The sequence below is a fragment of the Palleronia sp. LCG004 genome, from assembly GCF_032931615.1.
Lineage (GTDB): Bacteria > Pseudomonadota > Alphaproteobacteria > Rhodobacterales > Rhodobacteraceae > Palleronia.
In genome coordinates, this window is record NZ_CP136759.1 from 2535242 (window position 1) to 2763098 (window position 227857).

A 227857-nucleotide genomic window follows, 5' to 3' on the forward strand; every position below is an offset into this window, starting at 1 on the left:
CGAATACCTCGAGCGTCGCTATTCCCGCCGGACGCGGCTCTACTTCTCGGCGCTCACGATCTTCTTCACCATCGTGGTCGATTGCGCGGGCGGGCTCTATGCCGGGGGGCTCGTCCTGAACACCTTCTTTCCGAACGTGCCGCTTTGGGCCAGCGCGATGGCGATCGGGCTTTTTGCGGGGATCTACACCGCTGCGGGCGGGCTCAAGGCCGTGGTCTATACGGACGTGATGCAGGCGATCGTCCTGATCGGCGGCTCGGCGATCCTCGCCTTCATGATGTTCTCGCAGCTCGACTATTCGTTTGCCGCGATCCGCGAAAGCGTGCCGAACGAGAACCATCTGAGCATGGTCCTCCCGCTCGACGACGAGACGCTGCCATGGCCCGGGCTCTTCTTCGGGGTCGCGCTGCTGGGATTCTGGTACTGGGTCACGAACCAGTACATCGTCCAGCGCATCCTGGGCGCGCGCAGCCTGCCCGACGCGCAATGGGGCGCGATCCTGGGCGGCCTGCTGAAGATCGCGCCACTCTTCATCATGGTGTTTCCCGGTGCGATGGCGACCGCGCTTCTGCCCGATATCGAAACCGCAGACCGCGTCTTTCCGATCATGATCACACAGCTCCTGCCCGCGGGCCTGACAGGCCTCGTGCTGGCGGGGTTGATCGCGGCGATCATGTCGAGCGTGGATTCGACGCTGAATTCATCCTCGACGCTGCTGATCCACGATTTCGTCACGAAACCCGACCGGGAGATCGAGCCTGGCAAGGCCCGTCGCTGGGGCACCTATGCAACGCTCGGCTTCATGGTCTTCGCCATCGTCTGGGCCCCGCTCATCCAGTTCGCGGGTGGGCTCTGGGATTATCTCCAGCAGATGTTCTCGGTCCTCGTGCCGCCGCTCGTCGTGCTCTTCGTGATGGGGGCGGTGTCGCGCTTCGGCACCGAGAAGGGGGGGTTCTACACCCTCGTCTTCGGTCATGTGCTGGGCGCGATCCTCTTCTGCTTCGGCAACGAGGGGATCATGAACCTCGCTGGAATGGAGCCGATCTGGTCCGTTCACTATACGATCAACGTGGCGATCGTGACGGTGATCTGTCTGGTCTTCTATCTGATCGTCAGTGCGTTGACCGACCACCGGGAGATCGACGACGACGTCATGTGGCGGCGGGGCATGGCGATGGAGGACGCCGCCTGGAACCAGCCATGGTATCTCGACATCCGACTGCACGCGGCGATCCTCGGTGCCGCCATGCTCACCATCCTGATCGTCTTCTGGTAGGCTTGTCAGCGCATCGCCATCCGTGAGATGGCGATGCGGTCACCCGCCGGAGATCCGACCATGCCCACCTTTACCGCGCTTACCACCCTTCCCGATGCCGAGAATGCTCGCGCGCTCGGTGAGGCGATGGAACGGATGGAGCCCGAACCGACGGGCATAGGCGTCTTCGAGATGGAGGACGATTCGGGCCTCTGGGAGGTCGGTGCCTATTTCGAGGCCGATCCCGACCGCGCCGCCCTTGCCGTGCTGGAAACCGCTTTCGGCACGCGGCCCTTCGTGATCAGCGAGCTTCCCGAGATCGACTGGGTCGCAAAGGTGCGCCGCGAGCTGAGCCCGGTGGAGGCCGGTCGCTTCTTCCTCTACGGCTCCCACGATGCCGACCGGGTGCCCGAGGGGCGGGTCGCGCTGCTCGTCGATGCGGCGATGGCCTTCGGGACCGGACATCACGGAACGACGCTTGGCTGCCTGCGCGCTCTCGATACCCTGATCGAGAGCGGCGTGGATTGCCGAAATGTGGTGGATATCGGCTGCGGCACCGCGGTGCTCGCCATGGCGGCGGCGCGGGTCTGGCCCGATCACGAGGTTCTGGCGAGCGACATCGACGCCGTCGCGGTCGAAGTCGCGCAGGCCAATGTCGATCTGAACGACCTGACCGGCAGGGTCGTGTGCCTCGAGGCAATGGGATTCGATCACCCTGGCCTCGTCGAGGCGTCGCCCTTCGACCTGATCTTCGCCAACATCCTCAAGGGGCCGCTGATCTCGCTCGCGCCCGACATGGCGGTCCATGCGGGCGCGGGGGCGCATGCGATCCTGTCGGGCATCCTGAACCCGCAGGCCGACGAGGTCGTCTCGGTCTACGAGCGCAACGGCTTTTCGCTCGTAGACCGCCTGGTAATCGGCGACTGGACGACGCTGACCCTCAGGAAATGAGGATCAGCGGCTGCGGCGCGCCACGGCCTCGATGTCCCAACGGTTCAGTCCGATATCGTCCAGCATCTCGTCGCTGAGTTCACGGAGCGCGTTGCGGGTCGCGCGGGCCTCGTAGGCTTCGATCGCACGCTCGACCACACGGGTGAAGGCGTGGACGACACGGGTGCTGATCGCTTCTCCGGGGAGATTCTTGACTTCGTAGATGGACATCGTTCGGACACTTTCGGACTGGAATTTCGGACGAGGCCTCCCCCAAACCCCGCGGCGTTCATACGCTGCTCAAATGTTGCGCGACTAGCGCGGATTTCCGCATTACGGATATGCACACTGCGAATGGTTAACGCGCGCGGATGGTCCGGCGATCGGACTTGGCCAATGTTCGCGTTTCGTGCTAGCCGTCGGAAAAACAAGAACGACGAGAGGCAGCGCGATGCGGATATTGGGCGTCGACCCGGGCCTGCGAACCATGGGCTGGGGCGTGATCGAGGTGGACGGATCGCGCCTGAGGCATGTGGCGAACGGGCTGTGCACCTCCGACGGATCCGATGCGCTGGGATCGCGGCTGATGTCGTTGCACCGCCAGCTGTCGGAACTCCTCTCGCAACATCGGCCCGACGGCGCGGCGATCGAGCAGACCTTCGTCAACCGCGACGGTGCAGGGACGCTGAAGCTCGGTCAGGCACGGGGCGTGGCGCTCCTCGCGCTCGCGCAATCCGGGATCGAAGTCGGGGAATATGCACCCAACTCGGTCAAGAAGACGGTCGTGGGCGTGGGCCATGCCGACAAGCGACAGATCGACCACATGGTGCGGATGCAGCTTCCGGGGGCCGATCCGGTCGGACCCGATGCGGCCGACGCCCTGGCCATCGCGCTTTGTCATGCATTCCACCTGCAAGGGGCGCGCGCGCTCGCCCGGGCGCGGGCATCATGATCGGACGGCTGGCCGGACGGCTGATCTTTCGCGGCCCCGATCACGTTCTGATCGATGTGGGCGGCGTCGGATACATGGTCTACGTGAACGAACGCACGCTTGCGACCCTTCCGGCGGTAGGCGAGGCTGCGGCGCTTCACACCGATCTCCTCGTGCGGGAGGATCTGCTGCAGCTCTTCGGCTTCCTCACGCCGGTCGAGAAGGAATGGCATCGTCTGTTGATGAGCGTGCAGGGCATCGGCGCGCGCGCCTCGATGGCGATCCTGGGCGCACTTGGGCCCGACGGCGTCGGGCGCGCCATCGCGCTCGGCGATGTCTCGGCGATCCGCGCGGCCCCGGGCGTCGGCCCGAAGATCGCGCAGCGCGTGACGATCGAGCTCAAGGACAAGGCACCGGCCCTCATGGCGATGGGACAGGCCCCCGACATCCCCGACACCGCCCCTGTGATCGTGCCCGATACCTCGACCGCGGCCACGACACCGCAGCCCGTCGCCGGCCCCGGCGCGCAGGCGGAGGCGCTCTCGGCCTTGTCCAACCTCGGCTATTCGCCGGCCGATGCCTCGCGTGCGGTGGCGCAGGTCGCGGGTGAGGCGGGCGACGACACGGCGACGCTGATCCGTCTCGCGTTGAAACGGCTCGCGCCGGCATGAGCGACGCGCCCGATCCCGCCCTGCGCCCCGAACGTCTTCCCGACGATGACGGCCCTGCCCTGCGGCCGCAGACGCTCGACGCCTTCACCGGACAGGCCGAAGCGCGCGCAAACCTGAAGGTCTTCATCGAGAGTGCGCGGATGCGCTCGAAGGCGATGGATCACGCGCTCTTCCACGGGCCGCCGGGCCTTGGCAAGACGACGCTCGCGCAGATCGTGGCGCGCGAGCTCGGCGTGAACTTCCGCATGACGAGTGGCCCCGTGCTCGCCAAGGCGGGCGATCTTGCCGCGATCCTCACCAATCTGGAGGCGCGTGACGTTCTTTTCATCGACGAGATCCATCGGCTGAACCCGGTGGTCGAGGAGGTGCTCTATCCCGCGCTCGAGGATTTCGAGCTCGACCTCGTGATCGGAGAGGGGCCCGCCGCGCGATCGGTCAGGATCGAGCTGCAACCCTTCACGCTGGTGGGCGCGACGACGCGGCTCGGCCTTCTGACCACGCCGCTGCGCGACCGGTTCGGCATCCCCGTCCGGCTGCAATTCTACACGGTGAACGAGCTGCAGGACATCGTCGCGCGCGGCGCGCGGCTGATGGGTGTTCCGGCCGAGCCGGACGGCACGCGCGAGATCGCGGCACGCGCACGCGGCACACCGCGGATCGCAGGCAGGCTCCTGCGTCGGGTCGTCGATTTCGCGCTGGTCGAGGGCGACGGACGACTGACGCGCGCACTTGCCGACGACGCGCTGACGCGACTCGGGGTAGACAAGCTGGGTCTCGACGGGGCTGACCGACGGTATCTGAAGCTGATCGCCGAGCATTATCAGGGCGGTCCTGTGGGGATCGAGACCCTGTCGGCCGCGCTCAGCGAATCTCGCGACGCACTCGAGGAAGTCATCGAGCCCTATCTGCTGCAGCAGGGACTGATCCAGCGCACACCGCGCGGGCGGATGCTGGCGCAGGGGGCATGGACGCATCTCGGCATGGCGCGGCCGCGGAGCGACATCGCGCCCGACCTCTTCGGGGACGTCTAGACCAGTCGCCCCCAGAGGTCGTATTCGCCAGCCTCGTCCACCTCGACCGTCACCAGATCGCCGGGGCCGAGAGCCTCGAAATCCTCGTCGATATAGAGATGGCCGTCGATCTCGGGCGCGTCGCCTTTCGTTCGACAGGTGGCGGCGTCGTCCTCGACCAGATCGACGATGGCCTCGACCCGCTTGCCGACCTTCGCGGCGAGCTTCGCCTCGGAGATGGCCTGAGCCTTTTCCATGAAGCGGTCCCAACGGTCCTGCTTGACCTCGGGCGCGACGTGATCGGGAAGCGCGTTCGAACGGGCGCCGGCGACGTTCTCGTACTGGAAGCACCCGACCCGGTCGAGCTGCGCCTCGTCGAGCCAGTCCAGCAGCGTCTGGAACTCCGCTTCCGTCTCGCCGGGATAGCCGACGATGAAGGTCGAGCGCAGGGTAATGTCGGGGCAGTCGCGCCGCCATGCCGCGATCTCGTCGAGCGTGCGCGCCGCCGCGGCCGGCCGCGCCATGCGGCGAAGGACGTCGGGATGGGCGTGCTGGAACGGAATGTCGAGGTAGGGCAGCAGCCCCGAGGCCGGGTCGGCCATAGCCGGGATCAGTTCGCGCACATGCGGATAGGGATAGACGTAATGCAGCCGCACCCAGGCGCCGAGGGTACCGAGATCGCGCGCGAGGTCGAGGATCGGTGCCTTGCTTTCTCGGTCCTTCCAGTCGGTGCCGTAGGCCGAGGTATCCTGGCTGATGACCAGAAGCTCGCGCACGCCCGCTTCGACCAGCTTCTCGGCCTCGCGCATCACGGCCTTCTGCGGGCGCGATTGCAGTTTACCGCGCATGTCGGGAATGATGCAGAACTTGCAGGCGTGATTGCAGCCTTCGGAGATCTTGAGATAGCTGTAATGCCGCGGCGTGAGGCTGACGCCACGCGCGGGCAACAGATCGACGAAGGGGTCGGGATCGGGCGGCACGGCCTTGTGCACCGCGTCGAGGACCTGTTCGTACTGGTGGGGCCCCGTCACGGCCAGCACCTTCGGATGCGCGCCGGTGATGTAGTCGGGCTCTGCGCCCAGGCACCCGGTAACGATGACGCGGCCATTCGATGCCATCGCCTCGCCGATCGCCTCGAGGCTTTCGGCCTTGGCGCTGTCGAGAAATCCGCAGGTATTGACGATGACGGCATCGGCACCCGCGTAATCGGGCGAGATGCCGTAGCCCTCGGCCCGGAGCCGCGTCAGGATGCGTTCGCTGTCGACCAACGCCTTGGGACAGCCGAGGCTGACCATCCCGACCATCGGTTGCGCGCCGGGGCGCACGGTCGAAAGGTCGCGTTCGAGCCGCGGGTTCGAGATGTCAGGACGAAGGTTCGGAGGGTTCTGGGCCATTTCCGGGCTATAGGCCCTTCGCGCCGGGCTGGGAAGTCCGTGTCACGCCGCTTTGACGCGGTGTCGTTCCGGCAGTCGCCACCCGACGAGGGCTGCAAGGCGCTTCCGCAAGACCGTGCAGAGGACGCCCGGTGGGGGATCCGCGGGTTCCGCCCCGGCAGCTTTCCGCCGATTACAGAGCCCGCCGGGACCGCACCGGAGCACCCGTCCTTGCGCGGGATCCGCACCCGGGTAAGCATTCGACCATGCGCATCATTTCCATGATCCCCCTGATCCTCCTGCTTTCCGCGTGTGGCGGTGCACGGGGCGGCGGGGCCGACGTCACCCGGGGTGCGCTTTACCCCAACGAGACGCCGCAAATCAGAAACCTCATCAACCGATACGCCGACGGCTACGGCGTCCCGCGCTCGCTCGTCCACCGGGTCGTCCAGCGCGAGAGCGACTACCGCCCCGAAGCGCGCAATGGGCCTTACTGGGGAATGATGCAGATCCTTCCGCAGACCGCCCGGACAATGGGGCACCAGGGAACGGCAAACGAACTTCTCGACGCCGAGACCAATCTGCGATGGGCGGTCAAATACCTGCGAGGAGCATGGATGGTCGCCGACGGTGACGAGGCCGAAGCGGTCGGCTGGTATGCGCGCGGATATTACTACGAAGCAAAGAAAAAGTGCCTTCTGACCGAGACCGGGCTCAACGAACGCGAAACGGCCCGCCACTGCCGATAGGGCATCCGCGCATCTCTTGACTTGCGCTTGCTGCGACGCAGCATACGGCTCTGAAAGACGGAGCCGACGATGACATTCAGTGCCTTCATGAACCAGAACGCGACGCAGTGGGTCATATTGATCGCCCTGCTGACCGGGGTCTTCTCGATCCACAACTATTTCTGGTCCTGGTTGATTCCCCACCTTCTCAAGCGGAAGCGACTGATCTTTCGCATGGCCGCACGGATGCGGGGGCCAAGCCGCCTCATCATGCTGGTTCTGACATTGGTGATCGTCGTACCGCTTATGTCACTCGACCGCGGGACGACCGACATCCTGGAACATGTGGCGATCGGATCGCTCATATCCGCCTTCGGATGGATGGCGATTCTGGCGCTCGAATTCCTGACGGAGCGTTCGATCAACCGGCTGGCCGTTCACGAGGAGGAGAAATACGCCGACCGCGCGCAGGCGACGCAGCTTCGCGTCCTGCGCCAGAGCCTGCGCATCCTCATCGTGCTGCTGACGGCAGGTCTCGTCCTGTCGACCTTCGAATCGGTCCGGCAATACGGCGTGTCCCTTTTCGCATCGGCGGGTGCGGCGGGCCTCGTGCTGGGCTTTGCGGCGCGTCCCGTGCTCGCCAACCTCATCGCCGGGATCCAGATCGCCCTCACCCAGCCGATCAGGCTCAACGACGTAGTGATCGTCGAGAACGAATGGGGCTGGATCGAGGAGATCAGCTCGACCTATGTCGTCATCCGCATCTGGGATCTTCGCCGCCTCGTCGTGCCGCTCAGCTACTTCATCGAACAGCCGTTCCAGAACTGGACCCGCGATTCGAGCAGCCTCATCGGGTCGGTAATCTGGTATCTCGATTACACCGTCCCGATGGACGAGATGCGCCGCAAGCTCACCGAAATCGTCGAGGAATCGAGCCTATGGGACCGTCGAACCGTCGTGCTTCAGGTCATCGACACCACCGAGGACACGATCCAGGTGCGCGGCCTCGTCAGTGCGCGCAACGCACCGACTGCGTGGGATCTGCGGTGCGAGGTCCGCGAGAAGATGATCGGCTGGCTGCAGGCGGAGCATCCGCAGGCGCTTCCGAGGATGCGCGCCGAACTCGACACGAAAGGGGCTGAAATGGATGGTAGCGTGAGGCGGACTTGAACCGCCGACCCCAGCATTATGAGTGCTGTGCTCTAACCAGCTGAGCTATCACGCCCTATCCGCTGCGTCACCTAGAGAGGGGAGCCCCCCCTGTCAACAGAGGAAATCACCGGTTCTCACTCCCGGCTCCGCAGGATCCGTGCAGGCCGCGCGGCGAGCGGGGGCCAGGCGAAGGCGAGTCCGGCCAAAAGCGTACCGAGCACACCGCCGCCCACGATCAGCAGCGCCGAGCGCGGCGCGAAGACGAAATCGGTCTCCATCACGAAGTGGCTGACGCCCCAACCGGCGACGGCACCAGCGGCGACAGCGACGATGCCGGCCGCGAGACCCAACACCATCCAGCGCAGTGCGAAGCTCAAGAGGATGAGCGCCCGGCTCGCCCCCAGCGTCTTCAGGACCGCGGCCTCGTAGACTCGCGTCCTTGTGCCCGCCGCCGCAGCCCCCAGCAGCACGACCCCGCCCGTGACGAGGGTCGCGGCCGCGCCATAGGTGATCGCTGCGGCGATGCCCGCGAGGATTTCGCTCACCCGCGCGATCGCGTCGGCCACGCGGATCGCGGTGATGTTGGGATAGGCCTCCGCCAGATCGCGCAGGATCGCGGCCTCGGCCTCTTCATCGGCATAGATGGTCGAGATGAACGTATGCGGCGCACCCTGCAGTGCCGCCGGGTTCATCGCCAGCACGAACCCGATCCCGGCGGTCGAGAAATCGACTTCCCGGAAGGACGTGATCTCGCCCTCGATGTCGCGCCCTAGAACGTTGACCGTGAGCCGGTCGCCAAGCGCGAGGCCCAGTTCCTCCGCCTCTTCGGCTGCGAAACTGATCTGGTTCGGCCCCTCGTAACCTCGGGGCCACCATTGCCCCGCCGTGATGCGGGTGTCGTCCGGCGGCGCGTCGGAATAGGTCACGCCCCGATCGCCGTTGAGCGTCCAGTGATCGCCTGCCACTTCGCGCGCGGGACGTCCGTTGATCTCGGTGATGATGCCGCGCAGCATCGGGGCGGTCTCGACCGCTTCCACGCCAGGATCCTCGTCGAGACGGGCGCGAAAGCCCTCGATCTGGCCCGGCTGGATGTCGATCATGAAATAGCTCGGTGCGATCTCCGGCAGGTCGCGTTCGATCGCACCTCTGAGATTGGTGTCGATCTGCCCGATCGCGGCCAGAACCGTGAGACCCAGCCCGAGCGACAGCACGACCGACAGCGCCTCTCCCCCCGGGCCGCCCACCGCCCCGAGAGCCATGCGCAGCGCGGGGTGCCCCCGCACCGCCGACCTTCGCGCAATGACACGCGACAGCGCCCGGGTGCCCTCGGCGATGGCGACAAGCATGGCGAAGGCTGCAAGAAGCCCCCCTGCCGCATAGAGGGTCAGCTTCGGAAGCCCTGAAAGCCACGCCGCCGAACCGACGAGCGTCGCAAGGATCACCGCCGTCGCAAGCAGGAAGATCGGCCGCGGCCAGCCCGACGGTCCGCCGCCGGCATTGCGGAAAAGCTCGGCCGCGCGAATGTCCTGCGCCTTGGCGAGAGGCCAGATCGTGAAGAGCGCGGCAGCGAGACTCCCGTAGAGCGCGGCCTCGATCAGTGGGCCGGGATAGATTCCGATATCGGCCGGCACCGGCAGCCGATCCGAGATCAACGGCTCGAAGAGGATCGGAAGCGCCGCGCCAAGGACAAGTCCGACCCCGAGCCCCAGAAGCGTCAGCATTCCGATTTGCAGCGCATAGACCGCAAAGATCGTCCGCCCCTGGGCACCCAGCGTCTTGAGCGTGGCGATCGTGGCAGTCTTTTCGACCATATGCGCGCGCACGGCCGACGCGATCCCGACACCGCCGACAGCGAGCCCCGCAAGCCCGACGAGGACCAGGAACGACGACAGCCGATCCACGAAGCGCTCGATCCCGGGCGCACCGTTGCGCCGGTCGCGCCATCGATATCCGCCATCCGGAAGCGCCGCCGCGAGATCCGCCTCCGCGATATCGAGATCCGTATCGACCGGCAGGCTCAGGCGATATTCCGTCTCGAAGAGCGTGCCAGGTTCCAGAAGGCCGGAGCCACCCAGATCCTCGGTCCTAAGCAGCGTGCGCGGTCCCAGGTTGAAACCGCCACCGGCGCTGTCGGGCTCCCGCGCGAGGTCCGCGGCGAGGCGAAAGGTCTTGGTACCAAGCCGGAACGTGTCGCCGATCTCGAGCCCGAGCCGGTCGATCAGGATCCGGTCCATCACCGCCCCCGGAATCTCGCCCTCGAATGCCCGGGAGAGCGGCATGGCGGGGTCGAGCGTCACGTCGCCCAGCAACGGATAGGCCGCATCGACGCCCTTCACTTCGGTCAATGCGCGCAGGTCGTCCTCGCCGCGCTCGACGACGGCCATGGACTGGAATTCGACGATCTCGGAAACCTCTCCGAGCGCGGAAAGCGCCTCGCGCTCCGACGGGTCGGCGAAGCGATAGGTGAACTCGATCGACGCATCGCCGCCGAGGATGCGCGCCCCCTCCCGCGCGAGCCCTTCGGAGATCGCCTCGCGCACCGATCCGACCGCCGCGATCGCCACGATACCGAGTGCGAGGCAGGCGAGAAACACGCGGAATCCCTCGAGGCCGCCGCGCAATTCACGCCGTGCGATCCGCCAGGCAAGCCTCATTCCCGCCCTTTCATCTGTGCCGAAGTGCTTCGTGGGAGAGGAATGGCCGCGGGAAAGCCCCCCAGCGATGCGACGATCATGCGATCCACCACCGTTCTCATCCCGAAGCGGCCATCTCGGCATCCCGCAACCGCCCGTCCTCGAGCCGGATCGTCCGGCCGCAGCGCTCGGCGAGCGCGGGATCGTGCGTCACGAGGACGAGCGTCGCGCCGAGCGTCTCGTTGAGCCCGAAGAGAAGGTCGACGATCGCGCGCCCCGTCGGCCCGTCGAGATTTCCCGTCGGCTCGTCGGCCAGCAGGATGTCCGGGCGCGGCACCGCGGCGCGCGCCAGTGCGACGCGCTGCTGTTCTCCGCCCGAAAGCTGCGCGGGATAGTGGTCGCGCCGCTTTCCAAGGCCGACCCGGTCGAGTTCCTCGGCCGCGCGCTCGAACGCGTCGTCCTGTCCCGCGAGTTCGAGCGGGGTCGCCACGTTTTCCAGCGCGGTCATCGTCGGGATCAGGTGGAAGGACTGGAACACCACGCCCATATGGTCCCTGCGGAACCGCGCGAGCGCATCCTCGCCCATGGTCGTCAGGTCGTGGCCGAGCGCCTTCACGCTGCCGCTCGTGGCGCGCTCGAGCCCGCCCATGACCATGAGGAGAGACGATTTGCCAGATCCGGACGGCCCGACCAGACCCACCGTTTCACCGCGTTCCACATCGAGCGTGATGCCATGGAGGATATCCACCGGGCCCGCATTGCCATCGAGCCGCAACGCGGTGTCTTGGAGCGAGAGAACCTTCTCCGCCATCGTGCCTTCCCTTCGGATCACGGTCGCATATGGGGCGCGCGCCCTCGTTGCCAAGGTCGCATTCTGTCTGGTGCTCGCCACCGCTGCGAGCGCCCAGACGATCACGATCGCGGCACTGGGCGATTCGCTGACGCAGGGCTACGGCCTGCCGCAGGAGGAGGGGTTCGTTCCGACGCTTCGGGAATGGCTCGCGGCGCACGATGCGGATGTGGACCTCATCAATGCCGGGGTCTCGGGCGACACGACCGCGGGCGGTCTTTCGCGGGTCGACTGGACGCTGACCCCCGAGGTCGACGCGATGATCGTGGCGCTCGGCGGCAACGACGTGCTGCGTGGCATCGACCCGGAAACGAGCCGGATCAATCTCGATGGCATCCTCGCCCGGGCAGAGGAAGCGGGTGTCGAGGTTCTGCTAGTCGGAATTTCGACCCCCGGAAATTACGGAGCGGAATATCGCGACGCCTTCGACTCGATCTACACCGGTCTCTCCGAGGAATACGATACGCTGCTCGTCCCCGATTTCCTGGGCGCGCTCGCGCGGATGGGCGACCGGCGGGCGGCGATGGCGGATTTCATGCAGGGCGACGGCATCCATCCGAACGCGGCTGGGGTGGATCGCATCGTGGCGGAAATCGGACCGGAGGTACTGAAGCTGATTGACCGTGCGCGCTGAGAGCGCTTGCCCCCGCGCGCCCGTGAATAGTAGGTCGGGGATCATGACGCCCGACGAGATCACCGACCTCTTCACCCGTTCCGACGGAAGCTTTCTCTGCGCACGATGGGGGCGGCCGCTCGCCCCTGTCGTCTTCGGCGTGGACGACGCCACGCTTTCCGTCGTGAAAGGCGCGATCGAGGCGGTTGCCCGAATGGCGGGCCAGGATGTGGTCGAGACCGACCCCGAACTTGGCGTGAACCTGATGATTTTCTTTTTCCGCGACTGGGACGAACTGCGCGCGGTGCCGGATCTCGACCGGCTGATCCCCGACCTCGAACCGTTGCTCGACCGGCTCGAAGCGGCGGAGGCGAACCAGTACCGCATCTTCCGTTTCGACGATCAGGGCGCGATCCGCGCCTCCTTCGTCTTCCTGCGGATGGACGAGGCGATGGCAGCCCTTCCCGCCGAGACACTGGCATTGAGCCAGATCACGCAGACGATGCTGCTCTGGTCCGACAGGGCATTCACTGATCGCTCGCCCCTCGCCGTGACGCCCGATGGCGTGACCGTGCTGCGGCCCGAGATCGGTGCGCTCATCCGTGCGGCATACGATCCGGTGATGCCGCCATCCGCCAGCGACCCGAGCCATGCGCTGCGCCTCGCCGCACGCATCGGCGCTCCGGGTTGAGCCGCGATCCGGGGGCCGGACATTGAGCCACCTTTTTCCGGTTACCGTCTATTACGAAGACACCGATATGGGCGGGATCGTCTATCACGCCAATTACCTCAAGTTCATCGAGCGCGCCCGATCCGACTGGGTCCGCAAGCAGGGCGTCGACCAGATCGCCCTGCGCGAGGCCGGGATTGCCTTCGCCGTCAGACGCATCAATGCGGAATTCCACGCCCCCGCCCGGCTCGACGACAGGTTGACGGTCGAAACCTCGGTCATGAAGGCCGGCGGGGCGCGCATGGTCCTCGAACAGGTGGTGACGCGCAGCGCGACCAGTCTCTTTCGCGCGGAGGTCGAACTCGCCGCGCTGGATATGGCGAGCGGCCGTCCTGCCCGCCTGCCGGAGGTCTTGCGGCGGGCCGAGTGATCACCCGAATGTGTGACGAAGATGGCTTTCCCGAACGCATTGCTGTATCTAATCCGCAACGAGGCCCGATAACGCGGCCCGCTTGAGAGCGAGAGAGCAGGCAATGGAAACCGAGACTTTGGCGCTGGCGTCGGAGATTGACTTCTCCATGTGGGGGCTTTTCGCACGCGCGACCCTGACCGTGAAATTCGTGATGCTGCTGCTGATCCTCGCGTCGTTCTGGGCCTGGGCCACGATCATCCAGAAATGGCTCGCCTATCGCCGCGCCGAGGCCGAGGCCCGACAGTTCGAAGCAGCATTCTGGTCTGGAGAGCCGCTCGACGAGCTCTATCGCAAGCTCGGCCCCGAGCCCGAAGGCCGGGCAGCCAGCGTCTTCGCGGCCGGGATGGCCGAATGGCAGCGCAGCCACCGCGACGACGGCGCGCTCATCCCCGGTGCGCAGGCCCGGATCGACCGTTCGATGAACGTTGCGATACAACGCGAATCCGAGGATCTGGAAAAGGGATTGCCGTTTCTTGCGACAGTGGGGTCCACCGCACCGTTCATCGGTCTCTTCGGAACCGTCTGGGGGATCATGAACGCCTTCGTCGAGATCGCCGAGCAGCAGAACACGAACCTCGCCGTCGTGGCTCCCGGCATCGCCGAGGCGCTGCTGGCGACGGGCCTCGGCCTTCTCGCGGCGATCCCTGCAGTCATCTTCTACAACAAGCTCTCGACCGATGCGAACCGACTGGTCGGAGGATACGAGGCCTTCGCGGACGAGTTCACCACGATCCTCTCGCGCCAGCTGGACAGCTGAGCGATGGGCGCGGGCACGATCCAGAAGAGCGGCGGAGGGTCACGGCGCGGTCGGGGGCGCGGGCGCGCACGGCCCATGGCCGAGATCAACGTCACGCCCTTCGTCGACGTCATGCTGGTCCTTCTCATCGTGTTCATGGTCGCGGCACCGCTGCTGACCGTCGGCGTTCCGGTGCAACTGCCCGAGACCGCGGCCGAAGCCCTGCCGACCGAACAGGAGGAGCCGCTTTCGATCACCCTGACCGCGGATGGCCGCGTGCTCCTGATGGACAACGAGACGGAGAGCGAGAACCTGATCGGACAACTCGAGGCCATCGCGGCAGAGAGGGCGAGCCGGAAGGTCTATGTCCGCGCGGACGGATCCATTCCCTACGCCCAGGTCGTGCAGGTCATGGGTGCGCTGAACGCGGCGGGCTTCGCCGATATCGGCCTCGTGACGGATGCCGGAGGCCCGCGGCTCGACGGGTCGGACGGATAGGACGCTGAGGGCTCATTCATGAACCCGGGCACGATCATTTCGGGAACGGCACATGCGGCCCTGATCCTCTATGCCCTGTTCGGCGGGATGTTTTCGCGCGACGCCATGCCGCCTCCGGACGCGGCCCAGGTCACCTTGCTGAGCGAGGAGCAGTTTGCCGCGCTGACCCGCCCCGACACCGCCGAGGAACAGCAACCAGCGACCGAGGCGCCGAGCGCGGCGCTGGAAATCCCCGAACCGGCCACGCCCGCAGAACCGGAACCCGAGCCGGAACCGACGCCCGAGCCCGAGCCGGCGGCCCCGGTCGAGAGCGAAGCCGTACCGGAGGCCGAGCCGGCACCTCCCGCGCCGGCGCAACCCGCCCCGCCCGAGATCGTCGAGGCCGACCCCATCCCTCCTGCGCCACCCGTCAGTGACGACAGACCGGTCGCCCCCCAGGACGTGCCTCGCCCCGCGCCCCGGGTCTCGGCGGAGGCAACGCCCGCACCGCCGCCCGAGGCCGAGGAAGCGCCCGAAATCGTCGAGGCCCCGCCCCCCGAAACCGTCGAGACGCCGGAGCAGATCGTGGAGGATCAGACCCCCACGGCCCCGCCGGAATCCGCCAAGCAGATCGTGACCGAAGCGGATCGGCCGACCCAGATCACCAATGCCGCGCCACCCGGATCCCCCCGGCCGCGCGACCGTCCGACACCGCCCGCACAGCCGGTCGAAGAGCCGACGGCACCGCGCACCGAACCCACGACCACCACGGCAGCCTCCGACAACGTCAACGACGCCACGCGTGAGACCATCGCGGGTCTTCAGGAGAGGCTCGAACAAGCTCCGCAGGAAGGGGTCGCGGCGGGACCGCCGCTCACCGCGGGCGAACGGGAGGCCTTCCGCCTTGCGGTGCAGCGCTGCTGGATCGTCGATACCGGGTCGCAGGCCGCGAACGTCACCGTCTCGATCCGTTTCGAGATGTCGCCCGATGCGCAGGTCGTCACGTCCTCGATGCGCCAGACGGGCGCGAGCGGCGGAGACGACGCGGCCATCGCCGCCGCCTACGAGGCCGGACGCCGCGCCATCCTTCGCTGTCAGAACCAGGATGGTGGCTACAACCTGCCGGCCGAGAAATACGGTCAGTGGCAGGAGGTCGAAGTGACCTTCAATCCCGAGGGCATGAGACTGAGATGACCCTCCGTTATCGCATATCGCCGCGCGATGCGGGCATTGACCGATACCGCCCCACACCCGAAACTGGAGTTCCCATGACCTGGTTGCGTTTCCTGACACCGGCGCTCGTCGCGCTGGCCATGCTGGCCCCACCCGTTTACGCACAGGACGGGCCGTTGCGCATCGAGATTACCGAAGGTGTGGTCGAACCGTTGCCCTTCGCCATGCCGACCTTCGTGGCCGAGACGCCCACGGCAGAGGAATGGGCACAGCGCATCACCGATGTGGTGGCCGCCGACCTGACAGGCACGGGCCTTTTCAGACGGATCCCGCAGGACGCATTCGTCGCGCAGTTCACCGACTTCACGCCGGACATTACATACGCCAACTGGAAGGCCATCAACGCGCAGGCGCTCGTCACCGGTGCGGTCAGCGTCACGGGCGACCAGATCAACGTCAAATTCCGCCTCTTCGATGTCTTCTCGGAGGCCCCGCTGGGCGAAGGGCTGCAATTCGGCGGATCGACTGGATCGTGGCGCAGGCTCGCCCACAAGGTCAGCGACGCGGTCTATTCCCGCATAACCGGCGAGACGGGCTATTTCGACAGCCGCGTCGTCTTCGTGAGCGAGACCGGCCCCAAGAACGACAGGATGAAACGCCTCGCCGTGATGGATTACGACGGTGCGAACGTGCAGTATCTGACCGATAGCGGTTCCATCGTGCTCGCCCCGCGTTTTTCGCCCGACGGCAACCGCATCCTCTATACCAGCTACGAAACCGGCTTTCCCCAGATCTATGAGCTCGATGTCGGCTCCGTCAGCCGCTCGGCATTGTCGGTGCCGGCCGATTCGATGACGTTCGCGCCGCGTTATGCCCCCGACGGGCGGACCGTGATCTTCTCGGCAGCGATGAACGGCAACACAGATATCTACCGCCTGCAGCCCGGCGGATCGCCTCAGGCGCTGACCAACGCGCCCAGCATCGAGACCGCGCCCTCCTACAGCCCCGACGGCAGCGAGATCGTGTTCGAATCGGACCGCTCCGGCACGCCGCAGCTTTACGTGATGCCCGCGGGCGGGGGCGAGCCGCGGCGCATCAGCTTCGGCGAGGGACGCTACGGCACACCTGTCTGGTCGCCGCGCGGAGATCTGATCGCCTTCACCAAGCAGAATGCGGGCCGCTTCCATATCGGCGTGATGCGGACCGACGGCAGCGAGGAGCGTCTCCTGACCGCTTCTTTCCTTGACGAGGGGCCGACCTGGGCCCCGAACGGCCGCGTCATCATGTTCACCCGCGAAAGCGCCGGCGCCGGCGGGCAGCCCGCGCTCTATTCGGTCGATGTCTCGGGGCGAAACCTCAAGCAGGTGACGACGCCCAACGCAGCCTCCGATCCCGCCTGGTCGCCGCTCCTGCCATGAGAGTTTGCAAGGCGACGCGGCGATGCTATCACCCGACTGCAAGTTCGGTCCCCGACCGGAGGCAAGCTGAGGAACCGAGCACATGAAAGTCAATTTCGCAGCCGTCGCCCTGACGGCGATCCTGGGCCTCGCGGCCTGTTCCAGCCCCGACAGGTTCGGACCCGGCGGACCGGGCGACGCGGCCGGGCTCTACGATCCGAACAATCCGGGCTTCGGATCAGGCAACGTCACATCGGGGCCGCTCGACCCCAGCTCGCCACAGTATTTCAACCAGACGGTCGGCGATCGCGTGCTCTTTGCCGTCGATCAGTCGACCATCTCGCCCGAAGCGCGGAGCACGCTCGTCGGTCAGGCGAACTGGCTCAACGCCAACCCCGGCTATACCGCGATCATCGAGGGTCATGCCGACGAACAGGGGACTCGCGAATACAACCTCGCTCTGGGCGAGCGTCGCGCCTCCTCGGCGCGCGACTTCCTCGTAAGCCAAGGCGTCTCGTCCTCGCGGTTGCAGACGGTCACCTACGGCAAGGAACGCCCGATCGAGGTCTGCTCGACCGAATCGTGCTATGCCCAGAACCGCCGCGCGGTCACCGTGATCGCGGCCGGCGCACCGTTGAGCTGATCCGATGCGGCGCGCAATTCTCTGCCTGACTCTGCTTCTTCCGGGATTCGCCCAAGCACAGGAAGGTGGAACACTCGCCGATATCCGGCAGGACCTCTCCGAGCTTTTCTCCCAGGTGCAATCCTTGCGCGACGAGCTGGACGGCACGGGGTCGTCGCAGATGAACCTGGCGGGGACGTCGGCCCTCGGGCGCATCGACGCGATGGAGGCAGAACTGCGCCGGCTGACGGGCGAAACGGAAGAGCTCGAATTCCGGATCAACCGGGTCGTGACCGACGGGACCAACCGCGTCGGCGATCTGGAATTCCGGATCTGCGAACTCGAGCCCAATTGCGATATCGGCGGATTGGGCGAGACCCCGACCCTGGGCGGAGAATCCGGTTCGACGCCCGTCGCACGTCCGTCGCCCCCTCCCAATCAGGGCGGTGGAGCGCAACTGGCCGTTGGTGAGCAGCAGGATTTCGATCGCGCGAAGGAGGCGCTCGACTCCGGTAGCTTTCGCAGCGCCGCTGACCTCTTCGAGACCTTTGCCGAGACCTACACAAGCGGTCCGCTGACAACCGAAGCGCATTACCTTCGTGCCGAGGCCCTTTCGCAGCTCGGCGACAACGCTGAATCGGCGCGCGCCTATCTGGAGGCTTTCAGCGGGGCACCGCAGGGTCCCCTTGCGCCGCAGGCATTGCTCAACCTCGGACTGAAGCTCGACGTCCTCGACCAACGGGCGGATTCCTGCGCGACGCTCGGCGAAGTCACGACCCGCTATCCCCAGAGCGATGCATCGGTCGAAGCGCAGGCGGCATGGGCGGGCCTCGGCTGTTCGTGACGCCCCCGGGCGGCACGGATCCTGAGGACCCGCTTTCAGACGCCGTCCACGGCACTCTGTCGATTCTGCCACCCGGTCGGATCGGCCTTGCAGTGTCGGGTGGCGGCGATTCGATGGCGCTTCTCCACTTGGCGTGTACCGCACATCGACGATTTGCCGTCGCAACGGTGGATCACGGGCTTCGCCCCGAATCTCGGGCCGAGGCGCGATTCGTGGGCGAGGTAAGCGCAAGGCTCGGCTGCGATCACGACATCTTGACCTGGGTCGAGAACGATCTTCCCGGCAACCTACAGGCCCGTGCACGAGAAGCACGCTATCGCCTCATCGCGGCTTGGGCGCAACGCCGTGGCATTTCCCATGTCCTTCTCGGACATACCCGGGACGATCAGGCAGAGACCTTTCTCATGCGGCTCGGACGGCGGGCCGGTATCGACGGGCTCTCGACGATGGAACGGCGGTTCGAGGTCGATGGTATCGCATTCCATCGCCCCCTTCTCGATCAGCCCCGAGCCAAGCTCAGGGAGTTTCTCGAAAGACAGGGTTATGACTGGCACGACGATCCGAGCAACGACGACCCGCGCTTCGATCGCGTCCGCGCGCGCCATGCGCTCGCTGCGCTGTCGCAACTGGGTATCGGAGCGGATGAACTGGCGGACGTATCGGCCAATCTGGCCCTTGCCCGGAACGAATTGCAGGCGGTCGCCATCGCCGGTGCGCGCGAGATCGTCCAGCAGGATCATGGCGATCTGATCGTTTCTCGCGAGTCGCTTCGGACAATCGGACCAGAGACATTGCGACGTATCCTGCGCGGTGCGATCCAGTGGATCGGCGGCGGGGCCTATCCTCCACGTCGCGAGGCGCTTTCTGTCTTTACCAAGCATCTTTCGGAGGGAACGATCGCTACGCTTGGCGGCTGCATCGCGATACCACTCGGCGACGACATGAGACTCACCCGGGAATGGCAGGCTGTTCGCGATGTCGCGTCCGAACAGAATGAAATCTGGGACGGACGCTGGAGGATCGATGGCCCCATCGTGCCGGGGTCGCGGATCCGCGCCCTGGGCGAAGACGGGCTGGCGCAAGTAGACGATTGGCGTGCTGCGGGGCCGCCGCGCCGGTCGCTTCTGGCCTCGCCATCGCTCTGGCAAAATGATATGCTTCTGTCCGCTCCGCTTGCGGGGTTCGGGAGGGGGTGGACCGTGAGGCTGTCGGACGGCCGCGACGATTTTCCACGAAGCCTCTCCTCGCATTGAACGCTTTGGGCTGATACCTATCTGTCATTCGCAGCCGGAAACTCCGGTATCGATCCGGGATTAGGGAGATATTCTTGGGAAACGCGCGCAATATCGCATTTTGGCTGGTCCTGTTCTTCCTGGTCCTGGCGCTCTTCAACCTCTTCTCCGGCGGATCGGGGTCACTCAACTCACGGCAGATTAGCTATTCGGATTTCGTCCAGAGGGTTGATTCGGGTGACGTGTCGGCGGTGACGCTCGATGGCGAGAACGTTCGCTTTCGCGGGGCCGACGGCCAGGACTACACCACCATCAGGCCCGATAGCGGCGATCAGCTGACCGAGCGTCTGCTCGCCAACGACGTGACCGTGAATGCCGAACCGCAGGAGCAGTCGGGATTCACGACGATCCTCATGACGTTCCTTCCGTTCCTTCTGCTGATCGGCGTTTGGATCTACTTCATGAACCGGATGCAGGGGGGCGGCAAAGGCGGCGCGATGGGCTTCGGCAAGTCCAAGGCCAAACTGCTAACCGAAAAGCACGGCCGTGTGACCTTCGACGACGTGGCCGGCATCGACGAGGCCAAGGACGACCTCGAGGAGATTGTCGAATTCCTGCGCAATCCGCAGAAATTCTCGCGTCTGGGCGGCAAGATCCCCAAGGGTGCGCTGCTTGTCGGACCTCCGGGTACGGGTAAGACGCTACTCGCACGTGCCGTTGCGGGTGAAGCCGGCGTTCCTTTCTTCACAATTTCCGGCTCCGACTTCGTCGAGATGTTCGTGGGTGTCGGTGCAAGCCGTGTGCGCGACATGTTCGAGCAGGCGAAGAAGAACGCGCCCTGCATCGTCTTCATCGACGAGATCGACGCGGTCGGTCGGTCGCGCGGTGCTGGCTATGGCGGCGGCAACGACGAGCGTGAACAGACGCTCAACCAGCTGCTTGTCGAAATGGACGGCTTCGAGGCCAACGAGGGCATCATCATCGTCGCGGCGACCAACCGCCCCGACGTGCTCGACCCCGCCCTACTGCGGCCAGGCCGCTTCGACCGGCAGGTTCAAGTGCCGAACCCCGATATCAAGGGCCGCGAGAAGATCCTCGGCGTGCATGCCCGCAAGGTGCCGCTGGGCCCCAATGTCGACCTGCGCATCATCGCGCGCGGCACACCCGGGTTCTCGGGTGCAGACCTCGCCAACCTCGTGAACGAATCTGCGCTCATGGCAGCGCGTGTCGGACGGCGCTTCGTCACGATGGAGGATTTCGAGAACGCCAAGGACAAGGTCATGATGGGCAGCGAGCGTCGCTCGATGGTTATGACCGAAGACGAAAAGCGTCTGACCGCCTATCACGAGGCCGGACATGCGATTGTCGGCCTGCACGTGCCGCAGCATGACCCCATCCACAAGGCCACGATCATTCCGCGCGGACGTGCGCTCGGACTTGTCCTGTCGCTGCCGGAGCGTGATCAGCTGTCCGTCAGCTGGACGAAATACACCTCCAAGATCGCCATGGCGATGGGTGGCCGCGTCGCCGAAGAGTTGATCTTCGGCAAGGAGAACGTGACCTCCGGTGCGGCCTCGGACATCCAGCAGGTGTCCAAGATTGCGCGGGCCATGGTCACTCAGTTCGGGTTCGCCGAAGAACTCGGCTATGTCGATTACGCCAACGAACAGCAAAGCTATCTCGGCGGCTACGGCGGCGGCACCAGCCATTCGGCCGCGACGCAGAAGGTCATCGACGACAAGGTCAAGGAAATCATCGACACCGGATACGACACTGCAAAACGCATCCTGACCGAACACGGGGACGAGCTCGAACGTTTGGCACAAGGTCTTCTCGAATATGAGACGTTGACCGGAAGCGAGATCATGCGCGTCGTGAACGGCGAGCCTCTGAAGCGCGGCGATGACGATGACCGACCCGATCAGGGCAACACTCCGTCGATCACGTCGATCCCGAAGACCAAGCCCAAGCCCAAGCCGGATGGCGGGCTCGAACCCGAACCGACCTGATCTTTTCAAAAGGCCGTGTCACTGACACGGCCTTTTTCTTTCCAAAGCGGACCCACTGGCGATCCTCACCTCTCCGTGGCACGCTTTGACAACCCCACCAGCGAGGATCCGATGCAGGCACTCGAACCCACCGATCATCAGGGCAGCGTGACGTGGCTCGGACGGGTTCCGCATCGCGACCGGCGAGCTGTCGACGGGGCAGCGATCGACGTGATGCCACTGAATTTCGGTGGGATGGAGGGAGAGTTCCACGCGGACGTAACGCGGCCATCCTGCAGCCGCGTGATCAAGCAGCATCCCAAAGGCACCGAAATCGCCAATGTCCGGCAGATCAGCATCGTCTCGAAGGAAGAGCTTGCCGTGATTGCCGAACGCATCGGTCTCGATGCGCTCGATCCGGCATGGCTCGGTGCGTCCATCGTCATCGAGGGTATCCCCGATTTCAGCCATGTACCGCCCTCGGCCCGGCTTCAGGGGCCAGACGGCGTGACCCTCGTCATCGACATGCAGAACCTTCCCTGTCAGCTGCCCGCCTTGAAGATCGAGGAAGAACGCGGCGCGGCCGGAAAGCGTTTCAAGGCCGCCGCCGAGGGACTTCGCGGTGTCACTGCCTGGGTAGAGCGTCCAGGCACGTTGCGTATCGGTCAGCGGATGCGACTGCACCTGCCGGTCCAGCGCGCCTGGTCTCCCGATTAGGAAATCAGAGGGTCAGCTCCTCGGGTTCGTCCAATCCACGTGCCCGGCAAAACGCCGTGATCGTGTTCTTCAGCAGGCAGGCGATGGTCATCGGGCCGACGCCACCAGGGACGGGCGTGATCGCACCCGCAACCTCGACGCAGGATGCGAAATGGCAATCGCCGACGAGACGTTTCTTGCCGTCCCGTTCCACCCGGTTGATGCCGACATCGATGACGGTAGCACCCACCTTCAGATCGTCGCCCGTCACCATTTCCGGACGCCCCACCGCCGTCACGAGGATATCGGCGCGACGCGTGACCTCGGCCAGATCACGCGTCCGTGAATGCGCGATCGTCACGGTGCAGGATTCGCCCAGCAGCAGTTGCGCCATCGGCTTGCCCACGATGTTGGACCGCCCGAGCACCACGGCGTTCATGCCGGTCAGATCGCCGAGCTGCGACTTGAGGAGCATAAGGCAACCAAGCGGAGTGCACGGCACCATTGCGGGCTGGCCCGTTCCGAGCAGCCCCACATTCGACACGTGAAAGCCGTCGACATCTTTCGCCGGATCGATGCTGGCAAGCACGAGGTTGGCGTCGACGTGATCCGGTAGCGGCAGCTGAACCAGAATACCGTTCACCGCCGAATCCGCATTGAGCGTCTCGACCAGTTCCAGAAGCTGCGCTTCGGGCACGTCCGCATCGAGGCGATGCACAAAGGACCGCATGCCGCATTCCGTCGTCATCTTGTTCTTGGACCGCACGTAGATATCGGAGGCGGGGTCCTCCCCCACTAGGACCACGGCCAGCCCCGGCACATCTCCCGTCTCGGCCCGGATCCGGTCCACGGCCTTGGCTGCCTTGCCTCTGAGCTCGGCCGCAAAGGCCTTTCCGTCGATGATCGTGGCGCTCATTGATCTGTCCCCGCTTCGGTTCCGTGACTCGCGACGGTCCTTACAAGAGGTTTCCGCCCGGTCCCAGATGCTCTCGGCGATTCCAGTCGACAAAACAGGGACGATCGAGGACCCCATTCCGACCCGGCGCTTCGGAGCCCCGCTCGGGGCGGCTCTGGACGGGCGTGAGCGTGTCGATAAAACGACGACATGCGCAAGGCTGAGGAAGTGACGTACATGCCGGAAAAATGCCTAGGGTTCCGATACAAGCGGAACGCCAATCATCCCCGGTTCAAGCGTCGCGCAATCTGCAGCCCGACATTCGCAAGCGCGGAATTTCGCTCGTGATCTGCGGCGGGATCGATCTGGGAGGGACCAAGATCGAGGCGCGGCTCTTTGCGGGGCCGTCCGCCGGAGACGACAGAGATGCGCCGCATTCCCACGCCGAGAACGAGCTACCGGGACATGCTCGACGGCATCATGGCACAGATCGACTGGCTCGTCGGGATGTCGGGGCATGCCGATCTACCGGTCGGCATCGCCGCCCCGGGGATCGTCGATCCTGAAACGGGTCGTACTTCGCCTCCAACATTCCCGCGACCGGTCACATGATGGCCGGCGATATCGGCGCGCGTCTCGGTCGGGTCGTCCCGATCGTCAATGACGCGATGGCCTTCGCCTATTCGGAGGCGCATGGCGGTGCGGGAACCGGTCATCGCTCCGTGCTCGGGCTGATCCTCGGAACGGGAATGGGCTGCGGCATTGCCTCGACGGATCGCTACCGCATCGGCTCGGGGCACTGGGCGTCGAGATCGGCCATATCGGTGCCCCTGCCCGGTCCCTTGCGCGGCACGATCTGCCGCTCCAACCCTGCGGATGCGGGGCCGATGGCTGCCTCGAAACCTACATTTCCGGCACGGGTCTGTCGAACCTCGCCGAGATCCGAACCGGCCATCATCGGACTGCGGAGGAAATCGTAGCCGATCCGGACATGGCCGGAACCCTGGAGATCTGGGCCGATCTGACGGGCGAATGCCTTTCCATCCTCCAGCTTGCCGTCGCCCCGGACATCGTGGTGCTGGGTGGCGGGCTTTCTAACATTCCCGGCGTGGAGAACAGGCTGAGTGCTGCGCTCGCCACCCGGCGTCTCGGAGATGCCGCCATGCCGTCTATCGCGATCGCGCGCCACGGGGACAGCTCGGGCGCGCGTGGTGCCGCGCTTATCGCGGCGGTGGGTTGAGCGGCCCGGGCGTGCCTCGCCAGTCCCGTCATACAGCCTCAGAGATCGTAGAACCGGGTCGCCGTACCGCCGAAGAGATCGCCGCGCTCCCCCTCGCTCAGGTCCTCGGCGAGCCTCCGCGCGGTATCGAGCCACCCGGCATAATCGCCGGCGAGCTCCAGAACGGGCCAGTCGCTGCCCCACATCGTCCTCGAAGGTCCGAACGTTTCCATCACGTGATCGAAGACCGGCCGCAGTCCCTCGGCCGACCAGCCCATACCGTATTCGTTCGCGAGCCCCGAAAGCTTGCACGTCACTTGTGGATGACCCGCGAGCATCGCAATCCCACGTCTCCACGTGTCGCCGGGATCGCTCCCGTCGAATTGCGGTTTCGCACAATGGTCGATCACGATCGGCAGCTCGGGCATCTCTGCGGCGAGCGCATTGATCGTGGAAAGGTGCCGAGGCGTGATCAGCGCGTCAAGGCGCAGCCCGGCATCGGCGACCTTCCTCAGCCCATTGCGGACGTCAGGGCGCGCGATCCAGTCGGTTTGCTCGATATCCTGCAGCATGGGACGAAGACCGCGCAGTTTCGGATGCGCGATCCGTTCGAGCTGTACATCGACATCGCCTTCGAGGTCGATCCATCCCACGACTGCGCGGACGAACGGTTCGGTCTCGGCAATATCCTTCAGGAACAGCGTCTCGTCGATCGTCGGGGCCGCCTGCACCAGTACGCTGCCATTGATGCCACCTGCTCGCGCAAGGGGCGCAAGATCGCCGGGCAGAAGATCGCGCTGGATCGGTGCCGTCCCCTCGTCCATCCAGAAATAATCCCCACGCGAAACGCGCCAGAAATGCTGATGTGCGTCGATGGTCACGCGATCCCCCTTCGGTCTGCGACAATGACTTTCGATCCTAACGTGGCGCAGACGACGCGACAGCCCCCGAATATCACGGCCTGGACCGGACAAGGTGGATCGGGGCTCAGGACCCCGGCGGCCGCCTCTCCCGTTCGAGTTCCACGAGCGCGCTCAGCCGGCGCTTGGGAATCTCACCCTGCACCAAAGTGCGACCGACCACGAGCGCGGGAGTGCCGACGAATGCGAAAAGCCGGGAGAGCGCCCGAGACCGGTCGAGCCGGGCAGTGACTTCAGGCGACTGCATGGTCCGCCAGAGTTCGGGCCAGGCGAGCCCGAGATCTTCCGCAACCTCTTCGAGGTAGGATGGCGTGACCCGTACCGGCGTCTGAACGAGCCGGCGATGCAGCGCCTCGCCCTCGCCCAGCAACTCTGCACCGATTGCCGCGCGCGAGGCGAGGTTCGATGCCTCTCCGAAGATCGGTAGATGATGCCGGGTCAGGGCAATCTCAGAATTGCCGACGAGATCCGAGAGATGACCGGACAACACGCGGCAATAAGGACAGTAATAGTCGAAGAAATACGCAACGGGCGTCGCCCCGATCCGCCCCGACGCGTCGAAGAGGAACGTCTGTGGATGCTCCTCCACACGATCCATCAATCCGGTCGGCAGCGGATCGACCGGCTCGAGCCCGACCATGAAATCGACGGCTTGCCCCGACGATACTGCGCCGTTTCCCGAGGCGAGCGCACGGAACCCCTCCGGCCGGTCGAGCGCGATGAATTCGAAACCTGCAAACCGCTCGAAGATCCGCGGCACGATGCGCGTTCCGCCAGCCCATAGCGCCACACCCGCCCCGAGGAAAAGTAGTTGCCGTCGCGTCGCCATCCTGCCCGCCATCGCCTTTGAACCCTGCACCTAGCCCGCCCTTGCGAAAACGTCGTCCGACTGCGGATCACGATCGCGCAATGCGCGGTTTCATCGTCCGGACCGGTCGTACTGGCAGGGCGGCCCCGTCTGCGGATCCACCTCTTGCCTTTCGCGTCCCGCCTCCTGCAAGATGTTGGTCTGCGGACTGCTCGAGCCCGTCCCGAGCGGGAAGCGATCGTGCTGACGCATCGAACGGCAGGAGAGAAGGAGAGGCATGAACATGTCGCGCTGGACACGCTACGGCCTCGTCCTCGGCTTCGGCCTCGGCGGTTTCTTCGACGGGATCCTGCTGCACCAGATTTTGCAATGGCACCATTTGCTGAGCCTCGTGCCGGGCGTGGACGATCTGCGCGCCCAGGTCCTCTGGGACGGATATTTCCACGCACTCATGTACGTGATCGTCGCGGCCGGGCTTTTCGGGCTTTGGAGGGCCCATCGCAGAGGGGCCACCATCCATGGCCCGGCGCTGTACGGCGCGATACTGATGGGATCGGGGATCTGGCACGTCATCGATGCGGTCCTGTCGCACTGGATCCTGGGGATCCACCGGATCAAGGTGGATGCGTCCATGCCGATCCTGTGGGATCTCGGATGGGTCGTGATCTTCGGGCTCGGCCCGCTCTGTCTCGGATGGGTGTTGAACCGACGGGGCGGACCGGGTGGCGGAAGCCAGCGTGCAGGGCTCGCCACGCTGACATGCCTCGCGGTCGGCGCAGGCTTCTGGGCCGCGCAGCCCCCGGACGACATTCCCTACACCACGATCGTCTTCCGCCCGGGCCAATCCGCGGCCGAGACATTTGCGGCACTCGAGGCAGCCGATGCGCGCCTCGTCTGGACCGACGGCGAGATGGGTGTCGTGGTCGTGGACGTCGCGCCCACGAACCGTTGGTCGTTCTATCGCAACGGCGCACTACTCGTAGGGGGAGCGGGCGTCTCGGCAGGTTGCGTCGCCTGGAGCACGGTCTGAAGACCTGCCTGGATCGCCGCCATGGCGAGGTATCGCGCATCCCCTGCGATTAGCCCCACGCGCGGATGCGATATGCTAGCATGGGCGTGACGCGACGCTGATCCGGAACCCGACCCGTCATCATGGCCGAAATGCATGAGACCCGAGCGATTCTGCGCCGAAGGATCGATGCCTTCGTGGCCCGCAATTTTCGCCTCGCAGGCACGCTGAGACTGCACGGGGCCGCGCTCGGCTGGGATCTGTTGCGCGCGCCCGCGAATGTGGCGCTGGCCCCGATTTTCCTCCTCACGCTCCTCATGGCGGGACTCTTGCGCCTGATCGGCCTGCGTCGCGGAGCACGCTGGCTCGGGGCGCGGCGGATCCTCTTCACGACCTCGGTCTCGCGCGCGGTCGGCGAGCGGATCGAAGCAGACCTTCTGGGCGGCGTCAAACTCGGTCCCCATAGCCGGCAGCTCATCGCGGATTACACCGCGATCCGCTCCGCCGTGGCCGAGATCACGACCTCGCTCGTCGTTCTCGCAACCGGAGCCGCACTCTTCGGCGTGGCGACGCCGGGCGTGGCTTCGCTCGCTCCGAACGTGTCGGGCTATGTCGTGCATGCCTCCGCGGTCGCGAATTTTCCGCTGGGCACACGGATCGGCGAAGTCTGGTACGGCGTCTTTCCCGTCACGCAGCCCGGCTGGATCGTTTTGGTGACGGCGTTGGGCCTCGCCATGGCTGCGTCGGTCGTGACAACCTTCGCGGGGATCCTGGCCGATCCGGTCCAGGCGTGGCTCGGCATCCACCGACGCAGGCTCGAACGGCTCCTCGCGCGCATCGCGGATGTTGAGGGCCGCTCTTCCGGTCTTGCGCCCGAACACGTGCTCGCACGTCTTGCCGATCTCACCGATGCCGGTCTGGGGCTGCTGCGTCTCTTCCGTCCATGAGCGGGATTCGATGCGCGAGACTTGACCCTCTCCGACCCACCGGGCCACGTCGAGCACGGGAACGGGAAAACGACCGAAAGGATCGCTCCATGAACTACGTCCTCGGACTCGATGCGGGATCGTCGATCGTCAAGGCGGCATGCTTCGACACCGATGGACGCATGGTTTCGCTCAGCGCCCGACGCACGCCTCTGGACCGCTCCGCCGGAGGCCGGGTGGAAGCCGATCCGGACCTCTGCTGGCGTGCGACCTGTGCCGTCCTGCGAGAAGCGGTCGAGCGAAGCGGCGTTCCGCGCGACCGGATCCTCGGGCTCGGGATCAGCGCGGCGATGGTGGGCCTGTGGCTGCTCGATGCCGAAGGCACACCACTTCGGCCGGGCATCAATTGGGAGGACAGCCGCAGCCAGGCGCTGCTCGACCGGATGGCCAACGATCGGCCCCGTTTCATGTCGGAGATCTTCGCCACATCGGGGTCTGTCCTGCAACAGGGCTGCACCCTGCCGCTTCTCGCGATGCTCGACCGGGAGGAGCCAGCGATCGTCGCCCGCACCCATGCCGCCGTGTCCTACAAGGACTTTCTGAGGGCACGCCTGACCGGGCAAATCGCCATCGACCGGACCGAAGCCGCCGTCGCGCCCGGCGATGCGCGGAGCCAGTCCGCAAGCGCCGACATGCGCGATCTCTTCGGCCTGTCTCATCTTGCGCATCTCTTCCCCGATCCCTCCGACAGTGCGTCACAGGCGGGCACCATCACCGCGGAAGCCGCGTCCGCGACCGGACTTCCCAAGGGGTTGCCCGTCGCGACGGGCTGCGGTGACGTACCGGCCACGGTGATCGGTGCCGGGGGGCTTGCCCCGGGATCGGCTACCGCGGTGCTGGGAACGACCTGCATGCTCGGCCGCGTGAGCGATGCACCCATCTTCACGCCGCCCGATCTCGGGCTGCTGTTCTCGCTGCCGGGGGGCATGTGGTACCGGTCGATGGTCAATGTCGCGGGCACGCTGAACCTCGACTGGGCGATGCGGCTCCTGGCCCCCGATCTCGTCGCGGCCCCTGACGGCTTTGCGAGGCTTGAGGAAGAGGTGGCGGCGGTCCCCGTCGGCGCGCGCGGCGTCAGCTACCTCCCCTATCTCAGCGAAAGCGGCATCATCGCCCCACGCGTTGCACCCGCCGCAAGGGCCGGGTTCGCGGGCCTCGCCCCCTCCCACGGGCGGGCCGAAATGTTGAGAGCGGTCCTCGAAGGCGTGGCCTTCGCGATCGGCGACCTCGCGGATACGCTCGATCTTCCGCGCGACGCGCCCGTCACCCTGACCGGAGGCGGTGCCAATGGCCATCTCTGGTGCGACATGATCGCTACGGTGCTGGATCGCGAGATCGCGGTCCCTGAAGGGTCGGAATTCGGCGCGCGCGGCGCGGCGATGCTGGCCGCAGTCATGGCTGGGGCCCATCTAGACATCGCGACGGCGAGCCTGGGGCTCGGAAAGCTCGGCGCGCGACACCACAGCCCGATATCGGCGGATATCGCAGGTTGGCGCGCCGCGCGTGCCAGCTACACGGCGCATCGCGACCGGCTCCTCGGGCTCTGAGTCCGAGAAATGCCCCGCCTTCGGGCTTGCCAGATGCAAATTGGTATGTACCAATATGTGCAATGGACAGAACCATCGACACCCCGACGCCCCGCTACCTCGCCATCGCGCAGGATATCGAGGGCGAGATACGTTCCGGACGGCTCTCCGCCGGGACTCGCCTTCCATCCGAACGCGACATGGCGCGAGACCGGCGGATCAGCCGCATGACCGCGCGACAGGCGATGCAGCATCTAGCCCAGCGCGGCCTTCTCGAGGCGCAGGTCGGTCGCGGCACATTCGTGCGGTCCGGTGCGATCGCTCAGGAGCTGACGACGCTCACCGGTTTTTCCGAGGACATGGCCCGGCTCGGCCGCGAAAGCGCCGCCCTCGTGATCGAAGCCGCGACTCGCGCGCCCGATCCTGCGACGGCCGCGGCCTTGGGGCTCGGCCGTGACAGCCAGATCCATCGGCTCGCCCGTGTGCGGCTGGTCGAAGGGGCTCCGGTCGCGATCGAGATCAGCGAGATCGACGCCGATCGGACCCCGGGCTTCTTCGACGGCTCTGATTTCGCGCGGCAATCGAGCTATGCGCTGCTGCGCGAACGGTTCGGCATCGCTCCCACCAGCGCCGAGCAGACGCTCGAAGCCGCGGCGGCCGAAGGCGAGACGGCGATGCGGCTTGACCTGCCCCAAGGCGCGCCGATCCTGCGACTGACGCGTCTCACCCGCGATGCCGAAGGGCGGCCATTCGAGTTCGTCCGCTCGCTCTATCGCGGCGACGCCTTCAATATGAAGGTCCACCTGACGCTGGGAGGGCAGGCGGAATGAGCGTGGCCGACGATTATCTCGATCGCCTGATGGGCCACCTTGCCGCGCTGAAGCACGGCGACAGGGCCGCCGCGATCCGCGCCGCCGCCGAGGCCGTGACCCAAGCCGCCCGCGCCGACCGCCAGCTTTTCGTCTTCGGAACGGGCCATTCGCACATGCTTGCCGAGGAGGTGCTTTACCGCGCCGGCGGCCTCGCCTGCGCGGTACCGATCCTGTCGGCCGCGACGATGCTGCACGAAGGGGCCGTCTCGGGATCGGCGCTCGAACGGACCGGGGGTCTCGTCGCGCCCATCATCGGGCGGTACGGCCTAGGGAAAGGCGACGTGCTGCTGGTGATCTCCAACAGTGGCGTCAACGCGGCCCCGCTCGACGCCGCCCGGATCGGCCGCGATGCGGGTGCAACGGTCGTGGCACTGACATCGCTCGAATATTCGACCGCCGCCGCGAAGGGCGGCGAGCGGCTCGCGGATCTCGCCGATATCGTGATCGATAACGGGATCGAGGCCGGCGACGCAATCACGGCCCTGCCCGGCACCGATCTGCGCGCGGGCCCGGCCTCTACAGTCGTGGGTGCCGCAATCCTCAACGCCATCGTCGTCGAGGTCGCCGATGCGCTGGCGCGGGACGGCGACCCACCCGTCTTTCGCAGTGCGAACATGGACGGCGCGAAGGAAAACAACGCCCGCCTCGTCGCGCGCTACCGCGACCGCAACCCGCATCTGAGATGATCTAAGGGCCACGAAGAGCCCCCACCCCGACAGAGAGGACGACACGATGACGACCGACCGCAGATCCCGCCTCCTCGCCGGAGCGGCGCTTGCCGCGACGCTCCCGCTCGGGGCAGCCGCTCAGACCGAGCTCACGCTCTGGCACATGGAGCAGCCGCCCCACCGCGTCGAACGCGTGCAGACGTTGCTCGACGAGTTCAACGAGAGCCATCCCGACATCGAGATCCGCCAGGAGCCTCAGAACTGGGGCGAGGTCTATGCCAAGGCTCCCGCCGCGCTCGCCGCCGGGGCCGGGCCGGATCTGCTCTTCGCGATCCCAGATTTCACGCCGATCCTGAAGGGGATGGGCGCGCTCGACGATGTCGGCGACTTCGTGGAGGAGCTCGATGCCGAGCATGACTTCATCGATGCGGCCGTCGAAGCCTATTCCTACGACGACGGTGTCTGGGCCGTGCCGCTCTACAACATGTCCATGAACCTCTGGTACAGGCCCTCCGTCCTCGAGGACGCCGGGATCGACGTCCCGGAAACCTGGGAGGACTGGCGATCGGCGGCCGAGGCACTGACGACAGACGGCACCTACGGGATGGGCCTGCCGGCGAACCGGCAGCTCTACACGGACCAGACGGTCTATTCCGTGATGACCAACGGCGGTGCATCCGAGATCTACGACGAAGAGGGCAGCCTGCGCTTCGACACGCCAGAGACGGTTGGCGCCTACGCATTCTACGACGACATGCTGGCCTTCTCGCCGCCCGACGCACCGTCCTGGACTTGGGGCGAGGCCGAGGCGTGTTTCGCCTCGCGAGCCTGCGCGATGATCCTGCAATTTTCGGTCATCTCCACCTACGACACGCAGGCCGAGGGCGATCCTGCGGATCTCGGGGTCGCCGCCATTCCCTCCAAGGACGGAGAGACGCACAACACGATCGCCTATGCCAACGCGGTGATGCTGCTGAGCCGGGACGAGGAAAAGCTCGAAGCCTCGAAGACCTTCGTGCGCTGGCTTCTGCAGCCCGAGAATTACGGGCGCTTCCTCAACATGGAGCCGGGCCTCTTCATGCCGGTCACCGCCGACGGGGCCGAGGCCGACAGTTTCTGGAGCGACCCCATCGTCGAGACCTATCGCGACCAGATCGAGACGGTGATCGAGAATTCGCGCAACGGCATGCTTTTCGGCTTCACCTCGGGCCGTGTCTTTCCGGCGATCGCCGCCATCTCGGCGCAGAACGTCCTGGCCGAAACCCTGCAATCCATCGCCGTCAGTGGCGAGGATCCGGCCCAGGCCGTCGCGGCCGGCGAAGCGCGGATGCAGGACCTGACCGACTGATCGAAGCGGAGCCCGGAGCGATGAAACTGCCGCGGCGCATTCTGCCCGTCGTCTTCGTCGCTCCGGCGATCCTGTTCCTGTCGGCGCTCCTGATCTGGCCCCTCGCTCAGGCGGTGATCCTGTCGCTGCAGAATGTCCGCTCGGTCGGAACGGCCGGTGACTGGGTGGGCCTCGCGAATTACGTCGAGGTGCTGACCGATGCGACCTTCTGGTCCTCGGCGTGGCTCAGCCTTCTGTGGGTGGTCTCGAACGCGCTCCTGCAGACGGCACTCGCCCTCTTCACGGCGCTCGCGCTCAACCAGACCTTTCCGGGAATGCGGATCGCCCGGACGTGGATCGTCCTGACCTGGATCGTTCCGACCGTCGTCGTGGTGATGATCTGGAGGTGGCTCTTTTCCACCTCGGGCGGAATAGTGAACCCGTTGCTGATGCAAACCGGGATCACTTCCGCGCCGGTCGGTTTCTTCTCGACGCCCACGACCGCCTTCGCCACGCTGGTCTTCATCAATTCCTGGCGCTGGTTTCCCTTCATCGCGCTGATGATGCTGGCAGGTCTGACCCGCATTCCGGGCGATCTCTACGAGGCGGCCCGGATTGACGGCGCGGGGGCCTACAAGCGGTTCACCCGGATCACCTGGCCGCTTCTCGCACCGACGCTGGGCGTGCTGCTGGTGATCGGCACACTTCTGAGCTTCAACGTCTTCGACATCATCTGGCTTCTGACATCCGGAGGACCCGCCGGCGGGACACGGACACTGCCGGTCCTGATCTACGAGACCGCATTCAAGTCCTACCGCATGTCCGAGGCCGCCGCCGTCGCGGTTCTCGCCACGGTCTTCCTGATGGGCTTCGCCGTCATTGCCACCCGCTGGCTCGCCCGCCCGCCGGAGGCGAGATGAGACGTCCGCCGCGCTGGAACCTGGCCCTCGGGGCGGTGCTGCTGCTTCTTGCCGCGCTCGTGGCGCTGCCGTTCTGGTTCGTGCTCACGGGCTCGATCAAGGTCCCCGCCGAGATCATCGCGCGCACGCCGACCATCGTGCCCGAAAGCTTCACCCTTCAGCACTACGCCAAGCTTCTCGCGGCGTCGGATTATCCGGTTTACATGCTGAACAGCCTGGTGGTCGCGACGATCTCGACAGCAATCACGCTGATCCTCGCCATTCCGTCGGCCTACGCCTTCTTCCGCATGTCATTCCGTGGCCGCGAGACGCTCTATCGTGCGATCCTTCTGGCCTATGCCTTTCCCTCGATCGTGATCCTGATCCCGCTTTTCGGGATCTTCGCAAAGCTCGGGCTCATCGACAGTCGCCTGGCGCTGGTCCTCGTCAACGTCGCCTTCGCGCTGCCCTTCGCGATCTGGTTGCTCCGCTCGTTTTTCGCGGGCATTCCCGTCGAGATCGAAGAGGCCGCGCGGCTCGATGGCGGGCCACCCTTCACGGTGCTGCGGCGGATCATGATCCCGCTCGTCGCGCCGGGCATCGCGGCGGTCGCCGTCTTCGCCTTCGTGACCGCCTGGACCGAATACGTCTTTGCCTCGGTGATGATCCTGTCGGATGCGAAACGCACGGTCCCGGTGGGATTCTCGGGCATCATCGGCCAATACCAGATCGACTGGGGGTTGCTGCTCGCGGGCGCGAGCCTGTCGATCCTGCCGGTCGTCATCCTGTTCGCCTTCGTCGGCCGCTGGTTCGTCGCGGGCCTGACCGAAGGCGCGGTGAAATGAGAGGGGACCCCGACGATGGGTGACGTGACGCTCACCGGCGTGAGCAAGACATTCGGCGAGACGGAAGTGATCCCGCCACTCGACCTGTCGATCGCATCGGGCGAGTTCGTCGTCTTCGTCGGGCCGTCCGGCTGTGGAAAATCCACGCTCCTGCGCATGATCGCGGGGCTAGAAGAACCCAGTTCGGGGAGGATCGAGATCGCCGGCCGCGACGTGACCCATGCCGACCCCGCCGATCGCGGGCTTGCCATGGTCTTCCAGACCTATGCCCTCTACCCGCATATGAGCGTGGCCGAGAACATGGAATTCGGCCTTGAAATGGCAAGGATGCCCAAGCCCGAGCGGGAACGGGCCGTGCAGCGCGCCGCCGGAATCCTCCAGATCACCGACCTTCTCGACCGCCTCCCGCGCGAGCTGTCGGGCGGTCAGCGCCAGCGCGTCGCGATCGGGCGCGCCATCGTCCGCGATCCCGCGCTCTTCCTCTTCGACGAGCCTCTGTCCAATCTCGATGCCGAGTTGCGCGTGCAGATGCGGCTCGAGATCGCACGCCTGCATTCCCGTCTGTCGGCCACGATGATCTACGTGACACACGACCAGACGGAGGCGATGACCATGGCCGATAGGATCGTCGTCCTGCGCAAGGGCGTGGTCGAGCAGGTGGGTCGCCCCGCTGAACTCTATGCCGATCCCGACAACATCTTCGTTGCGGGGTTCATCGGCAGCCCCCGTATGAACTTCCTTCCCGCCACGCTCACCGGGATCGCCCCTTCGGGCGCGGGCCTTGTCGATGTGGCGAGGCTCGGCATAAGCGGGCTCGAAGTGCCGATGCGCAACGGCATCGCGGCACCGGGTACCGTGACGCTCGGGATCAGACCCGAGGATTTCGTGGCACCGGAAGACGGCGATGCAAAGATCATGCTCGATGCCGAGGTCGTCGAGAATCTGGGCGGGGCCGCCTACCTCTATACCGAGGCGAGCCGCGACGAGGCGGTCGTGGCCGAGGTTCCGCGCCGCGCCCTGCCCTCCCACGGCGACAGCGTTCCCTTCGGTATCTGCGGGCGCGACTGTTTTCTCTTCGACACCAATGGAGGACGCATCTGATGCGGGTCCTGATCTGTCCCGACGCCGCAAGCGCCGCCCGGCGCACCGCCGATCTTCTCTGCGAACACGTGGCCCGACGCCCGCATGCCGTTCTCGGCCTCGCGACCGGTGGCACGATGGAGCCGGTCTACGAAATACTCAGGGAGCGGATCGCGGAAGGGAGTCTCGATCTCTCTTCCGTCACGACGTTCAACCTCGACGAATATGTCGGTCTCGCCGGCGACCATCCGCAGAGCTATCGCGCCACGATGGAACGGCTCCTCTTCGAAGCGGCCGGCATCGGCCCCGATCGCGCGCGCCTGCCCGACGGGGCGGCGGCCGATCCCGCAGCCGAGGCCGACGCCTACGACGCGGCCATCTCCGAGGCCGGCGGCATCGACCTGCAGCTTCTCGGCATCGGCAGCAACGGTCACATCGGCTTCAACGAGCCCACATCGAGCCTGGGCTCGCGCACGCGGATCAAGACCCTGACGCGCGAAACGCGGGACGCCAATGCGCGCTTCTTCGACGAAGGCGAAGAGGCCCCGCGCTTCAGCATAACCATGGGCATCGCGACTGTGCTCGAGGCCCGGTCATGCCTTCTGCTCGCGACCGGAGAAGGCAAGGCACCCGCCGTGGCCGCCGCGATCGAGGGGCCACTCTCGGCCGCCTGCCCTGCCTCGGCGCTTCAGCTTCATCCCTCCGCGACGATGATCCTCGATCCCGACGCGGCGCGCGATCTCAAGCTGCGCGACTATTACGAAATGGTGCACCCTGCCGGCGGAGAGGCCCCCCTATGATCCGATTGATCCACGCGCGCACGCTCTACGACGGGACCGGCGGACCTCCGCGCCACGACTGCGTGGTCGAGATCGCCGAGGGGCGCATCGGCGAAGTCTCGACCGGCCCCGCGCCCGCCGAGGCCAAAAAGGTCGAGATTGCGGCCCCGGGCTTCATCGACTTGCAGATCAACGGTGCGGCGGATGTCCAGTTCAACGAGGATCCTACCCCCGACGCGATCGCCCGCATCGCCGAAGGCGCGCGCCGGGGCGGTGCTGCGCATATCCTCCCGACCTTCATCACCGCGCCCGGCGATGGTTGGCAACAGGCCATCGCCGCAGTCCGCGCGGCGCGGTCGCAGAACCTCGCCGGGCTGCTCGGCCTGCATCTCGAGGGTCCGTTCCTCTCGCCGCAGAGACCCGGCATCCATCCTGCCGCCGGGATCCGCCCCATGCGCGAAGAGGATCTGGCCCTGCTCGAGCGGGTCGAGTTCCCCCTCATGCTGACCATCGCGCCCGAAGAGCAGCCGAAAGGCACGATCGAACGGCTGAGCGCCGCGGGGATCGTCGTCTTCGCAGGCCACAGCATTGCGACCGCTTCCGATCTCGACGCCGCGGCGTCCGAGGGATTGTCGGGCCTGACCCACCTCTGGAACGCGATGCCGCCGCCGCAGGGCCGTGCGCCCGGTATGGTGGTCCGCGCGCTGACCCACCCGACGCTCTTCGCGGGGATCATCGCCGACGGCCATCATGTCGACCCGCTCAACCTGACCCTTGCCTCGGCCATGATGAAGGGGCGTCTCTTCCTCGTAACCGACGCGATGCGCAGTTTTGCCGGATCCATCGAGGAATTCGACCTGATGGGCACGCCCGTCACCCTGCGCGACGGCCGCCTGACAGGCCCCGACGGAACGCTGGCCGGTGCACATCTGGGCATGGACGAAGCGGTCCGCATGATGATCGACAGGGCAGGAGTGCCGCCCGAAGCGGCGATCGCCATGGCGACCGACGTTCCCGCGCGGGTCATGGGCCTTGGTAGTGAACTTGGTCGGATCGCCACCGGCTTCCGGGCAAGCCTCAGCTTTCTCGACGAGGGCTGGAACGCCCGGGGCGGCCTCGTCGACGGCGTGCCGTTCGACTGAAGGCGGACGGCACCGGGCGCGGCCCGTTTCAACCGGCCTCGGCGATGCGCAAGGCGATCTCGGTCCCGCCTTGCTCGACCTCGTGCGGAAGATCCCCTGCACGGATCTTGTCGAATGCACCCTCGATCGACGGCGCGGTGGCGAGGACGATGCGCTCACCCGCAGACGGCACCTCGTCGTAAAAGAGCTCAAGCATGCCGCCCTCGACCGTCAGCGGTGCCTCGAGCGCGAGACCGTCCGCACCGACGGCAAGCGTGCCGCCGCGAGCTAGCACCTCGCCCGTGCCGAGCGCGCCGGGCCTCGCTGCGACGAACCGTCCCCACCTGCGCGAGGCCACGATTCAGCCGCTCGCGATAGAGCGCTTTCGTCTCGTTGGTCTCGGCCCACGGATCGTCCGCGCCGCCCCCACTGAGCGTAGCGAAGTCCTGCCCTTCGGGCAGTTCGCCAGGAAAGACCTCATGAATGTCTACGAATGCCTCGTGCATCGTCCGATCGAATTGCGGCGCGTTGAGATAGGCGGCACTCGCCGCTGTCGCCATGATGCGGCCGCCGATCACGCCGAAAGAAGTGCCGGAACGACGGCGACATTGCTGTTGTAAGCCAGGATCCCGGCCTCACCGACCAATTCGGTGCCGGTCTCGATGACTTCGCCGATATCTGTCATCCGCCAGGGCCGCGGCAAGGCGAGGTCGTACCTTCCGATCCGTGCATCGCCTCCATGATTACCATGAGGGCTCCGAGATCGCTGTCGGGCGATCCGAGGCCACCGCCCGCCTCCTCCGGATCCGCGATTTCGGCTGAAGGATCAATCGCCATATCGATCGTGCTTCCGGGACCGGACATCTCGCGATAAATCTGCCCGAACAGTCCGAACGCTTCGAGGATCGACATACCCTTGCGCCGACGATCGTCGAGATAGGCGCGCAATGCGTCATCCGTGGTGCGCGCGGTACCGATGACGGACAGGACGTAGTCCATGTTGTGCGCCCAGGCCCCCGGATCGAGAATGTGCGTCGCACCGTATCCCATCGCGCCGTCGCCTTTCGCGCCGCCGTTTCGTCACGCCTTGTCACCGAACTGCCAGACCTCATCGAAGCCCAACAGGATGGCGGCGACGGGATTGTATCGCGTATCGTATGCGCTGACCGCGCGACCCCGGCTGTCGGCACCGGTCTGGGCGGGATAATTCTTCACGACCGGCAGAGGATAGACCACCTCAGGGACCGGCACCTCGAATGCAACACCCGTGCCCGCTGGATCGGCGAGGAGCGGTTGGGCGGGCGTCAGGCACGTCAGCCCCCCATCTTCAGGCTGTCCGCGCGGATCTTCACATCGGCAATCCTTATCGTTGCTCGCAAGGAAAAGGTGGTTCGCCGCAGGGGATTCAACCCCCGTCCCTAGGCCGGCGGCTCGCCGGTTTCGTCACGATTCGGGAATTGGCCGGCATCCGACGACACGGCCCTCCCGCGATCGAGAATGGGCACGACGGCCCCGAGAAGCCCTGCATCGTTGCCGCGTTCTGCCGGGAGAATGCGGAACTCCTGCGCCAAGGCGGGCCAGATCGACACCGGAAGCGCTTTGGCGATGGCGTCGAACAGCACGGGCCCGGCACCTCCGATGCCCCCGCCGATCACGCAGGCCCTGATGCAGGTTGCGTTCACGATCATCCCGATCGCCTGGGCGATATGGCGCGCGACCGAGGAAACGGCCCGAACCGCGCGGTCGTCGCCCCCGCGCGCCGCCTCGAAACACGCCTTGAGATCATGGCCATCAACGCCCTCGCGGGCAAAGGCCGCCTCGAAGCCCGCACGCCCCGCAATCGTCTCGAGCGTTCCGGGTTGTCCATGAGGGTTCATCGCCCCCCCGAGGTCGAGCACGATCGCACCGAATTCCGGCGGCTGGCCACCCGGGCCGTGGACAAGCCGTCCGTCGACCATCAGGCCACCGCCGATACCCGTCCCGAGGGTGAGCATCGCGAAGGATCGAAACGCGCGGCCCGCACCGAAGCGGGCCTCGCCCAGCGTCGCGGCGAGCGCATCGTTGCCGACCTCGACCGGAAGGCCCAGCGCAGTACCCAGATCCGCGGCGATCGGCACATCGGACAGGGCAGGCAAATTCTCCGCCCCCTGGATCACGCGCAAGGTCCGGGGGTCCACATGCCCCGGCATGACAAGCCCGACACCCAGGATGTCCCCCTGCGCGCCGGCGATCATCGCCTCCGCCCGAATGCGGATCATCTCGGACAGCACGGCACCCGGCATCGTTGCCTCCAGCGGATCATACTGCCGCGCGAGGATCCGTCCTCTCTCGTCGACAAGCCCGTACTTGACCCCCGTCCCGCCTATATCGATCCCGATCGCGAGGGTCATCGGCAAGGTCGGGTCCGGCACCCCCTTCTCATGCGACGTCCTCGGTTCCGGCCCAGAACTCGGTCCAGCCGCCATAGGCCGGATGGCCGGGCCCGAGCGGCAGGGAAACGTCCTCGCGCGAATGCGCGGAATGATAGAACGCGGTCGCGATCTCGAGCGCGCGACGCGCATCGCCGGTCGTCACGGGCAGAGGGTCCCCCTGCGTCACGCTCCGGTGAAAGCCGCGGAACTGCCCTTCGAAGCCCTGCGCCGTGTCCGGTGCGGCGGCAAGCGCAGCATCGATCGCGCGCCCTGTCTCCACGTCGCGCGGCACGAAAGTCCACGGGTCGCGCCCAGGGGCATAGGCGTCGTGGCTGCTCTCGATCGTGACGTTCTCGAACATCAGACGCAGGCGGCTCAGCTGGTCGCGGGACCCGAGCGTCGCGCTCATCGTGGCGAGCGCACCGCTGGCGAGCTGCACCGACGCGGTCGCGCAATCGTCCACCTCGATCGGGTTAACCCGCGTCGCGATCCGCCCGAAAAGCCGGTCGACCGGCCCCATGAGATGCGTGAGAAGGTCGTGGATATGGATCGCCTGCGTGGTCAGCACACCGCCAAGCTCCGTATGCCAGCGCCCGCGCCACCCGTTCGCGTAATAGGCCATGTCGCGCCGCCAGAACGTCTCGGCCGTCGCGAGATAGGGCTTTCCGGCAAGTCCGCTCTCGATCAGGTGCCGCGCCTGAGCGACGCCCGTGCCGAAGCGATACTGGAAGATCGGCATGACCAGCCGGGAGGCATGCGCCGCGATCGCCTCGATCCCGTCGAGTTCGCTGAGCGACCGGACGAGCGGCTTCTCGCAGATGACGTGCTTGCCCGCCCGAAGCGCGGCCGCGGTCTGATCATGGTGAAGCCCAGGCGGGGTGCAGATGTCGATCACGTCGATATCCTCGCGCCCCAGCAGGTCCTCGAAGCGGGTCGTCGTCTCGGGCACGTCGTGCCGCGCGGCCACGTCCGCAAGGCGGCGGGGGTCGAGATCGCAGACCGCGCGCACGTCGAACAGATCCGGCGCACGGGCGAATCCGTGGCTCAGATGTTCCTCTCCGATGCCGCAACCCACGATCGCGACATTGAGTTTTTCTGGCATCGTCGGCTCCTGAAAGGGGATCGCGATCCTGCCGGCGGATCCGGCATCGCATATGCGCCGGGGCGACCCATTGCCCGCCCCGGCCCGTCGATCAATCCTGCGCCGCGGCATCCTCGCCGCCCGGCAATTCGGCGTTGATGTCGGCCATGTCACGTTCGAGCTGCGTGTAGGTCTGCTCGAGCGACAGCTCCCCGACGATGAGCTGCGACATGCGCTGCACGATCGCGTTGAAGAAGGCCGTGTTGCCGGGCGCGATGTTGAGCGCGAGAGCCTGCGGCGGCACGTTCTCGCGGTTGTCGTTGAAGACCTGCATGGCGTCCTGGACGCTCGAATTGTCGGTCTGGTACTCGAGACCGTCGATATTGGCCCCGGGGATGAGGATGAATTCCTCGGCCAGCTTGCGCTGAACTTCCTCGCTGCCGAGGTAAGTCATGAATTCGGCCGCGGCCTCGGGGTGGTCGGTATGCTCGAACGGAATGATCGCAGTTCCGCCTGGCATCGCCACGCAACCCGCGGGTCCGCAAGGTGCCTGGATCGCCGTCCAGTCGAACGCGTCCCCGATCTGGTCCGCGAAATTGCCCACCATCCAGTTGCCCGCGAGATAGGTCACGGCATTCGCGTTGGCGAATTCCTCGCCCATCGACTTGTAGGCGGCACCGCCCGCGGCACCCCACATCTCGGGCGGGAAGGCCCCGCTCTGGGTATAGCCGTAAAGCTCCTCGATCACGCCCCGCGCGGCATCGTCCGGAAAGGTGTAGTGGCCACTCTCGTCGATCATCTCGGCCCCCGCCGACAGGAGCGGACCGGCCATGCGGTGACCCGATCGGTCGAGAGTGAACGGGATCTGCGCGCCAGTGGCCTCGGCGACCTCCACGGATGCCTCGACGATCTCCTGCAGCGTGGCACCCGGTTGGGGCAGGTCGACACCGGCCTGCTGGAACAGCGTCTCGTTGACGAAGGGCAGGTTGAATGTCCGGGTCCAGATGATGCCGTTGATCGCGTCGCCTTCGCGGTCGTCCGGCCGCAGGATCGAGAGCTGATCCGCCCCGTAGAGATCCACGAAGGCCTCCGGGTCGTCGAGATACGGCCGCAGGTCGAGCGCGTAGCGACCGAGCGTGTAATCCGCCACCTTGGCGATGTCGGGCCCCTCCCCCACGGCGAGCTGCATGGGAAGCTGCCGCATTACGGCGTCGTACCCGGTCGAGATGAACTCGATGTCGATGTCGTCGTGCGAATCGCTGAATTGCTGCGTCAGCTCTCGCACGCGCTCCACCGCCTGCGGATTGTCGTCCGTATAGAGGAAGGTCAGCGTCGCCTGGTCCTGCGCGACGGCCCCTCCCGCCAGAAGCGCGCCCGTCGCGGCCCCGATCATCGTTCCCTTGATGGATGTGTTCATGACAGCCCTCCTTCTCTCCCTGCTGCGCCGTACACTTAAATGCAAATTTTTCATTATTTGAATTCTTTTTTCTCCGTAGCATTGACAATACTGCATATCAACAGTTTCTCATTTTCACGGCGTGCAGAAGTGACGCAAATATTTTCGTTGGGGAGGCGAAGATGGCGGGACCGACCTATTCCGTGATGCTTGAGGACGGAGAACCGGCCGTACTCTGGGAACTCGGCCCCGTGATCTCGGCCGGATATCCGGGCTTTCCCGCCCCGACGCCCTTCGGTCTGGACTACGTGTTCCGGAACGGCTTCACCGGCACCGATCCGTTGCCTTGTCGAAGGGCTTTCCTGACCGAGATGCGCGATCGTCCCATCGACCTGCCCGCATATTGGAAAGGCGCGGGCTTCTACGCCCCGAACGATATTCCGCGCGTCGAATTCGATGGTTTCGCCTATACCCCGACCCACCGGCGGCGATTCCTGCGCGCAACGTTCGTCGCAAGGGAGGCGGGCGATCATGCCTTCGATCTTTCGACATGCGGCGGCGTGCGGCTCTGGGTCGATGGTGCCGAGGCCGCACGCTTCGAGCCGTTCCAGCGCAACGCGGCGCGCAGTACTCGGATCGTCCTGCCGCTCCGGGAAGGGGCGAACGAGATCCTCATGCATATGGAGGACCTCTTCGAGAGGGACACGAACTGGAGCGCGGCGCTCGTCAATCGCAGCGGAGCGTCGATCCGGATCGAGATCGGGGCGGAAGCGGATTCCCGACTCATCGCGGCCGTCCGCGATCTCGCCGCCGAAATCCGCCCGGCGCGCGACTACTTCCTGCGCGAACCCATGACCCTCGTCTTCGAGGAAGCGCTGGAAACCGACCTGCCGATCAGGGTCCGGATCGTCTCGCATCAGCACGACCGTGCGACATTGCTCGATACCGACGCGATCCTCAAGGCCGGCGAGACGCGATTGACGCTCGATGGCTCGCTCGGGATCCGCGAGGGGTTCCATCGGGTCCTGCTGACGTTCCGGGTCGGTGACGTCTCGATCGAACGCCAGATCGACGCGGCCTTCCTGGACGACCTCGCCCCCTTCACACCGCCCGACACCGAGGACGCCCGCAAGCGCGAGGCCCTCGAACACGCGGCACGCAATGGCGATCCGCGCATCGGACGGCTGCTGGCGCTCTATGCGACGGATGCCGAGGACACGGACCCCGCCGCGATCGAGGCGATCCTCGATGCCACGCTTTCCTCGATCGAGGCCCGGGAGGATTGTTCGGATTTCGTGATGGTGCCACTGCTCTGGGTCTGGGGCCTCTACCGTGACCGCCTCCCCGCAGCACACCGCGCCCGGATCCGCCACGCGATCCTCGACTATCGCTACTGGGTCGACGAGCCCGGCAACGATGTCATGTGGTTCTGGAGCGAGAACCACGTCCTGTGCTTCCACGTTTCGCAATATATCGCCGGGCACCTCTTTCCGGACGCTGTCTTCACCTGTTCGGGTCGGACCGGGGCAGAGCAGAAACGCCTCGCCGAAGAGCGTCTTCCGGCCTGGTTCGACGCGGTCGAGGCCCATGGCTTCGTCGAATGGAATTCGGCCGCGTATTACCCCATCGACTTCATCGGCCTCTTCGGGCTCGTCGGCTGGGCCAAGGGGCCGCTCGAGGATCGCTGCCGCGCCCTCCTCGACCGTCTCTTCGCGATGATCGGACTTCACACGCTGGCAGGCGTTCCGGCGGGCTCCCAGGGCCGCGCCTACGACAAGGAGCTGAAGGCCGGGCCGCTCACCGAACTGGCACCCTTCTGCCGCGTGGCCTTCGGAGAGGGATGGCTCGGGACGGGTGTCGCGGCGCTGCCGCTCTATTGCCTGTCGGACTATGCGGCACCGTCCGAGACCCGGCATGACGCCCTCTTCGACGGTCCCGGAGGGATCGAGGCGCGATATACGCAAGGCCACGACCACAACGGCAAGCTCGTCCTCTGGAAGGATCGCGCCTCCATGCTCTCGAGCGTCGTGGAACACGATCCCGGCACGCAGGGCCACCAGCAGCATGTCGTCGACATTCGCCTTTCGGGGCACCCGATGGCACGCCTCTGGATCAACCACCCCGGCGAGACCGACCCCTGGGGGATCAAGCGCCCGTCCTTCTGGTCCGGCAACAGCGTCCTGCCGCTTGTCGGGCAGCATCGTGACCATGCGCTGCTGCTCTACGATCTCGGTGACGCACCCGAGGTGGAATTCGTCCACATCTTCGCGGCGCGCGATGGCCTCGACGCGCTGGAAGCCGAAGGACATTGGCTGTTTGCGAGGGCGGGCGACGGTTATGCCGCGATATGGGCGTCGGGTACGCTCAATCCAGTCGTGTCAGGCGCGACCGCCGGCCGAGAATTCCGCCTCTCCGGCCGCCGGAGCGGCTGGATCGTCCGGGTGGCCTCCGGCGCGGGCGAGGCGGGCTTTCACGACTTCAAGGACGAGATGCGCGCGCTCTCTCCCGTTTTTTCCGGAGACGGCTCCCGTCTCTCCCTCCGGGTGCCCGACGGCGTCGATCTCACCCTCGATTGGAGCGCCGGCCTGTCGGTCGACGGCTCCCCGGCACCTTTCGACGCGCTGAGCCCCGCGCCCCGGGTCTCGCGCGGTGTCGCGCCGAAAAGCCCCGCAAGAGCAGGAGCCTGATTGCATGGCCAGTCTGACGTTGAAAAAAGTGACGAAGAGTTTCGGCGCGGTCGAAGTCATCAAATCCGTCGATCTCGAAGTGCGCGACGGTGAATTCGTCGTCCTCGTCGGCCCCTCGGGGTGCGGCAAGTCCACTCTCCTGCGGCTGATCGCGGGGCTCGAGGACATCACCGGCGGCGATATCGAGATCGGCGAAAAGCAGGTGAACACGCTCACCCCCGCCCAGCGCGAGATCGCGATGGTGTTCCAGTCCTACGCGCTCTACCCGCATATGAGCGTGCGCAAGAACCTCTCGTTCGGGCTCGAGAACATCAACATGAAGCGGTCCGAGATCGACGACCGCGTCACCCGCGCGGCCGCGATGCTGGGTCTCATGGATTATCTCGACCGCCGGCCCAAGGCGCTGTCGGGCGGCCAGCGGCAACGCGTCGCGATCGGCCGTGCCATCGTTCGCGAACCCGCGCTTTTCCTCTTTGACGAACCGCTCTCCAATCTCGATGCGAAGCTCCGCGTCCAGACCCGCGGCGAGATCATCAACCTGCACCGGCAGCTTCGCTCCACGATGATCTACGTCACCCACGACCAGGTCGAGGCGATGACGATGGCCGACAGGATCGTCGTGATGAATGCGGGTCGCCCGGAACAGATCGGCACGCCGCTCGAACTCTTCGACAGACCCGCGAACCTCTTCGTCGCGGGCTTCATCGGATCGCCCAGGATGAACTTCTTCCGGGGCCGCGTGACAGGGGGTGGAACGGCGCAGGCGCATGTCCCGACCCTGGGCGACATCGCGCTGCCGGTCGCCTCATCCGCGCTTTCCGATGGCGAGGAGGTCGTGATCGGAATTCGCCCGTCGCACGCCCGCGCGGGCGAAGGGCCTTATCGGATGCGCGTGGAATACCAGGAAAGTCTCGGCACCGAGACGTTCATCTACGGCAAGCTCGACCCCGCGGACGAAGAGCTCACCACGCTCCACGTGCAGCATCATTTCAATGCCCAGGCGGGCGCGGATCTGGCATTCGACCTGCCGCGCGATCGTATCCATGTCTTCCGCGCGGCGGACGGCATCCGGGTTCCCACGCCCGCCGAGACGGAGGCCGCGGCATGACCGCCATCCTCTCTCGCATCGCCATGCAGCTGATGCGGATCGTCGAGATCCCTTTCAACCTGATCGAGCGCGGCATCGGCGGACGCAACATGCCGTGGGTCTTCATCCTGCCCAACATGGTGATCTTCGGGATCTTCACGTTCCTACCCATCGCGCTTCTGGTCTTCTACGCCTTCACAGGGGGTACGAACATCCTGCTGGGCGACCGCCCGTTCGTCGGCTGGGACAATTTCGCCCGCCTCTTCGATTGCGAGACCTTTCTGTCACCCTATAGCTGCGCGGAATCGATGTTCTGGATCTCGGTTCTGAACACGCTCTGGTACGTGGCCTTCACCGTTCTGGGAATGCTCACCGTCTCGCTCGTCACGGCGCTCGTGCTCAACCGGATCGTGCGCGGAGGCAGCTTCTTCCGGGCGATCTTCTTCTATCCCGTGCTTCTTTCCCCGGTGGTCGTGGGCCTCATCTGGCGGTGGTTCCTCGACCGCAACGGCCTTCTGAACGGGATGCTCTCCTCCATAGGGCTCGAGCCGGTCATCTTCATGCTCGACGTGTTCTGGTCGCGCTTCTGGACCGTGATCGTGTCGATCTGGTTCCAGATGGGCTTCTACACGCTGATCCTGCTCGCCGGGCTTCAGGCCATCCCGCGCGACATCTACGAGGCCGCGGCGATCGACGGAACGTCCTCGTGGCGCGTCTTCTGGCGGATCACGCTGCCGATGTTGCTGCCGAACCTCGTCGTCGTGCTTGTGCTGCTGATGATCCGCGCCGTGCAGGTCTTCGACGAGGCCTACGTGCTCACGAATGGCGGCGGACCGGGCACGGCAAACACGTTCCTCGTGCAGTACATCTACGAGACCGCCTTCGCGAGCGACATCAAGCTCTATGGCATGGCCTCGGCGGCCTCCGTGGTCATGGGCGTGGTGCTGCTGGTCCTGACCCTGATGCAGATGCGCCTCGCGCAGAAAGCGGAGTAGAGCCCGATGTCCGTCTTCCGTTTCCTCGCCCGCACGCGCGGCACGTCCGGCCCTGACGCGACCGACTGGATCGTGCGGATCTGGCTTCTCGTCGGTACGCTCATCGTGGCGCTTCCGATCGCATGGGCGGCGATGACGTCGCTCAAGCAGCCGTCGGAGATCAATCGCTTCCCGCCGAGCTTCCTTCCCACTGCACCCCAGCAGGTCGCGGTCGACGGCTACGAGCGTCCGCTCGGGCTCTGGGAGGCCGAGATCGACGGCGAAACTCGGCAGCTCGCCCTCGTGCGTCGGATCGGGATCGAGGCGCAGATGGTCGACCCCGAGGCACCCGGCGAGACGATCGCGGTGCATACCTCGCAGATCGCGCCCGTCGAGACCATCTCGATCGCCACGCGCAACTACACGGCCCCGCTCGAGGATTTCAATTTCATCACGTTCTTCAAGAACTCGGCCTTCGTGACTGTCGTGGCGACGATCCTCACGCTGATCCTGAACTCGATGTGCGCCTTCGCGCTCTCGAAATACCGGTTCAGGGGGCGCAACGTGATCTTCGTGCTCATCATCTCGACGCTCATGATCCCGCTTTCCGTCGTGATCGTGCCGGCCTTCCTCGTCGTGGTCGGCCTCGGGATGATCGACACGCTCTGGGGGGTGATCTTTCCAACGATCGCCACCCCGACGGGCGTGTTCCTGCTGCGCCAGTACATGCTCACCATTCCGGACGAGCTGATCGAGGCCGCGCGCATCGACGCGGCGAGCGAGTTCCGCATCTACTGGCGCATCGTTCTGCCGCTTACCGCGCCCGCGCTCGCGGTCCTCGCGATCTTCTCGATCATCTGGCGCTGGAACGACTTTCTCTGGCCGCTCATCGTTCTCATCCGCCCGGAAAACTTCACGCTCCAGGTCGGGCTCAACGCCTTTCAGGGTCAGTTCACGACGCAATGGCACTATATCCTGGCCATGACAGTTCTCAGCCTCGCGCCGGTCACGCTGATCTTCGTCTTCCTTCAGCGCTACATCACGGCCGGCATCGCCAATACCGGGATCAAATGACGACGTCCGAGAAACCGACCAGGGCCCGCCGACGGATAGGCCTCAAGGATATCGCGCGCGAGGCCGAGGTCTCGATCAGCACCGTGTCACACGTCATCAACGGCACCGCCAAGATCTCTGACGAGGTACGGGCCCGTGTCCTCAGGATCGCGCAGGAGCTGGGACATTTCGACCGCCAGCGGATGCAGCGACAGGGTGTCAGGCTCAAGCGCCTGCTCGTCGCGGTGCCGGGCTACGGCATGGCCGAGAGCGAGGCGAATCTCTTTCTCTGGTCGATCCTGTCGGCCCTCCGCACACATTGCGACGCGACGGGGGTCGAGATCGTTCCGCTCTCCTCGTCCGACGGCAATCTCGACGCCGAGGAGGTCGTCGAAGCCGTCGCGCGCGAGCGGTGCGACGCGATCATGCTGATGCACGACGACCGGCCCGAACTCCTGCGTCCCTTGGCCCGAGCCCGCGCCGACCTGCCGCCCATGATCCTCGTCAACGGCGAGGACCCCGAGATGGAGATCGACACCGTCGTCCCGCAGAACCGCTTCGCCGCGCGGCAGGCCGTGCGCTGGCTGACGGGTCTGGGGCATCGCAACATCCTGCACATCACCTGGGCCGGCCGCACCACGATCGAGAGGCGGCGAGACGGCTATCTCGATGCGCTGGCCGAGCTGGGCCGAGACCGCGCGCAGGCCTCGATCATCGCGTTCCCGGCCTGGGACCTCGTCATGGCTGAACGCATCCTGTCCGACGACCTCGTCAGGACGATCGAACGGGATGGCATCACCGCGATCTTCTGCGCCTCCGACAACGTCGCGCTCCATGCCCGCGGCGTGCTGCACCGCGCGGGACTGCGCGTGCCCGAGGACATCTCGATCGTGGGGTTCGACAACCTCATCCAGTCGGACATGAGCTCGCCACCGCTCTCCTCCGTCGATGTGCCGGTCAAGCATATCGGGCCGACAGCGCTGCAGCTGCTGCGCGACCGCCTCACCGATCCGCCGGGCGAGCCCGCCCCCGCACGCCGGATCGAGCTCGGCTGCAGCCTTGTCCGCCGCCCGAGCGTCGCGGCCCCCGCAAAGGAAACGCCATGATCCGCGTCGAGGTACAGCCGGCCGAAATCCACGGACGCATGCTGGCCGACACGATCCTCGACGCGGTGGCACGGGCCGACGGCACGGGCGGAACGTATCTCCTCGGCTGTCCCACGGGGCGCACGCCCCGACCCGTCTATGCCGCGATGACGAAGCGTCTCGCGAAGCGGCCACAATCGCTCGCGCCGCTCGTCCTCGTGATGATGGACGAGTATCTCGCGGGGGACGGCGAGGACTTCCGCTACGTGCCGAGCGATGCGCACAATTCCTGCCGGCGCTTCGCGGAGAGTACCATGCGCGGGGACTGGAACGCGGTCCTGCCACCCGACCTCGCCCTGCCGAAGGGGAATGTCTGGTTCCCCGACCCGGCGGATCCCCGTGCCTACGACGACAGCATCGCGGCGGCCGGCGGCCTCGACCTCTTCCTCCTGGCCTCCGGGGCGGGTGACGGACATGTCGCTTTCAATCCCCCCGGCACCGCGCCCGATACCGGGACCCGCATCGTCGAACTCGGCGCGCAGACCCGGCGCGACAACATGGCGAGCTTCCCGGCCTTTGCCAGCCTCGATGAGGTTCCGACGCACGGGATCTCGGTCGGGATCGCCACGATCGCTCGGGCACGCAGCGCGGCCATGATGCTCTTCGGTCGGGACAAGCGGATGGCATTCAGGAACATCGCCGACGCCGGAGGATACGATCCCGACTGGCCCGCGACCGCGATCCACCTCGTCCCCGAGGCCGTCATCCTCGCCGATCCGGAGGCCGCCGACCGGCAGGAGGCCTGAACTGCACCGGGTGCCGATTGACCCCGGAATGGAAAATCCGTTCCATGCGCCCGACGCACCCGATCGGAGCAGCCATGCAGGACGAAATGCCGGACATTCCCGCGACCCCGCCGCCGGATGTCGCCGCGTTGCACCGAACGATCGAGGAATCGCTGCCCTCGATGCCGAAGCGGCTCAAGCAATGCGGCGAGTTCGTGCTGCGCAACCCGCAACGCATCGCCGTCTCGAACGTTGCTGAAATCGCGCAGGCGGCGGGCGTGCAGCCCTCGGCCTTCGTGCGGTTCTGCAAACAGGTGGGATTTTCCGGCTTTTCAGCCTTCCAGAAGGTCTACAAGACCGAGCTGACCGATGGCTGGCCGACCTACGATGCGCGCCTTGCCCGGTTTCGCGAACTCGGTGCCCGGACCAGTCCGATCCTCCTCGAATTCGCGGGCGCGGGGCGAGCATCCCTCGACCGCATGGTCGAGGGGATCGACCATGCCGCGCTCGAACGCGCGGTCGGCGTACTCAGCCGCGCCGACATGGTTCATATCGCGGCCATGCGGCGCAGTTTCGCGGCCGCGACATATCTGTTCTACACGTTCGACCGGATGCGGATCCCCGCCAATCTGCACGGGATGACGGGCGGCATCGTCAATGCGGGTGGCCTGCGCCCGAAAGACGCTCTCATCGCCATCTCCTATGCTCCCTATTCGTCCGAGACGATCGACCTCGCGCGCGAAGCACGGCTTCAGGGGCTCAAGGTCGTGGCGATCACAGACAAGGCGGAATCGCCTCTCGCCCGGCATGCCGACGAGATACTTCTCGTGCGCGAGATCGACGTCGATGCCTTCCGAACGCTGACGGCAACGCTGGTCCTCGCGACCACGCTCGCGGTCGGGGTCGGAGCGGCGCGCAAGCATTGAAATATTACTTCCATAAATGTTGATGACATCGGCATAATGGAATATCTCGATCATATCCGGAATTGGATCGATCGACGTATCGGTCCCGCCGGATCGAGGAGGAGAGCATCGCCATGACCGTCACCTATGGTCTGATCGGCTGCGGCCGCATCGGCAAGGTCCACGCCGCTGCCATTGCCCGGACACCCGGCGCGACGCTCGCCGGGGCCTTCGATCCCGACGCCTCCGCCGCCGAGGAGGTCACGGCGCGCCACGGCGGCCAGCCCCGAAGCGTCGAGGACATCCTCGCCTCGGAGGAGATCGACGGCGTCCTGATCTGCACTCCCACCGACGGTCACGCCGACCTCATCGAACGCGCGGCCCGTGCTGGAAAGGCGATCTTCTGCGAGAAGCCCATCGACCTTTCGGTCGACCGGGCGCGCGCCTGCATCGCCGTGGCCGAGGATGCCGGAACGCCCCTCATGATCGGCTTCCAGCGTCGCTTCGACCCCGATTACCGCGCGCTCAAGTCGCGGATCACCAGCGGCGCGATCGGCACGGTCGAGATGGTCAACCTCACCTCCCGCGATCCCGCGATGCAGCCTGCCTCCTATCTCAGGGGGTCTGGCGGGATCTTCCGTGACATGGTGATCCACGATTTCGACATCGCGCGCTGGCTGCTCGACGACGAGGTGGTCCGGGTTCAGGCGACGGGCTCGGCCCTCATCGACCGGGGACTCGAGGAATTCGGCGATTTCGACAGCGTGAACACGCTTCTGACGACGGCGCGGGGCCGGCAATGCGTGATCTCGAACACGCGTCGCAGCCATTACGGCGCTGACATGCGGGCCGAGGTGTTGGGATCCGAGGGCGCGGCCTTCATGAAGAACCACGACGGCGACCGGGTCAGCGTCGGCAAGGTCGACGGCTTCCGGCAGGAGCCGCTTCCGAACTTCTTCATCGACCGCTTCCACGAGGCCTATCTCGCCGAGATCGGGCATTTCACCGATTGCCTCCGCGAGGGGCGCGCCCCCGAGATCACCGGCCGCGACGGGCTCATGGCGCTGGTCCTGGCCGATGCCGCGACCCGCGCGGCGACCGAGGGCCGCGTGGTCGAGGTCGCCGAGATCCTCGACGGGGCGGGCTGATGCGCGATCTCGACGTCATCACGATCGGCCGCTCCTCCGTCGATCTCTACGGGATGCAGGTCGGCGGGCGGCTCGAGGACATGCGCTCGTTCCGCAAGTATATCGGCGGCAGCCCAACCAACATCGCGGCCGGAACCGCCCGGCTCGGCCTGCGCTCGGCGCTCATGACGCGCGTCGGCGACGAGGCGATGGGCCGCTTCATCCGCGAGGAGCTGGTCCGCGAAGGCGTAGACGTCACCGCCGTGGCGACCGATCCGCAGCGTCTCACCGCGCTGGCCATTCTCGGCATCGAGGCGCAGGACCGCTTTCCGCTGATCTTCTACCGCACCGATTGCGCCGACATGGCCCTGTCCGAGAACGATGTGGACGAGGGCTTCATCGCCCGCGCCCGCGCCGTCGTGGCGACCGGCACGCATCTGTCGAACCCGCAGACCGAGCGCGCGGTCCTGAAGGCGCTGGATCTGGCACGCAGCAACGGCTGCCGCACCGCGCTCGACATCGACTATCGACCGAACCTCTGGGGGCTCGCCGGTCACGACGCGGGGGAAGAACGGTTCATCGCGTCCGATGCCGTGACGAAGAAGCTGCGATCGACCCTGCATCTCTTCGATCTCGTCGTCGGCACCGAGGAGGAATTTCACATCGCCGGCGGCACCACCGACACGATCGCGGCTTTGCGCGCGGTTCGCGAGGTCTCGGACGCCACGCTCGTCTGCAAGCGGGGGGCGATGGGGGCTGCGGCCTTTCCGGGTCCGATCCCGGACGATCTCGACGCGGGAGAGGTCGGCCCCGGCTTTCCGATCGAGATCTTCAATGTGCTGGGCGCGGGCGACGGTTTCATGAGCGGGCTGCTCAAGGGGTGGCTCGACGACGAGGATTGGCCGACCGCCCTCAAATACGCCAATGCCTGCGGGGCCTTCGCCGTCTCACGTCATGGCTGCGCCCCGGCCTACCCCACATGGGAGGAGCTCCGCTTCTTCTTCGGGCGCGGAATCGTCACGCCCGCGCTGCGCAAGGACCGCGATCTCGAACAGGTGCATTGGGCGACCACGCGGATCGGTGACTTGCCCGACCTGCGCGTCTTCGCGTTCGATCACCGCGCGCAGTTCGAGGAGATGGAAGGGGCCACGCCGCAGAAGATCGCCGCCTTCAAGCGGCTCTGCCTCGATGCGACGCGCGACGTCGCGGATGGCCGGGAGGGCTACGGACTTCTTTGCGACGAACGTCTGGGACAGGCCGCCCTTCACGGCGCGGCGGGACGCGGCCTGTGGGTCGGCCGCCCCGTCGAGATCCCCGGCTCGCGGCCCCTGCGGCTCGAGGAGATCGGCGAGGATTTCGGCGGCCTGTCGGAATGGCCCCGCGATCACGTGGTCAAGTGTCTGTGCTTCTGCCATCCCGACGACGACGCGGCGATGTGGGACGACCAGCTCGCCACGCTCACTCGTCTGGCCGAGGCCGCGCGGCGCAACGCGCTGGAATTCCTGCTCGAGATCATTCCGTCGAAGGTCGGCCCCGTCGGCGACGACACGACAGCCGATCTCGTCCGCCGCATCCACGCCGCCGGCATCCGTCCCGACTGGTGGAAGCTCGAACCGCAGCCAACCGAGCTCGCCTGGACCCGGACCTGCGCCGCGATCGAGGAGGGCGACCCGCATGTCCGCGGTATCCTCGTCCTCGGGCTCGACGCGCCGACCGACGAGCTGCGCGAAGGGTTCCGCCTTGCCGCACGGCACCCCATGGTCAAGGGCTTCGCCATCGGACGGACGATCTTCGGCGATGCGGCGCGCGCCTGGATGGCAGGCCAGATCGACGATGCCGAGGCCTCGCGACGCATGCGCGGGGAATTCGGCGCGATGGCCGCCGCATGGGACGCGGCACGCGACGCCGCGACGAGGGAGGAGACAGCATGAAGACGGTGAGACTGACCGCCGCCCAGGCCATGGTGCGCCATGTCGCGGCCCAGAAGAACGCCGATGGCGACCCCTTCATCGAAGGGGTCTGGGCGATCTTCGGCCACGGCAACGTCGCGGCTTTGGGCGAAGCGCTCCACACCCATCGCGACCGGATCCGCACCTATCGCGGTCAGAACGAACAGGGCATGTGCCACGCCGCCATCGCCTATGCCAAGGAACTCGGACGCAAGCGCGCGATGGCGGTCACGGCCTCGATCGGGCCGGGCTCGACCAACATGGTGACGGCCGCGGCGCTTGCACACGTGAACCGCCTGCCGGTCCTTCTCATACCCTCCGACGTCTTCGCGGGACGCCAGCCCGATCCCGTCCTGCAACAGATCGAGCCCTTTCACGACGGCACGATTACCGCGAATGACGCATTCCGCCCCGTCAGCGCCTATTTCGACCGGATCACCCGACCCGAACAGCTTCTGACCGCCCTGCCGCGCGCATTCGCAACGATGACCGACCCGGCAAGCTGCGGACCCGCCACCATCTCGATCTGCCAGGACGTGCAGGCCGAGGCGTGGGATTTCCCCGAAAGCTTCTTCGAGGAACGTGTCTGGACCGCGCGCCGGCCCCGCCCCGACGAGGACGACGTGGCCCGTCTGGCCGAGGCCCTGCGCGATGCGAAGCGCCCCCTGATCGTCGCGGGCGGCGGCGTGCATTATTCCGACGCCTGCGAGGCGCTCAGAACCTTCGCCGAGACCCACGGCATCCCCGTCTCGGAAACCCAATCCGGCAAGGGCGCGATGCCCTGGGATCATCCGATGGCCCTGGGCGGCATTGGGGTCTCGGGCTCGGACGCGTCGAACCGCTACGCGGCCGAGGCGGATCTGGTGATCGGGATCGGCACGCGGTTCCAGGATTTCACCACCGGCTCCTGGCGACTCTTCCAGAATCCCGACCTGCGCTTCGCCCAGGTGAACGTCGTGCCCTTCGACGCCTACAAGCGGCGCGCCCTTCCCGTGATCGGGGATGCCCGCGCGGGGATAGAGGCGCTCGGCGCGGCGCTCGGGGATCACCATGCCGGTGCCGATGTCTCGGCGATCCGCGAGGATTGGTTCGCAGAGGTCGCCTCGGTCACCGATGCGCCCGGCGACGACAACGAACTGCCTTCCGACCAGCAGGTGATCGGCGCGGTGCAGCGCGCCGCAACCCTGGACAGTGTCGTCATGTGCGCCGCCGGCACCATGCCCGGCGAGCTTCAGAAGCTCTGGAAGCCGTGGAAGCCCGGTTCCTACCACATGGAATACGGCTATTCCTGCATGGGATACGAGCTTGCCGGCGCGATGGGCATGAAGATGGCCCGGCCCGACAAGGACGTGATCTGCATGGTCGGCGACGGCAGCTACATGATGCTCAACAGCGAGATCGCGACCGCCGCGATGATGGGTCTGGGCTTCACCGTCGTACTGACCGACAATCGCGGATACGGCTGCATCAACCGCCTGCAGCAGGGCAGCGGCAGCCCCGAATTCAACAACCTCTACGAACATGTCGAACGGGAGGAGATGCCCCAGATCGATTTCGTCGCGCATGCCCGGGCGATGGGCGCGGATGCGGTCAAGGTCACCTCCATCGCCGAGCTCAAGGACGAAATCGCCCGCGCTCGCGGCAAGACCCGTCCGCAGGTCATCGTGATCGACACCACGCCCTACCCCCCGAAGGATATCGGCGGCGCGTTCTGGGACGTGGTCCCGCCGGAGGTTTCCGAACTCGAAACGGCCCGCACCGCACGCCGCCGCTACGACGACATGATCAAGGACAGGTTCAAGGCATGATCCGCTACGGCACCAACCCGATCGCATGGTCGAACGACGACGATTGGTCGATCGGCGATCACATCAGCCTCGAGCAATGCCTCGACGATTGCCGCCGGATCGGCTTCGACGGGATCGAGAAGGGCCACAAGATGCCCGACGACGGTACGGAGCTGAAATCGAAACTTGAGGAATACGGTCTCGGCTTCGCCGCCGGGTGGTTCTCGACCAACCTGCTCGTCAACGACATCGAAACCGAGAAAAAGGCGCTGCGGGACTGGATCGCCTTCACCCGGGCCGCGGGCGGCAGCCACATCAATGCCTGCGAATGCTCCAACACCGTCCACGGCAGCGACGACATCGCGGTGAACGACCGGCCCGTCCTCGACGATGCAGAATGGGATCGTTTCATGACCGGCCTCGAGGCCCTCATGACCCTCGCGCGGGACGAAGGCGTCGCGATGGGGTACCATCACCACATGGGCACGATCGTCGAATCCGAGGCCGACATCCACCGCTTCATGGAGATGGCGGGACCGAACACGCGGCTGCTTCTCGATACGGGCCACGCGGTCTTCGGCGGGGCCGATCCCGCCGCGCTCGCCACGCGCTACATGGACCGGATCAGCCACCTGCACTTCAAGAACATCCGCCCCGCCCTCATGCGGCAGGTCCGCGACGAGGGGCTGAGCTTCCTCGAAGGGGTGCGCCGCGGCGTCTTCACCGTGCCGGGCGATCCCGAAGGCTGCGTCGACATGATGCCCGTCCTGCGGGCCGCGGCCGATGCGGGCTACGACGGCTGGCTCATCATCGAGGCCGAGCAGGATCCCGCCACGCGCGATCCGGTCGAGTATCAGAGCGTGGGGTTCACCGCGCTGAAGGACATGGCGCGCCAGGCGGGGCTCGACCGCCGCTAGGGCGCGCGCCCGGACAGGAAGGACGAGAGATGAGCGATCTGCTGAGACGGCCCTCGGGCGAAACGGGGCGCATCCACCACATCACCCCCGAAACCGCGCGCAGCCCGCTCTCGCCCGACTGGTCCTATGTCGGCTTCAGCTGCTACCGCCTCGCCCCCGGCGAGACTGCAGAAGAGGCCACCGGCGACCGCGAAGCCATCCTCGTGCTCGTCGAAGGCAAGGCCGAGCTCTCGGCAGGCGGAACCGATTTCGGCGAGATGGGCGACCGGATGGATGTCTTCGAGAAGACCCCGCCCCACTGCCTCTACGTCCCGAACGGCAGCGACTGGCAGGCCCGCGCCACCACCCCTTGCGTCATTGGCGTCTGCACCGCACCCGGTGCGGGCGGCCACGAAGCGCGGAGGATCGGCCCCGCCGACATCGCCCTCACCCCCCGCGGCAAGGGCACGAACACACGCTACATCAACGCCATCGCCATGGAGGAGCGCGACGTCGCCGACAGCCTGCTGGTGACAGAGGTCTTCACGCCCGCCGGCCATTGGTCGTCCTATCCGCCGCATCGCCACGACGAGGACGACTTTCCGGACATGACCTATCTCGAGGAGACCTATTACCACCGCCTCGACCCCGCACAGGGATACGGGCATCAGCGCGTCTTCACCGAAGACGGAACCCTCGACGAGACGATGAGCGTCGCGAACCACGACGTCGTCCTGGTCCCGAAAGGCCATCATCCCTGTGCCGCACCCCATGGCTACGAGATGTACTACCTCAACGTGATGGCCGGGCCGCGCCGGAACTGGCGGTTCCGGAACCACCCCGATCACGACTGGATCGCCAAGCGCGACGCCTGACGGTCGCGGTGCGGCTTTATCCTTCTTTCTCAGAGCGTCCCCCGGGCCCTGACAGGTTTCGCGGCGAAACCTGTGTGTCGGGGCGACCTCTCCGTGTTGGCACTTCTCTGTGTTGGCGGGGATATTTTTCGCGATTGACCCTACTATCCGGTAGGTTTATGGGTTCGGGGAGGAATTCAGCAGGAGGAGCGGGAGAGTGAAACACCAACGCATCGGCATCATCATGCACGGCGTGACCGGGCGGATGGGGATGAACCAGCACCTGATCCGGTCGGTTCTGGCGATCCGCGCGCAGGGGGGCGTGACGCTTTCGGACGGCTCGCGGCTGATGCCCGATCCGATCATCGTGGGGCGCAACGGCGACAAGATCGAGGCGCTGGCCCGCCGGCACGGGGTGGAGCGGTTCACGACCGATCTCGACGCGGCGCTGGCCAATCCCGACGACACGGTGTTCTTCGACGCGGCCTCGACGCAGATGCGTCCGGGCCTGCTGCGGCGCGCGATCGACGCGGGCAAGCACGTCTATTCGGAGAAGCCCGTGAGCGAGGGGCTCGACGAGGCGGTCGCCATCGCGCGCCATGCCCGCGAGAAGGGTGTGAAGAACGGCATCGTGCACGACAAGCTCGACCTGCCGGGGCTCGTGAAGCTGAGGCGTCTGCGGGATCTGGGCTTCTTCGGCAAGATGCTGAGCGTGAAGGGCGAGTTCGGCTACTGGGTCTTCACCGGCGACGACCTCGCGCCGCAGCGTCCGTCGTGGAACTACCGCGCCGAGGACGGGGGCGGGATGATCTCGGACATGCTGTGCCACTGGCGCTACGTGCTCGACAACGTGGTGGCCCCGGTGAAGTCGGTGAGCTGCCTGGGCTTCACCCATGTGGACACGCGCCTCGACGAGGCGGGCGCGCGGTTCAGGGCCACGGCCGACGACGCGGCCTACGCGACCTTCCTGCTCGACGGTCCCGACGGCGAGATCGTGGCGCATATCAATTCCAGCTGGTGCACGCGGGTGCGCCGCGACGACCTGGTGACGTTCCAGATCGACGGGACGCACGGCTCGGCGGTGGCGGGCCTGCACGATTGCTGGTCGCAGCACCGCGTCAACACGCCCAAGCCCGTCTGGAACCCCGACGAGCCGCAGCAGATCGACTTCTTCGAGAACTGGGAGGAGGTCCCCGACAACACGGTCTTCGACAACGGCTTCAAGGTGCAGTGGGAGCAGTTCCTGCGCCACGTGGCCGAGGATGCGCCGTTCTCCTACACGCTGGCCGAGGGGGCCAAGGGCGTGCAGCTGGCGCAGGCGGGCTACCTGTCGTCGAAGGAGCGTCGCTGGGTCGACCTCGAGGATCTGGGGCTGTGAGCGCGGTCCTGAACCTGCCCGGCGGGTCCGTCACGCTCGAAGCGGGCCCCGCGCCCGCGACGGGGGGCGACTGGACCCGCACGGCCTATGCCGCGGCCCACGTGGTGGCCGATCCGCTGGCCGAGGCCGATCCGTGGGTCGACGTCGCGCTCGACTGGGACCGCACGCTGGCCTTCCGCGAGCATCTCTGGGATCTGGGCTTCGGCGTGGCCGAGGCGATGGATACCGCGCAGCGGGGCATGGGGCTCGACTGGCCGACCTCGCTCGAGCTCATCCGCCGCTCGACCGAGCTGGCGAAGGGGCGCGGCGCGCTCGTCGCGAGCGGGGCGGGGACCGACCACCTCGCTCCGGGGCCCGAGGTCACGATCGACGACGTGATCCGCGCCTACGAGGAGCAGTGCGAAGCGGTCGAGGCGGCCGGCAGCCGGGTGATCCTGATGGCCTCGCGCGCGCTGGCGAGGGCGGCCGCGGGTCCCGAGGATTACGCGCGGGTCTATGGCCGCGTGCTGTCGGGGCTCGGGCGGCCCGCGATCCTGCACTGGCTGGGCGAGATGTTCGACCCCGCGCTGGAGGGGTACTGGGGCTCGGGCGACCACATGGCGGCGATGGAGACGTGCCTGTCGGTCATCGCCGAGAACGCCGACAAGGTCGACGGCATCAAGATCAGCCTGCTCTCGGCCGAGAAGGAGATCGCCATGCGCCGCCGCCTGCCCGAGGGCGTGGTCATGTATACCGGCGACGACTTCAACTATCCCGACCTGATCGAGGGCGACGCGGAGGGGCATTCCCACGCGCTGCTGGGCATCTTCGACCCGATCGCCCCCGTCGCGGCCCGGGCGCTGTCGGAGCTGGCCCGGGGCGACGCCGCGGCCTATCACGGGGCCTTCGCGCCGACCGTGCCGCTGTCGCGCCACATCTTCCGCGCGCCCACGCGGTTCTACAAGACCGGCGTGGTGTTCATGGCCTATCTCAACGGCCACCAGGACCACTTCACCATGGTGGGCGGGCAGGAGAGCACGCGATCGACGCTGCACCTGGCCGAGATCGTGCGGCTCGCCAACGCGGCCGGGCTGATCGCCGATCCCGACATGGCGGCGGCGCGCGCCCGCGCGGTCTTCGCCGCGCGCGGGGTCGCGGCATGAGCGGGCTCGGGCCCGAGCGGCTGTCGCTCAACACCGCGACATTGCGCGAGCAATGGACCCTCGCGCAATGCATCGAGGGCTGCGCGCGGCACGGGATCGGGGGGATCTCGCCCTGGCGCGACAAGCTCCACGAGATGGGCACCCGGACCGCGGCGCGGGCGATCCGCGATGCGGGCCTGCAGGTCTCGGGGCTCTGCCGGGGCGGCTGGTTCACCGAGAGCGGCGCGATCGACCAAGGCGTCGTCGACGACAACAGGCGCGCCGTGGACGAGGCCGCCGCCATCGGGGCCGAATGCCTCGTCATGGTGGTGGGGGGGCTCGCGCGGGGGTCGAAGGATCTGCCCCGCGCCTGGGATCTGGTCGAGGAGGGGCTCGCCCGCACGCTCGAGCATGCGCGGGGGGCGGGCGTGAAGATCGCGATCGAGCCGCTGCATCCGATGTATGCCGCCGACCGGGCCTGCGTGAACACGACCGCCCACGCGCTCGACATCTGCGACCGTCTGGGCGGGGGGATCGGTGTCGCGCTCGACGTCTATCACGTCTGGTGGGACCCGGATCTCGCCGCGCAGATCGCGCGGGCGGGGTCCGCGCGGATCATGGCGTTCCACGTCTGCGACTGGCTGGTGCCGACGCGCGACCTGCTGACCGACCGGGGCATGATGGGCGACGGCGTGATCGACATCCCGCGCCTGCGCGGGCTGGTCGAGGCGCAGGGCTTCGACGGGCTCGCCGAGGTCGAGATCTTCTCGGATCGCGACTGGTGGCGGCGCGATCCCGACGAGGTCCTGGCGACGATCGTGGACCGCGGACGGACCGCCTGCTAGAGCGTCGCGGAGCCGGTCCGCGGCATCGCGAAGGATGACAGCCATGACCAAGCCCCCGGTCCGCCGCCGCCGCAACGCCGAGCGCACGCGCGAGGAGATCCTGCAGGCCGCGCTCGAGGAGTTCTCGAGCATGGGGCATTCGGGCGCGCGGGTGGACCGCATCGCGGCGCGCGCGGGCGTGTCGAAGCCGATGATCTACGACTACTTCGGCGACAAGGACGCGATCTACGCCGCCGCGCTGCGCGAGGCCTACGTGCAGATCCGCCGCGGCGAGGAGCAGCTCGCGCTCGATCCCGACGATCCGCGCGAGGCGGTGCGCGAGCTGGTGCGCTTCACGATGGACCACTTCCGGCGCAAGCCGTGGTTCATCCGCATCCTCAACTCCGAGAACCTGATGGGCGGCCAGACGGTCGCCCGGATGCACGACGCGGCCGAGATCCAGTCCGTCCTCGTCAAGCGCCTCACGAGGATCCTCGCCCAGGGGGCCGAGCAGGGCGTCTTCCGACCCGACGTGGACCCGGCCGAGTTCTACGTCTCGGTCGCCTCCCTGTGCTACTTCCCGATCTCCAACATGCACACCCTCCGCGTCGTCTTCGACCTCCCCCTCGACGACCCGTGGATCGAACGCCGCGCAGAAGAAGCATCCGATATGCTCCTCGCATGGCTCACAATCAAAACAGATTGAAAAGAGCTCCCCTTGTATCTTTCCCACGAGACGTCCGCCCCGCGCGGACCGTCTACCCGAGGGGGCTTGGCTTTTGGAAACCTGGGGCGGGGATCGGACCGTCGCCCCTTGGGTCTTTCAGGGCCGTGGGAAAGCCGGGGCGATCCCCGACTTCGGTTTTGGGCCTGAACGTATGAGGGGGAGTCCACGATCTCCCGTATCAAACGTTAAGGCGCGCCCTGAAAGCTTTTGACCGACTTCCTCGGTCGGTCGGTATCGATGTGAGCAAGGGATGGCTGGATGTGTTCGTGCATCCCAACGGCGAGCGGTTCCACGTCGACAACGACCCCACGGAAATCCGACGGCTTCGGAAAAGATGTCTGGCGATCTTGCCCGAGCCGGTCGTGATGGAGGCGACGGGACGCTACCATCGTGCCGCCCATGCCAACCTGCATGAGGCCGCGCTTTTGGTGGCGATCGTCAATCCCTATCGACCCCGGCGCTTCGCGGACGCTCACGGCCGTCTTGCCAAGACCAACAACATCGACACAGAAACCTCGGCGGGGTTCGGCCCGACGATGCCGCTCGTTACAAGCAAACCTCCCACAAGTTCATGGCGCAGATCGCTAAATTCACGGGTGCCCGCCGTCAAATCATCGAAGCATGCATGTCGTTGGAGCAACAACTTTCCGAAGCGTCCTTGGGGGATTGTGATAGCGCAGATTACGGAAAGGTTCGAGCTGTGCCACCGACACGGCAAGGAACTCGCTGAGATACTTCTGCCCCTCGTACAGGCCGATCCGACGACTGTAAGACGCTTCGAGATCCCGACCTCTGTACCGGGGATCGGTCCCGTCACCGCGATCACACTTCTCGTCGAGATGAAAGAACTGGACTCGGACAACGCAGCCGAGGTCGCGTCCCTTGCGGGATCGACGCCGATCAACCGGGATTTGGGCCAGTTGCGGGGCAGCAAGATGATCCGCTCCGGAAGCATCGTTGCGCGCAACGTTCTCTACAGAGCGGCGACAATCGCGATGCACTGGAACCGTGATCTTGCGTCACTCTACGGCCGGCTTCGACAGGGCGGCAAACCGTTCAAGGTCGCGATCACGGCCACCATGCGGAAGCTGACCGTGATGACAGACACTCTGCTTCAGGAAAACCGGGTGTGGACGCCCACGCCGCCCAGACCGAACATTCGCCGCGCCACGCAGGAGCGTCGGCTAAGCGGGACGGTCCGGACGTTCGCCATCAAGAGCTGGACGGCCGCTTTTCGCATTAAGGGTCTGGCCGAATTCGTGGATGCTCTTCCGACCAGACCCGGGTTACATCACACACCGAAGACGACGTGGCCCTCTTCATTGATCGGCCAGGCTGGATTCCACGCGATCTCCCAAATGTGCCCATCGGGGTCCGCCACATAACCCCGAACGCCACCTTGGGGCGGAGCGTCGGCCTCGCGGAGAACGGTCGCGCCGGCGGCCACGAGCGCACTCATGACGGCTTGCACCTCTCCTTCCCCGGAGACGTTGTGGGCAAGGGACATCGCTCCCGAGGCAGGCAGCTCCCGAACCCTTGTGTCCTCTTCGAGCGAGCCTTTCAGCCATGTGCCGAAGACGAAGCCGTTCATCTGGTAGAAGACGATCTCCTCGTTCTCGAACACCGGGGTCCAGCCGAAGCCATCCCGGTAGAACCTCTTCGATCTCTCGAGATCGGAAACGCCTAGGGTCACGACTGAGATCTGTTGTTGCATGTCCATGTCCTTTCATCTCGCCTGCGCGACATGCGCGGGCAGTTGGACCATGGGACGCGACAATCGAAGCGCCGATGCGCGAAAGGACCCGCGTTGCGGGGGTCGGGCCAACCGCACCGACCTAACCTGTTTCTGGTGGCGACAAACTACTCGCCCTCGTGCGCTGGATGCAACCGGTCCGGACATTCAAGGCCTGCGCAGCATTGGACAAAAAGGGCTCTGAACGGTCCTTCGCCGCAGCCGGGACGAACGGCAACTCAAACTTTTAACAATGCCTAACCGGACCTCCGATAATCGGAAATCCGGTGAGGTTCATTCCGTCATTTCAGAGCTTGCGATCAAGACAGATGCTTTCTCATCGCTCCCCGAGGTCGAGATCGGGAGGACAGATCTCCTCTATCGTCACGAGACGGCCCTCGTCGGCGCTTTTCAGGGCCGCGATCCCCGTCAGAACCGACATCGCCCCCGCGCGGCTGCCCGCGCGCTGGCCCAGCGGATCCTCGCCCCGGCGGAAGATCGTGTCGCGCATCCGGTTGTCGCCACCGTAATGCCCCCCGGGCTCGTGCGGCACCTCGATCACCTCGTGACCGCCGCCGAAGTTGCGGGTGAGCAGGATGCGGTCCACCGCGTCGATTTCCCAGGGCTGGCGTTCGTACTGGCGCAGCTCGATCCGGCCATGGGTGCCGTTGAAAGCGATGTGGTGCCCCTCGATCGGCATGTAGGTGTTGAGCGAGTAGGACACGATCGCGCCGTTCGAATAGCGGATCGTCGAGGACATCGTGTCGGGGATGTCGATCTCTTCGCGATAGACGCAGGCATCGCGGAAATAACCGTCGATCTCGGCCGGATCGCCGTAGAGTGGCCAGAGGAAATCGTCGGCTTCCATGTCGAAGTAGTAGTTGCATTCCGACGCGTGCGGGCAGCCGTGGCAGCGGGTCGAGCGGAACGGACCGTTATGGCCGTAGTTGCGAAGCTCTCCGAAGGCCATGACGTCCACCGGATCGGCGTCGAGATACCAGTTCAGCAGATCGAAGTGGTGCGTCGCCTTGTGCACAAAGAGCGATCCCGAATGTTCGCGGAACGCGTGCCAGCGGCGGAAGTAGTCGGCCCCGTGATCGGTATCGAGATACCAGTGGAAATCGACCGAGGTGACGGTACCGATGGCTCCCGATGCGATCAGCTCGCGGATGCGGTACGATGTCGGCGAGAATCGATAGTTGAAGGACACGTCGACGCGACGGCCCGTCCTCTTTTCCGCGGCACGGATGCGGGCGATCTTCTCGGGTGAGGTCGTCATCGGCTTTTCGGTGATGACGTCAGACCCCGCCTCGAGCGCCGCGACGATCAGGTCGTCATGCGTGTCGTCGGGCGTGCAGACGATGACCAGATCGGGCCGCGTCTCGGAAAGGCAGGCATCGAAATCCTGCCAGATCGGCGCATTCGTCCGGATCATCGACCGCGCCCGTTCCGCGCGCATGTCATTGAGATCGCAGATCCCCACGAGCTCGACTTGGTCGTTCCACCCCGCGAGGAGCTCGCCCCCCCACATGGTCGTTCCGCGATTGCCCGTTCCTGCAAGGACGTAGCGTGATCGTGGCTGTTCGGCCGGCGCGGACCTGTCGTCTGCACTCATCGTGGCTCCTCCCGAATTCTCGTGCGCATGGAATTTCGAGAGGAGGATAAGCGTTTCGCCACGCGGGATACAACTAATATCCTACCATATGGTAATATTTCCTTGCCCGGTGAAAACGACCTTGCTAACGATTCCACCAGGGAGCTGCCCACCGCCCGGTCGGGGGCCGTATCCGGGAGGATCCGGGGAGTACCCGGGCTGACAGAACAGGGAGGATTGAAATGTCTGGATTTGGAAAGGGACGCAGCGCCGCGCTCGCTGGGGTCGCCGTGACGGCGCTCCTCGCCGGGCCCGCGATCGCCCAGCAGAGCGGTGATATCCGCATGCTCTGGTGGGGGTCGCAGCCACGCGCCGACCGGACCTTTGCGGTCATCGACATGTATCAGGAGGCCAATCCCGACGTCTCCATCCAGGGCGAGACGGTCGGCTGGGCCGATTACTGGACCCGCCTCGCCACGCAGGTCGCCGGTCGCAACGCGCCCGACGTGATCCAGCAGGATTACCGCTACATGTTCGAATATGCGGGCCGCGGCGCGTTGCTCGACATGATGCCCTATCGCGACGAGATCCTGACATTGCCCGGCGTGACCGAGGCCGACCTCGAAAGCGGGATGTCCGACGGACAGCTCTGGGGCGTCAATCTCGGCGTCAACTCGGTCGCGATGATGGTCAACGCCACCATCTTCGAGGAGGCGGGCATTCCCGTTCCCGAGAACGGCGTGAGCTGGCAGGAGATCAAGGACATCGCGATCGAGGTCGCCGAGAAGTCCGACCGGATCGAGTACGGCGTCGAGGACAGCTCGGGCTATGAGCCGTCGCTGCACAACTGGCTGCGCCAGCGCGGCAAGGAACTCTACACCGAGGAGGGAGAGCTCGCCTTCGACGTCCAGGACATGACCGAATGGTACCAGTTCTGGGCCGACATGCGCGACAGCGGCGCGACGCCGCCGCCCGATGTCCAGGCGCTCGACCAACGCTCCATCGAGACGCATATGGTCACGCTCGGCAATGCCGCGATGGGCTTCGCCAATTCAAACCAGCTCGTCGGGTTTTCGCAGCTCAACGAGGACGAGATCGTCATGCGGGTCTTCCCGCTCGTCGAGGACAGCACCAGCGAGGGGCATTTCTTCAAGCCGTCGCAGCTGCTTTCGGTCGCGGCTTCGACCGAATTCCCCGAACTGTCGCTCGATTTCGTGAACTTCTTCATCACCGACACCGAAGCGGGCAAGGTGCTCGACGTCGAGCGCGGCGTTCCGATCTCGTCGGACGTGCGCGACGCGATCCGCCCCGAGCTCGACGAGGACGGCCTCGCACAGCTCGAATACATCGAGGGGCTCGACCCCTATGCGGGACCGCTGCCGCCCCCGCCGCCGCAGGGCGCGGGTGAGATCGATCAGATGATGATCCAGATCGGCCAGCAGGTGGCCTTCGGACAGCTCACCCCCGAAGAAGGGGCCGAACGGCTCGTCTCGCAGGCCGAGAGCATCCTCTCGCGCTGATCGGGGCCCCTGTGTCGCGGGTGTGGACCAGCCATGCCCGCGACGCCGCCCGCAACGCCGTTCCGGATCTCCCAGGAGGTGTCGATGTCGTCCAATTCCGAACCACCCGCCTATGCCGGCGCGGCGGCCGTACCGCTTGTAGTGGCCAACGGCCGGCGCGCGCGGCTCACACGCGCGCTGGGATCCTCCGGCGCGGCCTACGTGTTCCTGTTTCCCTGGCTCGCTGGATTCCTCATCCTGACGGCGGGTCCGGCGCTTTATTCGCTGTATCTGAGCTTCACGGATTACGACCTCATCAACGTGCCCCGCTGGGCGGGTCTCGACAATTACATGCGGATCGCGACGAACGATCCGAAATTCCAGGATTCGGTGCGCGTCACGCTGACCTTCGTGCTGCTGTCGGTGCCGCTCAAGCTCGCCGTGGCGCTCGGGGTCGCGATGCTGCTGAACCGCGGTCTGCGCGGATTGACGGTCTATCGCGCGATCTTCTACCTGCCCTCGCTGCTCGGGACCTCCGTCGCGATCGCGGTCCTGTGGCGGCAGCTCTTTGCGGGCGACGGCCTCATCAACAACCTTCTGCTGGGCTTCGGCATCCAGGGTCCGAGCTGGATCTCGAACCCCGACACGGCGCTCTACACGCTCGTCATCCTTGCGGTCTGGCAGTTCGGATCGCCGATGATCATCTTCCTCGCCGGTCTGCGCCAGATCCCCGCCGACATCTACGAAGCGGCGCGGATGGACGGGGCGTCGAAGTCGCGGCAATTCTGGCGGATCACGCTGCCGATGCTGACACCGGTCGTGTTCTTCAACGCGGTCGTGCAGACGATCGACGCCTTCAAGGCGTTCACCTCGGCCTTCATCATCTCGGGCGGGACAGGGGGGCCGGTCAACTCGACGCTCTTCTACACCCTCTACCTCTATCAGGAGGCATTCGGCTATTTCCGCATGGGATATGCCGCGGCGCTCGCTTGGATCCTGCTCGTCATCATTGCGCTCTTCACGGCCTTCAGCTTTCTGAGCGCGCGTTACTGGGTGCATTACGATGACTGACATCCGTGCCGCCGAAGCCCACGAAGAGCCGCGCGAGCGACCGATCTGGCGGTCGATCCTGACGCATGTCCTGCTCGCCGCGTTCTCCTTCGCGATGCTCTACCCGATCCTGTGGATGCTGTCGGCCTCGCTCAGGCCGTCCGGAGAGATCTTCGGATCGACCTCCCTCATCCCGAGCCAGGTGCAACTTCAATCCTATCCCGAGGGCTGGTTCGGCCTCCGGGTGAGCTTCGGACAGTTCTTCGTCAACAGCATGGTCATCGCGGTCCTGTCGGTCATCGGCAATGTCGCCGCCTGCTCGCTCGCGGCCTTCGCCTTCGCGCGCCTGAACTTCCCGTGGAAGAACTTCTGGTTCGCGCTGATGCTGGGCACGCTGATGCTGCCCTATCACGTCACACTCATTCCCCAGTACGTGCTGTTCCTGAACCTCGGATGGGTCGACACGATCCTGCCGCTCGTCGTGCCGAAGTTCATGGCGACGGACGCGTTCTTCATCTTCCTGATGGTTCAGTTCTTCCGCGGCATTCCCAAGGAGCTCGACGAGGCGGCGCGGATGGACGGGTGTTCGCCATTCCGCATCTACTGGAAGGTGATCCTGCCGCTGTCGCTGCCAGTTCTCGCCACCGCTGCGATCTTCTCGTTCCTCTGGACATGGGACGATTTCTTCGGGCCGCTGATCTATCTCAACAGCATGGAGGACTACACCGTCCAGCTCGGCCTGCGCAGCTTCATCGACGCGACGGGTCAGTCGAACTGGTCGGGACTGTTCGCGATGTCGATCCTGTCGCTGGTGCCGGTCTTCCTGCTCTTCATCTTCTTCCAGCGCCTGCTCATCGACGGCATCGCCACGACGGGTATGAAATAGGAGCCCTCCATGACCGATTTCGCGGCCATCGGCCTCGATCACAACCACATCTACGGCCAGGTCGCGGAACTCCTCGCGGCGGGCGGGCGGCTTGCAGGGTTCGCCACGGAGGACGAGGACCAGGCCGCGGAATTCCTGGCGGCCCATCCCGATGCCGCGCGGCGGAGCGAGGCGGAGCTTCTGAACGATCCGGACATCGTGCTCGTCACCTCGGCGGCGATCCCGTCCGAACGGGCCGGGCTGTCGCGCCGCGCGATGGAGGCCGGCAAGGACGTGCTTCTCGACAAGCCGGGGGTCGTCTCGCACGCGGGGCTCGCCGAGCTGCGCGCGGCACACGAGGCGACCGGGCGGCGCGTTCGCGTCCATCACTCCGAACTCGAGAGCAACGCAGCCTCCCAGACGGCATTGCGCCTCGTTCGGGAAGGCGCGATTGGTCGGGTGATCCATTATTTCGGCACCGGCCCGCACCGGATGGGCGAGCCTTCCAAGCGGCCCGACTGGTTCTTCGATCCCGATCGAAACGGCAGCATCCTCGTCGATATCGGGGCGCATCAGATCGCGCAGTTCCTGGCCTTCACCGGAGAGACGGAGGTCGAGATCGTCCATGCCCGCATCGCGCGGCAAGGTAAGGTCCCCGACTTTCAGGATATGGGCGACATGGTTCTCGCCGCGGGGTCGGCGCAGGGATATGCGCGGGTCGACTGGTTCACGCCCGATGGCATGCCCGCCTGGGGCGACGGCCGCATCATCCTGACGGGAACCGAGGGCGTGATCGAGCTCAGGAAATACGTGGACCCGGCAGGTGAAGGCGTGGGCCCGCACGTGATCCTGACCGATTCGGACGGCCCGCGCCGGGTGCCCTGCGACGACGTCTCGGATTTCACCGCGCGCGTCCTCGCCGATGCACGCGACGGCACCGAAACGGCCGTCGCGCAGGCGCTGTCGTTCCACATCATGGAAGCGGGCCTCAAGGCACAGGATCTTGCCCAGGGAGACGCACGATGAAGACATACAGGGTTGCCGTGATCGGGCTCGGCGTCGGGCGCGGCCATATCGAGGAGGCCTGGGCGAGCCTACCGGGCAAGTTCGAGCTTGCTGTGGTCTGCGATCTCGACCGCGAGCGCCGTGAGAGCGTGGCCGAAACTTATGGATGCGAGGCGTCGGACGATTTCGACGCTGTGATCGCGCGTGACGACATCGACATCGTGGATATCTGCACGCCCCCTGCCCTGCACGTGGCCCAGGTGAAGGCCGTGCTGGCCGCCGGAAAGCATGCGATCTGCGAAAAGCCGCTCGCGGCCTCGCTCGACGAGGTCGGCGAACTCGAACGCGCCGAAGAGGAGGCCCGCGGTGTGCTCATGCCGGTCTTCCAGTATCGTTTCGGATCGGGGGCGATGGCCGCGCGGCGCATCATCGACGAGGGGATCGCCGGAAAGCCGCTGGTCGCCACGGCCGAGACGCACTGGTTCCGCGACGCAGCCTATTTCGATAATCCCTGGCGCGGCACGCTGAAGGCCGAACTCGGCGGCACGATGACGACCCACGCGATCCACATCCACGACATGATGTGCTGGCTGATGGGTCCGGTTTCGGGCGTGTTCGGTCGAATGGCGACGCGGGTGCACGCCATCGAGACGGAGGATACCGCCTCGGCCAGCGTGGCATTCGCCTCGGGTGCCATGGGGTCGATCAGCGCCTGCACGGCCAGCCAGGACGAATTCTCGCGCCTCTTCATGGCGTTCGAGCATGTGAGCTTCGAGACCACGCGCGCGCCCTATGCCGTCGGTCGCGGCCCCTGGACCATCACAGCGCGCGACCCCGATCTGCAGGCCCGCTGCGATGAAATCGCCGCCGAATGCGCCGAGGTTCCCGAGCGGTTCGCCGGGCAGATGACCGCATTCCACGAGGCACTCGAGGCAGGCGCGCCGCCACCCGTGGGGGTCGGCGATGCCCGCGACGCGATCGCGTTCCTGACCGCATTCTACCGCTCGGCCGCGACGCGATCCGAAGTGGCGCTGCCGCTGGCCCAGGACGATCCCGCACGCGCCGGTTGGCTTGCCGCGGCAGAGTGACCCGTCGCCCAGAGGACAGAAGGAGGATTCATGTCCACGAAGATTGAGCTGAGGAACTTCGTCAAGAAGTTCGGTTCGGTGGAGGTGATCCACGGCATCGATCTCGAAATCGAGCCGGGCGAGTTCGTCGTCTTCGTCGGGCCGTCGGGCTGCGGCAAGTCCACGCTCCTGCGGATGATCGCGGGACTCGAGACGATCTCGGGCGGGGATCTGTTGATCGCCGACAAGCGCGTGAACCAGGTCGACGCGTCCGAACGCGGCATCGCCATGGTGTTCCAGTCCTACGCGCTCTATCCGCATATGAGCGTCTACAAGAACCTGGCCTTCGGGCTCGAGACGATCGGCCAACCCAAGGCCGACATCGCGCGGCGCGTGGAACACGCGGCCGGAATCCTCCAGATCGGCCATCTGCTCGACCGCAAACCCAAGCAGCTTTCGGGCGGTCAGCGACAGCGCGTCGCGATCGGCCGGGCCATCGTGCGAGAGCCCCGGATCTTCCTCTTCGACGAGCCGCTCTCGAATCTCGACGCGGAATTGCGCGTGCAGATGCGGGTCGAGATCTCGCAACTGCACAAGCGACTCGGCAACACGATGATCTACGTCACGCACGACCAGGTCGAGGCGATGACGATGGCCGACAAGATCGTGGTGCTGAAGGACGGCCACATCATGCAGGCAGGCTCGCCGCTCGACCTCTACAACAGGCCGGCGAACCGTTTCGTGGCGGGCTTCATCGGCTCGCCCCACATGAATTTCTTCGACGCCACCGTGAAGTCGACGGGCGAGCGAACGGTCTTCGATCTCGATGGACGCGCGATCGAGGTGCCGCGCCGGATGGACGGGCTGGGAGAGGGCGACAAGGTCGAGATCGGCCTGCGCCCCGAACATCTGCGCATCGACGAGCGGCCGGGCTACGAGGTACTCGGCCCGATCACGACCGAGCTTCAGGAAAATCTGGGGGGTCAGACGCTGATCTACGGGCGGACCTCGGGCGATCAGCGGCTCATCATCGCGCAGAACGGCCAGATGAAGGTCGAGGGGCAGGTCGATGCGTGGTTCCGGCCCGATGACGTGCATGTCTTCGACACGTCCGGTCGGACGATCCGCCGGCCGGACTGACGGCGGGCCATGCCCCGAACTTGGGCATGGCAGCCGAACGGTCAGGCGATATGCGCGTCGTCCGATCGCTCCTCGGCCCAGTCGGCCTCCTTACCCATCGCGTTGCGCGGCAATGCGGTGCCGAAGGTCAGTCGCATCGGACGCTCCGCCGGCGTGAGACGCGCACGAAAGATACCGCGAAGTTCCGCCTCGATCTTCACCGGGTCATCTGTCCGATCGATCGCGACGAAGGCCTTGAGCCGCCCGTTGGTGCCCAGGCGCACGGACGCGTCCTTCACCTTCGGCAGGCTTTGCAGAAGGGCCGCGACACGCTGCGGATAGACGTTCCGCCCACCCACCTGCACGGCACCGTCGCGGCGTCCGACGGGGCGAAAGCGCCTGTCCCCCGCAAAGGCCACGCGGTCGGGAAAATCCACCTGCCGTCCGTGCCTAGACAGAAGGCAAGGCGTGCCGTTCCCCTTTGCGACGCCCCAATGCGGGAGGAGGTCGTAGGCCTCGCTCGGGTTCTGGCGCGTGGCGATGCCGCTCGTCTCGGTCGCACCGTAGACCTCGATCATGCGCGACACACCCGCGTCGAGCGCCGCATAGGCCTGAGCCTCCGGCAACGGTCCGCCGGACGAGACACCGGTGACGCCCGACGGCCAGTCCCGCCCGAGGCGGGACAGCGCGGCCCATTGATCGGGGACCGCGACGATCAGGTCATGCGGCAGCAGCGCAGGCAACACGCCGCCGGCCCCTTCGACGACCGGCACGTCCAGCAAAGCAGGCAAAAGGGCCGTCCAGACGATCCCGTAAAGGTGCGTGACCGGCACCATGGCGACAACCCTACGGCATCGCGCCACCTGACCTGCGAAATGCTGCGCCTCGACCAGCAGATCGGCGATATCGTGACCATGTCGTTGCGGCGCGCCGGTCGATCCGGATGTCCGCACGAAGAGCCGCGAGGGCGCACGCATCTCGACCGCATCGACCCAATCGTCGAGCGTGTCGGGATACGCTGTCGCGAAGGTCTCGGCGGGCAGATCGAACGTTTCGTGCAGGCTCGCCACGACGCCGAGTCGTTCCAGCGAGTCGAGTTCGAGGCCGGAACGGTCGAGCGCGCCCTTCTGCGGCGCGCCGCGCTGGCGCGTGATCTCGGCTTCGACAAGCCCGGCGACGACGCGCCGGAATGCGGCGCGGGGCATCGTCCCTGTCGTCATGATACCGCCGCGAGAACGCGGTTACGACCGCTCCGCTTGGCTTGATAGAGGCGGGCGTCGGCAAGTTCGATTAGATCGTCGGTCGATCCATCGACTTCGTCGAGCTCGGCACAGCCCATGCTGGCGGTCACGCGGATCTCGCCCCGGGTGGTCTCGACCGGCGTGCGGGCGATCGCCTCGCGCAGGGCAGAGGCGATCCGCATCGCCCCGTCGATTCCCTGACCGGGCAGCAGCAGCGCGAATTCCTCACCGCCGAGCCGCGCGAAAACCGCATTGGCAGGCTTCATGGCCAGTCCGGTTCGCGCCACCGCGCAAAGGACCGCATCGCCGCCCGGATGACCGTAGCTGTCGTTGACCGCCTTGAAATGATCGAGGTCGAGCATGACGAGCGAGAGCGGCTCCCGGCGGTTCTGCCAACGAAGCTTTTCGCGGCGAAGCGTCTTGTGGAAATACATGCGGTTCGATGCGCCCGTCAGATCGTCGCGGGTGAGCATCGTGATGAGATCGCCGGAATCCGTCTCGCGCGGCGGAACGTCCCTCATCACCATCGAGAATGTCGTGTCCTGCGGGGTTTCGTCGTCGTCGCGCACCACGATCAGCCGCTGGCACCAGTAGCGTTCCCCGTCTGCGCGCTGCTCCCACCCCTCGTGAAGGTGCCAGCCATCGCGGGCGGCGACGCCGAACTGATCCTCGACGCTTTCGGCACCGGGCTCGTTCTCGCCGGAATGCACGAGAATGTCCTTGACGGAATGGCCGATCACGGTGTCGAAGCCGCGCCGGCTCTGCCGCAGGAAGGACGCGTTGGCCGAGATGACGGTCAGGTCGCCCGAGACGACGACGACCCCGAAATCGTTGATCCCGTCGATCAGCGCGGAGAACCACGTATCGGCCTGGCGCAGGCGATGTTCGCGCGTCACCTCGTCTGTGATATCCCCGAGCGTGGCCATGAAGCGGTCGGGCCCGAGCTTGACGAGAGAGCACGACAGGACCTGCGGACGCCCCTTCCTGCGCCTTTCCGCGAGGTCCACGAAGATGCGGTGATGGTCCCGGATGGTGCCGTGGCTGCCCGGAAAGTTTCCGGCGATGCTGCGCAATTCGGGGGCAAAATTCTCCATCGCCGCGAAAAAGTTCACGCATGCGGCCGCACCCGCAAGCGGCATGAGGTGCTGCATGGCATGCGGGTTGATCATCGAGATCTCGCCCGCGCCGTCGAACTCGATCAGCCCGACGGGACAGGCATAGAGGAATTGCAGAAGCTTCTCGTCGGTCGCCATCGGTTCGGACTCCCGGTCAGCGTTCCACGAGGACGTAGCGCCGCGCGATCGAGCCCGATGCGAGGAGACGCAGGCGTACCCGCTGCGGGCGCATCCTGAGCGTCAGGATGAACGGCACGATATCGTCGATCTCGGGTTCGTCCTCGAACCGCTGGGCGACCATGAAATTGTTCATGCACTGGCCGATCGTCTCGAAGAAGGGCACACCGATGACCGAGCTCGGCTCCACGCCCGACAGCCGCGATTCGGTTGCGTTGTAGACGTCGGCACGTCCGTCCGGGCCGATTCCGATCACCCCGAACGGAAGATCGTCGCGCGTCGCGCCGTCCATCGCGTCGAGATCCGCGAGGGTGACCGTTTCGAACTGGAATGCGTAATCAAGCATGGCTCATCTCCGTTTGCGGCCTTATGCAGATCAGAGGTTTACGCCCGATGAAGAGCCTCCCGACCGGTCCGAAAGGTCGGGATCACCGGCCCCGTCCCTTGCAGATCGGATCCAGCATGAAGACCATTCTCGTCCTGAACGGCCCCAACCTGAACCTGCTCGGCAAGCGCCAGCCTCACATCTACGGCCACGAGACACTCGAAGATGTCGAACGGCTCTGTTCCGCGGCCTGCGCGGACGGCTTCGGCGTGCGCCTTCTGCAATCGAACCATGAGGGCCAGATCGTCGACTGGATCCACGAAGCGCGCGAGACGACCTGCGGCATCGCCATCAACGCCGGCGCGTTCACACACACCTCGGTCGCGATTCTCGATGCGCTTCACGCCTACGAGCCGCCGGTCATCGAGGTGCATGTGAGCCAGGTCCACAGGCGCGAGGCGTTCCGGCACCATTCCTATATCTCGCAGCGCGCGGACGGGGTGATCGCGGGGTTCGGCCTGGAAGGATATGTCGCGGCGATACGCCGGATCTGCCAGCTCGCATCCGACAAAGGCTGACGGCGGCGGATCCATCCGGATCCGATCATCGTATCGCACCCACGCGCCACCATCGCATCGGTACGGTCATCGTGCGTGCCGATTCAGGCCCCGGAGCCGTGCAGCATCGCGGTTCAGAGCCCGCCCGGTATCCGATGGCACGTCGTGCTGCAGACGGGCCGAGCCGCAATGCCGGCTCCGCCCGCGCCGAAAATCGCCACGGCCCTGCACAGCGGGTTCACCTTCGAACGGGCTCCGTCAGACGACGGAGCCCGTTCTCGGGCCGCGTGCTCATTCCTCGAGGCGTACGCCCTCGAGCCTGATCCTCCCGTCGGGATAGGGCGTGAAGCCCGTCAGGTCGTCCCGCATCGCCCAGAGCCATGTCGGGTGATAGAGATAGACGAGCGGTGCCTCCTCCACGAGGATGTCGCGCGCCTGGTCGTAGAGCGACTTGCGTTCCTCCGTCACGGTCGTGGCACGTGCGGCGTCGAGGATGCGGTCGACCTCCGGGTTCGAGTAATGCGCGTCGTTGATGCCGCCGCCCGTCGTGACGAACTGGTGCAGGTTGGCGGACGGATCGACATATCCCGACCAGCCCACCTGGCTTGCCGTGAAGTCGCCGGCCGTCTGGTCCTGCAGCATGGTCGCGAATTCCTTGGCGGTGATGCGGATGTCGATTCCGGCCTCGGATGCCATGGCCTGCACGACCTGCATGAGTTGCATGGGCTCGGTCGTGTTGGGGACCTGTACCTCGAGCGCGATGCCGTCGGGATATCCGGCCTCGGACAACAGCTCGCGCGCGTGCTCCACGTCGCGGGCAGGTGCCGGATGATCGGCATCGAACCATGGGGATTCGGGCGACGGAGGCTGGTTGGCGGGGGTGAAGGCCCCCTCGAACACGACCTGGTTGAGCACATCGCGATCCACCGCATAACTCAGCGCGCGCCTGAGGCGGGCATCGTTGCCCCACGGATTGTCGCCGGCGGGGCCATTGTCGATGTTGAACGTGATGCCCTGGTACCCGAGCGAGGTCACGCTCTCGACAATGATGCCGGAATCGCCCTCGACCTGAGCCAGATCGCTGGCCGCCAGCCGTTCCAGAAGGTCGATATCGCCCGATTGCAGATTCGCGAGGCGAACGGTCGTGTCGGGGATCGGCAGGAACGTCACCCCGTCGAGATGGATCTCGTCCGCGTTCCAGTACTCGTCGTAGCGGCTGAGCGAGATGCGGTCCTGCGCGACACGGTCCTCGAACCGGAAGGGCCCCGAGCAGACGGGAGCAAGCCCGAAATCGGCCCCCGCCTCGCGCGCGGCGGTCGGCGAGATCATCATGCCGGGGCGGTTCGCCATCTCGGACAGGACCGCCGCGTCGGGTTGCTCGAGGTCGATGCGGATCTCGTGGGGGCCGAGAACCTCGGTCCCCGAGACGGAGGCCAGATCCGACTTGCGGCGGCTTTCCTCAAGCGTCAGCGAGCGGTCGATGTTGTAGGCGACGGCCTCGGCGTCGAAGGGAGTTCCGTCATGGAAGGTTACGTCCTCGCGCAGGGTGAAGGTCAGCGCGGTGCCGTCGTCGTTCCAGGACCATTCGGTCGCGAGCTGCGGCACGAGCTCGAGATCGGGAGAGATATCGACGAGCTTGTCGCAAAGCGACGTGAACACGATCTCGCCCACGAATGTTCGGGACTGGTCGGGATCGAGGACATCCGCATCCGATTGCAGCCCGACGCGCAGCGTCTGGGCGTGCAGCGCCCCCGCTGCGGTCAGTGCAAGGCAGGAGGCAAGGGCGATCGGTCGCAACGACGGCATGACGAAATCCTTTCCGGTCTGTTCGGCAACATACCAATCCTGCATTGGTTCGCCCGTCTGCCAAACGGAAAAGAAGACATTACCCCCGTATCGCCCTACATTTTCGACTTCCAGGGAGGCAACTTCGCTGCATTTTTCATCGCTATGCCGCATGCCACGCCGATCCGATCATTTGCCCGGCCCGTATCGATTGATAGAGATTTGGCATCTCACGCGCTTTAACAGACACAATCTGCCTATCCTGGCATCATTTCGACCGGTTTCTCGGCGTATCTGCCCGATCGCCATCCTCAGTGCCGGTAGTTGTTGACGCCGCTCATCCGCGCGGACAAGGATTGGACCAATCACAGAATGGTCCGGCTCTTGATCCAGAATTCCACATCCCCCGACGACGCGCCCCTCCTCAAGGTCCGATCGCTCAGCCTCGGCTTCGCGGGTTCCGGAACCGATCTGCTGAAGGGCGTGCGGTATTCGGTCAAGGCCGGCGAGACGCTGTGCCTCGTCGGTGAATCGGGATGCGGAAAGAGCGTGAGTTCGCTGGCCGTCATGGGGCTCCTGCCGCGCGATCAGGTCCGCATCTCCGAGGCGGATATCCGGTTCCGCGGCAAACCCTACGACCTGAAGGATATCACGTCGCTGCGCCGTCATCGCGGCGACGACATCGCGATGATCTTCCAGGAGCCGATGTCGTCGTTGAACCCCACGTTCCGGATCGGCGACCAGATCTCCGAGGCCGTGCTCGCGCATCGCGACGTGTCGAAAGCCGCGGCACGCGAACGTGCGCTCGAGATGCTGCGCCGGGTCGGCATCCCCGCCCCGGAGGCGCGGATGAGCGAATATCCCTATCAGCTGTCCGGCGGCATGCGGCAGCGCGTAATGATCGCCATGGCGCTTGCCAACAATCCCGCGCTCCTCATCGCGGACGAACCCACGACCGCGCTCGACGTGACGATCCAGAACCAGATCCTTGACCTCATCCGCGATCTCCAGCGTGAGACGGGCATGGGCACGATCATGATCACCCACGATCTCGGCGTCGTCGCCGAGATCGCCGACAGCGTGGCGGTCATGTATGCGGGCACCATCGTCGAGTCGGGACCGGCCGAGCGGATCTTCAACGACCCGCAGCATCCCTACACGATCGGGCTCATGTCCTCGATGCCACGCCTTTCGGGCCCGCGCGAACGGCTGAGCACGGTTCCGGGAACCGTCCCCACGGTCGAGACGATGCCACCGGGCTGCCGGTTCTCCTCGCGCTGTCCCTTTGCGCAACCGATCTGCAACGACCCGCCCCCCGATCGCGATTTCGGCCACGGGCACCGGGCGCTCTGCCATTTCGCCCCCCTCGAGACGCGGCTGGAGCGGATCGCATGAGCGAGACCATCCTCACCGCGCTGAACCTCAGTCGTCACTTCAAGGTGGGCGGATCGCTCTTCAAGAAGGCCAACACGCTGCGCGCCGTCGACGACGTCTCGCTGACCGTCCGGCAGGGCGAGACGCTGGCCATCGTGGGTGAATCGGGCTGCGGGAAATCGACGCTCGCACGGATGTTGATGCGGCTGATCCCGCCCAGTTCGGGACAGATGACGTTCCAGGGCCGCCAGATCGACGATGCCGAGGGGCGGACGCTTACCGAACTGCGTCGCGACATGCAGTTCATCTTCCAGGACCCGTTCAGCTCGCTCAATCCCCGCGCGACGGTCGGGCGGTTGGTCGGAGAGCCGATCGAGACCCACGAGCCTGGCCTCACGGCCGCCGAACGCCGCCGCAAGGTCGCGGAACTGCTGCGGCAGGTCGGCCTCAGGGCAGAGCATGCCGATCGGTATCCGCACGAATTCTCCGGCGGTCAGCGTCAGCGCATCGGCATCGCCCGGGCGCTCGCCTCGGGTCCGAAGCTGATCATCGGGGACGAGCCGGTCTCGGCGCTCGACGTGTCGGTTCAGGCGCAGGTGATCAACCTGCTCGCGGATCTGCGCGACCGGCTGGGCCTGACGCTCGTCATCATCGCGCACGATCTGGCCGTGATCCGCCACATGAGCGATCGCGTCGCGGTCATGTATCTCGGCAAGATCGTCGAGGAGGGGCCGACCGACGAGATCTTCGCCAATCCACGTCACCCATATACGATGGCGCTCCTCTCGGCGATCCCGGTCGCCGAATACGGCCGAACCCGCAGGCAGATCGCGCTCGAGGGCGAGATCCCGAGCCCGGTGAACCCGCCCTCGGGGTGCCGATTTCACACCCGCTGCCCCTTCGCGCGCGAGGATTGCCGCAGGGATGTCCCCGAGATGCGCAAGACCGGCCTGGCGCCGGGTCACCGGGCCGCCTGCCACCACTTCGAGGAGATCGCCGAGCGCGCGCCAGTAGACCCGATCCCCGAGGGGACCGGACGCACTGACGGGGCCGCACGCCGCTTCGCCCTTTATGCCGACGCCATCGCGGGGACCGGCACGCGGCCCCTTGAGACACCGACGGAGGAAAATCCATGAAACGCGCCCGCCTTCCCATCGCCGCCGCCCTTCTGGGGGCCTCCGCATTCGCTGCGACGGCTCAGGACCTGACCATCGCGCTTCAATCCGACCCCGACACGCTCGATCCCGATCCGAACCGGTCCTTCGTCGGGCGGATCGTGCTCGCCGCGCTCTGCGACAAGCTCGTCGACATTTCGCCCGAGCTCGACATCGTGCCGCAGCTCGCGACCGACTGGACATGGTCCGACGACGAAAGCGCGATCACCTTCCAGCTCCGCGAAGACGTGACCTTTCACGATGGCACCCCCTTCGACGCCGAGGCGGTCAAGTGGAACATCGAGCGGTCGCAGAATCTCGACGTCAGCCAGCGAAAGACCGAGATCGAGACCATCGCCTCGGTCGAGGTGGTGGGCCCGCACGAGGTGCGGTTCGATCTCACTTCCCCCGATGCGGCGCTGCTGGCGCAGCTGACCGACCGGGCCGGCATGATGATCTCGCCCAGCGCGGCCAAGGACGCGGGCGAGGATTTTGGTCTCGCCCCGGTCTGTTCGGGGCCCTTCACCTTCGAGAACCGCGTCGCGCAGGACCGGATCGAGCTTGCCCGCTATGACGATTACTGGAACGCGGACGAGATCCACTTCGACAGCGTGACCTATCTCCCGATCCCCGACACCACGGTCAGGCTCGCCAACCTCCTGGCGGGCGATGTGGACATCATCGAACGCCTGGCCGCGACGGATCTGGAGCAGGCCCGGCAGGACCCGCAGGTGAATGTCGAGCTCATCACCTCGCTGGGCTACCAGGGGCTGACCTTCAACCTCGCGAACGGCCCGCAGGGCGACGAGCCGTGGGGCAGCGACAAGCGTCTTCGTCAGGCGCTGAACCTCTCGATCGACCGCGAGGCACTGAACCAAGTGGTCTTCGACGGGGCTTTTGCCGGTGCGATCCAGCCCTTCGACCCCTCCTCTCCTTGGTTCGACGAGGCGACGCCCGTGCCCGAACGCGACATCGAGGCCGCGCGCGCGTTGCTGGCCGAGGCGGGCTATCCCGACGGCATCACGCTCGAGGCGCAGGTTCCCAACAGCACCGAGGCGCAGCAGGTGATGCAGGTCGTTCAGGCCATGGCGTCCGAGGCCGGCATCCGGATCGAGCTGGTTTCCAAGGAATTCGCCACCATCCTCGCAGATCAGGCGCGCGGTGCCTTCACCGCCAGCCAGATCGGCTGGTCGGGCCGCATCGATCCCGACGGCAACCTCGCCACGTTCCTGAATTCCGAGGGCGGGCTCAACGATTCCGGCTTCGGCACCGAGGAGGTCGACGCGCTTCTGGCTCAGGCCCGCGAGACTTCTGATCGGGAAGAGCGCAAGGCGCTTTACGACCAGGTGCAGGCCATCGCCAACGACGAGCTGCCGATCGTCTATCTCTACCATCGCGCGTGGGTCTATGCGCTCGACGACGCGATCGAGGGCTTCGTGCCCTATCCCGACGGGATCATCCGCCTCGAAGGCATCCGCCGCACGGAATGACAAAAAACAAAAGACCCAACAGGAGAATACCGATTATGAGACGCACTCTCCCACTCGCCGCGATCCTCCTCGGGGCGACGACGTTCGGATTGTCGGCGCAGGAGCTTCGCATCGGCCTGCAGGACGATCCGGACATCCTCGATCCCGACCAGTCGCGTACCTTCGTCGGACGGATCGTCTATGCCTCGCTCTGCGACAAGCTGGTCGACATCACGCCCGAGCTCAAGATCATCCCGCAGCTCGCGACCGAATGGTCGTGGAACGACGACGGCACCGAACTTACCATGTCGCTGCGCGAGGGCGTGACCTTCCATGACGGCACACCCTTCGATGCCGAAGCGGTGATCGCGAATATCGACCGCTCGCAAAACCTCGAGGAGAGTCGCCGCAAATCCGAGATCTCTTCGATCGAGAGCGTCGAGGCCGTCGACGATCTCACCGTCCGCATGACCCTTTCGGGACCCGACGCGACGCTTCTGTCGCAATTCGCCGACCGCGCCGGAATGATGCTGTCGCCCACCGCCTTCGAGGAGGCCGGGGCCGATTTCGGGCTCGAGCCGGTCTGTTCCGGCCCGTTCAGCTTCGTCGAGCGCGTGGCCCAGGACCGCATCGTGCTCGAAGCGTTCCCGGAGTACTGGAACGCCGATGAGATCATGCTGTCGGGCGTCACCTATCTGCCGATCCCCGATACGACGGTGCGGCTCGCCAATCTCCAGTCCGGCGATCTCGACATGATCGAGCGGCTCTCGGCGACCGATCTCGGACAGGCCGAAGGCGACCCGAACATCACCGTCGAACGCGCCACGTCTCTCGGCTACGACGCGATCACGTTCAACGTCGGCAATGGCGACCGCTCGGACAACCCGTTCGGGGTCGATGGCGCGTTGCTGCGCCAGGCGCTCAGTGCCGCGATCGACCGTCAGGCGCTGAGCCAGGTGGTCTTCGACGGCGTCACGACGCCCGGTAACCAGCAATATTCGCCCGGCAGCACCTTCTATGCCGCCGATTACCCCGTGCCCGAACGCGACGTGGAACGCGCGCGGGAGCTTCTGGCCGAGGCCGGCTATCCCGACGGTATCTCGCTCGAGATCCAGGCACCGAACGACACCGATTCAATGCAGGTGATCCAGGTCATACAGGCGATGGCGAGCGAGGCGGGGATCGACATCTCGGTCACGTCCAAGGAATTCGCGACCATGCTGTCGGACCAGACGGCGGGCGAATACACCGCCTCCCTCGTGGGGTGGTCCGGTCGCGTCGATCCCGACGGCAACATCCACCAGTTCGTCACCACCGAGGGCGGGATCAACGATTCCGGCTATTCGGACCCCGAGGTCGACCGCCTTCTGGAGGCGGCACGCGAGACGAACGACACGGCGGAACGCCAGTCGCTCTATGCCGAGGCGCGGGGCATCATGAACGAGGACCTGCCGCTGGTCTATCTCTGGCACGACACGTGGCTCTGGGCGCTGAGCGACCGGGTCGAAGGCTTCGTGCCCTATCCCGACGGAATGATCCGCCTCGAGGGCGTCTCGCTCTCCGACGGCTGAACGACGCCCCGGTCCCGCCGCGAGGGCGGGACCGATCCTCCAGAAAGGCACGCCGATGCTGTCCTTCATCCTCAGACGGATGCTGATCGCGATCCCGACGATCATCCTGATCTCGGTCTTCGTCTTCGCGCTTCAGAAGCTGCTGCCGGGCGATCCGGTCCTCGCCATGGCGGGCGAGGATCGCGACCCCGAAACGCTCGCCTTCCTGCGCGAGAAGTATCGCCTAAACGACCCGATCCCGGTGCAGTACTTCAACTGGGTGGGCAACGCGCTCAGGGGCGACCTCGGGATCTCGCTCAGGACCAATCAGCCGGTGACCGAGCTCATCGCGCAGAAGCTTCCGGTGACGATCCAGCTCGCCACGATGGCCATGATCTTCGCCGTCGTCATCGGCATTCCGGCGGGGATCCTGTCGGCCATCCGCAAGGGCACCATCACCGACTACGTGGCGAACGTCGTCGCGCTGTCGGGCCTTTCGATTCCGAACTTCTGGCTCGGCATCATGCTGATCCTGCTCGTCTCGGTGAAATGGCAGCTGCTGCCCGCCTCGGGCTACGTGCCCTTCGGCGAAGACCCCGTACGCTCGATCCAGGTGATGCTGATGCCGGCCTTCGTGCTCGGCACGGCACTGGCCGCGACGCTCATGCGGCACACACGCTCGGCCATGCTGAGTGTCCTGACCTCGGATTACGTCCGCACGGCGCGGGCCAAGGGCCTGAACGAACGGCGCGTGATCCTCAAACACGCCTTCCGCAACGCGCTGACACCCATCGTCACGCTGACCGCTCTCCTCTTCGGCGAGCTCATCGCGGGTGCCGTCCTGACCGAGCAGATCTTCACCGTGCCGGGCTTCGGCAAACTCATCGTCGATGCGGTCTTCAACCGCGATTACGCCGTCGTGCAGGGCATCGTGCTCGTCACCGCGCTCGGGTTCATCGTGATGAACCTGCTCGCCGATGTCGCCTATGTCCTCCTGAACCCGAGATTGCGAGGCACGTGATGACCCAGGCCGCCGATCCCGTCACGATCAACGCCGAGGCCGCGCATGACGACGTGCTCGACCGCAAGTCCGAAAGCCGCGTCTGGAAGAAGTTCCGCGGCCATCGCTCCGCCATGCTGGGCGGCATCCTGGTCGCGTTCTTCGTCATCGTCGCGATCATCGCGCCGCTTTTGCCGGTGCCCGATCCGACCGCGACAGATTGGGGTGCGGTGCGACAGGCCCCGTCGGCCGCGCATCCGCTCGGCACGGACGAGATCGGGCGCGATGTCCTGTCGCGCATGATCTGGGGCGCGCGCGCCTCGCTGCTGGCGGGAGTCGTCTCGGTGCTGATCGCCGTCGCACTCGGCGTGCCGCTCGGGATCGCGGCGGGGTATTTCCGCGGCTGGACCGATGCCGTGATCTCGCGCTGCACCGAGGCGCTTCTGGCCGCGCCCTTCCTCATCCTCGCCATCGCTCTCGCGGCCTTTCTCGGGCCGTCGCTGCAAAACGCGATGATCGCCATCGGTATCTCGGCCACGCCGCTCTTCGTGCGGCTGACGCGGGGGCAGGTCCTGTCGGTCGCGGCCGAGGATTACGTCGACAGCGCGCGGGCCATCGGCCTTCCGACGCGCAAGATCCTGTCGCGCTATATCCTGCCGAACATCCTGCCGCCGATCCTCGTCCAGGCGACGCTGACCATCGCGACCGCCATCATCGCCGAGGCGTCGCTCAGCTTCCTCGGCCTCGGGCAGCAGCCGCCAGCTCCCTCCTGGGGCTCGATGCTGAACACCGCCAAGAACTTCCTCAACCAGGCGCCATGGATGGCGCTCTGGCCGGGTATCGCGATCTTCCTCGTGGTGCTCGGGTTCAACCTCCTGGGCGATGGCCTGCGCGATGCCCTCGATCCGCGCGAAAAGTAAGAAGAGAAGACCAATGACAGAATTCACCACCCGTCCCGACATCCGCGGCACCTTCGGCGTTGTCACCTCGACCCACTGGATCGCCTCGGCCGTCGGCATGTCGATCCTCGAGAAGGGCGGAAACGCCTTCGACGCGGCCGTGGCTACGGGTCTCGTCCTGCAGGTGGTGGAGCCGCATCTGAACGGCCCCGCGGGCGATCTGCCTGCGATCTTCCTCAGCGCCGAGGCCGGGATCGGCGTGGTCGCTGCGCAGGGGCCCGCCCCGCAGGGCGCCACGATCGAGCATTACCGCGATCGGGGCCTCACGCTCATTCCCGGGTCGGGACTTCTCTCGACCGTTGTGCCGGGGGCCTTCGACGGCTGGATGCTGATGCTGCGCGATCACGGCACGATGACCCTGCGCGAGGTCCTGTCGCCTGCCATCGGATATGCCCGAGACGGCCATCCGATCCTGCCGCGCGTCGCCAACACGATCGCCGGCCTGGCGGAATATTTCGCCACCGAATGGCCCTCATCGGCCGAGACCTGGACCCCCGGTGGCACCTCGCCCGAGGCGAATGCCCTCTTCCGCAATCCCGATCTCGCCGCGACATACGAGCGTCTCGTCGAGGCGGGCGAGGCCGCTGGCGAGGATCGCACCCACCAGATCGACGCGGCCCGGACCGAATGGGCCGAAGGCTTCGTTGCCCGCGCGATCTTCGACTATCTCGAGACTGCCGAGGTCCACGACGTCTCCGAAGGCAGAAACCGCGCCGTCCTCGCTCCCGCCGACATGGCCGATTGGCGGGCGGAGTTCGAGGCACCGCTGTCCTACGAGTATCACGGCTGGACCCTCAACAAGACGGGCCCGTGGGGACAGGGGCCGGTCCTGCTGCAATCGCTGGCCATCCTCAAACACACGGATATCGCGAATATGGACCCGCTCGGGGCCGAATTCGTCCATACCGTGATCGAGGCGATGAAGCTCTCCTACGCCGATCGGGAGGCCTATTACGGCGACCCGAAGCAGAGCGACGTGCCGATGGAGCATCTCCTGTCGGATGCGTACAATGCCGAGCGCGCCGCCCTGATCGGGCCCGAGGCCTCGACCGAACAGCGCCCCGGCCGCGTTCCGGGATTCGAGCGGCAGGCCGACGCCTATGTCGAGCGCGCCGCACGTGATTTCGGCGTGAGCGATGCCGGCGCGCAGGAGCCCACGATGGCGCACCTGACCGAGAAGAAGGGCGACACCGTCCATCTCGACGTGATCGACCGCTGGGGAAACTGCGTCGCCGCGACGCCTTCGGGCGGCTGGCTCCAATCGAACCCGGTGATCCCCGGCCTGGGCTTTCCGCTGAACTCGCGGGCGCAGATGTTCTGGCTCGAGGAGGGGTTGCCGACCTCGCTCGCACCGGGGCGACGTCCGCGCACCACACTCACCCCCACGATCGCCGAGCACGAGAACGGCGATCGTCTCGCCTTCGGCACGCCCGGCGGCGACCAGCAGGATCAATGGCAGCTCATCTGGTTCCTGCGCTTCGTGCATCACGGGCTCGGCCTGCAGCAGGGCATGGACGCGCCGCTTTTCCATTCCATGCATTTCCAGGGGTCCTTCTTCCCCCGCGCTGTGAAGACCGCCGAAATGATGATCGAGCCGGCCTTCGGCGAGACCGTCATCGACGATCTGCGGGCGCGCGGCCATGTCGTGACCGTGGCCGAGCCCTGGACGATCGGCCGCCTCACCGCCGCGCATCGCACCGCGGATGGCCAGCTCAGCGCGGCGGCGACCCCACGCCTGATGCAGGCCTATGCGGTGGGTCGGTGAGCCCGGCCCCCGCGCCCGCGCGATGAGCGACGAACCGGATCTGGCCACGGCTCGCATCCGTGGGGGCGACGGCAATTCGACCGAGGTGCGCGGGCGCATCCTGCAGCTGATGGAGACCGATGCGCTCGGCCGGGACGGGCGCCTCCCAACCGAGCGCGACCTGGCCGAGATCTGCGGCACCACGCGGCGCATCGTGCGCCGCGCGCTTGCCGCGCTCGAATCCGAAGGGCTGGTCTGGCGGCGTCAGGGCAAGGGAACCTTCGCCGGGCAAGCCGCGGATCCGACGGGCATCCTCGCGGCCGAGATCGCGAGGGGCACCACCCCGCTCGAGGTGATGGAAGCCCGCCTCTGCGTCGAGCCCGAGCTCGCCGCCCTCGCCGCGCGCCGCGCCTCCCCCGACGATGTCGAGCGAATGCATCATATCGTGGCACAGGCCTTCGAGGCGGCCGATCCCGATGCCTGCGAGCTCTGGGACGGGGCACTGCACCGTCTCATCGCCCGGAGTGCCGAGAACCGCCCGCTCCAGACGACCTTTGCCATGCTCGACGCGATCCGCGGCAACGCGACATGGCGCGAACTGCGCGCGCAGTCGCGCTCGACCCGGTCGGTCGAGGAAACCCTGCGTCAGCATCGCATCATCGTGGCGGCCATTGCCGCCGAGGATTCCGAAGCCGCACGCGGGGCGATGCGCACGCATCTGAAAAGCCGCATGGGGGCGCTCGCCACGACGACGGGAACGGCACCGTGACGAGCGCGCCGATCACCGAGGCCGACATCGCGGGTGCCGAACGGCTTCTCGGGATCGCGCTGACCAGCCGCGAACGCGCGCAGATGGCAGGCAATCTCGATGGGCAGATCGGCTCCGCGATTGCCCGACGCGGGGTCGCCCTGCCGAACGATGCGCCAATGGCGAGCCGCTTCGACCCCCGGCTGCCGGGATTCGCCATGCCGGCAGCCGGCCCCTTGCACTGGTCGCGCGACACCGCGCCCCTGCCCGGATCCGAAGAGGACATCGCCTTCGCCCCCGTCACGCAGCTTTCCGGCTGGATCCGCGAGGGCGCGCTCACGAGCCGTCGGCTGACCGAAATCTACCTGGGCCGGATCGCGGCGCTGAACCCACGGCTTTCGTGTTTCGCGACCGTGACACCCGACCGCGCGCTGGCCGAGGCCGACGCCGCGGATGCGCTGACCCGGGGCGGCGTCAATCTCGGGCCGCTTCACGGGATCCCCTACGGGCTCAAGGATCTTTTCGACACGAAGGGTATCCTTACCGGCTGGGGGGCCGAGCCCTTCATGGACCGCATGCCCGACACGGATGCCCGTATCGTGACGCTGCTGCGGCAGGCCGGAGCCGTGCTCCTGGGCAAGACCAGTCTGGGCGCACTCGCATATGGCGACATCTGGTATGGCGGGCGGACACGCAATCCCTGGAACCTCGACGAAGGGGCGTCCGGCTCGTCGGCAGGGTCCGCCTCGGCCATTGCCGCCGGACTTTGCGGATTTTCGATCGGGACCGAAACGCTGGGATCCATCACCTCGCCGTCGGAGCGGTGCGGTGCGACCGGTCTGCGACCGACCTTCGGGCGGGTCAGCCGCACGGGCGGCATGGCGCTTTGCGGGTCGCTCGACAAGGTCGGTCCGATCTGCCGGTCGGTCGAGGATACGGCGATGGTTCTTGCGGCGATCAACGGCGGCGACACGGAAGATCGCGGATCCATCCACGCGCCGTTCTCGTTCGACGCCACGCGCGCGATCGAAGGCCTGCGTCTCGGCTATCTGCCGGAGGCGTTCGAGGATGGCGCGACGGAGACCGATCATGCGGCCCTTGAGGTTGCGCGCGACCTCGGGATCGAGATGGTCGAGATGGCCCTGCCCGACCTCCCATACGCATCGCTTATCAACATACTCTATGCCGAGGCCGCCGCCGCCTTCGAGGACCTCACCCTTTCCGGGGCCGACGACACGCTGACATGGCAGGATGACGGGGCATGGCCCAACACGTTCCGCAAGGCCCGTTTCCTGTCCGCCGTCGATCACGTGCAGCTCGATCGCCTGCGCTACCGCGTGATGCAAGCGCTCGACACGGCATTCGCGGATGTGGACGCCATGATCGGACCCTTCTCCACCGGGCCGATGCTGGTCGCGTCCAATTTCACCGGCCACCCCTGCCTGCATCTGCGCGCGGGCTTCGAGCAGATCGCCACCCGCGGCGCGAGCTCGCTCGGCTCAGGCGCGCTCAGACGCGGAACGGCCGGAGAAGGTCCGCCACACCTCGTTCCGCGCGGCATATCCCTCTGGGGCGGGCTCTTCGACGAGGGCACGATCCTCGCCCTCGGTCAAGCGCTCGAAAGTGCCTTCCGCGTCCGGGACCGGCGCCCGGAACTCGCTCCCTGACATCGGCCCGAAGGCCCCCGACATCGAATGAAGGAATATCCATGACCCATATCCCCGCCTCGGTCGAAACCTGCGCTTGGGGCTTCTTCGACGCTGCACGCGCGCCCGTCGCCACGATCCGCAGCGGCGAGAGCGTGACCATCGACACCGTTTCCGGCGGGCCGGAGGCGCTGCCGGGGCCGGGCTTCGACGTGCCGCCCGAGCTTCTGGACATCCACGCGCGCTCCGAACGCCCCGTCCTGGGCCACATTCTGACCGGGCCGGTCGCCGTCGAGGGCGCGCGGCCCGGCACGATGCTCCAGATCGACATCGAGGACGTCTCGCTCAGGACGGATTGGGGCTACAACGCGATGCGGCCGCTGGCCGGCATCCTGCCGCAGGACGTGCCGGAACGCCGGATGCTGAACATTCCGCTCGATCGCGAGGCGATGACCGGACGCCTGCCATGGGGGCTCGATCTGCCGCTGAACCCCTTCTTCGGGGTGATGGGTGTGGCCCCGCCGCGCGAATGGGGTCTCATCTCGTCGATCGAGCCGCGCAAGCATGGCGGCAATCTGGACCTCAAGGAACTCGTCGCGGGCACTACGCTCTACCTGCCGGTCTGGGCCGAAGGCGCGCTCTTCTCGGTGGGTGACGGCCACGGTGCCCAGGGTGACGGCGAGGTCTGCGTGACGGCGATCGAGACCGCGCTGCGTGGCACGTTCCGGCTGACCGCACGACCCGACATGACGGGAACCGCGCCACTGGCCGAAACACCGACACACTGGATCACGATCGGGCTCGGTCCGGATCTGGATACCTGCGCCGAGGACGCGACGCGTGCGATGATCCACCTCGTCCGGGATCGTGCGGGCCTCGACTGGGCCGACGCCTTCACGCTCCTGAGTCTGGCGGGCGATCTTCGGATCACGCAGGCCGTCAACGGCTGCAAGGGCGTGCACATGATGCTGGCGAAGTCGCTGCTCGGATAGTCACAGGAAAGATCGGCGGATCGCATCAGACCGCCCGTGCCGCGCTGGGAGGATCCCGGCGCGCGCCGCACCATAGGCATTTTAAGATCGGCGGACATTACGGATGAGGCACCGCCATCCCGAAGCGGTCCGACCCGATGGGCGCGTTATCGTCAGGGGAAAATGGTGCCGATGAAGGGACTCGAACCCCCGACCCACGCATTACGAATGCGTTGCTCTACCATCTGAGCTACATCGGCATCATCGACGCGCCTCTTACCAAGGAAGACGCGCCGGTGAAAGAGGCTTTTAGTTGCGCTTGGCGTTTTCCTCGTCGCGCTGCTCCTGCGGAACGATCACCTCGGCTTCGGGAACGCTCGTCGCGGTGGGCGTACGGTCCTCCGATACCGGCGGCACGGGCTCGCCGCTCGTCTTCTCCGCATCGCCCTCTGACACGTCCGCGGTCGCGACGCTTGGCGCGGGATCGGGATGTCCAGGCGCGGGGGGCACATCGGAGGACAGGGCAGTCTGCTCTTTCTCGGGCATAGCGACCTCGGCATGGCCTTCCTCCCGCCCGACGATGAGCGGCAGCATCTCGGCCTGGACCGGCATCGCCACCATTCCCTCGCGCGGCTCGCGCCAGCTCAGCGTGTCGAAGGCCCCGCAGTTGCCGCAGATCGGCTCCCAACCGGAATGGACGCTGTGGCAGTTGTCGCAGACCCATTGCGGACCGCGCGGCACCGACACAGCCCGGGCGAGCCAACCGCGGACGACCGCATCGTCGGCCCCCTCACCGCGCTCGATCGCGGCCATGATCGTCACCGACCGTGCCGTCGGATGCGCCGTCGCAAGATCGCCGAGGGCGCGACGTGCGGCGGGAAAGTCCTCGTTCGCGATGTGCAGTTCGGCCAGCAGCATCCGCGTCTCGGGATGATCGGGCTTGAGCCGGGTGAGCGTGTGGAACCGGCGCACGCGCTGCTCGGGCGTCTCGTCCGGCGCGATCTCGGCAAAGGCGGCGGCGAGGTCGGGATGCGGCTGCGCCTCCCAGGCCTTCTTGATCACACGCGTTGCGTAACGGGTCTGGTTGTTGCGGATGTATTCGCGCGAGGCCAGCACCGCGGCCGGGATCAGGTCCGGCGACAGGCGGTTCGCCTCGATCGCGTTCTCGCGCGCCTTAATGTCGGAATCTGCCGCCAGCAGATCACGCGCCTCGCTGAGCGCGAGAACCGCATCGCGGCGCTTGTGGACGTCGCGCGGCATGCTGCCGTGCTTGAGCTTCGCGCCCAGTGTCCGGCGTGCGCCCGTCCAGTCGTGCTTGCCCGCCTGGAGACGCAGAAGCGTATCCTGCGTCTCGACATGCTTCGGCTTGAGGGCGAATGCTTTCTCGGCCAGCGCCATCGCGGTGTCGGTATCGCCATCCTCGAGCCGCTGTTTCATCAGCCCGCGAACCCCGACGAACCGGGTCCGATCGTCTGTCAGAAGTTCCTTGTAGACGCCTTCGGCGGTGCTGCGGTCGCCGGTCATCTCGGCTCCCTGCGCCACGAGAAGCCGGGTGAGATCGGGACGGTTAAGGTATTTCTCGGCCCTCTCGGCCTTGGACCGCGCCTCCTTCCCCTCGCCCGAGGCAAGCGCGAGCATCGCGTCGCTGAGTGCATTGAGGCCCTTGCGTTCCCGGCTGCGCGAGAAATGCCGGCTGACCGCCGTTTCGTCACCGTTGAGAAACCGCAGGACGGCAACGAGCAGACCCAGCAGCTTGATCACGATCCAGACCACGAGGATCAGCAAAATCGCGGCGATGACCGTCTGAAGCGGCCCGAGAGTGAACTCGGTATTGGCGAAGGATACGCGTAGCGCGCCATCGGCGCTCATCAGCTGTCCCGCACCCCAGGCGAGGAACGCGATCACGCAGAAGAAGAGGACGACCTTGATGAGGGACCAGAGCATGTCAGACCGTCCTTAATTGCTGTTCTGGGAAGTGGGCAGGTCGGCTGCGGCCTGTTCGGCGTCGAGCCTTGCACGTGCGCTGTCGATCCAGTCGGACATCGCGTCGCGACCCTCCTGCGGTAGATCCTGCAATTCGGAAAGCGCCGCTTCGAGATCGCCCTCGCCGACACGCGCCTGCGCGCGCGACAGGACCGCGTCCGGGCCGGCACCCTCCCGCTCGTCCAGCGATCTCGCACCGGTCTGCGCCCTGAGAAACGCCCCGAACCGGTCGATCGGGCCATCGCCCACAGTCGCGCGCAGCGACGCGTCGAGCGCCTCGCGCGCGGCCGGATCGAACCGATCCTGAAGCTCGGCAAGCGTCACGACCCCGTCGGGGGCCGGCGCGGTGATCGCGTTCGGCAGATCCGCATCGCTCGCTTCCCGGTAGGCACCGACCGCATCCTGATAGGGGCTTCCGGCATCGATCGCCGCGCGGATCTCGCTCAGCGCGGCCTGCGACGCGATGCGGCGCGCCTCTTCCTGCGCGGCATTCGCGGCACCGTCGACCTGCTGGCTCAACTCGTCGACGCGCTGTTCGAGCGATGCGACCTGATCCTGCGACCCGCTCTCTATCGCCGAGATCCGTTGCGACAGCTCGTCGAGCTGGTTTCGCAGATCGTCGGTCGTCTGACCAAGTTGGCCGAGTTGTTCGGGATCGAAGGTCGAGGCGTTTCCGGCAAGGCCCGCCTCGACGCCGCCGATCCGCTCGTCGAGGGAATCGAGGTTTCCGACCAGCGAGCCAAGGTTCTCGCGCAACTCCGCCAGGCCCGCATCCGACGCGTCGAGCCGTGCGTTCGATTCGTCGGGTGCCCCGAGCGCGGTCTCGATCTGGTCGATCCGGGATTCGTGCGAGGCGACGATCTGCGCCATCGCCTCCTCGTCCTCGGACGGATTGGCCCCGAAAAGGCCGAACTCACCGTAATAGGCTGCAAGATAGCCGATCGCGGCCGCCAAAAAGCCTCCGAGGAGGAGCATCGCAACGGATGGCCCTCTGGAGCTGGCAGCGCCCGCCTGCGTGGCGGAACCGGAATCGGGCTGCACGATGGGTGCGGCACTGGTGGCGGGGTCGGTCGATGCGGTCTGGTCGGTCGTCGCCCGGTCGTGCCCACGCCTGCCGCCTGCGGTGCCTTCCCGCCCGTCGCCATTCTCGGACGGTGCCTCGGCAGTCGCGGAACTCTCATGCGCCTCGGAGTCCTCGGACGGAGTTTCGGCGGTCGCTACGGGCTCACGCGTGGTGTCACCCGTCGTCGAGCTTTCGGGCACGTTTGCCGTCTCGTCGGTCTTCGCAGCGGTGGGTTCGTCCGCCTTGGCCCCGTTGGTCGTGTCGGATTTCCGGTTCTTCGCCACGTCTGCCCCACCTTCCTTGCGCCCGCATGCGGGCCATCGCCCTGATCATTCAATCATTCACGAAGCCTAGCGTTCCGTCTCCACCGCAACAAGTGCCGCGAGGACCTGCAGCATCGCCTCCGCATCGGGTCGGGGCGCAATATGGACCGTTCCGCCGAAAGGCCAAGCCTCGGCCACGGCCTCGCTCATCGCGACGACGGCCGTCGATGCGGGCGGCGGTGCCACAAGATCGTGCGCCACCAGTCGCGCCGATCTCGGCGAAAAGAGCGGCAGGAGAGCATGACCGTCGGCGATGCGGCTGCGGGCGGCCAGGCTCAAGGACCTTGCGATCTGGTCGTAGACTACGCGGCTCTCCGCCTGCAGACCGCGCTGCCGCAGGGCCCGGGCCACATCACGCGTCACGTGGCGACCGTGAAGATGGACGACCGGACCCCTTTCCTGTGCGGCGATAGCCTCCAGAAGGGCATCGGCTGTACCGGGGACGAATGTTTCGCGTACGAACCCTTCCGCATCCGCAAGGCGGGCGGTGCGCGGCCCGACCGTCCAGACGCGCCGCCCCCGAAGGCCGAGCGCGGCGGCACGGCGCACCCCCTGCTCGGATGTCAGGACGAGCGTCCCTTCGGGAATGTCGGGGGGCGTCACATCGACGATCCTGAGGATCGGCGAGAAGATCACGGGGCCCGCGATGCCCAGCGCCCGCGCGCCGAACGCCAGACGCCGCGCGGCATCGATCGGTCGCGTGAGGATGAGCGCGTGACGCGCGATGATCCATCGCCTCCCTGGCGGAATTGTGGACGGTGCCGCCCGCGAGTGCTACGCCGCGACGGCATCTCTTCGCAACAGAAAGACGGCATGGACGGCACGCTCACCATTCTCGGGATCGAGAGCAGCTGCGACGATACCGGCGCGGCCGTGTTGCGTCACGCCCCGGGCGAACGCGGCCTGATCCTGTCGAACGTCGTGGCGAGCCAGACCGCGCTGCATCGCGATTACGGGGGCGTCGTGCCCGAGATCGCCGCGCGGGCGCATGTCGAAAAGCTCGACATCGTGACGGTGGAGGCCCTGCGGCAGGCGGGTCTCGGCCTCGATGCGATCGACGGGATCGCGGTGACGTCCGGGCCGGGTCTTATCGGCGGGGTGATGGCGGGCGTCATGTTCGCAAAGGGGCTCGCCGTGGCGCGGGGCTTGCCGCTTCTGGGGGTGAACCACCTCGCGGGCCATGCCCTGACGCCCCGGCTGACCGACGATCCGGGCTTTCCCTATCTCATGCTGCTCGTCTCGGGCGGGCATTGCCAGTTCCTGCGTGTCGAGGGGCCCGACAGCTTCGCACGGCTGGGCGGGACGATCGACGACGCGCCCGGAGAGGCGTTCGACAAGGTGGCGCAGGCATTGTCCCTGCCCCAGCCGGGCGGGCCGAGCGTCGAGCGATGCGCATTTGACGGCGCGCCCTGCATCCCCCTTCCCCGGCCGCTTCTCGATCGGGAGGGGTGCGACATGTCCTTCTCGGGGCTGAAGACGGCCGTGCTGCGCGCCCGCGACGCCGCGCTCCAAGACGGTGCCCTGCCGCGCCAGGCGCGTGCCGATCTCTGCGCTTCGTTTCAGGCCGCAATGGCCGCGATCCTGTCCGAGAAGGCCCGGCGCGCGATTGCCCTCGCCGGCCCCGTGACCACGCTCGCCGTGGCGGGCGGTGTCGCAGCCAACACCGCGATCCGCGCCGGCCTCGATGGCGTCGCGAAAGCGGCCGGTCTGCCCTTTGTGGCCCCTCCGCTCTCGCTTTGCACCGACAATGCGGCGATGATCGCCTGGGCCGGGATCGAGCGGTTCCGAATGGGCCATCGCGACGGCATGGATCTCGCCGCTCGACCGCGCTGGCCGCTCGACCCGGACGCCGCGCCGATGCTCGGCAGCGGACGCAAGGGAGCGAAGGCATGAGATACTGGCTTTTCAAATCCGAACCGTCGGACTGGTCCTGGGACGATCAGGTCGCGAAGGGCGATCGGGCCGAGGAATGGACCGGCGTGCGGAATTATCAGGCGCGCAACATGATGCGCGAGATGGAGATGGGCGATCTGGGCTTCTTCTACCATTCGCAGAAGGAACGCGCGATCGTCGGCATCGTGGAGGTGACGCAGGCCGCGCATCCCGACCCGAGCGCAGGCGACGACGACAGGTGGGACTGCGTGAGCGTCCGCGCGGTGAGGTCCCTGCCCCGGCCCGTCACGCTCGATCAGGTGAAGGCCGATGCGCGGCTCGCGGAAATGGCCCTCGTCCGCGCACCCCGCCTGTCGGTGCAACCGGTCGATGCCGAAGCCTGGCGCGCGATCCTCGAACTCGGCGGGCTCGACGGTGGCGATCATTTCTCCTGAAGGGCGTCCAGAGCCTCGGGTTTCAGCACGCGCAGCACGGTCCATCCGATCAGGCCCAGCGCAAGCGTGAGTGCCGCCGCCGCGGCCATCGTGTTCAGCCGCTCGAAGGCGAGCGTGTCCATGTCGGTGACCAGCGCCAGGATCTCGAGCACCGAGATCGTCAGCAGCGCCGTGAAGAACGTGTAGTTCCATGGCAGCGTCCGGAAGGCCAGCGGAAGCGCCAATATGCCCAACGCAGCCGTGAGCCAGGCCGCCTCGGAGATCCAGGCGATGGCCAGCGCCAGAGCTGTCCCGAGGATCGTGCCGAGCGTCCGCTTCATCGTGCGCGAAAAGAGCCGTCCGTGCGGCGGAATGCACAGCACGACGAATGTCAGCGGAAACCAGAAGCCGTGATTGCCGAAGAAGCGGTTGCCGACATAGACCGATGCGGCGAGGCCGAATGCCAGGATCGTACCGAAGACGAGGGCGTATTCTTCGCTTTCCCCGTCTTCTTCGCCCGTCGTGCGGGTCTCGCCGAAGATCTTGGTGACGGCGAGCGCCCATACCATCGCGAGGAGGAAGATCGCGAAGAGCAGCGGTTTCTCGTCCGACGGGAGGATCGGCGAGGTGAAGACCGTCCACGTGATGAGAGCGCGCAATGCCGGCCGTGCGACGCCGTGATGCCCGCAGATTCCTGTCATGATCCCCAGAACGGGTGCCACGATCAACGCCATGTCGGGCGCGCCGAGGCTGAGAAGACCCGCGAGCCCCAGGATCAGCGTGACGAGCGTCGCGTGCAGGACGCCTTCGTCCTTGGCCGCCAGATGGGCGGGAAGTGCCGCGATGAAGGCGATCGCCCCCATCCTGCCGTAGATCGCGACGCCGATCGCGGGCGGAGCCGCCACGGCCAGCGTCGTCACGGCGACCGAGCGCCAGGGCATCGGATCACCGCCTTCGAACAACCATTCCTTCACTCGTCCCATCATGTCCCGCCCGCCTGACCCCCGGTGGATCTAGCCCATACGCGGGATCGGCCAAACCGGGCTCAGTTATAGACCTCTTCCCGGCCGAACCGCTTGGTAAGCATGTAGTAGATCACGGCACGGTACTTGCGGGGATTTTCGCGCCCGTAGGTCCGGATCGCCTCCTGGATCGCTCCCATCAGGCTCTCGCTGTCCTCGAGGCCCAGCTTGCCCATGAGAAAGCTCTCGCGCACGCGGTTGAGTTCCTCCGTATCGGAAGAGGATACGACCGCCGCATCGTCGTCGTAGATCGACGGGCCGCACCCGGCGGTGACCTTGGCGAGCAGATCCAAGTCGGGCTCCATCCCGCACCTGTCGCGCAGATCGGCCGCGTATGTCTCGATGAGTTCTTCCTGCCGTCCCATTCGGCGCTCTCCTCTTTCGTTCGTATGGGGTCCGAACGTCCACAGGATGCGACGGGTCCGGGCACACGCGCTGTTTTCGCCACGGATCCCGGCACCAAACGCACAATTCCGCGGCGAATGCGATGTTTTCTCGCTTTCCGACAATTTTCTGCAAACCTGAGTCCGGAACGATCCACATGGGAGAAACGGATTCCGATCACGCCAGCCACGGAGGCAGCTTCATGACCCGAAAGACTTACGTCGTCGCCTACGAGGGCGACGCGGACGGCACCAGGGTGCTCGACTATGCCATAAGCCAGGCCGCCCAGACCGGCGCGCGGCTCAACATCGTCCATATCCTCGAATGGTCGCCCTACCGCTTCCTCACCAAGGAAGAGGTCGAGGAGCGGCACGTGAGACGCTCCGAGGAGCTCGCCCGTGCAAGCGACGCGTTGATGGAGCCTGCGCTCGAGAAGGCCCGCGCCGCGGGGGTCGAGGCAATCGGCACCGTCAAGTTCGGCTCGGTCGTGCCGCTCGTCGCGGCGACGGTAACCGATAGCGGTGCCGAACTCGTCTTCGTCGGACGATCGGGCGCGCACAATTTCGGCGCGCGGATCTTCGGCTCCGTTCCGCTGGGTCTGGCGCAGATCGCCACCGTCCCGACCGTCATCGTGCCGTGAAAGGAATGTCCATGAACCGCATTTCCCAACTGGCCGCGACCGGCCTTGCCGCCGCGCTTCTCGCCCGGCCCGCCGTCGCGCAATCCTCCCTCGACGAGACGATCAACACGATCTTCGCCGACTATACCGGCTGGTACGTCTCGATCATCTTCGCGGACCTGCCGGGCACCAACTTCTCGTGGATCGCGCTCTGGCTCGTCGTCGGGGCGGTGATCTTCACGTTCTATTTCGGCTTCATCCAGTTCAAGGGCTTCATGCACTCGATCCGGCTGGTGAAAGGCGATTACTCCGACCCCGACGACGCGGGCGAGGTCAGCCATTTCCAGGCGCTCGCCACGGCGCTGTCGGGAACGGTGGGGCTCGGCAATATCGCTGGCGTGGCGGTCGCGGTCGGGATCGGCGGCCCCGGTGCCACGTTCTGGATGGTGGTCGCGGGCCTCTTCGGGATGGCCACGAAGTTCACCGAATGCACGCTCGGGGTGAAATACCGCAACGAATACGGCGACGGCACCGTGTCGGGCGGGCCGATGTACTACATGACCAAGGGGTTCAAGGAACGCGGGATTCCGGGCGGCAAGGCCTTCGCCATGGTCTTCTGCGTCTTCACGATCCTGACCGCGGTCGGTGCCGGCAACATGTTCCAGGCGAACCAGGCTCATGCGCAGCTTTCGGGCGTGCTCGGCGGCTATCCCGGCTGGATCACGGGCGTGGTCCTCGCGCTCATCGTCTTCGCGGTGATCGTCGGCGGGCTCAAGTCCATCGCGCGCGTGACCGAAAAGGTCGTCCCCTTCATGGGGATCTTCTACGTGCTCGTCTCGCTCGTGATCCTGCTGAGGAACTACGACGAGATCCTCTGGGCCTTCGGGCAGATCTTCGAAGGGGCGTTTACCGGCCTCGGCGTTGCGGGCGGGTTTACGGGCGCGCTGATCCAGGGCTTCCGCCGCGCGGCCTTCTCGAACGAGGCGGGCGTCGGATCCGCCGCGATCGCGCATTCGGCCGTCCGCACGAAGGAACCCGTGACCGAGGGCTACGTGGCCCTTCTCGAGCCCTTCATCGACACGGTGGTGATCTGCACGATGACCGCGCTCGTCATCGTCATCACGGGCGTGCTGCAGCTCGACCCCGAAACCGGGCTCTATGCCTGGAACGCCGAAGCCGGACGGATCGCGACCGAAGGCGGCGTGCAGGGAGTCGAGCTGACCTCGGCCGCCTATGCGGAGGCCTTCTCGTGGTTCCCGCCGCTCCTCGCGATCTCGGTCGTGCTGTTCGCGTTCTCGACGATGCTGTCATGGAGCTATTACGGAATGAAGGCCGTCACCTATCTCTTCGGCGAGGGTAAGGTGCAGGAGCTTGCCTACAAGACGATCTTCTGCCTCTTCATCATCATCGGCTCCGCCGCGAGCCTGCAGCCAGTGATCGATTTCTCCGACGCGATGCTGTTCTCGATGGCGATCGTCAACATCATCGCGCTCTACATCCTGATGCCGATCGTCCGGCGCGAGCTCGACGGTTACGTCAAGCGGCTCCGTTCGGGCGAGATCAAGAAGTACACCGGAAGCGACAAGGCCAAGCCGGGCGTGACGCCCGGAGAATGAAGGCATGGGGGCCGCGTCGATCGCGCGGCCCCGACACCTCAATAGCGGTAATGCTCGGGCTTGAACGGACCCTCGGGCGTGACGCCGATATAGGCGGCCTGCTCGGCATTCAGTTCGGTCAGCTTCGCACCGATCCGGCCCAGATGCAGCCGCGCGACCTTTTCATCCAAATGCTTGGGCAGGATGTAGACGTCGTTCTCGTATTGCTCGCCATTCTTCCATAACTCGATCTGCGCGAGGACCTGGTTGGTGAACGAGGCCGACATGACGAAGGACGGATGACCCGTCGCGTTGCCGAGGTTCAGAAGGCGCCCTTCGGAAAGCAGGATGATGCGATGCCCCGACGGCATCTCGATCATGTCCACCTGCTCCTTGATGTTGGTCCACTTGTGGTTCCTGAGGTTCGCAACCTGGATCTCGTTGTCGAAATGGCCGATATTCCCGACGATCGCCATGTCCTTCATCTCGCGCATGTGCTCGATGCGGATGACGTCGCGGTTGCCGGTCGTCGTGACGAAGATATCCGCGCTCGAGACGACATCCTCCAGCAGGACCACCTCGAACCCGTCCATCGCGGCCTGAAGCGCGCAGATCGGATCGACCTCGGTCACCTTCACGCGCGCGCCCGCACCGCGCAGGCTCGCCGCCGATCCCTTGCCCACGTCGCCATAGCCCATCACGACCGCGACCTTGCCGGCCATCATGGTGTCGGTCGCGCGACGGATACCGTCGACGAGGCTTTCCTTGCAGCCGTACTTGTTGTCGAATTTCGACTTGGTGACGGAATCGTTCACGTTGATCGCCGGGAAGGGAAGCTGCCCCTTGCGCTTGAGATCGTAGAGACGATGCACGCCGGTCGTCGTCTCCTCGCTCACGCCCTTGATCTGGTCGCGCATCTTCGTGAACCAGCCGGGCGATTGCTCCATCCGCTTGCGGATCTGTGCGAAGACGGCCTCTTCCTCTTCCGAGGTCGGAACGTCGATGAGGCCTGTCTCGCCCGCCTCGACGCGCGCACCGAGCAGCACATAAAGCGTCGCGTCGCCACCATCGTCGAGGATGAGGTTCGGGCCGTCCTCGAACTGGAACGACCGGTCGAGATAATCCCAGTGTTCGACCAGCGACTGCCCCTTGACCGCGAAGACGGGCGTGCCGCCCTTGGCGATCGCGGCGGCGGCATGGTCCTGCGTCGAGAAGATGTTGCACGAGGCCCAGCGCACGTCGGCACCCAGATCGACGAGCGTTTCGATCAGGACGGCCGTCTGGATCGTCATGTGAAGCGATCCGACGATGCGCGCACCCGCAAGGGGTTTCTCCTGGCCGTATTCCTCGCGCAGGGCCATGAGGCCCGGCATCTCGGTCTCGGCGATATCGAGTTCCTTGCGGCCGTATTCCGCCAGCTCGATGTCCTTGACGACGTAATCCTGAGCCATGACGGCCGCTCCCCATGCTTGGAAATCGGCTAGGCGATACCACTCGCCCGCCCGACACACAACGGATCCGGCCCGCTTGACGCATCGCCCGCGATGGCGAAGAAGGGGCCCCTGACCCCGCAACGGCACGGATGACGAGGATGGCACAGCCCCGCGCCTGGCAACGGATGCTCTCGGGCCGCAGGCTCGACCTCCTCGATCCGACGCCCGTGGATATCGAGATCGACGACATCGCGCATGGCTTGGCCTTCGTGGCGCGCTGGAACGGCCAGACGCGGGGCGATTTCGCCTATTCGGTGGCCGAGCATTCGCTGCTGGTCGAGACGATCTACACCCGCATGGTCGCGCGCCCCGATCCGCGCTGGCAGCTTGCCGCGCTGCTCCACGATGCGCCGGAATACGTCATCGGCGACATGATCTCTCCGGTGAAGGCGGCGGTCGGTCCTGAATACAAGGCGCTCGACGATCGGCTGGGTGCGGTCGTCCATGTCCGGTTCGGCCTGCCCGCGACGCTTCCGCAGGCCGTGAAACGCAAGATCAAGGCCGCCGATCGCATCAGCGCCTGGCTGGAAGCGGTCGAGATCGCGGGCTTCACCGAGGACGAGGCGACACGCTTCTTCGGCCGTCCCGATTCCGCGCTCACCCGCGACCTGTCGATCGTCCTGCGCCCGCCGGTGGAGGTCCGGGCCGAATTCACCGCTCGTCACTCCGCGCTCCTGCGACGGTTCTGAACCGGTCCCGGCTCAGCGCGGCGAGCGTTTGGCCAGAATACGCTGAAGCGTGCGGCGATGCATGTTGAGCCTGCGTGCCGTCTCCGAGACATTGCGGTCGCATTGCTCGTAGATCCGCTGGATGTGCTCCCAACGCACGCGGTCGGCGGACATCGGATTCTCGGGCGGCGGGGGCAGATCCTCGCCCGTCGAGAGCAGCGCGGCGACGATCTGTCGCGCATCCGCGGGCTTCGAGAGGTAGTCCGTCGCTCCGATCTTCACGGCGGCGACCGCGGTGGCGATGGCACCGTATCCGGTCAGCACGACGATCCGCGCATCCTCCCGACGCTCGCGGATCGCCTCGACCACGTCGAGCCCGTTGCCGTCCGACAGGCGCAGATCGACGACCGCATGTGCCGGCGGTGCCGAGCGGGCCATTCCGACACCTTCCGCGACGCTTTCCGCGATCCGCACCTCGAAGCCGCGCTTCTCCATCGCCCTGGCGAGACGCCGCACGAAGGTCTCGTCATCATCGACGAGAAGCAGGCTCTTGTCCTTGCCGATCTCGATCGCAGCGTCGTCCATCGACTGCACCATCCGAATGTCATCCATGCCCAAAAGTTAGCGCCACGGCTCCGGCGGTCAACGCGGACCCCGCCCATTGCCGCCCGCGGGTTCGCCGCGCTACCGTCTGCGGCGATGAGCGATGCAGCCCCCTCCCCGCAGACAGGATCGCCCGACGCGATCTTCGCCGGTCCGCGCCGGTCGAACTGGGTGCGGCTGCGCACGCTGATCCTGCTGCGCTGGATCGCCATCGCGGGGCAGGTGACCGCCGTTCTCGTCGCCGAATTCCTCCTCGATCTGGTCTCGCATAACGGGCTCATCGCGCTCGCGATATCCGCGGCAGTCATCACCAACGTCGCGGCCGCGCTGGTCTTTCCCGAAAACCAGCGCGTCTCGGAACGGGGTCTCGTCTGCGTCCTCGTCTTCGACATGGTGCAGCTCTCGACGCTGCTGATGCTGACGGGCGGGCTCAACAACCCGTTCGCCTCGCTGATCCTCGCGCAGGTGGCGATCTCGGCGGCGGTGCTGAGGCTGCGCGCCATGGTCGCCGTCTGCACCGTGGCGCTCCTCCTCACGACGGTGAACCTCTTCTTCTACATGCCGCTGCAGAACAAGGCGGGCGACATCCTCGAGATCGACCCGATCTTCCGGGCGGGGTTCTGGGCGGCGATCATGACCGGCGTGATCTTCCAGGCCTCCTACGCGCGGCGCGTCACGCTCGAGATGACGGCGATGGCCGACGCGCTCTCGGCCACGCAGATGGCCCTCGCCCGCGAGCAGAAGCTGACCGATCTGGGCGGGGTCGTGGCGGCCGCCGCGCACGAGCTCGGAACCCCGCTTGCCACCATCGCACTGGTGAGCGGCGAGATGATCGAGGAAGCCCCCCCCCGGAAGCGAGCTGCAGGAAGATGCCCGCCTCATCCGCGATCAGGCGGAGCGATGCCGCGTCATCCTTCATTCGATGGGCCGGGCCGGAAAGCAGGACCAGCACATGCGTCAGGCCCCGCTTTCCTCTCTGCTCGAGGAGGCGGCGGCACCGCACGGGGACCGGGGAATCGCGCTGCTCTACGACCTGGCCGCCGCCGGAGGGGAGGCTGCCGCCGAACCGGTGATCCTGCGCCGCCCCGAAATCGTCCACGGCATCCGGAACCTCGTCCAGAACGCCGTCGACTATGCCGCATCGACCGTCTGGATCGACGCGAGATGGACGGGCACGCGCATCAACCTGCGCATCGCCGATGACGGCCCCGGCTATCCGCCCGATCTTCTGCCCTATCTCGGCGATCCGTTCACTCGGCCCCGCCGCAAGCCCGAACGCGCCAAGCGCGAGGGCTACGAGGGGATGGGGCTCGGGCTCTTCATCGCGAAGACGCTGCTCGAACGGTCCGGGGCCGAGATCACCTTCGCCAATGCCGACGAACGGATGGGGCCGCCGGGCTCGACCGGGCGGCGCGGCGGTGCCTTCGTCACGCTGAGCTGGGAGCGCATGACGCTTGAACGCCCCGGCGGAGACCGTCGCGCCCTGGGAGAGAACGCCCCCACGTCCGTCTGAACCGGGTCGCGAAAGGCGGTTAATGTATCATTAATCAATTTCATCCAGCCTTCGTCGGAATGGGGAGTTCTGGCGACGGACGGTACGACGAGGAACATGTGGGCTCTGGCGATCACCTTCGGCACCGCTTCGCTCGGCGCGGCGCTTCTCGCGGCCCTGTTCCTCTCCCGGCAATACCGCAACCTGATGGCCCGCCGTGCGCTCTGGTCCGACGACGTGGCCGAGACGACCGTCTTCCTGGTCGATCGCGGCCGGATCGTCGATGCGAGCCCTCCCGCACGCGATTTCCTGTCGATGCTCGATGCCGGGCCCTCTTCCTATGCGCAACTCGCGCGGCACCTGCGCGAAATCTTCGACGGGTTCGACGACGCGATCCTGACCCTTCCGCGCCAGCGGATGCGGACGCTTGCCTCGCGCGATTGCGCCCAGACCCTGAACCTGTCGATGGAAGGCGCGCGCGCGCGGATCGAGATCGCGACCTCCGAGAAGGAGGTCGTGACCCTCGATCGCGGAAGCCACGCCCATATCGAGGCCGAACTCGAGAGCCTGCGCGCGCTCGGCGACAGCCTGGCCTTTCCCGCATGGCGACAATCGCGCAACGGGGCCGTGTCCTGGGCGAACCGCGCCTATCTCGACCTCGCGCGCGAGGCGAAGGGGGCCGATATCGGCATCTGGCCGCCTCCGCTCCTCTTTCCCGAGGTGGCCCAGTCGCGCGACTCGTATCTTCGCGGCTCGATCGAGGGCAAGGACGGCCGCAAGCGCTGGTTCGACTGCCGGATCGAGGCGATCGACGAGGACGTGTTCGTCACCGCCGTGCCGGCCGATCAGCTCGTCCGGGCCGAGGCGACGCTCACCGATTTCACCCAGACATTCTCGCGCACCTTCGCGCATCTGACCGTGGGCATCGCCGTCTTTGATCGCGACCGGCACCTCGTGATGTTCAATCCCGCGCTGACCGAGCTCTCGGCCCTGCCACCCGATCTCCTCGCGGGACGGCCCCGGCTCGAAAGTTTCCTCGACGCGCTCCGCGCCAGGCAGATGATGCCCGAGCCCCGCGACTACGCGACCTGGCGCGATCATGTCAGCAATCTCGAACGCGCCGCGGTCGACGGCACCTATTCCGAGATGTGGCACCTCCCGGGCGGGCGCACCTACCGCGTCACCGGGCGGCCCCAGGTCGACGGCGCCTTCGCGCTGCTGATCGAGGATATCAGCGCCGAGATCAGCCTCACCCGCCGCTTCCGCGCCCAGATCGAGACGGGACACGCCGTGCTCGAAACGCTTCCGGACGCGATCTGCGTCTTCGACCGGCTGGGCAACCTGACGATGGCCAACGGTGCCTACGACCGGCTCTGGGGCGACGACACGCACGGATCGCTCGACGGGACGAGCGCCGCCGACGCGGTCGGGCAATGGATCACCGCGGGCGTCTCCGGTCGTGCCTGGGGCGAGGTGCGCGAATTTCTCGGCAACGAACATCCGGAGGAAGACGCCTCCGTCCGGATCCAGCTCAAGGACGGTCGGGCCATGACGCTTCACATGAACGTCCTGCCCGGCGGCATGCGCATGGTCCGTTTCGCCGACGCCCGGAAATCCAGCCTCCTGCCGTTGCCGGGAACCGGCGACAGGCAGCGGCAGAGCGTCTGATCGCATCCGGCGAACCGCACTTTCGCGTCGGTTCCCGCCTTGCGACCGCCGCGTGGCACCGGCAATGTGCGGCCATGCCACCCATCCGCCGAATTCCCCTTGCCGATGCCGATGCGACCGCCCGACTGGGGCGGGCGATGGCCGCGATCGTGAATGTGGGCGACGTCATCTGCCTTTCGGGCGACCTCGGCGCCGGCAAGACTCATCTGGCCCGGAAGATCATCCAGTCTCTGCAGGAACGGCACGGCACGCCCGTCGAGGATGTCCCGTCACCGACCTATACGCTGGTCCAGAGCTATGGCGCAGGTCCGATCGAGATCGTGCATGCCGATCTCTACCGCCTGTCCGACCCCGCCGAACTCGATGAACTCGGACTGACCGACGCGATGGAGACGGCGCTCTGCCTCGTCGAATGGCCCGATCGCATGGGGCGGCGCGTGCCGCCCGACGCGCTCAGGATCGAACTTTCCGTTTCGGGCGAAGGACGTGTCGCCACGTTCGAGGGCCATGGCTGGGACGTGCGGATCGAGGGCATCGCCGATGTCTGATCGCGCGGAACTGACCGATGCATTCCTTTCGGATGCGGGATGGGGCGGTGCCACGCGGATCCCGCTCGCCGGCGATGCCTCGTCGCGTCGCTACGAGAGGCTCCGGCGCGGCGCGGATCGGGCGATCCTGATGGATGCCCCGCCCGACATCTGCGGGTCTCAGGACGCCTTCGTCAGGATGTCCCGGCATCTTCGCGGCATCGGCCTCGCGGCGCCCGACTGCCTTGCCGCCGATCCGGGTTCGGGGCTCTACCTGCTCGAGGATCTGGGCGAAGGCATGGCGGCGCATGTCGCGGAGCAGGGTGACGAGTTCGCGATCTACGCCGCCGCGACGGATGCCCTCGTCCGCATGCAGGAGGCGCCTTGCCCCGACTGGGTGCGCCCCTACGGGCCCGCCGAGATGGTCGCGGCGATCGCCCCCGCCCGCATCGCCTTCGGCGGCGAGGGACACCGCCCCGACTGGGACGCGGTCGAGGAGATCCTCTGCGCGCTGCTTGAGACGCACGACATGCCGGCCGTCCTCATCCATCGCGACTACCACGCCGAGAACCTCGTCTGGCGCCCGGAACGGGAGGGGCTTTCGCGGATCGGCATCCTCGATTTCCAGGACGCGCTCGCAGGGCATCCGGCCTACGATCTCGCCTCGCTCCTGCAGGATGCGCGCCGCGACGTGGGCCGCGATCTCGAAGAAGCGATGATCCGCCGTTTCGCCGATGCGCGCGGTATCGCCGAAGGGCCGTTCCGCATCGCCTATGCCGTGCAGGCCGTACAACGCCACCTCAGGATCCTCGGCATCTTTGCACGGCTCGCGACCGAGGCGGGCAAGCCGGGCTATCTCCGCTTCGTCCCCCGCGTGCGCCGCGATCTCGACCGCGACATGTCGCATCCGCAACTCGCGACGCTTCGCGCGCATCTCGACCGCCTCCTGCCCGCACGGGACGACGCGGCATGAGCGGCCTGCCCCTCATGCTCTTCGCGGCGGGCTTCGGCACGCGGATGGGCCATCTGACCGCCCATCGTCCGAAGCCGATGATACCCGTCGCGGGACGGCCGCTGATCGACCATGCCATCGCGCTGGGGCGCGGGGCCGGGGTGACGCGCATCGTCGCCAACACGCATTACCTCCCCCACATGATCGAGCCGCATCTCTCGGACGAGGGGGTCGTCGTCTCGCACGAGGCACCCGAGATCCTCGATACCGGCGGCGGACTCGTCCATGCCTTGCCGCTTCTGGGCGACGGACCGGTCCTCACCCTCAACACCGACGCCCTCTGGACCGGGCCGAACCCGCTTTCGACGCTTGCGGAAGCCTGGGAGGACGGCATGGACGCGCTGCTGCTCTGCGTGCCGCCGGACCGTGCGCATGGGCGCGAGGGACCGGGCGACTTCACGCTTACCGACGGACGTCTCTCGCGCGGGGGGGACATGATCTACACCGGCGCGCAGATCATCCAGCCGCATGTGCTGGGCGCGGCGCGCGACCGGGTCTTCTCCCTGTCGCGGATCTGGACCGACCTCGCCGCGCGCGGCACGCTTCGCGGGATCGTGCACGAGGGCCACTGGGCCGATGTGGGCCATCCGGGCGGCATCGCACTGGCCGAGGCGATGCTCGCCGATGTTTGATGCGGACCCGACACCGCGGCTCTTCGGGCTGCCGCCCGGCGCCGATTTCCCCGCCGAACTCGTCCGCGGGATCGAGGCGCGGCTGGGCGATGCCGCGCCCGAGGACTGGGCCCGCGTCGAGCTCTACGTCAACACGAGCCGCACGGCGCGCAGGCTCTCGGCAATCTTCGGCGCGGGGCCGCCGCGTCTCCTGCCGCGGGTGCGCCTTCTCTCGGCGCTCGGCACCGATCCCCTCCTGACCGACCTGCCCCCGCCCGCCGATCCGCTCGGCCGCAGGCTGGAGCTCACGCAGCTCACGGCCGCGCTCATCCGTGCCGATCCCGACCTCGCGGGGCAAAGCGCGGCCTTCGACCTTGCCGACAGCCTCGCCACCCTCATCGACGAGATGCAGGGCGAGGGCGTCCCGCTCGGGGCCATCACCGGGCTCGACGTGACGGATCAATCCGGCCACTGGCAGCGCGCGTTGCGATTCCTGTCCCTTCTCGAAGGGTTCCTCGCTGCCGATACGACCCCCGACCCCGAGGCACGCCAGCGCCGCGTCGTCGAGGCGCTGATCGAGAAATGGCAGATCGCACCGCCGGCCCATCCGGTGATCGTCGCGGGCTCCACGGGGTCGCGGGGAACGACCGCGCTTCTGATGCGGGCGGTCGCGCAGCTGCCACAGGGCGCCGTGATCCTGCCGGGGGTCGATCCGGACATGCCGCGCGAAATCTGGGACGCGATGGGCGACGCCCTTTCGGCCGAGGACCATCCGCAATACCGCTTCGTGCGGATCGCGCGCGATCTGGACCTGCATCCGGGCGACATCAGGCCCTGGACCGACGCCGATCCCGATCCGCAGCGGCGCAGGCTCGTCTCGATGGCGCTGCGGCCAGCGCCGGTCACGGATGGCTGGCTGCGCGACGGCCCCGCTCTGGGCGACCTTGTCGAGGCGGCGGCCAACGTCTCGCTGCTCGAGGCGCCCGATCCGCGGATCGAGGCGCTCGCCATCGCGATCCGGCTGCGCGCCGCGCTCGACGAGGGGAAGGTCGCGGCGCTCATCTCTCCCGATCGGGTGCTGACGCGGCAGGTGACCGCCGCGCTCGACCGCTGGGGGATCGAACCCGACGACAGCGCCGGGCGACCGCTCGCGCTTTCGGTGCCGGGGCGGCTGCTCAGGCACATGGCCGCGCGGCTGGGCACCCCCTCCGCGCCCGAGGATCTGCTGACGATCCTCAAGCACCCGCTGACCCATACGGGAACCGATCGGGGCCCGCATCTGCGCCTGACGCACGAACTCGAGCTCTGGCTGCGCCGCGACGGCCCGCCTCACCCGACGCCCGAAGATCTGCACGGCTGGGCCAGCCGCTCCGGCATCGAGGGCGCCGAGGAATGGGTCGCATGGATCGAGGCGACGATCCTCGCCGCCGCCCTGCTCCGCGACGGTGCCCTTTCCGACATTGTCGCCCGGCATCTGAGCCTCACCGAGGCGCTCGCCGGCGGCCCTGCGGGCGGCAGCGGTGAGCTCTGGCTCGAACGGGCGGGCGAAAAGGCGGCAGAGGTCATGTCGGGCCTCGGCGATCAGGCCGATGCGGCCGGCGCCTTCACCCTGACGGATTACCGTGCGCTGCTCGACGCGATCCTCGACACCGATGTCCGCGACCCGATCCGACCCGATCCCCGCGTGATGATCTGGGGCACGCTCGAGGCGCGGGTGCAGGGCGCCGATCTGGTGATCCTCGGCGGGCTCAACGAAGGCGTCTGGCCCGAGGCGCCGAAGGCCGATCCCTGGCTGAACCGGCGGATGCGGGCCGAAGCGGGCCTCCTCCTGCCCGAACGGCGCATCGGACTGTCGGCCCACGATTTCCAGCAGGCCGTCTGCGCCCCCGAGGTCCTGATCACCCGCGCGGCGCGCAATGCCGAGGCCGAGACGGTCATGTCCCGCTGGCTCAACAGGCTCACCAACCTGATGGCGGGGCTCGAGGCGACGGGCGGCAGGACCGCGCTCGACGAGATGCGGGCGCGCGGCCGCGTCTGGCTCACCCATGCCGAGACGCTCGAGGCGCGCATCCTGCCTTCGCCGCCCGAACGGCGCCCCGCGCCCTGCCCGCCCGTGCATATGCGCCCGCGCGAGCTCAGCGTTACCGACATCCAGCGGCTCGTCCGCGATCCCTATGCGATCTACGCGCGGCGGATCCTCAACCTCTCCCCGCTCGATTCGCTGAGGAAAGACCCCGATGCGGCGCTGCGCGGCACGCTGATCCACAGCGTGTTCGAGCGCTACGTCGAAGAGGGCATAGACCCCGCGGCGCCCAACGCGGCCGACGCCCTCATGCGCCTGGCCGAGGAGGAGCTGATCCGCGACGTGCCCTGGCGGGCCACGCGCATCGCCTGGCTCGCCCGGCTCGAACGGGTCGTGCCCTGGTTCCTCGACCAGGACGCGGCGCATCGCGCAACGGCCATGCCGGAGGCGCAGGAGCGTCGCGCCCGGCTCGAAGTGGCAGGCACGGGAGTCACCATCGTGGGCAAGGCCGACCGGATCGACCGCGCGACCGATGGCGGCCTCGTCCTGCTCGACTACAAGACGGGCGCTGCCCCGACGGCCCGGCAGATCCGTCAATACGATCCGCAGCTCCTGATCGAGGCGGTGATGGCCGAAGCCGGTACATTCGAGGGGTTGCCCGCCGCCCGCGTCGCGCAGGTCGGCCATGTCGAACTCGGCTCGACCCCGCGCTGGCGCAGCCACCCGCTGCGTGACCCCGCAGCCGAAGTGCCGCTGTCGCCCGAGGAAGCGCTCGCAATGCTGACGAAGCTCCTCTCGGCCTATGGCGACGAGGGCCAGGGATACGCTTCGCGCCGCGCGATGGAAAAGATGGCCTACGAGCACGGCTACGACCACCTCGCGCGGTTCGGTGAATGGGACATATCCGAACGCCCCGAAAAGGTCGTGCTGCGATGAACGAGGCGACGCTCAGACAGATCGAGGCCGCGGCGCCCGATCGCTCCACCTGGCTCGCCGCGAATGCCGGCTCGGGCAAGACACGCGTGCTGACCGACCGCGTGGCGCGGCTGCTGCTGGGCGGCGTGGCGCCGCAGAACATCCTCTGCCTCACCTATACCAAGGCCGCGGCGAGCGAGATGCAGAACCGGCTTTTCAAGCGGCTGGGTGCCTGGGCGATGGTGCCCGACGCCGCCCTGCGCGAGAACCTGAGCGACCTCGGCGTGCCGCGCGACGTGGATCTCGCCGAGGCCCGGCGGCTCTTCGCAAAGGCCGTCGAGACGCCGGGCGGGCTCAGGATCCAGACGATCCATTCCTTCTGCTCGATCCTGCTGCGCCGCTTCCCGGTCGAGGCCGGCGTCTCGCCGCAATTCACCGAGATGGACGACCGCAACGCCGAGCTTCTGCGCGACGATTGCCTCGAGACGCTGGCCGAGACCCGTCCCGAGATCGTGACCGGGATGGCCCGCATCCTCGGCGGGACCGAGATGCGCCCCTTCACCGCAGCCCTCGTCGGCGCCCGCGACGCCTTCCGCACGCCGATGGACGAGGCGGCGTTGCGCGACCTGCTCGACCTGCCCGCCGACCGGACGATGGAGGGCCTGCTGGCTCACGTCTTCTCGGACGAGGCGCCGACCCTCCTGCCCCGCGTGGCGCGCGTGATGGCCGAACATGGCGGCAAGACCGACCAGGCCCATGCCCCCGACATCGCGCGCTGCGACGCGCCCACGCTCGACAATCTCGAAACGCTGGAACGAAGGCTCCTTTCCGGCGAAGGCGCGAAGGAGCCTTTCGCGGCCAAGATCGGCAAATACCCGACCAAGGCCGCCCGGACGGCGATGGATCCCGAGGATGCCGAGGCCCTCGACGCGCTGATGGAACGTGTCGAGGCGGCCCGCGACGAGCGTCTCGGCCTCGTCACGCTCGAGCGGAACCTCGTCCTGCAAGGCTTCGCCGCCGCCTATCTGCCGCTCTATGCGGCGGCCAAGGCCGCGCGGGGATGGCTCGATTTCGACGATCTGATCTTCAAGGCGCGCGACCTGCTGACCGAGAAGGCGGTGGCCGACTGGGTGCTCTACCGGCTCGACGGGGGGATCGACCACATCCTCGTCGACGAGGCGCAGGACACCTCGCCCGCGCAATGGCAGGTGATCGAGGCGCTCGCACGCGAGGTGGCGTCGGGCCACGGCACGCAGGAGGCCGGAGAGCGGACCCTCTTCGTCGTGGGCGACAAGAAGCAGTCGATCTATTCCTTCCAGGGGGCCGACCCCGAAGGCTTCGACCGGATGCACGACAGCTTTGCCGAACGGCTGGGCCCCGACCGGCTGCAACGCCTCGACATGCTGCATTCCTTCCGGTCCGCGCCCGCGATCCTGTCGGCGGTCGATGCGGTCTTCGCCGATCAGGGCATGACGCATCTGGCCTTCCGCGACGCCCTGCCCGGCCGCGTCGATCTCTGGCCGCTGGTCGAACCCGGTGAGGAGGAGGAGGCGCCCGATTTCGACGACCCGGTCGATCGCGTCTCGCCGCGCGACGCCACCGCGCTGCTGGCCGATCACATCGCGAACGGGATCGCGTCGATGATCGGGCGCGCGACCATCCCCGACGAGAACGGCGAGCGGCGCGTGGTCCATGCGGGCGACGTGCTGATCCTCTTCCGCTCGCGCGGGGCGCTGTTCCAGGCGACGATCCGCGCCTGCAAGAAGGCGGGGCTTCCCGTGGCGGGCGCCGACCGCCTGACACTGACGAGCGAGCTCGCCGTCAAGGACATCGCCGCGCTCCTGTCCTTCCTCGCCACGCCCGAGGACAGCCTCTCGCTCGCCTCGGCCCTCCGCTCGCCCCTCTTCGGGTGGAGCGAGCAGGAGCTCTACACGCTGGCCGCCGGTCGCACCGAACGCCATCTCTGGCAGGCGCTGCGCCATCGCCGGGACGACCATCCCGCGACGCTGGAGATCATCGACGATCTGCGCGGACAAGCCGATTACCTGCGCCCCTACGACCTGATCGAGCGGCTGATGACGCGCCATCGCGGCCGCGCGCGCCTCGTCGGGCGGCTCGGGCGCGAATGCGAGGAGGCCATCGACGCCCTGCTGTCGCAGGCCCTCGACTACGAACGGACCGACATCCCCAGCCTCACGGGATTTCTCAACTGGCTCACCGGCGACGAGATCCAGATCAAGCGCCAGTCCGAAGGTGCCGGACGCAACCTGCGCATCATGTCGGTGCACGGGGCCAAGGGACTCGAGGCGCCGATCGTCATCCTGCCCGAGACGATGGGCCAGCCGCCGAACATCGACGCCCCGCTCTGGCCCGTGCCGGGCGGCCGGGTCCTCAAGCAGCCGAAGGATCAGCGCCCGCCGCTTCTCAGGGCCGCGCACGACGTGCTGTCGCAGGCCCAGGCAGCCGAACGCGACCGACTGCTCTACGTCGCGATGACGCGGGCGCAGTTCTGGCTGATCCTGTGCGGCGCGGGCGACCCCGGCAGGAGCGACGGCCGGTGGTACGGGCAGCTCGCGGCCGGTCTCGCCGCCCTGCCCTCGGACGGGCTCGACACCCCCGCGGGGCCCGGGCACCGCTATCAGATCAACGAATGGGACGATCTCCAGTTCGTGGCGAGGAACGAGGTCCGCACCCCCGAACCTGCCGTCGATCTGCCGGACTGGCTGACCCGCGATGCGGGCCCCCCGCCCGCGGAGCCCGCGATCCTCAGGCCATCCGGCCTCGGCGGCGCCAAGGCGCTGCCGGGCGAGACGATGCCGCAGGACGGCGACGACGCCCTTCTCAGGGGGACCGAGCTTCACGCGCTTCTCGAACACCTGCCCCCCGACCGGCCCGAGGACTGGCCCGACCTCGCCCGCCGCGTGCTGCCCGCTCTCGACGAGGAGGCCCGCGCCGCGCGTCTCTCCGAGGTGGGACGCGTCCTCGGCGCGCCGGCCTTCCGCGACCTGCTTGCCCGCCCCGCCTTCATCGAGGTCGAGTTGAGCGTGCCGCATCCCTCGGGGGCCCGGATCGAGGGGGCGATCGACCGCCTGATCGTCGACGATGACCGCGTCCTCGCCATCGACTACAAGTCGAACCGCATCGTGCCCGAGACACCCGACGCCATTCCCGAAGGCCTATTGCGGCAGATGGGCGCCTATGCCGCGGGCCTCGCCCGGATCTACCCCGGCAAGCGTGTCGAACTGGCGCTTCTCTGGACCGCGACGGCCACGCTGATGCCGGTCGAGACGGCGCTGGCGGCCCGCGCCTTCGCCGCCCTGGACGATCTTGACGCCCAAACGCCCCGTGCCTAGGTGTCGCCTCTGCCCCAATCAGGAGATGCAAGATGGCGACCGTTCCCGTGACCGACGACACCTTCGACGCCGAAGTCCGTTCCGCCGACCTTCCCGTCGTGGTGGATTTCTGGGCCGAATGGTGCGGTCCCTGCAAGCAGATCGGCCCCGCGCTCGAAGAGCTTTCGACCGAATACGAAGGCCGCGTGAAGATCGTCAAGGTCAACGTGGACGAGAACCCGCAATCGCCCGCTCAGATGGGCGTCCGCGGCATCCCCGCGCTCTTCCTCTTCAAGAACGGCGAGGTCGTGTCGAACAAGATCGGCGCCGCGCCGAAGGCCGCGCTCGAGAGCTGGATCACCGAACAGATCTGAGCGGCCCGCCGAGACAGAAGACCCGATATCGAAGGACGCCCCCTGCGGGCGTCCTTTTCGCATGGGCTCGGCGGATCGCCGCTTCGCGGTTGGCAAGCCGTGACCGCGCCTCCATATCGGGGCACGAACGACAGAAAGGAACATCGACAATGGCCGAGAGCGATTTCCCCGGCTGGCATGGCACCACGATCATCGCGGTGCGCAAGGGCGGCCGCGTCGTGATCGCGGGCGATGGGCAGGTCAGCCTCGGGCCGACCGTCATCAAGGGCACCGCGCGCAAGGTGCGGCGCATCTCGCCCGGCGGCTTCGACGTGATCGCGGGCTTTGCGGGATCGACCGCCGACGCCTTCGCGCTTCTCGAACGGCTCGAGACCAAGCTCGAAGCGACGCCCGGACAGCTCCAGCGCGCGGCAGTCGAGCTCGCCAAGGACTGGCGCACCGACAAGTACCTGCAAAAGCTCGAGGCGATGCTGATCGTCTCGGACGGCACCGAACTCTACGTCATCACCGGCGCGGGCGACGTGCTCGAACCCGAGCATGACGTCACGGCCATCGGATCGGGCGGCAACTACGCGCTCGCCGCCGGCCGCGCCCTGATGGAAGGCGATCTCGATGCCGAGGCGATCGCCCGGCGCGCCATGGCGATCGCCTCGGATATCTGCGTCTACACGAACGGCAACCTGACGATCGAGACGCTCGAGACGCGAAAGGAAGCGCAATGACCGACCTGACCCCGCGCGAGATCGTCTCCGAACTCGACCGCTTCATCATCGGCCAGAAGGACGCCAAGCGCGCCGTGGCCGTGGCCCTCCGCAATCGCTGGCGGCGCAAGCAGCTGCCCCCCGAGATGCAGGAAGAGGTCTATCCGAAGAACATCCTGATGATCGGGCCCACCGGCGTCGGCAAGACCGAGATCTCGCGCCGCCTGGCCAAGCTCGCCCGCGCGCCCTTCCTCAAGGTCGAGGCGACGAAGTTCACCGAGGTCGGCTATGTCGGCCGCGACGTGGAACAGATCATCCGCGACCTGGTCGAGCAGTCGATCACCATGACCCGCGACTACATGCGCGAGGACGTGAAGACCCGCGCCGAGGAACGCGCCGAGGAACGCGTGATCGACGCCGTCGCCGGCGAGAATGCCCGCGAAGGCACGCGCGAGATGTTCCGCAAGAAGCTCCATGCCGGTGAGCTCGACGCTACCGAGATCGAGCTTGAGGTCGCCGACACGTCGAACCCGATGGGCAACATGGAGATCCCGGGCATGCCCCAGGGCGGCATGATGAATATCGGCGACATCTTCGGCAAGGCGTTCCAGGGGCGCACCGTCCGCAAGAAGATGACGGTCGCCGAAAGCTACGAGATCCTCATCGGCGACGAGGCCGACAAGCTGCTCGACGACGAGAGCGTCAACAAGGCCGCGATCGAGGCGGTGGAGCAGAACGGCATCGTCTTCCTCGACGAGATCGACAAGGTCTGCGCGCGGCAGGATGCGCGCGGCGGCGAGGTCAGCCGCGAGGGCGTGCAGCGCGACCTGCTGCCACTGATCGAGGGCACGGTCGTCTCGACCAAGCACGGCCAGATCCGCACCGATCATATCCTCTTCATCGCGAGCGGCGCCTTCCACGTCGCGAAACCCTCGGACCTTCTGCCCGAACTTCAGGGCCGCCTGCCCATCCGGGTCGAGCTGCGCGCCCTGACCGAGGAGGATTTCGTCCGCATCCTGACCGAGACCGACAACGCGCTGACACGTCAGTACACCGCGCTTCTCGGGACCGAGCAGGTGACGGTCGATTTCACCGAAGGCGGCATCGCGGCGCTTGCCCGCATCGCAGCGCAGGTGAACCAGTCGGTTGAGAACATCGGCGCCCGGCGGCTCTACACCGTGATGGAGCGCGTCTTCGAGGAACTGTCCTTCGAGGCGCCCGACAAGGCCGGCACGACGATCACCGTCGACGAGGCCTTCGTGGAGCAGCATCTGGGCGAGCTCAGCCGCTCCACCGACATGAGCCGCTACGTGCTCTGACGACGCGTCCCGACGCGCCGCGCGGCCTTTCCATTCCGGCCGCGCGGCGCGATAGAAGGCGCATGTCATTCCCAACCTTCCTGCGCCGGAATGCCCCCTTCCTGATCGTGGGCATCCTCCTGACCCTCTGCTCCTCCTTCGGGCAGACCTTCTTCATTTCCGTCTTCGCCGGACAGATCCGGACCGAGTTCGACCTGACAAACGGCGAATGGGGGTTCCTCTATTCCGTCAGCACGACCGCATCGGCCATCGTCATGGTCTGGACCGGGGTTCTGACCGACACGTTCCGGGTGCGGGTCCTCGGTCCCATCGTCCTCGTCCTGCTGGCGGCGGCCTGCGCGGCGATGGCGCTCGTCGGGACGTGGTGGGGCCTCGTCGCGGCGATCTTCGCGCTCAGGCTCTTCGGACAGGGGATGTGCACACTCGTCGCGATGGTGGCGATGGCGCGCTGGTTCGTGGCCACGCGCGGCCGCGCGCTGTCGGTGTCGCGCGTGGGCGTCGCCCTCGGCGAGGCGTTCCTGCCGCTGGTCTTCGTCTCCCTCATGGCCGAGATCCCGTGGCGCGCGCTCTGGCTGTTTGCGGGCGGCTGCGTGCTGATCCTCGTCCCGCTGCTCTGGCCGCTCCTCAGGCTGGAGCGCACGCCGCAGAGCATCGCCTCGGACACGCAGAGCCTCGGGATGGGGAACGCGCACTGGACGCGGGGCCGGATGCTGCGCCATCCGCTCTACTGGATGCTGATCCCCGCGCTGCTGGCCCCCGCGGCCTTCTCCACCGCCTTCTTCTTCCATCAGGTGCATATCGCCGGGATCAAGGGCTGGAGCCATATGGGCCTCGTCGCGCTCTTCCCGGTCTTCACCGTCACGTCGATCGTCGCGATGTTCGCGTCGGGCGACGTGGTCGACCGGATCGGCACGGCACGGCTGATGCCCGTGGTGATCCTGCCGATGGCCGCGGGGTTCGCTGTCTTCGCGGCTGCCCCGAACCTCGCGCTCGGCGGGATCGCGCTCGGGCTCATGGGGATCACGCAAGGGCTGGTCGCGACGGTTCCGGCGGCCTTCTGGGCCGAATTCTACGGCACGCGCCATCTGGGCGGGATCAAGGCGCTCGCCACCGCGGCCATGGTCTTCGGCACCGCGATCGGGCCCGCGCTGACCGGTGCCCTCATCGACCTGGGGATCGATTTCGAGGATCAGCTCTTCGGCATCGCGGTCTATTTCCTCGCGGCCGCCGCGCTGGTCTTCGCGGGCATCGCGCGATCGCGCGGATCACTTCCCCGCGCGGCGTAGATAGACATAGAAGGCGCCCGACCCGCCATGGCTGCGATGCGCCTCGGCGATCTGCAGCACGGCGGATCTGAGCGGTCCCGAATTCAGCCATTGCGGCACCTGGTGGCGCAAGGCACCGCGCCTGACGGGCATCGGCGCGTCGATATCGCGCTCCCGCCCCTTGCCGGTGATGACGAGGACCAGCCGCTTGCCCGCACCGTGCGCGTCGAGGATGAACCTCACGAGCCTCGGATGCGCCTCGCTCAGCGTCAGGCCGTGCAGATCGATCCGCCCCTCGATCCCCAGCTTGCCGCGCTTCATCCGTCCGTAGGCCTTGGCATCCATCGCCACGGGCTGCCCCGACAACCGGTCCGACAGCGGCGCGATCAGATCATGCCCCGGTGCCCGCGCGGGCGCGTTCTGCCCGATGGCGAAATTCTTCAGGTCGTGTCCGGGTGCCGCCGGGGCGCGCGCGGGTGTCTCCATCCGCGCCTCGGCAGGTCGCGCGGCGCGCCGTTCGGGGTGCAACGGGACCGTCTGCCGCGCGATCCGCGACCAGAGCTCACGCTCGTCGGGACGAAGCCCCCTCGGACCCTTCCTCCGCGACATCAGAGCGGCGCCGCCATCGCATAGGCCCGCTGGATCGGCATGAGCACGACCATCCGGCCGCCATCCCGGATCCGGCCCGCGCGGCGTCCGGCCTCCCTGCCCGTCCCGACGAAGATGTCGGCACGCTGCGCGCCCTTGATCGCCGATCCGGTATCCTGCGCCACCATAAGGCGCTTCAGCGGCTCCGCGGCGCCCGTCTCGATCCAGACCGGGGCACCGAGGGGCGTGATCGACGGATCGACGGCAAGGCTGCGCATCGGCGTGATCGACCGGTTCATCGCCCCGAGCGGACCCCGATCGAGCGGCACCTCACCCACCTCGCGGAAGAACACGTAGGATGGATTGTGCCGGAGCAGCTCCAGCCCGTCTTCGCCGTTCCGCCGGACCCATGACCGGATCACGTCGGCCGAGACCTGGTGCGGCTCGTATTCGCCCCTCCGGACCAGCTCCAGACCGACCGACCGGTAATCGTGCCCGTTCTTGCCGCCATACCCCACGCGCAGGATCGTCCCGTCATCGAGCCTGATGCGGCCCGATCCCTGGATCTGGAGAAAGAAGACGTCCACCGGATCGTTGATCCACGCGATCTCGAGGCCCCGGCCGTCCAGCGCGGCCCCCTGCTCGATCTCGGCGCGCGAGATCCAGGATCCATCTTCCGCCTCCTCGGGAAGCCTATAGAGCGGATACTGGTACTGCCCACCGCGATACCGCGATCCGCGCAGTTCGGGCTCGAAATAGCCGGTAAAGACCATCGACGCCCCGTCCTCGATCAGGACGGGCCGGAAAAAGAGTTCGAAGAACGCCCGGGCGTCCTCCTGCACCGCCCCCGCACGACACAACGCGATCCAGTCGGGATCGCGCATGTCGCCGCAGGTTCCGAGGAAGACGTCGAGCGCCGCACGGTGATCGTCCGCCGACCACCCGTCGAGATCCCCCCAGTCGAGGATCGTGGATCTGGGTTCCGAAGATGCCGCCGCCCCCGCGAGGATCATCGCGGATGCCAGGGCCGCCGCGACCGCCCGCATCAGTCGCCCGTAGCGACCAGCACCCAGTTCGGATCGTCCGCCCCCATCGTCCGGGCAAAGGTCCAGGTGTCGCGCTGGCGCTTGATCTCGTTCGGGTCGCCCTCGACGATCTTGCCCTCGGCGTCGCGGACGACGACGGTCAGCTCGGCCAGGAATCGCACCGTCAGTTCCGCATGGCGCGTCTCGCGGTCGAAGGTCGCCTTGTAGAGCTCGACATCGCGCACGCCGAGGATCTCGCTCTCGACGGTCAGGCCCTGTTCGCGGCGCTGCTCGATCACGCCCTCGAAGGCTTCGGCCACGTCGGGGTCGAGGAAATCCCGCACCTCCGAGATGTCACCCTTCTCGAATGCACCGAGGATCATCTCGTAGGCACCGCGTGCGCCGCCCAGGAAATCGCCCACGCCGAAGCCCGGCTCGGCCATCTTCATCCCGGCCAGCGCCTTGGCATCGTCCGAGCCATCGGCGACGTGATCAACGATATCGTGATCGGGACCGCCCTCGATGACCTCGAATTCGGGCCTCTGGCGCACCTGTCGGGCACCTGCGCGGTCGTCGCCGGACACGGGGGGTTTCTCGAACCCGTCGCGCGTTCCCAGCACGTTCTTGAGGCGCAGGATAAGAAACAGAGCGATCCCTGCGAGAACAAGAAGCTGTATGACGGCAGAACTCATCGAAACCTCGAAGGATGGGGCGGGCGATGGCATAACCCATGGTTCATCTCTATGTAGGGTCCGACACGGGTCGAGTCCACCGGCCCGGCCCAGGCAACGGAGGTTCCCATGTGGTTGTTCGCGCTGTTCGTGGCGGTGCCGATGATCGAGATCGCGCTCTTCATCCAGGTCGGCGGTGCGATCGGCCTTGGATGGACGCTGATCGTCGTGCTGCTGACGGCCATGATCGGCACGGCACTCGTGCGCTCGCAGGGCAGGCTCGCCATGGCCGAGCTGCGAAAGTCGTTCAACAGCCTCAACGATCCGACCGAACCGCTGGCCCATGGCGCGATGATCCTGTTTTCGGGCGCGCTTCTGCTGACGCCCGGCTTCTTCACGGATGCTTGCGGCTTCGCGCTTCTGGTGCCCGGAATACGCTCGTGGGTCTTCCGCCAGATCCGCGACCGGATCGAGGTGCGGCATATGGGCGCCGGGCCCCATGGCGGCCCGTCGCGGCCCGATCCGCGGGCGCAGGGCCCCCGCGGTCCGCGCGGTCCGGCACGCGGAGACGTGATCGACGGCGACTATACCGAAGTCGAGATCAAGGAGCCCGATCCCGACCGCCCGCGCTCGGGCTGGACCCGCCATTGAGACGATCCGGGCCATCTGCTAGCTAGGCGAAGACATTTCATCCGGAGAGAACGATGGCCGAGAACGACACACCGACCCAAGACGCGAATTCCGGCGCCAACGGCGCCGCGCCCGCGACCCCGCAACTGCGCCCGATCGGACAATTCGTCCGCGATCTTTCGTTCGAGAACATCCTCGCCTCGAAGCCGGTCGAGGGTCAGGTCCAGCCCGACATCTCGGTGCAGGTCGGGCTCGACGCCAAGAAGCGCGGCGAGGACGGCACGCAGTACGAGGTCATCGGCAAGTTCAAGATCACCTCGAAGAACAAGGGCTCCGAGGACATCCTGTTCGTGATGGAGCTGGAATACGGCGGGATCTTCAAGGTCGAGAACGTCAAGGAAGAGCAGCTTCATCCCTTCCTGCTCATCGAGGGGCCGCGCCTGATGTTCCCCTATATCCGCCGGATCGTCTCGGACGTGACGCGCGACGGCGGCTTCCCCGCCCTCAACCTCGAGCCGATCGACTTCGTCGCGCTCTACCGTCAGGGCATCGCCCAGCGTCAGGCCGCGCAGCAGGCGCAGCAGACGCCCGCCTCCTAGGCCTTCGACCAGAGCGCCGCGTCGCCCATCGCCGCCACCATGGCCGCATGGGCGGCGCGTTCCTCGTCTGTGATCCGTGCGGGCAGGGGCGTCGCTCGCGGACCGGGGCGCCAGTCACGCTCCGCCGAGGCCTCGCCACCCGTCCCCGACGACTGGCCCAGCCCGAAATCCGGCTGGCGCCCGCCGATAAGCTCCAGATACACTTCCGCCAGGATCTCGGAATCGAGCAGCGCGCCGTGCAGCGTGCGGTTCGAATTGTCGATCCCGAACCGCCGGCAGAGCGCGTCGAGCGATGCGGGCGCGCCAGGAAACCGCCTGCGCGCGATGGCGAGCGTGTCGATCGCCTGATCCATCGGCAACAGCCGCGCCTTCATCCAGCCCAGCTCGGCATTGAGGAATTTCATGTCGAAGGCGGCGTTGTGGATGACGAGCTTCGCATCGCCCACGAAATCCAGAAAGGCCTGTCCGACCTCGGCGAAGAGGGGCTTGTCGCTCAGGAACTCGTCGCCGAGCCCGTGGACCTGGAACGCGCCGTCGGGCATCGACCTTTGCGGGTTGATGTACTGGTGATAGGTCCGGCCCGTGGGCACGTGGCCCATCAGCTCGACGGCGCCGATCTCGACGATACGGTCGCCCTGTTCCGGCTCGAATCCCGTGGTCTCGGTATCAAGGACGATTTCGCGCATGTCTGCCCCCGCGGATGTCGTGGATGAGGGCGTCGATTGTCGCGCGCGTCTCCTCGAGGTTCAAGCTCGGGATCACGACGTCCCCGCGCGCGCGCTTCTCGGCATCCGGCACTTGCCGGGCGAGCACCGCGTCGAGCCTTTCTTCCGTCATTCCGGGGCGTGACAGAACGCGGTCGCGCTGCACCTCGGCGGGTGCCGAGACGACGGCCACGAGGTCGAACCCGCCCTCGGCGCCCGTCTCGAAAAGGAGCGGAATGTCGAGCACCGCGATATCGGCCTCGCAGCTTTCGACGAAACGCGCGCGATCCTCGGCCACGAGCGGGTGGATCGCACGTTCGATCCGGGGCAGGGCACCGGGATCGCCCGCGATCCAGTCCGAGAGCTTCTTGCGATCGACCGCGCCACCCGCGATCGCATCGGGGCGCATCGCGCGGATGGCCTCCACACCCGCACCGCCCGGCGCATAGAGCGCGTGGACCGCCGCATCCGCATCCCAGACGGGGATATTCCGCGCGCGAAACAGCCCGGCCGCGGTCGACTTGCCCATCCCGATGGAGCCGGTCAGCCCGACGAGGAAGGGCCTCATCCCCTCAGGACGGCGGCGCGAGTGTCGTCGTCGACCTCGGGCCGCTCCCCGAACCAGCGCTCGAAGCCCGGAACGCCCTGGTGCAGCAGCATCCCGAGCCCGTCGACGGTGGTGCAGCCCATCTCGCGCGCACGTCTCAGAAGCGTCGTCTCGAGCGGCGTATAGATCGCATCGGTGACCAGCGCGCCGGGCGACAGACCGTCGAGCGGCACGCGGAACTCGGCCTTTCCCTCCATCCCGAGGGTGGTCGTGTTGATCACCGTCGCCGCATCGTCGAGCGTGTTGCCCGCCTGAACCCAGTCGTAGACGACGATCTTGGCGCCGAATTCCTTGCGCAGCGCCTCCGACCGGGCGCGTGTGCGGTTCGTCAGCCGTATCTCGGGCACGCCCGCCTCGATCAGGGCGGTGATGACCGCCCGCGCGGCGCCGCCCGCACCGAACAGCGCGGCCGGGCCATCCTTCGGCGACCAGTCGGGCGCGTTCTGGCGCAGATTCATCAGGAAGCCATAGCCGTCGGTATTGTCGGCATGGATCACGCCGCCCTCGCGGAAGGTCAGCGTGTTGGCCGCCCCGATCAGCGCGGCACGGTCCGACACGCTCGTCGCGAGGTTCAGCACCGACACCTTGTGGGGCAGGGTGACGTTGCATCCAACGAAACCCATCTTCGGAAGCGCCGCCAGCACCTCGGCAAGATCGCTCTGCTCCACGTGCAAGGGGATATAGGCGCCACGCAATCCGTGCCGCTTCAACCAGTGGTTATGCAGGATCGGCGATCTGGAATGGGCGATCGGGGCGCCGATCACCCCGGCCAGCGGTATCTTCGTATCACTCATGCGCGAAGATTGCCCCGGTCGATCAGCCACGACAAGAGCGGGATCATCGGCAGGCCGAGCGTGGTAAAATAGTCGCCCTCGACCGACCGGAAGAGGCGCATACCCTCTTCCTCCAGCTTGTAGCCGCCGACCGACTCCCGGATGCTCTCCCAGTTCCGCGCCACGTAATCGTCGATATAGTCGTCGCTCAGGTTCCGCATGGCGAGCTTGACCATACCGATATGGCGCCAGATCGGCTCGCCATCCTCGTAGGCCACGATCGCCGACAGAAGCGTGTGCCGATCGTCCCTCAGCCGCTTCAGACCGTCGCGCGCGGCATCGGGGCTTTCGGGCTTCGACAGGATCTCTCCGCGATGCGACAGGACTTGGTCGCAACCGAGGACGATCGCACCGGGCCTGCGGGTGGACACCTTGCGCGCCTTCGCCTCGGCCAGCGCGTCGGCCACGTCGCGCGGCGGGGCCCCCTCCGCGCGCATCGACGCCTTCACGGCCTCCTCGTCGATCCGCGCGATCTCCGTCTCGAAGGTCAGGCCGGCGCTGCGCAGGAGATCGGCCCGCGTCCGGGAGCCCGAGGCGAGGACAAGATCCATGGATAACTCCTGGGATAGATGGGCGGACGAGCTGTGGCTGCATCTGTGGCTGGAAATACGGGTTCGGACAATCCCCGATTCCTCCGCAAAGGAGTCATCCTTCACCCCCGTGGATTGCGGTGCGGACAAACGGGCGCCGGACTTGTTCCGTCCACCGCCATCCCGAACGAACATCACAAACAAACCCCCAGCCCGGGAAATCCGCAACATTCTGGGAAAAAATATTTTTTTCGGAACTGCCCAAGTTCACGCACAGACTTATCCACAGGTTGCAAAGGTGTCCCGGGATCTTGTGGAACAAGAGTCCTATCCACATTATCCACCGCCCTACAAACTTCATCATCTTTTCTTTCTAATCTTTTTATTTAAGAGAAGGCGGCATGACCGAGACGCTCTCCAGCCTCTATCCATGGATAAAATCCCTCCATGTGATCGCCTTCGTCGCGTGGATGGCAGGGCTCTTCTATCTGCCGAGATTGTTCGTCTATCACGCGGAACAGGCGCGGATCGGCACCGACAAGGCGCAGATGCTCGAGACGATGGAGCGCAGGCTTCTCAGGGCCATCATGAACCCCGCCATGATCGTCACCTGGCTCGCGGGGCTCACGCTCGTCATGACGCCCGGTGTGGTCGATTGGGGCTCCGTGTGGCCCTGGACCAAGGCTGCGGGTGTTCTGACGCTCACATGGTTCCACATGTGGTGTGCGGGGCAGAGAAAGGCGCTCGCCGCGGGCGACTTCTCGACCAGCGGCAGGCGCTACCGGATCATGAACGAGGTTCCGACGCTTCTGTTGATCCTCATCGTGGTCTCGGTCATCGCACGGCCGTTCTAGACGCATTCGTTGACAAGACGGGGCAGGGCGGCTATCTGCGCCCCGACCGATCGTCCGATCGCGTTCCTTCCCGATGACGATACATGATTGCCCGTACGGTCGCCCGTGCGGTCACGAGGACACCGACATGACCCAGGACCGCCTGAACCTCGCCGATCTCAAGGCGCAGAGCCCCAAGGATCTGCTGTCGCTCGCCGAGGAGCTCGAGATCGAGAACGCCTCGACCATGCGCAAGGGCGAGATGATGTTCTCGATCCTCAAGGAACGCGCGGATGAGGAATGGGTGATCGGCGGCGATGGCGTTCTCGAGGTGCTGCAGGACGGCTTCGGCTTCCTCAGAAGCCCCGAGGCAAACTATCTGCCCGGTCCCGACGACATCTATGTCAGCCCCGAAATGATCCGCCGCTACGCACTGAGGACCGGTGACACGGTTTCGGGCGTCATCCGCGGCCCCGACGAGACGGAGCGTTACTTCGCGCTCGTCGATGTCGAGAGCATCAATTTCGAGGAACCGTCCAAGGCCCGTCACAAGGTCGCCTTCGACAACCTCACCCCGCTCTATCCCGACGAGCGGCTGAACATGGAAATCGAGGATCCGACGGTCAAGGACAAGTCCGCCCGGATCATCGACCTCGTCTCCCCGGTGGGCAAGGGGCAGCGCTCGCTGATCGTGGCACCGCCGCGGACCGGCAAGACGGTGCTTCTTCAGAACATCGCCCATTCGATCGAGGCCAATCACCCCGAATGCTACCTCATCGTGCTGCTCATCGACGAGCGCCCCGAAGAGGTGACCGACATGCAGCGCAACGTGAAGGGCGAGGTGGTCAGCTCCACGTTCGACGAACCCGCCACGCGCCACGTCGCCGTGTCCGAAATGGTCATCGAAAAGGCCAAACGCCTGGTCGAACACAAGCGGGACGTCGTGATCCTGCTCGACTCGATCACCCGCCTCGGCCGTGCCTACAACACGACCGTTCCGTCATCGGGCAAGGTGTTGACGGGCGGTGTCGACGCCAACGCGCTGCAGCGTCCCAAGCGCTTCTTCGGCGCCGCGCGGAACATCGAAGAGGGTGGGTCGCTCACCATCATCGCCACGGCGCTGATCGATACCGGCAGCCGCATGGACGAGGTCATCTTCGAGGAATTCAAGGGGACCGGCAACTCCGAGATCGTGCTCGACCGCAAGGTCGCCGACAAGCGCGTCTACCCGGCGATGGACATCCTCAAATCCGGCACCCGCAAGGAAGAACTCCTGGTCGACAAGGTCGATCTGCAGAAGACTTACGTCCTGCGCCGGATCCTCAACCCGATGGGCACCACCGATGCGATCGAGTTCCTGCTGTCGAAGCTGAAGCAGACCAAGACCAATTCGGAATTCTTCGACTCGATGAATTCGTGAGGCCGCGACATGGACACCATCTTTGCCGAGGCCACCGCGCCCGGGAAAGCCGGTGTCGCTGTCATACGGGTATCCGGTCCGCAAGCCTTTGATTTATTTGGTAAAATAGTTCAAAACCGCCCCCCGCACCGGCGGGCGGCACTGCGTAACATTCACGATCTCGACGGCAATATCCTCGACAGCGGACTGGTCCTGACCTTTCCCGCCGGGGGCAGCTTTACGGGCGAAGACAGCGTGGAGCTTCAACTGCACGGCAGCCGCGCCATCGTCCGCGCCGTGTTGAATGCTCTCGAAGGTATCCCAGAATTCCGGCCCGCAGGTCCAGGCGAGTTCACGCGCCGCGCACTCGACAACGAGCGGATGGATCTGACTCAGGTCGAAGGTCTCGCCGATCTGATCGAGGCCGAGACCGAGCTCCAACGCCAGCAGGCTCAGCGGGTCCTGTCCGGGGAATTGTCCCTCAAGGTGCAGGAATGGCGCCGTCATCTGATCGAAGCTGCGGCACTGATCGAGGCGACGCTGGATTTTGCCGACGAGGAAGTCCCGGTCGACGTGATGCCGGACGTTCGCACCCATATCGCCACCGTCGCCGCCGCATTGAAACGGGAACTCGATGGTTTCGGTGCCTCCGAGCGGATCCGCGACGGGTTCGAGGTGGCAATCCTCGGGGCACCGAATGCCGGAAAATCCACGCTTCTCAACGCGATCGCACAACGACAGGTCGCCCTGACGTCGGAAATTGCCGGTACGACCCGCGATGTCATCGAACTGCGCGTGGACCTCGCAGGCATTCCAGTGACATTCCTCGATACCGCAGGATTAAGGGAAACATCCGATCCCCTCGAAGCGGCGGGGATAGGTCTTGCGCGTCGTCGAGCTATGGAGGCCGATCTCAGGGTGCTCATTCTCGACAATGACGGTAAGCTCCCGATCCAGCCGCAGGATGGCGACATCGTCAAACTCGGAAAGGCCGATCTCGGCGCCGGGGATATATCCGGTATTACGGGGCAGGGGATCGACGCCTTGATTACGGAAATCTCGGATACGCTAAGGCTGCGGAGTGCGACGCCCTCATTGTCGATCCGTCAGCGCCATGCCGAGGCGATCCGCCGCGCGCTCGACAGCTTGCGCCAGGCGGAACGTCTCATCGATATGAAGACGGATGACGAAGTGATAGCCTTTGCCATCAATGACGCGACTGCTGCGCTTGAAACGCTGATCGGCCGGGTCGACATAGAAGATCTCTTGGGCGATATCTTTTCGCGCTTCTGCATAGGGAAATGACATGTTTCACGTGAAACATCGAAAGCCGAAAATCGTCGTTGTCGGCGGTGGCCATGCCGGCGTCGAAGCGGCATCCGCAGCAGCCCGGGCAGGGGGGGATGTGTTCCTCGTAACCCTGAAGGCAGATGCGATCGGCGTCATGTCCTGCAATCCTGCCATCGGCGGCCTCGGCAAGGGGCATCTCGTTCGCGAAGTCGACGCGATGGGCGGCATCATGGGCGAAGCTGCCGACAAAGGCGGAATTCAGTACCGCTTGCTCAATCGTCGCAAAGGCCCCGCGGTTCAAGGTCCCCGGGCCCAGATGGACCGGGAGCTTTACCGCAAGGCGGTTCAGGACGCCGTTTCGGCCCAACCTGGCTTAACGGTGATCGAAGATCAGGTCGTCGATTTCGTTACAGAGGGCGGACGGATATCAGGCGTCACTTTAGCCAGCCAAGGACATCTGCATTGCGACGCTGCGATCCTCACAACAGGAACGTTCCTGAACGGCGTTATTCATATTGGAGAGCGTCAGATTGCCGGTGGCAGAATGGGCGAATCCCCCTCCATTCCATTGGCCGAGCGACTGTACAAGCTGAACCTCCCTATGGGGCGCCTGAAGACCGGGACGCCACCGCGCCTCGACGGGCGCACGATCGATTGGGACCGGCTGGAGCAGCAACCCGGCGACGTCGATCCCGTCATGCTGTCCTTTCTCTCGTCCAAACCTTCGGCCAAACAGATCTCTTGCGCAATCACGCATACGAACCCGAAAACCCATGATATCGTCCGGGAAAATCTCGGTCGCTCCGCGATGTATAGCGGCAATATCAGCGGGGTCGGACCGCGCTACTGCCCCTCGATCGAGGACAAGATCGGCCGCTTCGCCGACAAGGACTCGCACCAGATTTTCCTCGAGCCGGAAGGTTTGCAGACGGACCTCGTTTACCCCAATGGCATCAGTACATCGCTGCCGGAGGACGTTCAGGTCGCCTACGTTCGGTCGATCGTGGGATTGGAGGATGCCAGGATTGTCCAGCCAGGCTACGCAATCGAATACGATTACGTCGATCCAAGGGCGCTCGATCGGTCGTTACAGCTCGAAAGTCTGCCTGGGCTTTGGCTTGCAGGCCAGATCAATGGGACGACGGGATACGAGGAAGCCGCCGCGCAGGGGCTTTTGGCGGGGTTAAATGCCGTCTACTCCGCAATCGGGACGGACCCGTTCATCTTCTCTCGAACAGAAGCTTATATCGGCGTAATGGTCGATGATCTTGTGTCCCGCGGGGTGTCCGAGCCCTACAGGATGTTCACCTCACGGGCGGAATTCCGTCTCCAGCTGCGGGCCGATAACGCCGATCAGCGTCTGACGCCAGTCGCCATTGAGCGTGACTTGATCGATGAAAGACGAAAGCAGACCTTTAGGACCAAGCTTGACCAGTTGGAAGCCGGGCGGAAGGTTCTATCTGAATCTCAATTGTCGCAAAAGGACGCAATTGAGGCAGGGGTCCCGCTCTCTGCAGATGGGGCAAAGCGCAGCGGTGCCGATCTTCTCGCGATCGCGGGGGTCACGATTGACCAGCTCACCCCGCTCATGCCGGATCTGACAGGATTGCCAACGGAGATTCTGACGCAGTTGGAGCGCGAAGCGGTCTACACGCATTACCTTGATCGGCAGACCCGAGACGCGGAACGTCTGCGGAAGGAGGAAGGAACCCCCATACCGCCGGAACTTGACCTTATGTCGGTTCAAGGCCTGTCGCACGAGCTGAAACAAAAGCTGCGGCAGCACCGTCCCAAGACATTGGCACAGGCAGCCAAGGTAGAAGGCATGACACCGGCTGGGCTGAACGCCATCCTACTGCGCCTTCGGGTTGGATCGAGGACCGGCACGAATGCCTGACTTTGGGGATACCAATGTTTCACATGAAACATTGGAGTATCTTGCAGCCTATGCACGCGAACTTCTCAAATGGAACAAGCGGATCAATCTCGTTGGGCGGGCAACGACCGACGATGTGATGAGTCGACATATCGACGATTCTCTCCAGGTTTACGACGCGGTTGAAAACCCGACCGGTATCTGGTGCGATCTCGGCAGTGGGGGAGGGCTCCCAGCTATCGTTGTCGCGATCTGTGCGCGCGAGACCGCCCTAGAGGTCGTTTGCGTCGAATCCGACACGAGGAAATCGGCTTTCCTCTCCCATATGGCCCGACTTCTCGATCTAAATGTCAGAGTGATAATCGGGCGGATCGAGGCCGTAGACCCGATCAAGGCCGATATAATCTCCGCGCGCGCGCTGGCACCGCTGGAAAAGCTTCTCACCTTCGCGGAGAGGCACGCCAAGCCGCATGGCGTCTGCCTTTTTCCCAAGGGCGAGACGTTGCAATCGGAAATTCACCGCGCATCGGAGGAATGGCAGTTCTCTTTGGAAGCGATTCCAAGTAGAACATCCTCACGCTCCGCCATTCTCAAAATCACGGATATCGCGCGTGTCGAACGAACGTAGCAGCCCGAAAATCATCGCGATCGTCAACCAGAAGGGCGGGGTGGGAAAGACCACCACGGCGATCAACCTTGGCGCGGCCTTGGCCGAGAAGGGGCACGGGGTCGCGATAATCGATCTCGATCCGCAGGGAAACGCCTCTACCGGGCTCGGGATCGAGGCCGAAGACCGGGACTTGACGACTTACGATCTGCTCCTCGACGGTAAATCGCTGTCGGATGTGCTGGTTTCGACTGAATACGACAATCTTCGCATTGTTTCGGCCACTTCGGATCTGAGTTCCGCCGATATCGAGATGTATTCGAACAGCAAGCGGTCGTTCCTGTTGAAGGACGCGCTGACTGCGCCCGACGTCGAAAAGCTTGGACTCGATTACATTCTCATCGATTGTCCGCCGTCGCTCAGCCTCCTGACGATCAATGCAATGGTTGCGGCGCATTCCGTTCTTGTTCCGCTCCAGAGCGAATTCTTTGCGCTGGAGGGACTGTCCCAGCTCATGTTGACGATGCGGGAGGTCCGGCAGAGCGCCAATCCTGGCCTCCGAATCGAAGGTGTGGTTCTGACGATGTTCGACGGACGGAATCGCCTTGCGCAACAGGTGCTTGCGGATGCCAAGGACACGTTGGGCGACCTCGTCTTCGGGACGATCATCCCGCGCAACGTGCGGGTAAGCGAAGCACCGTCTTACGCCCAGTCGGTGCTCGACTACGATCCGGGATCGAAGGGAAGCGTGGCATATCGCGATCTTGCGCAGGAATTGGCGGCGCGCGGCGTGGTACAGGGAGAGACGGCATGAGCGAGAGACGACAGGAACGCCGGGGCCTTGGTCGGGGGCTGTCCGCCCTGATGGCGGATGTCGAGGTCGACCAGACGACGCAGACCGAACGGCGCGCCGAAGCGACCATTCCGATCGAGCGGATCCATCCCAATCCCAATCAGCCGCGCCAGACTTTCGTCAGCGAAAGTCTAGAGGAATTGTCGGCCTCCATCGCGACGAAGGGCATCATCCAGCCGCTGATCCTGCGCAATCACCCGACGAAAGAGGGTGAATACGAGATCGTCGCGGGCGAACGGCGCTGGCGGGCCGCCCAGATGGCACAGGTGCACGAGGTACCGGCGATCGTCCGGTCACTCGACGATACCGAGGTGCTCGAAGTCGCGATCATCGAGAACATTCAGCGCAGCGACCTGAATGCCGTGGATGAGGCGTCGGGCTATCGCCAGCTGATGGACCGGTTCGGTCATACGCAGGAACAGATGGCCGTCGCCCTCGGCAAAAGCCGCTCGCATATCGCGAATACGCTGCGTTTGCTGTCCTTGCCGCCCGGCGTGCAGGGCTATCTGGCGGAAGGCAAGCTGACTGCGGGGCATGCCCGGGCGCTGATCACTGCCGAGGATCCCGAGGCCCTGGCCCGTCAGATCATCTCCAGGAATCTCTCGGTGCGGGAAGCCGAAAACCTGGCCAAGGGCCCGAAGCCGACCCGGTCGCGGCGCAGTTCCGGCAAGTCGGAAAAGGATGCCGATACGCTTGCACTGGAGTCCGACCTCGCGGCAAATCTTGGTATGAAGGTTTCCGTCGACCACAACACCGAAAGCGGTGCGGGGCAGGTGACGATCTCTTACAAGTCATTGGAAGATCTGGATAATCTCTGCCAACTCCTGTCGGAGCGTCGCGACTAGGCGAAGAGGGCGCGCAGGATTCCGTTCAGGACCGGCCGCCCGGTCTCGGTCACCCTGAACCGATCCGATGTCCGTTCGACAAGCCCATAGCCTTCCAGGTCCAATACTTTTCGTTCGAAATCAGGAACTTGCTGCGCCAGTTCCAGCGGCACACCCTCGGCGATCCTGAGACCCATCAGCAGCCGTTCTTCGATCACGGTCGCATCGTCGAGTGTGACGATCTCCTCCGGCGTTTTTCCGGTAAGTGCGCCTTTCAACCAGACAAGCGGGGCGGTCGCCGTCTCGGTCGCATGACGCCGACCGTCGAGTGTCAGGCGCCCATGTGCACCGGGGCCGATACCGGCATAATCGCCGCCGGTCCAGTAGATCATGTTGTGCCGCGATTCCGACCCCGGCCGCGCATGGTTCGACACCTCGTAGGCCGGCATCCCGGCGGCCTCGCACCGCTCCTGCGTCAGCTCGTACATGTCTGCCGACAGATCCTCAGAGGGCAGGCCGCGCAGGCCGCCGCGCGCATACCGCTCGCCAAACGCCGTTTCCGGCTCGATGGTGAGCTGGTAGAGCGAGAGGTGATCGGCCGCCATCGCGAGCGCCCGGTCGAGCTCGGTGGCCCAGTCGTCCAGCGTCTGGTCCTGCCGCGCGTATATGAGGTCGAAACTCACCCGGTCGAAGGTCTCTCGCGCGATCTCGAACGCCGTTTCCGCCTCGGCCACCGAATGCAACCGGCCCAGCCGTTTCAGATCGGGATCGTTCAGCGCCTGAATTCCCATCGAGACGCGCCCGACACCGGCAAGGCGGTAGTCACGGAACCGACCGGCCTCGACCGAGGTGGGGTTGGCCTCCAGCGTGATCTCGCAATCGTTCGAGATATGCCAGTGCCGCTGGATCTCCGACAGGACGGTCTCGACCGTCGCGGGCTCCATCAGGCTGGGCGTGCCGCCGCCGAAATAGATCGAGCCCACCCGCCGTTCGCCCGTCATGGCACGGATGCGGGCGATCTCGGAGGTGTAGGCGCGCCTCCAGGCGTCGTGGTCGATCTGCGCCACGACATGCGAATTGAAGTCGCAATAGGGGCATTTGGCCTGACAGAACGGCCAATGGACGTAGATGCCGAAGCCCGGCTCAGTCAAAGCAGCCGGCGACGAGCTTGGCGAAGGCATCGGCGCGGTGGGAAATGCGGTTCTTCTCCGAACGCTCCATCTCGCCGAACGTGATGTCGTACCCGTCGGGCTGGAAGACGGGGTCGTAGCCGTGTCCGCCATCCCCGCGGCCGGGCCAGACGATGCGTCCCGACATCGTGCCGGGAAAGACCTCGTCATGGCCGTCGGGCCAAGCCAGGACCAGCGTGCAGCAGAACCGCGCGACCCATGGCTGGGCCGCGCCGCGTGCCAGAAGCTCGTCATGGGCCCGCCCCATGGCAAGGACGAAATCGCGGCCCGCGGGCGTTTCGGCCCAGTCTGCCGTATAGACCCCCGGTGCCCCGCCGAGCGCGTCGATCTCGAGCCCCGAATCGTCCGACAATGCGGGCAGACCGGTGGCGCGCGCCGCCGCATGGGCCTTGATCCGGGCATTCTCGACGAAGGTGGTTCCGTCCTCGACCGGCTCGGGCAGGCCGTGATCGGCGGCCGAGCTCAGCGTCACGCCGTAAGGCCCGAGGAGGTCGCGAAACTCCTCGAGCTTGCCGTGATTATGGGTCGCGACGACCAGCTTGTCGCCCGTGAAGCGGCGCATCAGCCCACTGCTTTCTTCTGCGCCTCGACCAGCGTGCCGACACCCTTTTCGGCCAAGTCGAGCAGCCCGTTCATCTGATCGCGCGAGAATGTCGATCCCTCCGCGCTCATCTGCAGCTCGATCAGGCGTCCGGCACCGGTCAGGACGAAATTGCCGTCCACGCCCGCCTCGCTGTCCTCGGGATAATCGAGGTCGAGCACCATCTGCCCGGCATAGATCCCGCAGCTGACGGCGGCCACGTGGTCGGTCAGCGGGTCGGTCACGATGTCGCCGGCCTTCATCAGCTTGTTGACGGCCAGGCGCAGCGCGACCCATCCGCCGGTGATCGAGGCGCAGCGCGTGCCGCCATCGGCCTGGATCACGTCGCAATCGACGGTGAATTGCCGCTCGCCCATCGCGTTGCGATCGACGCAGGCGCGCAGGCTGCGGCCGATCAGGCGCTGGATCTCCTGCGTGCGGCCGGACTGGCCGCGCTTGGCCTCGCGGTTCATGCGGCTATGCGTCGCGCGCGGCAGCATACCGTATTCGGCGGTGACCCAGCCCTGGCCGCTGTTGCGCAGGAACGGTGGGACGCGCTCCTCCAGCGACGCGGTGCAGAGCACATGCGTGTCGCCGCAGCGGATGAGGCAGGACCCCTCTGCATGGCGGGTCACGTCGGTTTCGATGGAAACCGGTCGCATCGTGTCTAGGTCTCTGCCAGAAGGTCGCATGGATGTTCCTTTGTGTTCGTCCGGGCGACGATGTCGCACCGGTGCAATTCCGGTGCAAGGCTGATACCACGTTCGATGATGAGTGACGAACACGCAGACGGCCGAAGCATGATCGAGGAAATGAACGATCGCACGCGCGAGGTCTTCCGCCGGGTGGTGGAGGGTTATCTCGCCTCGGGCGATCCCGTGGGCTCCCGCACGCTCAGCCGCGAGATGAGCGAGAAGGTCAGTGCCGCGACGATCCGCAACGTCATGCAGGATCTCGAGCTGATGGGCCTTCTGAACGCGCCGCATACCTCGGCGGGCCGCATGCCCACGCATCTGGGTCTCAGGCTCTTCGTGGACGGCCTGCTCGAGATGGGCGAGCTGACCGACGACGACCGCGCGGCGATCGACAAGACGCTCGGCAGCAACGAACGCGACATGGGCACGCTTCTCGACCGGGTCGGATCGGCGCTGTCGGGCGCCACCCGCGGGGCGAGCCTCGTGCTCGCGCCCAAGCACGAGGCGCCGATCAAGCATATCGAGTTCGTCTCGCTCGGCGACGACCGCGCGCTCGTCGTGCTGGTCTTCGAGGACGGCCATGTCGAGAACCGCGTCTTCGCGCCGCCGCCCGGTCAGACGCCGTCCTCGATGCGCGAGGCGGCGAATTTCCTCAACGCCATCGCGCAGGGCCGGACCATGTCCGAACTCCGCCGCGGCATGGCCGAGGAGATCGTGAAACACCGCCGCGACCTCGACGTGCTGGCGAGCGCCCTTGTCGAATCGGGCATCGCCGTCTGGGCGCAGGAGGGCGAACCCAACGAACGGCTGATCGTGCGGGGCCGCGCCAACCTGCTCGAGGGGTCCGGAGAGGATCTCGAGCGGATCCGAACGCTCTTCGAGGATCTCGAACGCAAGCGTGACATCGCCGAATTCCTGGAACTGACGGACGAGGGCGCGGGCGTGCGCATCTTCATCGGCTCCGAGAACAAGCTTTTTTCACTTTCGGGTTCCTCTTTGGTGGTCTCTCCTTATATGAACGCTGACCGAAAGATCATCGGCGCGGTCGGTGTGATCGGCCCCACGCGGCTGAATTACGGACGGATCGTGCCGATCGTGGATTACACGGCACAAATGATCGGCAGATTGCTGTCGGGCCAACGCTAGCTCCAGGTGAATACATGGCGAAAGAGAACGAAAGCGACATCGAAGCCGCGATCGAAGACATGCTGAAGGGCGAGACCTCCGAGGCCGACAAGGTCCGACGCAAACCGCGCCCTGCCAATGCCGAGGCGACGGTCGATCTCGACAATCCCGGCGACGGCCCCTCCGGCCCGGAAGAGCCCCCGGTGGTCGAGCAGGACGACGGCATCGCCGCCGAGCTCGAGGCGCTCAGGACCGAGCGGGACGAGTACAAGGACCGGTTCGTCCGCGCGCTGGCCGAGGCCGAAAACGCGCGCAAGCGGTCCGACCGCGACCGCCGCGAGGCCGAGAATTACGGCGGCTCCAAGCTCAGCCGCGACATGCTGCCGGTCTACGACAACCTCAAGCGGGCGGTCGAATCCATCGGCGAGGAGCAGCGCGAGGCCAATGCCGCCCTCATCGAGGGAATCGAGCTGACGCTGCGCGAGCTGCGCAATGTCTTCGAAAAGCATGGCATCCGCGTGATTTCGCCCACTCTGGGTGAGAAATTCGACCCGAACCACCACGAGGCGATGTTCGAGGCCCCGGTCCCCGAGACCAAGGCCGGCGACATCATCCAGGTCATGGCCGAGGGCTTCATGCTGCACGACCGGCTCCTGCGGGCCGCGCAAGTGGGCGTGAGCTCGACGCCGCGCTCCTGAAAGGCGCGTCTTAAGTCGATTATGAGGCCCCGGAGATGATCCGGGGCCTTTTCCGTTCGGGGCCGGCAACGGCGCCGGATCAGGTGCGGGGCGTGTCCTTCCGGGCCAGGGACGACAGCTCGTAGACGAGATCGAGCGCCTCGCGCGGGCTCAGCTCGTCAGGATGCACGCCCTTCAGACGGTCCGACAGCGGATCCTCACGCGGCGCCTCGGGCAGGGGCCGCGCGGCGGAAAAGAGCGGCAGATCGTCGATCAGCATCGTCTTGCCGCCCTCCGCATCGCCCTTTTCGAGCGCGGCGAGCACGTCCTTCGCGCGCGCCACGACGCTTTGGGGCAGTCCGGCGAGCTTTGCGACCTGCACGCCGTAGGACCTGTCGGCCGATCCCTTGCGCACCTCGTGCAGGAAGATCACGTCGCCATCCCATTCCTTGACCGCCATCGTCGCGTTGCTGACGCCCGAAAGCCGCTCCGACAGATGGGTCATCTCGTGGTAATGCGTGGCGAAAAGCGCGCGGCAGCGGTTGCGGTCGTGCAGATGTTCGAGCGTCGCCCAGGCGATCGAGAGACCGTCATAGGTCGCCGTGCCGCGCCCCACCTCGTCGAGGATGACAAGCGCGCTCTCGTCGGCCTGGTTGAGGATCGCGGCCGTCTCGACCATCTCGACCATGAAGGTCGAACGCCCCCGCGCCAGATCGTCCGAGGCACCGACCCGGCTGAAAAGCTGGCTCACCAGACCGATGCGCGCGCGCGTCGCGGGCACGAAGGCCCCCATCTGCGCCAGCAGCGCGATCAGTGCGTTCTGCCGCAGGAAGGTCGACTTGCCTGCCATGTTGGGCCCCGTCAGCAGCCAGAGCGCGGCCGCGTCCCCGCCCTCGGAAAGCGCGCAATCGTTGGCGACGAAAGGCGCGCCTCCTTGCGCGCGCAGCGCCTGTTCCACGACGGGGTGGCGCCCGCCCTCGACCGCGAATGCGCGGCCCGTCTCGATCACCGGCCGGGTCCAGCGCTCGCCCTCGGCCAGATCGGCCAGCGCGGCGGCAAGGTCGATCCCCGACAGCGCACGCGCCGCATCGCCGATCGGCCCCGCATGGTCGAGGATCCGCGCGGCGAGCGCGCCGAAGATCCGCCGCTCGATCTCGATCGCGCGGTCGCGGGCATTCAGGATCCGCGTCTCCAGCTCGCTCAGCTCCACGGTCGTGAAGCGCACCGCGCTCGCCGTCGTCTGGCGGTGGATAAACCGCGCCGAAAGCGGCTCGGCCAGCATCTTCTTGGCGTGGGTGGCGGTCGTCTCGATGAAATAGCCAAGCACGTTGTTGTGCTTGATCTTCAGCCCGGGGATCGCCGTTTCCTCGGCATAGTCGGCCTGCATGCCCGCGATCACGCCGCGCCCTTCGTCGCGGAGGCGCCGCACCTCGTCGAGCTCCTCGTCGAAGCCGGGCGCCACGAGGCCGCCCTCGCGGGCGAGGACCGGGGGCTCGGCCACCAGCGCCTCGTCGAGTTCGGACAGCAGGTCGTCGTGACCGGACAGTGCCACCGCCGCCTGGGCCAGCTCGCGCGGCAGATCCCGGTCGGCCAGCAGATCGCCCAGATCGCCGGCCCGGCCCAGCCCGTCGCGGATCGCGGCGAGGTCCCGCGGTCCGCCCCGTTCCAGCGCCAGCCGCGACAGCGCCCGGTCCATGTCGGGCGCGCGCCGCAGCGTCCCGCGCAGCGCCTCGCGCAGCGACCCGTCCTCCACGAGGTATCCGACCGAGTCGTGACGCGCGCGGATCGTCTCCGCATCGCGCGAGGGCGATGTCAGGCGCCGCTCCAGCAGGCGCCCGCCGCCCGCCGTGACGGTCCGGTCGATCGCCGCGAGAAGCGTGCCGTCGCGTCCGCCCGACAGGCTGCGCGTCAGTTCGAGGTTTCGCCGCGTCGCCGCGTCGATCTGCATGGCGCCGCCCGCCTCCTCGCGGCGGGGCGGACGCAGGAGCGGCAGTTTGCCCTTCTGCGTGATTTCGAGATAATCGACCAGCGCCGCGAGTGCCGAGATCTCGGCCCGGTCGAACGTGCCGAACGCGTCGAGCGTCGCCACGTGAAACACCGAGCAGAGCCGCGCCGCGCCGCTCGTGCTGTCGAAGGAGCCGCGCGAGAGCGGCGTCATCTGGGCCCCGGCCTCGGCCACGGTCTCGGCCTGCGCGCGCTCGTGCGTTTCGCTCAGCAGCACCTCGCGGGGGCCGAGGCGAGCAAGCTCGGGGCCGAGGCGCACGGGCGGGCAGGGCGCGCAGGCAAGCTCTCCGGTCGAAATGTCGACCCAGGCGATGGCGCCCTCGCCGCGCATCTCGGCAAAGGCCGCGAGGAAATTGTTGCGCCGCGCGTCGAGCAGCGTCTCCTCGGTCAGGGTGCCGGGCGTGACGAGGCGCACGACCTCGCGACGGACGACGGATTTCGACCCGCGCTTCTTGGCCTCGGCGGGGTCCTCGGTCTGTTCGCAGACGGCGACGCGGAAGCCCTTGCGGATCAGCGTCAGCAGGTAGCTTTCGGCCGCGTGGACGGGCACGCCGCACATCGGGATGTCGTCGCCCTGATGCTTGCCGCGCTTGGTAAGCGCGATGTCGAGCGCCGCGGCCGCGGCCACCGCGTCGTCGAAGAAGAGTTCGTAGAAATCGCCCATCCGGTAGAAGAGCAGCGCGCCCTGATACTCGGCCTTGATGTCGAGATATTGCGCCATCATGGGCGTGACGGCGGCATTGGCGACATTCATGGGCGGTTTCCCCCTCGGGCGCGTTCGGGGGGCAGTCTAGCCAAGGCGCGCGCGGCGCTAAAGGCGCTTTCCTGTGGATGGAACGGGCCGGTGTGCGTGGGGGGGGAGGTTTCGCGGCGAAACCGTTGCCGATCGCCTGCGTACGGAGCGCGGAGCGTTCAGGCGCCGTCGGGGCGTTTCAGCATCAGCGCGGTGCGCTTGCAGCGGGCGACGAGCGTGTCGTCCTGCTTGAAGCAGCGATGCTCGAACTCGACGAGGCCCTGGGTCGGGCGGGAGCGGCTTTCGCGCAGCGACAGCACGGTCGTCTCGGCGCGCAGCGTGTCGCCGTGGAAGACCGGGGCGGGAAATGTCACCTCGGAGAAGCCGAGATTGCCGGCGGTGGTGCCGAGGGTCGTGTCCTGCACGCTGAGGCCCACGAGGATGGCGAAGGTGAACATCGAGTTGAAGAGCCGTTCGCCCCATTCGGTGCCTTCGGCGAACTGCGCGTCGATATGGAGCGGCTGGGGGTTCATCGACATGAGGCTGAACATCGTGTTGTCGGCCTCGCTGACCGTGCGGCGCAGTTCGTGCCGGAAATGCTGGCCCTCGTGGAATTCCTCGAAATAGAGACCGGCCATCGCATTTCCCCCCGCGCGCGTTCCTCGGATGCGAGCCTGTCACGAAACCCGCATCCGTTCCAGCGCCCGTGGAAACGGGATGACTTGGCCGCCGCCGCACGGCTAGGCTGATCGGGAGCTCATCGGGAGGAGAGGCCATGGAACCCTGCATCGTCGGCTGGGGCCACACGAAATTCGGGGCGTTAAAGGATCGGACGCTCGAGGATCTGATCGTCGCGGCGGCGCGCGAGGCGCTTGACCATGCGGGCCTTCCGGCGGCCGAGGTCGACGGGATCTGGCTGGGGCATTTCAATTCGGGGATGGTGGGCGACGCCTTCGCCTCGTCGCTGGTCCTGTCGCTCGACGAGGATCTGCGCTTCACGCCCGCGACGCGGTGCGAGAATGCCTGCGCGTCGGGATCGGCCGCGATCTATTCCGCGCTCGACGCCGTCAGGGCGGGGTCGGCGAAGGTCGCGCTGGTGATCGGGGTCGAGAAGATGACCGAGCTCGACACGCGGGGCGTGACGAAGGCGCTGGCGGGCGCGTCGTACCAGAAGGAGGAATCGGATGTCAGCTTTCCGCAGATCTTCGGGCGGATCGCGGGGCAGTATTTCCAGAATTTCGGGGACCAGTCCGAGGCGCTGGCGCGGATCGCGGTCAAGAACCACCGTAATGCGATGTCCAACCCGCTGGCGCATCTGCACAAGGAGGTCACGTTCGAGTTCTGCAACACCGTGTCCGAGAAGAACCCGATGATCGCGGCGCCGCTCAGGATGACGGATTGCTCGCTCATTTCGGACGGGGCGGCGGCGATGGTGATCGTGGCCCCCGGGATGGCGGCGGATTTCCCGCAGGCGGTCACGTTCCGTTCCGCCGTGCAGGTCAACGACTTTCTGCCGATGTCGCGGCGCGACATGACCGCACTGGCAGGACCCGCGCGGGCGTTCGACCTGGCCTACGAGCGCGCGGGGATCGGCGTGGGCGACGTGGATTTCGCCGAGGTCCACGATTGTTTCACGATCGCCGAGCTGATGATCTACGAGGCAATGGGTCTGACGCCCAGGGGCAAGGGCGCGCGCGCCATCGCCGAGGGGGTCGTCGCCAAGGGCGGGTCCTGCCCGGTGAACCTGTCGGGCGGGCTCAAGGCCAAGGGGCACCCGGTCGGCGCCACGGGCGTGTCGATGCACGTGATGGCGGCGCGTCAGCTGACGGGTGCGGCCGAGGGGATGCAGGCCGAGGGGGCGGAGATCGGCCTCGTCTTCAACATGGGAGGATCGGGCGTCGCCAATTACTGCTCGGTGCTCGAGGCCGCGCGCTAGGGGCGTGCGCGGCCCCGTGGGGCGTCAGCCGCCCACGAAGGGCGCGTCGTCGCCCCAGAGCTGGCGGATGCGCGCGTCACGCCCGCAGCCCTCGCGGTAGCGTTTGTAGGCCACGCTTTTCGGAACGGCGAGGCCGACCGAGGAGAAGGCGATGCGCTCGTCGCTCTTGTAGTAATCCTGGTGGTAGGCGCCGACCGGATAGAATTCCGACGCCGCGACGATCGGGGTCACGATCTCCTGCCCGAGCTCCTGCTCGGCCGCGGCCTTGGCGGCTTCGGCGGCCTGGCGCTGATCCTCGTTCCGGACGAAGACGGCGGTCGTGTATTCGTGGCCGCGATCGCAGAACTGCCCGCGCGCATCGGTCGGGTCGATCGAGCGGAAGAACAGGTCCATCAGCTGGCGATAGCTGACCTGAGAGGGGTCGTAGGGGATCGTCACGGCCTCGATATGATCGCCCGAGGCGCGGTATTCGGGGTCGGCCGTGGTGCCGCCGGTGAAGCCGGAGACGACATCGCCGACGCCGTCCACCTTTTCGAAATCGGCCTCGACGCACCAGAAGCAGCCGCCGGCGACGATCGCGGTATCGGATTGGGCAGCCGCGGCGCCCGCCGTGGCGACGGCACCGAGCGCGGCGAGCAGCGCGGCCTTGGCGTATGAGATGGTGGTTTGCATGGGGACTCTCCTTATGACCGGAGGATCCCGCCGGGCGGGCCACGTTGCAAGCAAACCGCGCGTGAGTTCACGCCATGGTGAGGGAAGTCGGAAAAAAATCCCGGAGGTTGAAACTCGACCCGGGAGACTCCCGTGACTGAGGGTGTCGCGGTATTCGGGGCGTTCACAAAACGGGTTTTGGCGGTAACCGGCTAAGGGCTGCGCACAGGATCTGAACGTCGCCGCGGTGCGTAGTTCACCCGGAACGGGTGCCGAGGAATGTGCTGTTTTTGTCCTCGAGCATCCAGAGGCAGGCGGGTCCGTGCAACCCGCCTGCCGCCTTTCCTGTGACCTGCGTCACCGCCCCTTCAGGCGGCGGTCACGCGCCGCAATGAGCTTGAGCCGAAGAGCGTTCAGTTGAATGAATCCCGCTGCATCCTTTTGATCGTATGCCCCGGCATCGTCTTCGAATGTTACATGGGCCTCGGAATAAAGACTGTGATCACTCCACCTGCCAACGGTCCTTACCGAACCTTTGTATAGTTTGAGGCGCACCGTGCCGGTGACGTGCGCCTGCGAATGGTCGATCGCCGCCTGAAGCATCTCGCGCTCGGGGCTGAACCAGAAACCGTTGTAGATGAGCTCCGCGTAGCGGGGCATGAGCTCGTCCTTGAGGTGGGCCTGGCCGCGGTCGAGGGTGATCTGCTCGATCCCGCGATGCGCCTCGAGCAGGAGCGTGCCGCCCGGCGTCTCGTAGATGCCGCGCGACTTCATGCCGACGAAGCGCCCCTCGACGAGGTCGAGGCGCCCGCAGCCATGCGTGCCGCCCAGTTCGTTGAGCTTCGTCAGGAGCGCCGCGGGCGACAGGCGCTCGCCATCCACGCTGACCGCGTCGCCGCGCTCGAAGCCGATCTCGATATACTGGGGGGTGTCGGGCGCGTCCTCGGGATTGGTGGTGCGCTGATAGACGTAATCGGGCGCATCCTCGGCCGGATCCTCGAGCACCTTGCCTTCCGACGAGGTGTGCAGGAGGTTCGCATCGACCGAGAACGGCGCCTCGCCGCGCTTGTCCTTGGCGATCTGGATCTGGTGCTTTTCGGCGAAGTCGATGAGCTTGGTGCGGCTCGTCAGGTCCCATTCGCGCCAGGGGGCGATGACCTTGATGTCGGGGTTGAGCGCGTAGGCGGCAAGCTCGAACCGGACCTGGTCGTTGCCCTTGCCGGTGGCGCCGTGGGCCACCGCGTCGGCACCGGTCTCGGCCGCGATCTCGACGAGGCGCTTGGAGATCAGCGGCCGCGCGATCGAGGTTCCGAGCAGGTAGAGCCCCTCGTAGAGCGCGTTGGCGCGGAACATCGGGAAGACGAAGTCGCGGACGAATTCCTCGCGCAGGTCCTCGATGTAGATGGCGGACGCGCCCATGTCTTCGGCCTTCTTGCGGGCGGGCTCGAGCTCTTCGCCCTGGCCGAGATCGGCGGTGAAGGTCACGACCTCGCATCCGTATTCGGTCATCAGCCATTTGAGGATGATCGAGGTGTCGAGACCGCCGGAATAGGCGAGGACAACTTTCTTCGGCGCGGACATGGAGATCTCCTTGGAATGGTCGCGTGGCGATACCGGCTTTGCTAGGATGCGACAAGACGTCAACCCGAGGTCAACCCCTTTCGGAGAGACGGAGGAAGATCGCAGAAGGAGAGACCGATGAAGGGATGGCACCTGTTCCGCCACGCGCTGAAGATGATCAGCGGCAATGTGGGTGCGGCCTTTCGCGTCACGGGGCTGCCCTATGTCGTGATGCTGGCGATCACGCTGCTCTTGCCGGCAATCGTTCCGGCGCAGCCGACGGCGGCGGGGTTCCTCGTGCCCTTCGCCATCGCCATGGTCGCCTATCTGCTCGCCTTCGTGTGGATGGCGGTGCAGTGGCACCGCTATGTCCTGCTGGGCGAGATCCAGTCGGGGATCGTGCCGCACTGGCACGGATCGGCGAGCCGCGCCTACCTGCTGCGGTCGATCTTTCTGGGGCTTCTCACGCTGGTGCTGGCCGCTGTGGCTCTTTTCGTGTCGCATTTCCTCGTCATGGCGATGCCGTCGGCGGTGGCGACGCTCGTCCTCAATGTCGCGGCGATGGCGCTGGTGCTGACGGTCATCGGGCGGATCAGCCCGGTCCTGCCCGCCGCGGCCGTGAACGACCGGCTGTCGATCGGGGAGGCCTGGGCCGCGACCGCGGGCGGCACGGGCGCGATCCTCGTCTCGGGGGTGCTGCTGACGCTTCTGTCCTTCGTGCCGGCGATCCTGGTGGCGCTGGGCCTCGGCATCATCGCGGCGGTGTCGAGCCTGGCGTTCCAGTGGCTCGTCACGGTGCTGGGGCTGTGCCTGATGACGACGATCTACGGCCATTACGTCGAGGGGCGGGACCTTCTGGGCGGTCGGGACGAATTGACCTGAGCGCCGATCGGGCGCATCTCGGGGACATGACCGATATCGAAGCCCAAGCCATCGCCGTGACCGAGAGCCTGCGGGACCTCTTTCCCGCGACCCCGCTCCTGCGCAACGAATACCTGAGCGGGAAATACGAGGCCGATATCCGGCTCAAGCGCGAGGATCTCTCGCCCGTTCGGTCCTACAAGATCCGCGGGGCGTTCAACGCGATGCGCAAGGCGCTGGACGCGCGGCCCGACACGCGGCTTTTCGTCTGCGCGAGCGCGGGCAACCACGCTCAGGGCGTCGCGTACAATTGCAGCCATTTCGGCGTGAGGGGCGTGATCTTCATGCCGGTCACCACGCCGCAGCAGAAGATCGACAAGACCCGCGCCTTCGGCGGCGACGCGGTGGAGATCCGGCTGGTCGGCGATTACTTCGACGCCACGCTGGGCACCGCGAAGGCCTTCTGCGACGAGGCGGGCGGGCATTTCCTGTCGCCCTTCGACGATCCGGACGTGATCGAGGGGCAGAGCTCGGTCGGGGTGGAGATCCTGGCGGAGATGGAGACGGCCCCCGACATCGTGATCCTGCCCGTGGGCGGCGGAGGGCTTTCGTCGGGGATCACGCGCTATTTCGCCGACGCCTCGCCCGGGACCGAGTTCTATTATGTCGAGCCGCGGGGCGGGGCGAGCCTCGGCGCCGCGCTGGAGAAGGGCGAGCTCGTGACGCTCGACCGGGTGGACAGTTTCGTCGACGGCGCCTCGGTCGCGCGGATCGGGGAGCGGACCTTCGAGATCCTGCGCCATGTCGATCGCGACCGGGTGCTGGCGGCGCCCGAGGACCGGATCTGCGCCACGATCATCGAGATGCTGAACGTCGAGGGGATCGTGCTGGAACCGGCGGGGGCGCTGGCCGTCGACGTGCTGCCGGAGCTAGCCGAGCGGATCCGCGGCAAATCGGTCGTCTGTGTGACCTCGGGGGGGAATTTCGATTTCGAGCGTCTGCCGGAAGTGCGCGAGCGGGCGCAGAAATACGGCGGCGTGAAGAAGTACTTCGTGCTGCGGATGCCGCAGCGGCCCGGCGCCTTGCGCGATTTCCTCGAATTGCTGGGGCCCGACGACGATATCGCGCGGTTCGAATACCTCAAGAAATCGGCGCGCAACTTCGGATCGGTGCTGATCGGCATCGAGACGCGAGACCCTGCGAATTTCGCCACGCTCTTCGGCAGGCTCGACGCGAAGGGCTTCGTCTATCAGGACATCACCGACGACCGGACACTGTCGGAATTCCTGATCTAGACGGTGATCCCGTAGCGGTCGCGCACGAGCTTGCACGAGGTCGCGAAGGAGGTGCGGACGGGATCCGGATCGACGCGGGTGCCCGCGCGGGCCTGCGCCTCGCCGATCTCGCATTGCCGGACGAGGTTCTTGAACCCCACATTGGAGGCGCCGCCCTTCACGAAATGAAGATCCGCGCCGATCCCGGCGCTGTCGGGGTCGAGCCGCTCGATCACGGGGGCCGTCTCCTCGATGAATATGTCGATGATCTCGAGCAGGCCGTCGGATCCGAGCTGTTCCTGCAGATCGTCGAGCTGGGTCCAGTCAATCACCTTGCATCCTCCGGTTGGGGATCGCGATCCATTGACACGCCAGGGCTTAAGACAAGGTTATCAGATTGATTTACGTCCGATTAAACCTTCTGGGCGATAGCGGTGCGACCTCTGGTGACGGGACGCCAACTTGAACAAGACGCTCTTACCGCCGATCGGCACGCCGTACCGCCGGGAAGAGGGCGAGGCCCTTAAGCTGCTGGTTGTCGATGACAGCCGGTTGCAGCGCCGGTTGCTTCTGAGTGCGCTGAACGACACGCGCTACGAGGTGACGGAGGCCGACAGCGCGGAGGCGGCGCTGGAGATCTGCCGCAGATCGCCGCCCGACATCGTACTGAGCGACTGGGTGATGCCCGGCAAGTCGGGGCTCGACCTTTGTGCCGAGCTGCGCGCGCTGCAGGGCGAGAAGTACATCTATTTCATCGTGCTGACCTCGAAATCCGAGAAGGGCGAGCTTGCCCGCGCGCTGCGCGAGGGGGCGGACGACTTCCTGTCGAAGCCGGTGAGCTCGGAGGAGCTGCGCGGCCGGCTGCAGGCGGGAGAGCGGCTGCTGTCGATCGAGCGCGAGCTCACGCAGAAGAACCGCCTCGTGACCGAGACGCTCGAGGAGATGCGGGCGATCAACGAGGTGCTGAACCGCGACCTCGTGGAGGCGCGCAAGCTGCAGATGTCGCTCGTGCCCAAGGACACGACCCGGCTCGGCGATGCGGTGATGTCCTACATGCTGCGCCCGAGCGGCCATATCGGCGGCGACCTGGTGGGCGAGATCCGCTTCGCGCCCGACCGAATCGGGGTCTTCTCGCTCGACGTGTCGGGGCACGGCATCGCCTCGGCGCTGATCACCGCGCGGCTCGCCTCGTGGCTGTCGGGCAACCGGCCGGGATCGAACGTCGCGCTGGAGCGGACGGGCGACACGGTGTCGATGCTGCGCCCGAGCGAGACCTGCCGCAAGCTCAACGACCTCTTCATGGCCGAGATGGATACGGAGCATTACTTCACCATCGCCATCGCCGAGGTGAACGTCGTCACGCGCAAGGTCGTGTTCTGCCAGGCTGGCCATCCGCATCCGGCGCTGATCACGAACGATGGCGGGGTGCGGCTGCTCGGGAACGGGGGATTGCCGATCGGGCTGGTCGAGCAGGCGGAATACGAGGATTGCGAGATCACGCTCGGCCCGGGCGAGAGGCTTCTCATGTATTCCGACGGCCTGACCGAATGTCCCGATCCCGATGGCGGGATGCTCGACGATGCGGGGCTCGCCTCGATCGTGCGGCGCCATCACGACCGGTCGGGCAAGCGGCTGCTCGAGGCGATCAAGTGGGAGCTGCTGACGCTGGCCGACACGTCCGATCTGCCCGACGACGTCTCGGCGCTGATCCTGGAATTTCAGTCGAGCGAATAGAGAACCCGGCGCAGGAAATGCGCGTCGCCGGGATTGCCGAGCATGTCGGGGGCCAGGTGCGCAGGAACGCGGACCGCGCAATGATGCGGCTCGCTCGGCGGGGCGACGGCGCGGGCGGGACGCGCGAGGTAGATGTGGCAGAGCTTCTCGGCGTGCATCCCGTAATCCGGCATGTAGGCGAAGCGGCGGAAGGCGCCGATATGCCGCGGCCTGCCGATATGCCAGCCGGTTTCCTCGAGGACCTCGCGGTGGAGGGCGTGGAGCGGCTGCTCGCCCGGATCGATGCCGCCGCCCGGAAGCTGGAACTCGCGCTCGGGCACGTCCTGCCGGGTCAGCAGGATCTCGCGGCCGATGAGGAGGATCGCGTAGGCCCCCGGTCGGTGGATGTAGGAGCGTCCCGCCCGGGGCGGATCTCCGAAACGGCGGATCATGTGCGGCCCCCCGGGGTTCAAGCATCGGGCACCGGGCCCTATATTGCCCCCGTATGCCAAGCTCCGTCCCCCGAAGGAAGCCCATGACCCTAGGAAAGCAGATCGCCTGGGACGATACCGTCCTGCCATTCCAGCTCGATGCGTCGGATATCCGCGGCCGCGTCGGGCGGCTCGATACCACGTTGCAACAGGTCCTGTCGCAGCACGACTACCCGCCCGAGATCGAGGCGCTGGTCGCCGAGGCCACGTTGCTGACCGCGCTGATCGGCCAGACGATCAAGCTGCGCTGGAAGCTGTCGCTGCAGGTCAGGGGCGACGGGCCGGCCCGGCTCATCGCGACGGATTACTACGCGCCCGGCGACGACGGAACGCCCGCGCGCATCCGCGCCTATGCGAGCTACGACGCCGACAGGCTCGAGAGCGGGGTCGATCCGTTCACGCAGATCGGCAAGGGCTATTTCGCGGTGCTGATGGATCAGGGCGACGGGACGCATCCCTATCAGGGGATCACGCCCGTCGCCGGCGGATCGCTGTCGTCCTGCGCCGAGACCTATTTCGCGCAGTCCGAGCAGCTCCCCTCGCGGTTCGCGCTGTCCTTCGGGCAGGCGCAGAGCCCCGGAGAGGGCAGCCAGTGGCGTGCGGGCGGCATCATGCTCCAGCACATGCCCAAGGCCTCGCCGCTCAGGGCGGGTGCCGATGGCGGATCCGGCGATGCGGGACTGCTGCGGGCCGAGGACGTGCTCGACGGGGACGAGGCGGAGAACTGGAGCCGCGCGAACCTGCTTCTCGACACCGTCGAGGAGACCGAGCTGATCGGCCCGCATGTCGAGCCGACCGACCTGCTCGTCCGGCTGTTCCACGAGGAGAAGCCGCGCGTCTTCGACGCACAGCCGGTGAGCTTCGGCTGCACCTGCTCGGCCGATCGCGTGCGCCAGAGCCTGTCGATCTATTCCGCGAAGGACATCGCGCACATGACGACGGAGGAGGGTATCGTGACCGCCGATTGCCAGTTCTGCGGGGCGCATTACGAATTCGACCCGAAGACGCTGGGCTTCGAGGCGGAGGCGGTGCCGGACGGCGATGGATGAGTGGCCCGCCCGGCTGCGCGCGGCACTCGCCCGCGAGACCGGGCCGTCCTCGGATTTCGACCTGAACAGACAGGCCGCCCCCCAGGCCGCGAAGCTGAGGGGGGCGGGCGTGCTCGTCCCCGTCTGCGCCCGGACGGGGACGCTGATCCTGACCAAGCGATCGGCCATGCTGAGCCAGCATCCCGGCCAGATCGCCTTTCCCGGCGGCAAGATCGATCCCGGCGACCGCGATGCGACGGCGGCCGCCCTGCGCGAGGCCCATGAGGAAATCGGCCTGCCGCCCGACGCGGTCGAGGTGCTGGGCGAATTGCCGGGCCACGAGACGGTGACGGGCTTTTCGATGACGCCTGTGCTGGGCCTCGTCACGCGGCACTTCGATGAGGTGGCCGAGGCGGGCGAGGTGGCCGAGATCTTTCGCGTGCCGATGGAATTCGTGACGGATCGGGCCCGGTTCAGGGTCGAGGAACGCGACTGGCGCGGGCAGGCGCGGCGCTATTACGTCGTGCCCTACGGCCCCTACTACATCTGGGGGGCCACGGCGCGGATCCTGCACGGGCTGGCCGAGAGGCTTTCGACGTGATCCTCGACGGGCCGTGGCGGCACGATCCGGGCGCGGTGCAGGCGCTGGAGGTGCTGTCGCGGGGCGGGTATCGCGCGCTGGTCGTGGGCGGATGCGTGCGCAACGCCGCGCTGGGCGAGGGGGCGAGCGATATCGACATCGCGACGGATGCGCCGCCCGAGCGCGTGATGGAGCTTGCCCGCGCGGCCGGTTTGAAGGCGGTGCCGACGGGGATCGAGCACGGCACGGTGACCCTGGTGGCGGACGGGCGCGGCTACGAGGTCACGACCTTTCGCCGCGACGTCGAGACCGACGGGCGCCGTGCCGTCGTGGCATTCTCGGACCGGATCGAGGACGACGCGGCGCGGCGGGATTTCACGATGAACGCGCTCTATTCCGATGCGGACGGGCTGGTGATCGATCCGCTGGGCGGGCTCGACGACCTGATGGCGCGCAGGGTGCGCTTCGTCGGCGAGCCGCGCGCGCGCATCCGCGAGGATTACCTGCGGATCCTGCGCTATTTCCGGTTCCACGCCTGGTACGGGAATGCGGAGGACGGGCTCGACGCGGAGGCGCTGGCGGCATCCGCCGAGCTGGCCGAGGGGATCGAGCAGCTCTCGGCAGAGCGGGTCGGTGCCGAGATGCGCAAGCTGCTGGAGGCCCCGGACCCGGCCCCCGCGATCGGCGCGATGGAACAGGCGGGGATCCTCGCCCGCATCCTGCCGGGCGCATCGGTCGCGACACTGGGCGTGCTCGTCCATCTCGAGGAGCTGGCGGGGCAGGCACCCGAGGCGATGCGCCGTCTTGCCGCGCTGGGCGGTGAGGAGGCCCCCCGGCGGCTGCGCCTGTCGCGTGCCGAGGCCGGACGGCTCGACCTGCTGGTGCGCAGCATCCAGGGGACCGAGGGGGCAGCCGAACTCGCCTGGCGTCACGGAGCGGCCGTCGCGCGCGACGTGGAGCTTCTGCGGGCGGCGAGCTACGGCGCGTTGCTGCCCGCCGATCTGGAGGCACGCATCGCGAAGGGGGCCGCCGCGGAGTTTCCCGTGCGGGGCGCGGATCTGAAGGGGCGATACGAAGGGCCCGGGATCGGTGTCGCGCTGAGGCGGATGGAGGCGCGTTGGATCGCATCGGGCTTCGCGCTCGACCGGGAGGCCCTGCTCGACGGGGCGGATCCCGAGTGAGCGGGGGGCGGTTGCGCGTCGGGCCGTTCGGGCGCAGATAGGAGGCTCCCATGATCCGCAATCTCTCCTCCCTCATCGACGCATTCCGCCCCGCGGACGGCCCGCCGCCGCGCACGCTCTGGGCGTTCCTTGTCTGGACGCTCAAGGGGTCGTGGTTGTGGCTGGGCGTCTCGGCGTTCATCTCGTCGCTGGCGGGCGTGGCCGAGGTGGTCACGGCGCTGATCCTCGGGCGGATCATCGATTCGGCCGTGGGAACGGGCGTTTCGGACTATTTCTCGCAGAATACCGGCCTGCTGATCGGGGCGGTCGTGTTCTTCCTGCTGATCCGGCCGATCCTCTTCGGGGCGAGTGCGACGGCCAACTCGGTCATCGTGGCACCCAACGTCAATCCGCTGGTCCTGAGCCGGCTGCATCGCTGGACGCTGGGCCAGGCGGTCACGTTCTTCGACGACGATTTCGCGGGCCGCATCGCGCAGAAGCAGATGCAGACGAGCCGGGCGATCACCGATGTCGTGTCGGAGATCATCAACGTGGGCTTCTTCGCGCTGGCCACGCTGATCGGATCGACGCTGCTGCTGACCACGATCAACATGTGGATGGCGCTGGGCCTGGGGATCTGGGTGCTGGGCTATCTGTGGCTGATCCGCTGGTTCATGCCGCGCATCCGCGTGCGCGCCAAGGGCCGCGCGGCGGCGCGTGCGATGGTGTCGGGGCAGGTCGTCGACACGATCACCAACATCAAGACCGTGAAGCTTTTCGGGCATTCGGACTACGAGGATCGCGCGGCGCTGGGCTCGATCGCGCAGTTCCGCGAGACGGTCATCGATTTCGGGGTGCTCTCGGGGGCGTTCCGCTTCGCGCTGATGACGCTGGCGGGAATCCTGCCGGTGCTGCTGATCGGCGGGACGCTCTGGCTCTGGTCGGTGGGGATGGCGTCGGCGGGCGACATCGCGGCGGCGGGGGCCATCGCGATCCGCATCGCGCAGATGACGGGCTGGGTGTCGTTCACGCTCATGTCGATCTACGCGTCGCTGGGCGAGGCGGAGGACGGGATGATGACGCTGACGCCGCCGCACACGCTCGTCGATGCCGAAGATGCGCGCGAGCTGAGGGGTGGCGGCGCGGTGCGGTTCGAGGGCGTGACCTTCGCCTATGGCCGCGAGACGGGCGGCATCCGCGACATCGACCTGTCGATCGGGGCGGGCGAGAAGATCGGCATCGTCGGCGCCTCGGGCGCGGGGAAATCGACGCTCGTGGCGCTGCTCCTCCGGCTCTACGATCCCGAGCGGGGGCGCATCACCATCGACGGGCACGACATCCGCGACCTCACGCAGGAGAGCCTGCGCCGCCAGATCGGGATGGTCACGCAGGAGACGGCGATGTTCAACCGCTCGGCGCGGGAGAACATCCTCTATGGGCGCCCCGACGCGAGCGACGACGAGATGCGGCGCGCGGCCCACCGCGCCGAAGCGGGCGAGTTCATCGCGTCGCTTGCCGATTTCCGGGGGCGCGAAGGCTACGACGCCTATCTGGGCGAGCGGGGCGTGAAGCTCTCGGGCGGGCAGAGGCAGCGCATCGCGCTGGCCCGCGCGATCCTGAAGGACGCGCCGATCCTGGTGCTGGACGAGGCGACGAGCGCGCTCGACAGCGAGGTGGAGGCCGCGATCCAGACCGCGCTCGACCGGGTGATGGAGGGCAAGACCGTCCTCGCCATCGCGCACCGCCTGTCGACCATCGCGCAGATGGACCGGATCGTGGTGCTGGAGGGCGGCCGCATCGTCGAGGAGGGAACGCATGACGACCTCCTGGCGCGGCAGGGGACCTATGCGCGCTACTGGGCGCGGCAATCGGGCGGTTTCATGGGACTGGATGCGGCGGAATGACGGACGAGGTGACGATCGAGCGGCTGGGCCATCTGGGCGACGGTATCGCGGCGGGGCCGGTCTTCGTGCCGCGCACGCTTCCGGGCGAGGTCGTGGCGGGCGCGCGGGAGGGCGACCGCATCCCCGCGCCGAAGATCCGCACCCCGAGCGCGGAGCGCGTCGCGGCCGCCTGCCCGCATTACAATTCCTGCGGGGCCTGCGCGGTCATGCATGCGACCGACGCCTTCGTGGCCGACTGGAAGATCGGAATCGTGCGGCATGCGCTGGCGGGGTACGGGCTCGACGCGCCGATCGCCGGGATCGCGACCTCACCGCCAGAAAGCCGGCGGCGGGCGGTGCTGTCGGGGCGGCGTACCAAGAAGGGCGCGCTGGTGGGATTCCATGCCCGCGCGTCGGACACGATCACCGCGATCCCGTCCTGCCGCGTCGTGGTGCCGGCGATCCGTGCCGCGCTCGCCCCGCTCGAGGCGCTGGTCGTGGCGGGCGGGTCGCGGAAGGGCGAGCTGGCGATCACGGTCACCGACGGGCCTGCGGGGCTCGACGTGGCGGTGGCGGGCGGCAAGACGCCCGACCGGGCCCTGTCCGAGGAGCTGGCCGCCATCGCGGGCGCCGCGGATTTCGCACGGCTGAGCTGGAACGACGAGCTGGTGGCGCAGGCGCGCGCGCCGTTCCAGATGATGGACGGGCTGCGCGTGGTGCCGCCGCCGGGCGCGTTCCTGCAGGCGACGCTGGCAGGCGAGGCCGCGCTGCGCGAAGCCGTCGCCGGGATCGCCGCGGGGGCGGAGCGGGTGGTCGACCTTTATGCCGGCTGCGGGACCTTCGCCCTGCCGCTGAGCCGGATGGCGGAGATCCACGCGGTCGAGGGGCTGGAGGCACTGTCATCCGCCACGTTCGAGGGCTGGCGCGCCGAAGGCGGGCTGCACCGGCTGAGCGTCGAGACGCGTGACCTTTCCTCGCGTCCGTTGGTGCCCCTGGAGCTCGACAAGTTCGATGCGGCGGTGATCGACCCGCCACGGGCGGGGGCCGAGGCGCAGATGCGCGCCCTTGTCGATAGTGCCGTCGCCACGATCGCGGCGGTGTCGTGCAACCCCGCGACCTTCGCGCGCGACGCGGCCATCGCGGTGGCTGCCGGGTTCGCGATCCGCGAGATCCGCGTCGTGGACCAGTTCCGCTGGTCGCCGCATATCGAGCTTGTGGCGCATCTCGCGCGCTAGAATTGCAACGAGGCAATCCTCACGGCCTTGTGAAGCCAATGAATCGTGCGCGATGGCGGAAATCTGCGCTATGACAATCGGCAAAACAGACAATAGAGGGCGGGCAGGGCTCCGATGTCACTTATACGTATGACGCTGGCGGTATTGGCGCTGGCGATGCTGAGCGCGTGCGGCGATTCCAAGTTCCGCAGCTATGACGGCCCCGAGGTTACCCGGGTCGTCGTCTTCAAGACCGAGCGCGTGGTGCAGCTGATGCATCGCGACACGGTGCTCAAACGCTATGGCATGGGGCTCGGCTTCGCGCCTCAGGGCCACAAGCGGTTCGAGGGCGACGGAAGAACGCCCGAGGGGCATTACTACATCGACAGGCGCAATCCCAATTCGAACTATCACCTGTCGATCGGGATCTCCTATCCCAACGTGGTGGACCGGGCGCAGGCAGATGCGCTGGGCCTCTCGCCGGGGGGCAACATCTTCATCCACGGCGTGGGCAAGAACGTGGATCGCAAGACGGCCAAGGGCGACTGGACGGCCGGCTGCATCGCCGTTCAGGACCGCGAGATGGAGGAGATCTATGCGATGGTGCGCGACGGGACGCCGATCACCATCTATCCCTGAGACGGATCAGAACCCGACGGCACCGGCGGAGCCGGGCCGTCCGGTGACCATCGTCCACCAGATCTTTCCGCCGGGTTCCTGGAACCACGAGAAGCCCAGGTCGCGCGCCTCGGGGTTGAGGATGACCGCGCGCTGATCCTCCGCGCTCATCCAGGCGGAGAGGGTCTCGAGCTCGGTCTCGTAGGTCTCGGAGATGTTCTCGCCCAGAAGCTCGCCGCGATAGCCGACGCGCCGCGCCCGGTCGAGCGGAGAGGACCCGTCAGAGCCGAAATGCCACGGGCGGTTCTGCACCGACATGTCGCGCGAATGGGTCGCCGCGGCGGCCGTGAGTTCGGCATTGAGCGCGACCGGGGCCGCGCCCGCGGCCTGCCGTACGGCGTTCACCCCGTCGAGGAACCGAAGCTGGATCCGGTCGGAATCGCCCGAATTGATCTGGTAGAGCTGCGGCAGCGGGCGTCCGTCGGGCCCGTAGGCGACCTGTGCGGGGGGTGCCGAACAGGCCATGAGGGTCAGGCCGGCGATCGTCGTCAGCGCGATGGTACGGATCATCAGAGGTGGTTTCCCGCTATGTCACATACGGGCCATACCGCTTTCGCCCCGCGCGATCAATTCCGTCGCGAAACCCTTGGGAATAGCGCATGACGTTTCTTTGAATTGCGCGAAAGGCCCGCGGATCATAGTTTCGTGATCGATTCGTTCCCGAACATCCGGAGTTTTCCATGTCCCAGTCGTCGCATGACCGTCTGACCCGCCGCCTGTTCCTGGGGAGTGCGGCCGCCACGTTCGCCGCGCCGGCCCTCGCGCAGAATGCCGGCACCACGGAATTCCGCCCCGAAGTGTCGAACGTGATCCGCCGCAATGCGTCGAGTTTCCGAATGCTCGACTGGCAGCCCTATTTCGATTCGCTGAGGGGCGGCGCCATCCTCGTCGATATCACGTCCCGCGCGCTGCATTTCTGGAACGAGGACGAATCGGTCTATAAGCTCTACCCGACATCCGTGCCCGAGACCGACGACCTGACCCGCAAGGGCCGCACGGAGGTCATCCGCAAGGTCGAGGGGCCGAGCTGGGCCCCGACGCCCGCGATGAAGGAGCGCAACCCCGAATGGCCGGATTTCATCGGCCCGGGTCCGGACAATCCGCTTGGTACGCACGCATTGTATCTCAGCTGGCAATATTACCGGATCCACGGAACGCAGGACACGCGCAAGATCGGTCGGCGGTCCTCGAACGGCTGCATCGGCCTTTACAACAACCATATCGAAGAGCTTTACGGCCTGGCCGGGGCGGGGACGCAGGTGTTGCTAATTTGACAAAGTGGCCGGCGATTGGAACCCAAAACGGCCAAGCGAACTTTCCAGTCCGTCATTGTTACTGATTAAAAAGTCGGTGAGGAACAGTCTTAGGTGCCTGCTGAGGCCTCACCATCGAATAGGCACCGGGCGTATACTGGAGATACGATATGAAGAAACTTGCACTTGCCGCCGCTCTCTCGATCACCGCTACGGGCGCTTTCGCCGGCGGCATGGCTCCCCAGCCGGCCCCGATGATGGAGCCCGAAGTCGTGGTCGAAGAGTCCTCGGGCTCCTCGGGCGGCATCGTGATCCCGCTTCTGCTGCTCGCCGTCGTGGCGGCTGCCGTCGCAGACTGATCGGTCGACAATCTGATCATGAAGCGGTCGGGCAGAAATGCCCGGCCGCTTTTCGTTTCGAAGGTCCCGCCGTCAGATCCAGCCCTTGAGATTGTCCTCGATCACGCCGGCCAGCGCCGAGATATGCGCGTCGTCGTCGTTGAGGCAGGGAATGTAGGTAAACTGCTCTCCGCCGGCATGTTCGAAGCTCTCGCGGATCTCTTCGTTGATCTCCTCGAGCGTCTCGATGCAATCGGCCGAGAAGGCGGGAGCGATGACGGCGATGCGCTTCTTGCCCGCCTCCGCCTGCCGGGCGACTTCCTCGACGGTGTAGGGACGCAGCCATTCCTCGGGGCCGAAGCGGGACTGGAACGTCGTGACGATGTCGCCGTCGGACCATCCGAGCCGTTCCCTGAGCAGGCGCGACGTCTTCTGGCACTGGCAATGGTAGGGGTCGCCTTCCATCAGATAGCGCTGCGGCACGCCGTGATAGGAAGCGACGAGGATGTCGGGCTTGGTCTCCATCGCGCCGATCGCACGCTCTACCGAGCCGGCCAGCGCGTCGATATAGCGGGGATCGTCGAAATAGGCGGAAACGGTCCTGACTGAGGGCTGCCATTTCTCGCGCATGAGCGCGCGGAAGAACTGGTCGTTGGCGGTCGCGCTCGTCGCGCCGGCATATTGCGGGTAGAGCGGGAAGAAGACGATCTTCTGGCAGCCCGCGCGCACCATTTCGCGCACCTTCGAGCGGGTCGAGGGATTGCCGTAGCGCATGCAGAAATCGACCATGACGCGGTCGCCATGCGCCGCCTCGAGTTCGGCCCGAAGTTTGGCGGTCTGTGCCTTGGTGATGGTCAGGAGCGGGCTTTCGCCCGCCTCCTCGTTCCAGATCGACTTGTAGGCCGCGCCGCTCGAAAACGGGCGCTTGGTCAGGATCACACCCTGCAAAAGCGGCTGCCAGATCCAGGCGGAATAGTCGACGACCCGCTTGTCCGAGAGGAACTCGTTCAGATAGCGGCGCATGCTCCAGTAATCGTAGCCGTCGGGCGTGCCGAGATTGGCGAGCAGAATTCCGATCTTGGCGGGCGGCACGCGGGGATGGTCCTGCGGCGCATGGTCGGGCCGCGTGGCATCCTCGCCCGTGAAAAGCGGTTCTCCGTCGGGCGATTTGGCATCCAGCATGGTCAGAGCGTCCTTCGTTGGTGCACCGGGAATATCCCGTTCATGCCGGGGGTCAATCACCACCGTCGCGAGACGTCCCGTCGGGCCCCGTTCGCGCGGTTTCCAGAATGTCGGCAAGCCGCGCCTGGGCGGAGCCGGGACGGAGCGGTTTCTGCTGACTTTCGTGGGGGGCCCAGCCGGACAGGAAGATGAGCTCGAACGTCGCGCGGATCCGGTCGGGCGCGTCCGTGGCGGCGAAGCGGTCGGCATAGATCGCGCCCGCACGCTCGAGGATCCCGCGGCCGAGCGTGCGGCGGTCGCGTGCGGCGAGCGCGTTGCCCTCGCCCATCTCGCGAAGCTCGCGCATCAGGTGACGCGCGTCGCGATAAGACACGACGTAGGTATCCGTGTCGGCCACCGGCTGTGCGAGGCCGCCGCGCTGGATGAGCCCGCCGAGATCGCGGATCTCGCCCATCGGGGCCACGCGCGGAGAAATGCCGCCCCGGAGCGCGGTCTCGGCCTCGGCCAGCGCGATGCGGAGCTCCGACAGGGTCTGGCCCCCGAGGGTCACGCAGAGAAACAGGCCGTCGGGCCGGAGCGCGCGGCGGGACTGCACGATCTGTCCGACGGGATCGTCGGCCCAGTGCAGCGACATGGCATGGATGACGAGGTCGTAGCTTTCGGGCTCGAGGTCGATGCGGTCCTCGTCGGGGACGATCCGCGCGCCGGGAAACTGCGCGGCCCAGAATTCGGGCTGGCCGGTCACGACGGCGATCTCGGTAAACTGCCTGTTAACCTCTTCCAGTCTCTCCTTGAGTTCATCCGCGGCGATCTCGTGCAGGAATGCCGCGCCGGGGCGAAAGCGGCTGCGGTTGCGGGCGAGTTGCGCGCGGTCGGTCAGGCGAGGTGGCTGGGTCATGGGCCAGCAGATAGGGGATTTCGATGTCGATGCAATCGGCGCTGGCGTTGATCTATCCGCCGCATTGCGCCACCTGCGAGGCTCCGGTGTCGGATCGCGGCGGGATTTGCGGCGATTGCTGGCGCGACACGCCGTTCATCCTGGGGCTCTGCTGCGACGTGTGCGGCATGCCGTTGCCGGGGGAGGATGACGAGACCTGGCTTTGCGACGATTGCCTGAAATGGGGCCGGCCCTGGCTCAGGGGGCGTGCGGCACTCGTCTACGAGGGGCGGGCGCGGCAGCTCGTGCTCAGGATCAAGCATGGCGACCGGCTCGACCTCGTGCCGGCGGCGGCTGGATGGATGATGCGGGCGGCGGCACCGCTCCTGCTGCCCGAGACGCTGCTCGTGCCGGTGCCGATCCACTGGCGGCGGCTGTTCAGGCGGCGCTACAATCAGGCGGCGGCGCTTTCGCGCGAGATGGCGCGGATCGGCGGGTGCGATCATGCGCCGCGCGCCCTGCTGCGGCCACGGCCGACGCGGGTGCAGGACGGCAAGTCGGCGGCCGAGCGGTTCAGCGATCTCGAGGACGCGATCGAGCCGCATCCGCGCTACGGTGCCGCGATCGAGGGGCGTCCGGTCCTGCTGGTCGACGACGTGATGACCTCGGGGGCGACGCTCTCGGCCTGCACGGAGGCCTGCTATCGCGCCGGAGCGGGGAAGGTGGACGTCGTCACACTGGCACGCGTGATGCGGGGCACCTAGATAGCGGGTCGAACGACATTCCCCGAAAGGAGCCCCGATCAATGGCCCGTATCGAGATCTATACCACGCCGCTCTGCGGTTTCTGCCACGCCGCCAAGCGCCTGCTGACGAACAAGGACGCGTCCTACGCCGAGATCGACGTCTCGGGCGACCCGGAGCGCCGTCAGGAGATGATGAAGCGCGCGAATGGCCGTCACACGGTGCCGCAGATCTTCATCGACGACGCGCATGTGGGCGGGTTCGACGATCTTTCCGCGCTGGAGCGGGACGGCAAGCTCGACCCGATGCTGCAAGCCTGAGCGATGCGCGCGGCGCTGGTCCAGCTGACCTCGGGGCACGATCCGGCCCTGAACCTCGCGGCGACGCGCGCGGCGGTCGCGCGGGCGGCCGAGGGGGGCGCGGATCTCGTCACCACGCCCGAGGTCACGAACTTCATCTCGGTCAATCCCGAGGATGCCCGGGGGCGGCTTTTCGTCGAGGACGAGGACCCGACCCTTGGGGCTCTGCGCGAGGACGCGGCACGGCACGGCATCTGGCTGCATGTCGGATCGCTTGCCCTGCGGAGCGGCGATGCGGACGGGCGGCTCGCCAATCGCTCGGTCCTGATCGGGCCCGACGGGTCGATCGCGGCGCGATACGACAAGATCCACATGTTCGACGTGGCGATCGACGCGACCGAGACCTATCGCGAATCGGATCGCTACCGCCCCGGTGATCGTGCCGTGCTGGCGCGGACGCCGATGGGGACGATCGGTCTGACCGTCTGTTACGACGTCCGTTTCGCGCGGCTCTACCGCGATCTGGCGCGGGCGGGGGCGGGCATCCTGATGGTGCCGGCGGCGTTCTCGCCCGTGAGCGGTGCGGCCCATTGGGAGCCGCTGTTGCGCGCGCGCGCCATCGAGACCGGATGCTTCGTTCTGGCCGCCGCCCAGACGGGCCGACACGTCGCCTCGGACGGGCGGGAGCGGCGGACGCATGGCCATTCGCTCGCCGTGTCGCCGTGGGGCGAGGTCCTGGTGGATGCGGGCACGGAGCCCGGCGTGACCTTCGTCGATCTGGATCCGGCCGATGTGGACCGTTCGCGCGCGAGGATCCCGAGCCTCGGCCTCGAGCAGGACTATGCCGCGCCCTGAGGCCGCTGGGCGGTCATGACGTAGTTCACGGCGAGGTCGCGGTCCGAGATCCGCCACTGCCAGCTCAGGGGATTGAAGACGAAGCCCGCGCGGTCCACCGGGTCGATCCCGGCACCCCCCAGCATGGCGGAAAGCTCGTCCGGGGTAATGAATTTCTGCCAGTCATGCGTGCCCTTGGGCAGCCAGCGCATGATCCATTCGGCCCCGATGATCGCGGCCCCAAAGCTGAGGGTCGTGCGGTTGATGGTCGAGCAGATCACGATGCCGCCCGGCCGGAGGAGATCGCGGCAGGCCGCGAGGAAGGCATGCGGGTCGGACACGTGCTCGATCACCTCCATGGCGAGGACGATGTCGAAGCTTTCCCCGGCCTCGGCCAGCGCCTCGGCGCTGGTATGGCGGTAGTCGATCTCGAGCCCCTGTTCGTGCGCGTGGTGTTCGGCCACGGGAATGTTGCGTTCGGCAGCGTCGGCACCGACGACCGTCGCGCCGAGCCGGGCCATCGGCTCGCAAAGAAGCCCGCCGCCGCACCCGATATCGAGCAGGCGCAGACCCTCGAACGGGCGGGAGGAGCGCAGGTCGCGACCGTATTCGCCCGCGATCTGCGTGCAGATGTAATCGAGCCGCACCGGGTTCATCATGTGCAGCGGCTTGAACTTGCCTTCGGGGTCCCACCATTCGGCGGCCATCGCACCGAATTTGTCGATTTCGCCTTGATCGATGGTGGAGACGGGCATCGCGACCTCATTTTTGCGCGGAACTCCATGGCGAGGAGCGTTCGCGGATTATATAGACTCCCGATGGACAGATCGGCAGGACAAAAAAGCGCGGCATCGTACCTCTATCCGCGCATAGACCCGTTCGACCAGCGCATGATGGCGGTCGGCGACGGACACTCGGTCTATGTCGAGCAATGCGGCAACCCCGACGGCATTCCCGTGGTCGTGCTGCATGGCGGGCCGGGCGGCGGCTGTTCGCCCTCGATGCGGCGTTATTTCGACCCGGAAATCTATCGGATCGTGCTGTTCGACCAGCGGGGCTGCGGGCGGTCTCGCCCCCATGCGAGCGTCGAGGACAACACGACCTGGCACCTCGTTGCGGATATCGAGAGGATCCGCGATGCGCTGGAAATCGGAAAATGGATGGTCTTCGGCGGAAGCTGGGGCGCGACGCTCGCGCTCATCTACGCGCAGACCCATCCCGAGGCCGTGCGCCATATCATCCTGCGCGGCGTCTTTCTGATGACCGAGGCCGAGCTCGAGTGGTTCTATGCGGGCGGGGCCGGCCGGTTCTGGCCCGATGTCTGGTCGCGCTTCGTCGATCCGGTGCCGGAGGAGGAGCGAGGCGATTTGATCGCGGCCTATCACAGGCGGCTCTTTTCCGGCGACAGCGTGACGGAAACCCGGTTTGCGCGGACCTGGACCTCGTGGGAGAACACGCTCGCCTCGATCGACACGGACGGGCCCGGCGGCGAGAGCCCGGGCGACTACGCACGCGCCTTCGCGCGGCTCGAGAATCACTATTTTACGCATCGCGGATGGCTGGACCATGACGGGCAGATCCTGGACCGGATGGACCGGATCGCGCATCTTCCGGGTCATATCGTGCAGGGTCGCTATGACATGATCTGTCCGCCGCGTTCGGCTTGGCGGCTGCACGAGGCGTGGTCGGGATCGGTGCTTCGGATGGTGCCGCGGGCGGGACACGCGCTGTCGGAACCCGGGATCAGTGCCGCGCTGGTCGGAATCATGGACGCGCTGCGCCAGGAGGGCTGACCGGCTTTGCCGTCAGGCCGAGATCCGGAGGTCGTCCACGGCCGGTCCTTCGGGAAGAAGCCTTTCTACCAGTGCGATCAATTCGCCGCGATCGACGGGTTTGGTGAGGACCGCGTCGAAAAGAGATTCCTGCGAATCGTAGGCCGCGGACATGAGCACCGTCGCGATCCGGGACTGATGCGGATCGGCCTGCATCGCCTCCAGCATCCCGAGTCCGTTGAGGTTGGGCATGTGCATGTCGATGAAGGCAAGATCGACACGATTGCCCGCAAGCAGTTCGAGAGCCTCGCGGCCATCTTCCGCCTCGAGGATCGTGGCATGGGTCGGTTCCAGGAACTTGCGCACGATCATCCGGTTCACCTGCGCGTCGTCGACGATGGCGATGGTGCGCCCGGTCAGGTCGGGAAGCGTGTCGGGTGTCTCGGCCGATCCACGGGGGAACTGGGCGATCGGCGAGGGAATCTCGACCGTGAACTTCGTGCCGCGGCCGAGGCGCGACATGACGGATACGTCGCCCCCCATGGCCCGCGCGAGATCGCGGGCGATCATCAGGCCGAGGCCCGATCCGATCCCGGCCTTCGACGGATCGTCATCGAGCTGGCGATAGGGGTCGAAGATCGTCGCGAGCGCGTCGTCCCTGATGCCGGTCCCGGTATCCCGCACGGCGATGGAGAGCCACGGCGCCTGTCTGCGGTACTGGGTCGAGACGGTGAGGACGATTTCGCCCTCGTGGGTGTATTTGAGCGCGTTCGAGACGAGATTGCAGAGGATCTGCCGCACGCGCACCGGATCGACGAGGACGCAATCGGGATTTTGTCCGAGGAATTCTGTCCTGAGGTCGAGCCCGGCCTGACGGGCGCTGTCGCGGTAGAGACCTTCGACCGCGGAGACCAGATCGTGGATGACCGTGGGACGCGGCGCGATGGTGAACTTCCCCTCGGTGAGCTTCGCATGATCGAGCATGTCGCTGACCAGCGCGTTGAGGTTCTGGCAGGACATGCCCAGGACCTTGGCGCGCTCGCGCTCGGCCGGGAGGGTCGCTTCCTGTTCGAGGATCTGCGCGATCCCGAGAACGCCGTTGAGCGGGGTGCGGATCTCGTGCCCGATCGTGGCGAAGAAGCGTTCGCGCGTCCGGAGGGCCTCGTGGGCCGTCCGTTCCGCCTGGGTGAGATCCTTCTTCTGCCTGATGGCGGATCTGAAGATGGTCGCGACGTAGGTTCCGGTCATGAGGACGACGATGGCGCAGGACATCAGTTCGATCCGCGACGTGCCGAAATCGGCGAGCATGACCGGCGTGTAGAAGACACACAGAAGCAGCGGTGCCGCCGAGGAAAACCCGATGAGGTTCTTGTCGGTACGCAGAACCGCGCAATGCAGCATTGCCGTCCAGAGGAGGGCCTGCGCCGTGAAGAAGATGACCACTTCCTCCGAGGCCATCATGTTGAAGATCAGCACGGCGAGGAGCGACGTGTAGATCGAACAGAGCGCGCAATACGACAGATAGGCCGCGAGCGAACGTCCGCGCAGCATCCGGTTCTCGAGCCGCCAGGCCCCGAAATCGAGCGCGATCATCGCCATCAGGACGTAGATGCCCCAGATATACGGATCGAGCATCTGCGTGATGAGGATGACGACCCCCGCCACGACGTTGCGCACGGGCCGATCCCCCTGGATCCGTTCGATCTGTCGTACCAGCGGCGTGCGGTGCATCTGTTGCGGCTCCGTATCTGCCGGCACAACGTGGCGGGGAGAGATTAAGATTGGCTTCACGCGGGCCGGCCCTTGCAATTCCGCGCATCGGGGGGTAGGTGGGATGCAACACGCGGCGCATCGGGGTCCAAACCCGGTCCCCACCGATCCATCGTAACGGGCCGCGGCCCGTTTTTTTGTGTTTGTGAGGCAATCCATGTCCGATCTGATCGCCAAAGCCAGCATCGACCGCCGCCTCGCCGAGATCATCACGCCGGTGATCGAGGGGATGGGGTACGAACTCGTCCGCGTCCGCTACATGGGTGGCAAGACGCCGACAGTGCAGATCATGGCCGATCGCCCCGAGGGCGGGATCGAGGTCGACGATTGCGGCGACATCTCGACCGCGGTATCGGCGCATCTCGACGTCGAGGATCCGATCGAGGAGGCCTACACGCTCGAGGTGTCGAGCCCGGGGATCGACCGGCCGCTGACCCGGCTGAAGGATTTCGAGGCCTGGGAGGGCTACGTCGCCAAGGTCGAGACCGACGAGATGATCGACGGCCGCAGGCGGTTCAAGGGCACGCTCGCCGGGACCGAAGGAGGCGAGGTCCTGATCGAGATCGAGGAGGGGACGATCGGGCTCAGGTTCGACTGGATCTCGGACGCGAAGCTCGTGCTTACCGACGATCTGATCCGCGACGTGCTGAAATCCCGCAAGAATGCCGGCGAGATCGACGAGGCGCAATTCGACGAGATCGAGACCATCATCGACAGCGAAGACGATGCGCGTCTTCCCGACCAGAAGGATCACTGAGACCATGGCCATCACATCCGCAAACCAGCTCGAGCTTCTCCAGACCGCCGAGGCCGTCGCGCGCGAGAAGATGATCGACCCCGCGCTGGTCGTCGAGGCGATGGAAGAGAGCCTCGCCCGTGCGGCGAAGTCGCGCTACGGCGCGGAAATGGACATCCGCGTCTCGATCGACCGCAAGACAGGCCGCGCGACGTTCACCCGCGTGCGTACCGTGGTCGAGGATGAGGAACTCGAGAATTACCAGGCCGAGATGACGGTCGAGACCGCGAAGCAGTATCTTGACGACCCGCAGATCGGCGACACCTTCGTCGAGGAGGTCCCGCCGGTCGAGATGGGCCGCATCGCCGCGCAATCGGCCAAGCAGGTGATCCTGCAGAAGGTCCGCGAGGCCGAGCGCGACCGGCAGTACGAGGAATTCAAGGACCGCGCCGGCACGATCATCAACGGCATCGTCAAGCGCGAGGAATACGGCAACGTCATCGTCGATATCGGCGCGGGCGAGGCCGTGCTGCGCCGCAACGAGAAGATCGGCCGCGAGAGCTATCGCCCGAACGACCGGATCCGCGTCTACATCAAGGACGTGCGCCGCGAGGTGCGGGGCCCGCAGATCTTCCTCAGCCGGACCGACCCGCAATTCATGGCCGAGCTCTTCAAGATGGAAGTGCCCGAGATCTACGAGGGCGTGATCGAGATCAAGGCCGTCGCCCGCGATCCGGGAAGCCGCGCCAAGATCGGCGTGATCTCCTACGACAGCTCGATCGACCCCGTGGGGGCCTGTGTCGGCATGCGCGGCAGCCGCGTCCAGGCCGTGGTCAACGAGCTTCAGGGCGAGAAGATCGACATCATTCCCTGGAACGAGGACATGCCCACCTTCCTCGTCAACGCGCTCCAGCCCGCCGAGGTGACAAAGGTCGTGCTCGACGAGGAGGCCGAGCGGATCGAGGTCGTCGTGCCCGAGGAGCAGCTTTCGCTGGCGATCGGGCGGCGCGGACAGAACGTGCGGCTCGCCTCGCAGCTGACCGGGCTCGACATCGACATCATGACCGAGGAAGAGGAATCGGCGCGCCGTCAGGCCGAGTTCGAGGAGCGTACCAAGCTCTTCGTCGATACGCTCGACCTCGACGAGTTCTTCGCGCAGCTTCTGGTCTCGGAGGGGTTCACCACGCTCGAGGAGGTCGCCTATGTCGAACCCGACGAGCTGACGGTGATCGACGGGGTGGACGACGACACGGCCGAGGAGCTCCAGGCCCGGGCGCGCGACTATATCGAGGAACAGAACCGCAAGGCGCTCGACGCGGCGCGGGCGCTGGGCGTCGAGGAGAGCCTCATCGAGTTCGAGGGGCTGAACCCGCAGATGATCGAGGCGCTGGCCGGCGACGGCATCAAGACGCTCGAGGATTTCGCCACCTGTGCCGATTGGGAACTTGCCGGCGGCTGGACCACGGTCGACGGCGAGCGTCACAAGGATGACGGTGTGCTCGAACCCTTCGGTGTGGATCTCGAGGAAGCGCAGGCCATGGTCATGACCGCGCGGATCCAGCTCGGCTGGGTCGATCCCGACGATCTGGCGGGAGCCGACGACGCCGAGGCCGGCAGCACAGAGATCGCCGAGGAGAACGAAGCCTGAGCCGCAACGCACATATCACCGATCCGGAACGAAAATGTCTCGTTTCGGGCGAGGTTTCTCCGAAAAGGGGCCTGGTACGGTTTGTGTTGGGCCCCGGCGATACCATATACCCTGACGTGGCTGGAAAACTGCCGGGCCGTGGGATGTATGTGAGCGCGGATCGCGAAGCGCTCGAGACCGCGGTGAACCGCAAGCTTTTCTCGAAGGGGGCGAAGCGTCAGGTCGGCATTCCCGACGGACTGATCGCCGCGGTCGAGGATGGTCTGTTGCGCCGGGTGCTCGACAGGATCAGCATGGCCCGAAAGGCGGGACGTGCGGTAACCGGCTTCGAGAAGGTCAAGGACTGGCTCGACAAGGATCAGGTCGCAATCCTGTTGCAAGCCTCCGACGGATCCGAGCGCGGCAAGTCTAAGTTGTACCGTCCGGGAGGACGCGGATCCTTTTTCGATATCCTGACCGCCCGGGAATTGGGTTTGTCCTTCGGGCGGGAACGTGTGATACATGCGGCGCTTGCCGCCGGCCGTCTGACCGATTTGTTCCGGGATGACGCAGTCCGGCTTTCAGGCGTCCGCAGGTCTGAAAAGCAAACTGGCGGGAACGATCCGGTTCCCGGAAAGGTATAGAAGATCCGATGAGTGAGAATGACGGCAAGAAGACGCTCGGTGTCCGCGGCGGTCCGCGTTCCGGTCAGGTGAAGCAGAGTTTCAGCCACGGCAGGACGAAGAGCGTCGTGGTCGAGACCAAGCGCAAGCGCGTCGTGGCCCCGAAGCCCGCCGCGGGAAAAGCCGAGGGCGGAGGGCGGTCGACGCCCGTCGGAGGTGATCCGAAGAAGCGCCCCGCAGGGATCTCCGACGCCGAACTCGACCGTCGGATGCGTGCCCTCGCCGCCGCAAGGGCGCGCGAGAGCGAGGAAGCCGCGGCGCGCGAGGCCGAGGAGAAGGCCCGCGCCGAGGAGCGTGAGCGCCGTCGTGCCGAGATCGAGGCGAAGGAGCGCGAGGAGCGCGAGCGCGAAGAGGCTCTGAAGGCGAAAGCCGAAGAGGACGCGCGCCGTCTCCGCGAGGACAACGAGGCCAAGGCCCGTGCCGCCGAGCCCGCCGCCGATCCGGCGGAAGCCGAAGCGCGCGCCGCACGTACCCAGAAGCCCGCACCGGCCCGCGCCCCCGAGCGCGAGCGCGACAAGCCCGCCAAGCCCGCGAAGGTGGGCGGCGAGAAGCGCCGGTCCGGCAAGCTGACCGTCAACCAGGCGCTTTCGGGCGGCGAGGGCGGCCGGCAGCGGTCGATGGCATCGATGAAGCGCCAGCAGGAGCGCGCCCGCAAGAAGGCGATGGGCCAGCAACAGGACCGCGAGAAGGTGACGCGCAACGTCAACCTTCCCGAGGCGATCATGGTGAGCGAGCTTGCCAACCGGATGAGCGAGAAGGTCTCGGACATCGTCAAGGCGCTGATGCAGAACGGCATCATGGCGACGCAGACCCAGACGATCGACGCCGACACCGCGGAACTCATCATCGAGGAATTCGGCCACCGCGTGGTCCGCGTCAGCGATGCGGACGTGGAGCAGGTGATCGATCAGGTCGCGGACAGCCCGTCCGATCTGAAACCGCGTGCGCCGATCATCACCGTGATGGGCCATGTCGACCACGGCAAGACATCGCTTCTGGACGCCATCCGCCACGCGCGGGTCGTGCAGGGCGAAGCGGGCGGCATCACGCAGCATATCGGTGCCTACCAGGTCGAGCAGGGCGACGCGACGCTGACCTTCCTCGATACGCCGGGCCACGCGGCCTTCACGTCGATGCGCGCCCGCGGCGCGCAGGTGACGGATATCGTGGTGCTGGTCGTGGCCGCCGACGATGCGGTCATGCCGCAGACGATCGAGGCCATCAATCACGCCAAGGCGGCGAAGGTGCCGATGATCGTGGCGATCAACAAGATCGACCGCCCCGACGCCAACCCCGACAAGGTCCGGACGGACCTCCTCCAGCACGAGGTGATCGTGGAGAAGATGTCGGGCGACGTGCAGGACGTCGAGGTTTCGGCCGTGAACGGCCAGGGTCTCGACCAGCTGCTCGAGGCGATCGCGCTGCAGGCGGAGCTGCTCGAACTCAAGGCCAACCCCGAGCGGTCGGCACAGGGTGCCGTCATCGAGGCGCAGCTCGACGTGGGTCGCGGCCCGGTCGCGACGGTTCTCGTGCAGAACGGGACGCTGCGCCGTGGCGACATCTTCGTCGTGGGCGAGCAGTGGGGCAAGGTCCGCGCCATGGAGAACGATCAGGGCGAGCGGGTCAACGAAGCCGGTCCGTCGGTTCCGGTCGAGGTGCTCGGCCTCAACGGCACACCCGAGGCGGGCGACGTGCTGAACGTCGTCGAGACCGAGGCGCAGGCCCGCGAAATCGCGGAATACCGTGCCAATGCCGCCCGTGACAAGCGCGCGGCGGCCGGTGCGGCGACCACGCTCGAGCAGCTGATGGCGAATGCCAAGGCGAACGAGAACGTGGCCGAGCTGCCGATCCTCGTGAAGGCCGACGTCCAGGGGTCCGCCGAGGCGATCACCCAGGCGATGGAGAAGATCGGCAACGACGAGGTGCGCGTGCGCGTGCTCCATTCCGGCGTCGGCGCCATCACCGAGACGGATGTGGGTCTTGCCGAGGCGTCCGGAGCCCCGATCATGGGCTTCAACGTCCGTGCCAATGCCAGCGCCCGGAACACGGCGAACCAGAAGGGCGTCGAGATCCGTTATTACAGCGTGATCTACGACCTCGTCGACGACGTGAAGAAGGCGGCATCCGGTCTGCTGTCCGCGGAGGTTCGCGAGAACTTCATCGGGTATGCCCAGATCAAGGAAGTGTTCCGCGTCACCAAGGTCGGCAACGTTGCAGGGTGCCTCGTGACCGAGGGGATCGCGCGACGCTCGGCCGGTGTGCGCCTGCTGCGCGACAACGTCGTGATCCACGAGGGTACGCTGAAGACGCTGAAGCGCTTCAAGGACGAAGTCGCCGAAGTGCAGTCGGGTCAGGAATGCGGCATGGCATTCGAGAATTACGACGACGTTCGCCCCGGCGACGTCATCGAGATCTTCGAGCGCGAAGAGGTCGAGCGCAACCTCACCTGATCGCGGAAATACGAATGCAAAAGGCCCTGACGACATCGTCGTCAGGGCCTTTTTCGTGTCGTCCTAGAGCCAGTCGCGCAGGATCGGGATGAGGGGCAGATCGGCCGGCGGCATGGGATAGTCGCGCATGTCGCGCGGGCGGACCCATTTCAGCACCTGCCCCTCGCGCGCGCTGGGTAGGCCCTGCCATTTCCGGCAGGCGAAGAGTGGCATGAGGAGGTGGAAATCATCGTAGCCGTGCGATGCGAAGGTGAGGGGCGCCAGGCAGGACTGCCAGGTGTCGATCCCGAGCTCTTCGGAAAGCTCGCGGATGAGGGCGGCCTCGGGGGTTTCGCCGGGCTCGACCTTGCCGCCCGGAAATTCCCAGAGGCCCGCCAGAGACTTGCCTTCGGGGCGTTGGGCGAGGAGCACACGCCCGTCCGTGTCGATGAGCGCGACGGCCGAGACGAGGACGATCTTCATCGGGCTGCCGGTCTCACGACCGGTAATCGGCGTTGATCGTGATGTAGCCATGCGTGAGGTCGCAGGTCCAGACGGTCGCGGCCCCGTCGCCGAGGCCCAGATCGACGCCGACCTCGATCTCGCGCCGCTTCATGTGGGCGGCACCGGCTTCTTCGGTGTAGCTTTCGGCGACCCAGCCGTCCTCGGCCACGAGCACGTCACCGAACCGGATCGACAGCCGGTCCCGATCGGCCTGCGCGCCGGATTTGCCGACGGCCATCACGATGCGGCCCCAGTTCGGGTCCTCGCCCGCGATGGCCGTCTTGACGAGCGGTGAGTTGGCGATCGACATCGCGACCTTGCGGGCGTCGTCGTCGTCGGCCGCGCCACTGACGGCGACGGTGATGAACTTGCTGGCCCCCTCGCCGTCACGCACGACCTGATGGGCGAGCTCGAGCATGAGGTCATGGAGCGCCAGTTCGAACGGGCCTCCGCGCTCGGTCACCTGCGGGCCCTTCATCGTCGCGGCGGCGAGCAGCGTATCCGAGGTCGAGGTGTCGCTGTCGACGGTGATGCAGTTGAACGTCGCATCGGAGGTGGCCCCGACGATGTCCTGCAGGAGGGGCTGCGCGATCGTCGCGTCCGTGAAGATGTAGACGAGCATCGTCGCCATATCAGGCGCGATCATGCCCGACCCCTTGGCGATGCCCGCGATGCGGATCGTGCCCTCGGGGGTCTCGACCTCGCGGGCGGCACCCTTGGCGAAGGTGTCGGTCGTCATGATGGCGCGCGCCGCATCGGGCAAGTTCGCCGGGCCGAGCCCGCCGACGAGGCCGTCGATCGCCGCACGGATGCGGTCGTCGGGCAGGCGTTCGCCGATGACGCCGGTCGAGGAGGTGAAGACGCGCGCGGGCGGCACGTCGCAGGCGGAGGCGACGGCCTCGCAGATCCGCGCGACCGAGGCCTCTCCGGCGCGTCCCGTGAAGGCGTTGGAATTGCCGGAATTCACGAGGATGGCCGCGCCGCTTTCGGGATCGCCGCCGAGTTTCGCCTGGCAATCGAGAACCGGGGCCGACCGGGTCGCCGAGCGTGTGAACACGCCCGCGATGGAGGCACCGGGATCGAGCACGGCCAGCATGACATCCGTGCGGTCGGCGTATCGGACGCCGGCCTGGGCGGTCGAAAGCCTCAGGCCCGCGATTTCGGGCAGATCGGGAAAACGGTCGGGCGCGAGCGGAGAAAGCGTCGGCATTCGGTCTTATCGCCCCAGAAGCGAGGTGTCGTTGATGATCGAGGGGTCGAAATCGGTATCGGACATCTCGATATCGGCAGCCTCGCGCGCGGCGGTGATCTGTTCCGCGATGCGGGTGTTGAGGATCTGGCGACCGAGTTGCTCGCGCACCTCCTCGAGCGGGGGAGCCTCGGCGTTGCGGCTGTCGTTCAGCCGGATGACGTGCCAGCCGAATTCCGTCTGGACCGGCCCGGCGAGATCGCCCACCGACATGTCCTGCACTGCCTGATCGAAGGCCGGCACCATCTGGCCGGGGCCGAACCAGCCGAGCTCTCCGCCGGAGGGGCCGGAGGGGCCGGTCGAGTTCGCCCGTGCGAGCTCGGCGAAATCGGCACCGCCCTCGAGCTCCTCGAGAAGGGCCTGAGCCTCTTCCTCGGTTTCCACGAGGATGTGCGAGGCGTTGTATTCCTGCGTCCCCTCGAAGCCGCCGAAGGCCTCCTCGTAGGCGGCGCGGATTTCCTCGTCGCTCACCTCTTCCTGCGAAAGTTCGTTCACGGCGGCGCGTGCCAGGAGCGAGCGCTCTTCGTTCTCGAGATAGAAGCGGTCGGCATCGTCGAGCGTCCGACCGGCGGCCAGCGTCGTCATCGACAGCATCTGGTCGAGGATCGCGTCGTAAAGCTGTTCGGGCGGCATCTGGCCGGCCTGCTCGCCCAGCGATTGACGATAGGCAATCATGTTGCCGAGGGTGATCTCGACGCCATCGACCGTCGCCACGACGGTCGAGGCATCCTGCGCCGCGAGCGGCCCGGCGAGGCCGACCGAGAGGGCGCAGATCGCGGCGCGGAGCTTCAGTTTGGACATCGCTTCGGTCCTTATACTTCGGGGCACCCTGTCGGGGCCGCCGTTGACACGGTGATGGGCGCCCCTTACATCGCTTGCAGCCTTTGAAGGGGGGACTCGCGCCTTTCCTACGCGTGCGCACTCTGTCCGGCAAGCGCGTCGTCCTCCGACACGATGCCATCAGGAGATATCATGCTGGGTCTGGGAACTGTCGCCAAGAAGGTGTTCGGCACGCCGAACGACCGCAAGATCAAGGCCACGCGGCCGATCGTGGATCGGATCAACGCGCTCGAGGCCGAGTTCGAGGCGAAATCGGACCAGGATCTCAAGGACAAGACGCGCGAGCTGATCGCGCGCGCCGAGACCGAAAAGCTCGACGATCTGTTGCCCGAGGCCTTCGCCAATTGCCGCGAGGCCGCGCGGCGCGCACTGGGCCTGAGGGCCTTCGACGTGCAGCTCATGGGCGGCATCTTCATGCACCAGGGCAACATTTCCGAGATGAAGACGGGCGAGGGCAAGACGCTGGTCGCGACCTTCCCCGCCTATCTGAACGCGCTGGCGGGCAAGGGCGTCCACATCGTCACGGTCAACGACTACCTGGCCAAGCGCGACTCGGAATGGATGTCGAAGGTCTACAATGCGCTGGGAATGACCTGCGGCGTCGTCTATCCGCAGCAGCCCGACGAGGAGAAGCGCCACGCCTATCGCTGTGACGTGACCTACGCGACGAACAACGAGCTCGGCTTCGACTACCTTCGCGACAACATGAAGGGCGAGCTGAAGGACATGTACCAGCGCGGGCATTTCTTCGCGATCGTCGACGAGGTGGACAGCATCCTGATCGACGAGGCGCGCACGCCGCTGATCATCTCGGGGCCGGCGCAGGACCGCTCGGAGCTGTACCGGACGATCGACGCGGTGATCCCGCATCTGCAGGACGATCACTTCAAGCTCGACGAGAAGACGCGAAACGTCACCTACACCGACGAGGGCAACGAGTTCCTGGAGCAGCACCTGCTGCAGGCGGGCATCCTGCCCGAGGGCCAGTCGCTCTACGATCCCGAATCCACCACCATCGTCCATCACGTCAATCAGGGCCTGAGGGCGCACAAGCTCTTCAACCGCGACAAGGACTACATCGTCCGGAACGGCGACGTGGTCCTGATCGACGAGTTCACCGGCCGCATGATGGCCGGACGGCGGCTGTCGGACGGTCTGCACCAGGCGATCGAGGCGAAGGAGGGGCTGGAGATCCAGCCCGAGAACGTGACGCTCGCCCAGGTGACGTTCCAGAACTACTTCCGGCTCTACGAGAAACTCGGAGGGATGACGGGAACCGCCCTGACCGAGGCCGAGGAATTCGCAGAGATCTATCGCCTCGGCGTCGTCGCGGTGCCGACGAACCGCCCCGTCGCGCGCGAGGATCAGCACGACGCGGTCTATCGCACGGCGCGCGAGAAATACGAGGCGATCGTCGCCTCCATCAAGGAAGCGCACGAGCGCAAGCAGCCGATCCTCGTCGGCACGACGTCGATCGAGAAATCCGAGTTCCTGTCGAACCTCCTCAAGAAGGAGGGCCTGCCGCACAACGTGCTGAACGCACGTCAGCACGAGCAGGAGGCGCAGATCGTCGCAGATGCCGGCAAGCTCGGGGCGGTGACGATCGCGACGAACATGGCCGGTCGCGGCACCGATATCCAGCTCGGCGGGAATGTCGAGCTGAAGGTGCTGCAGGCGCTCGAGGCCGATCCCGACGGCGACCCCGAGGAGATCCGCGCCCGCATCGCGGCCGAGACGGCCGACGAGAAGGAAAAGGTCAAGGAAGCGGGGGGGCTCTATGTTCTCGCGACCGAACGCCACGAGAGCCGGCGGATCGACAACCAGCTGCGCGGCCGGTCGGGTCGCCAAGGGGATCCGGGCAAGTCGTCGTTCTTCCTCTCGCTCGAGGACGACCTGATGCGGATCTTCGGCTCGGAGCGGCTCGAGAACGTGCTGCAGAAGCTCGGGATGCAGGAAGGCGAGGCGATCGTTCACCCGTGGGTCAACAAGTCGCTCGAAAAGGCGCAGGCGAAGGTCGAGGGGCGCAACTTCGACATCCGCAAGCAGCTGCTGAAGTTCGACGACGTGATGAACGACCAGCGCAAGGTGATCTTCGGCCAGCGCCGCGAGATCATGGAGGCCGAGGATCTGGGCGAGATCGCTCGCGACATGCGCCTTCAGGTGATCGACGATCTTGTGGACCAGTACATTCCGGCCAAGAGCTATGCCGACCAGTGGGACGGCGAGGGGCTTTATGTCGCCGTGCTCGAGCAGCTCGGGCTCGACGTGCCCATCATCGCATGGACCGAGGAGGACGGGGTCGACGACCAGGCGATCCGCGAGCGTCTGTACGAGAAATCCGACGAGTTCATGGCCGAGAAGACGAAGCAGTTCGGCCCCGAGAACATGCGTGCGATCGAGAAGCAGATCCTGCTCCAGACGATCGACACCAAGTGGCGCGAGCATCTTCTGACGCTGGAGCATCTGCGTTCGGTCGTGGGATTCCGCGGCTACGCACAGCGCGACCCGCTGAACGAGTACAAGAACGAATCCTTCCAGCTTTTCGAGACGATGCTCGATTCGCTGCGCGAGGACGTCACGCAGAAGCTGTCGCAGATCCGCCCCCTGAGCGAGGAGGAGCAGCGCCAGATGATCGCCCGGATCGAGGCGCAGCGCGCGGCGACGCAGAAACAGGCCGAGGCGTCCCCCCCGCAGGGCGAGGCGCAGGCAGAGGCCGCGGCCCCGGGCTTCGTCGAGGCCGATCCGGAGACCTGGGGGAATCCGGGGCGCAACGATCTCTGCCCCTGTGGATCGGGCCGGAAATTCAAGCATTGCCACGGTCAACTGGCCTGAGCACGATCCCTCAAGCGGGAGGATGCCTGGGGGAGGCACGGGTTTCATGCGACGAGTTGGTGCGGCCATTCTGTGGCTCTGGATCGCCGTGCCGGGGGTCGCGTGTTCCCAGGAGGTGACGCTCGAGGCGCGCGACGGCGCGCTTTCGATCAGCGGTCGGATTTTGGGGTACGACGGCACCTTCTACCGTCTTGAGACCGAGTTCGGTGAGGTCAGCGTCGATGGCACGCGGGTCACCTGCACCGGTGCCGCCTGTCCGGATATCGATGCCTTTGTGCCGGAACTGAGGATCTCCGGCAGCGCGGCGGTGGGCGATATCCTCCTTCCCGTCCTACTCGAGACGTTCGCGGTGAGGCGGGGCCTTTCGCTCACGCGCGTGGATAGCGCGGACGACACGACGTTCGAGATCCGGGAGGAAGCCGACGGCGCGATCCTGTCGAGGGTCACGCTGACGCTCAGCACGTCGGACGAGGGGTTTGCGGATCTCATCGCGGACGAGGCCGATCTCATCGTTTCGCGTCGGGAAATCACGACGGACGAGGCGCTTTTCGCGCGTCAGGCCGGTCGTGGCGATCTGACCAATGCCGGCCGCTCGCGGATTCTCGCGCTCGACGCCATCGTGCCGGCCGTGGCGGTGGGCAATCGCGTCGGCACGATCTCGATCGATGCGCTGCGCGCTGTCGTCTCGGGCGAGATCGTCGACTGGACCGACCTCGGCGGCGATCCCGGCTCCATTCGCCTTCACGTGACCGATCCGGGATCGGGGCTCCTGCAGGCGTTCCTTCGTCTTGCGATGCAACGCGGCGAGGTCGCCCTGCCGGGCGGGACGGTGGTGCACGAGGATGACGCGACCCTCGCGATGGCCGTCGCCGAAGACCCCGCCGCCCTCGGACTCGCCGCGTTCTCGAGGCTCGGGAACGTGCAGCCGCTGATCGTCGCGGGGCAATGCGGCAAGCGGGTGGAGGCCGATTTCCTGACGCTCAAGAGCGAGGATTATCCGCTGACGGCCCCGATCTTTCTCTATGCGCCGATGCGGAGGCTGAGCGGTCTTGCCCGTGACTTCGTGGAATACGTGACCTCTCCCGCCGCGCAACCGGTGATCCGACGGGCGGGCTTCGTCGATCAGTTTCCCGAGGCCATACCGCTCGAAGCACAGGGTCGCAGGCTCGCCTACGCGATCTCGAGCGCGGGAGAGCAGGTCTCTCTCCAGGATCTGCAACGGCTGGTGGAGGCCATGGACGGCAAGGTGCGCCTGTCGCTGTCTTTCCGCTTCGAGGGTGGCTCGACGGAGCTCGATGCGCAGAGCCGGGCGAATGTCGAGCTTCTTGCCGAAGCGCTGGAGCGCGGGGTCTTTGACGATCGCAGTCTGACCTTCGCGGGGTTCTCGGACGGGGCCGGCGATGCACTGACGAACCTTTCGCTGTCACGCGACCGGGCGGGCGTGGTCCGCGATGCGGTCCGGGCCGCGATCGACGATCTCGATCGAGACCTGGTCTCGCTCGAGACGGCGGCCTTCGGCGAGGCCATGCCGATGGCATGCGACCGGACAGATTGGGGCGCCCGAGTCAATCGGCGGGTCGAGGTCTGGCTCGACTGACAGCCTAGAGATAGCCCGATGCGCGGAAGCTGAGTTCGGTCGCGCGTCCGACGATCAGGTGATCGTGGAGCGTCATGCCCATCACCTCGCAGGCGCGGTCGATCTGTGCGGTCATGTCGATGTCGGCCTGCGACGGGGTGGGATCTCCGGATGGATGGTTGTGCACGAGGATGAGTGCCTTTGCATTGAGCTCCAGCGCGCGCTTGATCACCTCGCGGGGATAGACGGGCACGTGATCGACGGTGCCGCGGGCCTGTTCCTCGTCGGCGATGACAGTGTTCTTCGTGTCGAGAAAGAGGATGCGGAACTGCTCGGTCTCGCGGTTGGTCATCGTCATATGGCAATAGTCGAGAAGGGCCTGCCAGTCGCCGACCACATGGCGATGGAGGATGCGGGAACGTGCGATCCGGTGGGCGACCGCCTCAGACAGCTTCAGCTCTTGAACGACGGACGGGCCGACATCGGGCAGCTTGAGCAATTGATGCGCGGGGGCGGCAAGAACGCGGCCGAGATCGCCGAACCGGTCGATCAGCGTACGGGCGAGCGGCTTGACGTCGCGCCGCGGGATCGCCCGGAAGAGGATGAGTTCGAGCATCTCGTAATCGGGCAATGCCCCCGGCCCGCCTGTCATGAACCGTTCGCGCAGGCGCGCGCGGTGATCGCGGAGGTAGGACGGAACGCTTTCGCCTTTCGCCACCGTGACTTCGTCGGGCGCGAAAAGCGGCAGGTCGGTCTCTGACGGCGGGGTGTTGCGCGATCTCATGCCGCCATCTTAGGCGGCGGGCGATTTAGGATCGGTTAGCGCGGCCCGTCGAAAAAAGCCCCCGCAGCGATGCGGGGGCTTAAGGATCACTGGTTCAGGCCGTCCCAGAAGGTCTTCACCTTGCGAAAGAACCCCGTGCTTTCGGGATTGTTGTCCTCGCTCATGTGATTGAACTCCCGAAGAAGCTCCTTCTGCTTTCCGGTAAGGTTCACCGGAGTCTCGACGGCGAGTTCGATATACATGTCGCCCGCACCGCCGCCACGCAGGTGGGGCATGCCCTTGCCACGCAGGCGCATCTGCTTGCCCGACTGGCTGCCGGCGGGGATCTTGACGCGGGAGCGTCCGCCCTCGATCGTCGGGACCTCTATGTCGCCGCCGAGTGCCGCATCCGTCATCGACACAGGTACCCGGCAAAAGAGGTTCTCGCCCTCACGCTGGAAGAGCGTGTGCGGCTCGACCTCGATGAAGATGTAGAGATCGCCCGACGGTCCGCCACGCAGGCCGGCCTCCCCCTCTCCGCCGAGGCGGATCCGGGTTCCGGTCTCCACACCCGCGGGAATGTTGACCGACAGGGCGCGATCGCGTTCGACGCGTCCGGCACCACCACAGGCATTGCAGGGATTCTTGACGATCTGGCCGGCACCGGAACAGGTCGGACAGGTCCGCTCGACCGTAAAGAAGCCCTGCTGGGCGCGCACCTTTCCCATCCCCGAACAGGTGGGGCAGGTGGTGGGTTCGGCACCGCCTTCGGCACCGGAGCCTTCGCAGACGCCGCAGGTGACAGCGGTCGGTACGGTGATCGTCTTCTGAAGGCCCTTGTGCGCCTCTTCGAGCGTCACCTTCATGTTGTAGCGCAGATCGGAGCCGCGTGTCGCGCGCTGCCCGCCGCCACGCCGCTGTCCGCCCATGATGTCGCCGAAGAGATCGTCGAAGACGTCGGAAAAGGCGGAGGCGAAGTCGCCCTGGCCACCGTAGCCGCCGGCACCAGGCCTGCGACCTCCGCCACCTCCGCCCACGCCGCCTTCGAACGCGGCATGGCCGAAGCGGTCATAGGCCGCCTTCTTCTCGGCGTCCTTCAGGACTTCGTAGGCTTCGTTCGCTTCCTTGAACTGGGTCTCGGCCTTGGGGTTGTCGGCATTCCGGTCGGGATGAAGTTCCTTGGCCTTCTGGCGATAGGCCTTCTTGATCTCGTCGGCGGAAGCACCCTTCGAAACGCCGAGAATCTCGTAGAAATCGCGTTTTGCCATATCAATCGTCCTTCACGTGAAAGGGCCGACCCGATGGATCAGGCCGGCCCCCATCCGAGGAGCAAGAGCGCCTTAAGAGGCCCGCTTGTCGTCGTCGAGATCTTCGAAGTCGGCGTCCACGACATCGTCGTCCCCGTCCGAGGAGGACCGGGTCTCGGTCTCGTCGCCGCTGTCGGCCTTCTCCTGCTCGGCCTTGTAGATGGCCTCGCCGAGTTTCATGGAGGCCTCGCTCACGTTCTGGATGCCGGACTTGATCTTGCCCGCGTCGTCGGTCTCGAGCTGCTCCTGCAGGTTCGAGATGGCGAGTTCGATCGCCTCGACGGTCGAGGGATCGACCTTGTCCTTGTGCTCCTCGAGCGACTTCTCGGTCGAGTGGATGAGGCTCTCGGCCTGGTTGCGTGCCTCGACAAGTTCCTTGCGGCCCTTGTCCGCCTCGGCATTCTCCTCGGCTTCCTTGACCATCTTCTCGATCTCGTCGTCCGACAGTCCGCCCGACGCCTGGATCGTGATGTTCTGCTCTTTGCCGGTGCCCTTGTCCTTGGCAGAGACAGACACGATGCCGTTGGCGTCGATGTCGAAGGTCACCTCGATCTGCGGCATGCCGCGCGGCGCGGGCGGAATGTCCTCAAGATTGAACTGGCCGAGCATCTTGTTGTCGGCCGCCATCTCGCGCTCGCCCTGGAAGACCCGGATCGTCACCGCATTCTGGTTGTCCTCGGCGGTCGAGAAGATCTGGCTCTTCTTGGTCGGGATCGTGGTGTTGCGGTCGATGAGACGGGTGAAGACACCACCCAGCGTCTCGATCCCGAGCGACAGCGGCGTCACGTCGAGAAGCACGACATCCTTGACGTCGCCCTGAAGCACGCCTGCCTGGATCGCTGCACCAAGCGCCACGACCTCGTCCGGGTTCACGCCCTTGTGCGGCTCCTTGCCGAAGAACTTCGTCACTTCCTCGACGACCTTCGGCATCCGGGTCATGCCGCCGACCATCACGACCTCGTCGATCTCGCCCACGGAGATGCCCGCATCCTTGATCGCCGCCTTGCAGGGCGCGATGGAGTTCTTGATCAGGTCGCTCACGAGGCTTTCGAGCTTCGCACGCGTCAGCTTCATGACCATGTGCAGCGGCTGACCGTTCGAGCCCATCGAGATGAACGGCTGGTTGATCTCGGTCTGGCTGGAGGACGACAATTCGATCTTGGCCTTCTCGGCGGCTTCCTTGAGCCGCTGGAGCGCCATCTTGTCCTGCTTGAGGTCGGTGCCGTGCTCTTTCTTGAACTCCTCGGCGAGGTAGTTGACGATCCGCATGTCGAAGTCCTCGCCGCCGAGGAACGTGTCCCCGTTGGTGGACTTCACTTCGAAGAGGCCGTCGTCGATCTCGAGGATCGTGATGTCGAACGTGCCGCCGCCGAGGTCATAGACCGCGATCGTCTTCGTCTCTTTCTTGTCGAGACCGTAGGCCAGTGCCGCCGCGGTCGGCTCGTTGATGATGCGCAGCACCTCGAGGCCCGCGATCTTGCCCGCGTCCTTCGTCGCCTGCCGCTGCTGGTCGTTGAAGTAGGCGGGAACCGTGATCACGGCCTGCGTCACTTCCTCGCCGAGGTAGCTCTCGGCCGTTTCCTTCATCTTCTGCAGAATGAAGGCGGAAATCTGGGAGGGAGAATACTTCTCGCCACGCGCCTGAACCCAGGCGTCGCCGTTCGAACCCTCGATCACGTTGTAGGACAGGTTCTGCTTGTCCTTCGCGAGTTCGGGGTCGTCGTTGCGGCGGCCGATCAGGCGCTTGACCGCGAAGATCGTGTTGTCGGCGTTTGTGACCGCCTGACGCTTGGCGGATTGGCCGACGAGACGCTCTTCCTCGGTGAAGGCGACGATCGACGGGGTCGTCCGGGTGCCTTCGGCGTTCTCGATCACGCGGGGCTGGCTGCCGTCCATGATGGCGACGCAGCTATTGGTGGTTCCAAGGTCGATACCGATGACTTTGGCCATGTGTCATTTCCTCTTGCTAGGCGATATACTTGCGGTCAGGCCCGGTTTGGCACCCGACCGGCGATCCCATTCCCCGGGTTTTACGCCCTCGGGGTCGGCGTTGAGGCGCTATATAGGAATGGGATTTCAGGGCTGCAAGCGATGTGCCGCGGGGAGGGGCCAGTCTTTTGAAGCGTGAATTGCCCGGGGCGGAGACGCTCGATCTCGGCGGGGTGGCGATCCACCGCGGCTTCCTGGGCCCCGAGGCGCAGGCCGCCGCCGTAGATGCGCTCCGCCAGGTTGCCGCCGCTGCCCCGTTCCTGCGGCCCGAGACGTCGCGTGGCAAGAAGATGAGCGTTCGAATGACGTCGGCAGGGCAGGTGGGCTGGATCAGCGATCGTCGTGGATACCGTTATGACGCGGCGCATCCCGCCGGCACCGAATGGCCGCCGATCCCCGATGTCTTTCTCGACCTCTGGGCCGAAGTCGCGGAATGCAAGCGGCCGCCCGATACGTGCCTCGTCAACTTCTATGGCGAAGGGGCTAGAATGGGCCTGCACCAGGATCGCGACGAGGCGTCGACCGACTTTCCGGTCGTGTCGCTTTCGCTCGGCGACGATGCGCTTTTCAGGGTCGGTGGCCTCGAGCGTCGCGATCCCACGCGGTCGATCTGGCTCGGATCGGGAGATGTCGCGGTACTGGGCGGCGCGGCGCGGATGGTCTATCACGGGATCGACAGGATCCGCTTCGGATCGAGCAATCTCTTGCCGGAAGGCGGGAGGATCAACGTCACGTTGCGGGTCGCGACCGAAACCTGCCGCCACGGATAACCTTGCCGTTTGCACGCGGCGAACTCATAACGGGGGCGTGAAAGCGCAGCCCGCGATGTCGAAAGGACAGCAGATGGATCACGAGCTTCTGGTCAGGACGATGCGCAGGCTCGCCCTCGATGCGGGCGAGGCCATCATGGACATCTATTCGCGCGAAGATTTCGACGTCAGGACCAAGCTGGACGAAAGCCCCGTCACGGCGGCCGACGAAGCCGCCGACGCCGTGATTTCGTCTGGATTGCGTGCGGCCTTTCCGGACGTGCCCCTGGTGACCGAGGAGCAATCCGCATCCCACGATCAGGACGTCGACACCTTTCTCATCGTCGATCCGCTCGACGGGACCAAGGAATTTGTCCAAAGGCGCGGCGATTTCACCGTCAACATCGCCTATGTCGAGAATGGCCGACCGATCCGCGGGGTGGTCTTCGCCCCCGCCAAGCGGCGTCTTTTCTACACGATGGCGGACGGCACGTCGGTGGAGGAGACGGGTGAACTCGGCCGCGGTGAGGCTGGGGAAGTCACGCCGATCGGGGTGTCGAAGCCGGACAATTCCGCGCTCATGGTCGTGGCCTCGAAATCCCATCGCGACAGCGCGACGGACGACTACATCGCGAAATACGACGTGCGCGACATGAAGAGTGCGGGATCGTCGCTCAAGTTCTGCCTGGTCGCGACCGGTGAGGCGGATCTCTATCCACGGCTCGGACGGACGATGGAATGGGACACGGCGGCCGGTCATGCGGTTCTCGCCGGTGCGGGCGGACATGTCGTCCGGTTCGACGATCACGACGATCTGCTCTATGGAAAGGCGGGTTTCGAAAATCCGTTCTTCATCGCTCATGCGCCCGGGGTGAACCTGCGGCAGGCGTGATCGTTGCAGAATATCCAGGGCTTACATTCAACCGGTTCGCCAACCTGGGCGGGCTTCAATGATCGAGGACTTTCAGATGGTCAAATCCGTTACCAAAGCCGTTTTCCCCGTTGCGGGTCTGGGAACGCGGTTCCTCCCGGCGACGAAGTCGATTCCGAAGGAGATCATGACGCTCGTCGATCGTCCGTTGATCCAGTACGCGATCGACGAGGCGCGCGGTGCCGGTATCACCGACTTCATCTTCGTCACCTCGCGCGGGAAATCCGCGCTTGAGGATTATTTCGACCGCGCACCCGAACTCGAACATGCGCTCGAGGCGAAGGGAAAGACCGACCTCATGGAGGTCCTCGAGAACACCAACATGCCGTCGGGCGCGATTTCCTACGTGCGTCAGCAGCAGGCCATGGGGCTCGGGCACGCGGTCTGGTGCGCCCGCCGCCTGATCGGCGACGAGCCCTTTGCGGTGGTTCTGCCCGACGACGTGATCGCCTCCGACGAGCCGGTCCTTGCCCAGATGATCGAGGCCCATAACGAGATCGGTGGCTGCATGATGGCTGCGATGGAGGTCGAGGCCGACAAGGCGAGCGCATATGGTATCCTCGATCCCGAGAGCCGCGACGGCAACGTCGTCAAGGTGAAGGGCATGGTCGAAAAGCCCGATGCCGGAACGCAGCCCTCCAATCTTGCCGTGATCGGACGTTACATTCTGACGCCCGACGTGCTCGACAGCCTGCACGAGACCGGGCGCGGTGCGGGGGGTGAGATCCAGCTTACCGATGCGATCGCCGAGCAGATCGGCAAGGATCCCGGTGTTTCCGGCCTCATCTTCGACGGCGAGCGTTTCGATTGCGGTTCCAAGGGCGGCTTCCTGCAGGCAACCGTCGCCTTCGGCATGGCGCGGGGCGATCTGGGCCCGGAATTCAAGGACTATCTTCGCGGCCTCAAGATCGACGGATAATCCATGACCAACGTGCTGGTAACGGGCGGTGCGGGCTATATCGGCTCGCATGCCTGCAAGGTTCTCGCCCAGGCGGGATACACGCCCGTGACTGTCGACAACCTGTCGACGGGCTGGCGCGATGCTGTCCAGTTCGGTCCGTTCGAGCAAGCCGATCTTCTGGATCGCGAGGCACTCGACCGGATCTTCGGGAAGTATTCGCCCGTCGCGGTCATGCATTTCGCGGCATTGTCGGACGTGGCGGAATCGGCCCGCGACCCGGGCCGGTACTGGCGCGTCAATGTCGGCGGTTCGCTCAATCTCGCCGAAGCGGCGGTGGCGGCGGAGTGCCGTCACTTCGTCTTCTCCTCCACCTGCGCGACCTACGGGGATCAGGACGGCGTCCTTCTCGACGAGGAGACGGAACAGCGTCCGATCAATGCCTACGGCGCATCGAAACGCGCGGTCGAGGCGATGCTGCAGAACTTCGAAACGGTCTATGGGCTGAAATCGGTGATCTTCCGCTATTTCAACGTCGCGGGTGCCTCGCCGGATGGAGACGTGGGAGAGCATCACCGCCCGGAGACACATCTGATACCCCTGATGCTCGACGCTATCGACGGAAAGCGGCCTGCGCTGACGATCTTCGGCGAGGATTACGAGACGCCCGACGGAACATGCATCCGCGACTACGTCCACGTCATGGACCTCGTAGATGCGCATCTGAAAGGGCTGGAATGGCTGCGGGACGAGCGCGGCAGCCGCGTCTTCAACCTGGGCACGGGGTCGGGATTTTCCGTCAAGCAGGTCGTCGAACACTCTGCGGGCGTAACCAATCGCGAGGTTCCCATCGACAAGGGTCCCCGGCGTGCGGGCGATGCCGTGGCGCTGGTCTCGGGATCACGACGGGCCGGAACGGAACTCGGCTGGACCCCCGAGCGATCGACCCTCGATCGAATGATCGGAGATGCGTGGCGGTGGCATCAGTCCGGGTCCTACGAAAAATAATTCGATACTGACATTCGTGCCGGACGAAAGCGTCGAGTTCCTCTCGACGCATCGATGCGCTGTAGGTGAGCTTGGAATCGCTAGAAGGAGGCGTCCGGTCAAATGACACGTGCGGCTCAGGCCGCGCGTGTCACGCTCCGATCGGTCAGGACGGCGTGCAGAGTTTGCGGATGGTCATTCGCACGGAGCTTGGCGCAAAGTTCCGGATCGCGGAGCGTCCGCGAGACGGATGCAAGCGCCTTGAGATGCTCGACCCCCGCACTCGACGGTGCCAGCAAGCAGAAGACCAGATCGACCGGCTGGCGATCGACCGAGGCGAAATCCACGGGATGCTCGAGCTTCAGGAAGAGCCCGCGCACCCTGTCGAGCCCGTCGAGCCGAGCGTGGGGCAGTGCTACACCGTGCCCCACGCCGGTCGGACCCAGCTTTTCACGTACCATCAGTGCCTCGCTCGTCATCTCGGAATCGAGCCCGTGCACCTCGGCCGCAAAATCGCCGAGCGTGTTGAACAGCCGCTTCTTGCTGGTGATCGAGGCGACCACCCGGACTGAATCGAGCGTGAGCAAGTCTGAAAGAGTCATGAAAGCCTGTCTGACTGTGCCTGACGCGGTGTCAGGTCGCTACGTTGGGGTCGATCCAACCTATGTTGCCGTCATCTCTGCGATAGACGACGTTCACGACGTTCGCCTGACTGTCATTGCGAAATACCAGCACAGGTGCCCCCGCCAGTTCCATCTGCATCACCGCTTCACCCACCGAAAGAGACGGAATATGCGTCTCCATCTCCGCCACGATGATCGGCGTCAGGGTATCGGGTTCCTCCGTGTCGTCGGACCCGTCGGCGTTCGTTCCGGCGAGGATATACGAGGACGCTCCCGAGAGTTCAACCGGGTGCGACCGCTCCTGATGATGGTTCTTCAATCTGCGCTTGTAGCGGCGAAGCTGCTTTTCCATCTTGGCGTTCGCCGCGTCGAAGGCGGCGTAGATCTCGGTGCCCTTGGCCTTGGCCTGAACGGTAATGCCGCTGGAAAGATGCAGCACCGTCTCGCAGGCATATTCGTACGCGTCCTTGGAAAAGACGATCAGAGCGTCGGTAGGCCGGGTGGGATATTTCGAGATCACCACCTCGATCTCGGACTTGCAATGGGATTGCAGAGCTTCGCCGATATCTATCTGCTTGCCGCTGATCTGATAACGCATGATCGGTCCTTTCGGGGTGGTCGGAGGGCGACATCTGCTGCCGGGTCGCTCCATGGATGCCGGCTGCCTGACCTCAGGGAGGTCAGGGCACCAAGCCGCTGTTAACACTCGATTAATGCGTGTTCCTTGCGTGTCAGAACGGCTCTCAGCCTAACTATTTGGGACCGGTTTGGATCCCTCTGTCAAGACATGCGCCGCCGGTGATGCGTCTCAGCCGAGTTCGAAGCTGCGCCCCAGATAGACGCGCTTCACATCCTCGTCTGCCACCACCTCGGCAGCCGTACCGCTCTTCAGGACTGTTCCGTCGTGGAGAATGTAGGCGCGATCTACAATTGAGAGGGTCTCGCGGACGTTGTGATCGGTGATAAGCACGCCGATTCCGCGTTCGGTCAAATTCGCGACAAGTGAACGGATATCGCCGACCGCGATCGGATCGACGCCGGCGAAAGGCTCGTCCAGAAGCAGGTATTTCGGATCGGCGGCGAGGCATCTCGCGATCTCGGCGCGTCGCCGTTCGCCGCCGGAAAGCGCCGGCGCGGGGGTCTTGCGGAGATGTTCGATCGAGAATTCGGCCAGCAACGTCTCGAGCCGCCTGCGCCGCTTGCCGCGGTTCGATTCGGTCAGTTCGAGGATGGCCATGATGTTGTCCTCGACCGACAATCCACGAAAAATCGAATTCTCCTGCGGGAGATAGCCGATACCGAGCCGGGCACGGCGATACATGGGCAACTGCGTGATCTCGCGCCCGTCGACCAGAACCGATCCAGCCTCGGGGACGACGAGGCCCGCGATCGCATAGAAGCAGGTCGTCTTTCCCGAACCGTTCGGCCCGAGCAGCGCCACGACTTCACCGCGATCGAGCGAGAGGCTTACGTCGCGGATGACCGGTCGCCTGCGATAGCTCTTGCGCAGGTTCCGCACGATGAGGCCATGCCCCCCCGCCGGGAATGTCGCGTCCTGATCCGACACCTATCGCGTGCCGGTCTGGAAGATGGTCCGCACGCCGCCCTGGAGCCGGCCGGTTCCCGAGGCGAGATCGATCGTCAGTTCATTCGACGACAGCGCGTTGGGGCCCTGTGTCAGGATGACGTCTCCGCGCATCACGACCTCGCCGGCCTCGATGTCATAAACGGCCTCCTCGGCCTCGGCCGCGTCCCCTCCGTTGACGAGGGTCACGCCACCTGTGGCCCTAAGTTCCTGGATGGTGCCCGATGATGCGCCGCCCGCCGCATAGACGACGCGCATTTCCTGAGCGGAAAGCCGCATTTCGCCCTGCGAGACAAGGACGTTGCCCGTGAAGGTCGCGCTTCCGTCCGACTGGCTGACCTGCAGCGCGTCCGACGTGATCTCGACGGGTAGCGAGGTGTCTTGGCGGAGTCCCCCGAACTCGATGGCCGTTCCCTGGGCCAGGCCGGGTACAGCGGAAATGGACAGGAAGGCCCCGAAAAGAAGGCCGGCCATCGCTTTCATCGCGTCACTCCTCGTCCTGTCCCCGAGGCTGATATAGCAGCTTCACGCCGTCGGTGAAGTTCAGAACGTAGTTGCCGTCCCGGCCATCGACAGTCAGACCGCCGGCATCGAGCGTTCCGGGCGGCCCCTCGCCGCGCACCGGGGCATCGGATACGATCCGGCCTGTTGCGCGCGAGATGTCGAACGCGCTGCCTTCGATGCGGTAACCGTTCGAACTGCCGAGCGCCACGCCTCCGACGAGCTGGGCCGCGCCTTCGCCGGAGCCGAGGTTTCCCGTATCGGACGTGAGATCGATGCGGGTGCCATCGGAATATTCGATAACCGCGATGATGTCGCGCAACTCGGCCACGCCATCCGAGGATGCCACGTCGCGCGCGGCCAACGTCAGGGCGCTCCCGTCTTCGGTGACGGTCGTGTAATTCGGCCCGGCAATCTGCTGACCGGCCGCGATGCGGTCGATTTCCACCGAGGAAAAGGGCACCGTGTCCCCGGTTCCGCGTCGATCCGCGACCAGGAAGAGCGTCGATAAAATCGCGAGCGCGAGAAGCGGCAGGATCACCTTGAGAAGGGCGACACGCCGACTGTGTCTGTTGTCATAGACAGCCATCAAGCCCTCCGATCCCGGCCTCCCGCATCGAGGAGGGGAACCGGGCGGATTCCCGGCGCGGAAAAAGAGGTCCGATCAATGGGCAAAGATGTCGATTTCGGGCCAGCCTTCGAGGTCGAGCAGCGCCCGCGTCGGCAGGAAATCGAAACAGGACTTCGCCAGCTCCATCCGTCCCTCGCGTTTCAGCCGTTCGTCGAGAGCCTCGCGCAGCCGATGAAGATGCAGGACGTCCGAGGCGGCGTAATCGATCTGGGCGGTGGAAAGCTCGGCCGCGCCCCAATCGCTCTGTTGTTGATACTTCGAGATGTCGACGTCGAGAAGTTCCTGCAGAAGCTGCCGCAGGCCGTGGCGATCGGTATAGGTGCGGGTAAGCTTGCTCGCGATCTTGGTACAATAGACCGGTGCCGCAAGCGCGCCGAAGGCATGGTACATCGCGGCGATATCGAAACGGCCGAAATGGAAGAGCTTCAGAACGGACTCGTCGCGCAGGAGCCGTTCGAGATTCGGGGCACTCGACTGATCGAGCGCCACCTGAACCAGATGGGCATCACCGTCGCCCGCGGAAAGCTGGACGACGCAGAGCCTGTCGCGATGCGGGTTGAGGCCCATCGTCTCGCAATCGATGGCAACGGCCGGTCCGAGATCGAGATCCGCGGGCAGATCGCCCTGGTGAAGATGATTGGCCATGGGGATCCTCGTCGGGCTTCGGGCAGGTTCCCCACGGCCATACCCTTTTGCATGTCATGCGGCAATCAGCGCGCGCGCAAAGCCTCGATAAGCTCGTCCTTCGTCATGTCCGAGCGGCCCTCGATCCCGACGTTGCGGGCCTGATCGTAGAGTTCGTCCTTGGTCCATTCCTCGTAAGGGGGGTGCGATCCGCCCTTCTGGCCGGGATCCATGTTGTCGTTCGCCTGCGCATTGGCGATCCGGGCGGCCTTTTCCTTCGAGGCGCCATCGTCTCGCAGCGCCTCGTAGACGTCGTCGTTCTTTACAGACGTTCCGTGATTCTTGGTCATAGCGCCCTCCAACACTAGCTTGCAGCCCGAACGAAGATGGCTCGTACGGGGTTCCCAGCCGGACGGGCGGGAAAGGATCGCATGGCGCAGGCCGAAGACAATCTCAGACGCGACAACAAAGAGACCATGGCCAAGACGGGCAGGGCCGAGGAGAAATCGGTCAACAGGGCGACCCGCCTCACCGCGCCGTTGATCTACGAGGTGGTCCGTCGCGACGGTGCGGAGGAGATGACCCGCCCGAAATCTTCCCTCGTCTTCTCGGGGCTCGCTGCGGGGGTCCTCATTTCCTTCTCGATCATTACCGAGGCAATCCTGCGCGCGTATCTTCCCCAGGATGCGACCTGGGTCCCACTCGTCGAATCGTTCGGCTATACGGCCGGGTTCCTCTTGGTGATCCTTGGACGGATGCAGCTTTTCACCGAGAATACGATCACGACCGTGCTGCCGCTGATGGCCCATCCGTGCTCGGAATACCTTTGGCTCACCTGTCGGCTCTGGATGATCGTCCTCGCGGCCAACGTCGTCGGTGCCTTCGTTGCGGCCGGCTTCATCGGCTATAGCGGAGTCTTCGGCCCGGAGGTTCTCTCGGCGGTCCATGCGATCAGCGAACACGCGACGACGATGCCCGCCTTTGAGGGTTTCGTGAAAGGCATGCCCGCGGGCGTTCTCATCGCCGCGATCGTCTGGATGATCCCGACGCAGCCGCAGAATCCGTTCTTCATCATCTTCTTCTTCACGTGGCTGATCTCGGCGGGCGATTTCACGCATATCATCGCGGGATCGGTCGAGATGGCGTACATGATGTTGCACCACTCGCTCGGCATCATGGACGCGATCTTCGGGTTCTTCATCCCGGTGTTTCTCGGGAACGTTGCCGGCGGCACGGTCGTCTTCACGCTGATCACCTGGGGGCAGGTCAAGGAAGAAGTCGAAAGCTGAAATGCCTGGGGCAAAATGTGACCGAGGCAGTTCTGGCGTCCCAGGTCGAGACGTCATAACGTGATCCCGGGACATGTGTTTGGGGGCGTTCGTGAAACGATTTCGCTTGGCAGCATCTCTGGGATGCGCGATCTGGCTTATCGCGGCACCCGTCGCGTTCGCACTCGACGACCTTCAGTTCGCGGTCGAGGGTGACGACGATCTTCGCGAGCAGCTTCGCAACTCCTCCCTTCTGGTCGCCGCGCAGACCGAAGGCGTCTCGGATCCGCAAGAGCTTCTGGCGGCAGCACTTGCCGATTACGGGCGTCTGATCGGTTCGCTCTACAATCAGGGCTATTACGGCGGCGTCATAAACATCCTCGTGGACGGGGTCGAAGCGACGGAAATCTCGCCGCTCGCACGCCTGAACGCGATCGACCGGATCTCGGTCAGGGTGGCACCGGGGCCGTCCTATCGGTTCTCCCGTGCGGAGATCGGGCCGCTTGCGCCCGATACGGTCATTCCCGAGGAATTCGCCGTCGGCGGCACCGCGCGATCGGTGTTTGTCGAGGACGCGGCCAATGCCGCCGTCAGCGGCTGGCGCGACGTGGGCAATGCCAAGGCCCGGATTGCCGATCAAAGCGCCATCGCGCAGCACGACCAGAATACGCTTGCCGTCGCCATCGATGTGGCACCAGGCCCGCGCGTCACTTTCGGGAACCTGATCCTTCGTGGCAGCGAGGCCGTGCGTCCGGAACGGCTGCGCGCCATCGCGGGCCTGCCGACCGGCGAGGTTTTCGATCCCGACGAATTGCAGGGTGCCGCGGACCGGCTCAGGCGCACCCAGGTCTTCTCGAGCGTCGCGCTGATCGAGAACGAAACGCTCGGACCCGGCAACACGATGGACATCGTCGCGCAGCTTGCCGGCCAGCCGCCGCGCCGGATCGGCTTCGGAGCGGAGGTGTCGACCGTCGAAGGCGTCGGGCTGACGGCGTTCTGGCTTCACCGCAACCTCTTCGGCGGGGCGGAACGCTTCCGCATCGACGGTTCGATCTCCGGGATCGGCGGCAGCACGGGGGGCACGAACTACTCGCTCGACGCGCGTTTCCAGCGGCCCGCGACGTTCTCTCCGCACAACACCTTCTTCATCGACGCCGAACTCGCCCGGCTCGACGAGCCCGACTACACTTCGGATGTCGGAACGCTCGGCTTCGGGATCGAGAGGCTCGTCAACGACGAGGTCTCGATTTCCTACGGGCTGGCCTACCGCTTCAGCCAGGTCGAGGACGATGCGGGAGAGCGGAACTACTCCATGCTGACGCTCCCGCTGACGGCCGTCTTCGACAATCGCGAGCAACCGCTCGACGCCAAGGGCGGGGCCTATGTCAATCTGACCGCCACGCCGTTCCTCGGGCTCAACGAACAGACCGATAATGGCACGCGCATCACCTTCGACGCGCGAAGCTATCTGAGCTTCGGGCAGGAGGAGCGCGTCACGCTCGCCGGGCGTCTTCAGGGTGGCAGCATCGTCGGCGCGGATCTCGCCCAGGTCCCGAACGAGTATCGCTTCTACTCGGGCGGCGGGGGAAGCGTCCGCGGCCAGCAATACCAGTCGCTCGGCATCACGCTCGACGGTGTCGAATCAGGCGGCGCATCATATCTGGGCCTTTCGGCCGAGATCCGCACCGAGATCACGGAATCGATCGGGGTTGTCGCCTTTGCCGATTACGGCCTCGTCGGACCCGACGCGACCCCCGGCAGCGATGCAAACAGCCATTCCGGTGCCGGTCTCGGCCTGCGGTATCTCACGCCTATCGGCCCGATCCGGCTCGACGTCGCGGCACCGATCGACGGACCCGACGATCCGTCGGGGATCGAAGTCTATATCGGTATCGGACAGGCATTCTGATCGTGACAAAGCTCTCTCCCACCCGCTGGATCACGCGTGGCGCGCTCGCTCTCGGGTTGCTCGTGACGCCCCTTTCCGCTCAGGATGACGACGGGGGCGGTTTTCTCGAGAATCTGATCGAGGATCGTCTTTCGGGCCCCGGATTTCAGGTCGATGTCCGCGGCTTCGAAGGTGCGCTTTCCTCGCGGGCGACACTCGCCTCGCTCGTCATTTCCGACGACGAAGGGCCATGGCTCACAATCAACAATGCTGTCCTCGACTGGAACCGCTCCGCGCTGTTGCGCGGCCGGCTGTCGGTCGACGAGTTGACGGCCGAGGAAATCCTGCTGCCGCGTCTGCCGCAAGCCGACACCAGCGTCGACGTCCCCGAGCCGGAGGCGACGCCCTTCTCGCTTCCCGATCTACCGGTTTCGATCCAGATCGGGCGCATCGCCGCCGAGCGGGTCGAACTCGGACAGCCTGTAATCGGCGAGGCGGCGGTGCTGAGCGTCGAGGGATCGGCGTCGCTCGCCGGAGGTGAGGGCGAAGTCGACATCGCCGCCAACCGCGTGGACGCCGAGACCGGCAGCTACAATATCGCCGGCAGCTTTTCGAGCGAAAGCCGGGAGCTCGTCGTCGATCTCGGGATCGACGAGGGCGAAGGCGGTATCGTCGGATCGCTCATCAATCTGCCCGGCGCGCCCTCGCTCGAACTCAGCGTCGAGGGGCAGGGACCGCTTTCCGACTTCACGGCCGACATCGCGCTTGCGACGGACGGAGAGCCGCGGATCGACGGAACCGTCACACTCAGCGAAAGTGACGAGGGACAGGGTTTCGCCGTCGATATCGGCGGCGATATCGCACCTGTCTTCACGCCGCAGTACCGACCCTTCTTCGGGCCCGACATCCAGCTCAGCGCCCAGGGAGCGATCGCCGACAGCGGTGCGATCCGGCTCGACACGTTCGATCTTGCCGCGCAATCCATTGACCTGCAGGGGCAGGTGGTCATCGGCGCGGACGGTGTGCCGGACCTCATCGACGTCACGGGCGAGATTTCCGGCGATGACGGCCCCGTCGTTCTGCCGGTGGGACAGGACGTTCGCGTTGGACGCGTCGGTCTCGACGTCCAGTTCGACGAGAGCGTGGGCGAAGACTGGACCGGCGAGATCGTCGTCGAGGGACTCGATCAGGGCACGTTGCGGATCGCGCGAGTGGCGCTCGACGGAAGCGGAATCATCTCCGGTTCGGGAGATGCGCTGGCCGTCGAGACGAATTTCGACTTCGATGCGAGCGGTCTCGATTTCGACGATCCCGCCGTCGCCGAAGCCGTGGGCGATGCGATCGAAGGCCGGGTCGAAGTGGACTACACCTCCGGCGGCGATATTGCCATGGACGTTCTGCGTCTCTCCGGGGCCGGATTCTCGCTCGATGGGCGGGGCAGTGTCGATCCGGATGGCGAGAACGTTCCAATGACGCTCGACGTCGCGCTCGATGCAGAAACGTTGGAAGTCTTCTCGTCGCTTGCCGGTCGCCCGCTTTCAGGATCGATTTCCGCCGATCTCGATTTGTCGGCCACCCTCAGGGATCAGGGTTTCAATATAGAGTTGACCGGTACCGGACAGGATCTGGCGCTCGGCATCTCAGATCTCGACCCCCTTCTGACGGGAGAGACGGTGCTGCAGCTTGCGGCCGAGCGCGACGAAACGGGACTCACGGTCCGCACGCTGACGCTCGACAACGAAGCGATCGACCTCGATGGATCGGCGCAACTTTCGTCGGACGATGGGCGCGCGTCGGTCGATGCAAGGATCGACGATCTGGGGCGGATCGATCCCGTCCTCGAAGGCCCCGCCACCCTATCGTTCCAGGCCGTCAATCCGGGCGAGGCGTGGGATATCGATCTGACCGCGTCCGGTGCACAAACCGACATCGGCGCGAACGTGACCGTATCCGATCTCGAGGCGGATGCGCCGTTGGTCGAGGGAACGGCCGATGTCACGGCCCGCGACCTTTCGCTCTTTTTGCCATTTGCCGGACGGGATCTCGGTGGGTCGCTCGACATTTCCCTGAACGGGCAAGGTCGCACCGATGCCAGTACGGTCTCTGCCGAGATCGACGGTGAGATGCAGGATATCGCCATTGGCCAGCCCGAACTCGACAGACTTCTGGCCGGCGTGACCGACCTGGCGGCAACGTTCGACAAGAATGGCGACCGGATCGCGATACCCCGTCTTGCGATCGAGAATCCCCAGATTTCGACGACGGGCGAAGGCAATGTCGCGCCGGGAGACAGCGATGTCGACCTCGCGATCCGTCTGCCCGATCTGTCGCAGATCGTCCCGTCGATGAATGGGCCCGCAACGTTGACGCTCACCGCCGACGAGGATGCAGAGGGCTGGGTCGTCGATCTCAACGGATCCGGGGCAGGTGCCGAGATCGTTGCGGATGGTCGCGTCAGCGACCTCGACGCGACACCGCTCGGGGCGGGCAACATCTCCGTCGAAATCGACGATCTCGGCAATTTCTCCGAGCTTGCCCGGCGGGAGCTTGCCGGCAGCGTCGATATTGACGCCCAAGGGCAGGCGCGCTTCGATTTTTCGACCGGCACGGTCGAGCTTGGCGGCTCGCTTTCGAATATCGCCATCGGCCAACCCGAGATCGATCGACTTCTCTCGGGCGAGACCGATATTGCGGCCGATCTTACCAAGGATGGCGACGCGATCACCATCGAGACCCTGAACGTTTCCAACCCCCAGGTTTCGCTCACGGCGGACGGACAATACGGAACGGGGCAGAATGCGGTCCAGGCCGCCCTCGTCTTTCCGGAACTGGGCGCGATCGTTCCCGAAATGTCAGGCGAGGGGCGCGTCGACCTCTTTGCCGAGGAGACCGGGGAGGCATGGCAGGTCACGCTCGACGGGGCGGGTGCAGGCGTTGTGCTGTCGGCGGTCTCCGAGATCACGGACCTCGATACGACGCCGTTCGTCGACGGTCGCGTTAGCCTGGATGCGGAGGATCTGTCGCGATTCCGCACGCTGGTCGACCGACCGCTTTCCGGCGCGCTCGAACTCGACGCGCAGGGAAATGCGCGGGTCGACGGAAGCCAGTTCGACGTGACCGCGAATCTACTGGGCACGTCGCTTTCCACCGGCATCGCAGAGGTCGATCAGCTTCTTTCCGGTGCCACGCAGCTCGATCTCGTGGCAAGCCGTTCCGGAGCCGATGCTCCGATCCAGGTCCAGACACTCGAACTCGATGCGTCCGGTCTCGATGCGAGTGCGCAGGGCACCCTGCTCGGCGGGGCGAGCGATCTCGACTTCGACGCGCGGCTTGCGAATCTCGGGGCGTTTGTGGATGGCATTGATGGGCCCGTGACGGTCACGGGGTCTGCCGGCCAAGCCGGATCGAACTTCACGCTCGACGTGGATGTGGCGGGACCGCAAGGAATGCAGGCAGATATCACCGGGCAGATCGCAGAGAGTTTCGACAATGCAGACCTTTCCATTGACGGAACTGCGCCGTTGCGACTGGCCAATCCATTCATCGAGCCGCGCTCGCTGAGCGGGCAGGCGAATTTCGATCTGGCGGTACGTGGTCCCCTCGCCCTGTCGTCGCTGTCGGGCCAGGTTAGTTTGGCCGACGGGCGGCTCGTCGAGCCATCTTTGCCGCTCGTCCTAGAGAATGTCGACGCAACCGCCCAGATTGGTGGGGAAACCATCCGCTTGAGCCTCACCGCGCAGAACCAGGAAGGCGGGCAGATCTCGGTAAACGGGCCGATCTCCCTGACGGGCGGGTTCGATGCCGGTCTCGATATATCCATCGACGATTTCGTAGTTGAGGATCCACGGCTCTATCAGACGGAAGTGGACGGTCAGATTTCGGTCGACGGTGCGTTGACCGGCGGTGCCACGATTGGTGGCCAGCTTACGCTGGATACCACGGAGATACGGATTCCGTCGACGGGACTGGGGGCAACCGGGCCCATTCCGGACGGTCTCGTGCATGTCGACGAATCCGCAGCCGTCCGCGCGACGTTGCGCCGTGCCGGTCTGATCGATGATGGCAGCGATGCGGGTAGTGGCGGCGGAGGCGGCGCGGCCTATCCGCTCGACATTACGATCAGCGCACCGAACCAGATATTCATCCGGGGACGTGGGCTGGATTCCGAATTCGGTGGCACGCTTCGGCTGCAGGGGACAACGGCGAACATTATCCCTGCCGGCCAGTTCGAGCTTATTCGCGGGCGGATCGACCTCTTGGGACAAAGGATTGTCCTGACCGAAGGAATCGTGACACTGCAGGGTGATTTCACGCCGTTCATCCGGCTCGTCGCGGAGACCGATGCCGGTGAGGTGACGATCCGCATCGTGGTCGAGGGGCCGGCCGGCGAACCCGTGATCCGGTTCGAATCCGATCCCGAATTGCCGCAGGACGAGGTTCTGTCACGACTTCTCTTCGGTCGGTCGATCGACAACATCTCTCCGCTTCAGGCGGCACAACTCGCGTCGGCCGTCGCCACTCTCGCAGGCCGTGGCGGCGACGGTATCATCGCGAATCTGCGGGCCCGTACCGGGCTAGACGATCTTGACGTTACGACAGATGCCGAAGGCAATGTCGGATTGCGAGCGGGCAAGTACCTGTCGGAGAATCTGTATTCGGATGTGACGGTGGAATCGGGAGGTGAGGCAGAGATCAATCTCAATCTCGATTTGACCGACTCGATCACCGTGCGAGGCGGCGCGTCGAGTACCGGAAATACGAGCCTCGGAATCTTCTACGAGCGCGATTACTGAAGCGGCCAGCCTGTCACACTCTCGTCACACGGGTATTCCGCGTGACGAATTGTGGGAACCCGCTCGGTCTCGCCCTGTTGGACGTCAAATGACGTACGCTCGGAGAGTGAGAATGTTGTATTGGGCCTTCGGCTTCTTCGTCGTCGCGCTGACCGCAGGCCTTCTGGGCTTCGGCGGTCTCGCGTCGGCCTTTGCGGGGGTCGCCCAGATCGCCTTCTTCGTCAGTCTCCTTCTGTCGCTCATCATGGTGGCAATCGAAATGACGAACGAACGCTGATTGCGGCGGCACTTCGATCCAGACGACACACCGGCCGCCCAGGGCGACCGCATTATATAGGGCAGCCGGCGTATTGTCGGCTGTTCTACGTTTGGCATTGCGGGGAAAAGAAGATTACTCGCGCGTGAGGCGGACTGTCACGACCCGTTGATCTTTCTCCAAATCTCGCACTTGCCGAAATAGCTCGACGTCTCCACCGTGACCGTGATCCTGGCGCTCTTCGTTGAGATCGTATGCGTTCCCGATAGTCAAAAGGGCCCTTGAATGAACCCCGCCGAACTAACCGCCCGTACAGCCCTCTCCCTCATCCATGCCCGTGAACTGTCTCCCGTCGAGCTTGCGGAAGCGTGCATTGTCCGAACGGAAGCAGTTAATCCAGCGGTCAACGCGATATGCGCATGGAATCCGGAAATGGTGCTAGATGCGGCACGGGAAGCCGAGGCATCGCTAATTCGTGGGGCATCCGGCCGGCTGATCGGTTTGCCCATTGGCGTGAAGGACATGATCGACGTAGCAGGGCTCCCTACCACTTACGGTTCAGAACTTTTTGCAGATAATCTTGCCAAACGGGATGATCCCATTGTCGCAGGTCTGAAGGCCGAAGGCGCGATCATGTTCGGCAAGACGAATTGTCCGGAATGGTCCGCCGGCGCCAACACACGCAATCGTGTCTACGGCACGACCGGCAATCCCTACGACCCCTCCAAGAGCGCAGCGGGTTCCTCCGGTGGATCTGCCGTTGCGCTTGCCACGGGAATGGTGCCGCTGGCCACGGGGTCCGATACCGGCGGATCGCTCAGGAATCCTGCGGCCTTCTGCGGTGTCGTGGGATTTCGTCCCTCGCCGGGCGTCGTTCCGGGCGAGACGCGCGGAATCGCATCGCAATGGCTCTCGACCTCCGGACCGATGGCGCGGAGCGTGGATGACGTAGCGCTGATGCTCGACATCATGGCGCGTCCGGATCGCCGCGATCCCTTTACCTCCCCCGTGCGTGATCCGATCGGGTATTCCGCTCCGGGACGTGCCGATCCCAGCCGTCTCAGGATAGCTGCGACCGAGGATTTCGGTTTTGCCCCGGTAGAGGGGATCGTGCGCCGCGCCTTTCGCAAGGCACTGGCCTCAATTCCTCTCGAGATCGAGCAGGCACATCCCGATTGCAGGGGGGCCGACCGCATCTTTGCCGTGCTGCGCGCTGTGCAGTTCCTTGGTCAGCATCATGATCAGGTGCGAGATCATCCCGACATGGTCGGTCCGAATGTGCGTGACAATGTGCAGGAGGGTCTCGGCTATTCCGCGCTCGACGTCGCGCGCGCATTGACCGATCAGGGTGATTATTATCGCCGCTGGCAGGTCTGGTTCGAGGATCACGACCTGCTCCTCGCTCCGGCGGTCGCGATCTCGCCGCGCGACTGGCACGAGCTTTACCCGACGCGGATCGACGAAATCGCGACCGAAAGCTACTATCACTGGCTTGCCTGTGCCTACGCGGCAACGCTTTCGGGTCACCCGTGCATAACGATACCCTGTGGCCTCGATGAGACCGGGTTGCCATTCGGATTGCAACTGATCGGACGGCGCGGCGCGGATCGCGCACTGCTTGCGATGGCCGCAACGTTCGAGACAATCATCGCGGGCCTTCCTGACCTCAGGACGCCACGACCCGATATCAGCAAGTTGAAGTCCAGACCGCCATTGGCCGAGGCACCGGGATTTCTCGACCTCTGATTGGAGATCTCCACGGGGCACCCGCTTTCCCCACCCCAACCGGCCCTCATGCCGCTGCGATAAAACATGATCGGAACGCGGTGCAGAAGTCCCGTCAGGGTGAAAGATGTTCCTGATCGTGTAACCAACGAACGGCTTTCGAGGATTTTATCGAAACAAGCGAAATCCTAGTACTTGGGGCCGGAGTGGTCCGTATTAGTGCCACGCTCGCCCTGCGGAGCCGAGGCTAAGATTGTGCGCTGCTGGACCGTCGCTAGCCGGGCCGGGAAACGAGCTTCGGCAATCCGGGACTGATCCAGGCGGAAGCGCCCGAGCATTGTGGACTTCCTTGGAAGCCATGGGACTTCGGCTGATGGCCGCCGGTGACAAGAGCGCGTTGGGGTGAGCCTCCACGATCTTTTCGCGTACCGGGGTGCCACTGCGCATTGCTGGCGGCATTCCCTAACGCTGGCACATCGATGAGCCTTGATGATCCATGCACCCCTTATCCGCCGAGCGACGACATCGCATGCCCCGCTGATTGATGCAGCTGGAACTGACAACATCGTCCACCGCAACAGGTATTGAAAGGTCCGTCGCGATCAGTGCGGGTTCGAGATCGCAATCACCCTGGTGGAACATTTGATGTCGGAACTGGACATTCCTCATACCTTTTTCGACGCCCAAGCGCTCGGTTTAGAGAAGCCGAGCCGTCGAAAAGGACTCGCTGGGGCGATTCACGGGCAGGGCTCCTAGTGGTCCAGCGCACCGGGTGAACTTATTGCGGCCCAAGCCCGCCTCTTCGAGGTTCGCGGCGGCCGAACTGAACAGATGACGCAACGAATCTTTCGCGCGGATATGGATGGCATGCGGCCAATATCGGCGCGGCGCAGGTTGGCGCTACCTGGATCCATAGTCCCCGGATTTGTTGGGTCGGCTCGAATTTCGTGTCCCGATGGTTCGGAAGATGAGCCATCACATGATCTCCTACAGAGAGCATGGATTGCGTCGGCGTCTCGTCAATGTCGAGACGATTGTAGTGATATCACAGATGGAAGCGGTGCTGCGGATGACAACCGAAGCAAATTTGTTCCGGTGCGACGGAGTATCCCGTAAGCAGCAGATCGGTCGCGGAATTCGTGCCGTTCGAACCCTCATGATGGTCAAGCCACCTTAGGCGAACGGTCAGTGGTCGGGGACCAGGCCGGTCTGGCCGCATATGCTGCTGCTCTTCCGTCAGGCACCTCTGCATGACCGACTTCGGATGAGTTTTGGACATGGATACCAAGGCTTCACGCTTAGTCCGGTAACGGGCAAGGTTCTTGCCGAAGCCATGGACGGAAATATCGCTATGTAAGCCTCATTCGAGAATGAAATCTTCCAAACGAAGCAACCCTCCACCGGTATGGTGAAGGGTCGCAAATCGTCCGATCCAATTCGGAGGCTCAGGACTTAAGCGACTCTGTGCTTGCGAAAAACATCGCCTGACTGACTGCCGAGCGGACCTGCTCTTCGGAGTAGGGCTTGGCAATGAGGAAGGCCGGCTCCGGTTTGTCGCCAGTCAACAACCGCTCGGGGAAGGCGGTGATGAAGATCACGGGTATGTCGCCGAACTGTCCCAGAAGATCGTTGACCGCATCGATCCCGCTGGAATTGTCGGCGAGCTGGATGTCGGCAAGGATGAGGTCAGGTTTTTCCTTCGCGCCAAGATCGACGGCGGATGCGCGGGTACGTGCGATCCCGGTGATGTTGTGGCCCATCTCCGAAACGATGGAATGGATGTCCATCGCGATGATCGCTTCGTCCTCGATAATCATCACACGACCGGACATGGATTTTTCCATTTCGGCGATGGCGATGTCAACCAAGCTCGAGGCTTCGTCAGCATCGATACCCATGATCGTGCCGACCTCTTCGTAACTGAAACCTTCGATCGTGGACAGGAGGAGCGCCTCACGCGTGTTGTTCGTAAGTCCCGCCATATGGTCGAGTGCGGCACTCTCCATCCGGGAGCGCGGATCCTCGGTATCGGCAGTTGGCGCGCCGGCCGTCGACCAGATCCGATGAAATGCGTTGAAGAGCGCAACTTTCGGCTCGATGTCACGTTGGAATATAGAAGGGTCCTGAAGGATAGCCTCGAGCGTCGCCGCGGCATAATTATCCCCGGTCCCCTGCGAACCCGTCAAGGCTCGAGCATAGCGACGAAGGTAGGCGAGCTCCGGTCCGATCATGTCCGACAGATCGGCAGCCTTTTTTTGTGCTGTCATTCGATAGTGTCCCTGAATTTCTCCGGAACAACTGCACAGACTTGGCGTTTGTTCCAACTGAACGGCCGGATTCACCAGACCAGCAGGCATCTTGTTAACTCATGACATCCGAGAAGAAAACGTCCAATGTCAAGCGCCAGATCGACGAGAATCTGCGCCGCGTGTATCAGCAGGACAGCTCCAGGGAAATTCCGGACAGGTTCAAAAAGCTGCTCGACGACCTTAAGTCAGCCGATAATGGCAACGAGCCGCAGGAACGCAGTTGATGAATGAAGTCAGAGACCCGCGCGACGAGCTGGTCGATCATCTGGGCGCGCTTCGCGCATTCGCAATGTCGCTGACGCGCAACTCTGCGGCTGCCGACGATCTTGTTCAGGACACGATCGAGAAGGCTTGGAAGAACATGGACAAGTTCCAGCCCGGCACGAACCTCAGGGCTTGGCTCTTTACGATCCAGCGAAACGCTTTCTATTCGATCCGCCGGAAGGCAAAGCGTGAAGTCGCAGATGTCGACGGGATCATGGCAGCCGGGTTGTCTGAAAAGCCGCATCATGATGGCCGCCTTGCGATGAATGATTTCCGGAAGGCATTCGAGAAGCTTCCCGACGAGCAGCGTGAGGCTCTTATGCTGGTTGGTGCTTCTGGCTTTGCCTACGAAGAGGCGGCGGACATGTGCGGCGTCGCGGTCGGCACGATCAAGAGCCGCGCAAACCGCGGTCGCCGGAAGCTTGCCGAACTCATGGGTCTCGATCCGAACGAGGATCCGGTCATCCGCGACACCACGAACGACTCGGTGATTTCGACCTCTTCCTCCCGGCAGAGCTGACGCATGCTGCCGGGTGGACGAGGAATCGACGGTCTCGACCGGCTCGACATACGCCTCGTCGCGCTCCTGGGGTTGGCGCTCCTTCCGATCGGCGTCATCGCAATGGTTCAGACCTATCGCGTTATCGACAATGCCAACACGGTGGCGCGGTCGGCTTTGATCGGAGCGACGATCAACGCCGTCAACGAGGAACGTGAAGCGCTCGTTCAACTACGCGGCGCAGCCGAGATCGCCGCGGATCTCCTGCCATCGATTGTCGATGACGTTGACGATTGCTCGCTGCGGATGGACGACTTCGCCGAGCGTTTTGCCAACATTTCCTTCGCTGGCTATATCAATGCAGGCGGGATCGTCACCTGTGGATCGTCGGGTGTCGGCACCGATATTTCCCAACTCCCGATCTGGCAGCGTTTTCTGGAGGAGCGGACGACATTCTTTGCGTCGGTTAATGGCGTCATCAGTCGTCGACCTGTTGTCAGCGTTATCCAGCCGGTCAGTGTCGGCGGGGAGACAGTCGGGTATGTCGCACTTTCGGTGCCTCAGCAGCCGCTGCGTCTGCAGCCCGAAGAGCGGAATGCGATCCAGCCTCTCGGGACGATGACGCTATCCCGATCGGGGGATGTGCTCAGCCTTCTGAAGTCCGATGCGATTTCCGATCTCGAAACCTTTCTGCCGAATGACCGGGCCATCGTCGACCTTCTCGGCGACGAGCCCTTGGATTTCCAGGCGACCTCTCATTCGGGGGAACAGGTGATCTACACGATTGCGCCGATGATCCCGAACGAGATCTACGCGCTGTCGATCTGGCGTGCCTCGGCCGTGCGAACGGGTGGTCTGACCGCGGCAAGTGCTATCCTCTTTCCGCTTCTCATGTGGCTCGTCAGTATCGGGGTTGCGTATTTCGCGGTGCATCGTCTCGTCGTGCGCCACATTAGGCGTTTGCGTCTCAGGATCCGCGCCTTCACCACAACCCGGCGAATTCTGCCGTATCCGGACCCTGGATCCCTGCCCAGCGAATTGCGTGAGGTCGTCGAGTCCTTCGAGCAGTTGACCGAACGGATCGTGAGAGACGAGGCCGATCTGGAAAACAGCCTGCATGAGAAGGACGTACTGCTGAAGGAGGTCCATCACCGCGTAAAGAACAATCTGCAACTCATCTCCTCGATGATGAACATGCAGATGCGGAAAACGAACTCCAGCGAGATCAAGGCGCTGCTTCGACGACTCCAGGATCGCGTTCTCGGTCTCGCGACGATCCATCGTAATCTCTATCGTGCGGACGTGCTGTCGCGTGTCGACAGTGCCCAGCTGATATCGGACCTTGTCGACCAGATCGCGGACATGTCCGATCTTGCCAATCAGGGTGTCGATTTCGCCATAGATGTCGATCATGTTGCGCTCTACCCCGATCAGGCAGTACCGCTTTCGCTCCTTGTTACGGAAGCGCTCACCAATGCATTGAAATATGTCGGCACGCCGGAAGGATCCGACAGCCCTTGGATCGAACTCAAGCTTACCGAAACCGACGGGGTCGTCGACGTGAGATGCGCGAACTCGCTCGGCCGGCCCGTGAACGAGGAAGCAGACGGCATGTCCTCGGGTCTTGGAAGCCAGCTCATGACCGCTTTCGTGATGCAGCTTGACGGAGAGATCGAAATTCATCGAAGCGACGATCTTTATGCCGTCACGTTGAGTTTCCGGACCAGCAATTTCACGGATGAATTATGACGCCGCAACTGCTTCTGACAGCTGAGGAAGCCTATCCGGCGTTCGAGCGTGCGGCTCTTGGCGCGTCGGATCGCATCGTGATGGGCTTCCGGATCTTCGATCCGATGACCAAGCTGAGGTCCGAAGAAGCGTGCGAGATCGGTGATGATTGGGTCGACTTCATGGTTCATTTGCTCCGCAAGGGGATCGATATCGATCTGACCTTGTCGGACTTCGATCCGATCGTTTCGCCCGAGATGCATGAGTTGACATGGGCCTCGATTCGCAAGACCTGTGCGATCGCCGAGCTTGCGGGCGATGCGGGCAAGCGCCTGCAGGTCCGCGCGGACATGCACCCTGCGCGTGTCGGATGGATGACCGCGAGCATGCTCTGGCCCCGCGTCCGCAGCGAACTTACCGAGATCCGCGAGATCCTGAATGACCTTGATCCGGCAATTCGCCATGCGCGTTTCCGGGACTTGCCGGGCCTTACTTCGTGGCTGAAGCTCAACGACGACGGTTTCGTAGAGCAGTATGCGGGGGGACCGTTTCCTCTGCATCCCGTATCTCACCATCAAAAACTTGCCGTGATCGATGGTCGGATCCTCTATATCGGCGGTCTCGACCTCAATCCGCGTCGCTATGATACACCTCGTCACCATCGCCCGGGCGAAGAGACGTGGCACGACATCCAGCTCATGATCGAAGGTCCCGTCGCCGAGGCAGCCGAGGCCCATCTCAGGCGTTTCTCGGAAGCCAGTCGCGCAAAGGCCCCCCCACCCGAACAGCGTGACGGATTGCGGCTGACGATGTCGGTCGGACGCGAGGATCCAGTCGTTGCCTTCGGGCCCGAACCGACTTGCTCCGGGTTAAACGACGCACTGGTCGAAGGGGTCAGAAGCGCACGAAAGCTCCTGTATTTCGAGACGCAGTTCTTCCGCGATCAAGCGCTCGCGGAGATTATCGCCGAGGCCGGGCGGGCCGATCCCGATCTCGAGGTGCTCTTCATCCTCCCTGCCGCGCCCGAAGACGTAGCCTTCGACAATCGCACGAAGGTAGATGCGCGGTTCGGCGAATATCTCCAGGCCGCTTGCGTCGACAAGGTGAATGAGGCGTTCGGGGGCCGCGCCTTCTTCGCATCACCCGCCCAGCCCCGCGAAGCGCCGCTCGACAAACGCGATACACGCGCATGCTTTCATGGGTCGCCTTTGATCTATGTCCACGCGAAACTCGCTATCTTCGACCGGCGATCGGTGCTTGTTTCTTCGGCCAACATGAACAGCCGCTCGCTGCACTGGGATACCGAGGCTGGAGTGCTCGTCGAGGACGAGGAATTTGCAAGACACGCACTTGGCCGGGCGCTGGGCCACTGGTGTCGGGACCGTCAGCCCGACTTTGATGCCCCTCTCGTACCGCAGATCCGCGACCTTGCTGAAATCGACGCGGTGCGGCAGCCGGAGAACCGCGAGACGTATCTCCTGCCTTATGATGTAGAGGTCGCTCGCGAATTCGGAACCTATCTGCCCGGCATCCCCGACGAACTCGTCTGAGAGGAGGTGCCATGAGCGGTCAGCAGAATCGCCTGAGCGAGTATGAAACACGCGACGGCCTCCTTCGCAGGGTCGGGATCGAGGTGGAATTCGCTGGTATGACCGAAAGGGATGTCGCGCATCTCGTGGCCCAAACGCTTGGCGGAACGCCGAACCAGACCTCCGATTACGAATGGGAGATCGAGCAAACTGCGCTCGGCCGTATAGAGGTCCTTCTCGATACGGCGCTGCGGGACTGGTCGGATTCAGGGGCAAAGCGCATCGGGCTCGACATCGGGCGTGCGGTCATTCCGGTCGAATACATCACCGAGCCGCTCCGTCCTGCCAGGTTCGCGGATCTCGAACGCCTCAACGCGGCGCTTGCAGGGGCCGGTGCGATCGGAACTCAGAACGGCATCGCGCTCGGCTTCGGCGTTCATCTCAATGTCGCGTTGACCGGGACGAACATCTCGGACATTCTCCCCGTCGTGCAGGCGTTCGCCCTTATCGAGGATTGGCTACGATCCGAAATGGGGATCGACCCCGCGCGGCGCATCCTGCCCTTCGTAAATCCTTATCCAGCGGATCTCGTCGATGCGCTCGCCTCGCCAGAGGCGGATGGATGGTCCATCGACGACCTGCTGAAGGTGTACCTTGAACATGCCCCAAGCCGGAACCATGCCCTGGATCTACTTCCGATCCTGAAACATCTGGACGAAGATGCCGTCGTCGATGCAGTACCCGAGATGGCGCAAAAATCGGCACGCCCGGCTTGGCATTACCGTCTCCCAGATTGCCGGATCGACGATCCCGACTGGTCGATCTCCCTTGAATGGAGCCGATGGTGTGCTGTTGAACGCGTGGCAGCAGATCACGAGCTGCTTGGATCGCTCCGGGAAGCGTGGCGGGATTATCGCAGACATCTGCACGTTCCAGGGGGGTGGGCCAGTACCTCCGGAGACGTCATCCGGTCCTCTGGGGTCTTCCCATGAGGCGACCACTCATCGGCGTGACGACCTCACGAAAGTCGGGCTGGCGGATCTTTCCGCTCGTTGCCTTCAATCTATGGCTCGCCGGCGGCAGGGGCTTGCGCTGGGTGGCGGGCAAGCCGGCCGATCTTGACGATGTCGACGGCATCATCATCGGCGGGGGAGACGACATCTCACCTGACCTCTACGGTGGTCAGATCGTGTCGTCAGCACATTTCGACCCGGATCGCGATGCCATGGAGAGGTCGCTCGTCACCCATGCGCTGGAACGCCGGATGCCGGTCCTCGGGATCTGTCGCGGCTCGCAGATGATCAATGTCGCGCTGGGCGGGCGGCTTGAGCAGGATGCGTACGCGACCTACGAGAAGAGCGATCGGCACTGGACCATTCTTCCGAAGAAGCGGATCGACATCCTGCCCGGCACGCTGCTTGCACGTCAGGCAGGGACCGCACCGATGCGGGTCAACGCGTTGCATTCCCAATCTGTCTCGACGCTCGGCCGAGGTCTCAGAGTGGCCGCGCGTGATTCCGGTGGGATGATCCAGTCGATCGAAAGGATAGAGGCACCGTTCGCGCTCGGAATTCAGTGGCACCCCGAACATCTGTTTTACGCACATCGTCAGCGTGCGATCTTTCGCGCGCTGGTCAATGCCGCACGCGCCGCAACGGAGCGGCGCGATCAGATCGAAGCGGTAGAACGCGACGCGCCCTACTGATCGAACAGGGCGTGGCCCTGATCCGCCGTCCGACGATAGCGGGACAGGTCGATCCTGGATCCATCGTCGAGAAGGGCATGAGTGAAGGTCAGGGTGTCATCCAGTTCGAGGTCTTCGATCCGGCCAAGGGATCCGGCATCACCGAAGGCATCTATCCCAAGCCATTCCGTCACCTTCTCCATGTAAAGGACGCGCCCGGACCCGTCCGGAGAATGGGCCTGGTCGTCCGCAGCGGTTTCGTCGGGGATCGTCATGTCGGCTTGGACCGCCGCGAACATCAACGGCGAGAACGTATTGCCGAAAGGACCCACAATAAGTGGGGGCAGGGACGTGGTATCGCTTCCGGTATCCTCTACCTTGGGTGCACTGTCGAGCTCTTCCCGGGCCATGGCGAGGGGCCATCCATCCTCGGTGGGCAATCCGAAACGGTCCACGCTGACCAAGACCTCGTCGGCGTGAAACCATCCCCCAAGATCGAGGATCGCGTATCTAAGCTTCCATGTTTCCGGCATGAAATAGAGCTGACGGACTGGAAAGGCGGCCTCTTCGGTCTGAGCTTTGGCTTCGAGTAGTCTACGTGCGGACCATGCCATCGAATATCTCCTCTTCAATTGGCGAAACCCGAATCTCTGCTACAGGTTCCGGAACCCTGCTGGTCCAAATCCGTTAGGTCGTGTCGTAGAGGAGTTGCGTCGATGGATTTCGCATGGCTTATCCCGTTGCTGGCCCTGTTCACTATGTTGGCTTTTCTTGTATTCGCGCTTGTCAGCAAGCAGCGCGTAGAAGGTAAGCGGAAGAACGACGTATTGCCGTCGAGTCTTGCCATAGATGGCGACGAACGTGTCGCCAAGATGGACTGACCAGACGGCCATCTTGCCCGGAACTTTTTGACCCTGCCGGAGATTGTCCGGTCTGAGACATCGCGACTGAAAGGAACCCAGATGGTTGAGACAACGAAGCCGAATTCCCCGAATCCCTCGACCGAGGACCTGTCGCGTCAGATCGAGCTCCTGAAGACCGATATTGCCCGCCTGACGGAGACCATCTCGGAGATGGGTCGTGCCAAGGGGCGTACCTATGCTGATGAGGCGCGTCGTAGGGTGAACTCCGTCCGAGCCGATGCTGAACATCGTGCGAACGAAATGCGCGGACATGCCGAAGAAAAGATGGACGAGGTCGAGGCATACGTTCAGCAGAACCCGACTACCGCACTTGGCATTGCCGCGCTGGTAGGTGTCATTGTCGGCTTTATGACCCGCCGCTGATGTTCGCGAACTACATCCTCCGCGCGCAGCTTACCGCGAAGATGTTTGCCAGGCGGGCCGTTTACGGCACGCTTGGCACGATTCTGATCTTGATTGGCGTCATCTTCTTCGGCGCGGCTATCTGGATTTCTCTTGCCGACAGCTATGGCGCGATGAATGCGAACCTTATCGTGGGTGGAGCGTTCTTCGTCCTAGGATTGATTGTGCTGGTCATCGCCCGGATACCGCCGCGCATCGTACCCCGACATCAGGCTGCAGCCATGGCAGATCCGACGATCGGGACCGTTCCGCCCAGAGGGCCGTCTACCGTAATGACCACTGCAAGCATCGCCCAGGCTTTTGTCATCGGATTGACCGCCGCCCGCGCATTCGGTCGTCGGAACTGACCTGCCGCAAGGCGGCAATCAACATGTCCGAGGTAAAAGGCCGGGTGATGTGGACGCTCGGCTGCGGAAAGATTGAGCTCTCCACCTCTTCGTCGGAAATGGTCACGCTCCCCACGCCGCGTTCGTCAAGCGCACGCGCGAGCCGCATCATGCGCTCGCGCGTCGTTGTCCCTGACACGATGCAGAGCTCGATATGGTCCGGTTTGGAGAGAACCTCCTCAGCAGCCTCGATCGAACCGACCGTGACGGCGTCGAGACCCGGAAATTCGGTTTCCACCGTCTCGTGAATATCCGTTGCGACGAACGGAGACTTTTCGACAATGAGAATGCGTGTCATCGGCCTAAATCTTTGAACACATCGAGAAGCGATCGCCGTATATGCCGGATAGCAGATTTGGCAACCGCCTCGATTAAACTGTGACATGGCGCCCAAGGATTTTCGTATGGCTACAGATTGTCGGGACTGCCCCCTGCGCGCAATGCCCTGCTTCGAGAACCTTAGGGAGGACGAGCTTGCATTCATCTCCCAGTTCAAGGCCGGTGAGCTCGACGTGGCAGCGGGCACTCCTATCATGATCGAGCAATCGAAAAGCCCGCAATTGTTCACCGTCCTGCGTGGCATGGGGCTGCGTTACAAGACGCTTTCGGACGGTCGTCGGCAGGTGACGAACTTCATCATGCCGGGCGATCTGGTCGGGGTTCAGGGCGCGCTTCTTGACGGGCTCAGCTACTCCGTCGAAGCCACGACAGAGATGACCTTGTGCGTCTTTCGACGTTCCGAACTTTGGAAGCTCTTCCGTGCGCACCCCGAACGTGGCTTCGATCTGACGTGGCTCGTCTGCAAGGAAGAGCACTTCCTTGGAGAAGCTCTGACGACGGTCGGTCAGCGGTCTGCGCTCGAGCGGATTTCCTGGGCGCTCGTCCATATCCATGACCGTGCGCGCGAGCTGAGGCTCGTCGAGAACGGCATCCTGACCTTTCCTTTCCGGCAGCAGGATCTGGCAGACGCGCTGGGTCTTTCGCTGGTCCATACCAACAAGACGCTAGCCAAATTGCGCGAGCGGAACCTTGCGACCTGGTCAGAAGGCTTGCTGCGGATCAACGATCGCGAGACGTTGCGCGAGATTGCGATGATGGACGACAGCGCATCGTCGAAGCCTCGTCCACTGCTTTAATCATCGAGGATCCGGTCGGCGACGACCGCCTCGCGCGCCCCCGGAGGGCGTTCGCGTCCTACCGTACTGTCGTCGCGCGAGCGGAGCTCGAGTTCGGCGTTGAGCGAAGCTCCGAGAAGGACCGAAAATGCGCTGAGGTAAAGCCACATGAGCAAGGCGATTACCGCCCCGAGCGCTCCGTAGACCCGATTGTAGTTTCCGAAATTCCCGATGTAGTAGGAAAAGCCATACGAAATCAGGCCCCAGATCACGATTGCGACGATCGCTCCGGGGGTCAGCCAACCGGTTCGGGCCCACCTGCGGTTCGGCCCGAAGCGATAGATTACCCCCAGCGCCGCCACTACGACGAGGATCGCGACGAGCCAGCGGACCGATGCCAGAAGCAGCACGGTTATGGGCCCGAGCGGTAGGATGGCGAGGACGATCGGAAGTATGACGACACAAATCAGCGCGATCAGCGCAACGCCGATCAGCAGGAAGGTCACACCGAATGCCGCGGCGATCTGCCGCACGCCAGCGCGGTTCTTCTCTCCGTAAATCGCGTTCAACCCGCGAATAAGCGCCGCGACCCCGGCCCGGGAGGACCAGAGGGCCGTTGCGAGCGATATGATCGTAGTCCAGCCGAGCGTGCTTGAATTCGCGTTGATGAGCGAGGTGACCTGCGTTTCGAGGATTGAGAATGCATCGTTCGGCAGAAATCCCCTCAGCAGGTCGAGCTGGTCGGCAACCTCTACTGGATTGGCGACGAAGCCCCAGATGGCGATGATCGCCGCAACCGTCGGAAAGATCGCAAGCATTCCGTAAAAGGCGACGCCCGCCGAGATCAGCGCGAGATTGTTGTCGTTGAGGCCCAGCACCACGCCCCTGATCGCGCGCCACCACACCTTCCAATCCAACCGCGGCCCGAGGATCGTTGCCATCAGCCCGTTCCTTTCCACGGCATGGCGACGGCCGGATGGACGCGCCTACGAAAGACAGTCTAGCGCGGAACGACCCCGATTTGGTCCTCGGGCGAAGTTTTGCACAGGGCGATGCATTTTCGACGCGGGCGGGAGGTAAACGATCCGCTCGGCGGACCGCATTCTTGACGGTTGGCATCGGTGTCATGAATGCCTATTTTGGTTCCATGCCCGCGTCGTGGCATGACGGCGCATCGTCAAGGAGGACAATGTCCTGTCTCTCATCCAGAATGTGGCCGCATCCGCCATATCGGATTCGCACATGACGTCGCGGATCGACCGAACCGCGCTCGAGCCCGAGACGCTTCTCGCGCATATCCTTGCATCACTGGACGACGACAAGGCCGAAGACGTCGTACAGATCGACCTCCGCGGCAAGTCCGAGATGGCCGATTTCATGATCATTTGCTCGGGGCGTTCGTCCCGTCAGGTCGCCGCGATCAGCGAGAAGCTCGTCGACAGGCTCAAACAGGATCACGGTCGGTCGTCCAAGATTGAAGGGAAGGATGGCGGCGACTGGGTTCTGATCGATACGGGCGACGTGATCGTCCATGTCTTCCGACCCGAAGTGCGCGAATTCTACCAGCTCGAAAAGATGTGGCTTTCATCCGACGAGGCGTCGAAGCGCGCCTGAGTCCGACGTGAAGATCCACATCGTCGCGATGGGCCGGATCAGGTCCGGCCCCGAGCGCGCCCTGATCGACGATTATAGCGGCCGTTTCGACCGCACCGGTCGCCCGTTGTCTCTCGGCCCTTTGCATGAAATCGAGATCGATACCCGCAAGGCTCAGGGTGCCGCAGCCGAAGCCGATGCGCTGCGCCGCGCCGTTCCGGACGGCGCGTTGATCTGCGCACTGGACGAACGCGGCAAGAACCTCACATCACCCGATCTTGCCCAGACGATCTCGCGCTGGCGCGATGAAGGGCGGCCATCGGCCGCGTTCGTCATAGGAGGTGCCGACGGCCTGCATCCCGAATTTCGCGATGGCGCCGATCAGCTTCTCTCTCTCGGGCGCATGGTGTGGCCCCACATGCTCGCCCGTGTGATGCTGACCGAACAGCTCTACCGCGCGGCATCGATCCTGTCGGGATCTCCCTATCATCGGGACTAGGACGCTTTGACACTGCGATCTGCGGCGTTAGGGTCCGGCAGAACGAACGCCGTGGAAAGGTCCTTCCAGATGCCCGCACCGAAACCGGTCGTCCTTTGCATCCTCGATGGATGGGGGGCGAGCGACACGCGCGAGGCCAACGCCCCCGCCTTGGCCGACACGCCCAATTTCGACGCGATCCGCGATCATGGGCCGGTTGCCCGTCTCGTCACGCACGGGCCCGATGTCGGTCTGCCGAAGGGCCAGATGGGCAATTCCGAGGTCGGCCACACCAATATCGGCGCAGGCCGGGTCGTGGCGATGGATCTCGGCCAGATCGACCTTGCGATTGAGAATGGCAGCTTCGCGTCGAACGAGGCCCTTCAGAGCTTCATCTCGACCCTTTCCGAGACGGGCGGGACCGCGCATCTCATGGGTGTGGTGTCCGATGGCGGGGTCCATGGGCATCTTGACCATATTCTGTCCGCTGCCCACATCATCGCGGATGCAGGCGTGCCCGTCGTCATCCATGTGGTGACCGACGGGCGCGATGTCGCTCCGAAATCGGCGCTAGGCTTTCTCGAGACGCTGGAGCAAGGCCTTCCCGACGCCGCACGGATCGGCACCGTGACCGGGCGATACTATGCGATGGACCGAGACAATCGCTGGGAACGGGTCGAGACGGCTTATCGCGCCATGGTCGCGGCCGGGGGCGGACGGGCCGAGACCGCCCAGAACGCCGTCGAACAATCCTACGACGCCGGCAAGACCGACGAATTCGTCCCGGCGACGGTGATCGGCGACTACAGCGGGATGTCAGTGGATGACGGACTGTTCTGCCTGAACTTCCGCGCGGACCGCGCGCGCGAGATCCTTGCGGCGATCGCCGATCCCGATTTCGCGGGTTTCGATGTGGATGGTCGTCCGGCACTCGCCGCGCGCCTTGGCATGGTGGAATACAGCGACCGCCACAATGCCTGGTTCAAGACGGTCTTTCCGAAGCGCAAGCTCGTCAATACGCTCGGAGAGTGGGTGGCGAAGCAGGGTCTCAGGCAGTTCCGCGTGGCCGAGACCGAGAAATATCCCCACGTCACGTTCTTTCTCAACGGCGGCAAGGAAGACCCGGAGGAAGGCGAGGATCGCGCGATGCCGAAATCGCCGTCGGTCGCGACCTACGACCTGCAGCCCGAGATGTCGTCCGTCGAGGTGACCGACCGCTTCGTCGAGGCGATCGAGGCGGGATACGACCTGATCGTGTGCAATTATGCCAATCCCGACATGGTGGGGCATACCGGCGATCTCGACGCGGCGATCGCGGCCTGCGAGGCGGTGGATCGCGGTCTTGGCCGTGTTCTGGAAGCATTGAGAGAAGCCGGTGGAGCGATGATCGTGACCGCCGATCACGGCAATTGCGAGACGATGGTCGATCCGGCGACGGGCGGGCCGCATACGTCGCATACCCTCAACCTCGTTCCGGCAATCCTCGTCGGCGGCCCCGAGAATGCGCGGCTGAGGGATGGGCGGCTCGCCGATCTCGCGCCGACGCTGCTCGACCTCATGGGCCTGCCGCAACCCGAGGAGATGACCGGGCGGAGCCTGATCGAGGCATGAGCGAACGGAGCCGCCGCTTCGAGGCTTTCCGAACCAGGGGCGTCCGGGCACGGAATCGCGACAAGAATGTGATGCTCCTTGAGCCTTTCCGGGTCAAACGGGTGGTTCTTGGCGCGTCACGATGGGTATAAGGGTGCGTCGGGCGACATCGATCGACATGTCCGGCCCTTCGACCGCAGGCATCGCTCCCGACGGTCGGGAGCAGGACGATCCGGCGACAGGCCGCGCCGCAGCGCAGGAATAGGACGAGGCTCATGAAGAAATTCGCAATGGCCGCCATCGGCGGAGTGACGGCCGGGGTTCTCCTGACCACGCAGATCGCGGGACCGCTCCTCGCACAGGAGAACGAGAACCGCTCGAGCGTCTACGAGCAGCTCGACCTCTTCGGCGACATTTTCGAACGGATCCGCGCCCAGTACGTGACCGAGGTCGACGAGAGCGAGCTGATCGAGGCCGCGATCAACGGGATGCTGACCTCGCTCGACCCGCATTCGAGCTATCTTTCGCCCGACGACGCGGACCGGATGCGGACGCAGACCCGTGGGGAATTCGGCGGCCTCGGCATCGAGGTCACGCAGGAGGAAGGTTTCATCAAGGTCGTGTCGCCGATGGACGGCACGCCGGCCGACGACGCGGGCATCATGGCGGGCGACTTCATTACCCATGTCGATGGCGAATCGCTCCTCGGCCTGACGCTCGACGACGCGGTGGATCTGATGCGCGGGCCGGTCGGCTCCGAGATCATGGTCACCGTGGTGCGCGAGGGCGTCGACGAACCCTTCGATGTCTCGATCATCCGCGACACGATCGAACTCACGGCCGTGCGATCCCGGATCGAGGGCGACACCGTCGTGCTGCGCGTCATCACGTTCAGCGACCAGACCTATGAAAAGCTCGAGGAGCAGCTTCGCGAACAGGTCGAGGCCGCGGGCGGCATGGAGAACGTCAACGGCTTCGTCATCGACCTGCGCAACAATCCCGGCGGGTTGCTGAACCAGGCGATCGAGGTCAGCGATGCCTTCCTCGATGAGGGAGAGATCGTCTCGACGCGCGGCCGCGCGATGGAGGACAGCGACCGCTTCAACGCGACCGAGGGGGATCTTGCCGAAGGCAAGCCGATCGTCGTTCTCATCAATGGCGGATCGGCCAGCGCATCCGAAATCGTTGCCGGTGCGCTCCAGGATCATCGCCGCGCGATCGTGATCGGCACCAAGAGTTTCGGCAAGGGCTCGGTCCAGACCGTCATGCCGCTCAGGGGCGAGGGTGCGATGCGCCTGACGACCGCACGCTACTATACGCCTTCGGGGCGGTCGATCCAGGCGCTGGGCGTCTCGCCCGACATCGTGGTGCAGCAGCCGCCCGTCGATCCCAATTCCGAGGAGGAGGAAGACGACGCACGGTCGCCCTTCAGCCGCTCCGAGGCGGATCTGCGCGGCGCGCTCGAGAACGACTCGCTCGACGAGGACGAGCAGCGGATCATCCGCGAGGAACAGGAAGCCGCCGAGGAATCCGCGGCGCTCCGCGACGAGGATTACCAGCTCGCCTATGCGATCGACATCCTCAAGGGGCTCTCCGCGATGCGGACCGACGGTCAGTGAGCATGAGCGCCTCCGATCTACCCTACAGGCCCTGCGCGGGCGTGGTTCTCGTCAATGCCGACGGCCATGTCTTCGCGGGCCAGCGGATCGACCATGCCGGGGGGGCCTGGCAGATGCCGCAAGGCGGGATCGATGCCGGTGAGGATCCCCGTGCCGCGGCCCTTCGTGAGCTTGAAGAGGAAACTGGCGTGCCCGCCGAACTCGTGACGGTCGAGGCCGTGACCGACGACTGGATCCGATACGATCTCCCGGACGAGCTTCTGGGCAAGGTCTGGGGTGGCAAGTATCGCGGGCAGGAGCAGAAATGGTTCCTGTTCAGGTTCAAGGGTCGTGACGACGATATCGATATTGCGACCGATCATCCCGAATTCAGCGCCTGGAGCTGGGTCCAGCCGGACGAGCTTCTGGAGCAGATCGTGCCCTTCAAACGCGATGTCTACGAAGCCGTCTTCGCGGCGTTCCGCGACAATATCTGACCCGGACCCGGTCTCGACGTTTCGCGCGCGAAACATTCGAGGCCGGGTCGATCCCTCTCAGTTTCCGAAGATCCGACCGATCACGTCGTTGATGACGTCGCCGACGCTCGGTTGCGGGGCGGGTCCGATCTTGCGCGGCTCGCCGCTCTGCGCGCCGGTGACCTGACCGTCGTATTGCGGTGCGGGGGCTGCAATCTGCGGATCGGTCGTGCGTCCCTGCGGTACGATCATGGGCAGCGGATGCGCAGGCAGGCCTTCATGCACGCGGATCATGGTCTCGCGCCAGATCTCGGCGGGCAGGCCGCCGCCCGTCACGCCCGTCAGCGGCGTGTTGTCGTCGTAGCCCATCCAGACGCCAGTCACGTAATCGGCGGTGAAGCCAAGGAACCAGGCATCGCGCGCCGCTTGCGTGGTGCCGGTCTTGCCGGCGGCCTCGCGTCCCGGAAGCTTGGCGCGCTGACCGGTGCCGTTTTCGATCACCTGGTTCATCATCCAGGTGAGTTCGCGCGCGGCCCGTTCGGTGATGACCCGCTCGCCCAGACCGCCGGCCTGACCGATGAGCGGTTCGTCACTGGCCTGAAGCCGCAATTCCCGAAGCCCGTAGGGCTGCACCGAAGTGCCTCCGTTGAGGATTCCGGCATAGGCACCCGTCATTTCCAGCAATGTCGATTCGGACACGCCGAGGGCCAGCGCCGGACCATCCGCGAGATCCGAGGTGATGCCGAAATCGGACGCCACCTGCCGCACGCTCTCGCGCCCCACGGCTTCGGATATCTTGACGGCCGGCACGTTGCGGCTTTGCTCCAAAGCGGTGGCCATGGTCATCGGGCCCGCGAAATCGCGCGTATAGTTCGACGGCGACCATTCGCCGGAACCGGGGATCTCGAACGAGACCGGCTCGTCCAGGACCACGTCGTCGGGCGTGAACCCAAATTCGAGCGCGGTGGCGAACACGAACGGTTTGAAGGCCGATCCCGTCTGACGGTTGGCCATGACGGCGCGATTGAACTGCCCCGCGACGCCCTTGAACTTGCGCCCCCCCACCATGGCGCGCACGGCGCCGTCGGCGCTCATCACCACGATTGCGGCCTGCGCCTTGGATTCGGGGCTGACCTTCGTCTCGAAGATCTCCCGCAGGGCGGATTCCGCGGCGCGCTGGATCCGGGGGTCGAAGGTCGTGCTGAGAATCACGTCCTCGGTCGTCTTGGAGGTCAGGAAGTCGGGCGCGTCGCCCATGACCCAATCGGCGAAGTAGCCCCCCGCGCGTGCCTCGGCCGCGGCCGACAGCTCGGCGGGATTGGCCCGCGCGGCATCGGCTTCGGCCTGGGTGAGATAGCCCTCACGCTCCATGAGCCCGACGATGACATTGGCGCGGTTCTGGCTGCGCTCGATATCGTTGGTGGGCGCATATCGGGTGGGTGCCACCAGAAGGCCTGCCAGCATCGCGGCTTCCGCTGGGCTTACGTCGTTGGCCGACTTGCCGAAATACCGCTGGGCCGCGGCCTCGAAGCCACGCGTGCCCGCACCGAGATACGCGCGATTGAGATAGATCGTCAGGATCTCGTCCTTGGAATACTTGGCTTCCATGGCGAGCGCGAAGACGGCCTCTTTGGCCTTGCGCCAGAGCGAGCCGCGGCGGCAATCCTCCTCGTAGGCGGCCTCGCTCTCCCATTCGTCGGGATCGTAGGGAACGCCGAGGCAGAGGAGCTTGGCCGTCTGCTGCGTGATGGTCGACCCGCCATGCCCGGACAAGGCGCTGCGCCCCTCGCTCAGGTTGATGCGGATCGCGCCGGCGATGCCGCGCGGGCTGACCCCGAAATGGCTGTAGAACCGGCGATCCTCGGTCGAGATGATCGCGTTCCTGAGGTTCGGAGAGATCGTCTGTGCGTCGATCTGGCCGCCGAACTGCTCGCCCCGCCAGGCAAAGACCTCTCCGTCGCGATCGAGCATGGTGACCGATCCGCGCGCGCGCCCGTCGAGCAGGTCTCCCACCGGCGGAAGCGTTGAATAGAGATACCAGGTCGCCATCCCTAGGATCAGCGCCGCGACCACGACACCGCGCAGGACGAGCCCGAAGAACAGCCGCATGACGCTCCGGATGAGGCCTGCAACCCATCCGATCGGACCCTGTCGCCGCGCACGGGGTGTCCGGGTGCGGGTCTTCCGGGGCGTCTCCTTGGGGGTGCCGCGCGTCTGCCGTCGATGCGCCACGAGCGGGCGCTTGCCTTTGCCGGAGCTGGCCATGGCCCGGTCCTTCTTGTCTGACTGCTCTTTCGCGAGAGCATAGCGGCTAAGGTGGGTAACCGAAACGCGCTTGCAACATGCCGCGCGACTCTCTTTCGACCAATTTTTAATCACGCCAAACGTATTGTGCAAAAATTGTGCGTTTGATGCGTTTTCACCCATCCCTGTCGGGTGCCGAAGATTGATCCGGCCTCATCACCCCCGCTTTCTTGGGCGAGACAGGCCCGGGGGCGGGTCGCATCGCATAATCATCAGGGGACGACAGGGACGTGAAACTCATCATTGCAGCAATCAAGCCGTTCAAGCTCGAGGAGGTCCGTGAGGCGCTGACCGCCATCGGGGTACGCGGAATGATGGTGACCGAGATCAAGGGATTCGGATCGCAATCGGGGCATACCGAAATCTATCGCGGGGCTGAATACGCCGTGAACTTCGTGCCGAAGGTCAAGCTCGAGATCGTGGTGAGCGCGGAGATGGTCGATCAGGTCGTCGAGACGATCTCGACCACGGCCAAGACCGACAAGATCGGCGACGGCAAGATCTTCGTGCTCGACGTCGAGAGCGCGATGCGCGTGCGCACGGGCGAAACCAACGAAGACGCCATCTGAGCCGCCACGGGGAACAAGGGATTCAATCAAGATGACATTGACGACACGTATTTCTCTGAGTGCCGCGGCCGTGCTGATGCCGCTGGCCGCCGTCGCCCAGGAGGCGACCGAGACGGCCGAGGCCGCCGCCCCGGGCTTCGACCAGATCGGCCCCTACATCATGACGACGCTGCTGTTCCTCATCGGCGGCTTCCTCGTCTTCTGGATGGCGGCGGGCTTCGCCATGCTCGAGGCGGGCCTCGTGCGTTCGAAGAACACCGCGACCCAGCTCACCAAGAACATCGCGCTCTTCTCGATCGCGTCGCTCATGTACTGGCTGGTGGGCTTCAATCTGATGTATCCGGGTGATGGATGGATCGTTGCGGGCTATCTCGGCACGCTCTTCTCGCCGGCCGTGCTCGAACCCGTGGGCCTCGCGGCCGATGCGGCCGCGCTCGACTACGCATCGGTCGCTTCCGACTTCTTCTTCCAGCTCATGTTCTGCGCCACCACCGCGTCGATCGTGTCGGGTACGCTTGCCGAGCGCATCAAGCTCTGGCCGTTCCTGGTCTTCGTCGTGGTACTGACCGGCTTCATCTATCCGATCGAGGCATCCTGGCAGTGGGGCGGCGGCTGGCTGAGCGAGCTTGGCTTCTCGGACTTCGCGGGCTCGACCCTCGTGCATGCGGCCGGCGGCTTCGCGGCTCTCGCCGGGGCGATCGTGCTCGGTGCCCGGGTCGGCAAGTTCGGCAAGGACGGCCGCGTCGTGCCGATCCCCGGCTCGAACCTGCCCCTCGCCACGCTCGGCACGTTCATCCTGTGGCTCGGCTGGTTCGGCTTCAACGGCGGCTCGCAGCTCGCCGCCGGAACCGTGGGCGACATCACCGATGTCGGCCGGATCTTCGCCAACACCAACATGGCGGCCTCGGCCGGCGCGGTTGCGGCACTCATCCTGTCGCAGGTCTCCTTCGGCAAGATCGACCTTACCATGGTTCTGAACGGCGCGCTTGCGGGCCTCGTCTCGATCACCGCGGGGCCGCTCGACCCGTCGCTCTTCGGGGCGCTCTGGATCGGTGCGATCGGCGGCGTCATCGTGGTCTACACCATCCCGCTGCTCGACAAGCTCAAGATCGACGATGTGGTGGGCGCGATCCCCGTGCACCTCATCGCGGGCTTCTGGGGCACCATGGCCGTGCCGTTCTATACCGAAGGCACCAGCTTCGTGACGCAGTTCATCGGCTTTGCCTCGATCGGCATCTTCGTCTTCGTGGTCAGCATGGTCGTCTGGCTGATCCTCAAGGCGGTGATGGGCCTGCGCGTCAGCGAAGAGGCCGAGATCGCGGGGCTCGACGTCAGCGAGCTGGGCATGGAGGCCTATCCGGAATTCACCAGGGGTTGATCCTCCTCCCGAACCTTCTGGTGAAGACGACCCCGGCGCGTTCCTCTCCCCGCGCCGGGGTTGGTGTTTTCAGGGCGGCGCGGTCGCGATCATCGGGACGATCGCGCCGCCCTTCACGTCTCGCGGTGGCCCCATGGCCCGAAAGCCGAGACGTCGATAGGCCGCGATGGCCCGCGCATTCTCCGGGTGCGGATCGGTGACGATCGCCGGACTGCCAGCATCGAAAAGCGCCTGCATCCGCCGCGCGACAAAGGCCGGCCCATGCCCCTGTCCAAGCATTTCAGGCACTCCGATGAACTGGTCGATGCCGCGCGTGCCGTCGGGCAGATCCTGCCAATGGGCGGCGGGCCATGCGGAGGTCGCGTAATCCTGAATGTAGGCAAAGGGCTGGTCCGCGTAATGCACGATCCATTGCGCGAGCCGCGGATCGGTGAGTTCATCCGCGTTAAAGGGATCGCTTTGATCCCACCAGCGCGACACCTCGGGCGTCGCAAGCCAGAGGCGCAGCATCGGAAGATCGTCGAGCCGGGCCGCCCTGAAACGGTAGCTGCCCGGCGCGGCCATCCTCGCCTTTTTCCTCAGAGACCTGCGTCGATCATCGCGGCGGCGAGGATCGGCACCGTGCGGGCGTTCAGGCCTGCAATGTTGATGCGGCTGTCGCCCACCATATAGATGCCGTGATCGCGCCGCATCGCCTCGACCTGGTCTGGCGTCGCGCCCAGTCGTGAGAACATGCCTCGATGGTCCGCGATGAAGTCGAACCGGTCGGAATTGGACCTCTGGCGCAGCTCGTCGGCCAGTTGCCGGCGGAGCGACAGCATCCCCTGCCGCATCGTCTCGAGTTCATCCTGCCAATCGGCACGCAGTGTGTCGTCGGTCAGAACCATTGTGACGAGGCGGGCACCGTGATCGGGCGGAAAGCTGTAATTCTGGCGGTTGAGATGCGACAGCGTTCCCTGGGCGCGCTTCGCGGCATCCCCATCGGGTGCGATGGCGATCAGAAGGCCTGCGCGCTCGCGGTAGATTCCGAAATTCTTCGAGCAACTCGCCGCGATCAGCATCTGCGGCAGCCGTGCCGCCAGGCGGCGCAGCCCGGCCGCATCCGCATCGAGCCCGTCGCCGAAGCCCTGATATGCGATGTCGATGAAGGGAATCGCGCCGGTCCGCTCGATCAGATCGGCGATCTTGTCCCATTGCCCAAGCGTGAGGTTCGCACCGGTCGGGTTATGGCAGCACCCGTGCAGCAGGACCAGATCGCCCTGCGCCATTCCGGCCAGATCGGCGCACATTCCATCTAAATCGACATGCCCGGTTGCATTGTCGAAATAGCGATAGGCCTGCATTCCAAGAGAGAGATGGTTGATGATCGACAGGTGATTGGGCCAGGTCGGATCCGACACCCAGATCCGCGCATCGGGCGCAGCCATCCGCATGAGCTCAAGCGCTTGTCGCACGGCCCCGGTACCGCCGGGCGTGGCGATCGCGGCCCGGCGGTCGGGTGCCACGGCGTCGCCCAGGATCAGATCGCCGAGCGCGCGGGCATAGTCCGGGTCGCCCGCGAGGCCGGTATAGGATTTCGTCGTCTCGGCGCGCCAGAGACGCTGTTCGGCCTCCTTCACGGCGGCCATGATCGGCGTGCGGCCTTCCGCGTCGCGAAAGACGCCGACGCCGAGGTCGATCTTGTCCTCGCGAGGATCCTCGCGGAAGGCCTGCATGAGCATCAGGATCTTGTCGGCAGGCTGTTCCTTGAGATGGCTCAGCATCATGCGTCTCCGGTGGCGATTGGAAGGTCTTCGCGTGCGCCCCATTCGGCCCAGGATCCGTCGTAGAGCGACCAGTCGGCATGACCGACCCGCGCGAGAGCCAGCGACAGGATCGCCGCCGTCACGCCCGATCCGCAGGAGGTGACGATGGACCGTTCGAGATCGACGCCGGCCCCGGCGAAGGCCGCGCGCAGATCGTCGTCGCCCTTCATCGTGCCGTCGGGGTTCAGCACCTGCGCGAAGGGAAGGTTGCGCGCGCCCGGAATATGGCCCGCACGCAGGCCGGGTCGCGGCTCGGAGGTTTCGCCGCGAAACCTCGATGCGGCGCGGGCATCGACGATCTGCGCCGTTCCGGTCGTGATGGCACCCGCATCGCGGACGAGGGAGGGATCCGGGTCGGCGGTGAAACGGGCCTGCGTGATTTCGGGGGGCATGTCCTCGACCGGGTAGCCCTCGGCGCGCCATTTCGGCAATCCGCCGTCGAGCACGGCCACGTCACGCTTGCCCATGAGGCGGAAGAGCCACCATCCGCGCGCGGCCGAAAAGAGGCCGGCGCCGTCGTAGATCACCACGCGGTCGCCGTCGCCGATGCCCATGGCACCGATATGCTCGGCGAAGGTTTCGGGCGACGGGGCCATGTGGGGCAAGTCGGAGGCCGTGTCGGAGACCGCATCGATGTCGAGGAAGACCGCGCCGGGAATATGCCCTGCCTCGTATTCGGCGCGGGCATCGCGATCGGCGTCGGGCAGGTACCAGCTCGCATCGACGAGCTTGAGGTCGGGATCGCCGAGATGGGCTGCGAGCCATTCGGTCGAGACCAGCGTTTCGGGATCGTCGCGCATCGGGGCACCTCCTCGCATCCGGCATGCGAGATCCGGCTTACCGCGAGCGCGCCGCGGCGGCAACGACTGCCACACGCATCGAGCTTATCCGGATTCCTTGAGAAGGCGCTGCTTCTGCCGCTGCCAGTCGCGTTTGGCGGCGGTTTCGCGCTTGTCGGGGGCCTTCTTGCCCTTGGCGATGCCGATCTTGAGCTTGGCCACGCCGCGATGGTTGAAATAGAGCACGAGCGGGACGAGCGTCATGCCCTTGCGCTGTGTCTCGGACCAGAGATTGGCGAGCTCGCGGCTGTTGGCGAGGAGCTTGCGCCGGCGGCGATCCTCGTGGCCGAACATGGCCGGATTGTAGGGCGCAATGTAGGAGTTGACGAGCCAGAGCTCGCCATCCTCGACGGAGGCATAGCTCTCGGCGATGTTGGATTGCCCGGTCCTGAGCGACTTCACCTCGGAGCCTTGCAGCACGATACCGCATTCGAGATCGCTTTCGATCGCGTAATCGTACCGTGCGCGCCGGTTCTCGGCGATGATCTTGTAGTTCGGATTGTCCTTGGGTTTGGCCATGCCGGTGCAGATAGGCGCGGCAGCGCGCTCTGTCCAGCGGTGAGGCGGGGCGGGTGGTGCCGTAGAGGGGCCCCGCGGATCAGGTCCGGGGGGCCGGAGGCTGCGTCACAGAAGGTCGAGCGCGGCCATCGTGTCCTTCATCAGAAGCTTGGTGCCTTCGCTCAGACCCACCAGCGGAAGGCGTACTTCCTCGCGGCAGCGACCGAGCAGCGAGAGCCCGTATTTCGCGGCGACGAGGCCCGGTTCGGTGAATACGGCCTGATGGAGCGGCAGGAGGCGATCCTGAAGCTCCAGCGCGCGGGCCCAGTCGCCCGAGAGAGTGGCATGCTGGAACTCGGCGCAGAGTCTCGGAGCGACGTTCGCGGTCACGCTGATGCAGCCCACGCCGCCATGCGCGTTGAAGCCGAGCGCGCTGGCATCCTCACCCGAAAGCTGGACGAAGTCGGGACCGCAGAGCGCGCGCTGCTCGCTTACCCGAACGACGTCGCCGGTGCTGTCCTTCACGCCGACAATGCGCGGAAGCTCGGCCAGGCGGGCCATCGTGGCGGGCGTCATGTCGACGACCGACCGGCCGGGGATGTTGTAGATGACGATGGGCAGCTCGGCCGCGTCGTGGATCGCGCGGAAGTGCTCGTAGAGGCCATCCTGCGTCGGCTTGTTGTAATAGGGCGTGACGACCAGCGCGGCATCGGCACCAATCTCCTTCGCGTGGCGAATGAGGCCCATACCCTCGATCGTGTTGTTCGATCCGCAACCCGCGATGACGGGCACGCGACCCCTGGCGGCGCGCACGACCGCGGCGATCGTCTCCTCGTGCTCGGCATGGCTGAGCGTCGGCGTCTCGCCGGTCGTGCCGACGGGAACGAGGCCGTCTGTGCCCTCGTCCACGTGCCAGTCCACGAGACGTTTCAGGGCATCGAGGTCCAGCGCACCGTCCTTGAACGGCGTGACCATGGCGACGTAGGAGCCCTTGAACATCTCGAAATCCTTCTTCCTGACGCATGCGCTGGGCCCGCCTCGGAGCCCGCACGCACCCTATCCGCGCCGCCCGGCATTGCCAAGTTCGTGAGTTGGCCCATCGGCGCGCTTTGCGTATCGTGTCGCGCGATGCGACGTTTCCTCATGTCCCTCTCCGTTCCGATGATCGCCGCGACGATGGTCTGGGCGCAGCCGCCCGATCTCGACGCGATCGAGGGCGACCCCTCGCGCGGGCTGGCGCGGGCGTTCGAGGACCTTTCGCGGGGATCCTTCACGGATGCGATCGACGCGGCGGGACTGTCGGGCCCGGTGGCGCGCGACGTGATCGAATGGATCCGTCTGCGCGACGGACGCGGCACGTTCGAAGAGGCGCTGGGTTTTCTGAGGCGCAATCCGGACTGGCCGGGGCTCGACCTGCTGCGCCGACGCTCGGAAGAGACGGTGCCGCCGGTGATCGCCGACGACGCGACGGCGCAAGACGTCGTCGACTTCTTCGGCGGCGCGGAGCCCGTTTCGGGGGCCGGCACGCTCGCGCTCGTGCGGGCGTATCGCCAGCTCGGGCGTGAAGGCGATGCCGAGGCGCAGGCGGCGCTTGCATGGGTCGAGCGGTCGCTGGGCGAGGGGGCGGAGGACACGCTTCTCGCGTTCTATCCCGACGCGCTTCGGGCGCTGGAGTCCGCGCGGGCCGACCAGATGTTCTGGGACGGCGCGGACGCCGCGCTGCGCCGTGCGATCGGGCGCGACCTGCCCGAGGAGGCGCGCCAGCGCGCCGCCGTGAGGCTCGCCGCCCGCGGGGGCGGATTGCCCGCCGATCTGTCGCCGGAGATGGCGGCCGACCCAGGCGTCACGCATCTCCAGTTCCGCGCGGCGATGGACGCGCGCGACCACGACCGCGCGATCGCGATCCTGAGGCGTCAGAGCGTCAGTGCCGAGACGCTCGGCCGGCCCGATGCCTGGGCGCGGGACCGTCGGGACCTCGTGCGGCGTCAGCTCCGCGCGGGCAACCCGGAGATCGCCTATGACATCGCGGCGCATCACTGGCTGAGTGAGGGTGCGAGTTTTGCCGATCTCGAGTGGCTGTCTGGATTTCTCGCGCTGCGCTACCTCGAGCGTCCGGATGTGGCTCTTGCGCATTTCGAGCGGTTCGGCGCAGCGGTCGGCACGCCGATCTCGCTCGGGCGGGCGGGATACTGGACGGGCCGCGCCTACGAGGCGCTGGGCCGGCAGGCCGAGGCGCGCTCGGCCTACGAACGCGGAGCGGAGCATCAGACAAGCTTCTACGGATTGCTTGCCGCGGAGAAGCTCGGACAGCCACTCGATCCCGAACTGATGGGGCTGCAGACCTATCCGCCGATGGCCGAGGCCGCGTTTCGCGGCAGCACCGTGCTCGAGGCCGGGCTGGCGTTGCAGGCGGCGGGACAGAGGGATCTTGCCGAGCGGTTCCTGACCCATCTGAGCGAGAGCCTGGACGAGGAGGAGATCGGCACGCTCGCGCAGCTGGTCCTCGATCTGGGCGAGCCGCATATCGCGGTGATGATCGCCAAGCGCGCCGCCGAAGGCGGGATCACGCTGCCGCGTCCCTATTATCCGGTGGTCGAGATGGGAGTGGCCGAAAATCCGGTCGAGTTGGCGCTGGCGCTTTCGATCGCGCGGCGCGAATCCGAATTCGATCCCGGCGTGGCGAGCGGCGTCGGCGCGCGGGGTCTGATGCAGCTCATGCCCGGAACGGCGCGCGACGTGGCACGGGGCCTCGGTCTGCCCTATTCGTCGGACCGGCTCTTCTCCGACCCGGGCTACAACGCGACGCTCGGCACGGCATATCTCGCGGGTCTCATTGAGCGGTTCGGGGATAATCCGGTGCTCGTCTCCTCGGGCTACAATGCCGGGCCGGGACGTCCGAGCCAGTGGATCGCGGCCAACGGAGATCCACGCGAGGACACGGTGGACGTGATCGACTGGATCGAGCTCATCCCCTTCGACGAGACCCGCAACTACGCGATGCGGGTGGCCGAATCGATGCCTGTCTATCGTGCGCGCCTGACCGGAGAGGCGGGCGCGCTGCACTTCACCGAGATGTTGAAGGGGCGCTGAAAGGGCATCCGGCGGGTTCCCGCTTTCATCAAATTAAAACTTTACGGCTATAGCGCGCGTACCTAAGGGCAACGCTTATCCGCACACGCAACCAATTCGCCCTGCACGGGGCAGGAGGTCGATCTTGGCCAAGGGCATCGATACCAGGAAGGGGCGCGAGGAGCTTTCGCGCACCAGAGCCGAAAGCCGGTCGCTCTTCTGGACGGTGGGGATCTTCAGCCTGTTCGTGAACCTGCTGATGCTGACCGGACCCCTCTACATGCTTCAGGTCTACGACCGGGTGCTGGGCTCGCGATCGGAAGCGACGCTCGTCGCGCTGACGGCACTCATGGCGTTCCTGTTCCTGGTGATGGGGATCCTCGATTATGCACGGGGGCGGATTCTTGCGCGTATCGGGGCGCGGTTCCAGGCGCGGCTCGATCGGCGGGTCTTCGCGGCCATGGTCCGCAAATCGGCGGTCCTGCCCGATTCAGACGCCGAGACGAACAACCTGCGCGATCTCGAATCCGTGCAGAGGCTGCTCTCGACCCCAGTGCTGACCGCGCTGTTCGACATTCCGTGGACGCCGATCTTCCTCGGGGTCATCGCGATCCTGCACCCGTGGCTGGGGATTCTCGCGCTCGGCGGGTCGCTGCTGCTGATCGGGGTGGCCGCTCTGAACCAGATGACGACGCGCCATCCGGTCGCGGCGGCCAATGCCGCGCAGGTCCGCGCCGAGCGGATGTCGGAGCAGATCCGCCAGGAGGCGGAGATGGTCCGCTCGCTCGGGATGCAGCACGCGACCTTCGACCGCTGGCAGGTTCTACGCAGCCGATCGCTCGACGAGACGATCACGGCGAGCGACATGGGCGGACGGTTCACGACGCTGACCAAGACGTTCCGGCTGTTCCTGCAATCCGCGATGCTGGGCCTCGGGGCCTATCTCGTGCTCGGGGGCGAGATGACGGCGGGCGGCATGATCGCGGGCTCGATCCTGCTGGGCCGCGCGCTCGCACCCGTCGACATGGCGCTCGGGCAATGGTCGTTGTGGCAACGGGCGCAGCAGGGGTGGTCGAACCTCGCCGAACTTCTGGCGACCGTTCCCGAAGAGCCCGCCCGCACCGCGCTGCCCCGCCCGGCCGCAAAGCTGTCGGTCAATCAGGTCACGATCATTCCGCCGGGCCAGCAGCAGGCCTCCGTCAGGATGGTGTCCTTCGACGTGGGGCCGGGCGAGGCGCTCGGCATCATCGGTCCGTCGGGTTCGGGCAAGTCGACCATCGCGCGCGCCATCGTCGGCGTCTGGCGTACGGCGGGCGGCAAGATCCGGCTCGATGGCGCATCGCTCGACCAGTACGAGCCCGACGTGCTGGGACAGCATATCGGCTATCTGCCGCAGCGCGTGCAGCTTTTCGACGGGACCATCGCGCAGAACATCGCGAGGATGCAGCCCGATGCGCGCGACGAGGACATCGTGGAGGCCGCGCAGAAGGCCGCCGTTCACGAGATGATCCTGAAGCTGCCAGACGGGTACGACACGCAGGTCAGCAGCGCGGGCGGCAGGCTGTCGGGGGGCCAGGTCCAGCGCATCGGCCTTGCCCGTGCGATGTTCGGCAATCCCGTGATGCTGGTCCTCGACGAGCCGAACTCGAACCTCGACAACGAGGGATCGGTGGCGATGAACGCCGCGATGAAGGCGGTGAAGGAGGCGGGCGGCGCGATCATCATCATGGCGCATCGCCCCTCGGCCATCGAAAGCTGCGAGAAGCTCCTCGTGATGGAGAACGGCATGCGCCGGGCCTTCGGGCCGAAGGACGAGGTCCTTCGCGAGGTCACGAAGAACTACAAGCAGATCCAGAAGGCACCTCAGGGAGGCGTGTCATGAGCAAGGGCAAGGAAATCGCGAAGATCAAGCCGGCCCAACTGCCCGCGACGCAGGCCCGCGACGGAGGCGGCGCGGCGGCGGAAAGCACGCGACGATGGTCGGCCCGCGGCCCCGTGGTTCTGGGGCTCGCGGCGCTCCTTTTCCTCGTGGGGGGCTTCGGAGGCTGGGCCGCCATGACGGAGATCTCGGGCGCGATCATCGCGTCCGGCCGGATCGAGGTCGAGCGCAACCGCCAGGTCGTTCAGCATCCCGATGGCGGCGTCGTGACCGAGATCCTCGTTGACGAGGGCGACAGGGTCGAGGCGGGCGACGTGCTCGTCCGGCTCGATACCGTTCTTCTGAGCAACCGGCTCGCCACGGCGCGCAGCCAGCTCCACGAGATCCTCGCGCGGCGTGCGAGGCTAGAGGCGGAGCGCGACGGTGCCGACGAGCTGTCCGTGCCCGAGACGCTGCGCGATTCGGGGCCCGAGGGGGAAGAACTGGTCGCGGGGCAGCGCAGCCTCTTCGAGGCTCGCCGCGAGACGAACGCGCAGCTGAAGACGCAGCTTCAGGGGCGCAGCACGCAGATCTCGCGGCAGATCGACGGGATCACATCGCAGCAGGCGGCGCTGGAATCGCAGCTCTCGCTCATTCAGGAAGAGCTTGCCGATCAGCAATCGCTCTTCGACAGAGGTCTCGCGCAGTCGAGCCGTGTGCTGTCCCTGCGCCGCGAGGAGGCACGCCTGCAGGGTCAGGTGGGCGAACTCGGGGCGAGCGCCGCGGAAGCCGGAGAGCGCATCGCTGAGATCGACACCCAGATCCTCGGGCTCGACACGCAGCGCCGGGAGGAGGCGATCACCGAGTTGCGCGATCTGGGCGTGCGCGAATTCGAGGTCCGCGAGGAGGTCGACAGCCTCAGCGAACAGCTGGCCCGGACCGAGATCCGCGCCCCTGTCGGCGGGATCGTCTACGGCCTTACCGTCTATGCCGAGCGGTCGGTCGTGCGTCCGGCTGACCCGGTCGCCTATATCGTGCCGCAGGATCGGCCGCTCATCATCGCGGCGCAGATCGACCCCATCAACATCGATTCGGTCGATGTCGGACAGGAGGTCACGCTGAGGTTCAGCACCTTCGACGCGCGCACCACGCCAGAACTCTTCGGCGAGGTCCTGCAGATTTCTGCCGACAGCTTCGTGGACGAGGCGAGCCAGCGGAACTATTACCGCGCCGAGATCGCGCTGAAACCCGGCGAGATGGAACGTCTGCCGGAGAACCGGATCCTGATCCCGGGCATGCCGGTCGAGACCTTCCTGCGAACCGAGGACCGCACGCCGATCGCCTATCTGGTCAAACCGCTGGCCGACTACTTCAACAAGGCATTCCGCGAAAGCTGAGGAAACGACATGAGCAAGATCGAAGACAGGCTGGCCGAACTGGGCGTGACCCTTCCCGAGGCACCGACCCCGGCCGCCAACTACGTGCCCTACGTGATCGTGGGCGACATCGTCCACGTCTCGGGCCAGGTCAGCATGGAGGCGGGAACGCTCCTGACCGGCAAGGTCGGGCAGGATGTGTCGGTCGAGGAAGGCGCACGGGCTGCCCGGCTCTGCGCGATCAGCCTGCTGGCTCAGGTGAAGGCCGCCTGCGGCGGCGAGCTCGACCGTCTTGTGCGGGTGGTCAAGTTGACGGGCTTCGTCAACTCGACGCCGGAGTTCACCGACCAGCCCAAGGTCATCAACGGTGCCTCCGACTTCCTGGCCGAAGCGCTGGGCGATGCAGGGCGGCATGCGCGTTCGGCGGTCAGCGCCGCGTCGCTTCCCATGGGCGTCAGCGTCGAGATCGAAGGGATCTTCCAGATCGCATGACGCTGCCTCTCGCGTTCCTCGACCGGCCGATCGCGCATCGCGGGCTTCATGACCGCGATGCCGGCCGGATCGAGAACGGCGAGACCGCCTTCCGGGCCGCGATCGAAGCAGGCTACGGCATCGAACTCGACGTGCAGGCGAGCGGCGATGGCGTGCCCGTGGTATTCCACGACGCGGATCTCGACCGTCTGACCGACGAGACCGGCCCGGTCCGTGCCCGAAGTGCGGCCGAACTCTCGCGAATCGCGCTCGGCGGCGGGGGCGACACGATTCCCACGCTCGAACGCGTGCTCGATCTCGTGGCGGGGCGCGTTCCGCTTCTCATCGAGATCAAGACACAGGCCGAAAGCGGCGAGGCCTTGGCCCGCGCGATGGTGGAATGCGTCCTACGGGCACGTCAGGTCCACGACGCGCCAGCCGCCGTCATGTCCTTCGATCCAGATCTCGTCGCGCACCTGCCGCTTGGCATCCCGCGGGGCATCACCTCGATGGCGGCGTCGGGGTATCCGGCGGATCTTTCGCCTGAGAAGCGCACGGCACTTGGCCGGATCGCTGATTACGAGAGGATCGGTGCCGACTTCGTAAGCCACGATCACCGCGATCTCGCCAATTCCCGCCTCGGGGACCTCGCGAAGACCGGGGCCACGATCCTCTGCTGGACGATCCGCACGCCTGCAGAAGAGGCGTCGGCGCGTCGCGTGGCGCACAATATCACCTTCGAGGGCTATCGTCCGGCTTGAACCCTTGGCGGGTTGGGCCACCTTCTCCGGCCATGTCAGACCAGCTCCTGGAACTCACCGCTCATTCAAGCCTCGCCGAGATCGACCCGGCGGACTGGGATGCCTGCGCCTGTCCCGAGGCCGCGGATGGACGTCCGCGCGATCCCTTCACGACGCATCGGTTCCTCCTCGCGCTAGAGGCTTCGGGATCGGTGGGTCCCGGGACGGGCTGGCAGCCGCAATATCTCGCCGCGCGGATGGGGGGGCAGCTCATTGCCTGCGCACCGCTCTATGCCAAGGGGCATAGCCAAGGCGAATATATCTTCGATCACAACTGGGCGCATGCCTACGAACGGGCGGGCGGACACTACTACCCCAAGCTGCAGATCGCGGTGCCCTTCACACCCGCGACCGGCCGCCGTCTGCTGATCCGCGCGGGCTTCGAAGAGGCGGGGCGCGCGGCGCTGCTGCAGGGCGCGCTCAGGATCGCCAGCGACAACGAGCTGTCGTCGTTGCACATAACCTTTTGCACCAGGGACGAGGCCGAGACGGGCGAGGAGATGGGTCTGCTCAGACGCACCGGGCAGCAATATCACTGGCTCGATCAGGATTATGGCGATTTCGCGGGCTTCCTGGCCTCGCTCTCGAGCCGAAAACGCAAGAACATCCGCAAGGAACGCGAGACCGCACAAGCCTTCGGCGGCGAGATCCGCATCCTGACCGGAGACGAGATCCTGCCCGAGCACTGGGACGCATTCTGGCGTTTCTACCAGGATACCGGCGCGCGCAAATGGGGTACGCCCTACCTTACCCGCGAATTCTTCGAGATCGCGC

The 227857-nt window shown here is 65.7% G+C and carries 216 protein-coding genes, 2 tRNA genes and 3 pseudogenes (2 of these 221 cut by a window edge); 149 read left to right on the forward strand and 72 right to left on the reverse strand.

Annotation, left to right across the window (positions count from 1 at the left end):
* On the forward strand, nt 1-1276 hold the 3' portion of the coding sequence (locus tag RVY76_RS12395) for a sodium:solute symporter (RefSeq protein WP_317374388.1). The gene continues 332 nt to the left of window position 1, outside the view; only the last 1276 of its 1608 coding nucleotides appear in the window; its start codon lies off the left edge, out of view; the stop codon is at nt 1274-1276.
* Between the two features lie 60 nt (nt 1277-1336).
* Entirely contained in the window at nt 1337-2206 is an 870-nt protein-coding gene (locus tag RVY76_RS12400; protein ID WP_317374389.1) for a 50S ribosomal protein L11 methyltransferase, read from the forward strand.
* Between the two features lie 3 nt (nt 2207-2209).
* On the opposite strand, the gene RVY76_RS12405 is transcribed toward RVY76_RS12400, so the two are convergent.
* The gene (locus RVY76_RS12405; protein WP_317374391.1) at nt 2210-2416 is read right to left on the reverse strand and encodes a DUF1127 domain-containing protein; all 207 of its coding nucleotides are present in this window, start codon (nt 2414-2416) and stop codon (nt 2210-2212) included.
* Between the two features lie 220 nt (nt 2417-2636).
* Between RVY76_RS12405 and ruvC the strand changes: the two genes are divergently transcribed.
* The 3 genes from ruvC to ruvB are packed head-to-tail and all read left to right on the forward strand — an operon-like array spanning nt 2637 to nt 4818.
* A complete protein-coding gene (ruvC, locus tag RVY76_RS12410) occupies nt 2637-3137 on the forward strand; it encodes a crossover junction endodeoxyribonuclease RuvC (protein WP_317374393.1) in 501 nt (166 codons plus the stop codon).
* A complete protein-coding gene (ruvA, locus tag RVY76_RS12415; protein WP_317374394.1) occupies nt 3134-3787 on the forward strand; it encodes a Holliday junction branch migration protein RuvA in 654 nt (217 codons plus the stop codon). The genes ruvC and ruvA overlap by 4 nt, the downstream gene beginning before the upstream one ends.
* A complete protein-coding gene (gene ruvB / locus RVY76_RS12420) occupies nt 3784-4818 on the forward strand; it encodes a Holliday junction branch migration DNA helicase RuvB (protein WP_317374396.1) in 1035 nt (344 codons plus the stop codon). Before ruvA ends, ruvB begins: the two co-directional genes overlap by 4 nt.
* On the opposite strand, the gene rimO is transcribed toward ruvB, so the two are convergent.
* On the reverse strand, nt 4815-6191 hold the full coding sequence (gene rimO, locus RVY76_RS12425) for a 30S ribosomal protein S12 methylthiotransferase RimO (protein ID WP_317374398.1): 1377 nt from the start codon (nt 6189-6191) through the stop codon (nt 4815-4817). The genes ruvB and rimO overlap by 4 nt on opposite strands.
* Before the next feature lie 245 nt (nt 6192-6436).
* Between rimO and RVY76_RS12430 the strand changes: the two genes are divergently transcribed.
* Together RVY76_RS12430 and RVY76_RS12435 are read left to right on the forward strand one after the other, a co-directional pair.
* Nucleotides 6437-6919 carry a lytic transglycosylase domain-containing protein gene (locus RVY76_RS12430; RefSeq protein ID WP_317374399.1) on the forward strand — a complete coding sequence of 161 codons (483 nt, stop codon included), beginning with the start codon at nt 6437-6439 and terminating at the stop codon, nt 6917-6919.
* 69 nt (nt 6920-6988) lie between these two features.
* A complete protein-coding gene (locus RVY76_RS12435; RefSeq protein ID WP_317374400.1) occupies nt 6989-8068 on the forward strand; it encodes a mechanosensitive ion channel family protein in 1080 nt (359 codons plus the stop codon).
* On the opposite strand, the gene RVY76_RS12440 is transcribed toward RVY76_RS12435, so the two are convergent.
* The 3 genes from RVY76_RS12440 to RVY76_RS12450 all read right to left on the reverse strand — a co-directional run bounded on the left by RVY76_RS12440 (nt 8047) and on the right by RVY76_RS12450 (nt 11494).
* Nucleotides 8047-8123 (reverse strand) — tRNA-Met (locus tag RVY76_RS12440). The two genes, RVY76_RS12435 and RVY76_RS12440, sit on opposite strands and share 22 nt — an antisense overlap.
* A 61-nt stretch (nt 8124-8184) precedes the next feature.
* Entirely contained in the window at nt 8185-10704 is a 2520-nt protein-coding gene (locus RVY76_RS12445; RefSeq protein WP_317374401.1) for an ABC transporter permease, read from the reverse strand.
* A 97-nt stretch (nt 10705-10801) separates the two neighbouring features.
* A complete protein-coding gene (locus RVY76_RS12450) occupies nt 10802-11494 on the reverse strand; it encodes an ABC transporter ATP-binding protein (RefSeq protein ID WP_317374402.1) in 693 nt (230 codons plus the stop codon).
* 70 nt (nt 11495-11564) lie between these two features.
* Here RVY76_RS12450 and RVY76_RS12455 point away from each other — a divergent pair, with 70 nt between their 5' ends.
* The 12 genes from RVY76_RS12455 (at nt 11565) to RVY76_RS12510 (ending at nt 22474) form a co-directional block, all read left to right on the forward strand.
* Nucleotides 11565-12167, forward strand: a complete 603-nt coding sequence (locus RVY76_RS12455; RefSeq protein WP_317374403.1) for an arylesterase — start codon at nt 11565-11567, stop codon at nt 12165-12167.
* Nucleotides 12168-12210: 43 nt separating this feature from the next.
* Entirely contained in the window at nt 12211-12837 is a 627-nt protein-coding gene (locus tag RVY76_RS12460; RefSeq protein ID WP_317374405.1) for a hypothetical protein, read from the forward strand.
* Nucleotides 12838-12859: 22 nt separating this feature from the next.
* Nucleotides 12860-13246, forward strand: a complete 387-nt coding sequence (gene ybgC, locus RVY76_RS12465; protein ID WP_317374406.1) for a tol-pal system-associated acyl-CoA thioesterase — start codon at nt 12860-12862, stop codon at nt 13244-13246.
* A gap of 103 nt (nt 13247-13349) precedes the next feature.
* On the forward strand, nt 13350-14045 hold the full coding sequence (gene tolQ, locus RVY76_RS12470) for a protein TolQ (protein WP_317374407.1): 696 nt from the start codon (nt 13350-13352) through the stop codon (nt 14043-14045).
* Between the two features lie 3 nt (nt 14046-14048).
* Nucleotides 14049-14522: a protein TolR gene (tolR, locus tag RVY76_RS12475; RefSeq protein ID WP_317374408.1), complete on the forward strand. Its 474-nt coding sequence runs from the start codon at nt 14049-14051 to the stop codon at nt 14520-14522.
* 18 nt (nt 14523-14540) lie between these two features.
* Nucleotides 14541-15695 carry a cell envelope biogenesis protein TolA gene (locus RVY76_RS12480; RefSeq protein ID WP_317374409.1) on the forward strand — a complete coding sequence of 385 codons (1155 nt, stop codon included), beginning with the start codon at nt 14541-14543 and terminating at the stop codon, nt 15693-15695.
* 74 nt (nt 15696-15769) lie between these two features.
* Entirely contained in the window at nt 15770-17092 is a 1323-nt protein-coding gene (tolB, locus tag RVY76_RS12485) for a Tol-Pal system beta propeller repeat protein TolB (RefSeq protein WP_317374410.1), read from the forward strand.
* Nucleotides 17093-17174: 82 nt separating this feature from the next.
* Nucleotides 17175-17714 (forward strand): peptidoglycan-associated lipoprotein Pal, encoded by a 540-nt coding sequence (gene pal / locus RVY76_RS12490; protein WP_317374411.1) that lies wholly within the window; start codon nt 17175-17177, stop codon nt 17712-17714.
* Nucleotides 17715-17718: 4 nt separating this feature from the next.
* Nucleotides 17719-18537: a tol-pal system protein YbgF gene (gene ybgF / locus RVY76_RS12495; RefSeq protein WP_317374412.1), complete on the forward strand. Its 819-nt coding sequence runs from the start codon at nt 17719-17721 to the stop codon at nt 18535-18537.
* A gap of 80 nt (nt 18538-18617) precedes the next feature.
* Nucleotides 18618-19790: a tRNA lysidine(34) synthetase TilS gene (gene tilS / locus RVY76_RS12500; RefSeq protein WP_317376765.1), complete on the forward strand. Its 1173-nt coding sequence runs from the start codon at nt 18618-18620 to the stop codon at nt 19788-19790.
* A gap of 74 nt (nt 19791-19864) precedes the next feature.
* Nucleotides 19865-21778 carry an ATP-dependent zinc metalloprotease FtsH gene (gene ftsH / locus RVY76_RS12505; protein WP_317374413.1) on the forward strand — a complete coding sequence of 638 codons (1914 nt, stop codon included), beginning with the start codon at nt 19865-19867 and terminating at the stop codon, nt 21776-21778.
* Between the two features lie 111 nt (nt 21779-21889).
* On the forward strand, nt 21890-22474 hold the full coding sequence (locus tag RVY76_RS12510; protein WP_317374414.1) for an MOSC domain-containing protein: 585 nt from the start codon (nt 21890-21892) through the stop codon (nt 22472-22474).
* Between the two features lie 4 nt (nt 22475-22478).
* Here RVY76_RS12510 and folD read toward each other — a convergent pair whose 3' ends face one another.
* Nucleotides 22479-23369, reverse strand: a complete 891-nt coding sequence (gene folD / locus RVY76_RS12515) for a bifunctional methylenetetrahydrofolate dehydrogenase/methenyltetrahydrofolate cyclohydrolase FolD (RefSeq protein WP_317374416.1) — start codon at nt 23367-23369, stop codon at nt 22479-22481.
* Between the two features lie 444 nt (nt 23370-23813).
* Here folD and RVY76_RS12520 point away from each other — a divergent pair, with 444 nt between their 5' ends.
* The 3 genes and pseudogenes from RVY76_RS12520 to RVY76_RS12530 all read left to right on the forward strand — a co-directional run bounded on the left by RVY76_RS12520 (nt 23814) and on the right by RVY76_RS12530 (nt 24588).
* On the forward strand, nt 23814-23960 hold the full coding sequence (locus RVY76_RS12520) for a hypothetical protein (RefSeq protein ID WP_317374418.1): 147 nt from the start codon (nt 23814-23816) through the stop codon (nt 23958-23960).
* Nucleotides 23960-24085: pseudogene (locus RVY76_RS12525) on the forward strand (hypothetical protein); the annotation flags it as partial. The gene RVY76_RS12520 and the pseudogene RVY76_RS12525, both read left to right, overlap by 1 nt.
* 119 nt (nt 24086-24204) lie before the next feature.
* Nucleotides 24205-24588 carry an ROK family protein gene (locus tag RVY76_RS12530; RefSeq protein WP_317376766.1) on the forward strand — a complete coding sequence of 128 codons (384 nt, stop codon included), beginning with the start codon at nt 24205-24207 and terminating at the stop codon, nt 24586-24588.
* A gap of 38 nt (nt 24589-24626) precedes the next feature.
* Here the strand turns inward: RVY76_RS12530 and RVY76_RS12535 are convergent, their stop codons facing one another.
* Together RVY76_RS12535 and RVY76_RS12540 are read right to left on the reverse strand one after the other, a co-directional pair.
* A complete protein-coding gene (locus RVY76_RS12535; RefSeq protein ID WP_317374420.1) occupies nt 24627-25448 on the reverse strand; it encodes an amidohydrolase family protein in 822 nt (273 codons plus the stop codon).
* A gap of 106 nt (nt 25449-25554) precedes the next feature.
* Nucleotides 25555-26346 carry a DsbA family protein gene (locus RVY76_RS12540; RefSeq protein ID WP_317374421.1) on the reverse strand — a complete coding sequence of 264 codons (792 nt, stop codon included), beginning with the start codon at nt 26344-26346 and terminating at the stop codon, nt 25555-25557.
* A gap of 232 nt (nt 26347-26578) precedes the next feature.
* On the opposite strand from RVY76_RS12540, the gene RVY76_RS12545 reads away from it, so the two are divergent.
* The 11 genes from RVY76_RS12545 to nagA all read left to right on the forward strand — a co-directional run bounded on the left by RVY76_RS12545 (nt 26579) and on the right by nagA (nt 37428).
* Nucleotides 26579-27325, forward strand: coding sequence for a DUF2243 domain-containing protein (locus RVY76_RS12545; protein WP_317374423.1), 747 nt, complete (start codon nt 26579-26581; stop codon nt 27323-27325).
* Between the two features lie 131 nt (nt 27326-27456).
* Nucleotides 27457-28251 (forward strand): DUF6635 family protein, encoded by a 795-nt coding sequence (locus RVY76_RS12550; protein WP_317376767.1) that lies wholly within the window; start codon nt 27457-27459, stop codon nt 28249-28251.
* 89 nt (nt 28252-28340) lie between these two features.
* Nucleotides 28341-29837, forward strand: coding sequence for an FGGY-family carbohydrate kinase (locus RVY76_RS12555; protein WP_317374424.1), 1497 nt, complete (start codon nt 28341-28343; stop codon nt 29835-29837).
* A 62-nt stretch (nt 29838-29899) separates the two neighbouring features.
* A complete protein-coding gene (locus tag RVY76_RS12560) occupies nt 29900-30646 on the forward strand; it encodes a GntR family transcriptional regulator (RefSeq protein ID WP_317374425.1) in 747 nt (248 codons plus the stop codon).
* A complete protein-coding gene (locus RVY76_RS12565) occupies nt 30643-31374 on the forward strand; it encodes an SIS domain-containing protein (RefSeq protein ID WP_317374427.1) in 732 nt (243 codons plus the stop codon). The genes RVY76_RS12560 and RVY76_RS12565 overlap by 4 nt, the downstream gene beginning before the upstream one ends.
* Before the next feature lie 46 nt (nt 31375-31420).
* Nucleotides 31421-32704 carry an ABC transporter substrate-binding protein gene (locus tag RVY76_RS12570; protein WP_317374428.1) on the forward strand — a complete coding sequence of 428 codons (1284 nt, stop codon included), beginning with the start codon at nt 31421-31423 and terminating at the stop codon, nt 32702-32704.
* A gap of 20 nt (nt 32705-32724) precedes the next feature.
* On the forward strand, nt 32725-33603 hold the full coding sequence (locus RVY76_RS12575; protein ID WP_317374429.1) for a sugar ABC transporter permease: 879 nt from the start codon (nt 32725-32727) through the stop codon (nt 33601-33603).
* Nucleotides 33600-34427 (forward strand): carbohydrate ABC transporter permease, encoded by an 828-nt coding sequence (locus RVY76_RS12580; RefSeq protein WP_317374430.1) that lies wholly within the window; start codon nt 33600-33602, stop codon nt 34425-34427. Before RVY76_RS12575 ends, RVY76_RS12580 begins: the two co-directional genes overlap by 4 nt.
* Nucleotides 34428-34442: 15 nt before the next feature.
* Nucleotides 34443-35528 carry a sn-glycerol-3-phosphate ABC transporter ATP-binding protein UgpC gene (locus tag RVY76_RS12585; RefSeq protein ID WP_317374431.1) on the forward strand — a complete coding sequence of 362 codons (1086 nt, stop codon included), beginning with the start codon at nt 34443-34445 and terminating at the stop codon, nt 35526-35528.
* The gene (gene nagB / locus RVY76_RS12590; RefSeq protein ID WP_317374432.1) at nt 35528-36307 is read left to right on the forward strand and encodes a glucosamine-6-phosphate deaminase; all 780 of its coding nucleotides are present in this window, start codon (nt 35528-35530) and stop codon (nt 36305-36307) included. Before RVY76_RS12585 ends, nagB begins: the two co-directional genes overlap by 1 nt.
* Nucleotides 36304-37428, forward strand: a complete 1125-nt coding sequence (gene nagA / locus RVY76_RS12595) for an N-acetylglucosamine-6-phosphate deacetylase (RefSeq protein ID WP_317374434.1) — start codon at nt 36304-36306, stop codon at nt 37426-37428. The genes nagB and nagA overlap by 4 nt, the downstream gene beginning before the upstream one ends.
* Before the next feature lie 28 nt (nt 37429-37456).
* Here the strand turns inward: nagA and RVY76_RS12600 are convergent, their stop codons facing one another.
* The 6 genes from RVY76_RS12600 to RVY76_RS12625 all read right to left on the reverse strand — a co-directional run bounded on the left by RVY76_RS12600 (nt 37457) and on the right by RVY76_RS12625 (nt 42316).
* Entirely contained in the window at nt 37457-37765 is a 309-nt protein-coding gene (locus RVY76_RS12600) for a hypothetical protein (protein ID WP_317374436.1), read from the reverse strand.
* A 323-nt stretch (nt 37766-38088) separates the two neighbouring features.
* The gene (locus tag RVY76_RS12605) at nt 38089-38457 is read right to left on the reverse strand and encodes a hypothetical protein (RefSeq protein ID WP_317374438.1); all 369 of its coding nucleotides are present in this window, start codon (nt 38455-38457) and stop codon (nt 38089-38091) included.
* 30 nt (nt 38458-38487) lie between these two features.
* Nucleotides 38488-38643 (reverse strand): hypothetical protein, encoded by a 156-nt coding sequence (locus RVY76_RS12610; RefSeq protein WP_317374440.1) that lies wholly within the window; start codon nt 38641-38643, stop codon nt 38488-38490.
* Nucleotides 38644-38825: 182 nt separating this feature from the next.
* Nucleotides 38826-39797: an ROK family protein gene (locus RVY76_RS12615; RefSeq protein ID WP_317376768.1), complete on the reverse strand. Its 972-nt coding sequence runs from the start codon at nt 39795-39797 to the stop codon at nt 38826-38828.
* Between the two features lie 28 nt (nt 39798-39825).
* Nucleotides 39826-40920: a Gfo/Idh/MocA family oxidoreductase gene (locus RVY76_RS12620; RefSeq protein ID WP_317374441.1), complete on the reverse strand. Its 1095-nt coding sequence runs from the start codon at nt 40918-40920 to the stop codon at nt 39826-39828.
* A gap of 91 nt (nt 40921-41011) precedes the next feature.
* Nucleotides 41012-42316, reverse strand: coding sequence for an ABC transporter substrate-binding protein (locus tag RVY76_RS12625; protein ID WP_317374442.1), 1305 nt, complete (start codon nt 42314-42316; stop codon nt 41012-41014).
* A gap of 161 nt (nt 42317-42477) precedes the next feature.
* Here RVY76_RS12625 and RVY76_RS12630 point away from each other — a divergent pair, with 161 nt between their 5' ends.
* The 17 genes from RVY76_RS12630 to RVY76_RS12710 all read left to right on the forward strand — a co-directional run bounded on the left by RVY76_RS12630 (nt 42478) and on the right by RVY76_RS12710 (nt 62919).
* A complete protein-coding gene (locus RVY76_RS12630) occupies nt 42478-44982 on the forward strand; it encodes a hypothetical protein (protein WP_317374443.1) in 2505 nt (834 codons plus the stop codon).
* A gap of 4 nt (nt 44983-44986) precedes the next feature.
* Entirely contained in the window at nt 44987-46090 is a 1104-nt protein-coding gene (locus tag RVY76_RS12635; RefSeq protein ID WP_317374444.1) for a sn-glycerol-3-phosphate ABC transporter ATP-binding protein UgpC, read from the forward strand.
* Nucleotides 46087-47064, forward strand: coding sequence for a sugar ABC transporter permease (locus RVY76_RS12640; RefSeq protein WP_317374445.1), 978 nt, complete (start codon nt 46087-46089; stop codon nt 47062-47064). The genes RVY76_RS12635 and RVY76_RS12640 overlap by 4 nt, the downstream gene beginning before the upstream one ends.
* A gap of 6 nt (nt 47065-47070) precedes the next feature.
* Complete coding sequence (locus RVY76_RS12645) at nt 47071-48117, forward strand: carbohydrate ABC transporter permease (RefSeq protein WP_317374447.1); 1047 nt, start codon at nt 47071-47073, stop codon at nt 48115-48117.
* Nucleotides 48114-49202: a LacI family DNA-binding transcriptional regulator gene (locus RVY76_RS12650; protein WP_317374448.1), complete on the forward strand. Its 1089-nt coding sequence runs from the start codon at nt 48114-48116 to the stop codon at nt 49200-49202. Before RVY76_RS12645 ends, RVY76_RS12650 begins: the two co-directional genes overlap by 4 nt.
* Complete coding sequence (locus RVY76_RS12655; protein WP_317374450.1) at nt 49199-49987, forward strand: 6-phosphogluconolactonase; 789 nt, start codon at nt 49199-49201, stop codon at nt 49985-49987. Before RVY76_RS12650 ends, RVY76_RS12655 begins: the two co-directional genes overlap by 4 nt.
* A 44-nt stretch (nt 49988-50031) precedes the next feature.
* On the forward strand, nt 50032-50892 hold the full coding sequence (locus RVY76_RS12660; protein WP_317374452.1) for a MurR/RpiR family transcriptional regulator: 861 nt from the start codon (nt 50032-50034) through the stop codon (nt 50890-50892).
* Nucleotides 50893-51005: 113 nt separating this feature from the next.
* Nucleotides 51006-52019, forward strand: a complete 1014-nt coding sequence (gene iolG, locus RVY76_RS12665) for an inositol 2-dehydrogenase (RefSeq protein ID WP_317374453.1) — start codon at nt 51006-51008, stop codon at nt 52017-52019.
* Nucleotides 52019-53929, forward strand: a complete 1911-nt coding sequence (locus RVY76_RS12670; RefSeq protein WP_317374455.1) for a bifunctional 5-dehydro-2-deoxygluconokinase/5-dehydro-2-deoxyphosphogluconate aldolase — start codon at nt 52019-52021, stop codon at nt 53927-53929. Before iolG ends, RVY76_RS12670 begins: the two co-directional genes overlap by 1 nt.
* Nucleotides 53926-55755 (forward strand): 3D-(3,5/4)-trihydroxycyclohexane-1,2-dione acylhydrolase (decyclizing), encoded by a 1830-nt coding sequence (gene iolD / locus RVY76_RS12675; RefSeq protein ID WP_317374456.1) that lies wholly within the window; start codon nt 53926-53928, stop codon nt 55753-55755. The genes RVY76_RS12670 and iolD overlap by 4 nt, the downstream gene beginning before the upstream one ends.
* The gene (iolE, locus tag RVY76_RS12680) at nt 55752-56651 is read left to right on the forward strand and encodes a myo-inosose-2 dehydratase (RefSeq protein ID WP_317374457.1); all 900 of its coding nucleotides are present in this window, start codon (nt 55752-55754) and stop codon (nt 56649-56651) included. Before iolD ends, iolE begins: the two co-directional genes overlap by 4 nt.
* Nucleotides 56652-56680: 29 nt before the next feature.
* Nucleotides 56681-57505, forward strand: coding sequence for a 5-deoxy-glucuronate isomerase (iolB, locus tag RVY76_RS12685; protein WP_317374459.1), 825 nt, complete (start codon nt 56681-56683; stop codon nt 57503-57505).
* A 196-nt stretch (nt 57506-57701) separates the two neighbouring features.
* Nucleotides 57702-58862 carry a Gfo/Idh/MocA family oxidoreductase gene (locus tag RVY76_RS12690; protein ID WP_317374460.1) on the forward strand — a complete coding sequence of 387 codons (1161 nt, stop codon included), beginning with the start codon at nt 57702-57704 and terminating at the stop codon, nt 58860-58862.
* Entirely contained in the window at nt 58859-60004 is a 1146-nt protein-coding gene (locus RVY76_RS12695) for a dihydrodipicolinate synthase family protein (RefSeq protein WP_317374461.1), read from the forward strand. The genes RVY76_RS12690 and RVY76_RS12695 overlap by 4 nt, the downstream gene beginning before the upstream one ends.
* Nucleotides 60001-60828, forward strand: coding sequence for a sugar phosphate isomerase/epimerase family protein (locus tag RVY76_RS12700; protein WP_317374463.1), 828 nt, complete (start codon nt 60001-60003; stop codon nt 60826-60828). Before RVY76_RS12695 ends, RVY76_RS12700 begins: the two co-directional genes overlap by 4 nt.
* Nucleotides 60829-60871: 43 nt before the next feature.
* Nucleotides 60872-61513 (forward strand): TetR/AcrR family transcriptional regulator, encoded by a 642-nt coding sequence (locus RVY76_RS12705; RefSeq protein ID WP_317374465.1) that lies wholly within the window; start codon nt 60872-60874, stop codon nt 61511-61513.
* 260 nt (nt 61514-61773) lie between these two features.
* Nucleotides 61774-62919 carry a transposase gene (locus RVY76_RS12710; protein WP_317374466.1) on the forward strand — a complete coding sequence of 382 codons (1146 nt, stop codon included), beginning with the start codon at nt 61774-61776 and terminating at the stop codon, nt 62917-62919.
* Here RVY76_RS12710 and RVY76_RS12715 read toward each other — a convergent pair.
* Together RVY76_RS12715 and RVY76_RS12720 are read right to left on the reverse strand one after the other, a co-directional pair.
* The gene (locus tag RVY76_RS12715) at nt 62826-63248 is read right to left on the reverse strand and encodes a VOC family protein (RefSeq protein WP_317374467.1); all 423 of its coding nucleotides are present in this window, start codon (nt 63246-63248) and stop codon (nt 62826-62828) included. The genes RVY76_RS12710 and RVY76_RS12715 overlap by 94 nt on opposite strands.
* Before the next feature lie 355 nt (nt 63249-63603).
* Nucleotides 63604-64881, reverse strand: a complete 1278-nt coding sequence (locus tag RVY76_RS12720; RefSeq protein WP_317374469.1) for a Gfo/Idh/MocA family oxidoreductase — start codon at nt 64879-64881, stop codon at nt 63604-63606.
* A 221-nt stretch (nt 64882-65102) separates the two neighbouring features.
* Between RVY76_RS12720 and RVY76_RS12725 the strand changes: the two genes are divergently transcribed.
* The 6 genes from RVY76_RS12725 (at nt 65103) to RVY76_RS12750 (ending at nt 71486) form a co-directional block, all read left to right on the forward strand.
* Nucleotides 65103-66380: an ABC transporter substrate-binding protein gene (locus RVY76_RS12725; RefSeq protein ID WP_317374470.1), complete on the forward strand. Its 1278-nt coding sequence runs from the start codon at nt 65103-65105 to the stop codon at nt 66378-66380.
* Nucleotides 66381-66464: 84 nt separating this feature from the next.
* On the forward strand, nt 66465-67430 hold the full coding sequence (locus RVY76_RS12730) for a sugar ABC transporter permease (RefSeq protein WP_317374471.1): 966 nt from the start codon (nt 66465-66467) through the stop codon (nt 67428-67430).
* Nucleotides 67423-68295: a carbohydrate ABC transporter permease gene (locus RVY76_RS12735; protein ID WP_317374472.1), complete on the forward strand. Its 873-nt coding sequence runs from the start codon at nt 67423-67425 to the stop codon at nt 68293-68295. The genes RVY76_RS12730 and RVY76_RS12735 overlap by 8 nt, the downstream gene beginning before the upstream one ends.
* 9 nt (nt 68296-68304) lie before the next feature.
* The gene (locus tag RVY76_RS12740; RefSeq protein ID WP_317374473.1) at nt 68305-69300 is read left to right on the forward strand and encodes a Gfo/Idh/MocA family oxidoreductase; all 996 of its coding nucleotides are present in this window, start codon (nt 68305-68307) and stop codon (nt 69298-69300) included.
* The gene (locus tag RVY76_RS12745) at nt 69297-70367 is read left to right on the forward strand and encodes a Gfo/Idh/MocA family oxidoreductase (protein ID WP_317374475.1); all 1071 of its coding nucleotides are present in this window, start codon (nt 69297-69299) and stop codon (nt 70365-70367) included. Before RVY76_RS12740 ends, RVY76_RS12745 begins: the two co-directional genes overlap by 4 nt.
* A 30-nt stretch (nt 70368-70397) precedes the next feature.
* Nucleotides 70398-71486 carry a sn-glycerol-3-phosphate ABC transporter ATP-binding protein UgpC gene (locus RVY76_RS12750; RefSeq protein ID WP_317374476.1) on the forward strand — a complete coding sequence of 363 codons (1089 nt, stop codon included), beginning with the start codon at nt 70398-70400 and terminating at the stop codon, nt 71484-71486.
* A gap of 41 nt (nt 71487-71527) precedes the next feature.
* Here the strand turns inward: RVY76_RS12750 and RVY76_RS12755 are convergent, their stop codons facing one another.
* The 3 genes from RVY76_RS12755 to RVY76_RS12765 are packed head-to-tail and all read right to left on the reverse strand — an operon-like array spanning nt 71528 to nt 74344.
* Nucleotides 71528-72685 (reverse strand): AMP-binding protein, encoded by a 1158-nt coding sequence (locus RVY76_RS12755; RefSeq protein WP_317374477.1) that lies wholly within the window; start codon nt 72683-72685, stop codon nt 71528-71530.
* Complete coding sequence (locus tag RVY76_RS12760) at nt 72682-73959, reverse strand: sensor domain-containing diguanylate cyclase (protein WP_317374479.1); 1278 nt, start codon at nt 73957-73959, stop codon at nt 72682-72684. Before RVY76_RS12760 ends, RVY76_RS12755 begins: the two co-directional genes overlap by 4 nt.
* Before the next feature lie 16 nt (nt 73960-73975).
* Nucleotides 73976-74344, reverse strand: coding sequence for a hypothetical protein (locus RVY76_RS12765; RefSeq protein WP_317374481.1), 369 nt, complete (start codon nt 74342-74344; stop codon nt 73976-73978).
* A 116-nt stretch (nt 74345-74460) separates the two neighbouring features.
* Between RVY76_RS12765 and aroQ the strand changes: the two genes are divergently transcribed.
* Nucleotides 74461-74901, forward strand: coding sequence for a type II 3-dehydroquinate dehydratase (gene aroQ, locus RVY76_RS12770; protein WP_317374483.1), 441 nt, complete (start codon nt 74461-74463; stop codon nt 74899-74901).
* Between the two features lie 270 nt (nt 74902-75171).
* On the opposite strand, the gene RVY76_RS12775 is transcribed toward aroQ, so the two are convergent.
* Nucleotides 75172-76686, reverse strand: a complete 1515-nt coding sequence (locus tag RVY76_RS12775; protein WP_317374484.1) for an ABC transporter substrate-binding protein — start codon at nt 76684-76686, stop codon at nt 75172-75174.
* Nucleotides 76687-77049: 363 nt separating this feature from the next.
* Between RVY76_RS12775 and RVY76_RS12780 the strand changes: the two genes are divergently transcribed.
* The 10 genes from RVY76_RS12780 to RVY76_RS12825 are packed head-to-tail and all read left to right on the forward strand — an operon-like array spanning nt 77050 to nt 89301.
* Nucleotides 77050-78060, forward strand: a complete 1011-nt coding sequence (locus RVY76_RS12780; RefSeq protein WP_317374485.1) for an ABC transporter ATP-binding protein — start codon at nt 77050-77052, stop codon at nt 78058-78060.
* Nucleotides 78057-79175: a dipeptide ABC transporter ATP-binding protein gene (locus tag RVY76_RS12785; RefSeq protein ID WP_317374486.1), complete on the forward strand. Its 1119-nt coding sequence runs from the start codon at nt 78057-78059 to the stop codon at nt 79173-79175. The genes RVY76_RS12780 and RVY76_RS12785 overlap by 4 nt, the downstream gene beginning before the upstream one ends.
* Nucleotides 79172-80683, forward strand: coding sequence for an ABC transporter substrate-binding protein (locus RVY76_RS12790; RefSeq protein ID WP_317374488.1), 1512 nt, complete (start codon nt 79172-79174; stop codon nt 80681-80683). Before RVY76_RS12785 ends, RVY76_RS12790 begins: the two co-directional genes overlap by 4 nt.
* 35 nt (nt 80684-80718) lie before the next feature.
* Nucleotides 80719-82233, forward strand: a complete 1515-nt coding sequence (locus RVY76_RS12795) for an ABC transporter substrate-binding protein (RefSeq protein WP_317374489.1) — start codon at nt 80719-80721, stop codon at nt 82231-82233.
* 55 nt (nt 82234-82288) lie between these two features.
* Nucleotides 82289-83233 (forward strand): ABC transporter permease, encoded by a 945-nt coding sequence (locus RVY76_RS12800; RefSeq protein ID WP_317374490.1) that lies wholly within the window; start codon nt 82289-82291, stop codon nt 83231-83233.
* Entirely contained in the window at nt 83233-84132 is a 900-nt protein-coding gene (locus RVY76_RS12805; protein WP_317374492.1) for an ABC transporter permease, read from the forward strand. Before RVY76_RS12800 ends, RVY76_RS12805 begins: the two co-directional genes overlap by 1 nt.
* 13 nt (nt 84133-84145) lie before the next feature.
* The gene (locus RVY76_RS12810; RefSeq protein WP_317374494.1) at nt 84146-85936 is read left to right on the forward strand and encodes a gamma-glutamyltransferase family protein; all 1791 of its coding nucleotides are present in this window, start codon (nt 84146-84148) and stop codon (nt 85934-85936) included.
* A gap of 22 nt (nt 85937-85958) precedes the next feature.
* Nucleotides 85959-86684 (forward strand): FadR/GntR family transcriptional regulator, encoded by a 726-nt coding sequence (locus RVY76_RS12815; RefSeq protein ID WP_317374495.1) that lies wholly within the window; start codon nt 85959-85961, stop codon nt 86682-86684.
* Nucleotides 86681-88330: an amidase gene (locus RVY76_RS12820; protein WP_317374497.1), complete on the forward strand. Its 1650-nt coding sequence runs from the start codon at nt 86681-86683 to the stop codon at nt 88328-88330. Before RVY76_RS12815 ends, RVY76_RS12820 begins: the two co-directional genes overlap by 4 nt.
* Before the next feature lie 41 nt (nt 88331-88371).
* Complete coding sequence (locus RVY76_RS12825; protein ID WP_317374499.1) at nt 88372-89301, forward strand: acetamidase/formamidase family protein; 930 nt, start codon at nt 88372-88374, stop codon at nt 89299-89301.
* Nucleotides 89302-89464: 163 nt separating this feature from the next.
* Here RVY76_RS12825 and RVY76_RS12830 read toward each other — a convergent pair.
* The 4 genes from RVY76_RS12830 to RVY76_RS12845 all read right to left on the reverse strand — a co-directional run bounded on the left by RVY76_RS12830 (nt 89465) and on the right by RVY76_RS12845 (nt 93285).
* Nucleotides 89465-89540, reverse strand: a tRNA-Thr gene (locus RVY76_RS12830).
* A 49-nt stretch (nt 89541-89589) separates the two neighbouring features.
* Nucleotides 89590-91224 (reverse strand): heme biosynthesis protein HemY, encoded by a 1635-nt coding sequence (locus RVY76_RS12835; RefSeq protein WP_317374501.1) that lies wholly within the window; start codon nt 91222-91224, stop codon nt 89590-89592.
* A gap of 12 nt (nt 91225-91236) precedes the next feature.
* Nucleotides 91237-92610, reverse strand: a complete 1374-nt coding sequence (locus RVY76_RS12840; protein ID WP_317374503.1) for a COG4223 family protein — start codon at nt 92608-92610, stop codon at nt 91237-91239.
* A 66-nt stretch (nt 92611-92676) separates the two neighbouring features.
* Nucleotides 92677-93285 (reverse strand): uroporphyrinogen-III synthase, encoded by a 609-nt coding sequence (locus tag RVY76_RS12845; RefSeq protein ID WP_317374504.1) that lies wholly within the window; start codon nt 93283-93285, stop codon nt 92677-92679.
* Between the two features lie 177 nt (nt 93286-93462).
* Between RVY76_RS12845 and tsaD the strand changes: the two genes are divergently transcribed.
* Nucleotides 93463-94542: a tRNA (adenosine(37)-N6)-threonylcarbamoyltransferase complex transferase subunit TsaD gene (tsaD, locus tag RVY76_RS12850; RefSeq protein WP_317374506.1), complete on the forward strand. Its 1080-nt coding sequence runs from the start codon at nt 93463-93465 to the stop codon at nt 94540-94542.
* Entirely contained in the window at nt 94539-94976 is a 438-nt protein-coding gene (locus RVY76_RS12855; protein ID WP_317374507.1) for an EVE domain-containing protein, read from the forward strand. The genes tsaD and RVY76_RS12855 overlap by 4 nt, the downstream gene beginning before the upstream one ends.
* On the opposite strand, the gene RVY76_RS12860 is transcribed toward RVY76_RS12855, so the two are convergent.
* Complete coding sequence (locus RVY76_RS12860) at nt 94964-95896, reverse strand: FUSC family protein (RefSeq protein WP_317374508.1); 933 nt, start codon at nt 95894-95896, stop codon at nt 94964-94966. The two genes, RVY76_RS12855 and RVY76_RS12860, sit on opposite strands and share 13 nt — an antisense overlap.
* 104 nt (nt 95897-96000) lie before the next feature.
* Entirely contained in the window at nt 96001-96342 is a 342-nt protein-coding gene (locus RVY76_RS12865) for a DUF2853 family protein (protein ID WP_317374509.1), read from the reverse strand.
* Between the two features lie 221 nt (nt 96343-96563).
* Here RVY76_RS12865 and RVY76_RS12870 point away from each other — a divergent pair, with 221 nt between their 5' ends.
* Nucleotides 96564-97001 carry a universal stress protein gene (locus RVY76_RS12870; RefSeq protein WP_317374510.1) on the forward strand — a complete coding sequence of 146 codons (438 nt, stop codon included), beginning with the start codon at nt 96564-96566 and terminating at the stop codon, nt 96999-97001.
* A gap of 11 nt (nt 97002-97012) precedes the next feature.
* Nucleotides 97013-98596 carry an alanine/glycine:cation symporter family protein gene (locus tag RVY76_RS12875; protein WP_317374511.1) on the forward strand — a complete coding sequence of 528 codons (1584 nt, stop codon included), beginning with the start codon at nt 97013-97015 and terminating at the stop codon, nt 98594-98596.
* A 38-nt stretch (nt 98597-98634) separates the two neighbouring features.
* On the opposite strand, the gene ahcY is transcribed toward RVY76_RS12875, so the two are convergent.
* Nucleotides 98635-100026, reverse strand: a complete 1392-nt coding sequence (gene ahcY / locus RVY76_RS12880) for an adenosylhomocysteinase (protein WP_317374512.1) — start codon at nt 100024-100026, stop codon at nt 98635-98637.
* A gap of 140 nt (nt 100027-100166) precedes the next feature.
* Between ahcY and RVY76_RS12885 the strand changes: the two genes are divergently transcribed.
* Nucleotides 100167-100757, forward strand: a complete 591-nt coding sequence (locus tag RVY76_RS12885; protein WP_317374513.1) for an HD family hydrolase — start codon at nt 100167-100169, stop codon at nt 100755-100757.
* Between the two features lie 12 nt (nt 100758-100769).
* Here the strand turns inward: RVY76_RS12885 and RVY76_RS12890 are convergent, their stop codons facing one another.
* Nucleotides 100770-101333 carry an ActR/PrrA/RegA family redox response regulator transcription factor gene (locus RVY76_RS12890; RefSeq protein WP_410795997.1) on the reverse strand — a complete coding sequence of 188 codons (564 nt, stop codon included), beginning with the start codon at nt 101331-101333 and terminating at the stop codon, nt 100770-100772.
* A gap of 102 nt (nt 101334-101435) precedes the next feature.
* Between RVY76_RS12890 and regB the strand changes: the two are divergent.
* From regB to RVY76_RS12950, 11 genes and pseudogenes are all read left to right on the forward strand, one after another.
* Nucleotides 101436-102852 (forward strand): annotated as a pseudogene (gene regB, locus RVY76_RS12895) (sensor histidine kinase RegB).
* Between the two features lie 96 nt (nt 102853-102948).
* Nucleotides 102949-104499: a PAS-domain containing protein gene (locus RVY76_RS12905; RefSeq protein ID WP_317374516.1), complete on the forward strand. Its 1551-nt coding sequence runs from the start codon at nt 102949-102951 to the stop codon at nt 104497-104499.
* 74 nt (nt 104500-104573) lie between these two features.
* Nucleotides 104574-105047 carry a tRNA (adenosine(37)-N6)-threonylcarbamoyltransferase complex ATPase subunit type 1 TsaE gene (tsaE, locus tag RVY76_RS12910; protein WP_317374517.1) on the forward strand — a complete coding sequence of 158 codons (474 nt, stop codon included), beginning with the start codon at nt 104574-104576 and terminating at the stop codon, nt 105045-105047.
* The gene (locus tag RVY76_RS12915) at nt 105040-105999 is read left to right on the forward strand and encodes an aminoglycoside phosphotransferase family protein (RefSeq protein WP_317374518.1); all 960 of its coding nucleotides are present in this window, start codon (nt 105040-105042) and stop codon (nt 105997-105999) included. The genes tsaE and RVY76_RS12915 overlap by 8 nt, the downstream gene beginning before the upstream one ends.
* Nucleotides 105996-106670, forward strand: coding sequence for a nucleotidyltransferase family protein (locus tag RVY76_RS12920; RefSeq protein ID WP_317374519.1), 675 nt, complete (start codon nt 105996-105998; stop codon nt 106668-106670). The genes RVY76_RS12915 and RVY76_RS12920 overlap by 4 nt, the downstream gene beginning before the upstream one ends.
* Nucleotides 106663-109608: a double-strand break repair protein AddB gene (addB, locus tag RVY76_RS12925; RefSeq protein WP_317374521.1), complete on the forward strand. Its 2946-nt coding sequence runs from the start codon at nt 106663-106665 to the stop codon at nt 109606-109608. The genes RVY76_RS12920 and addB overlap by 8 nt, the downstream gene beginning before the upstream one ends.
* Nucleotides 109605-112940, forward strand: a complete 3336-nt coding sequence (gene addA, locus RVY76_RS12930; protein ID WP_317374522.1) for a double-strand break repair helicase AddA — start codon at nt 109605-109607, stop codon at nt 112938-112940. Before addB ends, addA begins: the two co-directional genes overlap by 4 nt.
* 32 nt (nt 112941-112972) lie before the next feature.
* On the forward strand, nt 112973-113293 hold the full coding sequence (trxA, locus tag RVY76_RS12935) for a thioredoxin (RefSeq protein ID WP_317374524.1): 321 nt from the start codon (nt 112973-112975) through the stop codon (nt 113291-113293).
* 149 nt (nt 113294-113442) lie between these two features.
* Complete coding sequence (gene hslV, locus RVY76_RS12940; RefSeq protein ID WP_317374525.1) at nt 113443-114015, forward strand: ATP-dependent protease subunit HslV; 573 nt, start codon at nt 113443-113445, stop codon at nt 114013-114015.
* Nucleotides 114012-115313, forward strand: a complete 1302-nt coding sequence (gene hslU / locus RVY76_RS12945; RefSeq protein WP_317374526.1) for an ATP-dependent protease ATPase subunit HslU — start codon at nt 114012-114014, stop codon at nt 115311-115313. Before hslV ends, hslU begins: the two co-directional genes overlap by 4 nt.
* A 62-nt stretch (nt 115314-115375) precedes the next feature.
* Nucleotides 115376-116599 carry an MFS transporter gene (locus RVY76_RS12950; protein ID WP_317374527.1) on the forward strand — a complete coding sequence of 408 codons (1224 nt, stop codon included), beginning with the start codon at nt 115376-115378 and terminating at the stop codon, nt 116597-116599.
* Here RVY76_RS12950 and RVY76_RS12955 read toward each other — a convergent pair.
* The 3 genes from RVY76_RS12955 to RVY76_RS12965 are packed head-to-tail and all read right to left on the reverse strand — an operon-like array spanning nt 116579 to nt 118883.
* Nucleotides 116579-117187, reverse strand: a complete 609-nt coding sequence (locus RVY76_RS12955) for a Smr/MutS family protein (protein ID WP_317374528.1) — start codon at nt 117185-117187, stop codon at nt 116579-116581. The genes RVY76_RS12950 and RVY76_RS12955 overlap by 21 nt on opposite strands.
* Complete coding sequence (locus RVY76_RS12960) at nt 117187-118215, reverse strand: murein transglycosylase A (RefSeq protein ID WP_410796033.1); 1029 nt, start codon at nt 118213-118215, stop codon at nt 117187-117189. The genes RVY76_RS12955 and RVY76_RS12960 overlap by 1 nt, the downstream gene beginning before the upstream one ends.
* Nucleotides 118212-118883 carry a Tim44/TimA family putative adaptor protein gene (locus RVY76_RS12965; RefSeq protein ID WP_317374531.1) on the reverse strand — a complete coding sequence of 224 codons (672 nt, stop codon included), beginning with the start codon at nt 118881-118883 and terminating at the stop codon, nt 118212-118214. Before RVY76_RS12965 ends, RVY76_RS12960 begins: the two co-directional genes overlap by 4 nt.
* Nucleotides 118884-118991: 108 nt before the next feature.
* On the opposite strand from RVY76_RS12965, the gene RVY76_RS12970 reads away from it, so the two are divergent.
* A complete protein-coding gene (locus RVY76_RS12970) occupies nt 118992-119513 on the forward strand; it encodes an FxsA family protein (RefSeq protein WP_317374532.1) in 522 nt (173 codons plus the stop codon).
* Nucleotides 119514-119566: 53 nt separating this feature from the next.
* Nucleotides 119567-120091, forward strand: coding sequence for a protein-export chaperone SecB (gene secB / locus RVY76_RS12975; protein WP_317374533.1), 525 nt, complete (start codon nt 119567-119569; stop codon nt 120089-120091).
* Here the strand turns inward: secB and dnaQ are convergent.
* Genes dnaQ through RVY76_RS12995 form a run of 4 tightly spaced genes read right to left on the reverse strand, consistent with a single transcriptional unit; the run spans nt 120088 to nt 122786 of the window.
* On the reverse strand, nt 120088-120777 hold the full coding sequence (gene dnaQ / locus RVY76_RS12980) for a DNA polymerase III subunit epsilon (RefSeq protein WP_317374534.1): 690 nt from the start codon (nt 120775-120777) through the stop codon (nt 120088-120090). The genes secB and dnaQ overlap by 4 nt on opposite strands.
* A complete protein-coding gene (gene coaE, locus RVY76_RS12985; RefSeq protein ID WP_317374535.1) occupies nt 120758-121363 on the reverse strand; it encodes a dephospho-CoA kinase in 606 nt (201 codons plus the stop codon). Before coaE ends, dnaQ begins: the two co-directional genes overlap by 20 nt.
* Complete coding sequence (locus RVY76_RS12990; protein ID WP_317374536.1) at nt 121360-122196, reverse strand: shikimate dehydrogenase; 837 nt, start codon at nt 122194-122196, stop codon at nt 121360-121362. Before RVY76_RS12990 ends, coaE begins: the two co-directional genes overlap by 4 nt.
* A complete protein-coding gene (locus tag RVY76_RS12995) occupies nt 122193-122786 on the reverse strand; it encodes a Maf family protein (protein ID WP_317374537.1) in 594 nt (197 codons plus the stop codon). The genes RVY76_RS12990 and RVY76_RS12995 overlap by 4 nt, the downstream gene beginning before the upstream one ends.
* A 380-nt stretch (nt 122787-123166) precedes the next feature.
* On the opposite strand from RVY76_RS12995, the gene hemJ reads away from it, so the two are divergent.
* The 7 genes from hemJ to RVY76_RS13030 all read left to right on the forward strand — a co-directional run bounded on the left by hemJ (nt 123167) and on the right by RVY76_RS13030 (nt 130468).
* Nucleotides 123167-123619, forward strand: coding sequence for a protoporphyrinogen oxidase HemJ (gene hemJ, locus RVY76_RS13000; protein WP_317374538.1), 453 nt, complete (start codon nt 123167-123169; stop codon nt 123617-123619).
* Nucleotides 123620-123746: 127 nt separating this feature from the next.
* Nucleotides 123747-125018, forward strand: a complete 1272-nt coding sequence (gene rho, locus RVY76_RS13005) for a transcription termination factor Rho (protein WP_317374539.1) — start codon at nt 123747-123749, stop codon at nt 125016-125018.
* Nucleotides 125019-125027: 9 nt separating this feature from the next.
* Nucleotides 125028-126302, forward strand: coding sequence for a tRNA uridine-5-carboxymethylaminomethyl(34) synthesis GTPase MnmE (mnmE, locus tag RVY76_RS13010; protein ID WP_317374540.1), 1275 nt, complete (start codon nt 125028-125030; stop codon nt 126300-126302).
* A 1-nt stretch (nt 126303) separates the two neighbouring features.
* Nucleotides 126304-128184: a tRNA uridine-5-carboxymethylaminomethyl(34) synthesis enzyme MnmG gene (gene mnmG, locus RVY76_RS13015; protein WP_317374542.1), complete on the forward strand. Its 1881-nt coding sequence runs from the start codon at nt 126304-126306 to the stop codon at nt 128182-128184.
* Complete coding sequence (gene rsmG / locus RVY76_RS13020) at nt 128177-128791, forward strand: 16S rRNA (guanine(527)-N(7))-methyltransferase RsmG (protein ID WP_317374543.1); 615 nt, start codon at nt 128177-128179, stop codon at nt 128789-128791. The genes mnmG and rsmG overlap by 8 nt, the downstream gene beginning before the upstream one ends.
* The gene (locus tag RVY76_RS13025; protein WP_317374544.1) at nt 128775-129584 is read left to right on the forward strand and encodes a ParA family protein; all 810 of its coding nucleotides are present in this window, start codon (nt 128775-128777) and stop codon (nt 129582-129584) included. Before rsmG ends, RVY76_RS13025 begins: the two co-directional genes overlap by 17 nt.
* A complete protein-coding gene (locus tag RVY76_RS13030) occupies nt 129581-130468 on the forward strand; it encodes a ParB/RepB/Spo0J family partition protein (RefSeq protein WP_317374546.1) in 888 nt (295 codons plus the stop codon). The genes RVY76_RS13025 and RVY76_RS13030 overlap by 4 nt, the downstream gene beginning before the upstream one ends.
* Here the strand turns inward: RVY76_RS13030 and hemW are convergent.
* The 3 genes from hemW to rph are packed head-to-tail and all read right to left on the reverse strand — an operon-like array spanning nt 130465 to nt 132909.
* Entirely contained in the window at nt 130465-131598 is a 1134-nt protein-coding gene (gene hemW / locus RVY76_RS13035; protein ID WP_317374547.1) for a radical SAM family heme chaperone HemW, read from the reverse strand. The two genes, RVY76_RS13030 and hemW, sit on opposite strands and share 4 nt — an antisense overlap.
* Entirely contained in the window at nt 131591-132199 is a 609-nt protein-coding gene (rdgB, locus tag RVY76_RS13040; RefSeq protein WP_317374548.1) for an RdgB/HAM1 family non-canonical purine NTP pyrophosphatase, read from the reverse strand. The genes hemW and rdgB overlap by 8 nt, the downstream gene beginning before the upstream one ends.
* Entirely contained in the window at nt 132199-132909 is a 711-nt protein-coding gene (gene rph, locus RVY76_RS13045) for a ribonuclease PH (protein ID WP_317374549.1), read from the reverse strand. Before rph ends, rdgB begins: the two co-directional genes overlap by 1 nt.
* 120 nt (nt 132910-133029) lie before the next feature.
* Here rph and hrcA point away from each other — a divergent pair, with 120 nt between their 5' ends.
* A complete protein-coding gene (gene hrcA / locus RVY76_RS13050; RefSeq protein ID WP_317374550.1) occupies nt 133030-134058 on the forward strand; it encodes a heat-inducible transcriptional repressor HrcA in 1029 nt (342 codons plus the stop codon).
* A gap of 14 nt (nt 134059-134072) precedes the next feature.
* Nucleotides 134073-134735 (forward strand): nucleotide exchange factor GrpE, encoded by a 663-nt coding sequence (locus RVY76_RS13055; protein WP_317374551.1) that lies wholly within the window; start codon nt 134073-134075, stop codon nt 134733-134735.
* A gap of 79 nt (nt 134736-134814) precedes the next feature.
* Here the strand turns inward: RVY76_RS13055 and mutS are convergent, their stop codons facing one another.
* Both mutS and RVY76_RS13065 read right to left on the reverse strand, forming a co-directional pair.
* Nucleotides 134815-137472, reverse strand: coding sequence for a DNA mismatch repair protein MutS (mutS, locus tag RVY76_RS13060; RefSeq protein WP_317374552.1), 2658 nt, complete (start codon nt 137470-137472; stop codon nt 134815-134817).
* Between the two features lie 158 nt (nt 137473-137630).
* Nucleotides 137631-138089, reverse strand: a complete 459-nt coding sequence (locus RVY76_RS13065) for a MaoC family dehydratase (RefSeq protein ID WP_317374554.1) — start codon at nt 138087-138089, stop codon at nt 137631-137633.
* Between the two features lie 137 nt (nt 138090-138226).
* Here RVY76_RS13065 and RVY76_RS13070 point away from each other — a divergent pair, with 137 nt between their 5' ends.
* A complete protein-coding gene (locus tag RVY76_RS13070; RefSeq protein WP_317374555.1) occupies nt 138227-139387 on the forward strand; it encodes an acetyl-CoA acetyltransferase in 1161 nt (386 codons plus the stop codon).
* Nucleotides 139388-139411: 24 nt separating this feature from the next.
* On the opposite strand, the gene msrA is transcribed toward RVY76_RS13070, so the two are convergent.
* A complete protein-coding gene (msrA, locus tag RVY76_RS13075) occupies nt 139412-140059 on the reverse strand; it encodes a peptide-methionine (S)-S-oxide reductase MsrA (protein WP_317374556.1) in 648 nt (215 codons plus the stop codon).
* Nucleotides 140060-140395: 336 nt separating this feature from the next.
* On the reverse strand, nt 140396-141619 hold the full coding sequence (locus RVY76_RS13080) for an argininosuccinate synthase (protein ID WP_317374557.1): 1224 nt from the start codon (nt 141617-141619) through the stop codon (nt 140396-140398).
* Nucleotides 141620-141736: 117 nt separating this feature from the next.
* On the opposite strand from RVY76_RS13080, the gene RVY76_RS13085 reads away from it, so the two are divergent.
* Complete coding sequence (locus RVY76_RS13085) at nt 141737-142480, forward strand: hypothetical protein (RefSeq protein WP_317374558.1); 744 nt, start codon at nt 141737-141739, stop codon at nt 142478-142480.
* Nucleotides 142481-142506: 26 nt separating this feature from the next.
* Complete coding sequence (gene ilvA / locus RVY76_RS13090) at nt 142507-143754, forward strand: threonine ammonia-lyase IlvA (protein WP_317374560.1); 1248 nt, start codon at nt 142507-142509, stop codon at nt 143752-143754.
* Here the strand turns inward: ilvA and RVY76_RS13095 are convergent.
* Nucleotides 143751-144065, reverse strand: a complete 315-nt coding sequence (locus RVY76_RS13095) for an Hpt domain-containing protein (protein ID WP_317374561.1) — start codon at nt 144063-144065, stop codon at nt 143751-143753. The two genes, ilvA and RVY76_RS13095, sit on opposite strands and share 4 nt — an antisense overlap.
* 130 nt (nt 144066-144195) lie before the next feature.
* On the opposite strand from RVY76_RS13095, the gene RVY76_RS13100 reads away from it, so the two are divergent.
* Nucleotides 144196-145467, forward strand: coding sequence for a PP2C family protein-serine/threonine phosphatase (locus RVY76_RS13100; protein WP_317374562.1), 1272 nt, complete (start codon nt 144196-144198; stop codon nt 145465-145467).
* On the opposite strand, the gene RVY76_RS13105 is transcribed toward RVY76_RS13100, so the two are convergent.
* Nucleotides 145452-145898 (reverse strand): NUDIX hydrolase, encoded by a 447-nt coding sequence (locus tag RVY76_RS13105; RefSeq protein WP_317374564.1) that lies wholly within the window; start codon nt 145896-145898, stop codon nt 145452-145454. The two genes, RVY76_RS13100 and RVY76_RS13105, sit on opposite strands and share 16 nt — an antisense overlap.
* Nucleotides 145899-145981: 83 nt before the next feature.
* On the opposite strand from RVY76_RS13105, the gene RVY76_RS13110 reads away from it, so the two are divergent.
* The 6 genes from RVY76_RS13110 (at nt 145982) to RVY76_RS13135 (ending at nt 152441) form a co-directional block, all read left to right on the forward strand.
* Nucleotides 145982-146986: an Hsp33 family molecular chaperone HslO gene (locus RVY76_RS13110; protein WP_317374565.1), complete on the forward strand. Its 1005-nt coding sequence runs from the start codon at nt 145982-145984 to the stop codon at nt 146984-146986.
* A complete protein-coding gene (locus RVY76_RS13115) occupies nt 146979-147566 on the forward strand; it encodes a CoA pyrophosphatase (protein ID WP_317374566.1) in 588 nt (195 codons plus the stop codon). Before RVY76_RS13110 ends, RVY76_RS13115 begins: the two co-directional genes overlap by 8 nt.
* Nucleotides 147563-148726: a CCA tRNA nucleotidyltransferase gene (locus RVY76_RS13120; RefSeq protein WP_317374567.1), complete on the forward strand. Its 1164-nt coding sequence runs from the start codon at nt 147563-147565 to the stop codon at nt 148724-148726. The genes RVY76_RS13115 and RVY76_RS13120 overlap by 4 nt, the downstream gene beginning before the upstream one ends.
* Nucleotides 148727-148776: 50 nt before the next feature.
* Nucleotides 148777-150609, forward strand: a complete 1833-nt coding sequence (locus RVY76_RS13125; protein WP_317374568.1) for an ABC transporter ATP-binding protein — start codon at nt 148777-148779, stop codon at nt 150607-150609.
* Nucleotides 150606-151823, forward strand: a complete 1218-nt coding sequence (locus RVY76_RS13130) for a class I SAM-dependent RNA methyltransferase (RefSeq protein WP_317374570.1) — start codon at nt 150606-150608, stop codon at nt 151821-151823. The genes RVY76_RS13125 and RVY76_RS13130 overlap by 4 nt, the downstream gene beginning before the upstream one ends.
* A 114-nt stretch (nt 151824-151937) precedes the next feature.
* Nucleotides 151938-152441, forward strand: coding sequence for a murein L,D-transpeptidase family protein (locus RVY76_RS13135; RefSeq protein ID WP_317374572.1), 504 nt, complete (start codon nt 151938-151940; stop codon nt 152439-152441).
* A gap of 6 nt (nt 152442-152447) precedes the next feature.
* Here the strand turns inward: RVY76_RS13135 and RVY76_RS13140 are convergent, their stop codons facing one another.
* On the reverse strand, nt 152448-152990 hold the full coding sequence (locus RVY76_RS13140; RefSeq protein WP_317374574.1) for a CAP domain-containing protein: 543 nt from the start codon (nt 152988-152990) through the stop codon (nt 152448-152450).
* Between the two features lie 170 nt (nt 152991-153160).
* Between RVY76_RS13140 and RVY76_RS13145 the strand changes: the two genes are divergently transcribed.
* Complete coding sequence (locus tag RVY76_RS13145; RefSeq protein WP_317374575.1) at nt 153161-153754, forward strand: L,D-transpeptidase; 594 nt, start codon at nt 153161-153163, stop codon at nt 153752-153754.
* Nucleotides 153755-153903: 149 nt separating this feature from the next.
* Complete coding sequence (locus tag RVY76_RS13150; RefSeq protein WP_317374577.1) at nt 153904-154092, forward strand: hypothetical protein; 189 nt, start codon at nt 153904-153906, stop codon at nt 154090-154092.
* Nucleotides 154093-154164: 72 nt separating this feature from the next.
* Here RVY76_RS13150 and hemH read toward each other — a convergent pair whose 3' ends face one another.
* Together hemH and RVY76_RS13160 are read right to left on the reverse strand one after the other, a co-directional pair.
* Complete coding sequence (gene hemH / locus RVY76_RS13155) at nt 154165-155253, reverse strand: ferrochelatase (protein WP_317374578.1); 1089 nt, start codon at nt 155251-155253, stop codon at nt 154165-154167.
* 52 nt (nt 155254-155305) lie between these two features.
* A complete protein-coding gene (locus RVY76_RS13160; protein WP_317374579.1) occupies nt 155306-156151 on the reverse strand; it encodes a methyltransferase domain-containing protein in 846 nt (281 codons plus the stop codon).
* A gap of 23 nt (nt 156152-156174) precedes the next feature.
* Between RVY76_RS13160 and RVY76_RS13165 the strand changes: the two genes are divergently transcribed.
* From RVY76_RS13165 to RVY76_RS13175, 3 genes are read left to right on the forward strand one after another with little or no spacing between them, the layout of a single operon-like run.
* Nucleotides 156175-156894, forward strand: a complete 720-nt coding sequence (locus tag RVY76_RS13165; protein ID WP_317374581.1) for a ComF family protein — start codon at nt 156175-156177, stop codon at nt 156892-156894.
* 41 nt (nt 156895-156935) lie between these two features.
* Nucleotides 156936-157193, forward strand: coding sequence for a glutaredoxin 3 (gene grxC / locus RVY76_RS13170; protein ID WP_317374582.1), 258 nt, complete (start codon nt 156936-156938; stop codon nt 157191-157193).
* Between the two features lie 3 nt (nt 157194-157196).
* On the forward strand, nt 157197-158027 hold the full coding sequence (locus RVY76_RS13175) for a carbon-nitrogen hydrolase family protein (protein WP_317374583.1): 831 nt from the start codon (nt 157197-157199) through the stop codon (nt 158025-158027).
* Here RVY76_RS13175 and ubiG read toward each other — a convergent pair.
* Nucleotides 158012-158761: a bifunctional 2-polyprenyl-6-hydroxyphenol methylase/3-demethylubiquinol 3-O-methyltransferase UbiG gene (ubiG, locus tag RVY76_RS13180; RefSeq protein WP_317374584.1), complete on the reverse strand. Its 750-nt coding sequence runs from the start codon at nt 158759-158761 to the stop codon at nt 158012-158014. The genes RVY76_RS13175 and ubiG overlap by 16 nt on opposite strands.
* 63 nt (nt 158762-158824) lie before the next feature.
* On the opposite strand from ubiG, the gene pip reads away from it, so the two are divergent.
* Complete coding sequence (gene pip, locus RVY76_RS13185) at nt 158825-159799, forward strand: prolyl aminopeptidase (protein WP_317374586.1); 975 nt, start codon at nt 158825-158827, stop codon at nt 159797-159799.
* 12 nt (nt 159800-159811) lie between these two features.
* On the opposite strand, the gene RVY76_RS13190 is transcribed toward pip, so the two are convergent.
* A complete protein-coding gene (locus tag RVY76_RS13190; protein ID WP_317374588.1) occupies nt 159812-161509 on the reverse strand; it encodes an ATP-binding protein in 1698 nt (565 codons plus the stop codon).
* 196 nt (nt 161510-161705) lie between these two features.
* Between RVY76_RS13190 and rimP the strand changes: the two genes are divergently transcribed.
* Genes rimP through infB form a run of 4 tightly spaced genes read left to right on the forward strand, consistent with a single transcriptional unit; the run spans nt 161706 to nt 167044 of the window.
* On the forward strand, nt 161706-162305 hold the full coding sequence (gene rimP, locus RVY76_RS13195; RefSeq protein WP_317374590.1) for a ribosome maturation factor RimP: 600 nt from the start codon (nt 161706-161708) through the stop codon (nt 162303-162305).
* 4 nt (nt 162306-162309) lie between these two features.
* The gene (nusA, locus tag RVY76_RS13200; protein ID WP_317374591.1) at nt 162310-163932 is read left to right on the forward strand and encodes a transcription termination factor NusA; all 1623 of its coding nucleotides are present in this window, start codon (nt 162310-162312) and stop codon (nt 163930-163932) included.
* Entirely contained in the window at nt 163929-164555 is a 627-nt protein-coding gene (locus RVY76_RS13205) for an RNA-binding protein (protein WP_317376771.1), read from the forward strand. The genes nusA and RVY76_RS13205 overlap by 4 nt, the downstream gene beginning before the upstream one ends.
* 8 nt (nt 164556-164563) lie before the next feature.
* Complete coding sequence (gene infB, locus RVY76_RS13210) at nt 164564-167044, forward strand: translation initiation factor IF-2 (protein WP_317374593.1); 2481 nt, start codon at nt 164564-164566, stop codon at nt 167042-167044.
* A 63-nt stretch (nt 167045-167107) separates the two neighbouring features.
* Here the strand turns inward: infB and RVY76_RS13215 are convergent, their stop codons facing one another.
* Genes RVY76_RS13215 through RVY76_RS13225 form a run of 3 tightly spaced genes read right to left on the reverse strand, consistent with a single transcriptional unit; the run spans nt 167108 to nt 169577 of the window.
* Nucleotides 167108-167506, reverse strand: a complete 399-nt coding sequence (locus RVY76_RS13215) for a (deoxy)nucleoside triphosphate pyrophosphohydrolase (RefSeq protein WP_317374594.1) — start codon at nt 167504-167506, stop codon at nt 167108-167110.
* A 13-nt stretch (nt 167507-167519) separates the two neighbouring features.
* Nucleotides 167520-168737, reverse strand: a complete 1218-nt coding sequence (gene argJ / locus RVY76_RS13220; RefSeq protein ID WP_317374595.1) for a bifunctional glutamate N-acetyltransferase/amino-acid acetyltransferase ArgJ — start codon at nt 168735-168737, stop codon at nt 167520-167522.
* Between the two features lie 6 nt (nt 168738-168743).
* Complete coding sequence (locus tag RVY76_RS13225) at nt 168744-169577, reverse strand: peptidylprolyl isomerase (RefSeq protein WP_317374596.1); 834 nt, start codon at nt 169575-169577, stop codon at nt 168744-168746.
* A gap of 171 nt (nt 169578-169748) precedes the next feature.
* On the opposite strand from RVY76_RS13225, the gene secA reads away from it, so the two are divergent.
* The gene (gene secA, locus RVY76_RS13230) at nt 169749-172448 is read left to right on the forward strand and encodes a preprotein translocase subunit SecA (RefSeq protein ID WP_317374597.1); all 2700 of its coding nucleotides are present in this window, start codon (nt 169749-169751) and stop codon (nt 172446-172448) included.
* A 46-nt stretch (nt 172449-172494) separates the two neighbouring features.
* On the forward strand, nt 172495-174045 hold the full coding sequence (locus tag RVY76_RS13235) for a phosphate ABC transporter substrate-binding/OmpA family protein (RefSeq protein WP_317374599.1): 1551 nt from the start codon (nt 172495-172497) through the stop codon (nt 174043-174045).
* Nucleotides 174046-174049: 4 nt separating this feature from the next.
* Here RVY76_RS13235 and radC read toward each other — a convergent pair whose 3' ends face one another.
* The 3 genes from radC to dnaK form a co-directional block, all read right to left on the reverse strand.
* Nucleotides 174050-174808, reverse strand: coding sequence for a RadC family protein (radC, locus tag RVY76_RS13240; protein WP_317374600.1), 759 nt, complete (start codon nt 174806-174808; stop codon nt 174050-174052).
* An 86-nt stretch (nt 174809-174894) separates the two neighbouring features.
* Nucleotides 174895-176055 (reverse strand): molecular chaperone DnaJ, encoded by a 1161-nt coding sequence (gene dnaJ / locus RVY76_RS13245; RefSeq protein ID WP_317374602.1) that lies wholly within the window; start codon nt 176053-176055, stop codon nt 174895-174897.
* A 72-nt stretch (nt 176056-176127) separates the two neighbouring features.
* Complete coding sequence (gene dnaK, locus RVY76_RS13250) at nt 176128-178044, reverse strand: molecular chaperone DnaK (protein WP_317374604.1); 1917 nt, start codon at nt 178042-178044, stop codon at nt 176128-176130.
* 167 nt (nt 178045-178211) lie between these two features.
* On the opposite strand from dnaK, the gene RVY76_RS13255 reads away from it, so the two are divergent.
* From RVY76_RS13255 to galE, 4 genes are all read left to right on the forward strand, one after another.
* A complete protein-coding gene (locus RVY76_RS13255; RefSeq protein ID WP_317374606.1) occupies nt 178212-178853 on the forward strand; it encodes an alpha-ketoglutarate-dependent dioxygenase AlkB in 642 nt (213 codons plus the stop codon).
* A gap of 73 nt (nt 178854-178926) precedes the next feature.
* Nucleotides 178927-179724, forward strand: a complete 798-nt coding sequence (gene cysQ, locus RVY76_RS13260; RefSeq protein ID WP_317374607.1) for a 3'(2'),5'-bisphosphate nucleotidase CysQ — start codon at nt 178927-178929, stop codon at nt 179722-179724.
* A 76-nt stretch (nt 179725-179800) separates the two neighbouring features.
* Nucleotides 179801-180682 (forward strand): UTP--glucose-1-phosphate uridylyltransferase, encoded by an 882-nt coding sequence (locus tag RVY76_RS13265; RefSeq protein WP_317374609.1) that lies wholly within the window; start codon nt 179801-179803, stop codon nt 180680-180682.
* Nucleotides 180683-180685: 3 nt separating this feature from the next.
* On the forward strand, nt 180686-181669 hold the full coding sequence (gene galE / locus RVY76_RS13270; RefSeq protein ID WP_317374610.1) for a UDP-glucose 4-epimerase GalE: 984 nt from the start codon (nt 180686-180688) through the stop codon (nt 181667-181669).
* A gap of 116 nt (nt 181670-181785) precedes the next feature.
* Here galE and RVY76_RS13275 read toward each other — a convergent pair whose 3' ends face one another.
* The 7 genes from RVY76_RS13275 to RVY76_RS13305 form a co-directional block, all read right to left on the reverse strand.
* Nucleotides 181786-182250, reverse strand: coding sequence for a PTS sugar transporter subunit IIA (locus tag RVY76_RS13275; protein ID WP_317374612.1), 465 nt, complete (start codon nt 182248-182250; stop codon nt 181786-181788).
* A gap of 31 nt (nt 182251-182281) precedes the next feature.
* Nucleotides 182282-182869 (reverse strand): ribosome hibernation-promoting factor, HPF/YfiA family, encoded by a 588-nt coding sequence (gene hpf, locus RVY76_RS13280; RefSeq protein ID WP_317374613.1) that lies wholly within the window; start codon nt 182867-182869, stop codon nt 182282-182284.
* 210 nt (nt 182870-183079) lie between these two features.
* Nucleotides 183080-183838, reverse strand: coding sequence for an LPS export ABC transporter ATP-binding protein (gene lptB / locus RVY76_RS13285; RefSeq protein WP_317374615.1), 759 nt, complete (start codon nt 183836-183838; stop codon nt 183080-183082).
* A complete protein-coding gene (locus tag RVY76_RS13290) occupies nt 183839-184330 on the reverse strand; it encodes an LptA/OstA family protein (RefSeq protein ID WP_317376772.1) in 492 nt (163 codons plus the stop codon).
* A 13-nt stretch (nt 184331-184343) separates the two neighbouring features.
* Nucleotides 184344-184946: an LPS export ABC transporter periplasmic protein LptC gene (gene lptC, locus RVY76_RS13295; RefSeq protein WP_317374616.1), complete on the reverse strand. Its 603-nt coding sequence runs from the start codon at nt 184944-184946 to the stop codon at nt 184344-184346.
* A gap of 75 nt (nt 184947-185021) precedes the next feature.
* Nucleotides 185022-185633 (reverse strand): ribonuclease D, encoded by a 612-nt coding sequence (locus RVY76_RS13300; RefSeq protein WP_317374618.1) that lies wholly within the window; start codon nt 185631-185633, stop codon nt 185022-185024.
* 65 nt (nt 185634-185698) lie between these two features.
* The gene (locus tag RVY76_RS13305; RefSeq protein WP_317374619.1) at nt 185699-185962 is read right to left on the reverse strand and encodes a Rho termination factor N-terminal domain-containing protein; all 264 of its coding nucleotides are present in this window, start codon (nt 185960-185962) and stop codon (nt 185699-185701) included.
* A gap of 81 nt (nt 185963-186043) precedes the next feature.
* On the opposite strand from RVY76_RS13305, the gene RVY76_RS13310 reads away from it, so the two are divergent.
* The 6 genes and pseudogenes from RVY76_RS13310 to RVY76_RS18715 all read left to right on the forward strand — a co-directional run.
* The gene (locus tag RVY76_RS13310; RefSeq protein ID WP_317374620.1) at nt 186044-186901 is read left to right on the forward strand and encodes a formate/nitrite transporter family protein; all 858 of its coding nucleotides are present in this window, start codon (nt 186044-186046) and stop codon (nt 186899-186901) included.
* A gap of 106 nt (nt 186902-187007) precedes the next feature.
* Nucleotides 187008-188789 (forward strand): autotransporter assembly complex family protein, encoded by a 1782-nt coding sequence (locus tag RVY76_RS13315; protein WP_317374621.1) that lies wholly within the window; start codon nt 187008-187010, stop codon nt 188787-188789.
* Between the two features lie 2 nt (nt 188790-188791).
* A complete protein-coding gene (locus RVY76_RS13320) occupies nt 188792-193561 on the forward strand; it encodes a translocation/assembly module TamB domain-containing protein (protein ID WP_317374623.1) in 4770 nt (1589 codons plus the stop codon).
* A gap of 112 nt (nt 193562-193673) precedes the next feature.
* Nucleotides 193674-193838, forward strand: coding sequence for a DUF1328 domain-containing protein (locus RVY76_RS13325; protein ID WP_317374624.1), 165 nt, complete (start codon nt 193674-193676; stop codon nt 193836-193838).
* Between the two features lie 264 nt (nt 193839-194102).
* On the forward strand, nt 194103-195563 hold the full coding sequence (locus tag RVY76_RS13330) for an amidase (RefSeq protein WP_317374626.1): 1461 nt from the start codon (nt 194103-194105) through the stop codon (nt 195561-195563).
* Nucleotides 195564-196740: 1177 nt separating this feature from the next.
* Nucleotides 196741-196899 (forward strand): annotated as a pseudogene (locus RVY76_RS18715) (amino acid dehydrogenase); the annotation flags it as partial.
* Nucleotides 196900-196987: 88 nt separating this feature from the next.
* Here the strand turns inward: RVY76_RS18715 and RVY76_RS13335 are convergent.
* A complete protein-coding gene (locus RVY76_RS13335; RefSeq protein ID WP_317374628.1) occupies nt 196988-197809 on the reverse strand; it encodes a response regulator in 822 nt (273 codons plus the stop codon).
* A 101-nt stretch (nt 197810-197910) separates the two neighbouring features.
* Here RVY76_RS13335 and RVY76_RS13340 point away from each other — a divergent pair, with 101 nt between their 5' ends.
* The 6 genes from RVY76_RS13340 to RVY76_RS13365 are packed head-to-tail and all read left to right on the forward strand — an operon-like array spanning nt 197911 to nt 203576.
* Entirely contained in the window at nt 197911-198075 is a 165-nt protein-coding gene (locus RVY76_RS13340; protein ID WP_317374629.1) for a NepR family anti-sigma factor, read from the forward strand.
* The gene (locus RVY76_RS13345; protein ID WP_317374631.1) at nt 198075-198635 is read left to right on the forward strand and encodes an RNA polymerase sigma factor; all 561 of its coding nucleotides are present in this window, start codon (nt 198075-198077) and stop codon (nt 198633-198635) included. The genes RVY76_RS13340 and RVY76_RS13345 overlap by 1 nt, the downstream gene beginning before the upstream one ends.
* Nucleotides 198636-198638: 3 nt before the next feature.
* Nucleotides 198639-200363, forward strand: coding sequence for a sensor histidine kinase (locus RVY76_RS13350; RefSeq protein WP_317374632.1), 1725 nt, complete (start codon nt 198639-198641; stop codon nt 200361-200363).
* Nucleotides 200360-201892 carry a phospholipase D-like domain-containing protein gene (locus RVY76_RS13355; protein WP_317374633.1) on the forward strand — a complete coding sequence of 511 codons (1533 nt, stop codon included), beginning with the start codon at nt 200360-200362 and terminating at the stop codon, nt 201890-201892. Before RVY76_RS13350 ends, RVY76_RS13355 begins: the two co-directional genes overlap by 4 nt.
* A gap of 11 nt (nt 201893-201903) precedes the next feature.
* A complete protein-coding gene (locus RVY76_RS13360) occupies nt 201904-202863 on the forward strand; it encodes an amidoligase family protein (RefSeq protein ID WP_317374634.1) in 960 nt (319 codons plus the stop codon).
* On the forward strand, nt 202860-203576 hold the full coding sequence (locus RVY76_RS13365; protein ID WP_317374636.1) for a gamma-glutamyl-gamma-aminobutyrate hydrolase family protein: 717 nt from the start codon (nt 202860-202862) through the stop codon (nt 203574-203576). The genes RVY76_RS13360 and RVY76_RS13365 overlap by 4 nt, the downstream gene beginning before the upstream one ends.
* Here the strand turns inward: RVY76_RS13365 and RVY76_RS13370 are convergent.
* Nucleotides 203570-204169: a hypothetical protein gene (locus tag RVY76_RS13370; RefSeq protein ID WP_317374637.1), complete on the reverse strand. Its 600-nt coding sequence runs from the start codon at nt 204167-204169 to the stop codon at nt 203570-203572. The two genes, RVY76_RS13365 and RVY76_RS13370, sit on opposite strands and share 7 nt — an antisense overlap.
* A 102-nt stretch (nt 204170-204271) precedes the next feature.
* On the opposite strand from RVY76_RS13370, the gene RVY76_RS13375 reads away from it, so the two are divergent.
* From RVY76_RS13375 to RVY76_RS13385, 3 genes are all read left to right on the forward strand, one after another.
* Entirely contained in the window at nt 204272-204436 is a 165-nt protein-coding gene (locus tag RVY76_RS13375) for a hypothetical protein (protein ID WP_317374638.1), read from the forward strand.
* 81 nt (nt 204437-204517) lie between these two features.
* Complete coding sequence (locus RVY76_RS13380; RefSeq protein ID WP_317374639.1) at nt 204518-204841, forward strand: hypothetical protein; 324 nt, start codon at nt 204518-204520, stop codon at nt 204839-204841.
* Entirely contained in the window at nt 204841-205227 is a 387-nt protein-coding gene (locus RVY76_RS13385; protein WP_317374641.1) for a hypothetical protein, read from the forward strand. The genes RVY76_RS13380 and RVY76_RS13385 overlap by 1 nt, the downstream gene beginning before the upstream one ends.
* Here the strand turns inward: RVY76_RS13385 and RVY76_RS13390 are convergent.
* On the reverse strand, nt 205184-205564 hold the full coding sequence (locus tag RVY76_RS13390; protein WP_317374642.1) for a hypothetical protein: 381 nt from the start codon (nt 205562-205564) through the stop codon (nt 205184-205186). The two genes, RVY76_RS13385 and RVY76_RS13390, sit on opposite strands and share 44 nt — an antisense overlap.
* 106 nt (nt 205565-205670) lie before the next feature.
* Between RVY76_RS13390 and RVY76_RS13395 the strand changes: the two genes are divergently transcribed.
* Nucleotides 205671-206402: a Crp/Fnr family transcriptional regulator gene (locus RVY76_RS13395; RefSeq protein ID WP_317374643.1), complete on the forward strand. Its 732-nt coding sequence runs from the start codon at nt 205671-205673 to the stop codon at nt 206400-206402.
* On the opposite strand, the gene RVY76_RS13400 is transcribed toward RVY76_RS13395, so the two are convergent.
* Nucleotides 206399-207322, reverse strand: a complete 924-nt coding sequence (locus RVY76_RS13400; RefSeq protein ID WP_317374644.1) for a YihY/virulence factor BrkB family protein — start codon at nt 207320-207322, stop codon at nt 206399-206401. The genes RVY76_RS13395 and RVY76_RS13400 overlap by 4 nt on opposite strands.
* 301 nt (nt 207323-207623) lie before the next feature.
* On the opposite strand from RVY76_RS13400, the gene rsfS reads away from it, so the two are divergent.
* The 5 genes from rsfS (at nt 207624) to RVY76_RS13425 (ending at nt 212137) form a co-directional block, all read left to right on the forward strand.
* The gene (gene rsfS, locus RVY76_RS13405; RefSeq protein WP_317374645.1) at nt 207624-207995 is read left to right on the forward strand and encodes a ribosome silencing factor; all 372 of its coding nucleotides are present in this window, start codon (nt 207624-207626) and stop codon (nt 207993-207995) included.
* Nucleotides 207996-208002: 7 nt separating this feature from the next.
* Nucleotides 208003-208473: a 23S rRNA (pseudouridine(1915)-N(3))-methyltransferase RlmH gene (gene rlmH, locus RVY76_RS13410; RefSeq protein ID WP_317374646.1), complete on the forward strand. Its 471-nt coding sequence runs from the start codon at nt 208003-208005 to the stop codon at nt 208471-208473.
* Between the two features lie 69 nt (nt 208474-208542).
* Nucleotides 208543-210063 (forward strand): 2,3-bisphosphoglycerate-independent phosphoglycerate mutase, encoded by a 1521-nt coding sequence (gpmI, locus tag RVY76_RS13415; RefSeq protein ID WP_317374647.1) that lies wholly within the window; start codon nt 208543-208545, stop codon nt 210061-210063.
* A gap of 254 nt (nt 210064-210317) precedes the next feature.
* A complete protein-coding gene (locus RVY76_RS13420; RefSeq protein ID WP_317374648.1) occupies nt 210318-211661 on the forward strand; it encodes a S41 family peptidase in 1344 nt (447 codons plus the stop codon).
* 2 nt (nt 211662-211663) lie between these two features.
* Nucleotides 211664-212137, forward strand: a complete 474-nt coding sequence (locus RVY76_RS13425; protein ID WP_317374649.1) for an RNA pyrophosphohydrolase — start codon at nt 211664-211666, stop codon at nt 212135-212137.
* A 57-nt stretch (nt 212138-212194) separates the two neighbouring features.
* On the opposite strand, the gene RVY76_RS13430 is transcribed toward RVY76_RS13425, so the two are convergent.
* Complete coding sequence (locus RVY76_RS13430; protein WP_317374651.1) at nt 212195-214381, reverse strand: PBP1A family penicillin-binding protein; 2187 nt, start codon at nt 214379-214381, stop codon at nt 212195-212197.
* A gap of 269 nt (nt 214382-214650) precedes the next feature.
* Here RVY76_RS13430 and RVY76_RS13435 point away from each other — a divergent pair, with 269 nt between their 5' ends.
* On the forward strand, nt 214651-214989 hold the full coding sequence (locus RVY76_RS13435) for a P-II family nitrogen regulator (RefSeq protein ID WP_317374652.1): 339 nt from the start codon (nt 214651-214653) through the stop codon (nt 214987-214989).
* A gap of 31 nt (nt 214990-215020) precedes the next feature.
* Nucleotides 215021-216367 (forward strand): ammonium transporter, encoded by a 1347-nt coding sequence (locus RVY76_RS13440; protein WP_317374653.1) that lies wholly within the window; start codon nt 215021-215023, stop codon nt 216365-216367.
* Nucleotides 216368-216436: 69 nt separating this feature from the next.
* Here the strand turns inward: RVY76_RS13440 and RVY76_RS13445 are convergent, their stop codons facing one another.
* The 5 genes from RVY76_RS13445 to dapA form a co-directional block, all read right to left on the reverse strand.
* Nucleotides 216437-216931: a GNAT family N-acetyltransferase gene (locus tag RVY76_RS13445; RefSeq protein WP_317374655.1), complete on the reverse strand. Its 495-nt coding sequence runs from the start codon at nt 216929-216931 to the stop codon at nt 216437-216439.
* Nucleotides 216932-216945: 14 nt separating this feature from the next.
* Nucleotides 216946-218130: an amino acid aminotransferase gene (locus tag RVY76_RS13450; protein WP_317376773.1), complete on the reverse strand. Its 1185-nt coding sequence runs from the start codon at nt 218128-218130 to the stop codon at nt 216946-216948.
* Complete coding sequence (gene sseA, locus RVY76_RS13455; RefSeq protein WP_317374657.1) at nt 218130-218972, reverse strand: 3-mercaptopyruvate sulfurtransferase; 843 nt, start codon at nt 218970-218972, stop codon at nt 218130-218132. Before sseA ends, RVY76_RS13450 begins: the two co-directional genes overlap by 1 nt.
* A gap of 84 nt (nt 218973-219056) precedes the next feature.
* A complete protein-coding gene (gene smpB / locus RVY76_RS13460) occupies nt 219057-219530 on the reverse strand; it encodes an SsrA-binding protein SmpB (RefSeq protein ID WP_317374658.1) in 474 nt (157 codons plus the stop codon).
* Between the two features lie 105 nt (nt 219531-219635).
* A complete protein-coding gene (gene dapA / locus RVY76_RS13465; protein WP_317374660.1) occupies nt 219636-220508 on the reverse strand; it encodes a 4-hydroxy-tetrahydrodipicolinate synthase in 873 nt (290 codons plus the stop codon).
* 144 nt (nt 220509-220652) lie between these two features.
* Here dapA and RVY76_RS13470 point away from each other — a divergent pair, with 144 nt between their 5' ends.
* From RVY76_RS13470 to RVY76_RS13495, 6 genes are all read left to right on the forward strand, one after another.
* Nucleotides 220653-222599, forward strand: coding sequence for a lytic transglycosylase domain-containing protein (locus RVY76_RS13470; RefSeq protein ID WP_317374662.1), 1947 nt, complete (start codon nt 220653-220655; stop codon nt 222597-222599).
* A 124-nt stretch (nt 222600-222723) separates the two neighbouring features.
* Entirely contained in the window at nt 222724-224460 is a 1737-nt protein-coding gene (locus tag RVY76_RS13475) for a type I secretion system permease/ATPase (protein ID WP_317374664.1), read from the forward strand.
* Nucleotides 224457-225833: an HlyD family type I secretion periplasmic adaptor subunit gene (locus RVY76_RS13480; RefSeq protein ID WP_317374666.1), complete on the forward strand. Its 1377-nt coding sequence runs from the start codon at nt 224457-224459 to the stop codon at nt 225831-225833. Before RVY76_RS13475 ends, RVY76_RS13480 begins: the two co-directional genes overlap by 4 nt.
* A 9-nt stretch (nt 225834-225842) precedes the next feature.
* Nucleotides 225843-226304, forward strand: a complete 462-nt coding sequence (locus RVY76_RS13485) for a RidA family protein (protein WP_317374668.1) — start codon at nt 225843-225845, stop codon at nt 226302-226304.
* Nucleotides 226301-227044 (forward strand): glycerophosphodiester phosphodiesterase family protein, encoded by a 744-nt coding sequence (locus tag RVY76_RS13490; protein ID WP_317374670.1) that lies wholly within the window; start codon nt 226301-226303, stop codon nt 227042-227044. The genes RVY76_RS13485 and RVY76_RS13490 overlap by 4 nt, the downstream gene beginning before the upstream one ends.
* 32 nt (nt 227045-227076) lie before the next feature.
* Nucleotides 227077-227857 carry the 5' portion of a GNAT family N-acetyltransferase gene (locus tag RVY76_RS13495; RefSeq protein WP_317374672.1) on the forward strand. The gene runs 401 nt beyond the window's last position, so the window shows 781 of its 1182 coding nt (coding positions 1-781); its start codon is at nt 227077-227079; the stop codon falls past the right edge of the window.

What these genes read in the sequence shown, in the direction of transcription:
- RVY76_RS12400 (WP_317374389.1), top strand. Translation starts at nt 1,337, where the DNA reads ATGCCCACCTTTACCGCGCTTACCACCCTTCCCGATGCCGAGAATGCT.
- RVY76_RS12405 (WP_317374391.1), bottom strand. Translation starts at nt 2,416, where the DNA reads ATGTCCATCTACGAAGTCAAGAATCTCCCCGGAGAAGCGATCAGCACC.
- ruvC (WP_317374393.1), top strand. Translation starts at nt 2,637, where the DNA reads ATGCGGATATTGGGCGTCGACCCGGGCCTGCGAACCATGGGCTGGGGC.
- ruvA (WP_317374394.1), top strand. Translation starts at nt 3,134, where the DNA reads ATGATCGGACGGCTGGCCGGACGGCTGATCTTTCGCGGCCCCGATCAC.
- ruvB (WP_317374396.1), top strand. Translation starts at nt 3,784, where the DNA reads ATGAGCGACGCGCCCGATCCCGCCCTGCGCCCCGAACGTCTTCCCGAC.
- rimO (WP_317374398.1), bottom strand. Translation starts at nt 6,191, where the DNA reads ATGGCCCAGAACCCTCCGAACCTTCGTCCTGACATCTCGAACCCGCGG.
- RVY76_RS12430 (WP_317374399.1), top strand. Translation starts at nt 6,437, where the DNA reads ATGCGCATCATTTCCATGATCCCCCTGATCCTCCTGCTTTCCGCGTGT.
- RVY76_RS12435 (WP_317374400.1), top strand. Translation starts at nt 6,989, where the DNA reads ATGACATTCAGTGCCTTCATGAACCAGAACGCGACGCAGTGGGTCATA.
- RVY76_RS12445 (WP_317374401.1), bottom strand. Translation starts at nt 10,704, where the DNA reads ATGAGGCTTGCCTGGCGGATCGCACGGCGTGAATTGCGCGGCGGCCTC.
- RVY76_RS12450 (WP_317374402.1), bottom strand. Translation starts at nt 11,494, where the DNA reads ATGGCGGAGAAGGTTCTCTCGCTCCAAGACACCGCGTTGCGGCTCGAT.
- RVY76_RS12460 (WP_317374405.1), top strand. Translation starts at nt 12,211, where the DNA reads ATGACGCCCGACGAGATCACCGACCTCTTCACCCGTTCCGACGGAAGC.
- tolQ (WP_317374407.1), top strand. Translation starts at nt 13,350, where the DNA reads ATGGAAACCGAGACTTTGGCGCTGGCGTCGGAGATTGACTTCTCCATG.
- tolR (WP_317374408.1), top strand. Translation starts at nt 14,049, where the DNA reads ATGGGCGCGGGCACGATCCAGAAGAGCGGCGGAGGGTCACGGCGCGGT.
- RVY76_RS12480 (WP_317374409.1), top strand. Translation starts at nt 14,541, where the DNA reads ATGAACCCGGGCACGATCATTTCGGGAACGGCACATGCGGCCCTGATC.
- tolB (WP_317374410.1), top strand. Translation starts at nt 15,770, where the DNA reads ATGACCTGGTTGCGTTTCCTGACACCGGCGCTCGTCGCGCTGGCCATG.
- pal (WP_317374411.1), top strand. Translation starts at nt 17,175, where the DNA reads ATGAAAGTCAATTTCGCAGCCGTCGCCCTGACGGCGATCCTGGGCCTC.
- ybgF (WP_317374412.1), top strand. Translation starts at nt 17,719, where the DNA reads ATGCGGCGCGCAATTCTCTGCCTGACTCTGCTTCTTCCGGGATTCGCC.
- RVY76_RS12510 (WP_317374414.1), top strand. Translation starts at nt 21,890, where the DNA reads ATGCAGGCACTCGAACCCACCGATCATCAGGGCAGCGTGACGTGGCTC.
- folD (WP_317374416.1), bottom strand. Translation starts at nt 23,369, where the DNA reads ATGAGCGCCACGATCATCGACGGAAAGGCCTTTGCGGCCGAGCTCAGA.
- RVY76_RS12520 (WP_317374418.1), top strand. Translation starts at nt 23,814, where the DNA reads ATGCTCGACGGCATCATGGCACAGATCGACTGGCTCGTCGGGATGTCG.
- RVY76_RS12545 (WP_317374423.1), top strand. Translation starts at nt 26,579, where the DNA reads ATGTCGCGCTGGACACGCTACGGCCTCGTCCTCGGCTTCGGCCTCGGC.
- RVY76_RS12550 (WP_317376767.1), top strand. Translation starts at nt 27,457, where the DNA reads ATGCATGAGACCCGAGCGATTCTGCGCCGAAGGATCGATGCCTTCGTG.
- RVY76_RS12555 (WP_317374424.1), top strand. Translation starts at nt 28,341, where the DNA reads ATGAACTACGTCCTCGGACTCGATGCGGGATCGTCGATCGTCAAGGCG.
- RVY76_RS12560 (WP_317374425.1), top strand. Translation starts at nt 29,900, where the DNA reads ATGGACAGAACCATCGACACCCCGACGCCCCGCTACCTCGCCATCGCG.
- RVY76_RS12565 (WP_317374427.1), top strand. Translation starts at nt 30,643, where the DNA reads ATGAGCGTGGCCGACGATTATCTCGATCGCCTGATGGGCCACCTTGCC.
- RVY76_RS12570 (WP_317374428.1), top strand. Translation starts at nt 31,421, where the DNA reads ATGACGACCGACCGCAGATCCCGCCTCCTCGCCGGAGCGGCGCTTGCC.
- RVY76_RS12575 (WP_317374429.1), top strand. Translation starts at nt 32,725, where the DNA reads ATGAAACTGCCGCGGCGCATTCTGCCCGTCGTCTTCGTCGCTCCGGCG.
- RVY76_RS12580 (WP_317374430.1), top strand. Translation starts at nt 33,600, where the DNA reads ATGAGACGTCCGCCGCGCTGGAACCTGGCCCTCGGGGCGGTGCTGCTG.
- RVY76_RS12585 (WP_317374431.1), top strand. Translation starts at nt 34,443, where the DNA reads ATGGGTGACGTGACGCTCACCGGCGTGAGCAAGACATTCGGCGAGACG.
- nagB (WP_317374432.1), top strand. Translation starts at nt 35,528, where the DNA reads ATGCGGGTCCTGATCTGTCCCGACGCCGCAAGCGCCGCCCGGCGCACC.
- nagA (WP_317374434.1), top strand. Translation starts at nt 36,304, where the DNA reads ATGATCCGATTGATCCACGCGCGCACGCTCTACGACGGGACCGGCGGA.
- RVY76_RS12605 (WP_317374438.1), bottom strand. Translation starts at nt 38,457, where the DNA reads ATGGGATACGGTGCGACGCACATTCTCGATCCGGGGGCCTGGGCGCAC.
- RVY76_RS12615 (WP_317376768.1), bottom strand. Translation starts at nt 39,797, where the DNA reads ATGACCCTCGCGATCGGGATCGATATAGGCGGGACGGGGGTCAAGTAC.
- RVY76_RS12620 (WP_317374441.1), bottom strand. Translation starts at nt 40,920, where the DNA reads ATGCCAGAAAAACTCAATGTCGCGATCGTGGGTTGCGGCATCGGAGAG.
- RVY76_RS12625 (WP_317374442.1), bottom strand. Translation starts at nt 42,316, where the DNA reads ATGAACACATCCATCAAGGGAACGATGATCGGGGCCGCGACGGGCGCG.
- RVY76_RS12630 (WP_317374443.1), top strand. Translation starts at nt 42,478, where the DNA reads ATGGCGGGACCGACCTATTCCGTGATGCTTGAGGACGGAGAACCGGCC.
- RVY76_RS12635 (WP_317374444.1), top strand. Translation starts at nt 44,987, where the DNA reads ATGGCCAGTCTGACGTTGAAAAAAGTGACGAAGAGTTTCGGCGCGGTC.
- RVY76_RS12640 (WP_317374445.1), top strand. Translation starts at nt 46,087, where the DNA reads ATGACCGCCATCCTCTCTCGCATCGCCATGCAGCTGATGCGGATCGTC.
- RVY76_RS12645 (WP_317374447.1), top strand. Translation starts at nt 47,071, where the DNA reads ATGTCCGTCTTCCGTTTCCTCGCCCGCACGCGCGGCACGTCCGGCCCT.
- RVY76_RS12650 (WP_317374448.1), top strand. Translation starts at nt 48,114, where the DNA reads ATGACGACGTCCGAGAAACCGACCAGGGCCCGCCGACGGATAGGCCTC.
- RVY76_RS12655 (WP_317374450.1), top strand. Translation starts at nt 49,199, where the DNA reads ATGATCCGCGTCGAGGTACAGCCGGCCGAAATCCACGGACGCATGCTG.
- RVY76_RS12660 (WP_317374452.1), top strand. Translation starts at nt 50,032, where the DNA reads ATGCGCCCGACGCACCCGATCGGAGCAGCCATGCAGGACGAAATGCCG.
- iolG (WP_317374453.1), top strand. Translation starts at nt 51,006, where the DNA reads ATGACCGTCACCTATGGTCTGATCGGCTGCGGCCGCATCGGCAAGGTC.
- RVY76_RS12670 (WP_317374455.1), top strand. Translation starts at nt 52,019, where the DNA reads ATGCGCGATCTCGACGTCATCACGATCGGCCGCTCCTCCGTCGATCTC.
- iolD (WP_317374456.1), top strand. Translation starts at nt 53,926, where the DNA reads ATGAAGACGGTGAGACTGACCGCCGCCCAGGCCATGGTGCGCCATGTC.
- iolE (WP_317374457.1), top strand. Translation starts at nt 55,752, where the DNA reads ATGATCCGCTACGGCACCAACCCGATCGCATGGTCGAACGACGACGAT.
- iolB (WP_317374459.1), top strand. Translation starts at nt 56,681, where the DNA reads ATGAGCGATCTGCTGAGACGGCCCTCGGGCGAAACGGGGCGCATCCAC.
- RVY76_RS12700 (WP_317374463.1), top strand. Translation starts at nt 60,001, where the DNA reads ATGAGCGGGCTCGGGCCCGAGCGGCTGTCGCTCAACACCGCGACATTG.
- RVY76_RS12705 (WP_317374465.1), top strand. Translation starts at nt 60,872, where the DNA reads ATGACCAAGCCCCCGGTCCGCCGCCGCCGCAACGCCGAGCGCACGCGC.
- RVY76_RS12715 (WP_317374467.1), bottom strand. Translation starts at nt 63,248, where the DNA reads ATGCAACAACAGATCTCAGTCGTGACCCTAGGCGTTTCCGATCTCGAG.
- RVY76_RS12720 (WP_317374469.1), bottom strand. Translation starts at nt 64,881, where the DNA reads ATGAGTGCAGACGACAGGTCCGCGCCGGCCGAACAGCCACGATCACGC.
- RVY76_RS12725 (WP_317374470.1), top strand. Translation starts at nt 65,103, where the DNA reads ATGTCTGGATTTGGAAAGGGACGCAGCGCCGCGCTCGCTGGGGTCGCC.
- RVY76_RS12730 (WP_317374471.1), top strand. Translation starts at nt 66,465, where the DNA reads ATGTCGTCCAATTCCGAACCACCCGCCTATGCCGGCGCGGCGGCCGTA.
- RVY76_RS12735 (WP_317374472.1), top strand. Translation starts at nt 67,423, where the DNA reads ATGACTGACATCCGTGCCGCCGAAGCCCACGAAGAGCCGCGCGAGCGA.
- RVY76_RS12740 (WP_317374473.1), top strand. Translation starts at nt 68,305, where the DNA reads ATGACCGATTTCGCGGCCATCGGCCTCGATCACAACCACATCTACGGC.
- RVY76_RS12745 (WP_317374475.1), top strand. Translation starts at nt 69,297, where the DNA reads ATGAAGACATACAGGGTTGCCGTGATCGGGCTCGGCGTCGGGCGCGGC.
- RVY76_RS12750 (WP_317374476.1), top strand. Translation starts at nt 70,398, where the DNA reads ATGTCCACGAAGATTGAGCTGAGGAACTTCGTCAAGAAGTTCGGTTCG.
- RVY76_RS12755 (WP_317374477.1), bottom strand. Translation starts at nt 72,685, where the DNA reads ATGACGACAGGGACGATGCCCCGCGCCGCATTCCGGCGCGTCGTCGCC.
- RVY76_RS12760 (WP_317374479.1), bottom strand. Translation starts at nt 73,959, where the DNA reads ATGGCGACCGACGAGAAGCTTCTGCAATTCCTCTATGCCTGTCCCGTC.
- RVY76_RS12765 (WP_317374481.1), bottom strand. Translation starts at nt 74,344, where the DNA reads ATGCTTGATTACGCATTCCAGTTCGAAACGGTCACCCTCGCGGATCTC.
- aroQ (WP_317374483.1), top strand. Translation starts at nt 74,461, where the DNA reads ATGAAGACCATTCTCGTCCTGAACGGCCCCAACCTGAACCTGCTCGGC.
- RVY76_RS12775 (WP_317374484.1), bottom strand. Translation starts at nt 76,686, where the DNA reads ATGCCGTCGTTGCGACCGATCGCCCTTGCCTCCTGCCTTGCACTGACC.
- RVY76_RS12785 (WP_317374486.1), top strand. Translation starts at nt 78,057, where the DNA reads ATGAGCGAGACCATCCTCACCGCGCTGAACCTCAGTCGTCACTTCAAG.
- RVY76_RS12790 (WP_317374488.1), top strand. Translation starts at nt 79,172, where the DNA reads ATGAAACGCGCCCGCCTTCCCATCGCCGCCGCCCTTCTGGGGGCCTCC.
- RVY76_RS12795 (WP_317374489.1), top strand. Translation starts at nt 80,719, where the DNA reads ATGAGACGCACTCTCCCACTCGCCGCGATCCTCCTCGGGGCGACGACG.
- RVY76_RS12800 (WP_317374490.1), top strand. Translation starts at nt 82,289, where the DNA reads ATGCTGTCCTTCATCCTCAGACGGATGCTGATCGCGATCCCGACGATC.
- RVY76_RS12805 (WP_317374492.1), top strand. Translation starts at nt 83,233, where the DNA reads ATGACCCAGGCCGCCGATCCCGTCACGATCAACGCCGAGGCCGCGCAT.
- RVY76_RS12810 (WP_317374494.1), top strand. Translation starts at nt 84,146, where the DNA reads ATGACAGAATTCACCACCCGTCCCGACATCCGCGGCACCTTCGGCGTT.
- RVY76_RS12815 (WP_317374495.1), top strand. Translation starts at nt 85,959, where the DNA reads ATGAGCGACGAACCGGATCTGGCCACGGCTCGCATCCGTGGGGGCGAC.
- RVY76_RS12825 (WP_317374499.1), top strand. Translation starts at nt 88,372, where the DNA reads ATGACCCATATCCCCGCCTCGGTCGAAACCTGCGCTTGGGGCTTCTTC.
- RVY76_RS12835 (WP_317374501.1), bottom strand. Translation starts at nt 91,224, where the DNA reads ATGCTCTGGTCCCTCATCAAGGTCGTCCTCTTCTTCTGCGTGATCGCG.
- tsaD (WP_317374506.1), top strand. Translation starts at nt 93,463, where the DNA reads ATGGACGGCACGCTCACCATTCTCGGGATCGAGAGCAGCTGCGACGAT.
- RVY76_RS12855 (WP_317374507.1), top strand. Translation starts at nt 94,539, where the DNA reads ATGAGATACTGGCTTTTCAAATCCGAACCGTCGGACTGGTCCTGGGAC.
- RVY76_RS12860 (WP_317374508.1), bottom strand. Translation starts at nt 95,896, where the DNA reads ATGCCCTGGCGCTCGGTCGCCGTGACGACGCTGGCCGTGGCGGCTCCG.
- RVY76_RS12865 (WP_317374509.1), bottom strand. Translation starts at nt 96,342, where the DNA reads ATGGGACGGCAGGAAGAACTCATCGAGACATACGCGGCCGATCTGCGC.
- RVY76_RS12870 (WP_317374510.1), top strand. Translation starts at nt 96,564, where the DNA reads ATGACCCGAAAGACTTACGTCGTCGCCTACGAGGGCGACGCGGACGGC.
- RVY76_RS12875 (WP_317374511.1), top strand. Translation starts at nt 97,013, where the DNA reads ATGAACCGCATTTCCCAACTGGCCGCGACCGGCCTTGCCGCCGCGCTT.
- ahcY (WP_317374512.1), bottom strand. Translation starts at nt 100,026, where the DNA reads ATGGCTCAGGATTACGTCGTCAAGGACATCGAGCTGGCGGAATACGGC.
- RVY76_RS12885 (WP_317374513.1), top strand. Translation starts at nt 100,167, where the DNA reads ATGGCACAGCCCCGCGCCTGGCAACGGATGCTCTCGGGCCGCAGGCTC.
- RVY76_RS12890 (WP_410795997.1), bottom strand. Translation starts at nt 101,333, where the DNA reads ATGGTGCAGTCGATGGACGACGCTGCGATCGAGATCGGCAAGGACAAG.
- RVY76_RS12905 (WP_317374516.1), top strand. Translation starts at nt 102,949, where the DNA reads ATGTGGGCTCTGGCGATCACCTTCGGCACCGCTTCGCTCGGCGCGGCG.
- tsaE (WP_317374517.1), top strand. Translation starts at nt 104,574, where the DNA reads ATGCCACCCATCCGCCGAATTCCCCTTGCCGATGCCGATGCGACCGCC.
- RVY76_RS12915 (WP_317374518.1), top strand. Translation starts at nt 105,040, where the DNA reads ATGTCTGATCGCGCGGAACTGACCGATGCATTCCTTTCGGATGCGGGA.
- RVY76_RS12920 (WP_317374519.1), top strand. Translation starts at nt 105,996, where the DNA reads ATGAGCGGCCTGCCCCTCATGCTCTTCGCGGCGGGCTTCGGCACGCGG.
- addB (WP_317374521.1), top strand. Translation starts at nt 106,663, where the DNA reads ATGTTTGATGCGGACCCGACACCGCGGCTCTTCGGGCTGCCGCCCGGC.
- addA (WP_317374522.1), top strand. Translation starts at nt 109,605, where the DNA reads ATGAACGAGGCGACGCTCAGACAGATCGAGGCCGCGGCGCCCGATCGC.
- trxA (WP_317374524.1), top strand. Translation starts at nt 112,973, where the DNA reads ATGGCGACCGTTCCCGTGACCGACGACACCTTCGACGCCGAAGTCCGT.
- hslV (WP_317374525.1), top strand. Translation starts at nt 113,443, where the DNA reads ATGGCCGAGAGCGATTTCCCCGGCTGGCATGGCACCACGATCATCGCG.
- hslU (WP_317374526.1), top strand. Translation starts at nt 114,012, where the DNA reads ATGACCGACCTGACCCCGCGCGAGATCGTCTCCGAACTCGACCGCTTC.
- RVY76_RS12950 (WP_317374527.1), top strand. Translation starts at nt 115,376, where the DNA reads ATGTCATTCCCAACCTTCCTGCGCCGGAATGCCCCCTTCCTGATCGTG.
- RVY76_RS12955 (WP_317374528.1), bottom strand. Translation starts at nt 117,187, where the DNA reads ATGTCGCGGAGGAAGGGTCCGAGGGGGCTTCGTCCCGACGAGCGTGAG.
- RVY76_RS12965 (WP_317374531.1), bottom strand. Translation starts at nt 118,883, where the DNA reads ATGAGTTCTGCCGTCATACAGCTTCTTGTTCTCGCAGGGATCGCTCTG.
- RVY76_RS12970 (WP_317374532.1), top strand. Translation starts at nt 118,992, where the DNA reads ATGTGGTTGTTCGCGCTGTTCGTGGCGGTGCCGATGATCGAGATCGCG.
- secB (WP_317374533.1), top strand. Translation starts at nt 119,567, where the DNA reads ATGGCCGAGAACGACACACCGACCCAAGACGCGAATTCCGGCGCCAAC.
- dnaQ (WP_317374534.1), bottom strand. Translation starts at nt 120,777, where the DNA reads ATGCGCGAAATCGTCCTTGATACCGAGACCACGGGATTCGAGCCGGAA.
- coaE (WP_317374535.1), bottom strand. Translation starts at nt 121,363, where the DNA reads ATGAGGCCCTTCCTCGTCGGGCTGACCGGCTCCATCGGGATGGGCAAG.
- RVY76_RS12990 (WP_317374536.1), bottom strand. Translation starts at nt 122,196, where the DNA reads ATGAGTGATACGAAGATACCGCTGGCCGGGGTGATCGGCGCCCCGATC.
- RVY76_RS12995 (WP_317374537.1), bottom strand. Translation starts at nt 122,786, where the DNA reads ATGGATCTTGTCCTCGCCTCGGGCTCCCGGACGCGGGCCGATCTCCTG.
- hemJ (WP_317374538.1), top strand. Translation starts at nt 123,167, where the DNA reads ATGACCGAGACGCTCTCCAGCCTCTATCCATGGATAAAATCCCTCCAT.
- rho (WP_317374539.1), top strand. Translation starts at nt 123,747, where the DNA reads ATGACCCAGGACCGCCTGAACCTCGCCGATCTCAAGGCGCAGAGCCCC.
- mnmE (WP_317374540.1), top strand. Translation starts at nt 125,028, where the DNA reads ATGGACACCATCTTTGCCGAGGCCACCGCGCCCGGGAAAGCCGGTGTC.
- mnmG (WP_317374542.1), top strand. Translation starts at nt 126,304, where the DNA reads ATGTTTCACGTGAAACATCGAAAGCCGAAAATCGTCGTTGTCGGCGGT.
- rsmG (WP_317374543.1), top strand. Translation starts at nt 128,177, where the DNA reads ATGCCTGACTTTGGGGATACCAATGTTTCACATGAAACATTGGAGTAT.
- RVY76_RS13030 (WP_317374546.1), top strand. Translation starts at nt 129,581, where the DNA reads ATGAGCGAGAGACGACAGGAACGCCGGGGCCTTGGTCGGGGGCTGTCC.
- rdgB (WP_317374548.1), bottom strand. Translation starts at nt 132,199, where the DNA reads ATGCGCCGCTTCACGGGCGACAAGCTGGTCGTCGCGACCCATAATCAC.
- rph (WP_317374549.1), bottom strand. Translation starts at nt 132,909, where the DNA reads ATGCGACCTTCTGGCAGAGACCTAGACACGATGCGACCGGTTTCCATC.
- hrcA (WP_317374550.1), top strand. Translation starts at nt 133,030, where the DNA reads ATGAACGATCGCACGCGCGAGGTCTTCCGCCGGGTGGTGGAGGGTTAT.
- RVY76_RS13055 (WP_317374551.1), top strand. Translation starts at nt 134,073, where the DNA reads ATGGCGAAAGAGAACGAAAGCGACATCGAAGCCGCGATCGAAGACATG.
- mutS (WP_317374552.1), bottom strand. Translation starts at nt 137,472, where the DNA reads ATGAATGTCGCCAATGCCGCCGTCACGCCCATGATGGCGCAATATCTC.
- RVY76_RS13065 (WP_317374554.1), bottom strand. Translation starts at nt 138,089, where the DNA reads ATGGCCGGTCTCTATTTCGAGGAATTCCACGAGGGCCAGCATTTCCGG.
- RVY76_RS13070 (WP_317374555.1), top strand. Translation starts at nt 138,227, where the DNA reads ATGGAACCCTGCATCGTCGGCTGGGGCCACACGAAATTCGGGGCGTTA.
- msrA (WP_317374556.1), bottom strand. Translation starts at nt 140,059, where the DNA reads ATGCAAACCACCATCTCATACGCCAAGGCCGCGCTGCTCGCCGCGCTC.
- RVY76_RS13080 (WP_317374557.1), bottom strand. Translation starts at nt 141,619, where the DNA reads ATGTCCGCGCCGAAGAAAGTTGTCCTCGCCTATTCCGGCGGTCTCGAC.
- RVY76_RS13085 (WP_317374558.1), top strand. Translation starts at nt 141,737, where the DNA reads ATGAAGGGATGGCACCTGTTCCGCCACGCGCTGAAGATGATCAGCGGC.
- ilvA (WP_317374560.1), top strand. Translation starts at nt 142,507, where the DNA reads ATGACCGATATCGAAGCCCAAGCCATCGCCGTGACCGAGAGCCTGCGG.
- RVY76_RS13105 (WP_317374564.1), bottom strand. Translation starts at nt 145,898, where the DNA reads ATGATCCGCCGTTTCGGAGATCCGCCCCGGGCGGGACGCTCCTACATC.
- RVY76_RS13110 (WP_317374565.1), top strand. Translation starts at nt 145,982, where the DNA reads ATGACCCTAGGAAAGCAGATCGCCTGGGACGATACCGTCCTGCCATTC.
- RVY76_RS13115 (WP_317374566.1), top strand. Translation starts at nt 146,979, where the DNA reads ATGGATGAGTGGCCCGCCCGGCTGCGCGCGGCACTCGCCCGCGAGACC.
- RVY76_RS13125 (WP_317374568.1), top strand. Translation starts at nt 148,777, where the DNA reads ATGATCCGCAATCTCTCCTCCCTCATCGACGCATTCCGCCCCGCGGAC.
- RVY76_RS13130 (WP_317374570.1), top strand. Translation starts at nt 150,606, where the DNA reads ATGACGGACGAGGTGACGATCGAGCGGCTGGGCCATCTGGGCGACGGT.
- RVY76_RS13135 (WP_317374572.1), top strand. Translation starts at nt 151,938, where the DNA reads ATGTCACTTATACGTATGACGCTGGCGGTATTGGCGCTGGCGATGCTG.
- RVY76_RS13140 (WP_317374574.1), bottom strand. Translation starts at nt 152,990, where the DNA reads ATGATCCGTACCATCGCGCTGACGACGATCGCCGGCCTGACCCTCATG.
- RVY76_RS13145 (WP_317374575.1), top strand. Translation starts at nt 153,161, where the DNA reads ATGTCCCAGTCGTCGCATGACCGTCTGACCCGCCGCCTGTTCCTGGGG.
- RVY76_RS13150 (WP_317374577.1), top strand. Translation starts at nt 153,904, where the DNA reads ATGAAGAAACTTGCACTTGCCGCCGCTCTCTCGATCACCGCTACGGGC.
- hemH (WP_317374578.1), bottom strand. Translation starts at nt 155,253, where the DNA reads ATGCTGGATGCCAAATCGCCCGACGGAGAACCGCTTTTCACGGGCGAG.
- RVY76_RS13160 (WP_317374579.1), bottom strand. Translation starts at nt 156,151, where the DNA reads ATGACCCAGCCACCTCGCCTGACCGACCGCGCGCAACTCGCCCGCAAC.
- RVY76_RS13165 (WP_317374581.1), top strand. Translation starts at nt 156,175, where the DNA reads ATGTCGATGCAATCGGCGCTGGCGTTGATCTATCCGCCGCATTGCGCC.
- grxC (WP_317374582.1), top strand. Translation starts at nt 156,936, where the DNA reads ATGGCCCGTATCGAGATCTATACCACGCCGCTCTGCGGTTTCTGCCAC.
- RVY76_RS13175 (WP_317374583.1), top strand. Translation starts at nt 157,197, where the DNA reads ATGCGCGCGGCGCTGGTCCAGCTGACCTCGGGGCACGATCCGGCCCTG.
- ubiG (WP_317374584.1), bottom strand. Translation starts at nt 158,761, where the DNA reads ATGCCCGTCTCCACCATCGATCAAGGCGAAATCGACAAATTCGGTGCG.
- pip (WP_317374586.1), top strand. Translation starts at nt 158,825, where the DNA reads ATGGACAGATCGGCAGGACAAAAAAGCGCGGCATCGTACCTCTATCCG.
- RVY76_RS13190 (WP_317374588.1), bottom strand. Translation starts at nt 161,509, where the DNA reads ATGCACCGCACGCCGCTGGTACGACAGATCGAACGGATCCAGGGGGAT.
- rimP (WP_317374590.1), top strand. Translation starts at nt 161,706, where the DNA reads ATGTCCGATCTGATCGCCAAAGCCAGCATCGACCGCCGCCTCGCCGAG.
- nusA (WP_317374591.1), top strand. Translation starts at nt 162,310, where the DNA reads ATGGCCATCACATCCGCAAACCAGCTCGAGCTTCTCCAGACCGCCGAG.
- infB (WP_317374593.1), top strand. Translation starts at nt 164,564, where the DNA reads ATGAGTGAGAATGACGGCAAGAAGACGCTCGGTGTCCGCGGCGGTCCG.
- RVY76_RS13215 (WP_317374594.1), bottom strand. Translation starts at nt 167,506, where the DNA reads ATGAAGATCGTCCTCGTCTCGGCCGTCGCGCTCATCGACACGGACGGG.
- argJ (WP_317374595.1), bottom strand. Translation starts at nt 168,737, where the DNA reads ATGCCGACGCTTTCTCCGCTCGCGCCCGACCGTTTTCCCGATCTGCCC.
- RVY76_RS13225 (WP_317374596.1), bottom strand. Translation starts at nt 169,577, where the DNA reads ATGTCCAAACTGAAGCTCCGCGCCGCGATCTGCGCCCTCTCGGTCGGC.
- secA (WP_317374597.1), top strand. Translation starts at nt 169,749, where the DNA reads ATGCTGGGTCTGGGAACTGTCGCCAAGAAGGTGTTCGGCACGCCGAAC.
- RVY76_RS13235 (WP_317374599.1), top strand. Translation starts at nt 172,495, where the DNA reads ATGCGACGAGTTGGTGCGGCCATTCTGTGGCTCTGGATCGCCGTGCCG.
- radC (WP_317374600.1), bottom strand. Translation starts at nt 174,808, where the DNA reads ATGAGATCGCGCAACACCCCGCCGTCAGAGACCGACCTGCCGCTTTTC.
- dnaJ (WP_317374602.1), bottom strand. Translation starts at nt 176,055, where the DNA reads ATGGCAAAACGCGATTTCTACGAGATTCTCGGCGTTTCGAAGGGTGCT.
- dnaK (WP_317374604.1), bottom strand. Translation starts at nt 178,044, where the DNA reads ATGGCCAAAGTCATCGGTATCGACCTTGGAACCACCAATAGCTGCGTC.
- cysQ (WP_317374607.1), top strand. Translation starts at nt 178,927, where the DNA reads ATGGATCACGAGCTTCTGGTCAGGACGATGCGCAGGCTCGCCCTCGAT.
- RVY76_RS13265 (WP_317374609.1), top strand. Translation starts at nt 179,801, where the DNA reads ATGGTCAAATCCGTTACCAAAGCCGTTTTCCCCGTTGCGGGTCTGGGA.
- galE (WP_317374610.1), top strand. Translation starts at nt 180,686, where the DNA reads ATGACCAACGTGCTGGTAACGGGCGGTGCGGGCTATATCGGCTCGCAT.
- RVY76_RS13275 (WP_317374612.1), bottom strand. Translation starts at nt 182,250, where the DNA reads ATGACTCTTTCAGACTTGCTCACGCTCGATTCAGTCCGGGTGGTCGCC.
- hpf (WP_317374613.1), bottom strand. Translation starts at nt 182,869, where the DNA reads ATGCGTTATCAGATCAGCGGCAAGCAGATAGATATCGGCGAAGCTCTG.
- RVY76_RS13290 (WP_317376772.1), bottom strand. Translation starts at nt 184,330, where the DNA reads ATGGCCGGCCTTCTTTTCGGGGCCTTCCTGTCCATTTCCGCTGTACCC.
- lptC (WP_317374616.1), bottom strand. Translation starts at nt 184,946, where the DNA reads ATGGCTGTCTATGACAACAGACACAGTCGGCGTGTCGCCCTTCTCAAG.
- RVY76_RS13300 (WP_317374618.1), bottom strand. Translation starts at nt 185,633, where the DNA reads ATGGCCAATCATCTTCACCAGGGCGATCTGCCCGCGGATCTCGATCTC.
- RVY76_RS13305 (WP_317374619.1), bottom strand. Translation starts at nt 185,962, where the DNA reads ATGACCAAGAATCACGGAACGTCTGTAAAGAACGACGACGTCTACGAG.
- RVY76_RS13310 (WP_317374620.1), top strand. Translation starts at nt 186,044, where the DNA reads ATGGCGCAGGCCGAAGACAATCTCAGACGCGACAACAAAGAGACCATG.
- RVY76_RS13325 (WP_317374624.1), top strand. Translation starts at nt 193,674, where the DNA reads ATGTTGTATTGGGCCTTCGGCTTCTTCGTCGTCGCGCTGACCGCAGGC.
- RVY76_RS13330 (WP_317374626.1), top strand. Translation starts at nt 194,103, where the DNA reads ATGAACCCCGCCGAACTAACCGCCCGTACAGCCCTCTCCCTCATCCAT.
- RVY76_RS13335 (WP_317374628.1), bottom strand. Translation starts at nt 197,809, where the DNA reads ATGACAGCACAAAAAAAGGCTGCCGATCTGTCGGACATGATCGGACCG.
- RVY76_RS13340 (WP_317374629.1), top strand. Translation starts at nt 197,911, where the DNA reads ATGACATCCGAGAAGAAAACGTCCAATGTCAAGCGCCAGATCGACGAG.
- RVY76_RS13345 (WP_317374631.1), top strand. Translation starts at nt 198,075, where the DNA reads ATGAATGAAGTCAGAGACCCGCGCGACGAGCTGGTCGATCATCTGGGC.
- RVY76_RS13350 (WP_317374632.1), top strand. Translation starts at nt 198,639, where the DNA reads ATGCTGCCGGGTGGACGAGGAATCGACGGTCTCGACCGGCTCGACATA.
- RVY76_RS13355 (WP_317374633.1), top strand. Translation starts at nt 200,360, where the DNA reads ATGACGCCGCAACTGCTTCTGACAGCTGAGGAAGCCTATCCGGCGTTC.
- RVY76_RS13360 (WP_317374634.1), top strand. Translation starts at nt 201,904, where the DNA reads ATGAGCGGTCAGCAGAATCGCCTGAGCGAGTATGAAACACGCGACGGC.
- RVY76_RS13365 (WP_317374636.1), top strand. Translation starts at nt 202,860, where the DNA reads ATGAGGCGACCACTCATCGGCGTGACGACCTCACGAAAGTCGGGCTGG.
- RVY76_RS13370 (WP_317374637.1), bottom strand. Translation starts at nt 204,169, where the DNA reads ATGGCATGGTCCGCACGTAGACTACTCGAAGCCAAAGCTCAGACCGAA.
- RVY76_RS13375 (WP_317374638.1), top strand. Translation starts at nt 204,272, where the DNA reads ATGGATTTCGCATGGCTTATCCCGTTGCTGGCCCTGTTCACTATGTTG.
- RVY76_RS13380 (WP_317374639.1), top strand. Translation starts at nt 204,518, where the DNA reads ATGGTTGAGACAACGAAGCCGAATTCCCCGAATCCCTCGACCGAGGAC.
- RVY76_RS13385 (WP_317374641.1), top strand. Translation starts at nt 204,841, where the DNA reads ATGTTCGCGAACTACATCCTCCGCGCGCAGCTTACCGCGAAGATGTTT.
- RVY76_RS13390 (WP_317374642.1), bottom strand. Translation starts at nt 205,564, where the DNA reads ATGACACGCATTCTCATTGTCGAAAAGTCTCCGTTCGTCGCAACGGAT.
- RVY76_RS13395 (WP_317374643.1), top strand. Translation starts at nt 205,671, where the DNA reads ATGGCTACAGATTGTCGGGACTGCCCCCTGCGCGCAATGCCCTGCTTC.
- RVY76_RS13400 (WP_317374644.1), bottom strand. Translation starts at nt 207,322, where the DNA reads ATGGCAACGATCCTCGGGCCGCGGTTGGATTGGAAGGTGTGGTGGCGC.
- rsfS (WP_317374645.1), top strand. Translation starts at nt 207,624, where the DNA reads ATGACGTCGCGGATCGACCGAACCGCGCTCGAGCCCGAGACGCTTCTC.
- gpmI (WP_317374647.1), top strand. Translation starts at nt 208,543, where the DNA reads ATGCCCGCACCGAAACCGGTCGTCCTTTGCATCCTCGATGGATGGGGG.
- RVY76_RS13420 (WP_317374648.1), top strand. Translation starts at nt 210,318, where the DNA reads ATGAAGAAATTCGCAATGGCCGCCATCGGCGGAGTGACGGCCGGGGTT.
- RVY76_RS13425 (WP_317374649.1), top strand. Translation starts at nt 211,664, where the DNA reads ATGAGCGCCTCCGATCTACCCTACAGGCCCTGCGCGGGCGTGGTTCTC.
- RVY76_RS13430 (WP_317374651.1), bottom strand. Translation starts at nt 214,381, where the DNA reads ATGGCCAGCTCCGGCAAAGGCAAGCGCCCGCTCGTGGCGCATCGACGG.
- RVY76_RS13440 (WP_317374653.1), top strand. Translation starts at nt 215,021, where the DNA reads ATGACATTGACGACACGTATTTCTCTGAGTGCCGCGGCCGTGCTGATG.
- RVY76_RS13445 (WP_317374655.1), bottom strand. Translation starts at nt 216,931, where the DNA reads ATGGCCGCGCCGGGCAGCTACCGTTTCAGGGCGGCCCGGCTCGACGAT.
- RVY76_RS13450 (WP_317376773.1), bottom strand. Translation starts at nt 218,130, where the DNA reads ATGCTGAGCCATCTCAAGGAACAGCCTGCCGACAAGATCCTGATGCTC.
- sseA (WP_317374657.1), bottom strand. Translation starts at nt 218,972, where the DNA reads ATGCGCGACGATCCCGAAACGCTGGTCTCGACCGAATGGCTCGCAGCC.
- smpB (WP_317374658.1), bottom strand. Translation starts at nt 219,530, where the DNA reads ATGGCCAAACCCAAGGACAATCCGAACTACAAGATCATCGCCGAGAAC.
- dapA (WP_317374660.1), bottom strand. Translation starts at nt 220,508, where the DNA reads ATGTTCAAGGGCTCCTACGTCGCCATGGTCACGCCGTTCAAGGACGGT.
- RVY76_RS13470 (WP_317374662.1), top strand. Translation starts at nt 220,653, where the DNA reads ATGTCCCTCTCCGTTCCGATGATCGCCGCGACGATGGTCTGGGCGCAG.
- RVY76_RS13480 (WP_317374666.1), top strand. Translation starts at nt 224,457, where the DNA reads ATGAGCAAGGGCAAGGAAATCGCGAAGATCAAGCCGGCCCAACTGCCC.
- RVY76_RS13485 (WP_317374668.1), top strand. Translation starts at nt 225,843, where the DNA reads ATGAGCAAGATCGAAGACAGGCTGGCCGAACTGGGCGTGACCCTTCCC.
- RVY76_RS13490 (WP_317374670.1), top strand. Translation starts at nt 226,301, where the DNA reads ATGACGCTGCCTCTCGCGTTCCTCGACCGGCCGATCGCGCATCGCGGG.